General features: G+C 73.1%; 198 protein-coding genes, 2 tRNA genes, 1 pseudogene, 1 CRISPR repeat array and 2 riboswitches. Of the genes and pseudogenes, 78 read left to right on the forward strand and 123 right to left on the reverse strand.

Features of this window, described 5'->3' with window-relative positions:
- The first annotated feature begins 148 nt into the window (after positions 1-148).
- On the forward strand, positions 149-700 hold the full coding sequence (locus CFT82_RS09370; RefSeq protein WP_088818878.1) for an O-acetyl-ADP-ribose deacetylase: 552 nt from the start codon (positions 149-151) through the stop codon (positions 698-700).
- Positions 701-859: 159 nt separating this feature from the next.
- On the opposite strand, the gene CFT82_RS09375 is transcribed toward CFT82_RS09370, so the two are convergent.
- Both CFT82_RS09375 and CFT82_RS09380 read right to left on the reverse strand, forming a co-directional pair.
- Positions 860-1624, reverse strand: coding sequence for an SIR2 family NAD-dependent protein deacylase (locus tag CFT82_RS09375; protein ID WP_088818879.1), 765 nt, complete (start codon positions 1622-1624; stop codon positions 860-862).
- Entirely contained in the window at positions 1621-2178 is a 558-nt protein-coding gene (locus CFT82_RS09380) for a GNAT family N-acetyltransferase (protein WP_159461899.1), read from the reverse strand. The genes CFT82_RS09375 and CFT82_RS09380 overlap by 4 nt, the downstream gene beginning before the upstream one ends.
- Positions 2179-2465: 287 nt before the next feature.
- On the opposite strand from CFT82_RS09380, the gene CFT82_RS09385 reads away from it, so the two are divergent.
- On the forward strand, positions 2466-3077 hold the full coding sequence (locus CFT82_RS09385) for a hypothetical protein (protein WP_088818881.1): 612 nt from the start codon (positions 2466-2468) through the stop codon (positions 3075-3077).
- A 225-nt stretch (positions 3078-3302) separates the two neighbouring features.
- Positions 3303-5606 (forward strand): HelD family protein, encoded by a 2304-nt coding sequence (locus CFT82_RS09390; RefSeq protein ID WP_143469592.1) that lies wholly within the window; start codon positions 3303-3305, stop codon positions 5604-5606.
- A gap of 6 nt (positions 5607-5612) precedes the next feature.
- Here CFT82_RS09390 and CFT82_RS09395 read toward each other — a convergent pair whose 3' ends face one another.
- The 3 genes from CFT82_RS09395 to CFT82_RS09405 all read right to left on the reverse strand — a co-directional run bounded on the left by CFT82_RS09395 (position 5613) and on the right by CFT82_RS09405 (position 9456).
- Positions 5613-6509 carry a hypothetical protein gene (locus CFT82_RS09395; RefSeq protein WP_143469594.1) on the reverse strand — a complete coding sequence of 299 codons (897 nt, stop codon included), beginning with the start codon at positions 6507-6509 and terminating at the stop codon, positions 5613-5615.
- On the reverse strand, positions 6506-7900 hold the full coding sequence (locus CFT82_RS09400; RefSeq protein WP_088818883.1) for an adenylosuccinate synthase: 1395 nt from the start codon (positions 7898-7900) through the stop codon (positions 6506-6508). Before CFT82_RS09400 ends, CFT82_RS09395 begins: the two co-directional genes overlap by 4 nt.
- 209 nt (positions 7901-8109) lie before the next feature.
- Positions 8110-9456, reverse strand: a complete 1347-nt coding sequence (locus CFT82_RS09405) for an SLC13 family permease (protein WP_088818884.1) — start codon at positions 9454-9456, stop codon at positions 8110-8112.
- A 121-nt stretch (positions 9457-9577) separates the two neighbouring features.
- Here CFT82_RS09405 and CFT82_RS09410 point away from each other — a divergent pair, with 121 nt between their 5' ends.
- Entirely contained in the window at positions 9578-10261 is a 684-nt protein-coding gene (locus CFT82_RS09410; RefSeq protein WP_088818885.1) for a FadR/GntR family transcriptional regulator, read from the forward strand.
- On the opposite strand, the gene CFT82_RS09415 is transcribed toward CFT82_RS09410, so the two are convergent.
- The gene (locus CFT82_RS09415; RefSeq protein WP_088818886.1) at positions 10235-11692 is read right to left on the reverse strand and encodes a carboxyl transferase domain-containing protein; all 1458 of its coding nucleotides are present in this window, start codon (positions 11690-11692) and stop codon (positions 10235-10237) included. The genes CFT82_RS09410 and CFT82_RS09415 overlap by 27 nt on opposite strands.
- Positions 11693-11821: 129 nt before the next feature.
- On the opposite strand from CFT82_RS09415, the gene CFT82_RS09420 reads away from it, so the two are divergent.
- Positions 11822-12592, forward strand: coding sequence for a sulfite exporter TauE/SafE family protein (locus CFT82_RS09420; RefSeq protein WP_088818887.1), 771 nt, complete (start codon positions 11822-11824; stop codon positions 12590-12592).
- 56 nt (positions 12593-12648) lie between these two features.
- Positions 12649-13188 carry a PH domain-containing protein gene (locus CFT82_RS09425; RefSeq protein WP_088818888.1) on the forward strand — a complete coding sequence of 180 codons (540 nt, stop codon included), beginning with the start codon at positions 12649-12651 and terminating at the stop codon, positions 13186-13188.
- Positions 13189-13479: 291 nt separating this feature from the next.
- Here CFT82_RS09425 and CFT82_RS09430 read toward each other — a convergent pair whose 3' ends face one another.
- From CFT82_RS09430 to CFT82_RS09455, 6 genes are all read right to left on the reverse strand, one after another.
- Positions 13480-13887: a DUF3151 domain-containing protein gene (locus CFT82_RS09430; RefSeq protein WP_088818889.1), complete on the reverse strand. Its 408-nt coding sequence runs from the start codon at positions 13885-13887 to the stop codon at positions 13480-13482.
- Entirely contained in the window at positions 13887-14915 is a 1029-nt protein-coding gene (gene fbaA / locus CFT82_RS09435; protein ID WP_088818890.1) for a class II fructose-bisphosphate aldolase, read from the reverse strand. The genes CFT82_RS09430 and fbaA overlap by 1 nt, the downstream gene beginning before the upstream one ends.
- 120 nt (positions 14916-15035) lie before the next feature.
- The gene (locus CFT82_RS09440) at positions 15036-15707 is read right to left on the reverse strand and encodes a TrmH family RNA methyltransferase (RefSeq protein ID WP_200815123.1); all 672 of its coding nucleotides are present in this window, start codon (positions 15705-15707) and stop codon (positions 15036-15038) included.
- A 37-nt stretch (positions 15708-15744) separates the two neighbouring features.
- Positions 15745-17166, reverse strand: coding sequence for an MFS transporter (locus CFT82_RS09445; protein ID WP_088818892.1), 1422 nt, complete (start codon positions 17164-17166; stop codon positions 15745-15747).
- A 97-nt stretch (positions 17167-17263) separates the two neighbouring features.
- Positions 17264-17842: an orotate phosphoribosyltransferase gene (gene pyrE / locus CFT82_RS09450; protein ID WP_088818893.1), complete on the reverse strand. Its 579-nt coding sequence runs from the start codon at positions 17840-17842 to the stop codon at positions 17264-17266.
- A 19-nt stretch (positions 17843-17861) separates the two neighbouring features.
- A complete protein-coding gene (locus CFT82_RS09455; protein WP_088818894.1) occupies positions 17862-18677 on the reverse strand; it encodes an SDR family NAD(P)-dependent oxidoreductase in 816 nt (271 codons plus the stop codon).
- Between the two features lie 64 nt (positions 18678-18741).
- Here CFT82_RS09455 and CFT82_RS09460 point away from each other — a divergent pair, with 64 nt between their 5' ends.
- The 5 genes from CFT82_RS09460 (at position 18742) to CFT82_RS09480 (ending at position 25232) form a co-directional block, all read left to right on the forward strand.
- Positions 18742-19596: an exodeoxyribonuclease III gene (locus CFT82_RS09460; protein WP_088819178.1), complete on the forward strand. Its 855-nt coding sequence runs from the start codon at positions 18742-18744 to the stop codon at positions 19594-19596.
- Entirely contained in the window at positions 19593-21035 is a 1443-nt protein-coding gene (locus CFT82_RS09465; protein WP_088818895.1) for an FAD-dependent oxidoreductase, read from the forward strand. The genes CFT82_RS09460 and CFT82_RS09465 overlap by 4 nt, the downstream gene beginning before the upstream one ends.
- A gap of 46 nt (positions 21036-21081) precedes the next feature.
- Positions 21082-22923, forward strand: coding sequence for an ABC transporter ATP-binding protein (locus tag CFT82_RS09470; RefSeq protein ID WP_088818896.1), 1842 nt, complete (start codon positions 21082-21084; stop codon positions 22921-22923).
- Positions 22924-23033: 110 nt separating this feature from the next.
- Entirely contained in the window at positions 23034-23918 is an 885-nt protein-coding gene (locus CFT82_RS09475) for an SDR family oxidoreductase (protein WP_088818897.1), read from the forward strand.
- 417 nt (positions 23919-24335) lie between these two features.
- A complete protein-coding gene (locus tag CFT82_RS09480) occupies positions 24336-25232 on the forward strand; it encodes a hypothetical protein (protein WP_143469596.1) in 897 nt (298 codons plus the stop codon).
- A 273-nt stretch (positions 25233-25505) separates the two neighbouring features.
- On the opposite strand, the gene CFT82_RS09485 is transcribed toward CFT82_RS09480, so the two are convergent.
- Entirely contained in the window at positions 25506-28100 is a 2595-nt protein-coding gene (locus CFT82_RS09485; RefSeq protein WP_088818899.1) for an ATP-dependent Clp protease ATP-binding subunit, read from the reverse strand.
- Between the two features lie 233 nt (positions 28101-28333).
- On the opposite strand from CFT82_RS09485, the gene CFT82_RS09490 reads away from it, so the two are divergent.
- The 6 genes and pseudogenes from CFT82_RS09490 (at position 28334) to CFT82_RS12370 (ending at position 37274) form a co-directional block, all read left to right on the forward strand.
- A complete protein-coding gene (locus CFT82_RS09490) occupies positions 28334-32275 on the forward strand; it encodes a cell wall-binding repeat-containing protein (protein WP_088818900.1) in 3942 nt (1313 codons plus the stop codon).
- Between the two features lie 284 nt (positions 32276-32559).
- Positions 32560-34746: a cell wall-binding repeat-containing protein gene (locus CFT82_RS09495; RefSeq protein ID WP_088818901.1), complete on the forward strand. Its 2187-nt coding sequence runs from the start codon at positions 32560-32562 to the stop codon at positions 34744-34746.
- Between the two features lie 234 nt (positions 34747-34980).
- Positions 34981-35391 (forward strand): protease inhibitor I9 family protein, encoded by a 411-nt coding sequence (locus tag CFT82_RS09500; protein ID WP_088818902.1) that lies wholly within the window; start codon positions 34981-34983, stop codon positions 35389-35391.
- 139 nt (positions 35392-35530) lie between these two features.
- Positions 35531-36379 (forward strand): annotated as a pseudogene (locus tag CFT82_RS12365) (S8 family serine peptidase); the annotation flags it as partial.
- 44 nt (positions 36380-36423) lie between these two features.
- Positions 36424-37134, forward strand: a complete 711-nt coding sequence (locus CFT82_RS12230; RefSeq protein WP_159461900.1) for a S8 family serine peptidase — start codon at positions 36424-36426, stop codon at positions 37132-37134.
- Positions 37068-37274, forward strand: coding sequence for a cell wall-binding repeat-containing protein (locus tag CFT82_RS12370; RefSeq protein WP_088819179.1), 207 nt, complete (start codon positions 37068-37070; stop codon positions 37272-37274). Before CFT82_RS12230 ends, CFT82_RS12370 begins: the two co-directional genes overlap by 67 nt.
- Positions 37275-37394: 120 nt before the next feature.
- Here the strand turns inward: CFT82_RS12370 and CFT82_RS09520 are convergent, their stop codons facing one another.
- On the reverse strand, positions 37395-38015 hold the full coding sequence (locus tag CFT82_RS09520; protein WP_200815133.1) for a response regulator: 621 nt from the start codon (positions 38013-38015) through the stop codon (positions 37395-37397).
- A gap of 47 nt (positions 38016-38062) precedes the next feature.
- Positions 38063-39382, reverse strand: coding sequence for a sensor histidine kinase (locus tag CFT82_RS09525; RefSeq protein ID WP_088818905.1), 1320 nt, complete (start codon positions 39380-39382; stop codon positions 38063-38065).
- Positions 39383-39545: 163 nt separating this feature from the next.
- On the opposite strand from CFT82_RS09525, the gene CFT82_RS09530 reads away from it, so the two are divergent.
- Both CFT82_RS09530 and CFT82_RS09535 read left to right on the forward strand, forming a co-directional pair.
- Entirely contained in the window at positions 39546-40439 is an 894-nt protein-coding gene (locus CFT82_RS09530) for an ABC transporter ATP-binding protein (protein ID WP_088818906.1), read from the forward strand.
- Entirely contained in the window at positions 40436-41323 is an 888-nt protein-coding gene (locus CFT82_RS09535) for an ABC transporter permease (RefSeq protein ID WP_143469600.1), read from the forward strand. The genes CFT82_RS09530 and CFT82_RS09535 overlap by 4 nt, the downstream gene beginning before the upstream one ends.
- A 7-nt stretch (positions 41324-41330) precedes the next feature.
- Here CFT82_RS09535 and CFT82_RS09540 read toward each other — a convergent pair whose 3' ends face one another.
- The 4 genes from CFT82_RS09540 to dnaK all read right to left on the reverse strand — a co-directional run bounded on the left by CFT82_RS09540 (position 41331) and on the right by dnaK (position 45504).
- Positions 41331-41774, reverse strand: coding sequence for a heat shock protein transcriptional repressor HspR (locus CFT82_RS09540; protein ID WP_088818908.1), 444 nt, complete (start codon positions 41772-41774; stop codon positions 41331-41333).
- Positions 41771-42832 carry a DnaJ C-terminal domain-containing protein gene (locus CFT82_RS09545; RefSeq protein WP_088818909.1) on the reverse strand — a complete coding sequence of 354 codons (1062 nt, stop codon included), beginning with the start codon at positions 42830-42832 and terminating at the stop codon, positions 41771-41773. Before CFT82_RS09545 ends, CFT82_RS09540 begins: the two co-directional genes overlap by 4 nt.
- 45 nt (positions 42833-42877) lie before the next feature.
- Positions 42878-43489 carry a nucleotide exchange factor GrpE gene (grpE, locus tag CFT82_RS09550; protein ID WP_088818910.1) on the reverse strand — a complete coding sequence of 204 codons (612 nt, stop codon included), beginning with the start codon at positions 43487-43489 and terminating at the stop codon, positions 42878-42880.
- Positions 43490-43629: 140 nt separating this feature from the next.
- The gene (gene dnaK / locus CFT82_RS09555; protein WP_088818911.1) at positions 43630-45504 is read right to left on the reverse strand and encodes a molecular chaperone DnaK; all 1875 of its coding nucleotides are present in this window, start codon (positions 45502-45504) and stop codon (positions 43630-43632) included.
- A gap of 201 nt (positions 45505-45705) precedes the next feature.
- Between dnaK and CFT82_RS09560 the strand changes: the two genes are divergently transcribed.
- Positions 45706-46044: a hypothetical protein gene (locus tag CFT82_RS09560; RefSeq protein WP_088818912.1), complete on the forward strand. Its 339-nt coding sequence runs from the start codon at positions 45706-45708 to the stop codon at positions 46042-46044.
- 21 nt (positions 46045-46065) lie between these two features.
- Here CFT82_RS09560 and CFT82_RS09565 read toward each other — a convergent pair whose 3' ends face one another.
- Complete coding sequence (locus tag CFT82_RS09565) at positions 46066-47526, reverse strand: DUF6395 domain-containing protein (RefSeq protein WP_088818913.1); 1461 nt, start codon at positions 47524-47526, stop codon at positions 46066-46068.
- A 229-nt stretch (positions 47527-47755) separates the two neighbouring features.
- Here CFT82_RS09565 and CFT82_RS09570 point away from each other — a divergent pair, with 229 nt between their 5' ends.
- The 3 genes from CFT82_RS09570 to CFT82_RS09580 are packed head-to-tail and all read left to right on the forward strand — an operon-like array spanning position 47756 to position 50645.
- On the forward strand, positions 47756-47965 hold the full coding sequence (locus tag CFT82_RS09570) for a heavy-metal-associated domain-containing protein (protein ID WP_088818914.1): 210 nt from the start codon (positions 47756-47758) through the stop codon (positions 47963-47965).
- The gene (locus tag CFT82_RS09575) at positions 47962-50277 is read left to right on the forward strand and encodes a heavy metal translocating P-type ATPase (protein WP_088818915.1); all 2316 of its coding nucleotides are present in this window, start codon (positions 47962-47964) and stop codon (positions 50275-50277) included. Before CFT82_RS09570 ends, CFT82_RS09575 begins: the two co-directional genes overlap by 4 nt.
- Positions 50274-50645, forward strand: coding sequence for a metal-sensitive transcriptional regulator (locus CFT82_RS09580; protein ID WP_088818916.1), 372 nt, complete (start codon positions 50274-50276; stop codon positions 50643-50645). The genes CFT82_RS09575 and CFT82_RS09580 overlap by 4 nt, the downstream gene beginning before the upstream one ends.
- Before the next feature lie 79 nt (positions 50646-50724).
- Here the strand turns inward: CFT82_RS09580 and CFT82_RS09585 are convergent, their stop codons facing one another.
- Positions 50725-52215 carry a VWA domain-containing protein gene (locus CFT82_RS09585; RefSeq protein ID WP_088818917.1) on the reverse strand — a complete coding sequence of 497 codons (1491 nt, stop codon included), beginning with the start codon at positions 52213-52215 and terminating at the stop codon, positions 50725-50727.
- 206 nt (positions 52216-52421) lie between these two features.
- Here CFT82_RS09585 and CFT82_RS09590 point away from each other — a divergent pair, with 206 nt between their 5' ends.
- The 4 genes from CFT82_RS09590 (at position 52422) to CFT82_RS09605 (ending at position 55945) form a co-directional block, all read left to right on the forward strand.
- Complete coding sequence (locus CFT82_RS09590) at positions 52422-53216, forward strand: N-formylglutamate amidohydrolase (protein ID WP_088818918.1); 795 nt, start codon at positions 52422-52424, stop codon at positions 53214-53216.
- Positions 53213-54403 carry a flavohemoglobin expression-modulating QEGLA motif protein gene (locus CFT82_RS09595; RefSeq protein ID WP_088818919.1) on the forward strand — a complete coding sequence of 397 codons (1191 nt, stop codon included), beginning with the start codon at positions 53213-53215 and terminating at the stop codon, positions 54401-54403. Before CFT82_RS09590 ends, CFT82_RS09595 begins: the two co-directional genes overlap by 4 nt.
- Positions 54400-55443, forward strand: a complete 1044-nt coding sequence (locus CFT82_RS09600; RefSeq protein WP_088818920.1) for a glutathione synthetase — start codon at positions 54400-54402, stop codon at positions 55441-55443. Before CFT82_RS09595 ends, CFT82_RS09600 begins: the two co-directional genes overlap by 4 nt.
- Positions 55444-55522: 79 nt before the next feature.
- A complete protein-coding gene (locus CFT82_RS09605; protein ID WP_088818921.1) occupies positions 55523-55945 on the forward strand; it encodes a QcrA and Rieske domain-containing protein in 423 nt (140 codons plus the stop codon).
- Between the two features lie 20 nt (positions 55946-55965).
- On the opposite strand, the gene mnhG is transcribed toward CFT82_RS09605, so the two are convergent.
- The 7 genes from mnhG to CFT82_RS09640 form a co-directional block, all read right to left on the reverse strand.
- A complete protein-coding gene (gene mnhG, locus CFT82_RS09610) occupies positions 55966-56346 on the reverse strand; it encodes a monovalent cation/H(+) antiporter subunit G (RefSeq protein ID WP_088818922.1) in 381 nt (126 codons plus the stop codon).
- Complete coding sequence (locus CFT82_RS09615; RefSeq protein WP_200815124.1) at positions 56343-56639, reverse strand: monovalent cation/H+ antiporter complex subunit F; 297 nt, start codon at positions 56637-56639, stop codon at positions 56343-56345. The genes mnhG and CFT82_RS09615 overlap by 4 nt, the downstream gene beginning before the upstream one ends.
- On the reverse strand, positions 56636-57268 hold the full coding sequence (locus CFT82_RS09620; RefSeq protein ID WP_088818923.1) for a Na+/H+ antiporter subunit E: 633 nt from the start codon (positions 57266-57268) through the stop codon (positions 56636-56638). The genes CFT82_RS09615 and CFT82_RS09620 overlap by 4 nt, the downstream gene beginning before the upstream one ends.
- Positions 57265-58830 carry a Na+/H+ antiporter subunit D gene (locus CFT82_RS09625; protein WP_088818924.1) on the reverse strand — a complete coding sequence of 522 codons (1566 nt, stop codon included), beginning with the start codon at positions 58828-58830 and terminating at the stop codon, positions 57265-57267. Before CFT82_RS09625 ends, CFT82_RS09620 begins: the two co-directional genes overlap by 4 nt.
- Complete coding sequence (locus CFT82_RS09630; RefSeq protein ID WP_088818925.1) at positions 58827-59258, reverse strand: Na(+)/H(+) antiporter subunit C; 432 nt, start codon at positions 59256-59258, stop codon at positions 58827-58829. Before CFT82_RS09630 ends, CFT82_RS09625 begins: the two co-directional genes overlap by 4 nt.
- Positions 59255-62122: a Na+/H+ antiporter subunit A gene (locus CFT82_RS09635; protein WP_088818926.1), complete on the reverse strand. Its 2868-nt coding sequence runs from the start codon at positions 62120-62122 to the stop codon at positions 59255-59257. The genes CFT82_RS09630 and CFT82_RS09635 overlap by 4 nt, the downstream gene beginning before the upstream one ends.
- A gap of 135 nt (positions 62123-62257) precedes the next feature.
- A complete protein-coding gene (locus CFT82_RS09640; RefSeq protein WP_088818927.1) occupies positions 62258-62905 on the reverse strand; it encodes a LysE family translocator in 648 nt (215 codons plus the stop codon).
- Between the two features lie 63 nt (positions 62906-62968).
- Between CFT82_RS09640 and CFT82_RS09645 the strand changes: the two genes are divergently transcribed.
- Complete coding sequence (locus tag CFT82_RS09645) at positions 62969-64309, forward strand: DUF389 domain-containing protein (protein ID WP_159461901.1); 1341 nt, start codon at positions 62969-62971, stop codon at positions 64307-64309.
- Here the strand turns inward: CFT82_RS09645 and CFT82_RS12130 are convergent.
- Complete coding sequence (locus tag CFT82_RS12130; RefSeq protein ID WP_088818929.1) at positions 64272-64889, reverse strand: DnaJ family domain-containing protein; 618 nt, start codon at positions 64887-64889, stop codon at positions 64272-64274. The genes CFT82_RS09645 and CFT82_RS12130 overlap by 38 nt on opposite strands.
- Before the next feature lie 166 nt (positions 64890-65055).
- Between CFT82_RS12130 and CFT82_RS09655 the strand changes: the two genes are divergently transcribed.
- Positions 65056-66228: a metallophosphoesterase family protein gene (locus CFT82_RS09655; RefSeq protein WP_088818930.1), complete on the forward strand. Its 1173-nt coding sequence runs from the start codon at positions 65056-65058 to the stop codon at positions 66226-66228.
- A 77-nt stretch (positions 66229-66305) separates the two neighbouring features.
- Positions 66306-66755, forward strand: coding sequence for a thiol-disulfide oxidoreductase DCC family protein (locus tag CFT82_RS09660; protein ID WP_088818931.1), 450 nt, complete (start codon positions 66306-66308; stop codon positions 66753-66755).
- Here CFT82_RS09660 and CFT82_RS09665 read toward each other — a convergent pair.
- The 3 genes from CFT82_RS09665 to CFT82_RS12285 all read right to left on the reverse strand — a co-directional run bounded on the left by CFT82_RS09665 (position 66718) and on the right by CFT82_RS12285 (position 69243).
- Entirely contained in the window at positions 66718-67269 is a 552-nt protein-coding gene (locus CFT82_RS09665; RefSeq protein ID WP_088818932.1) for a GNAT family N-acetyltransferase, read from the reverse strand. The two genes, CFT82_RS09660 and CFT82_RS09665, sit on opposite strands and share 38 nt — an antisense overlap.
- The gene (locus CFT82_RS09670) at positions 67266-68588 is read right to left on the reverse strand and encodes an MFS transporter (protein ID WP_088818933.1); all 1323 of its coding nucleotides are present in this window, start codon (positions 68586-68588) and stop codon (positions 67266-67268) included. The genes CFT82_RS09665 and CFT82_RS09670 overlap by 4 nt, the downstream gene beginning before the upstream one ends.
- Positions 68589-68757: 169 nt before the next feature.
- Entirely contained in the window at positions 68758-69243 is a 486-nt protein-coding gene (locus CFT82_RS12285; RefSeq protein WP_088818934.1) for a MerR family transcriptional regulator, read from the reverse strand.
- A 192-nt stretch (positions 69244-69435) separates the two neighbouring features.
- Here CFT82_RS12285 and CFT82_RS09680 point away from each other — a divergent pair, with 192 nt between their 5' ends.
- The 4 genes from CFT82_RS09680 (at position 69436) to CFT82_RS09695 (ending at position 75211) form a co-directional block, all read left to right on the forward strand.
- Positions 69436-71004 (forward strand): SulP family inorganic anion transporter, encoded by a 1569-nt coding sequence (locus CFT82_RS09680; protein ID WP_088818935.1) that lies wholly within the window; start codon positions 69436-69438, stop codon positions 71002-71004.
- Positions 71005-71215: 211 nt separating this feature from the next.
- Positions 71216-71749, forward strand: coding sequence for an NADPH-dependent FMN reductase (locus CFT82_RS09685; protein ID WP_088818936.1), 534 nt, complete (start codon positions 71216-71218; stop codon positions 71747-71749).
- Between the two features lie 152 nt (positions 71750-71901).
- Complete coding sequence (locus CFT82_RS09690; protein ID WP_088818937.1) at positions 71902-74478, forward strand: AAA family ATPase; 2577 nt, start codon at positions 71902-71904, stop codon at positions 74476-74478.
- A 67-nt stretch (positions 74479-74545) separates the two neighbouring features.
- Complete coding sequence (locus CFT82_RS09695; protein WP_088818938.1) at positions 74546-75211, forward strand: lytic transglycosylase domain-containing protein; 666 nt, start codon at positions 74546-74548, stop codon at positions 75209-75211.
- A 3-nt stretch (positions 75212-75214) separates the two neighbouring features.
- On the opposite strand, the gene CFT82_RS09700 is transcribed toward CFT82_RS09695, so the two are convergent.
- The 9 genes from CFT82_RS09700 to CFT82_RS09740 all read right to left on the reverse strand — a co-directional run bounded on the left by CFT82_RS09700 (position 75215) and on the right by CFT82_RS09740 (position 83780).
- Positions 75215-75964 (reverse strand): alpha/beta fold hydrolase, encoded by a 750-nt coding sequence (locus tag CFT82_RS09700; RefSeq protein WP_088818939.1) that lies wholly within the window; start codon positions 75962-75964, stop codon positions 75215-75217.
- Between the two features lie 20 nt (positions 75965-75984).
- Positions 75985-76593, reverse strand: a complete 609-nt coding sequence (locus tag CFT82_RS09705; protein ID WP_088818940.1) for a hypothetical protein — start codon at positions 76591-76593, stop codon at positions 75985-75987.
- Positions 76590-77318 carry a 5'-methylthioadenosine/adenosylhomocysteine nucleosidase gene (locus tag CFT82_RS09710; protein WP_234994394.1) on the reverse strand — a complete coding sequence of 243 codons (729 nt, stop codon included), beginning with the start codon at positions 77316-77318 and terminating at the stop codon, positions 76590-76592. Before CFT82_RS09710 ends, CFT82_RS09705 begins: the two co-directional genes overlap by 4 nt.
- Before the next feature lie 365 nt (positions 77319-77683).
- Positions 77684-78898 (reverse strand): cobalamin-independent methionine synthase II family protein, encoded by a 1215-nt coding sequence (locus CFT82_RS09715; protein WP_088818941.1) that lies wholly within the window; start codon positions 78896-78898, stop codon positions 77684-77686.
- A gap of 28 nt (positions 78899-78926) precedes the next feature.
- Entirely contained in the window at positions 78927-79904 is a 978-nt protein-coding gene (locus CFT82_RS09720; RefSeq protein WP_159461902.1) for a homoserine O-acetyltransferase family protein, read from the reverse strand.
- A 134-nt stretch (positions 79905-80038) separates the two neighbouring features.
- Positions 80039-81445 carry an O-acetylhomoserine aminocarboxypropyltransferase/cysteine synthase family protein gene (locus CFT82_RS09725; protein ID WP_268807429.1) on the reverse strand — a complete coding sequence of 469 codons (1407 nt, stop codon included), beginning with the start codon at positions 81443-81445 and terminating at the stop codon, positions 80039-80041.
- Between the two features lie 152 nt (positions 81446-81597).
- Complete coding sequence (locus CFT82_RS11770) at positions 81598-81735, reverse strand: hypothetical protein (protein ID WP_012801966.1); 138 nt, start codon at positions 81733-81735, stop codon at positions 81598-81600.
- Positions 81736-81747: 12 nt separating this feature from the next.
- A riboswitch (SAM riboswitch) is annotated at positions 81748-81848 on the reverse strand.
- 222 nt (positions 81849-82070) lie between these two features.
- On the reverse strand, positions 82071-83186 hold the full coding sequence (locus CFT82_RS09735) for an alanine racemase (RefSeq protein WP_088818943.1): 1116 nt from the start codon (positions 83184-83186) through the stop codon (positions 82071-82073).
- Positions 83187-83189: 3 nt separating this feature from the next.
- Positions 83190-83780 (reverse strand): TIGR03086 family metal-binding protein, encoded by a 591-nt coding sequence (locus tag CFT82_RS09740; RefSeq protein ID WP_012801963.1) that lies wholly within the window; start codon positions 83778-83780, stop codon positions 83190-83192.
- Between the two features lie 147 nt (positions 83781-83927).
- Here CFT82_RS09740 and CFT82_RS09745 point away from each other — a divergent pair, with 147 nt between their 5' ends.
- From CFT82_RS09745 to CFT82_RS09755, 3 genes are all read left to right on the forward strand, one after another.
- Positions 83928-84467, forward strand: coding sequence for a YbhB/YbcL family Raf kinase inhibitor-like protein (locus tag CFT82_RS09745; protein ID WP_200815125.1), 540 nt, complete (start codon positions 83928-83930; stop codon positions 84465-84467).
- Positions 84468-84471: 4 nt separating this feature from the next.
- On the forward strand, positions 84472-84981 hold the full coding sequence (locus CFT82_RS09750) for a hypothetical protein (protein WP_088818944.1): 510 nt from the start codon (positions 84472-84474) through the stop codon (positions 84979-84981).
- A gap of 116 nt (positions 84982-85097) precedes the next feature.
- Positions 85098-86318: a PIN domain-containing protein gene (locus CFT82_RS09755; protein ID WP_088818945.1), complete on the forward strand. Its 1221-nt coding sequence runs from the start codon at positions 85098-85100 to the stop codon at positions 86316-86318.
- A 21-nt stretch (positions 86319-86339) separates the two neighbouring features.
- On the opposite strand, the gene CFT82_RS09760 is transcribed toward CFT82_RS09755, so the two are convergent.
- A complete protein-coding gene (locus CFT82_RS09760; protein ID WP_088818946.1) occupies positions 86340-87254 on the reverse strand; it encodes a siderophore-interacting protein in 915 nt (304 codons plus the stop codon).
- An 88-nt stretch (positions 87255-87342) separates the two neighbouring features.
- Between CFT82_RS09760 and CFT82_RS09765 the strand changes: the two genes are divergently transcribed.
- Together CFT82_RS09765 and CFT82_RS09770 are read left to right on the forward strand one after the other, a co-directional pair.
- Positions 87343-88188, forward strand: coding sequence for an inositol monophosphatase family protein (locus CFT82_RS09765; RefSeq protein ID WP_088818947.1), 846 nt, complete (start codon positions 87343-87345; stop codon positions 88186-88188).
- On the forward strand, positions 88182-89348 hold the full coding sequence (locus CFT82_RS09770) for an MFS transporter (RefSeq protein ID WP_088818948.1): 1167 nt from the start codon (positions 88182-88184) through the stop codon (positions 89346-89348). The genes CFT82_RS09765 and CFT82_RS09770 overlap by 7 nt, the downstream gene beginning before the upstream one ends.
- Positions 89349-89547: 199 nt before the next feature.
- On the opposite strand, the gene CFT82_RS09775 is transcribed toward CFT82_RS09770, so the two are convergent.
- The 3 genes from CFT82_RS09775 to CFT82_RS09785 all read right to left on the reverse strand — a co-directional run bounded on the left by CFT82_RS09775 (position 89548) and on the right by CFT82_RS09785 (position 94676).
- Positions 89548-90774, reverse strand: coding sequence for an MFS transporter (locus CFT82_RS09775; RefSeq protein ID WP_088818949.1), 1227 nt, complete (start codon positions 90772-90774; stop codon positions 89548-89550).
- Between the two features lie 76 nt (positions 90775-90850).
- Positions 90851-93973 (reverse strand): MMPL family transporter, encoded by a 3123-nt coding sequence (locus CFT82_RS09780; protein WP_088818950.1) that lies wholly within the window; start codon positions 93971-93973, stop codon positions 90851-90853.
- 79 nt (positions 93974-94052) lie between these two features.
- On the reverse strand, positions 94053-94676 hold the full coding sequence (locus CFT82_RS09785) for a TetR/AcrR family transcriptional regulator (RefSeq protein WP_088818951.1): 624 nt from the start codon (positions 94674-94676) through the stop codon (positions 94053-94055).
- A 113-nt stretch (positions 94677-94789) separates the two neighbouring features.
- Here CFT82_RS09785 and CFT82_RS09790 point away from each other — a divergent pair, with 113 nt between their 5' ends.
- Positions 94790-96217 (forward strand): basic amino acid/polyamine antiporter, encoded by a 1428-nt coding sequence (locus CFT82_RS09790; RefSeq protein WP_088818952.1) that lies wholly within the window; start codon positions 94790-94792, stop codon positions 96215-96217.
- Positions 96218-96233: 16 nt separating this feature from the next.
- Here the strand turns inward: CFT82_RS09790 and CFT82_RS09795 are convergent, their stop codons facing one another.
- From CFT82_RS09795 to CFT82_RS09810, 4 genes are read right to left on the reverse strand one after another with little or no spacing between them, the layout of a single operon-like run.
- Positions 96234-97016 carry an ANTAR domain-containing response regulator gene (locus tag CFT82_RS09795; protein ID WP_088818953.1) on the reverse strand — a complete coding sequence of 261 codons (783 nt, stop codon included), beginning with the start codon at positions 97014-97016 and terminating at the stop codon, positions 96234-96236.
- Positions 97017-97055: 39 nt separating this feature from the next.
- Positions 97056-97817, reverse strand: a complete 762-nt coding sequence (locus CFT82_RS09800) for an ABC transporter ATP-binding protein (RefSeq protein ID WP_234994395.1) — start codon at positions 97815-97817, stop codon at positions 97056-97058.
- A complete protein-coding gene (locus tag CFT82_RS09805) occupies positions 97814-99496 on the reverse strand; it encodes an ABC transporter permease (protein ID WP_234994396.1) in 1683 nt (560 codons plus the stop codon). The genes CFT82_RS09800 and CFT82_RS09805 overlap by 4 nt, the downstream gene beginning before the upstream one ends.
- On the reverse strand, positions 99493-100704 hold the full coding sequence (locus tag CFT82_RS09810; RefSeq protein ID WP_088818954.1) for a thiamine ABC transporter substrate-binding protein: 1212 nt from the start codon (positions 100702-100704) through the stop codon (positions 99493-99495). Before CFT82_RS09810 ends, CFT82_RS09805 begins: the two co-directional genes overlap by 4 nt.
- Before the next feature lie 241 nt (positions 100705-100945).
- Between CFT82_RS09810 and CFT82_RS11775 the strand changes: the two genes are divergently transcribed.
- Positions 100946-101299, forward strand: a complete 354-nt coding sequence (locus tag CFT82_RS11775) for a DUF4235 domain-containing protein (RefSeq protein ID WP_159461903.1) — start codon at positions 100946-100948, stop codon at positions 101297-101299.
- A 115-nt stretch (positions 101300-101414) separates the two neighbouring features.
- Here the strand turns inward: CFT82_RS11775 and CFT82_RS09820 are convergent, their stop codons facing one another.
- Positions 101415-102068, reverse strand: coding sequence for a hypothetical protein (locus CFT82_RS09820; protein ID WP_143469602.1), 654 nt, complete (start codon positions 102066-102068; stop codon positions 101415-101417).
- 167 nt (positions 102069-102235) lie between these two features.
- Between CFT82_RS09820 and CFT82_RS09825 the strand changes: the two genes are divergently transcribed.
- Positions 102236-102865: a TetR/AcrR family transcriptional regulator gene (locus tag CFT82_RS09825; protein WP_088818956.1), complete on the forward strand. Its 630-nt coding sequence runs from the start codon at positions 102236-102238 to the stop codon at positions 102863-102865.
- 4 nt (positions 102866-102869) lie between these two features.
- Here the strand turns inward: CFT82_RS09825 and CFT82_RS09830 are convergent, their stop codons facing one another.
- Both CFT82_RS09830 and CFT82_RS09835 read right to left on the reverse strand, forming a co-directional pair.
- Entirely contained in the window at positions 102870-103766 is an 897-nt protein-coding gene (locus CFT82_RS09830) for an alpha/beta hydrolase (RefSeq protein ID WP_088818957.1), read from the reverse strand.
- A gap of 9 nt (positions 103767-103775) precedes the next feature.
- Positions 103776-105239 carry an HNH endonuclease signature motif containing protein gene (locus CFT82_RS09835; RefSeq protein ID WP_234994397.1) on the reverse strand — a complete coding sequence of 488 codons (1464 nt, stop codon included), beginning with the start codon at positions 105237-105239 and terminating at the stop codon, positions 103776-103778.
- Between the two features lie 242 nt (positions 105240-105481).
- On the opposite strand from CFT82_RS09835, the gene pdhA reads away from it, so the two are divergent.
- Genes pdhA through CFT82_RS09850 form a run of 3 tightly spaced genes read left to right on the forward strand, consistent with a single transcriptional unit; the run spans position 105482 to position 109082 of the window.
- Complete coding sequence (gene pdhA / locus CFT82_RS09840) at positions 105482-106597, forward strand: pyruvate dehydrogenase (acetyl-transferring) E1 component subunit alpha (protein WP_088818958.1); 1116 nt, start codon at positions 105482-105484, stop codon at positions 106595-106597.
- Positions 106594-107628, forward strand: coding sequence for an alpha-ketoacid dehydrogenase subunit beta (locus CFT82_RS09845; RefSeq protein WP_088818959.1), 1035 nt, complete (start codon positions 106594-106596; stop codon positions 107626-107628). Before pdhA ends, CFT82_RS09845 begins: the two co-directional genes overlap by 4 nt.
- On the forward strand, positions 107625-109082 hold the full coding sequence (locus CFT82_RS09850) for a dihydrolipoamide acetyltransferase family protein (protein ID WP_088818960.1): 1458 nt from the start codon (positions 107625-107627) through the stop codon (positions 109080-109082). Before CFT82_RS09845 ends, CFT82_RS09850 begins: the two co-directional genes overlap by 4 nt.
- A 221-nt stretch (positions 109083-109303) precedes the next feature.
- Here CFT82_RS09850 and CFT82_RS09855 read toward each other — a convergent pair whose 3' ends face one another.
- The 3 genes from CFT82_RS09855 to CFT82_RS09865 are packed head-to-tail and all read right to left on the reverse strand — an operon-like array spanning position 109304 to position 111741.
- Positions 109304-109489 carry a hypothetical protein gene (locus tag CFT82_RS09855; RefSeq protein ID WP_088818961.1) on the reverse strand — a complete coding sequence of 62 codons (186 nt, stop codon included), beginning with the start codon at positions 109487-109489 and terminating at the stop codon, positions 109304-109306.
- Between the two features lie 60 nt (positions 109490-109549).
- On the reverse strand, positions 109550-110263 hold the full coding sequence (locus tag CFT82_RS09860) for a response regulator transcription factor (RefSeq protein WP_088818962.1): 714 nt from the start codon (positions 110261-110263) through the stop codon (positions 109550-109552).
- Positions 110260-111741 carry a sensor histidine kinase gene (locus tag CFT82_RS09865; protein ID WP_088818963.1) on the reverse strand — a complete coding sequence of 494 codons (1482 nt, stop codon included), beginning with the start codon at positions 111739-111741 and terminating at the stop codon, positions 110260-110262. The genes CFT82_RS09860 and CFT82_RS09865 overlap by 4 nt, the downstream gene beginning before the upstream one ends.
- A gap of 242 nt (positions 111742-111983) precedes the next feature.
- Here CFT82_RS09865 and CFT82_RS09870 point away from each other — a divergent pair, with 242 nt between their 5' ends.
- Entirely contained in the window at positions 111984-113261 is a 1278-nt protein-coding gene (locus CFT82_RS09870; protein WP_088818964.1) for a peptidoglycan-binding protein, read from the forward strand.
- 27 nt (positions 113262-113288) lie between these two features.
- Here CFT82_RS09870 and CFT82_RS09875 read toward each other — a convergent pair whose 3' ends face one another.
- Both CFT82_RS09875 and CFT82_RS09880 read right to left on the reverse strand, forming a co-directional pair.
- Positions 113289-114500, reverse strand: coding sequence for a M20 metallopeptidase family protein (locus CFT82_RS09875; protein ID WP_088818965.1), 1212 nt, complete (start codon positions 114498-114500; stop codon positions 113289-113291).
- Between the two features lie 66 nt (positions 114501-114566).
- A complete protein-coding gene (locus tag CFT82_RS09880) occupies positions 114567-115172 on the reverse strand; it encodes a DUF305 domain-containing protein (protein WP_088818966.1) in 606 nt (201 codons plus the stop codon).
- A gap of 94 nt (positions 115173-115266) precedes the next feature.
- Between CFT82_RS09880 and CFT82_RS09885 the strand changes: the two genes are divergently transcribed.
- Entirely contained in the window at positions 115267-116484 is a 1218-nt protein-coding gene (locus tag CFT82_RS09885; RefSeq protein ID WP_088819187.1) for an amidohydrolase, read from the forward strand.
- Between the two features lie 48 nt (positions 116485-116532).
- Positions 116533-117842: direct repeats of the CRISPR family, unit length 28 nt; unit sequence GGGTCATCCCCGCATGCGCGGGGAGCAC.
- A 50-nt stretch (positions 117843-117892) separates the two neighbouring features.
- Here the strand turns inward: CFT82_RS09885 and cas2e are convergent.
- From cas2e to CFT82_RS11580, 13 genes are all read right to left on the reverse strand, one after another.
- Entirely contained in the window at positions 117893-118264 is a 372-nt protein-coding gene (gene cas2e / locus CFT82_RS09890; protein WP_088818967.1) for a type I-E CRISPR-associated endoribonuclease Cas2e, read from the reverse strand.
- The gene (cas1e, locus tag CFT82_RS09895; protein WP_327078693.1) at positions 118258-119241 is read right to left on the reverse strand and encodes a type I-E CRISPR-associated endonuclease Cas1e; all 984 of its coding nucleotides are present in this window, start codon (positions 119239-119241) and stop codon (positions 118258-118260) included. Before cas1e ends, cas2e begins: the two co-directional genes overlap by 7 nt.
- Positions 119205-119882 carry a type I-E CRISPR-associated protein Cas6/Cse3/CasE gene (gene cas6e / locus CFT82_RS09900; RefSeq protein ID WP_088818969.1) on the reverse strand — a complete coding sequence of 226 codons (678 nt, stop codon included), beginning with the start codon at positions 119880-119882 and terminating at the stop codon, positions 119205-119207. The genes cas1e and cas6e overlap by 37 nt, the downstream gene beginning before the upstream one ends.
- Positions 119879-120595 (reverse strand): type I-E CRISPR-associated protein Cas5/CasD, encoded by a 717-nt coding sequence (gene cas5e / locus CFT82_RS09905; RefSeq protein ID WP_200815126.1) that lies wholly within the window; start codon positions 120593-120595, stop codon positions 119879-119881. Before cas5e ends, cas6e begins: the two co-directional genes overlap by 4 nt.
- On the reverse strand, positions 120592-121719 hold the full coding sequence (gene cas7e / locus CFT82_RS09910; protein ID WP_088818970.1) for a type I-E CRISPR-associated protein Cas7/Cse4/CasC: 1128 nt from the start codon (positions 121717-121719) through the stop codon (positions 120592-120594). The genes cas5e and cas7e overlap by 4 nt, the downstream gene beginning before the upstream one ends.
- Before the next feature lie 3 nt (positions 121720-121722).
- A complete protein-coding gene (gene casB, locus CFT82_RS09915) occupies positions 121723-122334 on the reverse strand; it encodes a type I-E CRISPR-associated protein Cse2/CasB (protein WP_159461904.1) in 612 nt (203 codons plus the stop codon).
- On the reverse strand, positions 122321-123949 hold the full coding sequence (gene casA / locus CFT82_RS09920; protein ID WP_088818972.1) for a type I-E CRISPR-associated protein Cse1/CasA: 1629 nt from the start codon (positions 123947-123949) through the stop codon (positions 122321-122323). Before casA ends, casB begins: the two co-directional genes overlap by 14 nt.
- The gene (gene cas3 / locus CFT82_RS09925) at positions 123939-126707 is read right to left on the reverse strand and encodes a CRISPR-associated helicase Cas3' (protein WP_159461905.1); all 2769 of its coding nucleotides are present in this window, start codon (positions 126705-126707) and stop codon (positions 123939-123941) included. Before cas3 ends, casA begins: the two co-directional genes overlap by 11 nt.
- Before the next feature lie 182 nt (positions 126708-126889).
- Complete coding sequence (locus CFT82_RS09930) at positions 126890-127141, reverse strand: hypothetical protein (protein ID WP_088818974.1); 252 nt, start codon at positions 127139-127141, stop codon at positions 126890-126892.
- A 2-nt stretch (positions 127142-127143) separates the two neighbouring features.
- Positions 127144-128394: an imidazolonepropionase gene (hutI, locus tag CFT82_RS09935; protein WP_088819189.1), complete on the reverse strand. Its 1251-nt coding sequence runs from the start codon at positions 128392-128394 to the stop codon at positions 127144-127146.
- A 13-nt stretch (positions 128395-128407) separates the two neighbouring features.
- A complete protein-coding gene (locus CFT82_RS09940) occupies positions 128408-129520 on the reverse strand; it encodes a hypothetical protein (protein ID WP_143469606.1) in 1113 nt (370 codons plus the stop codon).
- Positions 129521-129556: 36 nt separating this feature from the next.
- On the reverse strand, positions 129557-130588 hold the full coding sequence (locus CFT82_RS09945; protein WP_088818976.1) for a Rossmann-fold NAD(P)-binding domain-containing protein: 1032 nt from the start codon (positions 130586-130588) through the stop codon (positions 129557-129559).
- 101 nt (positions 130589-130689) lie between these two features.
- Positions 130690-131556, reverse strand: coding sequence for a LysR family transcriptional regulator (locus CFT82_RS11580; RefSeq protein WP_159461906.1), 867 nt, complete (start codon positions 131554-131556; stop codon positions 130690-130692).
- Positions 131557-131614: 58 nt separating this feature from the next.
- Between CFT82_RS11580 and hglS the strand changes: the two genes are divergently transcribed.
- The 5 genes from hglS (at position 131615) to CFT82_RS09980 (ending at position 138508) form a co-directional block, all read left to right on the forward strand.
- Complete coding sequence (hglS, locus tag CFT82_RS09960) at positions 131615-133066, forward strand: 2-oxoadipate dioxygenase/decarboxylase (RefSeq protein WP_088818978.1); 1452 nt, start codon at positions 131615-131617, stop codon at positions 133064-133066.
- Between the two features lie 84 nt (positions 133067-133150).
- Positions 133151-134659, forward strand: a complete 1509-nt coding sequence (gene amaB / locus CFT82_RS09965) for an L-piperidine-6-carboxylate dehydrogenase (RefSeq protein ID WP_088818979.1) — start codon at positions 133151-133153, stop codon at positions 134657-134659.
- Between the two features lie 4 nt (positions 134660-134663).
- Positions 134664-135800 carry a Glu/Leu/Phe/Val family dehydrogenase gene (locus tag CFT82_RS09970; protein ID WP_234994398.1) on the forward strand — a complete coding sequence of 379 codons (1137 nt, stop codon included), beginning with the start codon at positions 134664-134666 and terminating at the stop codon, positions 135798-135800.
- 11 nt (positions 135801-135811) lie between these two features.
- On the forward strand, positions 135812-137323 hold the full coding sequence (locus CFT82_RS09975) for an alanine/glycine:cation symporter family protein (protein WP_234994399.1): 1512 nt from the start codon (positions 135812-135814) through the stop codon (positions 137321-137323).
- A gap of 24 nt (positions 137324-137347) precedes the next feature.
- Positions 137348-138508 (forward strand): NAD(P)/FAD-dependent oxidoreductase, encoded by a 1161-nt coding sequence (locus tag CFT82_RS09980; RefSeq protein WP_088818980.1) that lies wholly within the window; start codon positions 137348-137350, stop codon positions 138506-138508.
- 180 nt (positions 138509-138688) lie between these two features.
- Here CFT82_RS09980 and CFT82_RS09985 read toward each other — a convergent pair whose 3' ends face one another.
- The 4 genes from CFT82_RS09985 to CFT82_RS10000 form a co-directional block, all read right to left on the reverse strand.
- Positions 138689-139684 carry an ornithine cyclodeaminase family protein gene (locus tag CFT82_RS09985; RefSeq protein WP_088818981.1) on the reverse strand — a complete coding sequence of 332 codons (996 nt, stop codon included), beginning with the start codon at positions 139682-139684 and terminating at the stop codon, positions 138689-138691.
- Positions 139681-142596 (reverse strand): FAD-binding and (Fe-S)-binding domain-containing protein, encoded by a 2916-nt coding sequence (locus CFT82_RS09990; RefSeq protein WP_088818982.1) that lies wholly within the window; start codon positions 142594-142596, stop codon positions 139681-139683. Before CFT82_RS09990 ends, CFT82_RS09985 begins: the two co-directional genes overlap by 4 nt.
- Positions 142597-142784: 188 nt before the next feature.
- Positions 142785-144497, reverse strand: coding sequence for a urocanate hydratase (gene hutU, locus CFT82_RS09995; RefSeq protein ID WP_088818983.1), 1713 nt, complete (start codon positions 144495-144497; stop codon positions 142785-142787).
- A 133-nt stretch (positions 144498-144630) separates the two neighbouring features.
- Positions 144631-145020, reverse strand: a complete 390-nt coding sequence (locus CFT82_RS10000) for a hypothetical protein (protein WP_088818984.1) — start codon at positions 145018-145020, stop codon at positions 144631-144633.
- A 100-nt stretch (positions 145021-145120) separates the two neighbouring features.
- On the opposite strand from CFT82_RS10000, the gene CFT82_RS10005 reads away from it, so the two are divergent.
- Positions 145121-146236, forward strand: a complete 1116-nt coding sequence (locus CFT82_RS10005; protein ID WP_088818985.1) for a threonine aldolase family protein — start codon at positions 145121-145123, stop codon at positions 146234-146236.
- Positions 146237-146276: 40 nt separating this feature from the next.
- Here the strand turns inward: CFT82_RS10005 and CFT82_RS10010 are convergent, their stop codons facing one another.
- From CFT82_RS10010 to CFT82_RS10020, 3 genes are all read right to left on the reverse strand, one after another.
- A complete protein-coding gene (locus CFT82_RS10010; RefSeq protein ID WP_088818986.1) occupies positions 146277-148190 on the reverse strand; it encodes a SelB domain-containing protein in 1914 nt (637 codons plus the stop codon).
- Positions 148187-149524 carry an L-seryl-tRNA(Sec) selenium transferase gene (gene selA, locus CFT82_RS10015; RefSeq protein WP_088818987.1) on the reverse strand — a complete coding sequence of 446 codons (1338 nt, stop codon included), beginning with the start codon at positions 149522-149524 and terminating at the stop codon, positions 148187-148189. Before selA ends, CFT82_RS10010 begins: the two co-directional genes overlap by 4 nt.
- A gap of 88 nt (positions 149525-149612) precedes the next feature.
- Positions 149613-149708, reverse strand: a tRNA-Sec gene (locus tag CFT82_RS10020).
- Positions 149709-149799: 91 nt separating this feature from the next.
- Between CFT82_RS10020 and selD the strand changes: the two genes are divergently transcribed.
- Entirely contained in the window at positions 149800-150855 is a 1056-nt protein-coding gene (selD, locus tag CFT82_RS10025; protein ID WP_088818988.1) for a selenide, water dikinase SelD, read from the forward strand.
- 14 nt (positions 150856-150869) lie between these two features.
- Here the strand turns inward: selD and nrfD are convergent, their stop codons facing one another.
- From nrfD to hutH, 4 genes are all read right to left on the reverse strand, one after another.
- Positions 150870-152048, reverse strand: coding sequence for an NrfD/PsrC family molybdoenzyme membrane anchor subunit (nrfD, locus tag CFT82_RS10030; protein WP_088818989.1), 1179 nt, complete (start codon positions 152046-152048; stop codon positions 150870-150872).
- Positions 152045-153130 carry a 4Fe-4S dicluster domain-containing protein gene (locus CFT82_RS10035; RefSeq protein ID WP_200815127.1) on the reverse strand — a complete coding sequence of 362 codons (1086 nt, stop codon included), beginning with the start codon at positions 153128-153130 and terminating at the stop codon, positions 152045-152047. The genes nrfD and CFT82_RS10035 overlap by 4 nt, the downstream gene beginning before the upstream one ends.
- Positions 153127-156432 carry a formate dehydrogenase gene (fdh, locus tag CFT82_RS10040; RefSeq protein WP_200815140.1) on the reverse strand — a complete coding sequence of 1102 codons (3306 nt, stop codon included), beginning with the start codon at positions 156430-156432 and terminating at the stop codon, positions 153127-153129. The genes CFT82_RS10035 and fdh overlap by 4 nt, the downstream gene beginning before the upstream one ends.
- Before the next feature lie 68 nt (positions 156433-156500).
- Positions 156501-158114, reverse strand: a complete 1614-nt coding sequence (hutH, locus tag CFT82_RS10050) for a histidine ammonia-lyase (protein WP_088818992.1) — start codon at positions 158112-158114, stop codon at positions 156501-156503.
- 79 nt (positions 158115-158193) lie between these two features.
- Between hutH and CFT82_RS10055 the strand changes: the two genes are divergently transcribed.
- Positions 158194-158934, forward strand: a complete 741-nt coding sequence (locus CFT82_RS10055) for an IclR family transcriptional regulator (RefSeq protein ID WP_088818993.1) — start codon at positions 158194-158196, stop codon at positions 158932-158934.
- A 3-nt stretch (positions 158935-158937) separates the two neighbouring features.
- Here the strand turns inward: CFT82_RS10055 and putP are convergent, their stop codons facing one another.
- The 3 genes from putP to CFT82_RS10070 all read right to left on the reverse strand — a co-directional run bounded on the left by putP (position 158938) and on the right by CFT82_RS10070 (position 162415).
- Positions 158938-160422, reverse strand: coding sequence for a sodium/proline symporter PutP (putP, locus tag CFT82_RS10060; RefSeq protein ID WP_088818994.1), 1485 nt, complete (start codon positions 160420-160422; stop codon positions 158938-158940).
- Between the two features lie 128 nt (positions 160423-160550).
- Entirely contained in the window at positions 160551-161867 is a 1317-nt protein-coding gene (locus tag CFT82_RS10065; RefSeq protein WP_088818995.1) for a Dyp-type peroxidase, read from the reverse strand.
- Positions 161867-162415 (reverse strand): copper chaperone PCu(A)C, encoded by a 549-nt coding sequence (locus CFT82_RS10070; protein ID WP_088818996.1) that lies wholly within the window; start codon positions 162413-162415, stop codon positions 161867-161869. The genes CFT82_RS10065 and CFT82_RS10070 overlap by 1 nt, the downstream gene beginning before the upstream one ends.
- Positions 162416-162564: 149 nt before the next feature.
- On the opposite strand from CFT82_RS10070, the gene CFT82_RS10075 reads away from it, so the two are divergent.
- Both CFT82_RS10075 and CFT82_RS10080 read left to right on the forward strand, forming a co-directional pair.
- On the forward strand, positions 162565-163551 hold the full coding sequence (locus CFT82_RS10075) for an NAD(P)H-quinone oxidoreductase (RefSeq protein WP_088818997.1): 987 nt from the start codon (positions 162565-162567) through the stop codon (positions 163549-163551).
- The gene (locus CFT82_RS10080) at positions 163548-164528 is read left to right on the forward strand and encodes a P1 family peptidase (protein WP_088818998.1); all 981 of its coding nucleotides are present in this window, start codon (positions 163548-163550) and stop codon (positions 164526-164528) included. Before CFT82_RS10075 ends, CFT82_RS10080 begins: the two co-directional genes overlap by 4 nt.
- Positions 164529-164565: 37 nt before the next feature.
- Here CFT82_RS10080 and CFT82_RS10085 read toward each other — a convergent pair whose 3' ends face one another.
- From CFT82_RS10085 to CFT82_RS10100, 4 genes are read right to left on the reverse strand one after another with little or no spacing between them, the layout of a single operon-like run.
- Positions 164566-165249: a LutC/YkgG family protein gene (locus CFT82_RS10085; RefSeq protein WP_088818999.1), complete on the reverse strand. Its 684-nt coding sequence runs from the start codon at positions 165247-165249 to the stop codon at positions 164566-164568.
- Positions 165246-166739: a lactate utilization protein B gene (locus tag CFT82_RS10090; RefSeq protein WP_088819000.1), complete on the reverse strand. Its 1494-nt coding sequence runs from the start codon at positions 166737-166739 to the stop codon at positions 165246-165248. The genes CFT82_RS10085 and CFT82_RS10090 overlap by 4 nt, the downstream gene beginning before the upstream one ends.
- Positions 166736-167500 carry a (Fe-S)-binding protein gene (locus CFT82_RS10095; protein ID WP_088819001.1) on the reverse strand — a complete coding sequence of 255 codons (765 nt, stop codon included), beginning with the start codon at positions 167498-167500 and terminating at the stop codon, positions 166736-166738. Before CFT82_RS10095 ends, CFT82_RS10090 begins: the two co-directional genes overlap by 4 nt.
- Positions 167497-169158: an L-lactate permease gene (locus CFT82_RS10100; RefSeq protein WP_234994449.1), complete on the reverse strand. Its 1662-nt coding sequence runs from the start codon at positions 169156-169158 to the stop codon at positions 167497-167499. The genes CFT82_RS10095 and CFT82_RS10100 overlap by 4 nt, the downstream gene beginning before the upstream one ends.
- A gap of 418 nt (positions 169159-169576) precedes the next feature.
- Between CFT82_RS10100 and CFT82_RS10105 the strand changes: the two genes are divergently transcribed.
- Positions 169577-170245 carry a FadR/GntR family transcriptional regulator gene (locus CFT82_RS10105; RefSeq protein WP_234994400.1) on the forward strand — a complete coding sequence of 223 codons (669 nt, stop codon included), beginning with the start codon at positions 169577-169579 and terminating at the stop codon, positions 170243-170245.
- Here the strand turns inward: CFT82_RS10105 and CFT82_RS10110 are convergent.
- Positions 170195-170956 carry an ABC transporter ATP-binding protein gene (locus tag CFT82_RS10110; RefSeq protein ID WP_088819003.1) on the reverse strand — a complete coding sequence of 254 codons (762 nt, stop codon included), beginning with the start codon at positions 170954-170956 and terminating at the stop codon, positions 170195-170197. The two genes, CFT82_RS10105 and CFT82_RS10110, sit on opposite strands and share 51 nt — an antisense overlap.
- The gene (locus CFT82_RS10115; protein ID WP_088819004.1) at positions 170953-171942 is read right to left on the reverse strand and encodes an FtsX-like permease family protein; all 990 of its coding nucleotides are present in this window, start codon (positions 171940-171942) and stop codon (positions 170953-170955) included. The genes CFT82_RS10110 and CFT82_RS10115 overlap by 4 nt, the downstream gene beginning before the upstream one ends.
- Before the next feature lie 167 nt (positions 171943-172109).
- On the opposite strand from CFT82_RS10115, the gene CFT82_RS10120 reads away from it, so the two are divergent.
- The 7 genes from CFT82_RS10120 to CFT82_RS12140 all read left to right on the forward strand — a co-directional run bounded on the left by CFT82_RS10120 (position 172110) and on the right by CFT82_RS12140 (position 181154).
- Positions 172110-173249: a sensor histidine kinase gene (locus CFT82_RS10120; protein ID WP_088819005.1), complete on the forward strand. Its 1140-nt coding sequence runs from the start codon at positions 172110-172112 to the stop codon at positions 173247-173249.
- A complete protein-coding gene (locus tag CFT82_RS10125) occupies positions 173246-173950 on the forward strand; it encodes a response regulator (protein WP_088819006.1) in 705 nt (234 codons plus the stop codon). Before CFT82_RS10120 ends, CFT82_RS10125 begins: the two co-directional genes overlap by 4 nt.
- Before the next feature lie 136 nt (positions 173951-174086).
- A complete protein-coding gene (locus tag CFT82_RS10130; protein ID WP_088819007.1) occupies positions 174087-175901 on the forward strand; it encodes a BCCT family transporter in 1815 nt (604 codons plus the stop codon).
- A 25-nt stretch (positions 175902-175926) separates the two neighbouring features.
- Positions 175927-177582, forward strand: coding sequence for an ABC transporter substrate-binding protein (locus tag CFT82_RS10135; protein WP_088819008.1), 1656 nt, complete (start codon positions 175927-175929; stop codon positions 177580-177582).
- On the forward strand, positions 177558-178550 hold the full coding sequence (locus CFT82_RS10140) for an ABC transporter permease (protein WP_234994401.1): 993 nt from the start codon (positions 177558-177560) through the stop codon (positions 178548-178550). Before CFT82_RS10135 ends, CFT82_RS10140 begins: the two co-directional genes overlap by 25 nt.
- Positions 178543-179421, forward strand: coding sequence for an ABC transporter permease (locus tag CFT82_RS10145; RefSeq protein ID WP_234994402.1), 879 nt, complete (start codon positions 178543-178545; stop codon positions 179419-179421). The genes CFT82_RS10140 and CFT82_RS10145 overlap by 8 nt, the downstream gene beginning before the upstream one ends.
- Positions 179418-181154 carry an ABC transporter ATP-binding protein gene (locus CFT82_RS12140; protein WP_088819009.1) on the forward strand — a complete coding sequence of 579 codons (1737 nt, stop codon included), beginning with the start codon at positions 179418-179420 and terminating at the stop codon, positions 181152-181154. The genes CFT82_RS10145 and CFT82_RS12140 overlap by 4 nt, the downstream gene beginning before the upstream one ends.
- A 150-nt stretch (positions 181155-181304) precedes the next feature.
- Here CFT82_RS12140 and CFT82_RS10155 read toward each other — a convergent pair whose 3' ends face one another.
- Positions 181305-182576, reverse strand: coding sequence for an MFS transporter (locus CFT82_RS10155; protein ID WP_143469610.1), 1272 nt, complete (start codon positions 182574-182576; stop codon positions 181305-181307).
- Positions 182577-182611: 35 nt separating this feature from the next.
- On the opposite strand from CFT82_RS10155, the gene CFT82_RS10160 reads away from it, so the two are divergent.
- Complete coding sequence (locus tag CFT82_RS10160) at positions 182612-182911, forward strand: ArsR/SmtB family transcription factor (protein ID WP_088819011.1); 300 nt, start codon at positions 182612-182614, stop codon at positions 182909-182911.
- 55 nt (positions 182912-182966) lie between these two features.
- Here CFT82_RS10160 and CFT82_RS10165 read toward each other — a convergent pair whose 3' ends face one another.
- The 3 genes from CFT82_RS10165 to CFT82_RS10175 form a co-directional block, all read right to left on the reverse strand.
- The gene (locus CFT82_RS10165; RefSeq protein ID WP_234994403.1) at positions 182967-184415 is read right to left on the reverse strand and encodes a glucose-6-phosphate dehydrogenase; all 1449 of its coding nucleotides are present in this window, start codon (positions 184413-184415) and stop codon (positions 182967-182969) included.
- 139 nt (positions 184416-184554) lie between these two features.
- On the reverse strand, positions 184555-184983 hold the full coding sequence (locus CFT82_RS10170) for a thioredoxin family protein (RefSeq protein WP_088819012.1): 429 nt from the start codon (positions 184981-184983) through the stop codon (positions 184555-184557).
- A 59-nt stretch (positions 184984-185042) separates the two neighbouring features.
- Positions 185043-185699 (reverse strand): MBL fold metallo-hydrolase, encoded by a 657-nt coding sequence (locus CFT82_RS10175; protein WP_088819013.1) that lies wholly within the window; start codon positions 185697-185699, stop codon positions 185043-185045.
- A 46-nt stretch (positions 185700-185745) separates the two neighbouring features.
- Here CFT82_RS10175 and CFT82_RS10180 point away from each other — a divergent pair, with 46 nt between their 5' ends.
- Positions 185746-186402 carry an SDR family oxidoreductase gene (locus tag CFT82_RS10180; protein WP_088819014.1) on the forward strand — a complete coding sequence of 219 codons (657 nt, stop codon included), beginning with the start codon at positions 185746-185748 and terminating at the stop codon, positions 186400-186402.
- Position 186403: 1 nt separating this feature from the next.
- On the opposite strand, the gene CFT82_RS10185 is transcribed toward CFT82_RS10180, so the two are convergent.
- The 3 genes from CFT82_RS10185 to CFT82_RS12235 all read right to left on the reverse strand — a co-directional run bounded on the left by CFT82_RS10185 (position 186404) and on the right by CFT82_RS12235 (position 189798).
- A tRNA-Thr gene (locus CFT82_RS10185) sits at positions 186404-186479 on the reverse strand.
- A gap of 104 nt (positions 186480-186583) precedes the next feature.
- Positions 186584-187561 (reverse strand): transglycosylase family protein, encoded by a 978-nt coding sequence (locus CFT82_RS10190; protein WP_088819015.1) that lies wholly within the window; start codon positions 187559-187561, stop codon positions 186584-186586.
- 10 nt (positions 187562-187571) lie between these two features.
- Positions 187572-187727: riboswitch (cyclic di-AMP (ydaO/yuaA leader) on the reverse strand.
- 220 nt (positions 187728-187947) lie between these two features.
- The gene (locus tag CFT82_RS12235; protein ID WP_088819016.1) at positions 187948-189798 is read right to left on the reverse strand and encodes a serine/threonine-protein kinase; all 1851 of its coding nucleotides are present in this window, start codon (positions 189796-189798) and stop codon (positions 187948-187950) included.
- A 146-nt stretch (positions 189799-189944) separates the two neighbouring features.
- On the opposite strand from CFT82_RS12235, the gene CFT82_RS10200 reads away from it, so the two are divergent.
- Together CFT82_RS10200 and otsB are read left to right on the forward strand one after the other, a co-directional pair.
- A complete protein-coding gene (locus tag CFT82_RS10200) occupies positions 189945-191405 on the forward strand; it encodes an alpha,alpha-trehalose-phosphate synthase (UDP-forming) (RefSeq protein ID WP_088819017.1) in 1461 nt (486 codons plus the stop codon).
- On the forward strand, positions 191402-192238 hold the full coding sequence (gene otsB, locus CFT82_RS10205) for a trehalose-phosphatase (RefSeq protein WP_159461907.1): 837 nt from the start codon (positions 191402-191404) through the stop codon (positions 192236-192238). The genes CFT82_RS10200 and otsB overlap by 4 nt, the downstream gene beginning before the upstream one ends.
- Before the next feature lie 49 nt (positions 192239-192287).
- On the opposite strand, the gene CFT82_RS10210 is transcribed toward otsB, so the two are convergent.
- The 3 genes from CFT82_RS10210 to CFT82_RS10220 form a co-directional block, all read right to left on the reverse strand.
- Positions 192288-193211 carry a sugar ABC transporter permease gene (locus CFT82_RS10210; RefSeq protein WP_088819019.1) on the reverse strand — a complete coding sequence of 308 codons (924 nt, stop codon included), beginning with the start codon at positions 193209-193211 and terminating at the stop codon, positions 192288-192290.
- Between the two features lies 1 nt (position 193212).
- The gene (locus CFT82_RS10215) at positions 193213-194817 is read right to left on the reverse strand and encodes an ABC transporter permease subunit (RefSeq protein ID WP_088819020.1); all 1605 of its coding nucleotides are present in this window, start codon (positions 194815-194817) and stop codon (positions 193213-193215) included.
- Between the two features lie 105 nt (positions 194818-194922).
- The gene (locus CFT82_RS10220; protein WP_088819021.1) at positions 194923-196284 is read right to left on the reverse strand and encodes a sugar ABC transporter substrate-binding protein; all 1362 of its coding nucleotides are present in this window, start codon (positions 196282-196284) and stop codon (positions 194923-194925) included.
- 145 nt (positions 196285-196429) lie between these two features.
- Here CFT82_RS10220 and CFT82_RS10225 point away from each other — a divergent pair, with 145 nt between their 5' ends.
- The gene (locus CFT82_RS10225) at positions 196430-197662 is read left to right on the forward strand and encodes a DUF4032 domain-containing protein (protein ID WP_088819197.1); all 1233 of its coding nucleotides are present in this window, start codon (positions 196430-196432) and stop codon (positions 197660-197662) included.
- Here the strand turns inward: CFT82_RS10225 and rlmB are convergent.
- Both rlmB and cysS read right to left on the reverse strand, forming a co-directional pair.
- A complete protein-coding gene (rlmB, locus tag CFT82_RS10230; RefSeq protein ID WP_088819022.1) occupies positions 197650-198621 on the reverse strand; it encodes a 23S rRNA (guanosine(2251)-2'-O)-methyltransferase RlmB in 972 nt (323 codons plus the stop codon). The two genes, CFT82_RS10225 and rlmB, sit on opposite strands and share 13 nt — an antisense overlap.
- Position 198622: 1 nt before the next feature.
- Positions 198623-200098 (reverse strand): cysteine--tRNA ligase, encoded by a 1476-nt coding sequence (gene cysS, locus CFT82_RS10235; RefSeq protein WP_088819023.1) that lies wholly within the window; start codon positions 200096-200098, stop codon positions 198623-198625.
- A 145-nt stretch (positions 200099-200243) separates the two neighbouring features.
- On the opposite strand from cysS, the gene CFT82_RS10240 reads away from it, so the two are divergent.
- Positions 200244-201365 carry a prolipoprotein diacylglyceryl transferase gene (locus CFT82_RS10240; RefSeq protein ID WP_088819024.1) on the forward strand — a complete coding sequence of 374 codons (1122 nt, stop codon included), beginning with the start codon at positions 200244-200246 and terminating at the stop codon, positions 201363-201365.
- A 38-nt stretch (positions 201366-201403) separates the two neighbouring features.
- Here CFT82_RS10240 and CFT82_RS10245 read toward each other — a convergent pair whose 3' ends face one another.
- The 5 genes from CFT82_RS10245 to CFT82_RS10270 form a co-directional block, all read right to left on the reverse strand.
- Positions 201404-202066, reverse strand: a complete 663-nt coding sequence (locus CFT82_RS10245) for an MBL fold metallo-hydrolase (protein WP_088819025.1) — start codon at positions 202064-202066, stop codon at positions 201404-201406.
- Positions 202063-203208 carry an S-(hydroxymethyl)mycothiol dehydrogenase gene (locus CFT82_RS10250; protein ID WP_088819026.1) on the reverse strand — a complete coding sequence of 382 codons (1146 nt, stop codon included), beginning with the start codon at positions 203206-203208 and terminating at the stop codon, positions 202063-202065. The genes CFT82_RS10245 and CFT82_RS10250 overlap by 4 nt, the downstream gene beginning before the upstream one ends.
- Positions 203209-203627: 419 nt before the next feature.
- The gene (ispF, locus tag CFT82_RS10260) at positions 203628-204119 is read right to left on the reverse strand and encodes a 2-C-methyl-D-erythritol 2,4-cyclodiphosphate synthase (protein ID WP_088819028.1); all 492 of its coding nucleotides are present in this window, start codon (positions 204117-204119) and stop codon (positions 203628-203630) included.
- Positions 204116-205441: a 2-C-methyl-D-erythritol 4-phosphate cytidylyltransferase gene (ispD, locus tag CFT82_RS10265; RefSeq protein ID WP_088819029.1), complete on the reverse strand. Its 1326-nt coding sequence runs from the start codon at positions 205439-205441 to the stop codon at positions 204116-204118. The genes ispF and ispD overlap by 4 nt, the downstream gene beginning before the upstream one ends.
- Before the next feature lie 4 nt (positions 205442-205445).
- Positions 205446-205928, reverse strand: coding sequence for a CarD family transcriptional regulator (locus tag CFT82_RS10270; protein ID WP_088819030.1), 483 nt, complete (start codon positions 205926-205928; stop codon positions 205446-205448).
- 108 nt (positions 205929-206036) lie between these two features.
- On the opposite strand from CFT82_RS10270, the gene CFT82_RS10275 reads away from it, so the two are divergent.
- Positions 206037-206555 (forward strand): hypothetical protein, encoded by a 519-nt coding sequence (locus tag CFT82_RS10275; RefSeq protein WP_088819031.1) that lies wholly within the window; start codon positions 206037-206039, stop codon positions 206553-206555.
- 73 nt (positions 206556-206628) lie between these two features.
- Here CFT82_RS10275 and CFT82_RS10280 read toward each other — a convergent pair whose 3' ends face one another.
- A complete protein-coding gene (locus CFT82_RS10280) occupies positions 206629-207309 on the reverse strand; it encodes a response regulator transcription factor (protein ID WP_088819032.1) in 681 nt (226 codons plus the stop codon).
- A 51-nt stretch (positions 207310-207360) separates the two neighbouring features.
- Positions 207361-208575: a sensor histidine kinase gene (locus CFT82_RS10285; RefSeq protein ID WP_088819033.1), complete on the reverse strand. Its 1215-nt coding sequence runs from the start codon at positions 208573-208575 to the stop codon at positions 207361-207363.
- A 210-nt stretch (positions 208576-208785) separates the two neighbouring features.
- Here CFT82_RS10285 and phoU point away from each other — a divergent pair, with 210 nt between their 5' ends.
- Positions 208786-209475 carry a phosphate signaling complex protein PhoU gene (gene phoU / locus CFT82_RS10290; protein ID WP_088819034.1) on the forward strand — a complete coding sequence of 230 codons (690 nt, stop codon included), beginning with the start codon at positions 208786-208788 and terminating at the stop codon, positions 209473-209475.
- A gap of 76 nt (positions 209476-209551) precedes the next feature.
- Here phoU and CFT82_RS10295 read toward each other — a convergent pair whose 3' ends face one another.
- The 5 genes from CFT82_RS10295 to CFT82_RS10315 form a co-directional block, all read right to left on the reverse strand.
- Entirely contained in the window at positions 209552-210310 is a 759-nt protein-coding gene (locus CFT82_RS10295) for a phosphoglyceromutase (protein WP_088819035.1), read from the reverse strand.
- A gap of 33 nt (positions 210311-210343) precedes the next feature.
- The gene (locus CFT82_RS10300; RefSeq protein WP_088819036.1) at positions 210344-210808 is read right to left on the reverse strand and encodes a hypothetical protein; all 465 of its coding nucleotides are present in this window, start codon (positions 210806-210808) and stop codon (positions 210344-210346) included.
- Positions 210808-211329: an amidase domain-containing protein gene (locus CFT82_RS10305; RefSeq protein WP_159461908.1), complete on the reverse strand. Its 522-nt coding sequence runs from the start codon at positions 211327-211329 to the stop codon at positions 210808-210810. Before CFT82_RS10305 ends, CFT82_RS10300 begins: the two co-directional genes overlap by 1 nt.
- Before the next feature lie 692 nt (positions 211330-212021).
- A complete protein-coding gene (locus CFT82_RS10310; RefSeq protein WP_088819038.1) occupies positions 212022-212609 on the reverse strand; it encodes a YbjN domain-containing protein in 588 nt (195 codons plus the stop codon).
- Complete coding sequence (locus CFT82_RS10315) at positions 212599-213879, reverse strand: glycosyltransferase (protein ID WP_088819039.1); 1281 nt, start codon at positions 213877-213879, stop codon at positions 212599-212601. The genes CFT82_RS10310 and CFT82_RS10315 overlap by 11 nt, the downstream gene beginning before the upstream one ends.
- A gap of 57 nt (positions 213880-213936) precedes the next feature.
- Between CFT82_RS10315 and CFT82_RS10320 the strand changes: the two genes are divergently transcribed.
- A complete protein-coding gene (locus tag CFT82_RS10320) occupies positions 213937-214713 on the forward strand; it encodes an O-methyltransferase (RefSeq protein ID WP_088819040.1) in 777 nt (258 codons plus the stop codon).
- 24 nt (positions 214714-214737) lie between these two features.
- Here CFT82_RS10320 and CFT82_RS10325 read toward each other — a convergent pair whose 3' ends face one another.
- The 5 genes from CFT82_RS10325 to ygfZ form a co-directional block, all read right to left on the reverse strand.
- The gene (locus tag CFT82_RS10325) at positions 214738-215541 is read right to left on the reverse strand and encodes an alpha/beta fold hydrolase (RefSeq protein WP_088819041.1); all 804 of its coding nucleotides are present in this window, start codon (positions 215539-215541) and stop codon (positions 214738-214740) included.
- Complete coding sequence (locus tag CFT82_RS10330; RefSeq protein ID WP_088819042.1) at positions 215538-215903, reverse strand: DUF2516 family protein; 366 nt, start codon at positions 215901-215903, stop codon at positions 215538-215540. Before CFT82_RS10330 ends, CFT82_RS10325 begins: the two co-directional genes overlap by 4 nt.
- Positions 215903-216916 carry an asparaginase gene (locus CFT82_RS10335; protein ID WP_088819043.1) on the reverse strand — a complete coding sequence of 338 codons (1014 nt, stop codon included), beginning with the start codon at positions 216914-216916 and terminating at the stop codon, positions 215903-215905. Before CFT82_RS10335 ends, CFT82_RS10330 begins: the two co-directional genes overlap by 1 nt.
- Positions 216917-217020: 104 nt before the next feature.
- Entirely contained in the window at positions 217021-218154 is a 1134-nt protein-coding gene (locus CFT82_RS10340) for a DUF2382 domain-containing protein (RefSeq protein ID WP_088819044.1), read from the reverse strand.
- A 129-nt stretch (positions 218155-218283) separates the two neighbouring features.
- Positions 218284-219300, reverse strand: coding sequence for a CAF17-like 4Fe-4S cluster assembly/insertion protein YgfZ (ygfZ, locus tag CFT82_RS10345; protein WP_088819198.1), 1017 nt, complete (start codon positions 219298-219300; stop codon positions 218284-218286).
- 138 nt (positions 219301-219438) lie between these two features.
- On the opposite strand from ygfZ, the gene CFT82_RS12240 reads away from it, so the two are divergent.
- Positions 219439-220752, forward strand: coding sequence for an LCP family protein (locus CFT82_RS12240; RefSeq protein WP_143469614.1), 1314 nt, complete (start codon positions 219439-219441; stop codon positions 220750-220752).
- A gap of 92 nt (positions 220753-220844) precedes the next feature.
- Here the strand turns inward: CFT82_RS12240 and CFT82_RS10355 are convergent, their stop codons facing one another.
- Complete coding sequence (locus tag CFT82_RS10355) at positions 220845-221354, reverse strand: FABP family protein (RefSeq protein WP_088819046.1); 510 nt, start codon at positions 221352-221354, stop codon at positions 220845-220847.
- 53 nt (positions 221355-221407) lie between these two features.
- Positions 221408-222226 carry a hypothetical protein gene (locus CFT82_RS10360; RefSeq protein ID WP_088819047.1) on the reverse strand — a complete coding sequence of 273 codons (819 nt, stop codon included), beginning with the start codon at positions 222224-222226 and terminating at the stop codon, positions 221408-221410.
- A gap of 122 nt (positions 222227-222348) precedes the next feature.
- Here CFT82_RS10360 and mshD point away from each other — a divergent pair, with 122 nt between their 5' ends.
- From mshD to CFT82_RS10375, 3 genes are read left to right on the forward strand one after another with little or no spacing between them, the layout of a single operon-like run.
- Positions 222349-223242 carry a mycothiol synthase gene (gene mshD, locus CFT82_RS10365; RefSeq protein WP_088819048.1) on the forward strand — a complete coding sequence of 298 codons (894 nt, stop codon included), beginning with the start codon at positions 222349-222351 and terminating at the stop codon, positions 223240-223242.
- 51 nt (positions 223243-223293) lie between these two features.
- Positions 223294-225522, forward strand: coding sequence for an RNA degradosome polyphosphate kinase (locus CFT82_RS10370; protein WP_088819050.1), 2229 nt, complete (start codon positions 223294-223296; stop codon positions 225520-225522).
- Positions 225519-226442 carry an NUDIX hydrolase gene (locus tag CFT82_RS10375; RefSeq protein ID WP_088819052.1) on the forward strand — a complete coding sequence of 308 codons (924 nt, stop codon included), beginning with the start codon at positions 225519-225521 and terminating at the stop codon, positions 226440-226442. Before CFT82_RS10370 ends, CFT82_RS10375 begins: the two co-directional genes overlap by 4 nt.
- A 43-nt stretch (positions 226443-226485) precedes the next feature.
- Here CFT82_RS10375 and pth read toward each other — a convergent pair whose 3' ends face one another.
- Entirely contained in the window at positions 226486-227094 is a 609-nt protein-coding gene (gene pth / locus CFT82_RS10380; protein WP_088819054.1) for an aminoacyl-tRNA hydrolase, read from the reverse strand.
- Positions 227095-227224: 130 nt separating this feature from the next.
- The gene (locus CFT82_RS10385) at positions 227225-227905 is read right to left on the reverse strand and encodes a 50S ribosomal protein L25/general stress protein Ctc (protein WP_088819055.1); all 681 of its coding nucleotides are present in this window, start codon (positions 227903-227905) and stop codon (positions 227225-227227) included.
- Between the last annotated feature and the right edge of the window lie 175 nt (positions 227906-228080).

The following is a 228080-nucleotide window of genomic DNA, read 5'->3' on the forward strand; positions in this document are numbered from 1 at the left end:
AACTCTCGGGGGTAGGGCTTAGGCACAGTGCACGTCCTTCCAGCAGCACCTCTCGGCACCACAGATCAGATGTCACCTATCCGTGCAGCAGTCCCGGCCGCCGACCTGCTCACTTGCCCGCCCGTGGTCCGCCACGCAGGCTGGGCGCATGGACGACATCAGCAGTACGGCCGGGGCCCGGGTGCGCATCGAGTGCGTGCAGGGCGACATCACGACCCAGGAGGTCGACGCGATCGTCAACGCGGCGAACTCCTCGCTCTTGGGCGGGGGTGGCGTGGACGGGGCGATCCACCGGGCTGCCGGGCCCGCGCTGCTCGCCGAGTGCCGCGAGCTGCGTGCCTCCTCCTTTCCCGGCGGGCTGGCGGTCGGTGAGGCCGTGGCCACCGGTGCGGGTGATCTGCCGGCCCGGTGGGTGGTCCACACCGTCGGCCCGAACCGGGGCGCGGGGCAGACCGACCCGGCCCTGCTGCGGGCGGCGTTCGCCAGCTCCCTGCGCGTGGCCGACGGGCTCGGGGCGACGAGCGTGGCGCTGCCGGCGGTGGGGGCGGGGGTGTACGGCTGGTCCGCCGAGGACGCCGCCCGCGAGGCGATGACAGCTACCCGGGAGTTCGTAGCGGCCGGTCCGGTGTCGGTGCACCTGGTGCGCTTCGTGCTCTTCAGCCCGGAGCTCCTGGCGGCGTTCGAGGCGGCACAGGGCTGACCCCATCCCCCGCCCCACGAGGTGTGCACCGGTCCGCATCTGGCGTGCGCCTCACAGCGAAACGCGCACCGGTCCGCACACCGACTGTCGAGATGCGCACCGGTGCGTACCTGGCGACTGGCAGACACGTGAGACGCGTACCGATGCGCACCTCTGCTGTCAGAGGTTGCCCACCAGATCCGGCAGCGCCTCCCCGGCCGGTGCCGCGATGACGTGGTCCGCCCCGTCGGGCAGCGTGGACCCGGCGGGGTTCACCTCGACCACGGGAGTCCCCAGGTCCCGCGCGATGCCCGGCACGGCTGCCGCCGGGTAGACCATGCCCGAGGTGCCCACCACCACAACGAGCTCGGCCCGCTCGGCGGCCGTCACCGTGGCCTCCAGCTCGGCCTCGGGGAGCATCTCCCCGAACCACACGATGCCCGGGCGCACCCAGCCACCGCAGGCCTCGCAGCGGGGCGGGTCGATCCGCTCGACCGGCTCCGGCACCGGCGGGAACTCCGCAGCGGACGGTGCCTCGCAGTCGGCGCACCACAGGTCGAACAGGTTGCCGTGCACGTGCGCCATCACCTCGGTGCCGGCCCGCTCGTGGAGGTCGTCGATGTTCTGCGTGCTCACCCGCAGGTCCACCCCCGGCCGCTGCTGCCAGGTGGTGATCGCCCGGTGCCCCGGGTTCGGCTCGGCGATACGGATGAGGTGCGCCCGCCAGCCGTACCAGGCCCAGCACATCGCCGGATCGGCCGCCCAGGCCTCCGGGGTGGCCAGCTGCATCGGGTCGAAGCGGGACCACAGGCCGGTCACCGCGTCACGGAAGGTGGGCACCCCGGACTCCGCCGAGGCACCGGCACCGGTGAGCACGAGCACCCGCCGGGCAGATCGGGCGAGGTCCAGGACCTCCTCCGGGACGAGCGCGGGGTCGGCGCTCACAGGGCCCCCTCCCCCGGCTGGACGTCCGCCGGCCGGTCCAGGACGAAGAGCCGCACCGTCTCGTCGTAGTAGTCGCCCGTGAGGCCCTCGTCGCGCAGGCCGAGGCGGGCACACACCCGCTGCGATGCGGTGTTCTCCGGGTCGGTCACGGCGATCACCCGGGGCAGCCCGGAGTCCCACGCGTGCTGCAGGACCCGCTCGGCCGCCTCGGTGACATACCCGCGGCCCTCGTGACCGGGGTGGACCCGCCACCCGATCTCCACGTCGGGCTCTCCCTCGGCGCGTGGGCTGCCGGCGGAGAAGGGGATCTCCTTGAGCATGAGCAGCCCGACCGGGGTCCCGTCGCTCCGGGTGATGCACCACATGCCCTGGACCGGGTGGTCGGCGTAGGACAGGAAGCGCTCGAGCTGGGCACGGGTGCGCTCCGGGGTGGTGGTGGCCTGGTCCGGGAGAAACCGGACGATGCCGGGGTGCCGGTGCAGGTCGGCGACGAACTGCTCGTCCTCCGCGGTGAAGGGGCGCAGCACGAGGCGCTCGGTGGTGAGGACGTCCATGGCCACGAGCCTAGTGAAAGCCGGACAGTCCCACTGCCACAGCACCCAAGGGCGTTGACGCCCCTCTGAGAGCGTTACTTTGGTCACATGAGGAAAAGATGAGGAATGACTCTGGGGGCGGTTTTGACACTCACTCATGCCACACCGGGGTGGGCCGACTACCCCCAACGAACCCGGTGAGCAGAGCGCCATGATCAGCGGTGAGGTCCCCTCCACGCACTGGGTGTGGAGGTCGTACAGCCCCGAAGACCGCCGCGACATCAACCGAGTCTTCTGAGGAGCAGACCATGATCACCAAGAAGTCAATGACAGCGCTCATCGTCACGTCCTGTTGTGCACTCTCTGCCTGCGGCGACTCCTCCGAGAAGGAAGTGGGCTCCCTCCACGATCTCAAGAACCCTCCAGGGGTCTCGGTGGACTACGACCCCACCAACACACCTGAGGCTGTCTCCTCCAGGGCAAAGGGAGCAGCGGTCGTGCGCCTCCTGGATGTCGAGCCTGGCCACGTGCAGGAGACTGATGGAGGCCAGCCTTTTGAATTTGTCTCGATCGCTGCGGAGATCGTCGAACCCCTCCATGGTTCCGGCACGGCGGGCGAGACGATCCACCTGGAGATGATGCTCCCGAATGGCGGCAACCTCGAGGACGTGAAGTCAAGCCTTCCGGAAGGGGACGTCGTGGCGATCTGGGGAGACCATGATGCGGAGGGTCTGGCACTCGCCGAGGGCGCACAGGTCGACGACCCGCCGAAGTTCCTCTTCGTGGACGGCCTGGTCTACGAGGACCCCGAGTCGGGGGACCTGGAGAATCCCATGGTCGCCGCGTCTGAACCGGGCTCCCCGTGGCCGGGCGCCAAGACGGTCGACGAGGTCGCACAGGACATCCGCGACAACGCCTGACCGGCGCTGAGTCCGCCAGCCCCGTCGGCCCCCCCCGAGGTCCGCACCGGTGCTGACTTCGCCTGTCACCCCTCGCCGAGGACCGCACCGGCGCCGATTTCGACAGTCGAGATCCGCACCGGTGCGGTTCTCGCGTGTTCAGGCACCCGCAGACGCTCCGGCCCCGCGCCCACCACGCCCCGTAAACTTGCGCGTTCCCCGTCCCAGCAGGTCCCAGGAGCGCGCGTGAGCGACCCCACCACCCCCAAGAACGCCACCCCCGCCCAGCAGCCCACCGCCGCCGAGCGGGTGGCCGCCGAGCAGCTGGCGATCGAGCAGGCCCATGTCGACCGGGTCCACACCGAGCTGGCCAAGGCCACCGACCGCGCCTCCCTCGTGGAGGCCGAGGGCCTGGCCCGCGGCCGCACGATGAGGACCGGTGACGTCCGGGACGAGGAGATGTCCGGCCTCTTCGAGCGCGACGCCCTGGTCTTCTCCTCCCACAAGCGCCGCGCCTCCCTGGAGATGGAGCACGAGGGCCTCGTCTTCGGACGCCTCGACCTCGACCACTCGATGCCCGACGACGGCCCCGCCGCGGGCGAGGTCCCGCAGGTCGACGAGGTCCGCTACATCGGCCGCCTCGGTGTCCGCGACGACGACTACGAGCCCCTCGTCGTCGACTGGCGCGCCCCGGCCGCCAGCGCCTTCTACCGCGCCACCCCGGTGCAGCCGCACAAGGTGGTCCGCCGCCGGGTGCTGCGCTCCCGCGCCGAGCAGGTCATCGGCATCGAGGACGACCTCATGGTCCCCGAGCCCCCGGAGGACCTGCCCGTGGTCGGTGACGGCGCCCTCATGGCCGCCCTCACCCGCTCCCGCGGGGGCCGGATGCGCGACATCGTCGCCACCATCCAGCAGCACCAGGACGAGGCGATCCGTGCCGAGGCCCGCGGCGTCACCCTCATCACCGGTGGCCCGGGGACCGGCAAGACCGTGGTGGCCCTGCACCGTGCGGCCTACCTGCTGTACACCGACCGCCGCCGCTACGAGCGGGGCGGCGTCCTGGTCATCGGCCCGAGCGCTGCGTACACGGCGTACATCGAGCGCGTGCTGCCCACCCTCGGCGAGGACTCGGTGGCTCTCCGCGCCGCCGGCGACGTGGTGGACGGCCTGACCGGCACCCGCCTGGACTCCCCCGCCGCCGCGCACGTCAAGGGCATGCTGCGGATCCGCAAGGTCCTGGCCCGCGCCGCGAAGGCCCCCGCCCCCGACGCCCCGGAGGAGCTGCGCTGCTTCGTCTCCGGGCACGCCCTGCGCATCGGCACCGCCGAGCTCCAGCGCATCCGCAACACGGTGCTGCGCGGGGTGCGTCGCAACGACGGCGCGAAGGCCGCCCGCGAGGCCCTGGCCCAGGCGGCGTGGACGCAGGCCCGCTCGCAGATGCAGGGCGAGATCCTCCGCGAGGACCGGGAGCGCTTCTTCGACCGCTTCGAGGACTCCCGCGAGGTGGACGCCTTCATGGAGTCCTGGTGGCGCCAGGTCGACCCCCGCGAGGTGGTCCTCTGGCTGGCCGACGCCGAGCGGCTCGCCGCGTGGGCGCGGGGCGTGCTCTCGCTGGAGGAGCAGGAGGCCCTGTCCGCCTCGATGCAGGTGGCCCTGGACACCGGCACCTGGTCGGTGGCCGACGCGGCCCTGGTGGACGAGGTCCTCGCCCGCATCGGGCTGCCGCAGGTGGAGGTGGACACCGAGCGCGGCTTCTACGAGATCGAGGAGCTGGAGGACGCCAGCCAGTACGGGGTCTCGGCGCTCAAGGGCGGGCAGGGGCGCGAGGAGACGGCGTACCACCAGGTCACCCCGACCACCGCCTGGGAGAAGCTGCTCCACGGCTCGATGGAGGCCCCGGAGACCTACGCCCACCTGCTGGTGGACGAGGCGCAGGACCTCTCCCCGATGCAGTGGCGCATGCTCGGGCGCCGCGGCCGGACCGCCTCGTGGACCGTGGTGGGCGACGCCGCGCAGGCCTCCTGGCCGGACGCCGAGGAGGCCCTGGCAGCCCGCGACGAGGCCTTCGGCTCGTTGCCGCGCCGCAGCTTCCACATGGACACGAACTACCGCAACGCCTCGGAGATCTTCGCCTACGCCGCGGAGTACATCCGCCGCCACGAGGCCGAGGCGGACATCCCGCAGGCCGTCCGGGAGACGGGCATCGAGCCCGAGGAGCACACGGTGGCCGTCAGCGGGGCGGAGTCCGGGGCCTGGGCCACGGCCGCCACGGAGTCCGCGACCGAGCTGCTCGACGCGGTCGAGGGCGCCATCGCGGTCATCACCCCCGAGGCGCACCGACTCGACGTGGAGGCCGCCACGCAGGAGCTGCGCGAGCAGAACCCGCGGGTCATCGTCATCGACCCGATGAGCACCAAGGGTCTGGAGTACGACGCGACCGTGGTGGTGGACCCCGAGGAGATCGTGGCCGAGTCCCCCGGCGGCGCGCGCGTGCTCTACGTGGTGTTCACCCGCGCCGCCCACCGGATGGTGGTGCTCACCGAGGGCTGACCCGCCTCAGCGGCCGGTGGGCCCGGCCGGGACGCGCACCCCCGGCACCCCGCCGTCCTCGTCCGGCACGCCGTTGAGGTAGTAGCTGTCCACGTACTGCGAGAGCGGCACGTCGCCCTCGGTCACGAGGGCGACGTGCTCGTCGGACGGCGTCACGTCCTCACCGGGAACGACCAGGTAGGCCTCGCGCCGTGCCTGCGTGACCGTGACGCCCAGGGCCTCCCACGGGTCCGGCAGCTCGTCGATGGCGTCGACGACCGCCTCGACCTGGCCCGCGGGCACCGTGGCCGTGTCGAAGCTCAGCCCGACGGGCTCGTCCCCGCCGACCGCCGAGGCACTCAGCTCACAGCCCACGGTGACGCCTCCCTGGACCGAGCGCAGGGCACGGTCCAGCTGCGCCACCTGCTCCCGGGCGACCTGGTCGATCTCCGCATCGGGTACGAGGAGCGAGACGCGCGACGAGGTCACCATGGCCACCTGGCTCTCGCCGGGCTCGACCGGCTGGGCGTCGGGGGCCGCTGCCTCGAGGGCGGAGACCGTCCGCAGGGTGCGCCGGTCGTCCGCCTCGTCGCTGCTCAGCAGGAAGGTCACGCCGTCCCGCTCACCCACGACGTCCGCGGGCTCCTCTCCAGCAGGCCTGGCCGCGCCCATCCCGTCCGACACGGCCAGGACCTCCCCGTCCGACGTGCCGGGGGCGAAGTGCAGGGTCGTCAGGGCCACCGGCCGGGTGCCCCCGAACAACCGGTCCGGCTTCTCGCGCACCTCCGAGTCGACGGCCTCCACACCGGGCTGGTCGCGAGCCCACGCCTCGAACTCCTCGACCTGGCCCTCGTCCACACCCGAGCCGCAGGCCGTGAGCAGCACGAGCCCCGCCACCGCCAGGAGAACAGACGTGCGCCTCATGTCCTCACCGTAGAGGGCACGAGGCGCACGCGAGTCCCCCTGCGGTCAGACCGCCTCGCGCCCGGGGCCAGCTCGTGGCGCACGATGGACTGTTCACGGCCCGGCCCCACGCCGATCACGCTGATGCGCGTCCCGACGAGCTCCTCCAGGCGCAGCACGTAGTCCTGCGCGGCCTGCGGCAGGTCGGCGAAGTCACGCACCCCGGAGATGTCCTCGACCCAGCCCGGGTGGTCCTCGTAGACCGGCTCGGAGTGGTGGAAGTCGCTCTGCGACATCGGCATCTCGTCGAAGTACACCCACTCGCCCTCGGTGCGGCCGTCGCCCAGCCCGGAGGCCTCGGCCACCGGCACCCGGTAGCCCGTGGCAATGCGGAGGGTCTCGAAACCAGTCAGCGTGTCCAGCTTGGTGAGCACCATGTCCGTCAGGCCGTTCACGCGCGTGGCGTACCGGCCCACCAGGGCGTCGGCCCAGCCGCAGCGACGCGGGCGGCCGGTCGTGGTCCCGAACTCGCCACCGGCCTGGCGCAGCGCCTCACCGGTCTCGTCGAGCAGCTCGGTCGGGAAGGGCCCCTCCCCCACGCGAGTGGTGTACGCCTTGAAGATGCCGACCACGCGGTCCATGCGGGTCGGCGCCATGCCGGACCCGGTCGACGCCCCCGCCGAGACGCACGAGGACGAGGTGACGAAGGGGTAGGTGCCGTGGTCGACGTCGAGCATCGTGGCCTGGCCGGCCTCGAAGAGCACGGTCTGGTCAGCGTCCAGGGCACGCGCGATCTCCAGGCCGGAGTCGACCACCATCGGGCGGAGCCGGTCGACGTACGAGCGCAGCTCGGACACCACCTCGTCGACCTCCACCGCGCGCCGGTTGTAGGTCTTCACGAGCAGCTCGTTCTTCCGCTCCAGCGCCGCCTCGACCTTCTGGCGCAGGATCGACTCGTCGAAGAGGTCCTGCACGCGGATGCCGATGCGGTTCATCTTGTCGGCGTAGGTCGGGCCGATGCCGCGCCCGGTGGTCCCGATCTTCCGCTTGCCGAGGAAGCGCTCGCTGACCTTGTCGAGCGTGGTGTTGTACGGCGCGATGACGTGCGCGTTGGCGCTCACCTTGAGCTTGGAGGTGTCCACACCGCGGGCGTTGAGCGCCTCGATCTCCTCGAAGAGCACGCCGAGGTCCACCACGACGCCGTTGCCGATCACCGGGGTGACCCCCGGGCTGAGGATGCCGCTGGGCAGCAGGTGGAGGGCGTACTTCTCCTCGCCGATGACCACGGTGTGGCCGGCGTTGTTGCCGCCGTTGAACTTCACCACCAGGTCCACGCGGTCGCCGAGCTGGTCGGTGGCCTTGCCCTTGCCCTCGTCGCCCCACTGGGCGCCCACGATCACGATCGCCGGCATGCCGGCTCCCTTCGTCCGCGCTGGTACGGGTGCCCGGCGGCGCTCCCGCCGGACGTACCGGCCGACAGTGCCCCGGTGCCGCCGTGCAGGGCGGTCGGGTGCGGCGCGGGGCCGGTACCGGTCGAGTCTATCGGGGTGTCCAGCGCTCACCGGGGGCAACCGGTTGCTCCCACGACCGTCACAGGGGCAACCGGTTGCCCCCGGTGGGCTCAGGCCGTGGGAACCACGAGCACCGCCCAGGAGAGCACCGGGGCGAGCAGGACGATGGCCCCGCCCCACTGCATGAGGCGCTTGAACACGAGCTCGCGCTGGTCGGCCTCCGCATTGGCCACCACCAGGGCACCGTTCGTGGAGAAGGGGCTGCAGTCCACCACCGAGCTCGAGATGGCCAGGGCCGCCACCAGCCCCACCGCCGACACCTGGTCGGTGAGCAGGAAGGGCACCGCCAGCGGGATGAGCGCCCCGATGATGCCGGTCGTCGAGGCCAGGGCGGAGACCACGGCCCCGATGAGGCAGATGAGGAAGGCGGCCAGCAGCGGCGCACCCACCCCGGCCACGCCCTCGCCCAGCCAGTCCACGACGCCCTGGTTCTGCAGGAGCGACACGTAGGTGACGATGCCGGCAATGAGCAGCACCGTGCCCCAGCTGATCTGCTCCACCGCTCCCTTGGCGGCCTCGGGGAAGACCAGGGTGAGGGCGACGGCGATGGTCAGCGCGGTGAAGCCGACATCCAGGTCGAAGCCCAGCGCCCCGACGAGCAGGACCAGCATGCCGACCAGGGTCAGGACCCGCTGCGGGTTCAGCCGGGTGGCGTCGTCGCCGGCCTCGTCGGCCCGGGTGGAGCGGTGCGCCTCGACCGCGGAGTGAGGCTCGCCGGAGGCACTGCGCCGCCACGGTGTCACCCCATCACCGCCGGGCAGGCCGGTCACCTCGTCGAACTCGCGCCCCCGGGCCACGAGCTGGCGTCCGCCGAAGGCCACGTAGGCGACGGCGGCGATGAGGGTGGAGGCCAGGAAGGTGGTGGCGAACAGGACCCCCTGGTTGCCGGGGATGCCGTTGCTCTCCACCACCCCGTTGGTGATGGAGCCGAAGATGCCGATCGGCGAGAAGCTGCCCGCCGTGGCGCCCTGCACCACCATCATCCCCATCATGAGCGGGTTGATGCGGTAGCGCAGCGCGAAGCCCATGGCCACCGGGGCGACGATCGCCACCGCTGCCGGGCTCACCGCCCCCATGGCGGTGACCGCGGCGCAGACGAGGAACATGGCCCACGGGACCAGCGCCACACGCCCACCGACCGCGCGGACCGCCGAGTGGACGATCCAGTCGACCGTGCCGTTGTTCTTGGCCAGGGCGAACAGGTAGGTGACACCCACCAGGATCACGAAGAGGTCGGCCGGGAAACCGTCCAGGACGTCGTCGACGGTCACGCCGTAGATCGTGAGCCCGACGACGAAGCTCGCCACCAGCGCCAGGGCACCCATGTTCACGCCGCGCAGGGTCGCCACCAGGAACACGACGGCGAGCACGAGCAGGGCGATGATCTCGTGGGACATGCTGCCTCCTTGGATCGCGCGAGCCAGCTGTGACCCACGTCATGGATTCCCGGAGTCTGCCAGTGGACTAGCCACCTGACAACCACTCCACGAAGGCCGCCCCCGGCGCTACCATCCCGACATGGCCAGCGCCCCCGACCGCCCCGCACTCCCGCCCGTCCGGCGGGAGCGTCTCCACGACCGCCTGGCCACCCACATCGCCGACTTCATCGACGCCCAGGGGCTCTCCGCCGGCGACCGCCTCCCCTCCGAGCGACAGCTGGCCGCCGAGCTCGGCGTCAGCCGGGCCACCCTCTCCCGCGCCCTCGCCTCCCTGGAGACCCAGGGGCGCATCGAGGTGCGCCACGGCGTCGGCGCGCTCGTCCGCTCCCCCGAGGAGGGCGGGGCGGCCACCGCGCTGGCCAGCACCCTCGCCCGGAGCACGCAGGAGGAGTCCGCGGCCGCCCGCGAGGCGATCCTCGCCGGCCTGGCCCGCGCCGCCGCCAGCAACCCCCGCGACGCGCTGCGCATCGCGATGCTGGCCCCCGACGGCACCGCCCGGGACTTTGGCGAGACCTGGCGCTGCATCCGTCACCTGGCGGGCTCCGAGCTGCTCGGGGGACTGGACGACCTGCTGGCGGAGAGCGCTCCCGCCCCCACCGACTCGCCGGCCCTCCGCTCCACCCTGGGGGAGCTGGCCGAGGCCGTGGTCCGCGGTGACGCGAGCGCCGCCGCCACCCTGTGCGACGGCCTGCTCAGCGCCGGGCGCGCCCCGGCCGCCCCGCCGACCGCCTCGACCTCACCCGCGGCCGGAGCGGACGCCTAGCCGGGCCACGACCTCCGCGGCCAGGCCCCGGGCCAGCTCCTCCTCGGAGAGGCTCGCCTCGGGGACGACGCCGTGGACCAGCCCGGCCTCGAGCATCGCCCCGGCCCCCACCTGCTGCCGGCGCGCCATCTCTGCGGCGTGCTCGACGTCCCCGTGCACGATGAGGCTGGCCCCCTCGGGCGGGAGCGGCGAGAGCCAGGCGTTCTCCAGCGCGAGGACCTCGTCGGCCGCCATGAGCGCCAGCGCGCCCCCACCGCACCCCTGGCCGAGGACGACCGCCAGCGTGGGCACGCTCAACGTGGCCAGCCGGCCGATGCAGCGCGCGATCTCCCCGGCCATGGCCCGCTCCTCGGCCTCCTGGCTCAGCTCCGCCCCGGGGGTGTCGATGACGGTCACCACCGGAAGCCCCATCTCCTCGGCGAGGTTCATGGCCCGGTGCGCCTGCCGCAGGGCGGCGGGCCCCATGGCCGAGGTGGGCGTCTGCCGCGAGCGGTCCTGACCGATGACGACGCAGGGCATCCCGTCGAGACGCGTGAGGGCTACGAGGATCGAGTCGTCGAGCTCCCCCCGCTTGGTCCCCCGGAGGGTCAGCGTGCCGCTGGCGGCGTGCTCGAGCAGACCCCGCACCCCCATCCGGTCGGCCCGGCGGGTGGCCTGGATGGCCTCCCAGGGGTCCGTCGGCGGCTGGGCCGGGGACTGCGGGCGCTCGAGACGCGGCTCACCCGCGGGGTCGGTGAGCACACCGAGCGCCAGCCCGACGAGGGTGCGCAGGTCCTCGGTGGCCACCACCCGGTCGATGACCCCGTGCCGCGCCAGGTTCTCCGACTGCTGCACCCCCTCGGGGAAGGGCTCGCCGTGCAACCCCTCGTACACGCTCGGCCCGAGGAAGCCCACGAGGGCGCCCGGCTCGGCGACGGTGACGTGACCCAGCGAGCCCCAGGAGGCGAAGACGCCCCCCGTGGTGGGGTGGCGCAGGTGCACCAGGTAGGGCAGGCCGGCCCGGCGGTGCTCCATGATCGCCCGGGAGATGGAGACCATCTCCACGAAGGCGGGGGTGCCCTCCTGCATGCGCGTGCCCCCGGAGGCGGTGCTGGCCAGCAGCGGGAGCCCCTCGGCGGTGGCCCGACGGACCGCGTCGACGAGCCGCTGGGCCGCCACCCGGCCGATGGACCCGCCGAGGAAGGAGAACTCACCCACCATGACGGCCACGGGGCGGCCGTCGACGGCTCCCCGACCGGTGAGGACCGACTCGTCCTCCCCGGAGCGCGCGCGGGCCCGCTGAAGGGAGGCGGCGTACTCGGGGTCGATCTCGCCGGGGTCGGCCGGGCGGTCCCAGCTCGTGAACGAACCGGGGTCCAGCACGAGCTCGATGAGCTCGCGGGCCCCGTACCGGCGTGGGCGGGTGGTCTCGGTGGTCGGGACAGCGTTCATGGCACCTCCGCATCGGGCCCGGGCCCTGTCACGGCGTGGCCAGGTGGACCAGTGGACTGGCCAGTGGGCTGCTGCCACTATGGCACCCCACCTGCACCACGTCCAGACCCCGGACCCCGGAGGAGCCCCATGACCCTCGGCACTGCCCTGCTGGTCGTGCTCACCGGCCTCGTGGCCGGCGGCCTGACGGCGACGGTCGGCGTGGCCTCCCTGGTGAGCTTCCCCGTGCTCGTGGCGCTGGGGATGCCGCCGGTGCTGGCCAACATGACCAACGCGGTGGGGCTGGTGCCCTCCGGCCTGGGCAGCGGCTGGGGCCTGCGCCGGGAGATCCGCCGCCACCCCCGGCTCAACGCCTGGACGCTCGGCCTCACCGGCCTCGGCGGGGCCCTGGGCGCCCTGCTCCTCATGCGGCTGCCGGCGGGCGTCTTCGAGGCGATCGCCCCCTGGCTCATCCTGTTCACCTGCGGCCTGGTGGCCGCCCAGCCCCGGATCTCGGCCTTCCTGCGCCAGCGCCGCGAGGAGCAGGGGCAGACGGGCCACCGGCAGCAGCTCACCCCGTCGAGCATGCTCATCACCCTGGCCATCGGGGTCTACGGCGGGTACTTCGGGGCGGGGGCCGGGGTCATGATGCTGGCCCTGCTGGTGCTGAGCCTGGACGTGGGGCTGCAGGAGCTCAACGCCACCCGGTCGCTGTCGATGCTGGCCTCCAAGCTCACGGCTGCGGCCCTCTTCGTCACCGTGGCCGAGGTGGACTGGGCCGTGGCCGGGCTGCTCGCGGCTGGCTCCCTGGTGGGCGGGTACGCCGGGGCCCGCGTGGCACGCCGCCTGCCGGATGCCGTGCTGCGCGGCGCGGTCATCGCCGGGGGCACCGCCGCGGCACTGGGGCTGCTGCTCTCGTGAGCACCGGGGGGGGGGACGGTGGGGCGGGACGGGGCGGGTGCGGTCAGACTGGGCCGGTGCCCGACCTCCACCCACCCCACGTCCTCTACGAGGCACGCCTGGCCACGTGGAGCCGGGTGCTCGGACTCGTGCTCGTGGGCGCCTCGCTCCTGGGGGCGGCTGCCTGCGTGGCCGCGGCGCTCACCGCGGAGCAGGGCGGGGTCCGGCTGGCCTTCGTGCTCCTGACCCTGGCCTGGCTCGCCGTGGCCGCCGCCGCGGCGAGGGCCACCGGCCAACGGTTCACCGTGACGTCCCAGGGCCTGGAGATGCGCGGCATCCTGCGCACGGTGCGGCTGGCCTGGGCGGAGGTCCACCGCATCGAGGCCGATCGGCGCTTCTGGGCGCACGGCGGGGTGCTCGTCCACGCGACGAACGGCCGTCGCCACCGGCCCGCCATCACCCGGTCCCGGTACGCCGTCCACCGCGGGGAATCGGTGCGGGAGGCCTTCGAGCCCGCCGGGCCGCGGCCGCTGCGAGCCGCCGTCGCCGCGCACCAGCAGTACCTGGCGTGGGCGACGCGGCCTCCCCGGCAGGGCGTCCCACCGCACGGTCGCTGACCCCCTGCGGCGACCAGGCCGGCCGCGGCCGTCTCCCCCGCAGACCCCGGGCACCCGGGACACCCGGGGTCGCTGCACCCTGTGATCGCCCCGCGCGCCCCGGACACCCGAGATGCGCACCGGTGCCGCCCGGGCCCGACGCCCGACGCGAGAACCGCACCGGTACGCACGCCGACTGTCGAGGTGCGTACCGGTGCGGTTCTCGGTCAGGGGTGACACATGGGATGCGCACCGGTGCGCATCTCGCGTGTTGGGGTCGGGGCGGCCCCGCGGATCGTGGGCGGGCCGGCCTCAGAGGCCGAGGGCCTCGTACGCCTCCGCGCTGGAGTCCTTGAGGAACTCGCGGCAGCGGTGCTCCTCCTCGGTCTCGCCGATCTCCCCGGCGGCCCGGCTCAGCGCGGCCACGCAGCGCAGGAAGCCACGGTTCGGCACGTGCGCCCACGGGATCGGCCCCTGCCCGCGCCAGCCCGACCGGCGCAGCGCGTCGAGCCCACGGTGGTAACCGGTCCGGGCGAAGGCGTAGCCCTCCACGGTCAGCCCGTCCTCCAGCGCCGCCTCGGCCAGCTCGGCCCAGGCCGCGGACGAGGTCGGCGCGGCGGAGACCACGGCACGGGCGTCCTGACCACCCTCCAGGGCGGTCACGGCCGGGTCCTCCGGCAGCTCGGTGGCGGGGATGCCCAGCAGGTTCTCGCCGGCCATCAGCGGTGGGTCCCAGCGGAGTTGAGGTCCTCGCAGGCCTCGACGACGCGCTTGGCCATGGCCTCCTCGGCCACCTTGCCCCAGGAGCGCGGGTCGTACTTCTTCTTGTTGCCGACCTCGCCGTCGACCTTCAGCACCTCGGAGTAGTTCTCCATCATGTAGCCGGCGATCGGGCGGGTGAAGGCGTACTGGGTGTCGGTGTCCACGTTCATCTTCACCACGCCGTAGCTCACCGCGTCGGCGATCTCCTGCTCGGTGGAGCCCGAGCCGCCGTGGAAGACCAGGTCCAGCGGCCGGTCGCCAGCGGCGGCACCGAACTCGGCGACGATGGCCTCCTGCGCCTGCTTGAGGATCTCCGGGCGCAGCTTGACGTTGCCCGGCTTGTACACGCCGTGCACGTTCCCGAAGGTCAGGGCGGCCATGTAGCGGCCCTTCTCCCCCAGCCCGAGGGCCTTGACCATGTCGATGGCATCCTGCGGGGAGGTGTACAGCTTGTCGTTGATCTCGTTCGCGACGCCGTCCTCCTCACCGCCGACGATGCCGATCTCGACCTCGAGGATGATGTCCGCCGCCGCGCAGCGCTCCAGGAGCTCGGCGCCGATCTGCAGGTTCTCGTCCAGCGGCACCGCGGAGCCGTCCCACATGTGCGACTGGAAGATCGGCGTGCCGTTCTTCTTGACCTCCTCGGCGGAGGCCTCCAGCAGCGGGCGCACGAAGCCGTCGAGCTTGTCCTTCGGGCAGTGGTCGGTGTGCAGGGCGATGTTCACGTCGTAGTTCTTCGCGACCTCGCGGGCGAAGGCGGCGAAGGCCTTGGCGCCGGTGACCATGTCCTTGATCGTCGGGCCGGAGAAGTACTCCGAGCCACCGGTGGAGACCTGGATGATGCCGTCGGAACCGGCCTCGGCGAAGCCGCGGATGGCAGCGTTCAGGGTCTGGGAGGAGCTGACGTTGATGGCCGGGTAGGCGAACTTCTCCGCCTTGGCCCGGTCCAGCATGTCGCGGTAGACCTCGGGGGTTGCGATGGGCATGTGCGTCTCCTGTCGAGTCCGTCCTGTACCGGTGCACGGCGCGGCTCGCCCCACGGGCGCGGCCGGCACCGTTGCCGTCCGCCAGCCATCTTGTCAGACGCCGTCAGGCGGCCGTGACTCTCAGGCGGGCAGGCCGTGGACGTGCTGGCGCACCCAGGCGTGCATCGCGATGGCGGCCGCCGCCCCGGCGTTGATCGACCGCGTGGAGCCGAACTGCTCGATGTGCAGCACCGCCTCGCAGTGCGCCAGAACCTCGGGGGTGAGCCCCGGCCCCTCCTGCCCGAAGACCATCACACACTCGACGGGCAGCGCGTGTCCCTCGATCCCCACCGAGCCCGGCAGGTTGTCGATGCCGACGAGCGGCAGGCCCACGCCCCCGTCCCGACGGGGCGCGGAGCCGGCCCACCGCGCGAGCGCCGCGGCGTCGGGGTGGTGGTGCTCGTGCTGGTAGCGGTCGGTGACCATCGCCCCCCGCCGGTTCCACCGCCGCCTCCCGACGATGTGGAAGGCCGCCGCGTTGAACGCGTTAGCGGTGCGGATCACCGAGCCGATGTTGAAGTCGTGCCCCCAGTTCTCCACCGCCACGTGCAGGCCGTGACGCCGGGTGTCCAGCTCGGCCACGATCGCCTCGTGCCGCCAGTAGCGGTACTGGTCGAGCACGTTGCGGCGGTCGCCCTCGCGCAGGAGCTGCGGGTCCAGGTGGGCGGGCAGCGCCCCGTCGGCGTCGGTGGGCCAGAGACCCTCCCACGGGCCGACACCGATCTCACGCTCGGGTGGGGTCTGGTCGGTCACCCGGCCATCCTGCCAAGGCCGCACCGCCGCCCGTGCGTCAGGCCGCGGCGGCCACCGGCGCGGGAGCTCCTGCCTGCTCCTCCCGCTGAGCGGCCTCCTGGCGGGCGAGCTCCCGGGAGATGCCCGGCAGCCGCCACCCGGTGGCCGCGAGCAGCACGAGGGCAGCCGTGCCCAGCACGAGGAAGGCCGTGCGCGGCTCCAGCAGGCTCCCCACCACCGCACCGGTGCACAGGGCGCACACCGTGCCCATCTTGGTGACGCCGCTGAACCCGGCGAGGACCGCCCCCCGACGCTCCTCCGGGGCACTGGTGATGGTCACCGTGACCGCGCTGGAGACCACCATCGCCTGCATGACGCCGAGGGCGACCTGCCCGGCGGCGTAGAACCAGAAGCTGGGTGCCATCCCGATCCAGAGCAGGGTGAAGCCGCCCAGCGCCAGGCCAGCCACCAGCACGTGGACCCGCTTGGACGGGCTGACGACCTTCGCCGTCGCCCACGCGCCGGCGACACCACCGATCGCCGCGAAGGCCTCGCTGATGCCGTACTCGGCCTCGCTGGCCCCGATGGGGCCGCGCACCAGGAAGACCTCGACCACGTTCGAGGCCCCCTGCGCGACGATGAAGGCGAAGAGCGTGGTCGCGATGACGGCGGCGGCCGGCACGGTGCGCAGGACCCCCACTCCGCGGGAGACCTGCCCGAAAGGGGTCCGCCGCCAGAAGCGCGCCCAGGGGCCGTGCTCCGCGGCAGCCCGGCGGGCCTCCTCCCGGGACTCGCGCAGCAGCTCGTCGGCCGGGCCGCCGCGACGCGTCCGCAGCAGGAGGGCGGGGACCAGGATGGACGCCGTGAGGGCCGTGGTCATCCCCAGCGCCGCCGCCCCGGAGACCAGACCGAAGACGACCCCGCCGATGCCGGCACCCAGCGGGCCGGAGATGCTGGACGCCCCCTGCTGCCAGGAGAACACGGCCCCCACGCGCTCCTCCCCCACGATGCGGGGCACGAGGGCGTCCCACACGGGCTGGCTGAAGGTGGACCCGGTCTGGAAGAGGAAGGCCATCGCCACCACGAGCGGCACGGCGAGCTCGCGGGGCGCCCAGAGCACGGCGGCCGTCACCGCCAGCGCCCCCACCACCTGGACCGCCGTCCCCAGCACCAGGACACGCCGGGAGTCGTACTGGTCCGCGGTGTCCCCGGCGGTCGCCATGAAGAAGAGCGGCGGCAGGGCGACGCTCACCATGACGGCCGCCATGGCGACGGCGCCGAAGCCGGCCCCCTCGACCCAGAGCATGAGGGCAACCATGAGCATGCGAGACGCCCCGACGGTCAGGGCCCGACCGGTGATGACGCGGCGCACGTCGGGCACGCGGAGGATCCGCTCGGTGGAACCGGGTGCCCACTCCTCGTCCGCCCCCTCGACGGACTCCACCCCGGGCGGGGGCAGGGCAGCGCGCGTCGAGGACATGCGCGCACCGTAGGTCGCGTTCGGTCAAGACCAGGTCGGACGCCGGTCAAGACTTGGTCAGGATGCTGCGAAGGGTTCGGATCCCCTCCAGGACGGGTCAGGCCAGGCCGATGTCGGCCAGCCCCAGCGCGGCCCGGTACTCCAGGCCGGCGTCGGCGATGACCCGGTCGGCCCCCGAGGAGCGATCCACGATGACGGCCACGGCCACCACCTCGGCGCCCTCCTCCCGCAGGGCCTCCACGGCGGTGAGCGGAGAGCCACCGGTGGTGGAGGTGTCCTCGACGACGAGCACCCGGCGCCCCTTCACCTCCGGGCCCTCGATGCGCTTCTGCAGGCCGTGGGCCTTGCCGGCCTTGCGGACCACGAAGGCGTCCAGCTCGCGACCGCGCGCGTGGGCGGCGTGCAGCATCGCGGTGGCCACCGGGTCGGCGCCCATGGTGAGCCCACCCACGGCGTCGAACTCGAGGTCCTCGGTGAGGTCGAGCATGACCTCACCGACCAGCGGGGCGGTCCCGGCGGCGAGGGTGACGCGGCGCAGGTCCACGTAGTAGTCCGCCTCCGCACCGGAGGAGAGCGTCACCTTCCCGTGCACGACGGCGGCGGCGGCCACGCGGCGGGCGAGCTCGCGGGCGGCATCGGTGGTGGCGCGGGGGGCGGGGGCGGGCTGCGAGGTCATGGGCGGCAGGGTATCGCCGTCAGGGCTCCAGCCGCCGCCGACCGGAGGCACCCCGCGCCTCGGCGGCGGCGAAGCCCGCCATCACCAGACGACGGGGCAGGCGTGGGAGGAGGGCCGTCGCCACCCGGTAGAGGCGGCCCGGCACGCAGCGGCCCTCGCCACGCTCCAGGCCGGCGAGGGACTCGGCCACGACCTGCTGCGGGGTGAGCCAGAGAGCCCCGGGCAGCGCATCGATCTCCTGCCCGGAACGCTCGTGGAACTCGGTGCGGGTCAGCCCCGGGAGCGCCGCCTGCACGGTGACCCCGGTGCCCTGCAGCTCGACCTCCAGACCCTCGGAGAAGCGGGCCACCCAGGCCTTGTGCGCGCCGTAGGTGGAGTAGGGCAGGAGGGATGCGACCGAGGAGATGTTGACGATCGCACCGTGCCCGCGCTCGCGCATGGAGCGCGCCGCGGCCTGGCAGAGCACCATCACCGCCCGGACCATGACGGCCAGGCTGTCCTCCTCGGCGGCGAGGTCGGCCTCGAGGAAGGTGGTGCCCAGTCCGTACCCGGCATTGTTCACGAGCAGGTCGACCGGGTTCTCGGCCTGGCACAGGCGCTCGGCCACCCGCTCCACCTGGGCGCGGTCGGAGAGGTCGGCCGGGAGCACCTCGACCGGCACCCCGTGGCGCGAGCCGAGGTGGACGGCGAGCGCCTCGAGCCGCTGCACGTCGCGGGCCACGAGCACCAGGCCGTACCCCCGCGCCGCCAGCTGTCGGGCGTACTCGGCCCCGATGCCGGAGGAGGCCCCGGTGACCAGGGCGGTGGGGCGGGCGGAGTCCGGGGCGTCGGTCATGGGACCACTGTGGCATCGCCACGGGGTCCGTGCGCCGGGTCACACCGCCACCTACAGTGGCCCCGTGCGCATCGCTACCTGGAACGTCAACTCCCTCCGTGCCCGCCTCGACCGGGTGACGGACTTCCTCGAGCGCCACGACGTGGACGTGCTGGCCATCCAGGAGACGAAGGTCAAGGACGAGAAGTTCCCCCGCGAACGCTTCGACGAGCTGGGCTACGAGATCGCCTTCCACGGCCTCAACCAGTGGAACGGCGTCGCGATCGCCTCCCGGGTGGGGCTGGAGGACGTGACCGTGGCCTTCCCCGACCAGCCCGGCTTCGGCGCCGACGAGCCGGTCGTCGAGGCCCGCGCGCTCGGCGCCACGGTGGGCGGGCAGCCGCGCCCGGACGGCAGCCCCACCGCCCCGCTCCGCCTGTGGAGCCTCTACGTGCCCAACGGCCGGGAGATCGACCACCCCCACATGCAGTACAAGCTCGAGTGGCTCGAGAGGCTCGCCGGGCACGCCCGCCAGTGGGCCGCCGAGGAGCTCCCGCTCGCCCTGGTCGGTGACTTCAACGTGGCCCCGCTGGACACCGACGTGTGGGACATGGCCGCCTTCGAGGGCGCCACGCACGTCACCGAGCCCGAGCGTGCCGCCTTCAACGCCTTCCTCGAGGCCGGTCTGGTGGACGTGGTGCGTCCCTTCACCGAGACCGACACGTACACCTACTGGGACTACCAGCAGCTGCGCTTCCCCAAGCGCCAGGGGATGCGCATCGACTTCGTGCTCGCTTCCGCCGGCCTGGCCGGGCAGGTGACCCACGCCTTCGTGGACCGGGAGGAGCGAAAGGGCAAGGGCGCCAGCGACCACGCCCCGGTCGTCGTCGACCTCACCGACCCGACCGGCACCGGGGATCCTGCGGAGCCCGGCGCATGACCGCCCACGCGGTCGCGATCATCGGCGCCGGCTTCCAGGGGTTGACCGTCGCCGACGCCCTGCTGCGCCGCGGCATCCGGGACGTGGTGCTCCTCGACGAGCGCGGTGAGGCGGGGGGATGTTGGCTGGACCGCCGCGACCCGGGAGCCCGCACCCGCGCCTCGGTGAGCGAGTCGACCCTCCCGCACCGGCCCCGGCTGGAGGGCGAGGCCGGCCCCAGCGCCCACGCCATGCGGCAGTACCTCCGCCGGCTCGCGAGCTTCAGCGGGGCCACCGAACGCCTCGTCCCGGCCCGGGTGGTGGCCGCCGACCAGGGGGCCGACCACGTCTGGACCCTCCGGCTCGCCGACGGGGGCACGGTGCGCGCCCGCCAGCTCGTCCTGGCGACCGGCTCCGACGGGGACCCGGTGGTCCCGGACCTGCGGGGGGTCGACTCCTTCGGCGGCGAGCTCGCACACACGCACCTGTGGGACGCCGGGCTGGAGACCGCCGGGCGGCACGTCGTCGTCCTCGGCGAGCCGGGCGCCCGCGGGGGGATCGACCACGTGAACCTGGCCGCTGCCCTGGCCGACGAGGCGGCCTCGGTCACCGTCTTCGCCCCGGACCACCCGTGGATCCTCCCCGAGGTCCCCGCCGGGGAGTCGGTGGACGCCGTGGACGTGCTCGGCGCCAACCGCCGCGTGCAGCGCACCGGGGCGATCGCCCGGACCATGGGCCGGGTCGTGCGCGAGGCCACCCGCCCCGACGACCAGCCCGCCGGGGCGCCGGAGCCCCCGCCAGCCGGTCGGCCTGCGCGCTGGCAGCGGGCGATGGCGGCCTCAGCCCACCTGGCGGCCCGGGACCTTCCCCGCGAGCTGTGGGAGGACCACCTGTCCTCGCTTCCGCTGCACGCCGGGACCGTGCGGAGCGAGGAGTGGTTCCGGGCGGCCGGCGAGGGCCGGGTGCGACTGCTCCGCTGGGGCGTGCACCGGGTGCGGCCCGACGCCGTCGTCGACGTGCACGGCACCCGGCACCGCGCGGACCTCCTCGTGCTGACCACCGGCACCGCACCGCTGCCCCCCGGCGCGGGAATCCAGGGGCTCGACGCCGCCGACGGAGGGCGCCTCGCCGGGTGGGCACCCCACCTGGGCACCCTCGGCCAGGTCCCCAACCTCCATGTGGTCGGCGGCCCCGCCTCCGACCTCCCGGTGGGCGGGGACGCCGTCGTCGCCGCCGCCCGGGCCGGCCTCGTCGCCCAGCTCGTGCAGGCCACCGAGAGCGCGGGCGCCGCCGCCGTGGTGGCCTCCCCGGACGCCTTCGACCGGTGGGAGCACACCGTCCACCGCCTCCAGCGCGCCACCGGGGCGGCCCGGGACGTCCACGCCCCGATGTGGTCGGGGCGACGCCGCGACCTCGTCCGCCTGCTGCGGGGGCGCCCCGGGGACTTCCTCCTGCGCTGAGTCCGGCCCCGGCCCCCGGCAGGCAGGCGTGGGAGCATCACCCACTGTGCGCTCGCTCCTCCGCCTCCTGGGCTCCACCCGCCAGCTGACCCCCTACTACGTGGGGATCCTGCTCAGCTCGGTCCTCATCACGGCCACGGCCCTGTCGGTGCCCTTCATCATCAAGGCCGCCACCGACCGGATCGTCGAGGTCGTGGGCTCCGGCGGGCACACCGGCGCGGACGTGCGCGCCATCCTCTGGCTGGCCGTGGCCCTCCTGGCGGTCGACCTCACGAACACGCTGGTCTCGAACGTCGGCGGCTACTGGGGAGATCTCGCCGCCGCCCGCATGCGACGCATCCTCTCCAGCCGGTACTACGAGAAGCTGCTCGCCCTGCCGCAGCGCTACTTCGACACCGAGCTCACCGGCACCATCATCAACCGGCTCTCGCGCAACATCGCCGAGACCACGCAGTTCCTCAACGCCTTCGCGAACAACTTCCTGCCGACGCTCATGACCACCCTGGCGGTGCTCGTGATCTCGGCCTGGTACTCGTGGCCGCTGGCCCTCCTGCTCATCACGATCTTCCCGCTCTACCTGTGGCTCACGGCCCTGACCTCCACCCGGTGGCAGAAGCTGGAGGGGGAGAAGAACACGCAGTACGACATCGCCGGCGGACGCTTCGCCGAGGTGATCGGGCAGATCAAGGTGGTGAAGTCCTTCGGCCGCGAGGAGAGCGAGCTGCGCGCCTTCGACGAGCGCTATGCCCGCACCATCCGCACCACCCACCACCAGTCCCGCTACTGGCACGGGATGGACGCCCTCCGCCGCGGTGCGCTGAACGTCGTCTTCTTCGGCGTCTACGCGATCATCTTCGTGCAGACCGTGCGGCACGTCTTCAGCGTCGGCGAGATGGTGCTGCTCATCCAGCTGGTGAACCTCGCCCGCCAGCCGGTCACGATGATGAGCTATCTCATCGACTCCGCCCAGCGCGCCATCGCCGGCAGCAAGGACTACTGGACTGTCATGGAGGAGGTCCCCGAGCAGGTGGCCCTCGAGGCGCCGCGCAGCGGCGGGGCCGCGGACGGCTCCCCCATGGCCGCCCCGTCCGGGAGCGCCCCGGTCCCCCCGGACGTCCCGGCGGTGGAGTTCGTCGACGCCCGCTTCGGCTACGTCGAGGACCCGGACGTCCTGCAGGACGTGGACCTCACGATCCGGCAGGGCGAGCGGGTGGCCCTCGTGGGTGAGTCCGGTGGGGGCAAGACGACCCTGATCTCCCTCCTGCTCGGCCTGTACCGCCTCCGCGAGGGCGAGCTGCGGGTCCTCGGGCAGGACACCCAGCGCATGAGCCTGGCCGAGCTGCGCTCCCGCTTCGGCGTGGTCTTCCAGGACGCCTCGCTGTTCAGCGGCACCGTCCGGGAGAACATCGCCTACGGGCACCCGGAGGCCACCGACGCCGAGGTGGAGGCCGTGGCGCGCCGTGCCAACGCGCACGCGTTCATCCAGCGATTCGAGGACGGGTACGAGACCGTGGTCGGCGAGCGGGGGCTCAAGCTCTCCGGCGGGCAGAAGCAGCGCATCGCCATCGCCCGGGCGCTGCTCAAGGACGCCCCGATCCTCGTCCTCGACGAGGCCACCAGCGCCCTGGACACCCGCAGCGAGCGGGCGGTGCAGGCAGGCCTGGCCGAGCTCATGGAGGGGCGGACGTCGATCATCATCGCCCACCGGCTCTCGACGATCAGCACCGTGGACCGCATCATCACGCTGAAGGACGGGCGGATCGACGAGGTGGGCACCCCGGCCGAGCTCTCCCGGACCGGGGGCCTCTACGCCCAGCTCCTGGAGCTGCAGGAGTCCGGGGAGGCCGCCCACCGCAAGCGGCTGCGGGAGCTCGACATCTCCGGCTGACCCCTCGGGCAGCGCCTGCGTGGCGGGGTGGCTGATCTCACCCCTCCTCGGCAGGACAGGCCCCGCCCTTCGTGCCCAGACTGGTGGGGAAGCCCATCCAAGGAGGAGTCATGAGCCACCTGATCGACCCCCGCAGCCGCTACGCGCGGCTCGACGCCCCGGAGCAGGACCAGGACTTCCCCGGCCTGGACGCCGAGCTCCAGCCGAAGGCCGACCTCGGGGAGGAGAGCTATCGCGGGTCCGGGCGCCTGGAGGGTCTGCGGGCGCTGATCACCGGCGGCGACTCGGGCATCGGGGCGGCCACCGCCATCGCCTACGCCCGGGAGGGGGCCGACGTGGCGATCGCCCACCTGCCCGAGGAGCAGCGCGACGCGGACCGCATCGTGGCCCTGGTGGAGGAGGCCGGGCGCAGAGCCGTCTCGCTCCCGGTGGACCTCACCACCCGAGAGGCCTGCGACGAGCTCGTGGAGCAGGCGGTGGCGGAGCTCGGCGGGCTGGACGTGCTGGTGAGCAACGCCGGCAAGCAGGTCTCGGTGCCCGACATCACGGAGATCACCGACGAGCAGTTCGACCTCACGATGCGCACGAACGTCTACGCGATGTTCTGGCTCTGCCGCGCCGCGGTGCCGCACCTGCAGCCGGGGAGCTCGATCATCATCACCACCTCGGTGCAGGCGTACTCCCCCAGCGACCACCTGCTCGACTACGCCACGACCAAGGCCGCCGAGAACGGGTTCGGCAAGGCCCTGGCCAAGCAGCTGGCGCCGAAGGGGATCCGGGTGAACCTCGTGGCGCCGGGCCCGATCTGGACGCCCCTGCAGGTGGTGGAGGGGCAGCCCAAGGAGAAGCTGCCGATGTTCGGCGACAAGCAGCCGCTGGCCCGTGCCGGCCACCCGGCGGAGCTGGCCCCGGCGTACGTTTTCCTCGCGAGCCAGGAGGCGAGCTACGTGGTGGGCGAGACGCTGAACGTCAACGGCGGGGCCGACAGCCCCTGAGCCGGCGGGTGGCGGACGACGGCGGGCACCCGGCGTGGGGCGGACGGCGGGCGGTGGCGGTGGCGGCCAGATGCACACCGGTCCGCATTTCAGCCGCCACCTCCCCGAGAGCGGCACCGGTCCGCATCCCGACAGTCGAGATGCGGACCAGTGCCGCTCTCGCCCTTTCACGACACCCCGTGTGCGCACCGGTGCGCACACGGGGTGTCCACGCGTCGGCACCGACGCGTGAGATGCGGACCGGTGCGCATGTGGACTGCTGCCCGCTCGGGCCACCACACGAGATGCGGACCGGTGCGCATCTCGGGGTCGCGTCGTCCACAACCCTCACCCACGCCCCTCGCCGAACCGCCCCGTCCAGGCCTCCCTGTGGACGAGCTCGACCCCCTCCACCCCCGGGCACGTCACCGTGGCCCTATGACCCAGCCCCCAGCTCCTTGGTACCTGACCGGACGAGGCCGCCTGGTCCCCACACCCCACGGCCCCACGACGCGCGACCGCCTCCGCCGCGAGGGTGCGTGGAGCCCCACGCAGGGCGTGATCGTCGCCCCGCACGCCTCCCCACCGGAGATCGTCCAGGCCGTCCTCGCCGTGCTCCCGGCCCACGCATCTGTGAGCCACCTGACGGCCGCCCGCTTCCACCGCATCCCCCTCCCGCACCCGTGGTCCCGCGAGGAGCCGATCCACGTCTCGGTGCCTCCGGACCGTTCCCTGCCCCGTCGCCGCGGTGTCCTCGCCCACCGGGACGACCAACTCACGACGGTGGAGGTCGGTGGGGTCCGCTGCACGAGCCTCGCCACGACCTGGCGGCAGCTCTGCTCCACGCTCCGGGAGGAAGACCTGGTGGCCGCCACCGATGCGGTGCTCGGCCGGGTGTGCCCGGTGCAGGGTCCACTCGACAAAGAAGCGCTGGCGGCAGCCATCGTCCCGGGCGCTCGCGGGGCGACCCGCGCCAGGTGGGCGCTGGCGCTCGCCGAAGCCGCCGCGGCCTCCCTCCCGGAGACCCGCCTGCGCCTCCTGGTCCGGGAGTGGGGTCTGCCCCAGCCCGCGGTCAACGCGGACGTCCTCAACGAGGAGGGTGAGTGGCTGGCGACCTCGGACCTGGTCTGGAAGACGCAGCGGGTCGTGGCCGAGTACGAGGGGGACCACCACCGCACGGACCCCGCCCAGTGGCACGCGGACATCGAACGGGTGCGACTCATCGAGTCGGCCGGATGGGTGGTGGTCCGGGTGACCCGCCAGGACCTCCGACGGCCGGCCGGCCTTCGCCAGGCCCTGCAGGCTGCCCTTCGACGGGGTGCGGGTCCGAGCTGAGTGCCGCGGATGCGGAGGCGCTGCATCACTGCGCGAGATGCGTACCGGTCCGCGCCTCACCTGCCCGTCCCTCACAGCCAGACACCCCAGATGCGCACCGGTACGCATCTGGGGTGTCTGGCCGTGTCGAGGAAGGCGCCGGTCCGCACCCCGACAGTCGAGATGCGGACCGGTGCGACCGTGGGGGCTGACGGGCCAGATGCGGACCGGTGCGCATCTCGACTGCCCGGGTCGGCCCGCGCCTGCCGGTGGTTCACCGGTCCCGCGGGCCGATCAGGCCAGGCGCAGCCCCGTGACCTCTCCGGTGCCGGAGTCCGACGGCTCGGCCCGGTCGACGTCCACGGTGACCGTCTCCCCGTCGCGGACCTCCCCGGCCAGCAGCGCCCGGGCGAGGGTGTCCCCCACCTCGGTCTGCACCAGCCGGCGCAGCGGACGGGCACCGAAGGCCGGGTCGTACCCAGCCTCGGCCAGCCAGGCCCGCGCGGCGTCGGTGACCTCCAGCGTGATCCGGCGGTCCGCCAGCCGGGCGGCCAGCGCGTCCACCTGCAGGTCCACGATCCGCGTCAGCTCGTCCCGGCTCAGCGGCTCGAAGACCACCATGTCGTCGAGCCGGTTGAGGAACTCCGGCTTGAAGTGCGCCCGCACGGCAGCCATCACCGACTCACGCCGCGCGTCCCCGTCGACCGTCGGGTCCACGAGGAACTGCGAGCCCAGGTTGCTGGTCATGATGAGGATGACGTTGCGGAAGTCCACCGTGCGGCCCTGGCCGTCGGTGAGGCGTCCGTCGTCGAGCACCTGCAGCAGGATGTCGAAGGTCTCCGGGTGGGCCTTCTCCACCTCGTCGAGCAGCACCACCGAGTAGGGGCGGCGCCGCACGGCCTCGGTGAGCTGGCCGCCCTCGTCGTGGCCGACGTAGCCCGGAGGGGCACCCACCAGCCGGGCGACCGAGTGCCGCTCGGAGTACTCCGACATGTCGATGCGGACCATCGCCCGCTCGTCGTCGAAGAGGAAGTCCGCCAGCGACTTGGCGAGCTCGGTCTTGCCCACACCGGTCGGGCCGAGGAAGAGGAAGGACCCGGTCGGCCGGTCCGGGTCGGCCAGGCCGGCCCGGGAGCGCCGCACCGCGTCGGACACCGTGCGCACGGCCTCGGTCTGGCCGATGAGACGCCCGCCGAGGTGCTCCTCCATGCGCAGGAGCTTCTCGGTCTCGCCCTCCAGCAGGCGCCCGGCGGGGATGCCGGTCCAGGAGGCGATGACCTCGGCGATGTCGTCGGCGGTCACGGCCTCGGAGACCATCGGCCCGTCCTCGCCCGCAGATGTGGCACCGCCGGCACCGGCCTCGCTGTCCTCGACGCTCGCGAGCTCGGCCTCCAGGGCGGGGATGTCGCCGTAGAGGAGCTTCGAGGCGCCCTCGTAGTCGCCCTCGCGCTGCATCCGGTCGGCCTGGGTGCGGGCCTCGTCGATGCGGGCCTTGAGCTCACCCACCCGGTTGAGTCCCTGCTTCTCGGCCTCCCACCGCGCGGTGAGGGCGGAGAGCTTCTCCTGCTGGGCGGCCATCTCCTCCCGCAGGGCGGCGAGTCGCTCGGCGGAGGCCTCGTCGGTCTCCGCGGCCAGGTGCATCTCCTCCATCTTCAACCGGTCCACCGAGCGGCGCAGGGTGTCGATCTCCACCGGGGAGGAGTCGATCTCCATGCGCAACCGGCTGGCGGCCTCGTCGATGAGATCGATCGCCTTGTCCGGCAGCTGGCGGTGGGTGATGTACCGGTCGCTCAGGGTGGCGGCCGCCACCAGGGCGGCGTCCTCGATGGTCACCTTGTGGTGCGCCTCGTAGCGCTCCTTGAGACCACGCAGGATGGCGATGCTGTCGACCACCGAGGGCTCCCCGACGAACACCTGCTGGAAGCGGCGCTCCAGGGCGGCGTCCTTCTCGATGTTCTCCCGGTACTCGTCGAGCGTGGTGGCACCCACGAGGCGCAGCTCGCCGCGGGCGAGCATCGGCTTGAGCATGTTGCCGGCGTCCATGGAGCCGTCACCGGTCGCGCCGGCGCCGACCACGGTGTGGATCTCGTCGATGAAGGTGACGATCTCCCCCTCGGAGGCGCGGATCTCCTCCAGGACGCTCTTGAGGCGCTCCTCGAACTCGCCCCGGTACTTGGCCCCGGCGATCATCGCGCCCAGGTCGAGGCTGATGAGGCGCTTGCCGCGGAGGGACTCCGGCACGTCCCCGTCGACGATGCGCTGCGCCAGCCCCTCGACGACGGCGGTCTTGCCGACGCCCGGCTCGCCGATGAGCACCGGGTTGTTCTTGGTGCGCCGCGAGAGCACCTGCACGACCCGGCGGATCTCCGAGTCGCGGCCGATCACCGGGTCCAGGCGCCCCTCGCGGGCAGCCTCGGTGAGGTCGGTGCCGTACTGCTCGAGCGACTCCGAGCCGGCCTGCGGGTTCTCACTGGTGACCTTCTGGCCGCCGCGCAGGGTGTCGAGCTGCTGGGCGACCGCGTCGGCGTCGGCACTGATGGTGCCGGTCTCCACCAGGGCGAGGGTGAGCACGTCGAGCGCGAGGTGGGTGTCGCCGCGGGCGGTCATGATGGTGTGCGCGTGCTGCAGCACCTTGGCCGCGGCTTGCCCGATGCTCGGGGTCTGCCCGGTGGCGCTCGGCTGCTTTGCCAGCGCCTCGCGGCTGGCACGCTCGACGGCCTCGGGGGTGGTCCCACCGGCCTGCAGCAGCGCAGTCACGGCGGAGTCGCCAACGGCCACGAGGGCGGCGGCGAGGTGGGCGGGGGCGATCTCGGGGTGGCCGGCGGACTGCGCCTCGCGCTGGGCGATGGCGAGCACCTCGGCCACGAGGGCGGTGGGCTGAAGATCCATGGGACTCCTTGGCTCGGTCGGGGACCCCACGGCCGGGGTCGCTGGCATCTGTCCTGTTCAACACCTCCAGAGTTGAGCGCATTCCACTCAACCCTGACCCGGGGCGGAGGTCACGGGGTGGTCACGGGGACCCGGTCGTCGGTCACGTTTCGGCACCAATCCCCGGTGGGAGCTGGCCCACCCACCCCCGCCATGTGACTGTGACCCCACTCACTCACCCTGAAGGAGATCCCATGACCGTGCCCTCGCACCTCACCCGAGTGGGCCTGGCCTCCACGATGGCCATCGCCCTCGCCGGGAGCCTGCTGCCGGCCACCGCCACCGGCCCCGCCCCCGACCAGGAGGCGACGGACAGGAGCCAGCGCCAGTCCGCCACCGTTCAGCAGGCCCAGGCCAAGCAGGCCGCGGCCTCCCAGGACTTCACCCACGGCACCTACCTGGTGACCTTCGCCGACCAGCCGGCCATCGCCTACGACGGCCACGTCGAGGGCTACCCCGCCACCCAGCCCGGGCAGGGCGCCAAGCTCAACGCCTCCTCCTCGGCCGTCCAGCGCTACGCCGGACTGCTGCACGCGCGCCAGGACCGCGTGCTGGCCAGCGTCGGCGCAGGCAAGCCCTCGCAGCGCTACACGAACGCCCTCTCCGGTGTCGCCGTCGACCTGACGGCGGACCAGGCCAAGCGCCTCGCGTCCAGCCCGCGCGTCCTGTCGGTGGTCAAGGAGCGCATCGACCAGCTCGACACCCATCTCTCCCCCGACTTCCTGGGCCTCACCGGCCCAGACGGCGTGTGGAACGCCGGCACCGGCTACCAGGGCGAGGGGATGGTCGTCGGCGTCATCGACTCCGGCATCTCCTGGCACAACCCCTCCTTCAGCCCCGAGGGCATGCCGGCCGCCCCGGCCGACTGGGAGGGCGCCTGCGCCCCGGCCACGAACGACTTCCCGGCCGAGGCCTGCAACAACAAGATCGTGGGCGCCCGCCACTTCGTCGACGGGTTCGGCGCCGACCGGATCGCCGAGCACGAGTCCCTCTCCCCGCTCGACGTGGGTGGCCACGGCTCGCACACGGCCAGCACCGCAGCGGGCAACAGGGACGTCCCGGCGATCGCCCAGGACCGCGAGCTCGGTCAGGTCTCCGGAGTGGCCCCGAAGGCCCACGTCGCCGCCTACAAGGTCTGCTGGGACGAGAAGGACGGTGACGGCGGCTGCGCCAACACCGACTCGGTCGCCGCCATCGACCAGGCGGTCGCCGACGGTGTGGACGTGCTCAACTACTCGATCTCCGGCACCCGCGAGAACTACCTCGACCCGGTGGAGATCGCCTTCATGAACGCCTCCGCGAACGGCATCTTCGTGGCGGCGTCCTCGGGCAACAGCGGCCCGGCGGAGTCCACGACGGCGCACCCCTCCCCGTGGCTCACCACGGTGGCCGCCTCGACCCACGCCATCTCCGAGCAGACCCTCGTGACCGGAGACGGCCGGCGCTACATCGGCGCCTCGGTCACTGAGGACCTGCCGGACGGTGCCCCGATGATCCTCGCCGACCAGGCGGTCGCCGCCGGCCGCACCGTCGAGGAGGCGCTGCTGTGCCTGCCGGGCTCACTGGACGCCGCGAAGGTGGCGGGCAAGATCGTGGTCTGCGACCGCGGGGAGAACGCCCGCACCGAGAAGTCCGACACCGTGGCCGAGGCCGGCGGCGTGGGCATGGTGCTCGTGAACACCAGCGAGAGCTCCCTGGACTCCGACCTTCACGTGATCCCGACGGTCCACCTCTCTCACACCCACCGGGACGCGGTCCGCGCCTACGTGGAGGGAGCGGGGCCGGAGGCGACCGGCACGATCCTCGACAGCAACGAGGGCACCACCACCGAGGTCCCTGAGATCGCCGGGTTCTCCTCGCGCGGCCCGTCGCTGGCCGGGTCCGGCGACGTCCTCAAGCCCGACATCTCCGCCCCGGGAGTGGGCGTCCTCGCTGCCAGCGCCAGCCCGGAGCGGGGGGCGGACGTGTTCGAGTACATGTCCGGCACCTCGATGAGCTCCCCGCACATCGCGGGTCTGGCCGCCCTGGTCAAGCAGGCCAACCCCAGCTGGACCCCGATGGCGGTGAAGTCCGCCCTCATGACCAGCGCGCGGGACCACGCCAGCGCGGCGAGCAACGATCCCTTCGCCACCGGTGCCGGGTTCGTGGAGCCGCGCCGCATGCTCAACCCGGGTCTGGTGTACGACGCGAACCAGTCGGACTGGTTCGACTTCCTCGCCGGCCAGGGGGCCACCTACTCCGACGGCTCCCCCGTCTCGGAGAACCCGATCGACGCCTCCGACCTCAACCAGGCCTCCATCGCCATCGGTGAGCTGCTGGGGGACCAGACGGTCACCCGCACCATCACCAACGTGAGCGGGAGGGCCACCACCTGGGAGGCCTCCTTCTCCGGGCTGGAGGGCGTGGAGGCGACCGTCTCCCCGTCGACCGTGGACCTCGGCCCGGGCGAGTCGGCCGAGGTGGAGGTGACCTTCACCGACGTGGGCCTCGCCGACGGCGCCTGGTCCAAGGGGCACCTGATCTGGTCGGCCACCGGCCAGAGCGACGTGCGCTCCCCCATCGCCCTGCGCGCCCGGGACATCTCCGCCCCGGCGATCGTCCACGAGTCGGCCGCCGCCCCCTCGGTGGACATCCCGATCACCAGCTCCGACGACCGCAGCGTGGACATGGAGGTCAAGGGCCTGGTGCCGGGCGAGGACGTCGCGGCCTCGGTGGGCATGCCCGCGGACAACTCGGACCTCATCGTCGACGACCCGAACAACCTGCGGTACGACGTCACGATCACCGAGGGCGAGCAGCTCTGGTCGGAGATCATCCCGGCCGACACCTCGACGGACCTCGACCTGTTCGTCACGCCCAAGGGCAGCGACCAGCTGGTGGGCATGTCGGCCGCGGCCGGAGCCGAGGAGCAGGTGCTGCTGCCGGACCTGGAGCCGGGCGAGTACACCGTGCACGTCCAGGCGTGGAACCTCAACGGCCAGGCGAGCACCGACCTCACCCTGCGCACCTTCGAGGTGCCGGACGAGGACCAGGGCAATCTGACTTTCGACGACCCCGTGCAGCTGCCGCGCAAGACCGAGACGGACGTCACGGGCGCCATCGGCGTCGACGACGTGACGCGGGCCTGGCTGGGTGAGGCCGTCGTCACCGAGAACGGTCAGGAGCTCGACTCGACCTACGTGTACCTGGACCCCGCCGAGGGCGGTCCGGTGGATCCCTCGCTGACCCGCCTGTGGGGCTCGGACCGCTACGGCACGGCGGCTGACGTGGCCTCCGAGTTCGGCGCCTCCGACACCGTCTACATCGCCTCCGGCGAGGGCTTCGCGGACGCGATGTCGGGTTCGGCCGGCGCCGCCGCGGGTGTGCGTTCGACCAAGGGCCTGCCCTCCGTGAACGGCGAGGACCTGCCACTGCTGCTGACCCGCAGCGACCGTGTGCCGGCTGCGACCTCGGAGACCCTGGCCGAGCTGGGGGCGAAGAAGGTCATCCTCATCGGTGGTGAGACCGCGATCAGCCCGGCCGTGGCCGACGAGCTGGCGGCGCAGGGCCTCACCGTCGAGCGCATCGGCGGCGCCACCCGGTACGAGACCAGCGCCAACGTGGCCATGCGCTTCGAGCCCGGCGTCGAGACGGTCTACCTGGCCTCCGGCGAGGGGTACGCGGATGCCGTGACCGGCACCGCTCTGGCCGGTTCGCAGAACACCCCGGTGCTGCTCACCGACCCGGACGAGCTGCGCCCGGAGACCGCGGCGGCCCTCGAGGCCCTGCAGCCGCAGAGGGTCGTGGTGCTCGGCGGGCCGGCGGCGGTGTCCGACGCCGTCCACCAGGCCGCCGGGGCCTCGGAGCGGCTGGCCGGTTCGGACCGCTACGAGACCTCCGTGAAGATCTCCGAGGCCTTCGGTGAGCGGGACCTCTCGTCCTTCGCCAGCGGCCTGGACTTCCCGGACGCCCTGGCCGGTGCGGCCCTCGCTTCGAGGAACGACGGCCCTGTGCTGCTGACCCGCCCGGACCGCGTGCCGGCCCCGGTGGCCGAGCACGTGGCGGCGAACCAGACGTCGGAGAACTACCTCTTCGGTGGGACCACCGCGGTGTCGGAGCAGGTCGAGAACGAGCTGCGCGCACTGCTCGGTCTCTGATTCATCGGCTGGTCCCCCCAGCCGCCCTCCCGAGGGCCCCGGTCGAGAGCGACCGGGGCCCTCGGGCCTTCGCCCGGGAAGCCCCCACGAAGAGCAGGGACGTGTCACCGTTCTCCGGGCCTCCGGGGACCCCCCGGCACGAACCTCCCCGGTGACTTGTCTCACCACCGTTCCCCGGTTAGATTCCGAGGGCAGGCACGGGGGGACGGGCCTCTCGTGTTACCCGGAGGTCCCTACTGCTGGTGGGACCGAGGATCGACTGCTCTCATACGAAGGGGAACACCGTGAAGAACACCGCCACCCGCGCGCTCACTGCCGCTGGGGTCGTCGGCCTGTCGCTGGGCATGATGCCCGGCGCCGTCGCCGCCACCGACACCGTCGCCGCCCAGGCCGAGAAGGCCGAGTACATCGTCATGCTCGAGCAGCCGTCCTCGGTCAAGACCGCCGGCGGGCTCGACAGCGCCCGAGGCAAGGCCTCCGCCCAGGCCTTCACGACCAAGGCCGTGAAGGCCTACGAGGCCCAGGGCATCGAGGTCTCCTCCACCTACAAGACCCTCAGCGGCTTCGCCGCCGAGCTCACCCCGGCCCAGGTCGCCCAGCTCGAGGCCGACCCCTCGGTCTCCTCGATCGCCAAGAACGAGAAGATGCAGGCCGCCGACACCCAGGAGAACCCGCCTTCGTGGGGCATCGACCGCATCGACCAGCAGGACCTCCCGCTGGACGCCTCCTACACCTACCCCACCACCGGCGCCGGTGTGACCGCCTACGTGCTCGACACCGGCATCAACGCCGCCCACCAGGACTTCGGTGGCCGCGTGCAGGCCGGGACCGACACCACGGGTGAGGGCACCGATGGTCGCCTGGACTGCCAGGGTCACGGCAGCCACGTCGGCGGCACCGTGGGCGGCGCCACCGCCGGCGTCGCCAAGGGTGCCTCCATCGTCCCTGTCCGCGTTCTGGACTGCAGCGGCTTCGGCAGCGACGCGAACATCATCGGCGGCATCGACTGGGTGACCGCCAACGCGCAGGGCCCCTCTGTCGCCAACCTCAGCCTCGGCGGCATCTCCCCGGGTGAGAACCCGGCCCAGGACGAGGCCCTCCTCCGCATGGAGGACGCTGGCGTCCTGGCCGTGCTCGCCGCGGGCAACGAAAGCGACGACGCGTGCAACTGGTACCCCGGCAACGGTGAGGCCGGCATCAACGTGGGCGCCACCGCCCCGGACGACGCCCTCGCCGGGTACTCGAACTACGGCTCCTGCGTCGACATCCTCGCTCCGGGCAGCGACATCATGTCCGCCTCCCACGAGAACAACACCGAACTGGTCCCGATGTCGGGCACGTCGATGGCTGCCCCGCACGTGGCTGGCGCCGCGGCCCTGTACCTGGAGCAGAACCCCCAGGCCACCCCGGCCGAGACCAAGCAGGCTCTCCTGGACGCTGCTGCGGTCGACAAGATCAGCAACCCGCTGGGATCCCCGAACCTGCTGCTGAACATCGAGAACCTCATCGAGGAGCCGGAGCCCGAGCCGGAGCCCGAGCCGGAGCCCACCCCGGAGCCCGGGCTGGAGCGTTGGTGGGGTGCTGACCGGTACGGCACCGCCGCCGAGACCGCCGTGAAGTCCGGCCAGGCCGACACCGTCTACATCGCCTCCGGCCAGGGCTTCGCCGACGCCGTCACCGGCGGCACCGCCGCCCAGGCCCGCGTCATGTCCATGCCCGACGGCAGCAACGACGACCCGATCCTGCTCACCAAGCGCGACACCATCCCGGCCGACACCACCGCCGCCCTGCAGCAGCTGGGCACCCAGAAGGTCGTCCTGGTCGGCGGCACCGAGGCCATCTCGACCCAGGTCGAGAACCAGCTCGCCGACATGGGCCTGACCATCGAGCGCATCGACGGCTCCGACCGCTACGAGACCAGCGCCAACGTCACCAAGGAGTTCGGCCAGACCGACACCCTCTACATCGCCTCCGGCGAGGACTCGGCCTACGCCGACGCCCTCTCCGGCTCCGCCCTGGCCGGCGCCCAGGACGTCCCGATCCTGCTCACCCAGCCCGACCAGGTCCTCCCGACCACCCAGGACGCCATCGACGCCGTCAACCCCAAGAACGTCGTGGTCCTCGGTGGCGAGAACGCAATCACCCCGGCCGTGGCCAACCAGCTCGGCGCCACCAAGCGCATCGCCGGCGCCGACCGCTACGCCACCAGCGTGGAGATCGCCAAGGAGTTCGACGGCAACGAGTGGACCTTCTTCGCCACCGGCCTGGACTACCCCGACGCCCTCACCGGCGGCGCCGCCGCCGCGGCCCAGGACAGCCCCCTGCTCCTGACCCGCGACAACAAGCTGCCGTCCGTCGTCAACGAGTACGTCGCGGCCAACCCCACCGAGAAGAACGTCATCATCGGTGGCATCGACGCCATCTCCCAGGGCGTCGAGGACACCCTCAAGGGCACCCTCGGCATCGCCTGAACCACCCCGTGACGCAGACTCCTCAGGGAGTCCGCAACACCACCGAGGCCCCCTCTCCCACCCAGGAGAGGGGGCCTCGGCATTCCCCACGCCCCCACGCCAGCGGTCGGCCCTCCGTGGCGGTGCCCCTTGTGGCGGGCACCAGGGAGAGATACGGTCAAGGGCGAGCAGGGTCCTGGGAAAGCCCCTCAGGACACGGCCGATCTGCGGTGTCGGGACCCTGGACAGGGAGGGATGATCGTGGCCAAGTGGTGGTGGGTGCTGCTGCTCCTGGGCGGGATCGCACTGGCAGTGAGCCTGGCGGGAGGCACGAAGGGCGGCTCGGCGCCCGAGCCGGAGGCGGAGCAGACCAAGTACATCGTGATGCTCAAGGACCCGGAGTCCCTGCCCGCGGACAGTGGACGCACCACCGCCGAGGGCAAGAAGGCGATTCGGGAGAACACCGAGTCCGTCGTCCGCGAGATGGAGGAGCAGGGGATCGAGGTGACCCACACCTACGCCACGATCGGTGGTTTCGCTGCCCTCCTCACCGAGGACCAGAAGAAGACCCTCGAGGACGACCCGCGGGTGTTCACGATCTCCGAGGACATGGAGGTGCGTGCCAGCACGCCGACGGTCTCGGCGTCGCGGCCCTCTGCTTCCTGACACGGCTGCTCGACGCTGCTGGGGACCCACCGTGATGGTGGGTCCCCAGCAGCGTTCTCCGAGCCGGCACATCGCGGGGCGACTTGCCGTGGTCCCCCCCCCCCCGGATGGGGTTGTCTGAGGGCAGCGGGCCCGGGGGATGGGCCCTCGGCACGGGGGCCGGGATCTGAGGCAGATCACGGGAAGCACGCCGTGCGCCGCCCGCACGCACGAAGGGGGACACCATGAAGAAGATCGCCAGCCACACGTTGAGCGCAGCCTGCATCGCCGGGCTGTCGATGGGGATGGCGCCCGGCGCCGTCGCCGCCGGGCAGAGCGTTGCCACCCAGGCCGAGAAGTCCGAGTACATCGTCGTTCTGAAGCAGCCGTTGACCGTGCGGTCCGCCGGGGGGGGCTGGACGCCGCGAAGGGCAAGGCCGCCGCACAGGCCCACACCACCCGGACCGTCTCCGCCTACGAGGCCCAGGGCATCCAGGTGACCAACACCTACAAGACGCTCGGTGGCTTCGCCGCCGAGCTCACCCCGGCCCAGGTGGCCCAGCTGAAGGCCGACCCGACCGTCGCCTCCATCGCCGAGAACGGGGAGATCCGCCCGGCCGACGTGCAGGAGCCCACGCCGTCGTGGGGCATCGACCGGATCGACCAGCAGGACCTCCCGCTGGACGACCGCTACAGCTACGGCGCGACCGGAGCCGGCGTCAACGCCTACCTCCTCGACACGGGCATCTGGGGCAGCCACCAGGAGTTCGGTGGCCGGGTCCTCCCCGGTTTCGACGCCGCGGGCGAGGGGACGGACGGTCTGACGGACTGTGGGGGGCACGGCACCCACGTGGCCGGCACCATCGCCGGCGAGACGGTCGGCGTGGCCAAGGACGTGAACCTCACCTCGGTCAAGGTGTTCAGTTGCGCCGGTGAGGGCACCTGGGAGTGGGCCTGGGCTGGCATGGACTGGGTGGCCGAGAACGCCGAGGGGCCGGCTGTCGCCCACCTGAGCCTGTACAGCACCGGACAGTCCCCCACCACCGACGAGGGGTGGCGCGTCTCGAGCAGGCGGGCATCACGGTCACGAAGGCCGCTGGCAACGACGCAGAGGACGCCTGCGGGTTCATGCCCGGCAACTCCCCGGGCGGGATCACGGTGGGCGCGACCGGCAGCTACGCCGGCGAGGTCGACGTTCAGGCCGACTACTCGAACTTCGGGTCCTGCGTGGACATCATGGCGCCGGGCACCGGGATCAACTCCGCCTCCAACGCCGACGACTCCAGCCTGCTGCTCATGGATGGCACCTCCATGTCCACGCCGCACGTGACCGGAGCCGCCGCCCTGTACCTCGAGCAGCACCCGGACGCAGCTCCGGACGAGGTCTACCAGGCCCTCCTGGACGCCGCCGCGGTGGACAAGCTGAGCGGTCTGAACGGTTCCCCGAACCTGCTGCTGAACATCGAGAACCTCATCGAGGAGCCGGAGCCCGAGCCCACCCCGGAGCCGGGGCTGGAGCGTTGGTGGGGTGCTGACCGGTACGGCACCGCCGCCGAGACCGCCGTGAAGTCCGGCCAGGCCGACACCGTCTACATCGCCTCCGGCCAGGGCTTCGCCGACGCCGTCACCGGCGGCACCGCCGCCCAGGACGTCCCGGTCCTGCTCACCCAGCCCGACCAGGCTTCTTCGCCACCGGCCTGGACTACCCCGACGCCCTCACCGGCGGCGCCGCCGCCGCGGCCCAGGACAGCCCCCTGCTCCTGACCCGCGACAACAAGCTGCCGTCCGTCGTCAACGAGTACGTCACGGCCAACCCCACCGACAAGAACGTCATCATCGGTGGCACCGCCGCCATCTCGGCCGGTGTCGAGGAAACCCTCAAGAACATCCTCGGCATCGCCTGAACCACCCCGCTCGGGATGGGTAGTGCCCTGCCCATCCCGAGCGCTCGGCCACCCGTGATGGCCCCACCCATCCGGGGAGGGGCCATCACCCCTTCCTCGGCAGGGGGTCCGGGTCCGGCCCTACCGGCTCCCCGCATCGTGGACGCGGATCGCCACCTGCACGCGATTCTCCGCCCCGAGCTTGGCCATGACCCGGGAGACATGCGCCTTGACCGTGGGCACCGAAAGGAACAGGCGATGCGCGATCTCGGCGTTCGAGAGACCGTCGGCAACCGCATCGGCCACGTCACGCTCGCGGGGAGTCAGTGCGGCGAGGGCGCTCTGCGCCGCCTGCACCCGGGCGTCGTGGGGTGAGCAGGCCGCCACCTGGCTCACCAGGAGCGCGGTCACCGCCGGGGAGAGGGCGTGCACGCCCGAGGCCACGTCACGCACCGCGGAGACGAGCTGCTCCGGCGGGGTGTCCTTGAGCAGGAAGCCACGCGCCCCCGCCCGGAGCGCCTCCACCACCAGGTCGTCGGCGTCGAAGGTCGTGAGCACCAGGACGACCAGCTCGGGCCACCGGGCCAGGAGGTCACGGGTGGCGGTGATGCCGTCGCGCTGCGGCATCCGGATGTCCATGAGGACCACGTCCGGGTGGTGCCGGTGGACGAGCTCCACGACGTCGAGGCCGTCCGCGCCCTCCCCCACCACCTCGAGGCCGGAGGCACCACCCAGCAGCAGCCGCAGCCCGGTGCGCACCATCGGGTCGTCGTCGACCAGGACCACGCGCAGGGGGCGCTCACCGTCGGTCACCGTTCCTCCTCCTCGTGCCCTGCGGTCGGGCGGCCGTCCGTGCTGGGTCGGTCCTGCTCGTCCGCCTCGACCCTGCCCCACGGCAGCCAGGCGTCCACCACGAAGTCTGCACCGGCGTCGCGCACCGCCAGCCGGCCGCCCGCGAGGTCGACCCGCTCGCCCATCCCCGCCAGCCCGAAGCCCGAGCCGTCACCCCGGGGGGCACCCGGGACCCGCGGGTTGGCGATGCGGAGCGTCAGGCCACGTGCCTCATCCCCGTCCACCACCACGTCGACCACTGCGCCGGGAGCGTGCTTGCGCGCGTTGGTGAGCGCCTCCTGCACCACCCGGTAGGCGTGGCGGCCGGTGCGGGCGGGCAGGCCCACCGCCCGGGGCCAGAAGTCCTCGGGCACGCGGAGGCGGACCGGGGTGCCGGCTCGCTCGGTCTCGGCCACCAGGTCCGGCAGGGCCAGCAGGTCCGGCTGGGGTGCCTCCCGGGGCCCCTCGGTGATGTCCTCCGCGCGCAGCACACCCAACGTGGCCCGGAGCTCCTCCAGGGCGGTGTGGCCGTTGCGGCGGATCGTCTCGGCCGCCTCGCGCACCTCCTGCGGGCTGAGGTCCTCCCGGTAGGACAGGGCCCCGGCGTGCATGGTCATCACCGAGATGCGGTGGGCCAGAACATCGTGCATCTCGCGGGCGATGCGGGTGCGCTCGGCCAGCCGGGCCTGGGCGGTGCGGGCGCCCTGCTCGCGCCGGGCCGTCTCGGCCTGGATCCGCCAGGACTCGGTGAGCTGGCGCCGTCCGCCGAGGTTCCACCCCCACAGGGCCGCCACCGCCAGCATCAGCCCGGACGTCACCACCACGACCAGGAGCCAGATCCCGCGGCTGGCGTCCGGGGAGAGCACCGGTGCCACGAGTGCCTCGTAGAGGGTCACCGTCAGCAGGCTGCTGACGCCCACGCCCAGCACCGGGCGCCACCGGCGGTGCGCGGCCAGGGAGACCAGGCACAGCAGCGCCGCCGGTGAGGCGAACACCGAGAGGCTCGTGAGGGCGGCCGTCAGCAAGGCGATGACGACCGGCCTCCGACGACGCCACCCCGCCAGCACCACGGCCACCTGGCCGAGCAGCAGGTCGACGGCCAGGAGCCCGTCGACGATCCCGAGCGGGGTGTCACCGGCCAGGTGGTCCGGATGGGCGGCAGGGCTCGTGCCGAAGGTGGACAGCCACAGGATCGCGCCGAGCACCCAGACCACGACGAGCCGCCAGGCGTGCCCCAGCCACGGCAGTGGCCAGGGAGCGGGAGTGGCGGCAGGATCGGGGCCGGCGGTGGCGCTCATGCGCCGCAGCGTATGGGGCACGCACCGGCGGCGACAGCGTCGTCGGCAGGGGGTCACCCCCTCCTTTGGTCAGGGTGCACTCCTCCGGCCGCCGACCGACGGACCGCGCGCTCGATGCCTCTGGCCGATGTGTCGACCCCGCAGCCCTCGACACGCTGCGGCCATGATCCAGATCGAGAATCTCACCAAGCGCTACGGGCGCTTCACCGCCGTCGACGGCATCAGCCTCACCGCCGAGCCGGGGCGCATCACGGGCTTTCTCGGCCCCAACGGGGCGGGCAAGTCCACCGCGATGCGGATGCTCGTGGGTCTCACCCCGCCCACCTCCGGCACCGCCACCGTGCTGGGCCGCCGCTACGTGGATCTCACCAACCCGGCAGCCCAGGTGGGCACGATGCTCGACGCCAGCGCCCAGCACGCCGGCCGCACCGGGCGGGAGGTCCTCACGCTGGCCGCGATGATGGCCGGCGTCGGCCGGGCCGAGGTGGACCGCGCCCTGGAGCGGGTCGCGCTGACCCCGGCCGAGGCGGACCGCCGAGTGGGCAGGTACTCGCTGGGCATGCGGCAGCGGCTCGGACTGGCCGGCGCCCTGGTGGGTGACCCGGAGGTCCTCGTCCTCGATGAGCCGGCCAACGGCCTCGACCCCGCGGGCATCCGATGGATGCGCAGCCTGCTCCAGGAGTTCGCCGACGAGGGCGGCACCGTCCTGCTCAGCTCGCACCTCCTCCACGAGGTGGAGCAGGTGGCCGACGACCTCGTGGTGATCGGCCGGGGCCGGATCGTGGCCCGGGGGACGAAGGAGGAGCTCCTGCGCAGCAGCAGCACCTTGGTGGACTCCCCCGAACGGGCCCGCCTCGGCCAAGCCCTCGCCCGCGCCGGGCTCCCCGCGGAGGCCCACCCCACCGGTGGCTTCCTGGTGGAGGCCGGGCCCGAGCCGCTGGCCCGCCTGGCGCTGGCCGAGCAGCTGCCGCTCACCGAGGTGCGCCCCGGCGACCAACGCCTGGAGGAGCTCTTCCTCTCCCTGACGGCCGACGACGCCCGGGAGCACAGCGCATGAACACCCCGTCCGTCCAGACCACCCCGCTGACCACACACGACCCCGCAAAGGAAGCCATGCCCAGCGCCACCGCCCCGTCCACCCCGCAGCCCGTCGCCGCGCCCGCCGACGCAACCACCGCGCCGAAGGACCGCTTCGCGCCCCGGCCCGTCTCCTTCACCCGTCTGGTCCGGGTGGAGCTCCGCAAGGCTCTGGACACCCGGGCCGGCCAGGGACTCCTGGTGGCGATCGCCCTGCTCTCGGCCCTGTCCCTCGGGCTCGTCCTGTGGTTCTCCCGGGAGCAGGGCGCCGGTTTCGGCGCCCTGCTGGGCGCGGTGGCCGTGCCGCAGGGGGTGCTCCTGCCCGTGCTGGGCATCCTCACCGCGTGCAGCGAGTGGAGTCAGCGCACGGCGCTGGTGACCTTCACCCAGGAGCCGCGCCGGCTGCGGGTGATGGCCGCCAAGTCCGTCGCAGCCGTCCTCATCGGTCTCGGCGTGCTGGCGCTCACCATCGCGGTCTCGGCCGGGGCGCACGTCCTCTCGGCGGGCCTGGCCGACACCCCGGTCTCGGTGGACCTGGGCGCGGCCCGACTGGTCAACCTCACCCTCCTGCAGACGGCCAACGTGCTGCTGGGCGTCGCCTTCGGCGCCCTCTTCCTCAACACCCCTGCCGCGGTGGTGGCCTTCTTCCTCATCCCGTCGATCCTGCCGATCGCCCTGACCTTCGTGCCCTTCCTGCGGGAGCACGCCCCGTGGTTCGACATGGACGTCTTCGCCGTCGAGCTGGCCGGAGGAGAGTGGCTGACGCGGCAGGACTGGCTGCACCTGGCCTCGAACCTGGGGATCTGGCTGGTGCTGCCCCTGGTGGTCGGGCTGATCCGGGTGAGCCGCAAGGAGATCGGCTGAGCCCCGCTCAATCGCGGCGGGCGGGGTGGCGGGCAGGGCGCCAGAGGACCAGCTCCCCGGCGGTGACCCGCCGGCTGGGTCGGCGCCCGTGGGCCACCATCTCGGCGGCGCCCTCCCGCCCGGCGGCGAAGACCCGGTCCCGCACGGCGGCCTGCTGGCGGAGCCGCTCGACCTCCTCGGTGAGCTCCTCCAGGCGGTCCTCCAGCCGGGACGTGGCGCGCTGCAGCTCCATGATCCGGCGGATACCGGCCAGCGAGATGCCCTCCTCGTGGGAGAGGCGCTGCACCTCGCGGAGCTGCTCGACATCGGCCTCCGAGTAGCGCCGCCCGCCGCCGCGGGCCCGCGAGGGCGTCACGAGCCCGAGGCGGTCGTACTGGCGGAGCGTCTGCGCGTGCATGCCGGTGAGCTCCGCCGCCACGGAGATCACGTACACCGGCCGCGTGTCGCTCATGACCGGCGGGAGCGCTCGATGAGATCGGCGCGCGGGTCGTCACCGGGCTCGGCGGCCCGCAGGGCCTCGACGGCCTTCCGCTGGGCGTCGGTGAGATCCGTCGGCACGGCCACCTGCACCTCGGCCAGGAGATCGCCGGCGCCCTTCTTCCCGGGCATGCCGCGCCCGCGGATGCGCAGGCGCCGGCCGGAGGGCGTGCCCGGAGCGACCTTGACCCGGACCGTCTCCCCGGTAGGAGTGGGCACCTCGACGGCGGCGCCGAGCACGGCCTCGGTGAAACGGACCGGCAGCTCGACCACGAGATCGTCGCCCTCCCGGGTGAACACCGGATGGGGACGCACGTGCACGGTGATCATGAGGTCACCGGGCTGGCCGCCGTTCGGGCTCGGGTGCCCCTTGCCGCGCAGGCGGATCCTCTGCCCGTCCTTCACCCCCGCCGGGACGCGGATGGTGGTCTCGGCACCGTGGGCGTCCCGCACCGTGGCCCTGCTGCCCTCGAAGGCCTGGTGGAGGTCGACGGTGATGCTCGCTTCGGCGTCCTGCCCCTTCTGCGGGGCGGCGTGACGGGGCCCGCCCCCGAAGGGGCCCTGACCGGTGAACTGCGACCCCCCGGCGAAGCCGGCACCGCCGCCACCGTCGAACATCCGCAGGATGTCCTCGAGGTCCTCGGCGCCCACCTGTTGGCCACCCATCCCGCCGGGCCCGCCCGTGGAGTAGCGCACCCGCTGGCCACTCCCGCCGCCGAACATGGAGCCGAAGACGTCCTCGAAGCCCCCGGCCCCGGCCCCACCGCCGCCACCGGCGGTGAAGCGGGGCCCACCGGCGGCCATCTGCCGGATCGCGTCGTACTGCTGACGGTCCTCGGCGTCGGAGAGCACCTGGTAGGCCTCGCCGATCTCCTTGAACCGCTGCTCGGCGGCCTCGTCACCGGGGTGCTGGTCGGGGTGGTTCTCCCGGGCCAGCTTGCGGTAGGCCTTCTTGATCTCGGCGTCGTCGGCATCCGGCGAGACGCCCAGGGTCTTGTAGAAGTCCTTCTCGAACCAGTCCTGGCTCGCCATGTCGCCTCCTTGCGAGATCTGGGGTCAGGGTCTCGTGGTCGCCCCTCAGCTGGGGTCGGCCACGGCAACGCGTGCGGCGCGCACGATGCGCTTGTTCACGCGGAATCCGGGCTGGAGCACCTGGACCACGGTGGTCTCGGTCGCCCCCTCCGGCAGGTCGCCCTCGGTGTGCAGGAGGGCCTCGTGGTGGTTGGGGTCGAAGGTCTCGCCGACCTCGCCGATGGACTCGACGCCGTAGCGCTCCAGCACGCCCTCGAGCTTGGTGGCGATGGCGGCGAAGGGGCCGCCCTCCAGGTCACCGGCCTGGCGGGCCATGTGGATGTCGTCGAGCACCGGGATGAGCGCCTCGACCACGCCGGCGATGGTGTTGTCCTTGTCCTGGGCGCGCAGCCGCTCCATGCGGTTGCGGTAGTTCACGAGGTCGGCCTGGGCGCGCTGCAGGTCGGCGAGCCGCTCGGCGGCGAGGATCGTGTCCGGGTGCTCGGCACCCTCGGCGGCCGGCTCGCCGGTGGAGTCGTCGGCTTCCTCGGCCGGCTCACCCTCCGGGGCGTCCGGCTGGGCCTCGGCCGCACGGGGCGCGTCCTGGTCCTCCGGTCGGGCCTGCTGTGCCGTCTCGTCGGTCTGCTGGGTCGGGTCCTGCGTCGTCTCGTCGGCCATCGGGCCACCTCCTGGGTTCCGGGTGTGGGCGTGGGGCGGGGCGTGCTGCCCCGCCCCACGCGCTCACGGCATCAACCACGTGCCCCGCGCACGGGGCGTCCGGGTGGCCGCCGGGGAGACCGGCGGCCACCCGGTGGGACTCACTTGGAGTCGTTGGCCTCGTCGTCCTCGACGACCTCGGCGTCGACGACGTCCTCGTCCTGGGCCTGCTCACCGGCGGCGTCGGCACCGGCCTCCGCGCCCTGGGCGGCGTCACCCTGGGCGGCGTACATGGCCGCACCCATCTTCTGGCTGGCCTCGGAGACGGCGTTCGTCTTCTCCTTGAGAGCCTCGACCTCGGCGTCCTCCTTCGCCACGAGCTCCTTGAGCTCGGCCAGCTTGGACTCGACCTCGGTCTTCTCGGCCTCCGGGAGCTTGTCGCCGTTGTCGGCGATGAACTTCTCGGTGGAGTAGACGACCTGCTCGGCCTGGTTGCGGGCCTCGGCGGCCTCACGACGCTTGGCGTCCTCGGCCGCGTGGGCCTCGGCGTCCTTGATCATGCGGTCGATCTCGTCCTTGTCCAGGGCCGAACCACCGGAGATGGTCATCGACTGCTCCTGGCCGGTGCCACGGTCCTTGGCGGAGACGTGGACGATGCCGTTGGCGTCGATGTCGAAGGTGACCTCGATCTGCGGCACGCCACGGGGGGCCGGGGCGATGCCGGTGAGCTCGAAGTTGCCCAGCGGCTTGTTCTGCTGCGCGATCTCGCGCTCACCCTGGAAGACCTGGATGCCGACGGCCGGCTGGTTGTCCTCGGCGGTGGTGAAGACCTCCGAGCGCTTGGTCGGGATGGCCGTGTTGCGCTCGATGAGCTTGGTCATCAGGCCGCCCTTGGTCTCGATGCCGAGGGACAGCGGGGTGACGTCGATGAGCAGGACGTCCTTGCGGTCACCCTTGAGCACGCCGGCCTGGATGGCGGCGCCGACGGCCACGACCTCGTCCGGGTTGACGCCCTTGTTGGGCTCCTTGCCGGTGATCTTCTTGACGGCCTCGGTGACGGCGGGCATGCGGGTGGAGCCACCGACGAGGACGATGTGGTCGATGTCCTCGACCTTCACGCCGGCGTCCTTGATGACGGCCTCGAAGGGCGTCTTGGTGCGCTCCAGCAGGGAGTCGGTCATCTGCTCGAACTGGGTGCGGGTGAGCGACTCGTCGAGGTGGATCGGGCCGTTCTCCCCCATGGAGAGGTACTGCAGGTTGATGGAGGTGCTGGTGGAGCTGGAGAGCTCCTTCTTGGCCTGCTCGGCGGCGTCGCGGAGGCGCTGCATGGCGATCTTGTCGTTGGACAGGTCCATGCCGGTGGAGTTCTTCACGCTGGTGAGGAGGTGCTGGATGATCGCCTCGTCCCAGTCGTCACCGCCCAGCTTGTTGTCACCGGAGGTGGCGCGCACCTGGATGGTGGAGAAGCCGTCCTCGGGGTCCTTGCCGACCTCGAGCAGGGAGACGTCGAAGGTTCCGCCACCGAGGTCGAAGACGAGGATGAGCTCGTCCTCCTTGCCCTTGTCCAGGCCGTAGGCCAAGGCCGCCGCGGTGGGCTCGTTGATGATGCGCAGGACGTTGAGGCCAGCGATCTCGCCGGCCTCCTTGGTGGCCTGGCGCTCGGCGTCGTCAAAGTAGGCCGGCACGGTGATGACGGCGTCGGTGACGTCCTCGCCCAGGTAGGCCTCGGCGTCGCGCTTCAGCTTCATGAGCGTGCGCGCGCTGATCTCCTGCGCGGTGTACTTCTTGCCGTCGATCTCCTCGGTCCAGTCGGTGCCCATGTGGCGCTTGACGGAACGGATGGTGCGGTCGGCGTTGTTCACGGCCTGCCGCTTGGCGACCTCGCCGACGAGGATCTCGCCGTTCTTGGCGAAACCGACGACGGACGGGGTGGTGCGACCGCCCTCGGCGTTGGCGATGATCTCCGGCTCACCACCGTCGAGGATGGCCATGGCGGAGTTGGTGGTACCCAGGTCGATACCGATAGCGCGTCCCATTGAGGAACCTCCTGTGCGTCGTGGTTGATGCGTTCGGGCTCAACCCTGCGAGGCGGCCCGACCCGTTGTCAAAGCGCGGCTCTGCAAAGTTGCGTCTGCTTGGCTCAACCTCGAGCGATGGCGGATCATTCCGCCCGCTTCATGTGACCTGTGCCACAGTCGCCTCCGTGTGACGAACCCCAGACGACGGAGACGCAGCCCATGAACCGACCCACCCATCTCCTGGCCACCGCCACCGTCGGCCTGCTCCTCTCCACCGGGTGCGGCACCGCGACGGACGACACCCCCGAGGGCACGCCGTTCAGCCTCTACACGCACTGCGGCATCCACGAGCTGAAGCACGACGGCACCCGGTACGTCCGCGAGGGAGGCCGCCTGGACGACGGCCAGGGGAATCCGCCCGACGGCTGGGACAACCCCTACCACGAGGGGTACATCACCGTGGAGGACGACACCGCCGTCTTCCGCGACGACGCCGGCCACGAGGAGACCTTCGTCGAGCGCGTGGGCGCCACCGGGCCGCTCGACACCTGCTCCTGAATCAGGCCGTGGCGCCTGGCCTCAGCACCCGGCGCGACGCTCCCGCGCCCGCCGCGGCCACGCGAGGAGGCGCGGACGCCGCGCCCCGGACGCCGCGGGGCCGACCGACGGCTCCCCCACCGTGAACGCCAGGTCCTGGCTGGGGGCGAGGGACTGCGGGTCGAAGTCGTCCAGACCCGTCGGGTTCCGCTCCGGGTCGAGCGCCGCGGCGAGCGCGGAGCGCGCCTTCTTGCGCTCCGGCTCCCCGCCGTGCTGCTCGATCGTCCAGTCCCGCACCCACTGCTCCTCCGCGGGCGACATCACCTCCAGGTGGCGCCGCAGCGCGGCAACGGCCGGCTCCCGCAGTCGGGCGGGCATCGGGTCCACCGCGGGCAGGAACACCTTGGTGAGCGGGGAGGCGTCCACGCCCTTCGTCAGCTCGTGCAGGGCCTGCATGACCCGCGACCGACCGTCGGCCGTCGTGGAGCGGGCATAGGCTCCCGCGGCCCAGGCCAGGGCGAGCTCGACCCGGATCGGGCGACGCCGCAGGTTCCAGGCGATCGCCCGCTGCTGCAGGAAGCGGTCGAGCACAGGCCCCTCGGGCCACTGGTCGGCCAGACCCCAGACCGAGAGCGTCTTGCGGCCGCACTTCCAGCACTCCATGCACGGCTGCCCCGGCCGGCCCCGCTGGCAGGAGGAGGCCACCGCCCCGTACCGGGAGCGCTCGGCGATGAGGTGGGTGCCCATCTCGGAGACCCCGGCGATGACATTGGCCACCGGCATGCCCACGGCCTGGAAGGCCGGACCGAAGCCGGCCACGAAGGCGCTCTCCTCGTAGGGGCGGTAGGCCGTGGCCCCCAGCAGGGTGGCGGAGGTCAGGACGGTCCCCCAGCACACGGCCGAGGTGCCGTCGGCGTCCGCCCACAGCAGGGCCGGCGCGATGTTCACCAGGTCGTGGGGGAAGCCCACCGGCTCCCGGAGGAGCTCCAGGTCCGTCCGGACGGTGCGGGCCTGTACACCCAGCTGCTGGATGTGCTTCACCGCCGCCACGGCGGCCGAGGTGTCGAAGGGCCCTTCGAGGGGCTGGCCGTCGAAGCGGTGCCGCTGCTGGTAGTAGCACCGGGTGCCCTCCCCCAGCACCTCCAGCGCGGCGGTGCAGTCCACGCCGCCGCTGTACGCCAGCGCGACCGGACCACCCTCGGTGCGGGTGCGGGGCTCGACCGCCGGGTCCACCGGCCCCAGCTCGACGCCCTCACCGGCGAGCACCGACGCGGCGAACACCTGGGAGACGGGCCGGTCCATCTCCAGCTGCCCGTCGAGCCACGGCCTGACGCACAGCAGGGCCACCAGGGCGACGACGTCCGGGTGGAGGGGCGACTCCGGCACCGGCTCGAGGACGGTCTCGGACCGGGCCATGCTCGCGCCGGCCTGCCGGGGCTCCTCGCCCTGCGGGGTGAACCGCAGGGTCAACCGGTCGCCCTCGTGGCTGGCCTCGACGCGCATCCCCTGCTCCTCAGCTGTAGGTCCTCGACTGCTTCGCGCCACGGTACGGCAGCCGCCGGGCGCCGGCCCTCCCGCAGCCGCACCACGCCCCGGCCTCTCCCTCCTCGAAGCCGCCCCCTTCCCCGGAACACCTCGAAGGAATACCCTGAGGGGGTATCCCTGTTGACCGGGATGCCACCCGCGAGTGCGGGCGCCACGAGAACGCGACGAACCATCCCGAGGAGTCACCATGACCACCACCGAGTACACCGTCACCGGCATGACCTGCGGCCACTGCGAGATGTCCGTCCGCGAGGAGGTCTCCGAGGTCGACGGCGTCACCGAGGTCGCCGTGAGCCACGAGACCGGCCGCCTGACCGTCACCTCCGAGGGTCCGCTCGACGACGCCGCCGTGCTCGCCGCCGTGGACGAGGCGGGCTACACCGCCTCCCGCGCATGACGGCCGGCACCACGCAGCCCGACACCCCCACCGCTCCCTCGGCCACGCAGGCGGTCCAGCTCGACATCACGGGCATGACCTGCGCCTCGTGCGCGAACCGGATCGAGCGGAAGCTCAACAAGCTCGACGGGGTCACCGCCTCGGTGAACTACGCCACCGAGCAGGCCTCCGTCGAGGCCCCGCCGGAGCTCGACCCCGCCACCCTCCTGGAGACCGTCGAGAAGGCCGGCTACGGCGCGACGCTCCCCACCCCGGAGCCGGAGCCCGGTACCGGGCGGGACGGAGCCGCCACGGCGGAGGACACGGAGCCCGACGCGCTCGACCCCGAGACCGCGGCCCTACGTCAGCGGCTGCTCGTCAGCGCGGTCCTCACCATCCCGGTGATCCTCATGGCGATGGTGCCGCCGCTGCAGTTCACCCACTGGCAGTGGCTCTCCCTCACCCTCGCCGCCCCGGTCGTGGTGTGGGGCGGCTGGCCCTTCCACAAGGCGGCCTGGACGAACCTGCGCCACGGCAGCGCCACGATGGACACGCTGGTCTCGATGGGCACCATCGCGGCCTTCGCGTGGTCGCTCTACGCCCTGTTCTGGGGACACGCCGGCATGCCTGGCATGAAGCACCCCTTCGACCTCTCGATCAGCCGCTCCGACGGCGCCGGGAACATCTACCTCGAGACCGCCGCCGGAGTGACCCTGTTCATCCTCGCCGGCCGGTACTTCGAGAAGCGCGCCAAGCGCCAGGCCGGGGCCGCCCTGCGCGCCCTGCTGGAGATGGGCGCTCGGGAGGTGACCATCCTGCGCGACGGCGCCGAGGTGCAGCTCCCGGTCGGGGAGCTGGCCGTGGGCGACGAGTTCGTCGTGCGCCCCGGGCAGACCATCGCCACCGACGGCCAGGTCGTCTCCGGACGCTCCGCCGTCGACGCCTCGATGCTCACCGGCGAGCCCGTCCCGGTCGACGTCACCCCGGGTGACACGGTGACCGGCGCGACGGTGAACACCTCCGGGCGGCTCGTCGTGCGGGCCACCCGGGTCGGCGCCGACACCCAGCTGGCGCGGATGGCCCGGATGGTCGAGGAGGCGCAGTCCGGCAAGGCCGCCGTGCAGCGGCTCGCCGACCGGATCTCGGGCGTCTTCGTGCCGATCGTGCTGGTCATCGCCGCCGGCACGCTCGTCGCCTGGCTGGCCACCGGGCACTCGGCGAACATGGCCTTCACCGCCGCCGTGGCGGTCCTGGTCATCGCCTGCCCGTGCGCGCTCGGTCTGGCCACCCCGACGGCCCTGCTCGTGGGCACCGGGCGCGGCGCGCAGATGGGCGTGCTCATCAAGGGCCCCGAGGTGCTCGAGTCGACCCGCCAGGCGGACACGATCGTGCTGGACAAGACCGGCACCGTGACCACCGGCACGATGACGCTCACCGGCACCGTGCCGACCCCCGGCACCGACGCCGCCGAGCTCCTCCGCGTCGCCGGCGCCCTGGAGGCCGCCTCGGAGCACCCGATCGCCCGGGCGGTGGCACAGGCCGCCACCGAGGCCGGTCCCCTGCCAGCCGTGGAGGAGTTCACGAACCTCGAGGGCCGCGGTGTGCGCGGGACCGTCGAGGGACGGCAGGTCGTCGTCGGTCGGGAGGCGCTCATCGCCGAGGAGGCCGGCCCGCTGCCGACCGGGCTCGCCACGGCGAAGGCCACCGCCGAGGCCGAGGGCGCGACCGTCGTGTGCGTCGGCTGGGACGGTTCCGCCCGCGGGCTGCTCGTGGTGGCCGACGCGCTGAAGTCCTCCAGCGCCCGGGCCGTCTCCGAGCTGCGGGCCCTGGGCCTGCGCCCGGTGCTCCTCACCGGGGACAACGAGGGCGCGGCCCGCACCATCGCCGCCGAGGTCGGCATCGACGAGGTGATCGCCGAGGTCCTGCCGCAGGACAAGGTGGACGTCGTCCGCCGGCTGCAGGACGAGGGCCGCACGGTCGCGATGGTCGGCGACGGCGTCAACGACGCACCCGCCCTGGCCACCGCCGATCTCGGCCTGGCGATGGGCACCGGCACCGACGCGGCCATCGAGGCCGCCGACCTCACCCTGGTGCGCGGCGACCTGATGGGCGCGGTGGACGCCATCCGCCTCTCCCGCCGGACGCTGAGCACCATCAAGGGCAACCTGTTCTGGGCCTTCGCCTACAACGTGGCCGCGATCCCGCTGGCCGCGCTGGGGCTGCTCAACCCGATGCTGGCCGGCGCCGCGATGGCCTTCTCCAGCGTCTTCGTGGTCGGCAACAGCCTGCGCCTGCGGGGCTTCCGCAGCATCGACCCGGAGGTGACCCGATGAGCGAGCGGACCGGCCGGGCCGTGGACGCCGAGACTCCGGCCGGGAGCCCGAGCGAGGGGTCGGCCGACGCATGCGAGCACGCCCACCACGGTTACATGGGCGACAAGGACGCCTACCTGCGGCGGATGCGGCGGATCGAGGGCCAGGCCCGCGGCATCACCCGGATGATCGACGAGGAGCAGTACTGCATCGACATCCTCACCCAGGTGACCGCCCTGACCCGGGCCCTGCAGACGGTGGCCACCGGACTGGTGGAGGACCACCTGCGGCACTGCGTCATGGACGCCGCCCGATCCGGGAACGACGGGGAGGCCGCGGCCAAGCTCGCCGAGGCCACCGCGGCCATCAACCGCCTCGTGCGCTCCTGACCACCGCCGGCACCCCGGCCCCGACGCACCGCCCGCCCCACCCCGGGGCGGGCGGTGGTGCTTCACCGGCGGCATCCGTTCACCGCTCGAGCTCCTCGCTGGCCGCGTCCCGCTCCTCCCGGGCCGCGTCGCGCCCCGCCCGGCGCTCGATGATTCCGTCCACCTCGGCCCGGTTCACCGCCTGCCGCTCGGCGTCCTCCACGGCATGGCGCATCCGGTCGTGCCGCTGGGCCAGGTCGTTGCGCAGGCCGTCCAGCAGCTCGGCGTCGGTAGCGCTCTCCGCGGCGAGGGCGTCGACCACGGCGAGCGCGCGCTCCTCCTGGGCGTCGACCTCGCGGCGCAGGTCGGTGGCCAGCTCCCGCGCACCGGCGGTGAGGGTCTCCACCTGGCCCTCCACCCCGGCAGCCGCGTCCGCACCGGCCTCCCAACGCAGCTCCTCGAGCAGCTCGCGCTGGTCGGCGAGCAGGTTCGCCAGCTCGTCCCCCGTCCCCACCGAGGTGTACTCACCGCGCCCCGCCTCGGCGACGTCCTCCAGCAGCTGCCAGTCCCCCTCGGCGAGCCCGAAGCCGATGACGTGGACGTCCGGCCCCCCCGGGCCGCGCGAGAGCTCCGTGGCCGCCGCCACCGGGTCGCCCCCGCAGGTCTCCAGGCCGTCGGTGACGACGTAGACGACCGAGCGCCCCGCGGTGGGCAGGTCCTTCCCCGCGGCCTCGAGGCCACGGGCCAGCGGCGTCCACCCGGTGGGCTCCACCCTGGCGAGCTCGCCGGCGAGGTCCAGCTGCCGTGCCCTCCCCTCGGCCACCCGTTGGGTGGACCGGCAGGAGTCGGCCCTGCCGGAGCGCGAGGCGTCGCCGCCCTGCCCGTAGGTGCGGACGCTCAGCGTGGCGTCCCGGGGCAGGCCGGCCGCGAACCCGTCGAGGGCCTGCCGGGCCGCCTCCATCCGGGTCCGACCCCCACCGGCCGACTCCCGCATGGACCCGCTGGCGTCGAGCACCACCGCCACGTGGAGCGGCGGCAGGTCGAGCTCCCCCACCTCGGGGGCCGCAACGCCCTCCCCGGCACCGAGGAGATCGACCATGGGTCCGGAGAGATCCCCCTGCACCTGGGCCATCACCGCGTCCTCCCACTCCCGCGGACCGGGCTCCGCGGCCACCACCGCCGCCGCGGCCCGCTCGGCGTCGAGATCCTTCCCGGAGCGCTCCCCCGAGGCGAGCAGGAAGGTGGACTCCACGAGGTGGTCGGCCTCCAGGCCGGCCGGAGTCTCCACCGGTTGCGGTGCGGCGGGCCCGGGCGCCACCCCGCCGGAGGACGCGGCGGAGGTGCCCGCCCCCGGGCCCGCCGCACCGTCCTGCGACGCCCCGGACCCCGGCGTGCTGCTGACCGGAGCCGACGGAGCGGTGTCCTGCGTGGGCCCGGCCTCGGCCGCGCACCCGGCCAGGGCGAGGGCCAGCGGCACCGCCAGGAGACGGGGGACCCTCCGCCCCCGCTGGCGCGGGCCACCATCACCGGTGGTGGACGGGGCGACGGGCTGGGCAGGGGCGGGCCGGACGAGGGCGGGCTGGGTCTTCACGAGTTCTCCCTGGGCAGTGGTCGGTGGCTGTCCGCCGACCGTAGGGAGATCCGGATCACAGGTGCCCCGAGTTGTCCACAGGCCACGTGGCCGATCCCACAGAACCGCAGGATTCCGCGGAATAACACAGCACACAGTCCTCCTGGAGCACCATCTCGGGGCTTGCCGGCGTGCCGCTCGCCCTCCACCCGGGTAGACAGGGAGGCATGACTGACAGGCCCACGCACGAGTTCCGCGGCGACTGGTCCGAGCAGCTGGTCGCCACCGCCATCCACGGCGGCCACGACCTCCGCCCGCAGGTGGCCGAGGCGATGGTGCTCGCCGAGGACGTCCGGCGCCGTGAGGAGGACCCGTACACCGACGTGATCGGCGCCGGCACCCCCACCCAGGTGCTGGTGCACCGTTCCCGCTTCGAGATGGACCTCAACCGGCCCCGCGAGTCGGCGATCTACCGCCGCCCCGAGGATGCCTGGGACCTGGAGATCTGGCGCGACACCGAGCTGGCCCCCGAGCTCGTCGAGGAGAGCCTGGCGCAGTACGACGCCTTCTACGCCGAGCTCGGCGAGCAGCTGGACCGGCTCGCCGCCCGCGGTCCCTTCGTGGTCTACGACGTGCACTCCTACAACCACCGCCGCGAGGGCGCCGACGCCGAGCCGGCCCCTGCCGACGAGAACCCCGAGGTGAACCTCGGCACCGGCACCGTCGACGCCCGCTGGCGCAGCGTGGTGGACGCCTTCACCCGCTCCCTGGCGGCCCAGGAGGTGGGTGGGCACCAGCTCGACGTGCGCGAGAACGTGAAGTTCGAGGGGCGCGCGCTCTCCTGGTTCGTCCACGAGCGCTACCCCGAGACCGGCGTCTGCCTCGCCCTGGAGTTCAAGAAGACCTTCATGGACGAGTGGACCGACACCCCGGACCACGCGCACCTCGAGCAGCTGCAGCGCGCGCTGACCGCCACCCACGAGCCGGTGCTGGCGGCCCTGCAGGAGGTGACCCACCGGTGAGCACCGAACCCACCGCCCAGGAGGCCGCCCAGACGCTGGCCCCTGCGGACCTCGCGGTCGACCACACCCTCTCCCTGCTGTCCGGGACGCTGCGCTTCCTGCTCGGCATCACCCCGGTGAACGCCGACGAGGAGCGCGAGCGCTTCCTGGCCGGGGACACCGACGAGCCGGCCTTCGTCTACCGCGACCTGGAGACCGACCCGGCCGTCCTGGCCGCGCAGATCGACCAGATCCCGGTGGACGACCTGCAGGACGAGACCCTGCACCACCTGCTGGGGGCCAAGCACCGCGAGCTGGCCCTGCAGGTGCAGATGCTGGCCAGCCGGGGCGGCACCGAGTTCCGGGAGCTGTCGGCCGAGCTCTACGGCGCCGTCGACCCCGAGCTGCGCTCCGCCGCCGACGGGCTCGTGGCCCGGCTGGACGCCCGCTCGAGCAGGTCCGGCCGGGTCGACGCCGCGACCTTCCTGGCCGCCGCGCAGGAGGAGATCGACCGCTACCGCGAGATCGACGCCGACGTGAGCATCCACGCCGAGGTCCGCGACGACGTCTCCGGCGTGCTCGTCGAGGGCGACACCCTGCTCATCAGCGACCGGGCCAGCATCCCGGAGAACCGTGTGCGGCCGCTGATCATGCACGAGGTCGGCACCCACCTGGTCACCCAGGTGAACGGCGTCGGCCAGCCGCTGAAGACCCTCGGCACGGGTCTGGCCGGCTACGACGAGACCCAGGAGGGGCTGGCCGTGCTCGGCGAGATCGCCGTCGGCGGACTGACCCCCTTCCGGCTGCGCCAGCTCGCGCTGCGCGTGCTCACCGTGGACCGGATGCTCTCCGGCGCCAGCTTCCGCGAGTCCTTCGACGCGATGCGGGAGATCGGCGTGCCCGAGCGCCCGGCCTTCACCACGACGATGCGCGTCTACCGCGCCGGGGGCCACACCAAGGACGCCATGTACCTGCGGGGACTGCTCGACATCCTCGCCCACCTGCGCGAGGGCGGCCGGCTGGACCGGCTCTTCCTCGGCAAGTTCGCCCTGCACGACCTGCCGCACGTCCGGGAGCTCGACGAACGCGGCCTGCTGCGGCCACCCCGCCTGACCTCCCACTGGCTGCTCGACCCCGGCGCGACCGAGCGCATCGAGCACGCCGCCCGCACCAACGACCTGACCACCCTCACCCAGGAGTCCGCATGAAGATCGCCTTCGTCGTCAACGACATCGCCACCGAGCGGGCCGTCTACACGACCGTCCGTCTGGCCATGCAGGCCACCAACATGGGCCACGAGGCCCACCTGCTCGGCATGGGGGACTTCGGCTACGAGCCGGACGGCACCCTGACGGCCACCGCCAGCAGCGGCAAGGACAAGGGCTACCGCTCGCTGGAGCGCTATCTCGCCGACGTCCAGAAGCCGGAGAGCCGCGAGCACATCGCCGTCAGCGAGTTCGACGTCGTCATGCTCCGTGCCGACCCGGCCGACGAGGGCGAGACCGGGGCCTGGGCGAACAACGCCGGCATCGCCTTCGGTGAGCTCATCGCCATGCAGGGCGTGCTCGTGGTGAACGACCCGCGCTCGCTGAGCCGTGCCCTGTCCAAGGCCTACTTCCAGCACTTCCCGGAGGCCGTGCGCCCCAAGACACTCATCTCCCGCGACGGGGAGCGCATCGAGGAGTTCGTCGAGGAGCTCGGCGGCAAGGCCGTGCTCAAGCCCCTCCAGGGCTCCGGCGGCTCCGGCGTCTTCCTCGTCAACGAGGAGGAGTCGCCGAACCTCAGCCAGATCATCGAGGCCGTCTCCCGCGACGGCTACGTGGTGGCCCAGGAGTTCCTGCCGGAGGCCAAGGACGGTGACGTCCGCATGTTCGTCGTGAACGGCCAGCCGCTCACCGTCGACGGCCGGGTGGCCGCCTTCCGCCGCCGCAGCGGGGGCAGCGACATCCGCTCCAACATGTCCGCCGGCGGCAAGGCCGAGAAGGTCGAGATCACCGACACGATGCGGGAGATGGTGGACGCCGTCCGCCCCAAGCTCATCGCCGACGGGATGTTCATGGTGGGTCTGGACATCGTGGGCGACAAGCTCATGGAGGTGAACGTGTTCAGCCCCGGCGGCCTGGGCACCGCCGAGTCCCTGTACGGCGTCGACTTCGCCCCGGCCGTCATCGAGAACCTCGAGCACAAGGTCTCGATGCGCCGCCACTACGGCCGCCAGCTGCCGAACACGGCGGTGGCCACGCTCTGAGCGGGCGCACGGTGCGGGCGGCCCAGCACCTCCCCGGGTGCCTGGCCGCCCGCGTACCGTCGCTCACTAGGCTAGGGCCATGACCTGCGAGAACGCCGCCTCCTGCCACCCCTCCCGCCGCCAGGTCGTGACCGGCGCGGGGGCCGCTGCCGCCTTCGCCGTCCCGGGCCTCTCCGCCTGCGGGGCGGGCGACGACGGCGCCGCGGCCCCGAGCGGCCCGCCGATCACCGTCCAGGCCGCCGACGTGCCGGTCGGCGGTGGCCTCATCGAGGGCGAGTACGTGGTGACCCAGCCGGAGGAGGGCACCTACAAGGCGTTCAGCTCGACCTGCACCCACCAGGGCTGCAAGGTCACCCGGGTGGAGTCCGAGCAGATCGTCTGCGACTGCCACGGCAGCTACTTCTCCATGACCGACGGGTCGGTGCAGACCGGCCCGGCCCGCGACGCGCTGCCCGAGGTGGGCGTGAAGGACGCCGACGGGGAGCTCACCGTCGGCGGCTGACGGGAGGCCTCCGGCCCCGCTCAGGCGCTGTGCGGACCCCCGTCGCTCCCCTCGTCGCCCAGGCCCGACCGGCGCTCCCAGTCCCGGGCGACCTCCTTGCTGCCGCACGTGTGCCCCGTGCGCAGGGCGGCACGACCGATCATCTGGGCGGCCACCGGCACGGTGACCATGTGGAAGAGCGCCACCAGCGCCAGCCCGCCCCAGACCGCAGGCTCCCGGACCCGCAGGGCGATCCCGAGGACCACGAGGACGACGCCCAGCACCTGCGGCTTGCTGCTGGCGTGCATGCGGGTGAAGAGGTCCGGGAAGCGGACCAGCCCCACCGCCGCCGACAGGCACAGCACCGCCCCGGCCAGCAGCAGGGCCAGGCCCAGCAGGTCCGCCAGCTGCCCGCCGGTCATCGCCGCACCTCGATCGTCGTGGTCGTCGTGTCCTCCACCCGGGTGAAGCGGGCCACGGTCACCGCGCCCACGAAGCCCACCAGGGAGAGCGAGAGCAGCACCGGCACGCCCGTGGTCTGCCGCGCGACCGCTGCCTGCACGCCGATCGCGCAGATCACGATCCCCACGAGCACCTCGAGGGCCACCACCCGGTCGAGCACCGAGGGGCCGGTCACGATGCAGTAGACCACCACCCCGGCCGACAGGGCCAGGAGGGCACCGACCAGCCACACCACCACGGTCACCACGCTCATCGCGTCTCCTCCTTCACGGTGTCGAGGGGGGTGCTCCCCACGGCCTCGGACTGCAGCATGCTGTCGTCGTCCAGCGGACCCCCCGGCCCGGAGGCCAGGGTGCGCTCGGCGTCCCGGTCGAAGGCCCGCAGGATGCGCTCCTCCTGACGCAGCACCTTCTGCCGGAAGTCCGCCTGCTCCTCGGCGGTGTAGACGTCCAGCGCATGGAGCAGGAGCACGCTGCGGGTCCGGTCGATGTCGACCACCACGCTGCCCGGCACCAGCGTGGTGAACCCTGCCGTGGTCGTCACGAAGAGCTCCTCGGTGCTGCGCAGCGGGACCTCGAAGAGGCTCCCCCCGTGGCGCTCGCGGGAGAACAGGGCCATCCACAGCACCTGGGCGCTGGCGACCACGAGATCCCGCAGGAAGAGCAGCAGCAGGCGGAGCAGGGCGGTCGGCCGGAGGGTGACCGCGACCTGCAGGCGCGGCATCGGGAAGACCAGGACGAGCACCAGCGCCAGGAGGAGCCCGGCGGCCAGGTCCACCCACCCGAAGGACCCCCACAGGAGCATCCACACGAGGGTCAACCAGACGACGGACCACGCGCTCACGCGGCTCCGGACGGTGTCCCAGGGGCTCGGTCGGCTCATCGCGGCACCCCCTCGGGGAAGACCGCGTCCACGTAGGTCTCCTGGCCGATGAGATCCGCGGCGGCCCGGTCGGTGTAGGCGAAGAGCGGCCCGGCCACCACCGTGATCAGCAGCCCGACGACCACCATGAGCACGGTCGGCACGACCACGCCCGGGGTCATCGCCTCGGCGGCGTACTCGTCCGAGGGGCCCTCCTCCTCGCGCTCGGTGCCCCCCTCGTCGAAGGGGCCGCGCCAGAAGGCCCGCGCCCACACCCGGGTGAGGGCGTAGAGGGTGAGCAGCGAGGTGACCGCCGACCCGGCGACCAGGAGCAGCGAGAGCCAGTCACCGGCCGCGACACCGGCCCGCATGAGGCCGATCTTGCCGATGAAGCCCGAGAAGGGAGGCACGCCCGCCAGGTTGAGGGCGGGCACGAAGAACAGGGCCGCGAGGAGCGGCGAACCCGCCGCGAGACGGTTCAGACGCATCGAGGAGGTCGTGCCGCCCCGGCGCTCGATGAGGCCCGCCACGAGGAAGAGCGCGGACTGGATGAGGATGTGGTGGACCACGTAGAAGATCGCCGCGCTGAGCCCCAGCACCCCACCGACGGCGATGCCGAAGATCATGTAGCCGATGTGGCTCACGAGCGTGAAGGACAGGAGCCGCTTGATGTCGTCCTGCACCAGCGCGCCCAGGATGCCGGTGACCATCGTGAGCAGGGCCGCCCCGAGCAGCATCGGGCTGACGCGGTCGTCCGGGAAGAGCAGCACCTCGGTGCGGATGATCGCGTAGACACCGACCTTCGTGAGCAGACCCGCGAAGACGGCCGTCACCGATGCCGGGGCGGTCGGGTAGGACTCCGGCAGCCAGCCGGCCATCGGGAAGATCGCGGCCTTCACCCCGAAGCCGAGCAGCAGCACCAGCTCGATCGTCAGCCGCGTGCCGGGGTCGATCTCCTGCATCCGGGCCCCCAGATGGGCGAGGTTCACGGTGCCCGCCGCGGCGTAGACCAGGGCGATGCCGGTGAGGAAGACCAGCGAGGAGAGCAGGCTGACCGCCACGTAGGTGACACCGGCGCGCACCCGGGGCCGGGTGCCCCCGAGGGTGAGCAGCACGAACGAGGCGGCCAGCAGCATCTCGAAGCCGACGTAGAGGTGGAAGAGGTCACCGGAGAGGAAGGTCGTGGACACCCCGGCCGAGAGCACCAGGAGGGTGGGGTGGAAGACCGGCAGCGGGGACTGGCCGTCGCTCTCGTCGTCGAAGGAGGAGCGGCCCTCCCCGATCGAGTAGAGCACCACCCCGAGGGTGACGATCGCGCTCACCAGGAGCATGAGCGCACCGAGCCGGTCGGCCACGAGCACGATGCCCTCGTGCGGCATCCACCCACCGACGTTGACGACCTGGGGGCCGTGGCGGTCGCTCACCCCGACGAGCAGGGCGGCCACGACGACGGTCGTGGCCAGGGCGCTCACGGTGAACACGCGCTGCAGGGTGGTCCGGCGGGAGGCCACCAGCGTCGCCCCGGCCGCGATGAGCGGGACCACCACCGGCAGCGGCACGAGGTGGGCGGCGGTAAAGCTCATCGGCCCTCCTCCTCGGGGTGCGCGGTGTCGGTGGAGGCCTCGCTGAAGACCTCGTCGGGATAGTCGTTGTCCACGGAACGGCGCGAGATGCGGAGGTTCTCCGGGTCGGCCTCCACGAGGTCGCTGCGGGAGATCTGCCACGAGCGGTGCGCCAGGGCCAGCACGAAGGCGCTCATGGCCAGACTGATGACGATCGCGGTGAGCACCATCGCCTGCGGGAGCGGATCGGCCATGGTCGAGGGGTCGTTCTCCCCGCTGATCGGGGGACGCCCCGCCGGCCCGCCGGCGACGAGGAACAGGATGTTCACACCGTTGCCGAAGAGCAGCATGCCGAAGAGCACGCGGACCAGGCTCCGGGAGAGGAAGAGGTAGACGCCGCAGGCCGACAGCACGCCGGCCACCAGGCAGAGGGTCAGGTTCGGGATCATGCGCGGGCCTCCCGCTCCACGTCGATCTCCCGGTCCAGGGAGGCCCCCAGCGAGGTGAGGATGTCCAGCAGCAGACCGACCACCACCAGGTAGACGCCGACGTCGAAGACGACCGAGGTGACCACGTGCACCTCACCGAGGGGTCCCAGCGGCAGGTCGTGGACCCAGGTCTGCAGGACCTCGCCCCCGACCAGCATGGAGAACAGCCCGGTGCCGGCCGAGAGGAACAGGCCCAGTCCGAGGAGCACACCGGGGACCACCGGCAGGGCGGCCTGCATCTCCTCGCGGCCCCCGGCCAGGTAGCGGACGAAGATCGCCAGGCCGGCCACCAGGCCGGCGGCGAAGCCACCGCCGGGCGCGTTGTGCCCGGCGAGGAGCAGGTAGACCGACCAGACCATGATCGTGTGGAAGAGCAGGCGGGTCACCACCTCGAGCATCAGCGAGCGGCGACGCTGCGGCATGGCGGTCGGGGCGGGGATCCAGCGGGACCAGTCCTCGGCGGCCAGCGCGTGCCGACGCCGCTGCCCCAGCACCCTCCGGATGTGCTGGACGTTGCTGCTGGTGCGCTCGGCGTGCAGGAAGACCAGGCTGGCCACACCGGTGGCAGCCACGAGCACCACGGAGAGCTCACCCATCGTGTCCCAGGCGCGGATGTCCACGAGGATCACGTTGACGACGTTGTGCCCACCCCCGAACTCGTAGGCGCTCTCCGCCATGCCGACGGACGCCGGAGGGGCCACGCGCGCCCCGGAGGCGACGATGCCCAGACCGGTGACGGTGGCGCCGACCAGCACCCCCAGCGCAGCCCGCAGGCGACGGTCGTGCCGGGTGGACTCGTCCACGAACCGGGTCGGCAGGCGGCGCAGGACGAGCACGAACACCGCGATGGAGACCGTCTCCACCAGGATCTGGGTGAGGGCCAGGTCGGGTGCGCCGTGCAGCAGGAAGAGCAGGGCCACGCCGTACCCGGTGACACCCAGCAGGAAGACACCGCGCAGACGACGCCGCGACCGGGCGGCCGCCACGGCGGCCACGGCCACGGCCACGGCGACCGGGAACTGGGCGGGGACGTCCCACGGCCGGACCTGCTCCGGCCAGGCCGCGTGGACCAGCAGGGAGCCACCGGGCAGCAGCACGAGCATGCCGAAGACGAGGGCGAGGTTGAGCTCCAGCGAACCACGCTGCAGGAAGCCGGTGACCTCCGTGGCCCCCCTTTCGATCTGGCGGATCATCCGCCGGTAGACATCCTGGGCGGTGGGCAGGTCCGGCGCCGCCACCTGCACGGCGGTCACCGTTCGCCGCCCCAGGACGAGCAGGGCACCGAGCGTGATGGTCAGGACGGTGAGGAGGAGCGGCATCGTCAGGCCGTGCCACAGCCCCAGGTGGACCGGGTGCCGGCTGGCCGGCCAGGTGCCTCCGGCGGCCGCCAGGGCCGGCTCGAGGCGTCCGGCGAGGGGTGCGGCCACCAGCCCGGCGAGGGCCAGCGCACCGGGCACGGCCACGAGCAGCGGCGGGACCTGCTTGACCGGCGTGCGCTGGCCGACCTCCACCTCGGGGTCCCGGGAGCCCAGGCCGACCACGAGGAAGCGGCCGCTGTAGGCCAGGGTCAGGGCCGAGCCGAGCACCGCGACGGCCAGCACGGCCCACTGCAGGGGGTCGCCCCCGTGGGGTCCGCCGTGCCAGAGCGCCCCGTAGACCGCCTCCTTGGCCACGAAGCCGAGGAAGGGCGGGATCCCGGCCATGGAGGCCAGCGCCAGCAGGCAGGTCCACCAGGTGACGGGCAGGGAGTGGCGCAGGCCGCGCAGGAGGCGCACGTCGCGGGTGCCGGTGGCCTGGTCGATGACGCCGACCGCCATGAAGAGCGCGGACTTGAACAGGGCGTGGGAGAGCAGCAGCGTCAGCCCGGCCAGGGCAGCGTCCGCCGTCCCCAGACCGAGCACGAGCACGAGGAAGCCGAGCTGGCTCACCGTCCCGTAGGCCAGGAGGAGCTTGAGATCGTACTGGCGCAGGGCCCGCCACGCGCCGAGCAGCATCGTGGTGCCACCGAGGACCAGGACGGTCCAGCGCCAGACGGGGAGCTCGGCGAAGGTCGGCGCCAGGCGGGCGACGAGGTAGACACCGGCCTTCACCATGGCGGCGGAGTGCAGGAAGGCGCTCACCGGGGTGGGGGCCGCCATCGCGCCGGGCAGCCAGAAGTGGAAGGGGACGATCGCCGACTTGCTCAGTGCCCCGACGAGGACGAGGAGCACCCCGCCGGTGGTCACCGGACCGCTCGGCGACGCGGCGAGGATGTCCGAGAGGCGCGTCGAGCCCACCTCGTGCGCCAGCAGCAGCAGGCCCACGAGCATGGCCAGACCGCCGAAGGTCGTGACGATCAGCGCCTGGCTGGCCGCCACCCGGCTGGCCTTGGCGCGATAGGTGTGCGCCACGAGCAGGTAGGACAGGACGGTGGTGATCTCCCAGAAGATGTAGAGCATCAGCACGTCGTCGCTGAGGACCAGCCCGACCATCGCCCCGGCGAAGACCGTGAGCGAGGCCGCGAAGGCACCCAGCCCCGGGTGCCCGCGGCGGAAGTAGGCCGAGCAGTAGAGCAGCACCAGGGTGCCCACCACGCCGACGACGACCGTCATCAACCAGCCGAGCGCGTCCAGCCGGAAGGACAGGTCCATCTGCAGGGTGGGGACCCAGCGGACGTCCTCGGTGGGTGGGGTGGCGGACAGCGCGGCGCGGGTCCGGGTCAGCGCCCAGCCGGCCGTGGCGGCCGGGGCCAGGGCGAGAGGCCAGAAGGCCCGGGGGCCCAGGAGACGGACCAGGAGGGGCGCGATCGCTCCGGCCACGAGATGCAGCGTGACCAGCGCGATCATCGGGCTCCCTCGGGTCGTCGAACAGGCGGCGGCCCGCAACTCGGCCGAGCCGGCGCTCGAGGCCCGGTGGTGCGGGATCACAGGATAGGGGGCCCCGTGGCCGGCCGCACCCGCCGGGGCCGGCCGGGGGGCTGGTCAGCCGATCAGGGCGAGGCCCAGGCCGAGGAAGGCCAGCGCCGCCGCGCCGTCGATCCAGCGGGCCGCCCGCCGGTAGAGGCGCACCATCGCCGGGCGACTGGCCGCCCAGGCCAGGAAGAGGAACCACGCGGTGCCGATGACGAGCATCTCGGCCAGCACGACACCGTGGCCGGCCCACCCCGTCGAGGCCGGGATGAGCGAGCCGAAGAGGGCACCGAAGAAGACCAGTGCCTTGGGGTTGGCCACGTTCGTGAGGAGCCCCAGCCGGAAGGCACGGACCGCGGGGAGCTCGGCCGGGACGGGCGCTGCGCCGCCCGCGGCCTCCTCCCCGGCGGGCTCGGCGGGCTCGGCGGCGGAGCCCGGGCGCAGGACGCCCCACAGGCCGGTGACGCCCAGGGCGATGAGCACCAGCGCCCCGGCCACCCGCAGGGCCGTGCCGAGCAGGGGGTTGGCCTGGACGAGGGCGGTGAGGCCCAGCAGCGCCAGGACGATCCACACGGTGATGCCGGCCATGACCCCCACCGCCACCCAGGAGGCCGCCACCCGGCCGTGCCGCAGCCCGGTGCGCAGGATGGCCACGAAGTCCGGGCCGGGGGACATCACCCCGAGCAGCCAGACGGCGGCCAGCGAGAGGTAGACGTCCATGCACGGAGCGTAGGCACCTCCCCGCTCCCGGACCAGCCCCCGCGGTGGGGGATGCTGGCCGCCATGAGCACCCAGCACGACACCACGCACGCTCCCCGCTGGACCGCCTCGAGCGCCGTGGCCCTGGCAGAGCTGGCCGCCCTGGCCGTGGTCCTGGGCGCTCTGGCCTCGGTGCCGGCCCGGCACAAGGATCTCGCCCTCGGGGCCGGTGCCGGCGCGGTGGCGGTGTGGGCGGCGCTCATGCTCTGGCGCGCCCTGCGTCGCGAGGCCAGCCTGGCCTGGACGGTCGGGCTGGCCCTGGGGGTCATGGGATCCCTCGTGGCCGGGCTGGGCCTGGCCACCTCCGTGCTGCCCGACGGCGCCTGGCCCGTGGGGGTACGGCTGCTCGGCCTGTGCCTGGTGCTGCTCACGGTCGCCGAGGTGCGCTGGCGGCACCGCGACCAGGGGGTCACCGGGCCGGGCCTCAACGAGATGGCCTTCGCCGCGCTGGCCACCACCTGCCTGCTGACCCCGGGCATCGGCCTGCACGCCGTGCTCTTCAGCGGGATCTCCCTGCTGGGGCTGCACACGGTCATCGACGCCGCCGAGCGGGCCGGCCTGACCGACCTCTCCCCCGAGCAGGGCACCGAGAACCCGCCGGGTCGGCTCGAGCGCTGGCTGCGGATGAACGGGGCCTCCGGGGCGGACCGGGAGGAGGTCGTCGGCGCGCTCTACCTGGAGGGCCCGGACGCCCGCAGCCGCACCGCCCAGTTCCTCGTCCAGATGGCCCTGGCCACCGCGATCGCCACGCTCGGGGTGGTCACCGACTCCACCGCGGTGGTCATCGGCGCGATGGTCGTGGCGCCCCTCATGATCCCGATCATGGGGGTGGGCCTCAGCCTGGGCATGGGGTGGCCGCGACGCCTCGGCAACTCCCTCGCGGTCGCCGGCCTGGGGATCGCCGTGGCCCTCGCCTGCGCCTTCCTCATCGTCCGCGCCCTGGACCCGGGGCTGTCGGTGGTGGCGAACACGCAGATCGCCTCGCGGACCGCGCCGTCGGTGCCGGACCTGCTCATCGCCGTGGCCTCCGGGGCGGCGGGGGCGTTCGCCCTCTCCCGCAGGGGGCTCTCCACCTCCCTGCCCGGGGTGGCGATCGCCATCGCGCTCGTGCCGCCGCTGGCCGTGGTGGCCACCTGCCTGGAGCAGGCCGCCTGGGCCGAGGCCGGCGGTGCCGCGCTGCTCTTCGTCACCAACGTGGTGTGCATGGCGGCGGCCAGCGGGCTGACCTTCGTCCTCTCCGGCGTGGTCCCCGTCTGGTCGCTGGATCTCAACCGCAGGCGCATCGGGTCCTGGGGCGTGGGGGTCGGCGTCTCGGTCGGGCTCGTGCTCAGCGTGCTGGGCCTCGGCGGGATCCCCGGCGTGTGATCCAGCCCCAGCCCCGCTCCCGGCGGGCGGCGCGCTCGGCGGCCCGCTGCCGCCGGGCCTCCTCCTCGCGCCGGCCCTCCTCGGCCGCAGCGGCCGCCCGGGCCCGGGCGGTGCGGGCGGCCTGCTGCCGCCAGACCACGAGGTACTCCTCGATGTCGACCAGACTCACCACCGGTGGTGAGGCGGGGCCGGCCACGGGCTGGCGCCGGTCGTGGAGCACCCGGGCGTTGAAGTCCTCCAGGTGCGCCCGTGCCCGCTCCTCGGTGGGCAGGGTGAGCACCTTCCCCAGGAGTCCCTCCTTCTCGCGCCGCAACCGCAGGACCACGGGCAGCGCCTGGGAGAGGTCGGCCTGCTCGCGGCGCAGCTTGTCGCGCGCCCACCAGTCCGGGTCCGACGGGCTGTCCAGGCCCACCAGGGGCTTCCCCGCCCCCGGCAGGTGGTCGAAGGCCCCGGCCCGCTGCGCCTGGCGGATGGACTGCTCGGCCACGGTGGCCGCCCGCTCCACGGTGAGCTCGGGACGCGGGTCGTCGGGCTCGCCGGAGGGAGCTGGCTGCTCGGGGTCCCGGGGCGGTTCAGCCATGCCCCGAGCCTAGGGAGGCGGTGCCCGGCGGGTCACGGGGGACGGAATTCTCGTACCCGAAACGTTTCCCCGCCGTACACCGCGCGGTCACCCCGACGCGGATCCGTCGTCATCGGACATCCCTAGCGTGCTACGGCACGACTTCCCCGACCCCCAGGAGGCCTTCATGTCCACCTCCCTCAACCGCCGCGCGATCCTCACCGGCGCCGGTGTCACCGCGGCCGGCGCCGCAGCCTCCGCCGCTGCGGCCACCCCCGCCGCCGCCACCCCGGTGCGCGGTGGTATCGAGCGCACCGGCCTGCGCTTCCGCCCGAACGGTGAGTTCACCGTCGTGCAGTTCAACGACACCCAGGACACGCACACCACCGACGTGCGCACGCTCGCCCTGCAGGAAGCGGTCCTGGACGACGTGCGCCCGGACCTGGCCCTCATCAACGGTGACGTCATCAACGGCGACATGAGCACCACCGAGCAGGTGCGCCAGGCGTTGAACAACGTCGTGCTGCCCATGGAGGAGCGCGGCATCCCGTGGGCGATCACCATGGGCAACCACGACGAGGACTCCGCCGGGAGCAGCGGGATGACCGAGCGGCGGATCCTCGAGTTCGTCCGCCGCTACCGTCACAACGTCAACGGTGCCGGCGCCCGCGGCATCACCGGCACCGGCAACATGGTGCTGCCCGTCCGGGGCTCCCGCGGGGGCCGGGCGAAGGCCGCCATCTGGCTCCTGGACTCCGGCCGCTACGCCCCGGACGAGATCGCCGGCCAGGACTTCGAGGGCTACCCCGACTGGGACTGGCTGCGCTTCGACCAGGTGGACTGGTACCACCACACCTCCCAGCAGCTGGAGCGCAGGAACGGCGCCCCCGTCCCGGGCCTGGTCTTCCAGCACATCGCCCTGTGGGAGCACCGCTTCATGTGGTGGGACAGCGTCGACTCGCGGACCCCGGCCGACCACACCCGTGCCCTCGAGAAGCACACCATCGTCGGTGAGCGCAACGAGGACGAGTGCCCCGGCCCGTTCAACTCCGGCCTGTTCAACGCGATGCTGCACCGGGGTGACGTGCGTGGCCTGTTCGTCGGCCACGACCACGTCAACACCTACGTGGGCAACTACTTCGGCATCCGGCTGGGGTACGGCCCCGGGACCGGGTTCGGCGCCTACGGCCTGGGCGGCGCGCAGAACCACCGCCTGCGGGGCGCCCGTCTGTTCCGCCTGACCGAGGACAGCGACGACCTGTTCACCACCGAGCTCCGCTTCGCCCGCGACTACGGGATCGACCTGAGCGACGGGTACCAGCCCAGCGAGCCGCGCCCGCTGCCGCCGTACGTGCGCTGACGACGGGTCGCCTGCTTCCCCCGTGGGGACTCGCAGGGGGTCGGGCCGGAGGGTCCGGCCCCCTGCGACCATGCAGCATGGGCACCCTGCTGTACGACCCCGACTGCGGCTTCTGCACTCGCTCGGCGCAACTCCTGGCACGCTGGCCGGTGACCTGCCGGATCGAGCCAATGACCCCCGCCCGGCTGGCCGAGCTGGCTGTCGACCCGGCACGGGCCGCGGCCGAGATCCCGTTCGTGCACGCCACCGGAGAGGTGGCGTACGGCGCCGCCGGGATCGCCGCGGCGCTGCGGACCTCCCGCGCAGACCGCTCCGCTCCGACCGGCCGGCTCCGTGCCGTCGCGGCCGCCCTGCTGCGGCTGGCCGGGCGGATCCTCGCGTCCCCCGGCATCGCCCCCGTGGCGGCGCGGGTCTACCGGTGGGTGGCCGAGCACCGGCACGAGCTGCCCGGCGGCACGGCGGCCTGCGCGCTCGCCCCGGCCCCCCGCGTCAGCCCCGGCGGCCCGCCGGGTGCACCATCGCGATGACCTCGGGCGCCCAGTCCGCCAGCCAGTCGGGGCGCAGGCGCCCCACCTCCACCCAGCCGAGGTGCCGGTAGAGGGCGACCGCCCGGTCATGGGTGGGCAGGACGTCCAGGCAGGGCACCCTCCCGGCGTCCAGGACGTGCTCGGTCGCCCGCCGCAGCAGCGCCACCCCGGCCCCCAGCCCCGTCGCGTGCAGGCCGACGAAGAGCGCCCCGACGACCCGCAGCTCCTCCGGGGCACAGCCGGCCCCCTCGCACCAGGCGAGGGTCTCCTCCTCGCCCTCCGCCCCGCGCGCGATGCGGGTGACCGCCACGTGGCCGAGCAGCTCCTCGACCCCGCCCCGGCGGTGAACGGCCACCCAGGCGGCCTCCTCGGTCGAGCGGGCGAGGAAGGCTGCCACCGCCTCCAGCTTCGGTCGGACGTGCGGGTAGTCCGAGACGGGCTGCTGCTCCAGGAGCAGCTCGCCCAGCCCAGGCAGGTCCTCCGGACGGCGCGGCCGCAGCTCGACCCCGCTCATCCGGCATCCCCCGGCGCGCTGCCCGACTCCGGGCCGGCCGGCTCGACCACGTGGGCGATGTGCCCCAGCGACCGCCAGATCACGACCAGGGTCAGCCCCGACCCGACGAAGCCCACCCAGAACGGGGCCGTGATGCCGAAGGCGTCGGCCAGCAGGCCGCCGATGGGCATCCCGACGACCATGCCGCCGGTGAGGCCGACGAGGTTGATCGAGCTCATGCGGCCCATCATGTGGTCCGGGGTCGCCCGCTGCCGGACGGCCGACGAGGTGGAGCCCCACACGAACGTGTAGAGACCGAACCCGAAGAGCGCCGCGTAGCCGACCCAGGCCCAGGTGGCCGTGGCCATGACCAGGTGCCAGAGGACCTCCAGGGTGAGGCAGACCCGCATCAGCGTGGACAGGGCGTAGCGGGCGGCCAGCCGGTCGAAGGCCAGGACGGCGATGATGCCGCCGACCGCCGAGGCTGTGGTGAGCAGGCCGAAGCCCACGGCCCCCAGACCGAGCCGCTGCTGGGCCCACAGGACGAGGACGCCCCAGCCCATCGCCCAGGTGATGTTGAAGGTGAGGATCGTGAGGACCAGGGTGCGCACGGCCGGGTTGTGACGCAGCCAGACGAGGCCCTCCACGACGTCGGCGTGGACGCTCCGCCGGGCGGGGGTCCCGTCCCGGTCGTCGTCGACCTCCGTGGCCGGGTGGGACGGCAGGACGATCCGGGTGACGCAGGCCGCGGCCAGGGCGATGAGCAGCATCCCGGTGGAGAAGGCCCACACGCTGCCCAGGGCGAAGAGGCCCGCCCCCAGCGCCGGCCCGACGAGCTGGTTACCCACCAGCGCGGTACCCATCATCCGCGAGTTGCCCAGGACCAGCTCCTGCCGGCCGACCAGCGAGGGGAGCAGGGTCATCCCCGCCGAATCGGTGACCACCTCGGCGACGCCCAGGAGCAGCATGACCGCCAGCACCAGCCCGATCGTCGCGTGCCCGCTGAGCAGGGTGGCCACCAGCAGGGCCAGGACCACCACCCGGGAGAGGTCGCCGGCGATGGTCATGCGGCGGCGGTCCCAGCGGTCGGCGAGCGCCCCGACCCCCAAGCCCAGGACGAGCCACGGGAGCCGGTTCATCATCGGTGCGGCGGCCACGAGGAGGGCGCTGTCGGTGAGCGAGGCGACGAGCAGGGGGCCGGCGGCCAGCACGATCCCGTCGGCGAGGTTCGCCGCGTAGGCACCACCGAGCAGCCAGCGGAAGCTCGGGCCGAGGCGAGCAGGGGCGAACCACTCCAAGGCACGGCCCGGGAGGGCGGTCGGTGCGGGGTCAGTGGGCACACCGGAAGGCTGCCACAGGCGGTGCCCGGACGAGCCACGCCAACCCCACCGTCCTCGTCCAGGCCCACCGCTCTGCCTCAGGGCCACGGTCCGCTCACCGTGGGTCTGGACGAGGAGGGTGGGCCTGCGGTGAGGACGGTGGGGCTGGGCGGTGGGCCTGGGGGCGCGGTCAGTCAGCGACCTCGGCGGCCAGCCGCTGGGTGAGCTCCTCGGCCCGGCGGGCGGTGGCCCGGAGCCGCTCCATGGTCGGCACGGCCCGCTCGTGCGCCGCGGCCACCACCTCGCGCGCCGCGGCCACCACCTCGCGCGCCGCGGCCTGCTCCTCGACCGAGGTGCCGACCGCTGCCTGCGCGTCAGCCGCCGCACCAGCCGACGCACCGGTTCCCGCACCGTCGGGCACCTTTGTCGCCGCCAAGGTGTCCAGGGCGTCGAGCAGCTCGCGGATCTCGTCGATCGAGAACCCCAGCGGCTTCATCGGGGTGATCAGCTGGAGGCGCTCCACGTCGGCCTCGGAGTACAGCCGGAACCCGCCCTCGGTCCGCGCGGAGGGCACGACGAGCCCCATCTCCTCGTAGTAGCGGATCGTGCGGTGGGAGAGGCCGGTGCGCTCGGCCACCTCGCCGATGTGGGCGAGCGGGACGTCCTCGATGGTCATGGGAAAACCTTACGCTGCGATAGAGTTGGGGCAGTGCTGGCCGCTGGCCCAGCGTCCCACGCCCCCTGAACCCCTTCCCGGACCCGCCCGACGGAGCCGTGCGCGGCGCACCCCAGACCCCCGAGGCGCCGAGGCACCCACCGGCCGGCCCGTCCGGCACCGGCCGCCCCCTGACGATCCCCCAGGAGACCCATGAGCAGCACCGTGCCCGACGCGGCGCCCCACGACCTCCCGACCGACGAGTACCCACTGGTCCCGGAGGCCGGCGAGCGCGAGACCTCCACGCTCGCCGCGCTGCGCAACCCCCGCCGACTGAAGACCGAGGTCCTGGCCGGCCTCGTGGTGGCCCTGGCCCTCGTCCCGGAGGCGATCTCCTTCTCCATCATCGCTGGGGTGGACCCGCGGATGGGGCTCTTCGCCTCGTTCACGATGGCCGTGACCATCGCGATCGTCGGCGGACGCCCGGCGATGATCTCGGCCGCCACCGGCGCCATCGCGCTGGTCATCGCCCCGGTGGCCAGGGAGCACGGGATCGACTACTTCCTGGCCACGGTGATCCTGGCCGGCCTCCTGCAGGTGGTGCTGGCGGCCCTGGGCGTCGCCCGCCTGATGCGCTTCATCCCACGAATGGTGATGGTCGGCTTCGTCAACGCGCTGGCCATCCTCATCTTCATGGCCCAGCTGCCACAGCTCGTCGACGTGCCGGTGCTCGTCTACCCGCTGGTGGCGGTGAGCCTGGCGATCATCTTCCTGCTGCCGCGCCTGAGCTCCGCGGTGCCGGCCCCACTGGTGGCGATCGTCCTCGTGACGGTCGCCGCGGCGCTCTTCGGGTGGCAGGTCCCGACGGTCGGCGACATGGGCGACCTGCCCGACTCCCTGCCGGCGCTGCTGCTGCCGGACGTCCCGCTGACCCTGGAGACGCTGCAGATCATCGGCCCCTTCGCGCTGGCGATGGCGCTGGTCGGGCTGCTCGAGTCGCTCATGACCGCCAAGCTCGTGGACGACATCACCGACACCCACTCGGACAAGACCCGCGAGAGCTGGGGCCAGGGCGTGGCGAACGTGGTGACCGGCTTCTTCGGCGGCATGGGTGGCTGCGCGATGATCGGCCAGACGATGATCAACGTGAAGGCCTCCGGGGCCCGCACCCGCATCTCGACCTTCCTGGCCGGCGTGTTCCTCCTGATCCTCGTGGTGGCGCTCGGCGACCTCGTGGGACGCATCCCGATGGCAGCGCTCGTGGCGGTGATGATCTTCGTCTCCTGGGCGACCTTCGACTGGCACTCCATCGCGCCGGGCACGCTGCGCCGCCTGCCGCTGGCCGAGACCCTCGTGATGCTCGTGACCGTGGCCGTCACCGTGGCCACCGGGAACCTGGCCTACGGCGTGATCCTCGGCGTCCTCACCGCATTCGTGGTCTTCGCCCGCCGGGTGGCCCACTTCACCAGCGTGGAGCGGGTGGAGAGCATCGACGTGGACGGCGACGGCACGATCGACGCGGTGACCTACCGGGTGACCGGTGCCCTCTTCTTCGCGAGCAGCAACGATCTGGTGTACCAGTTCGACTACGCCGGGGACCCGCAGCGCGTGGTCATCGACCTGTCCGACAGCCACGTCTGGGACGCCTCCACCGTGGCGGCGCTGGACAGCATCGAGGCCAAGTACACCGCCAAGGGCAAGCGGGTGACCATCGTCGGCCTCAACGAGGCCTCGGCGGACCGGCACGGGCAGCTCTCCGGGCACCTCGGCGACGGGCACTGAGCGACCGACAGGAGCACCCCTGCCGGGCACCGAGGGGCAGGTGGCGAGCGGCGGGGCGGGCACCAGCCCCCCCCGCCACCCGCCGCAGACCCACCGTCCTCGCCCAGAACCACCGTCCACCCACGGTGGGTCTGGACGAGGACGGTGATCCTGCGCGTGGGGCACCCCAGCGGGCCGGGCCCACTGCCATCACCCCCGTACACTCCGTGACATGACCCGTATCGGCATCCTCGTGACCTCCACCCGTTCCGGACGCATCGGCCCCACCGTGGCCCGATGGGTCGCCGACCAGGCCCCCGAGGGGGTGCAGGCCGAGATCGTCGACCTCGCCGAGGTGGAGCTCCCCCTCTTCGACGAACCGCAGTCCCCCAAGGCCAGCCCCGGCCAGTCCCCAGCGACCCGGGCCTGGGCGGAGACCATCGAGTCGTACGACGCCCTGGTCATCACCACCCCGGAGTACAACGGCTCCTACACGGCCGTGCTCAAGAACGCCATCGACCACCTCTACGCCGAGTGGGTGGGCAAGCCGGTCGGGGTCATCGGCTACGGCTGGAACGCCGGCGCGGACGCGATGGAGGTGCTGGCCCGTGTGGCCGACCGCATCGGCATGGCCCGCACCGACGGTCCGGGCCTTCGCCTGGGCGAGCACCTCGAGGTGGACGGCACCCCCACCGACGCCGCCCCGGCCGACGAGATGAGCGCCCTGTTCACCGCGCTCGTCGAGCGGGTGGACGCCCAGGGCTGAGCCGGGTCCAGCCCCCCCCCCGACGACCATCACCTGACGCGCACCACCATCAGCGATCGAGGTGACGTTCGTGCACGTCAGGTGATGGTCGTCTGCTGCGTGGCGAGACGCGGGACCCCTCGCCACCGGCGCACGGCTGCGAGACTGGCCCGATGACGTCCGCAGCACCTCCGGTCCCCTCCCCCGAGACCCACCTGACGGTCACCGGCGCCCACCTGCACAACCTGCAGGGCGTGAGCGTCAGCATCCCCCGCAACCGGCTGGTCGCGGTGACAGGAGTCTCCGGGTCGGGCAAGTCCTCGCTGGCCTTCGGCACGATCCACGCCGAGGCGCAGCGGCGCTACCTGGAGACCGTCGCCCCCTTCGCCCGCCGCCTGCTCCACGGGGCGCTGGACCCGCAGGTCGGGGCCGTCCACGGGCTGCCCCCGGCGGTCGCGCTGGGGCAGCAGGCCACGACCTCCGGGGTCTCCTCCCGCTCCACGGTGGCCACCGTCAGCCAGACCGGCAGCATCCTGCGGATGCTCCTCTCCCGCTGCGGCGAGTACCCCGCCGGGACCGAGCACCTGGACTCCGACGCCTTCAGCACCAACACCGCTGTCGGCGCCTGCCCGGACTGCTCGGGGCTGGGCGTGGTCCACGAGCCCACCGAGGCGTCGATGGTGCCCGACCCGAGCCTCTCCATCGCCGAGGGCGCCATCGCCGCCTGGCCCGGTGCCTGGCAGGGCAAGAACTACCGGGACATCACCGCCACCCTCGGCTACGACGTCCACGCCCCCTGGGAGAGCCTGCCGCAGGCCGACCGGGACTGGATCCTGCTCACCGACGAGCAGCCCACCGTGGAGGTGGTGCCCGAGCGCGAGGCCGGGCGGATCCAGCGCCCCTACCAGGGCCAGTTCTCCTCCGCCCGCCGCTACCTGCTGCGGACCCTCGCCGAGACCCGCTCGGCCACCCAGCGGGCCCGGGCGCTGCGCTTCGTGGAGGCCCACCCCTGCGGCACCTGCGGCGGGGCCGGCCTGCGCCCCGACGCCCAGGCGGTCCGCTGGCAGGGGCAGGGCATCACCGACCTGCTGGACCTGCCGATCGACGAGCTGCTCGAGCTCACCACCCGCCGCACCGGTGAGCTGGCCGAGGCCACCCGCCGCACGCGATCCGGCGCACCGGGCGAGGGGACGTCCGGCGAGCCCATCGCCGGAGCGGCCACGGAGCCGACCGCCCGGGAGGCCGCCGAGCTCAACCTGCTCACCGATCTCACCGCCCGCCTCGAGGTCCTCGTGGAGCTGGGCCTGGGCCACCTGGCGCTCGGTCGCGGCAGCACGACCGTCTCCCCCGGCGAGCTCCAGCGCATCCGCCTGGCCACCCTCCTGCACGCCGGCCTGTTCGGGGTGCTGTACGTGCTCGACGAGCCGTCCGCCGGCCTCCACCCGCGCGACACCGAGGCCCTCGTGCGGGTGCTGCGTCGGCTCGTGGAGGCCGGCAACACCGTCCTCGTGGTGGAGCACGACATGGGTGTGGTGGCCGCGTGCGACTGGGTGGTCGACGTGGGTCCGTGGGCCGGTCAGGACGGCGGTCGCGTGCTCTTCAGCGGACCGGTGGATGGGCTCGCCGGGGTGGAGGACTCGGTGACCGGGCGCTATGTCGAGCGCCCCGTGCACCCCGAGGAGGTGTTCCCCGACGGTCCCCCCGCCGTGCGCCCCACCCCCGGGGCCAGCGGCCTGCTGCAGGTCCGCGGCATCCACCGCCACAACGTGCAGGGCGCCGACGTGGACTTCCCCCTGGCCGCCGTGACGGTGGTGACGGGGGTCTCCGGGTCCGGCAAGTCCTCGCTGCTCGACGGCATCGCCGCGGCGGTCCGCGCCCACGCCCAGGAGGTCACCACCGAGGCGGAGGGGACGGGCGACGAGGAGGGCGAGGAGCTTCCCGGTCGTCTCGACCCGCCGGACGGGGGCACGCCGGCGACCGTCACCGTCGCCGGCGGCAGCCCGGGCGGCGCCGTGCCGGGACGGCTGGTGCGCATCACGCAGAAGCCGATCGGCCGCTCGCCCCGGTCGACCCTGGCCACCTACACCGGCGCCTTCGACCGCATCCGCAGCCTGTTCGCCGCCACCGAGCAGGCCAAGACGCGCGGCTTCGGGGCGGGCCGGTTCAGCTTCAACACCACCCCCGGCCGCTGCCCCACCTGCGAAGGGCAGGGCTCGGTGTCGGTGGAGCTGCTCTTCATGCCCGGCACCTACTCGCTCTGCCCCACCTGCCACGGCACGCGCTACGACGAGGAGACCCTCGAGGTTCGCTGGCAGGGGCTGACCATCGCCGAGGTGCTGGCCCTCACGGTGGACGAGGCACGGGAGGTCTTCACCGAGGAGCCGACCGTCCGCCGCACGGTGCAGGCGCTGGCCGACCTGGGGCTCGGATACCTCCGACTGGGCCACCCGGCCACCGAGCTCTCCGGCGGGGAGGCGCAGCGCATCAAGCTGGCCACCGAGCTGCGGGTGCGGCGACGGGAGCCCACCCTCTACCTCTTCGACGAGCCGACCACCGGCCTGCACCCCGCCGACACCCACCGACTGGTGCGCCAGCTCCACGCCCTGGCCGCCGCGGGCCACACGGTGGTGCTCGCCGAGCACGACCCGGTCGCCGCGGAGACGGCCCACCGGGTCCTCGAGATGGGGCCGGGCGCGGGCCCCTCCGGAGGACGGGTGATCCGTACGGGCGCACCGACTACCCTTCGGTGATCCCTCCCCGGCACGGCCGCCCCGGACCAGGGCTCCGCGCCGCCCGCCCCTCCCTCTCAGGAGCACCATGCCCTCTCGCCAGAAGGCCACCCGTCGGAAGGCCACCCACCTGGCCGGCCTGGACCGCCGCCTCTGGGCCGTCCTGGGGGCTGCGCTCCTCACCGTGCTGCTGTACGTCGCCTACACCCTGAGCCCCACCACCGAGCGGGCCGGGAACATCCCCGACCCCGCCCGGGAGGCCTACCAGAACGCCGCGGCGGGCGCCGAGGAGTTCGACCACCCCTGCCACGGGCTGCAGTGGGAGGTCATCGCCGGCATCGGACGGGTGGAGAGCAAGCACGCGGAGCGGGGGAAGCTGGACGACGCCGGCCGGGCCGACCCGCCGATCTACGGGGCCCGGCTGGACGGCAGCGGGGCCGGCGGGAATGTCACCGGCATCAGCGACACCGACGGCGGCGAGATCGACGGGGACACCGAGTACGACCGCGCCGTGGGCCCGATGCAGTTCATCCCCACCACCTGGGAGATCCACGGCCAGGACGGCAACGGGGACGGCGAGAAGGACCCGCAGAACATCCACGACGCGGCCCTGGCCACGGCCAGCCTGCTCTGCGGCAACCAGGAGATCGACCTGTCGGAGGAGGAGACCCTCCGCTCGGCGATCAAGCGGTACAACAACTCCGAGGAGTACGTGGACGACGTGCTCACCTGGGCGGAGCGCTACCGCCGCTGAGGCTCAGGCCTCCTCACCCGGCCCCTCCTCGAGTCGATCGTCGGCGGTGAACTCCACGACTGCGTCGGCGAAGGCCTCGGGGGCCTCGAGGTGGGGGCGACGGCCGCCACCGGGCACGACACCGAGCTCCGCCCCCGGGACCAGCGCGGCCACCTGCTGTGCCGCGGCCCGGGCCGTGCGGTCCTCCCCGCTGAGCACGAGCACCGGCAGGTCCAGGGCGCGGAGGGTCTCGGTGGCGTCCAGCCCGGCGAGGACGTCGAGCACCTCCAGGGTGCGCTGCCGGTCGATCCCCTGTGCGACGAGGTTGTTGCGCGACTGCGCCTGCAGGGCGAGTTTCTGCATGCGCACGGCCATCTTCGGCATCTGCGGGAAGACCGCCGAGAGCACCAGCCGGCGCACCTTCTGCGGGTGGTTCACGGCGAGGGTGGCGCAGACCAGGCCGCCGACGTCGACCCCCACGGCGTCGAAGCGGCGCCAGGTCATGACGTCCGGGGTGTTGAGCACACCCTCGGCGCAGCGCGGGAGGTCCAGGCCGACGGCCTCGGTGGGCTTCAGGCCCGAGACCCATGGGGCGGCCATCGGGCGGGTGGCGCCGATGCGGCTCACCACGTCCTGCCAGTCGATGGGTGTGGAACCGATGCCGTGCACCAGCGCCAGCGGGGTGGGGCCCTGCGGCTCCTCCCCCAGGCCCTCCAGGGCAGAGAGGTCGTCGGGGATGGTCAGGTCCAGGTCGTCCGGCAGCTCGTCGTTCACGCAGATGAGGCTATCCCGGGTCACTCCAGCGGCAGGTCGGCGGCGGAGCGCTCGGGGTCGAAGAAGCAGAGCATCCCCCAGACGAGCAGGACCACCATGCCGATGACCAACCCGCCCATCGCGGCGACCATGACCGCCGCCGGGAGCTCGCCCCAGCCCAGGTCCGCCCAGAGGCTCGGCAGGGCGAAGGGCAGTGCGCACAGCACCGTGGTGACCAGTGTCAAGAGCGCCAGGAACTCCCACATCAAGCGCTCACCGCGGGCCAGCCGGGCCGGCGTGCGCACCCAGAAGTCCTTGTGGGGCATGTTCACCATCGGCGCCCACTGGGGGCTCAGGAGCAGTCGACTCATCCAGGGCATCGGCAGGAGCAGGAGCGCCAGCCCGACAAGGATCAAGGCCTCCCACCCGCTGAGCTGCTGCACCTGTCCGTCCGAGACGACGGTGAGACCGCCCGGCCGGACGAGGGTCCACCCGGCCAGCCCCGCCCACACCAGGACGGACAGCCACCACGCGCCCCGGACCCACCCGCTCCGGGGCTCGAGCCGGCCCCTGGCCACGGTGGCGACGGACTGCACGTGGCCGCGCATCTCCGCGATCTCCTCGGCCGGGGTCGGGTAACGCCTGCTCATCGCCCCTCCTCGCTCGTCTCACGCGTCGTCGTGCCACCCGTCGTCCTGTCCGAGACCCGACGGCACACGGCGCGGGCCAGCGCCACACCGCGGTCGGCCGCCTGCTCGAGGAAGGCTGGGAAGTCGGCCACCGCGTCGCCGTCGGCGTTGTCGCTGATGCTGCGCACCACCGCCCAGGGCACCCCCATCCGGGCGCACGCCTGGGCCATGGCCGCGCCCTCCATCTCGGCCGCGAGGGCACCGAACTGCTCGACGATGCGGACGCGCTGCGTCACGGAGGCGATGAACTGGTCCCCCGAGGCGATACGGCCGGTGTGCACCCCGGCCCCGCCGGACACCTCCCGCGCCGCGTGCTCGCACGCCGCCCGCAGCCGGTCATCGGACCGCCAGACAGCCGGCTCGCCGAGCAGCTCCCCCGGGGCACGACCCAGCGCGGTGACGTCGACGTCGTGCTGCACCACGTCATGGGCCACCACGAGGTCACCCACGCCCACCTCGGGCGCCAGCCCCCCAGCAACCCCGGTGAACACGATGCGGTCGGCCCCCACCGTGCGCAGCGCAACCGCCCCCAGGGCGGCGTTCACCTTGCCCACGCCGCTGCGCAGGACGGCCACGTCCACCCCCTCGAGCTGCCCCGTGGTGACCTCCTGGCCCAGCACGGTCTCGGGGCGGGGATCGGCCAGCGCCGCCCGGAGCGAGACCACCTCGGCCTCGATGGCCCCCATCAGGCCCAGAACTCCCCGGGGCCCGCGGCGCCCATCCACTCCCGGTGCGTGCGACATGCCCGGCAGCATCGCACAGGGCCCGCAGCGTGCGCCGGGAGCATCCCTGCGGCAGGCCCGCTGTGGCCCTGCCGCCCCCTCCTGCAGCCGCTCCCGGCGCCCTCGCGAAGGAGTTGGGCAACCACTGAGCACACTGCCGCACCGGTCTCTCACGTCACTCACAGCGGACTCACGACCGGCGCACAGGCTGGGGGCGGGCCTCACACGCGCCTCACAGGGACGGCGTCGCGGGCGGCCGGACCGGGCTAGCCGGGCTGCTGGGCCGGACCGGCTGGCTGGCGCGGAGCCAGGCCAGCCGGTCCGAGCACTCAGGCGCGCTGGGCGCCCGCCACCAACGACTCGAGCTTCGCCCAAGCGATGTCGGGGTGGACGCGACCGCCGAAACCGCAGTCGCTCGAGGCGATCACGCGGTCGCTGCCGACGGCCTCGGCGAAGCGTCCGATGCGCTGGGCCACCAGGTCCGGGTGCTCCACCACGTTCGTCGCGTGCGAGACCACCCCGGGCAGCAGCGTGAGCCCCGCGGGCACCTCGACATCGCGCCAGACGGTCCACTCGTGCTCGTGGCGCACGTTGCCGGCCTCGAGCGACAGACCACCCACGTTCGCCTGCAGGACCTCCCCGAGGATGTCCGCCAGCGGGACGTCCGTCGTGTGCGGGCCGTGCCACGAGCCCCAGCACAGGTGCAGCCGCACCCGGGAGGTGTCCAGACCCTCCAGCGCCAGGTTGAGGGCCTCGATGCGGCGGGCCACGAACCGCTGGTAGTCGGCCACCGACGGCTCGGGGTTCACCTGGTCCCAGCTCTCGGCCAAGGAGGGGTCGTCGATCTGCAGCTCGAGCCCCGCATCGAGGATGGCGGAATACTCCTGGCGCAGCACCCCGGCCCAGGCGTGGAGCCACTCGGTCTCGCTGGTGTAGTGCGCGTTGCCGATGCGGGCCGCGGACCCGGGCGAGAGGGCGCACAGGTACCCGCGCCCACCGCCGGTGGCGGCCAGCGCCGCGGTGAGGGCGCGCGTGTCCCGGGCGACCGCATCCTGCCCGGCGTACCCGATGGCGCCGGTCGCCGTGGGCAGGGGCAGCGGGCGGCGGGCATCGATGCCGGTGCCGCTCGTCGGGTCGCCGTACACGTCACGGAAGCGCAGCCAGTCGCGGCGGCGGCCGAAGGTCGTCAGGCGCACACCGTCGGCCGGGTCGGCCGGGGTGTTGCCGAGCCGCTCCTCCTGCGCCTCGAGCTCCTCCGGCGACTGCGTGGGCTCCACGAGTTCCAGGCCGCTGGTGCGGTCCAACGAGTAGGTCCACCAGGCGCCGAAGTCCTGGGAGGCGGTCATGGCGTGGCCGTACTCGCCGTCGTTCACGACGTCGAGGCCGAGGTCGCGCTGGCGGGCGACGACCTGCTGCACGGCAGTGCCCAGCTGCTCGTCGAACGCTGCGGCGTCGATCTCGCCGGCGGCACGGCGGGCGTTGGCCTCCCGCAGGGAGTCCGGGCGGGGCAGGGAACCGGCGTGGCTGGTGAGGACGGGGGTCATGGGGAGCTCCTGGGGTGTGGTGAGGGGGTCAGGCGAGGACCGAGCGCAGCACCGTGGCGGTCTGCTCGGTCTCGATGAGGAAGCCGTCGTGGCCGTGGACGGACTCGATGACGGCGTACCGGCCGCCGGTCCCGCGGGCCAGGGAGCGCACCTCGTCGGGGGTGGTGAAGCGGTCCGAGGAGACCGCCACCGCGGTGACACGGGCGGGCAGGTGCCGCAGCGCACGCTGCACACCGCCCCGCCCGCGGCCGAGGTCGTGCGTGGCCATCGCCCCGATGAGGCGCAGGTAGGACACCGCGTCGAAGCGCTCGACGAAGGAGCGGCCGTGGTGCTCGAGCCACGCTGTGAGGCGCCCCGCATCGGGCCCGAAGCGCTGCTCCAGACCGTCCGCGCTGCGGTAGGTGAGCACGGCCAGCTGGCGGGCCAGCGCCAGGCCGGCAGTAGGGCCGGACTGGGGGGCGTAGTACCCGCCCTGCCAGGCCGGGTCGGCGGTGACGGCCGCGCGCTGGACCGCCAGACCGGCCCGCAGGTCGGCCGAGGAGGCGGCCGGTGCGGCCACGACGACGGCGTGGTCCACCGGCACGGCGGTCTGCGCCGCCCACTCCAAGGCCCGCATCCCACCGGCCGAGGCACCGATGACGTGCGCCACCCGACGGATGCCCAGGGCCTGCACGGCGCGCACCTCCGCGGCGACCTGGTCGCGCACCGTCACCTCGGGGAAGTCGGCGCCGCCCAGCGCGTTCGGCACCGACGCACCCGCCGGGCCGCTGGTGCCGCTGCACCCACCGAGGACGTCGGGGGCGATGACGTGGAAGCGCTCGGTGTCCACCGGCGCCCCCACCCCGAGGACGCCCGGCCACCAGCCCGTGGGACTGTGCGCCGGGCCGCCCGGCCCGGCCACGTGGGAGTCACCGGTCAGGGCGTGGAGCAGCAGCACCACGTTCGAGCCGTCGGCGCGCGGCGGGGCTCCCCAGCGGCGGACGCTGACCTGCAGGTCGGGGACCACTCCCCCGCCCTCGCAGACCAACCGACCCAGCCGCAACAGGTCGTGCCGCGGTGCCGGGCAACCCCCGACACCGACCAGCGGGGCCGGTCCCGCGGTGCGCGCGGAGCCGGGACGCGCCGGACTGAGCACCGCGGTCACCGGGCCACCGCCCCGAGGCCGCGCTCGAGGTCGGCCAGCAGGTCGGCACTGTCCTCGATGCCAACGCTCAGGCGGACCAGCCCGGGGGTCACCCCGGCGGCGAGGCGCTCCGCATCGGACAGCTGGGCGTGGGTGGTGCTGGCCGGGTGGATCACCAGCGAGCGCACGTCGCCGATGTTCGCCACGTGGCTGAAGAGCTGCAGCGCCGAGACGAAGGCGCGCCCTGCATCGGCCCCGCCCGCGAGCTCGAAGGAGAGGACCGACCCCGGGCCGTCCGGCAGGTAGCGCTGGGCGACCTCGTGGCTGGGGTGACCAGGCAGGCCGGCCCACTGCACGCGGGTCACCTCGGGCCGGGCGTCGAGCCAGCGGGCCACCTCGTGCGCGTTGGCCACGTGCTTCTGCAGCCGCAGGGTGAGCGTCTCCAGGCCCTGCGCGATCAGCCAGGCGTTGAACGGGGCCGGCGCGGAGCCGAGGTCCCGCAGCAGGCACACCCGGGCCCGCAGGACGTAGGAGAGGTTCACCCCGAAGGCACCGTCGGCCCCGAGGTCGCGGGCGAACACCAGGCCGTTGTAGGAGGGGTCGGGCTCGGTGAAGTTGGGGAACCGCTCCGGCTGCGCGCCGTAGTCGAAGGTGCCGCCGTCCACGATCGCCCCGGCGATGGCGGTGCCGTGCCCGCCGAGGAACTTGGTGGCCGAGTAGACCACCACGTCCGCGCCGTGCTCGAGCGGCCGCAGCAGGGCCGGGGTGGCCACGGTGTTGTCCACGATCAGCGGCACGCCCGCCTCGTGGGCGGCGTCGGCGACGGGCCGGATGTCCAGCACCAGGCCCGACGGGTTGGCAATGGTCTCGGCGAACCAGGCCTTGGTGTTCCCCCGCGTGGCCTCCCGCCAAGCGGCGGGGTCGTTGGGCTCGTCCACGAAGGTGGTGTGGATGCCGAGCTTCTCCAGCGTGACCGCCAGCAGGTTCTGCGTGCCCCCGTAGAGGTGGGCGGACGCCACCACGTGGTCGCCGGCACGGCAGAGGTTGAGCAGCGAGAACGTGGTGGCCGACTGGCCGGACGACAGCAACAGGGCGCCGACTCCCCCGTCGAGGGCGGCGAGGCGGTTCTCCACGGCCTCGGTGGTGGGGTTGTTCAGGCGCGTGTAGATGGGGCCGAGCTCGGCGAGCGCGAACCGGTTGGCGGCCTGGTCTGCGTCCGCGAAGACGTAGCTGGTGGTCTGGTGGATGGGCAGGGCGCGCGAGCCCGAGTCCGAGTCCGGCACCTGGCCGGCGTGGATCGACCGCGTCGCCAGGCCCCACGCGGAGGGGTCGGGGGCGGCCGAGGGGGTGCTCACCGCATCAGCGGTGGTGGCGGTGGTGGTGTCGGCGTCGGTGGTGGGGGTGGGCTCGGTGGGGTGCGTCATGGTCTTCTCCTGGGTCTGGGGTGCGCCGCGGTGCCCCTCGCACCCGCATCGACGATGCGGGGAGGGTGCGGCACGCCGGCCGGCCCCACGACGGGGCGGCAGGCAGCAAAAAGGGGTCGTCGGGCCTCAGCGGGCTCGGCGCAGGGGGCGGCTCAGGCGGCGCCCTGCGCCCAGCGCATTCGCTGCACCGAGACCAGGGAGAGGACCACCGGGCGGAACCCCGGCAGCGGCGTCACGGGGCCCAGCGGCAGCGTGACGCAGAGGGTGTGATCGGTGCGGATGTCGTGCATCTGCGGATCTCCTTCGCATCGATCGTGGCGTTGGCACCCGTGCTCGGACCCGGGGGTCCGCAGGGTTGCCGCGACGTCAGGGAGCCACGTCTCTCGGTCGCTCTGGATGAGGTGCGGTCAATCTAGGCCACGGTGGCGGCCGCGCGCAAGGTGGCACCGCCCAGGTCGGGAGCGGAGCTGCCGGCGGGGTCGTGAGCGACCTACCGGACGGCTCCCCCATCGTGCGCTACCACTCGCTGGCCGTCGCCGAGCCGTCGCCGGCCTCAGCGGGTGGCCGAACGGGACCCTGGCGAGCATCTCCTCGTACTCCGCGCCGCTGTCCCGAAGGCGCCACCTCAAGCGTTCAGCCCCCGGGCTGCCACCGGCCACGACTCCACGAGACGGCCGTCAACCTCCACCCACAGCTCGTCGGTGAGGTTCACCGCATTGCAGGCGTGGTTGGGCACCACCCGCACCTCCGTCCCAAGGGGCGGCAGCTCGGTGCCCTCGGACATCACGGCCACCGCGTGGTGCTCGGAGAGCAGCTCGATGCGGGCCTCCGGGTGGTCCAGGAGCCGTCCGAAACCGGTGGCCCACCCGGCGCGGTCAGCACCCAGGGCCTTGCTCCCCGCATCGAGGACGAGGCGGCCGCCGGCGTGGCTGACCACGGTGGCGTGCACCGTGAGCGCGATGTCCGCCGGCGAGCAGGTGCCCAGTTCCCACTGCTGGGCGTCACCCATGACGTAGACGCCCGGGCGCACCTCGTCGAACCCGTGGCCCTCGTGCTCCACGGTGGGCGTGGAGCCACCACTCACCCAGGGTTCGAGGATCCCCGCCCCGCGCAGGGAGTCCGCGGCGACGGCGAGGTCTCGTGCCTCCTGCTCGGCGACCTCCTCGCGCCCGGTCGGTGTGTAGCTGTGTCCCGGGAACGCGAACACCCCACGGACCACGAATCCGGCCTCCACCCCGGCGCGCGCGACCGCCCCGGCGTCCTGCGGGGCGCATCCGCTGCGGTGGTGCCCGCAGTCCACCTCCACCACCAGCTCCGGCAGGGTCGGGGGCGAGATCGGTGCAGCCAGGGGGCGGCCCGGTGCGGTGCCCAGCAGCGAGGCGAGGTGCTGCACGGCCTCCACCGAGTCCACCCCGACGGCGAGCCGCACCCGGGCTGCCAGCTGCGCTACGCGTCCGGCGCGGTCGGCGTCCCACCACACGGGGTAGGCGATCAGCAGGTCGGTGCACCCCGCATCGGCGAAGACCTCGGCCTCCCCCAGGGTGGCCACGGTGAGCCCGCTGGCCCCCGCCTCCAGCTGCAGGGCAGCGATCTGCGGGCACTTGTGGGTCTTCGCGTGCGGGCGGAGTGCTTGGCCGCGGTCGGCCGCGAGGCGGGCCACCCGGTCGATGTTGGCCTGCAGCCGGTCGCGGTCCACCACGGCGAACGGGGTGGACGGCCGGGAGGTGGGCAGCGTCGACACGGCTCAGCGCCCCAGTAGGGCGACGAGCTGGTCCATGGGGTGGTCGGACCGGGGCCGGGTGGGCGGCGCGAAGATGCCCGCGGCCCGGTGGTCGGCGACGCGCGGCTTCTCGTAGGCGAAGGCGACGCCCACCGCATCGGTGATGACCGGCACCGCGACGCCACCGCCCTGGGCCACGTCCCAGGCGTGGACGACCAGGTCCACGAGCATCTGGTGGGCATACTCCCCCGCGGGGTGCTCGCCCCCGGAGAACGCGACCAGCTGCTCCGCGTCGTCGACCTGCGCCCAGGCCTGGAGGGAGCCCAGCATCGCCATCTGCCACGCACGGCGGGCCTGCGCCGGGGAGTCACCCAGGACGTTGCCGTCGTACCGGTCGCCGACCTCCTGCAGGGACTCCCCGCGCAGCAGGTGCGGCACCCACAGGTGCTCGGCCACCACGTGGTTCACGACGTCCCGGACCGACCACTCGGCGCACGGCGTCGGGCGACCCCACACCCCGTCGTCCAGCCGCTCCAGGACCACCCCGAAGGCACGGGCGGACTCCGGCAGCAGGTCGATGGCCTGGCGGGACGTGGCGGGAGCAGGTGCAGTCATGCCTCGCACGGTAGTCGTCCGGGCTGACACCGGCCCGGTGGCGGGGCGCCGGGTGTGGACGAGCACCCGCGGACGGCAGCCGGCGCCCCGGCGTTGTGGACGGGCACAGGGGGTGACGCGAGGGCCGCAGCCGCATACGGTGGCCCCATGGATCTGCAGCGACCGCAAGCACCGGAGCCCTACAGCCTCCTCCCAGAGGTCCCGTCCCTCGAGGTCACGAGCTCCGACTTCGCTGACGGCCAGCCGCTCGACGCCCGCCACGCCGCCGACCGCGAGGAGCTCTCCCCGCAGCTCTCGTGGAGCGGCGCCCCGGAGGGCACCCGCTCCTACGCGGTGAGCTGCTTCGACCCCGACGCCCCCACCCCGGCCGGCTTCTGGCACTGGACGGTGCTCAACATCCCGGCCGACTGCACCTCGCTGGGCACCGATGCCGGCGCCGAGGGCGGCGGCAACCTGCCCGAGGGTGCCTTCATGCTCAGCGCGGACACCGGCGCCAAGGCCTGGGCCGGCATGGCCCCGCCCGCCGGCGACCGCCCGCACCGCTACGTCTTCGCCGTGCACGCCCTGGACACCGAGGACCTCGGGCTGGACAACAGCGCCACCCCCACCGTCGCCGCGTTCACGATGCTCTTCCAGACCGTGGCCCGCGGGACGATCACCGGCACCTACCAGATCACCGAGGACTGAGACGATGCGCACCGCTCTCCGCCGCGCCCTGCCGGCGCTCGTCCTCGGCTGGGCCGGGACCAGCTCCGCCCTGCCGGACTTCGTCCGCACCCGTCGCCGCCGGTGGCCGCTGCAGGTGGCCCTGGCCGGCGTCGCGGGCGCCCTCGTGGCCGCGGCCGTGAGCGGGCCGCCGGAGGACGGCACCGAGGAGGACCCCCAGCCCGACCCCGCCCTCGAGGCGGCTACCCCGGGCGGGAGCGGCACGGAGGCGGCCTCCCGGGTGGACTTCGTGGAGCAGGAGCTCCCGGCCACCGCGCAGGGCATGGACCAGCCGGAGGGCCTCGACACCCGCATGCTCCTGCTGGCCGGGGCGGCCGTCCTCGGGCTCCACGTCGCCGGGAACCTGCTGTGGTTCAAGACCGCCCGGTGGCTCCGCGGCAAGGGGGTCACCCACCCGCACACGGCGCTGACCGCCGCCGTGCTGCCGGTGGCCGCGGTCGAGCTCTGGTCGGATCTCAACACCCCCGCCCACTGAGGCCCCGCACCACCGACGACCGCCGGCACCCCGGGGAGGGCTCCGCCGGTGCCCCGCCGAGCCCGTCTCCACGACCGCCGTCCCGGGGACCGACACGGCGCACTAGGCTCGCGGTCATGGAAGAGGACCGCATCGCACTGCTCCTGGACTACGAGAACCTCGCCCTCGGAGCCCGGGACCACCTCGGAGGCATGAGCTTCGAGCTCAAGCCCATCGCCGACGCGCTCGCCGAGCGCGGCCGGGTGGTGGTGCGCAAGGCCTACGCCGACTGGTCGTACTTCGACGAGGACCGGCGGATGCTGACCCGCAGCCACGTCGAGCTCATCGAGATGCCGCAGCGCATGGGGGCCTCCCGCAAGAACGCCGCCGACATCAAAATGGTGGTCGACGCCATCGAGATGGCGTTCGAGCGCGAATACATCACCACCTTCGCGATCTGCACCGGCGACTCGGACTTCACCCCGCTGGTCCACAAGCTGCGCGAGCTCAACAAGAACGTCATCGGCGTGGGGATCCGCAACTCCACCTCCGCGATGCTGCCGCCGGCCTGCGACGAGTTCCTCTTCTACGAGTCCCTCGACGGGGTGGACCCGCACGCCACGCAGCCCGGCACCACGCCGAAGAAGGCCGGCCGGGGCACGGTCGGTGCGGTCCAGGGCGGTCCAGACCCGAAGGAGGCGAAGGACGCGAAGCCGACCAAGAACGCCACCAAGGGCTCCGCGGCCGCCGACCAGACCCCCTCCGAGGCCCCCGAGAGCAGCACCAAGAAGTCGGACAAGGGCCGTGGCAAGGGCCAGGGCACCTCGCAGCCGCGCACCACCCCCGACGGCGAGGAGCTGGCCACCGCCAACCAGAGCACCGGGGAGCTGACCACCCTGGTGGCGCAGACCGTGGCCGGGCTGCAGCGCACGACCAACGGCCCGGTGACCGCCTCCGCCCTGAAGCGCACCCTGCTGCGCAAGGATGCCACCTTCTCCGAGACGGACTTCGGCTTCCGCGCCTTCGGCGAGCTCCTCAAGCACCTGGACGATCGCGGGGTCATCACCCTCTCCGAGGGACCCTCCTCCGGGGACCCGGTGGTCGAGCTGCCGGGCGAGGCCGACCGGGAGGTCGTCTTCGAGCTGCTCCGCTCCGTCCTGGACTCCGACGACCCGGAGGGCGACGGCGTCCCCCTCTCCGGCCTCAAGGACCGCCTGCGCCACGAGGACCCGGACTTCTCCGAGAAGAAGCTCGGCTACTCGAGCTTCCTGCAGTTCTGCCGCGCGGCCGACACCGAGGACGTCGCCGAGCTGTGGTGGGACGAGGACGCGGACGGGTACCTGGTCGCCGCCCTCTGACCCGCCGACCCCGTCGGCAGGTCAGACCTGGCTGACGCCCTGCTTCCAGTAGCCCATGAAGGCGATCTGTCGCCTGTCCCACCCGCGCTCCCCCACGAGGTGGCGTCGCAGGGCCTTGACGGCGCCGGACTCCGCGGCCATCCAGGCGTAGGCGAGGTCGTCGTCCTCGACCGAGGCGACCTCCCACGGCACGGCCTCCGGGTCGTCGACGACGTCCGGGGCCCCTCCTCCGGTGGGGTCCTCCACGGGACGCCCACCGGGGTGGACGGCCAGGCTGCCGGCCACCGCCTCGAGCAGCCGCTCGCCGTGCGCGCTGCCCACGCCCCGGGGCAGCCAGACCAGGTCCACGCCCGGCGGGTGGGCGACCTCACGCACGTCCTCCTCGACGGGCACCTCGAGGAAGGCCTGCCCGGTGGCGTGCGGCGGGAGGGCCGAGAGGATGTTGACCAGGGCGGGCACAGCGGTCTCGTCCCCGGCCAGCAGGAAGCGTCGGGCCGAGCCGGGGGTCCACTCCACGCCCGCGAGCTCGTGGCCGGGCACGGTGGCGTCCGGCCCCACCACCATCACCGGCTCCCCCGCCGCGACCGACAGCGCCCACCGGGAGCCGGGGCCCGTGTCGCCGTGCACGACCAGGTCCACGGCGAGCCGCCCCGCCGCGCGGTCCACCCCGGCGGGCGTGTAGGTCCGGAAGACGTTGCGCTCCTCCACGGGGAGCCGACGCCACTCCAGGTACCACTCGTCACCCTCCGGGAGTCCGCCGAAGGGGTCCTCGGGCGTTCCCTGCCGGGGCAGGACCAGCTTGATGCGCTGATCGAGGCAGGTATCCCCGAAGGAGCGCAGGTCCTCGCCGCCCAGGTGCACGCGGACGAAGGAGGGGCTGAGGCGTTCGACCTGCTCGACGGTGGCCAGGAAGGACCGGTGGAGGGAGGCGCTCATGGGCAGGACCCTACGGCAGTGAGGTGAGCCTCACCAACCTCGTGGGGGGGAGGAGGGGTCGGGAATCCCGGCGTGCGAGAGTGTGCCCGTGCTGACCGACGCCCAGCTCTCCGCCGTCGCCGACCTGGTGACGGAGGTGGCCTCCACCGAGATCATGAGCCGCTTCCGCCGCCTGGAGGCCGGGGACGTCCGTGCCAAGACCTCGGCGAGCGACCTGGTCACCGTGGCCGACACCCGGGCCGAGGCCGCCCTGGCCCGGGGGCTCGCCGCGATCCTGCCCGGCTCGACCGTCGTGGGCGAGGAGGCCGTGGCCGCCGACCCGCGCATCCTCGACCGGCTCGCCGGGGAGGCCCCGGTGTGGGTCGTCGACCCGATCGACGGTACGAGCAACTTCGTGGACGGCCTGGCGCGCTTCGCCGTGCTCATCGCCCTCGTGGACGGTGGCCGGGTGGTCGCCTCCTGGACCCATGCCCCCGCGATGGGGCTGTGGGCCACCGCCCGGCGCGGCCACGGCGTGCTGCTCGACGGGCACTCCCCCGCCCCCGTCGACCTCGCCGCCCCGCCGGTCGAGGTGCCCGACCTGCGCACCTCCCACCTGCGCCGCTGGCCCGACGGGCACCACGACCTGCTGGCCCGGCTCACCAGCCACTTCCCCGCGATGGCGCACTTCTCCCCCAGCGGGCTGCTCTGGGTGGACCTGGTCCGGGGCAGCGCGGACGCGGCCGTGCTCCCCTGGGACAAGCCCTGGGACCACGCGGCCGGACTGCTCATGCTCGAGGAGATCGGGGGCGTGACCAGCGACCGCCACGGCCGTCCGTTCAGCCTGACCGGCGACCACGAGCTGCCGATCGTCGCCGCCCGCGACCCGCGCGTGGCCACCCGGATCCTGGAGGTCGCCCACCCCCGGAGGGCTGAGAGAATCCCCCGGTGCTGAGCCGAACCCTCCAGTCCGCGCCGCAGGTGGCGACCATCTTCGTGGTGAACGGCTTCCTCATCGGGCTGTGGGGCGGGCTGCTGGCCAGCGTCCGGGATCGGGCCGGGCTCGCGGCCGGGGACATCTCGGTCCTCCTCGTGGTCACCGGTTGCTGCGCGGCGGTCTCCATGCAGGTCGCCGGCCGCCTGGCCGACCGGATCGGGGCACGTCGACCCACCCTGCTGGGTGCCTGCGGGATGATGCTCGCCCTCACCGTGCTGGCCGGGGCCACCAGCTGGCCGCTCGTGCTCCTGGCCGCTGCTCTGGTGGGGCTGGGCAACGGGGCCATGGACGTCTCCATGAACTCCCTGGCGGTGGACGCCGAGCGGGCCAGCAGCCGCCGCATCATGAGCACCCTCCACGCCTTCTTCTCGGTGGGCTCCCTGCTGGGTGCCTCCGCGGTGCTGGTGGCCCAGGCCCTCACCGCCGGGGTGAGCGGCACCGTGGTGGTGGCCACCCTCGGCGGGGTGCTGGTCACCGGGGCGGTGGTGGCCGCCGTGGCGCCGAGCACCCCGGAGAGCGCCCCCGCCCCCGAGCACCACCGCACCGGCACCCGTGCCCCGCTGCCGCCGATCACCTGGCTGCTGGCGGTCATGGCGATCCTCTTCGGCCTCACCGAGGGCACCGGGTGGGACTGGTCGAGCATCCACGTCACGGACGTCACCGGGGTCTCCCCCGGCGTGGGCGCCACGGGGCTGGCCCTCTTCTCCGCGGCGATGATCGCCGTCCGCCTCGCGGGCGACGCCATCGTCGAGGTCGTGGGTGCCCGCTGGGCCCTCGCCGGCGGGGGCTGGCTGGCCGCGGTCGGCTACCTCGTGGGGGCGACGCAGTCGGGCTTCGTCCCGGTGCTGGCCGGCTGGCTCCTCGTCGGGGCCGGCGTGGCCGTGCTGGCCCCGCTGATCTACGGGATGGCCGGCCACCTCGGTGGCGGCCGCATGCTCGCGGTGGTGGCCGGGGCCGGGTACGTGACCGTCCTGGCCGGACCGGCGCTCATCGGGTGGGCCGGACACCACTGGGGCATGGCCACGGCGATGTTCGTGCCGCTGTGCACCGCCCTGCTCGTGGGGGCCCTGGCGCTCACCCTCCCCCGGGAGGCGGCCGAGGCGGCGATCCGCTCCTGACGTGCGTGACCGCCGGGGCAGCTGCCCCGGCGGTCACGGCTCACACCCTTTTGCTCCAGGTCGGCCGGCGGGGAATCACCGGTCGACCTGATCCCATGAGCCGGTCCGCCCCTCCCGGGACGGGCCGACGACCCCTGAGGAGGCCGTGCACCCGACTGTGGCAGGGCAGTCTGGACGCAGACTCCACCGAGTCTGGGACTCAACTGTGAACGGAGTCCCCCACCACGGCCCGGGCGGTCTCGCGGCGGCCCGCCCAGACGAGGACCGCGACGGCCATGACGGCCCCCGTCATCGCGAAGGCCGCACCGTAGCCGAAGCGCTCGGCCACCATGCCCACGACGACGGGGCCGAGGATCGCCCCGACGTCCTGCGACATCTGGAACCCGGCCAGGACCGTGCCGGCGGTGCGCTCGTTGCCCACCACGTCGGCCACCGCGGCCTGCTGGGCGGGGTTGAGCATGCCGGCGCCGACGCCGGCCACGGCCATGACGAACAGGTAGAGCCAGATGTCGGTGACGAACCCGGAGAAGGCCGTGAACACCCCGCAGACCACCAGGCCGCTGAGGATCAGCGGACGCCGACCGATCCGGTCGCTCAGGCTCCCGGCGTGGTTGAGCACGAGCACGTTGCCGACCGCGAAGGCCGCCAGGGCGAAGCCGGCCAGCTGCGGCCCGGCCCGGAGGACCTCCGAGACGAAGAGCGGCACCAGGGCGATGCGGACGCCGAAGTTCGCCCATCCGTTGGCGAAGCCGGAGGTGAGGCAGGCCCGGTAGACCGGGTCGACCAGGGCCTCCCGCACGGTCATGCGCGGAGCCACCGGTGCGTCGACCGGGGCCCGGATGGCCCCGGGACGGATCCCGACCGCCACCACGACGAAGGCCACGAGCAGGGAGCCACCGTAGATGAGGAAGGGTGCCCGGAGGCCGAGGGGAGCGAGCAGGCCGCCGAGGACAGGCCCGAACACGTTGCCCAGCAGGAAGGACGAGCCGTAGGCGGCCGAGACCCGACCGCGCTGGGTGGGCGGTGCCAGGCGCACCAGGAGGGCGATGGCGGCCACGGTGAACATCGTGGAGCCGATGCCTCCCAGGGAGCGGAAGACGAGGAGCAGCCAGTAGTTGGGCGCGAAGGCGGCCGCACCGGTGGACAGGGCCACGATGAGCAGCCCCGCCAGGTAGACCGGCCGCTCCCCGAAGGCTTCCGACAGCCGGCCGCCGACCGGCGCGAAGACCAGCCGGAAGGCGGCGAAGGCCGAGATGATCGCCGCTGCGGCCGTGGCCCCGACCCCGAAGCTGCGGGCGAACTGCGGGATGGCCGGGGCGACGATCCCGAAGCCGACGGCGACGACGAAGCCGGCGCCGATGAGCATCCAGATCTCTCGCGAGAAACCGGGAGTGGGCGCGGGGTCGGCCACGGCGTGAGGGGTCATCGCGTGCAGGATAGGCCGCCACCCCTGCCCCCGGAAGGGCAGGGGTGGCGGCGGTGGAGGGGTTCGGTGCCGGCCGTCAGGCGACCTCGCCGTGGCCCTCCGGGTCCACCCCGTGAGCCCGCTGGAGACGGGCGCCCTCGACGTCGAGGTCCGGCAGGATCCGGTCCAGCCAGCGGGGGATCCACCAGGCCCTCTCCCCCAGCAGGTGGAGGACGGCCGGCGTGAGCGTCATCCGGACGACGAACGCGTCGACGAGCACCCCCAGCGCCAGGGCCAGACCGACCGGCCGGATCATCGTCAGCTCGGCGTGCACGAAGCCCGCGAACACCGACACCATGATCAGCGCGGCAGCCGTCACCACCGCGGCACCGGCCCGGAAGCCCTCGTGCACCGCACGGCGCGCCGAGGAACCGTGCGCCCAGGCCTCGCGCATGCCGCTCACGAGGAACATCTGGTAGTCCATCGCCAGGCCGAAGAGCACACCGATGACGAGCGTCGGCAGGAAGCTGAGGATCGCACCCGGCTCGTTGACCGCGAAGAGGCTGCCCAGCCACCCCCACTGGTAGACCGCGACGACCGCACCGAAGGCGGCGCCGACGCTCAGGAGGAAGCCGACGGTGGCGACGAGCGGCACCGGGATGCTGCGGAACACCAGCACCAGGAGCACGAGCGAGAGGCCGACCACGACCCCCAGGTACAGCGGCAGGGAGCTGCCGAGCGCCTCGGAGATGTCGATGTTCGCCACCGTGTGGCCGGTGTAGCCGACCTCCACGTCGTGCTCGGACTCGAGGGCCGGGGCCACGTCGTCCCGGAGGCGGTGCACCAGGTCGATGGTCTCCTCGTCCCCCGGGGCGGTGGAGGGGGTGAGCTGGAAGGCCAGCATCGACCGGTCCTCGCTCGTGCCGATGGGGACGACGTACTCCACCTGCTCGTCGGCCCGGAACTCCTGGCCGACGGCGATCTGCAGGTCCGTCGCCTCGGCCTCGGTCATGCCCGCAGGCGCCTCGACCATCGCCACGAGCGGACCGTTGGCACCGGCTCCGAACTCGGAGCGGATCGTGTCGTAGGTCTGGTAGCCCTGCGAGTCGGCCGGGGCCGTCGCACCGTCGGGCATGCCCAGGCGCAGGTCCGTGATCGGCCAGGCCATCGTGCCCAGACCGAGCACCACGAGCAGCACCGTCAACCACGGCAGGCGGGTGACCAGGCGGGTCCACCAGCTGGCGTCCGCCGGGTGGTGCTCCCGGGCAGCCTCCGCCTCCCAGTCGAAGCGGGTGGCACCGGCGTGGCGGCGCGGGGCCAGGGCGGCCGCGCGCTGGGCCCGCTGGCCGCGGCTCAGGACCCGCTCGCCGAGCAGCGACATGAGCGCCGGCGCGAGGGTCCACGCCACGAGCACGGCGACGAGCACGGTGGCGGCGGCCACCAGGCCCATCACGCCCAGGAACGGGATGCCGGTGAGGGTCAGGGCGGCCAGGGCGATGATCACGGTGACCCCGGCGACGCCGACGGCGTTGCCGGCCGTGCCGGTCGCCAGACCGATCGACTCGTGCTGGTCCATGCCCTGCACCATCTGCTGGCGGTGCCGGTGGACGATGAACAGGGTGTAGTCGATGCCGACCGCCAGGCCGAGCATGACGGCGAGCGCCGGGGTGATGTCCTGCATCGTCACGAAGTGCGTCATGGCGGCGGCCCCGGCGATGCCCACGGCCACGCCGACCACCGCGTTGAGCAGGGGCAGGCCGGCGGCGAGCACGCTGCGCAGCATCACGAGCAGGACGATCCCGGCGACGACCAGGCCGATGATCTCGCCCGGGCCCAAGATCGACGAGGTGTCCTGGCTCATCTCGTTCGAAAAGGTCACCTCGACCCCCTCGTCGGCCAGGCCGTCGGCCTTCTCCATGACGGCGGCGCGGGTCTCCATCGGGACGCTCTGGAGCTCGTCCTCGAAGCGGATGGACGTGTACGCCGTGTCGCCCTCCTCGCTGACCAGGCGCATCCCGTCGGTGAGGGCCAGGCGGGCCTCGGCCTCGTCGAGCTGGGCCGGCGCCGCGGCGAGCTTCTTCTCGTTCTCCGCCAGCTTCTTCTCGTTCTGGACGAGCTCCTTCTTGCCCTTCTCCAGCTCGGCGGACCTCTGTGCCAGCTCCTTCTTGCCGGCCTCGAGCTCGGCGGACTTCTCCGCGAGCTCCTGCTTGCCCGCCTCGAGCTCGGCGGACCTCTGTGCCAGCTCCTTCTTGCCGGCCTCGAGCTCGGCGGACTTCTCGGCCAGCTGCTCCTTGCCCTTCTCCAGCTCGGCGGACTTCTCGGCCAGCTCCTTCTCCCCGGCCTCGACCTCGGCCTCGGCCGACCGCAGCTGCTCCTCGGCGGCCTCGAGGCGGTCCTGCCCGGCGGCGAGCTGGGCACGGCCCTCCCGGACCTGCGGAGCGTCGGCCCCCAGGCGCTCCTCGAGGGCGTCGACCTGCGAGGTCTTCTCCGCCAGGGCGGCCTTCTGCGCGGCGAGCTCCTCCCGCCCCTGGGCGGCCTGCGCCTGCCCGGCCTCGAGCTCACGCTCCCCCGCGGCGAGCTGCTCCTCGCCCTCGGCGAGCCTCTTCTCACCGGCCTTCACCTGCTTCTCACCGTCGGCGAGCTTCTTCTCGCCGGCCGCGAGCTGCTCCTCACCCTCGGCCAGCTTCTTCTCGCCGGCCTTCACCTGCTTCTCACCGTCGGCGAGCTTCTTCTCACCGGCCGCGAGCTGCTCCTCGCCCTCGGCCAGCTTCTTCTCACCGGCCGCGAGCTGCTTCTTCCCCTCGGCCAGCTTCTCCTCACCGTCGGCGACCTCGGCCCGGCGCTCCGCGATCTGACGCGGGCCCGCGTCGAGCCGACGCTGGGCGGCGAAGGGGTCCTGGGAGTCCGTGACCCCCTCGGAGGCGGCGAAGTCCTCGATGGTGGAGGCGATCTCCTTCTTCTGCGCCGTGGTGAACGGCTTCCCGCTCTCGGTCCTGAAGACCACCACGCCGGAGCCCCCAGCGGCCTTGGGGATCTCCCCCTTGAGCTGGTCGGTGACCTGCTGGAACTCGGTGCCGGGCAGGGTGAACTCGCTGCTGAACGGCTTCGAGAACGCCGCCGCGGCGCCGCCCACCCCGGCCAGGACGAGGACCCAGGCCAGGATGACCGGCCAGACGTGCCGGGAGGCCCAGTGCCCCAGGGAGTACAACTTCTCTGCCATCAGTTCTCGTCCTCGATTCGGTGTGGTGCGTCGGTGCAGGTGGTGGTGCAGGTGGTGCGGACTGGCGGGTTCCCCGCGCTCATGCCGTGCCCGCGGGCGGTGTGCCGAAGCCGCTGCGGAGGTGCTCCAGGGCGGTCTCGACGAGCTCGAGGTAGCGAGCCCGGGAGGTCGCCCCGCCGAGACCGCCGGTCTCCTCGAACCAGATCGCCCCGGCGGTCTCCATGACGCCCAGGCCGCTGTGGGCCAGGCCGAACACGAAGAGCCGGTCCGGGGCCCCACCGGCCTCGCGGCGGTGCTCCAGGAAGAGCTCGACGGCCCGGTCCCGGCAGCGGAGCATCGAGCCCGTCTTCACGCGACGCAGCCCGGAGTGCTCCCGGGCGCACCGGGTGAGCAGGGCGATGCGCTCGAAGTCCTCCCGCGTGACCACGGCCGGCAGGTGCTCCCGGAGGAGCTCGAGCGGGGAGGTGTCGGGGTTGCTCTCGCGGAGCCGGTCCAGGAAGCGCTCGAGCATCAGGGTGTCCGGGTGGACGAGCACCTCCTCGACGCTGCCGAAGTAGTTGAACAGCGTGCGGCGCGAGACCCCGGCCCGGTCGGCCACCGCATCGGCGGTGAGGGCGTCGAAGCCGTGCTCCTCGAGCAGCTCGAAGGCGGCAGCCACGAGAGCCGCCCGAGTCCGCTCCTTGTGGGCCTGGCGCAGTGACATGAGCCGCAGCGTACGCCCAACCGTGCACACCGTGCAACTATGCACGGTGTGCAGATCAGATCCGTCCGGGTGACGTGGCAGGAATCGGACGGATCACCTGTCAGACTTCCGCCATGACGACGGACACCCCCCGCGACCGGGAGCACGCCACCCTCGGCGTCCCCCAGCTGACGGCCCTCGTGATGGGCTCCATGATCGGCGCCGGCATCTTCTCGCTCCCCCAGAACATGGCGGCCACAGCGGCCCCCGGCCCCCTCCTGGTGGGCTGGGGCATCACCGGAGTGGGCATGCTCGCCCTGGCCGGGGCCTTCATGCTCCTGGCCCGTATGGCCCCCACCCCCGACGGCGGCGTCTACGGCTACGCCCGCGACGGCTTCGGCCGCTTCCTCGGCTTCCTCTCCGCCTGGGGCTACTGGGTCAGCGCCTGGCTGGGGAACCTCTCCTACCTGGTGGTGATCTTCTCCACCCTGGGCCTGTTCTTCCCCGTCTTCGGCGAGGGCACCACCCCCCTCTCCATCGCCGGCGCCTCGGTCCTGCTGTGGCTCTACACCTGGCTGCTGCTGCGCGGCGTCCGCGAGGCGGCGAGCCTGAACACCCTGGTGACGATCGCGAAGATCGTCCCGCTCATCGCCTTCATCGTCCTGGCCGCCCTGGCCTGGAAGGTCGACGTGTTCACCGCCGACTTCTGGGGCGAGGCCTCGGGCATGTCCCTCACCGAGCAGGTCCGCGGGATGATGCTCGTGACCGTCTGGGTCTTCCTGGGCATCGAGGGCGCGACCGTCTACAGCCAGCGGGCGAAGAGCCGCCAGGCCATCGCCCGGGCCACGGTCGTCGGCTTCCTCGCTGTGCTCGCCCTCCTCGTGGCGGTCAACGTGCTGTCCGCCGGCGTGCTCTCGCAGGCCGAGACGGCCGAGCTGCAGAACCCCTCGATGGCCGGGGTGCTCGAGCACTCCGTCGGCCGCTGGGGCGCCTGGCTCGTCGGGATCGGCATGATCGTCTCGGTGATGGGCGCCCTCCTGGCCTGGATGCTCCTGTGCGCCGAGATCCTCTCCGTCGCCGCCCGCGACGAGGCCATGCCCCGCGCCCTGGCCACCCTGAACGCCCAGGACACCCCCCGCTGGGCGGTGCTGCTCACGACCGTGGTGCTGCAGCTCGCGCTCTTCTACGCCATGTGGGCCGGGGCCGGGTACTACGACATCATCCTCATGGCCGGGTCGATGATCCTGGTGCCCTACCTGCTGAGCGCGGGTTACGCACTGATGCTCACCGCCCGCGGGGAGCAGGGCGCCCGACTCCGCCACGTCCTCGTCTCCGCGGTGGCGGTCATCTACGCGATCTGGCTCATCTACGCCGGCGGCATCGGCTACCTGCTGGCCACCAGCCTCTTCTACTCCCTCGGCATCCCCGTGTACCTGTGGGCCCGGAAGGAGGCCGGCGCCCCGCTGCTCCGCGGCGCCGAGTGGTTCGTGGCCGCCGCGCTGCTGGCCATCGGTGTGGTCGCGGTGCTCGGCCTGCGCGCCGGCTGGCTGCTGGAGATCTGACCCGCCCCGCCCCGGGTCAGCGGGGGACGGCGTCCTCGACGCGGGCGTCGGCCCCCGCCGCGCTCTCCACGACGGAGCGCGCCAGCTCCACGAGGCGCGTGTTCGTGTCCCGGGAGCGCTGCCGGAGCAGCTCGAAGGCCGCCTCGTCGTCGATCCCCAGCCGGGCGATGAGGATGCCCTTGGCCCGGCCGATCAGGTCGCGGCTGGCCAGCGCCTCCCGCAGCTGGGTCACCCGCTGCCGACCCCGCAGGGCGAGCGTGATGTGCACCCCGAGGAGCTGGGCGATCTCCTCGGCCTCCGCGGAGAAGGCACGGGGCACCGAGGCGTAGAGGTTCAGGGCGCCGACCCCCCGCGTGGACGGGTCGGCCTGCACCTTCTCGTCCTCCTCGAGCTCCAGCAGGCTCAGCTGGATGGCCATCATCGAGCCGACCCCCCGCGCCCGCGCCCAGCGACTGAACTCCGGCCACTCCGGGTCGGTGTCGGTGTCCTGCAGATGCGTCACCGGGTCCTCCCGCGCCGCCTCTGCGCAGGGGCCGTCGCCGGTCTCCTCCTGGTAGGCGTCGATGGCGAAGCACCGGTCGTCGGTGGCCGCGACGGTGGCGATGCACCCCTGCCGCAGGAGCAGGCTCAGGGAGGCCTCCTCCGCCCCGGGCACGAGGCGCTGGGCTGCCCGGCAGGCAGCCTGGGCCATGGCCGTCACGTCCTCCTGGGAGCCGAACTCCGCGGCGGCACGGGCCAGCTCGGAGGCGAGCTCACCGGGGAGCTCGACCGGGACGGGGACATGATCTGCATCAGACATGCGCACTTCCTCCGTCCGCGGTGGGTGTCTCGCCACCGCTCACGCCCCGAGCACCTCCGCCGGGCTCCCGGTGGCCACGATCCGGCCGGCCTCCATGAGCACCACGGAGTCGGCCAGGCGGGCCTCGTCGTGGTCGTGGGTGACCAGGAGGCCGGTCGTCCCGGCGGCGTGGACGAGGGCTCGCAGGTCGGCGCCGAGCTGGGTGCGCAGGTCCCGGTCCAGGGCGGAGAGCGGCTCGTCGAGCAGGAGCATGGCGGGGTCCGCCGCCAGCCCGCGGGCCAGGGCGACGCGCTGGCGCTGGCCGCCGGAGAGGGTGCGCGGGTCGCGCTCGGCGGTGCCCGGCAGGCCCACCAGCTCCAGCAGCTCGGCCACCCGCTCCTCCCGCCGTCGCCGGGAGACGCCGCGGATGCGCAGCGCGTAGGCGACGTTCTGGCCGACGGTGAGGTGGTCGAAGAGCTGGCCGTCCTGGAAGACCAGCGAGAAGCCCCGCCGATGGGGTGGCACCCCGGTCACCTCCCGGCCGTCGAACCACACCTCCCCGGCGGCGAGGCGCTCGAACCCGGCCACCACCCGCAGCAGGGTGCTCTTGCCGCATCCGGAGGGGCCGAGCACGGCCACGAGATCACGGCGGGCCACCGTGAGGTCGACCGCGTCGAGGGCCGTCACGCTGCCGCCCCCACGCGTCGGGTAGCGCACCGTCGCGCCCCGCACCTGCAGGCCATCCCCCCGCCCGGGGGGCGCGTGCTCAGGGGTGACCTGCTCAGGGGCCCTCTGCCCGGGGGTCACGTGTCGTTCGGTCACCAGCTGCCTCCCACGTCCGGGGCGAGTCGCTCGACCACACCCATCACCACCACGGTCACGGCGGCCAGGAGCACGCTCGCCGCCAGGGCCATGCCGAAGCCGTCGGCCCCCGGTCGCCCCACGAGCTGGGCGATGACCACCGGCACGGTCGGCTGCTCGGGGCGGGCCAGGAAGCTCGTGGCCCCGAACTCCCCCAACGAGACCGCCAGGGCGAACCCGGCCGCCGCGGCCACCGGACGGGCCGCCAGCCGGGCGTCCACGGTGAGGAGCTGTCGCCACGGAGGGGCCCCGAGGGAGGCCGCGGCCTGCCGCTGCCGGTCGTCGATGCCGCCGAGCACGGGCACGAGGGTGCGCACGACGAGCGGCACCGCCACCAGCGCCTGGGCGACGGGGATGAGCAGCGGGTGGCTGCGCAGGTCCAGCGGAGGCTCGTCGAGGGCGATGAGGAAGCCGAAGCCGACGGTGACCGCCGAGACGCCCAGCGGCAGCATGAAGAGCAGGTCCAGCCCCCGGACCACCCGCGCGGCGGCCGGGGTGCGGCGGGGACGGGTCAGGGCGATCGCCACCAGCAGGCCCAGCAGGAGCGAGAGCACGGTGGCGTCGACGGCGATCCGCCAGGAGGACTCCAGCGCCTCCACCACGGTGGTCTGCAGGGCGGCCGCCCGGGCTGCCTCCGGGTCGCCCAGGGCGCGGTAGTTCTGCAGGCTCCAGCGGGTGCCCTCGGTGGTGGGCACCTGCAGGGAGCGCACCACGAGCGCCACCACCGGCGCGGTCACGAAGGCCAGCACGGCCAGGGTGGCCGCCACGGCGGGCAGGTCCGCCCGACGCACCGGCCGGGGGCGGGCACCGGCCGAGGTGGCCGCACCGGCGGGCCCCGTCCCCCGCATCCGGGAAGAGACCCAGACGAGCAGCGCGACCACCACCACCTGCAGGACCGAGAGCACGGCCGCGGCCCGCAGGTCGAGGTACTGGGTGGTGAGCAGGTAGATCTCGGTCTCGATGGTGCGGTGCTGCAGGCCACCGAGGGTGAGCACGACGCCGAAGGCGGTGGCGCAGAAGAGGAAGACCACGACCGCCGAGCCGAGGACCGCCGGGGCCAGGCGGGGCAGGGTGATGTCAAGGAGCACCCGCCACGGGCTGGCGCCCAGCGAGGCGGCGGCCTCGGCGGGCCGCGGGTCGAGACGAGCCCAGGCACCACCGACGGTGCGGACCACGACGGCGAGGTTGAAGAAGACGAAGGCCGCCCCGATCGCCATCGGGGTGCCGTCCCAGCCGAGGAAGCCGAGCGGGCCGTTCACCGAGAGCAGGCTGCGGAACATCACGCCCACCACGACGGTGGGCATGACGAAGGGCATGACCACCCAGGCCCGGGCCAGACCACGACCGGGGAAGGCGAGCCGGTGCAGGACGAAGGCGGCCGGCAGGCCAAGGGCCACGGTGAGGGCGGTCCCGACCGCGGCCATGCCCACGGTGAAGCCCAGCACCCGCTGGGTGCGCCCCCGGCCCAGGACGTCAGTGAGGGCACCCAGGTCGAGCTGGCCGTCGGGCAGGAGGCCGCGGGCCACCATCGTGCCCACCGGGAGGGCGAAGAAGACCGCGAAGAAGACCAGCGGCAGCGCGGCCCACGCCAGGGGAGCCCCGGCGCGGGCTGCGTCCGCCAGCCGCGGGTGGTGCGTCACTGACCGGTGGCCTCGCTCCAGCGGGTCAGCCAGTCGGCGCGCTTGTCATTGATCGTGGCGGCGTCCAGCTCGATGGGCTCCTTCGCGGGCGGGGCCCAGTCGGCCCACGCCTCGGGGAGCTCCACGTCGTCGCGGACGGGGTAGACGTACATCGAGTCCGGCAGGCCCGCCTGGAACTCCTCCCCGACGAGGAACTCCACGAGCTCCCGGGCACCCTCGGGGTTGTCGGTGCCCTCGAGCACCCCGGCGTACTCCACCTGGCGGAAACAGGTGTCCAGGAGAGCGGAGGTGGGGGGCTCCTCGCCCCCCTCGGGCACGGTGATGGGCGGGGACGAGGCATAGCTCAGGACGATCGGGCGGTCGCCCCCGCCGCCCCCGGCGGTGAAGTCGACGCTGTAGGCGTCCTCCCAGCCGGCGGTGACCTTGGCCCCGTTGCCCATGAGCTCCTGCCAGTACTGCTCCCAGCCGTCCTCGCCCTGGGCGCCGACGGTGGCCAGGAGGAAGGCCATCCCGGGCGAGGAGGTGGCTGCGCCCGGGGTCACGAAGAGGTCCTCGTACTCGGGTTTCGTGAGGTCGTCGAGGGTCTTCGGCGGGTTGATGCCCTTCTTGTCGAACCAGGTGTCGTCAATGTTCACGCAGACGTCGCCGTAGTCGACGGGGACCAGGTGCTCGCCGGCGTCGTCGCCCAGCGCGTGCTGCTCGACGCCGGAGGGCAGCTCCACGTCCGCCGCGGCGAGGACGCCCTCGTCCAGGGCGCGGCCGCCGAAGGTGTTGTCGATGCCGAAGACCACGTCCCCGATCGGATCGCCCTTCGTGAGGACGAGCTTGTTGGTGAGCGTGCCGGCGTCCCCGGAGGCGACGACCTCGACCTTGGTGCCGGTCTCCTTCGTGAAGGCCTCCAGGACCCCCTCCGGCGGGTTGAACGAGTCGTGGGTGACGAGCGTGACCGTGCCGGAGCCCTTGCCGGCGGAGGATCCCTCCGTGCCGGCGCTGCCGGTGGACGACGAGCCGCTCGACCCCCCGGTGTCGCCGGGGGCGTCCGAGGCGCTGGCCTCCGGGGCGTCGGCGGAGGATGTCGCCTCCGTCGCGTCACCGGATCCGGCGCCCTCCTCGCCCCCGCCGAGCGAGCACCCGGCCAGGGTGGCGGTGGCGGTGGTCAGGCAGATGGCGGCCGCCCAGGGCCGCAGGGTGTGCGTGAGGGCACGCATGGTTCTCCTCGAGATCGACTTCCTCCGCCGGTGGCCCCGGCCAGGTGCCAAGGGTCTGCGGTTCTCCGCACTCTCAACGCCCTCCGGCGCTCCCCTGTCGTGCGGCCGAGGGTACTCCTCGCCCCCCGACGATTGCGAGGCAGGTCACAGCCTCCGGGGGTGGCCTGCCGATTCCGCGGCGGCGTGCCAGACTCGGGAGCAGCACTCGACGCCGGAACCCGCCGGCACCGAAGGAGGCATCATGAACATCTTCTACAAGATCGCCAGCATCGCCCTGCCGATGATCGCCGGCACGGTGGCCAAGAAGGTCAGCGACGGCACCTGGAAGCTCACCACCGGCCGCACCGCCAACGACCCGGTGGACCCCGAGGTGGGCATCAAGGAGGCCGCCCTGTTCGCGCTGGTCTCGGGTGCGGCCATGGGCATCGCCCGCATGGTGGCCGACCGCCAGACCTCGCAGATGTACATGAAGTCCGAGGGCAAGCTGCCCCCGGAGCTCGACAAGAAGCTGGGCCTCACCGAGGAGCAGTCCCGCGCCAAGGCTCTCTCCCTGCTGGAGATGAAGCAGGCGAAGAAGGCCGCCAAGAAGGCCTGACGTCCGCCCACCACGCCGCGTGGCGTCGAGGCCCTGCCCCTTTCGGGGCGGGGCCTCAGTGCGTGGAGCTGGGCCGAGCACACGTGTCACCCCGCGGCGGGCGACGGCGGCCGCGTCAGCGCAGTGGATGCGCCCGTCGCCCGGCGCCGAGGGCCGTGGCGGCGAGACCGAGGGCGGCCAGCGCGAACACCACCCCGAAGACGACTCGCAGCGGGCCGGGCAGGTAGTACTGCGGCAGCACGAGTGCAACCATCACGGCCAGTGGCCATGCCGCCCAGCGTCGGGGCCCGGCCAGGGAACGGTGCCAGGCCGCCCCGACGAGCACCCCGGCCACCGCGAGCAGGACGAGCCCGGCCCCGAAGAGCGACATCGCGACGGGCTCCGAGCGGATCTGCTCGGCCAGCACCACCACCTCCTCCGGGGAGAGGGCGCCGGCAGCAGCCTGGCGGCCGATCACGTGGAGGGAGAAGGTCTCGGCCCCGTAGTACGGCATCACGAGGACCGCCCCAGCGAGCCCGGACCAGCGACCGGCCCGTGCGAGGGCACCGGGGAGGAGGTCGGCCGTCCGCAGGGCGAGGCGCCCCACGGAGGCCAGGGCAGCCATCCCCCCGAGGTGGGATCCGACCCAGGCCACGGAGGCAAAGGCCTCGGCCACCTGGACGGGATCGTCGGACTGGTCCCCGTACGGCCGCAGCCCGAGGTACAGAGCCATGGACAGGCCCGCACCCACAGCCGGGGCGACCAGGCGGCGCAGATCCGAGCGGGGCATCACAGCGGACTCCACCGAGACGGGAGGGGGCGGCTGGACAAGGCATGAGCGGACATGGCTCCTCCATTCAGAGATCAGTGCTCTCCAAAATGTAGAGCACTGCTCTCTGAATGGCAAGGATCACCGCAGGGCACGGAACGACATGCCCGTCGTGCCACGATGCGGCCATGGGAAGACGGGACGAAGCCCGCGAGCAGACCAGGGCGCGGATCCTCGAGGCCGCCCGGTGCCAGGTGGCCGAGCAGGGAGCGAGCGCACTCTCGACGCGGGCCGTCGCCCGGGAGGTCGGGGTGGTCTCCTCGGCGATCTTCCGACACTTCCCCACCCGCGACGCCCTGCTGACCGCCCTGATCATGCGCGGATACCGGGACCTGGCCGAGACCCTGGCCGAGACCAGCGGCACATGGGAGGACCTCGCTCACGCGCTGCGCCACTGGACCCTGACCAACCCCCACGACTTCCAACTCCTCTACGGCACCCCCGTCGCGGACTACGCAGCGCCACCGGAGACGGTGCCCGCAGCGCTCGACGTCGCCCGCCCCTTCCTCCGGGCAGGTGGTGCGACCGCGGTCCCGGGCTTCAGCGGCACCCTCGAGGACCAGCTGGCCCCACTCGCGCAGGACGAGGGGCTGGACCCGAGCGGCGCGGCAGCCGTGCTCTCCGAGCTCGCCACCCTGATCGGCCTTCTCACCGTGGAGCTGGCGGGCCACCTTCGAGGCACCGCGGACCCCGCCGGCCCCCTCTTCGCCGCAACCGTCGCCCGCCAGCTGCAGACCCTGGGACTCCCCGACGAGTGAGCCCTCAGCGGGCGCGGAGGAAGTCAGCCACCTCCGCGATGTAGCCGGGGCGGTCCGCGAAGTAGGCCCCGCAGTGCTCCACGCCCTCGACGACCCGCAGCTCGCTGCCCTCCCCGGCTGCGGCCGCCAGCCGGTGGGCGTGCTCCAGCGGGATCACCGCGTCCTCCGTGCCGTGGAGGAGCAGCAGCGGCCGCGGAGCGATCTCCCCCACCACCTCCACCGGCTGCACCTCGGCAAAGCGGTAGCCGTAGCGCAGCCGGGTCGCGTGGTCGACGAGCTGGACCAACGGCACCGGCGGCAGGCGCATGCCACGGGCCGCCGCGGCGATGACGCCGTGCATGTCGGCGAAGGAGGAGTCGGCCACCACGCGCCGCACCCGGTCGTCCCGGGCGGCCACCTGCAGGGCCACGGCAGCCCCCATGGAGAAGCCGACGAGGTCGACCTCGGCCTCCGGGCGCCGAGCCGCGACCAGGTCGAGGGCAGCCTCCAGGTCCCGCTGCTCATAGTGGGCCAGGGACTGAGGACCGTCCTCCGAGTCGCCGTTGCCGCGGAAGTCGAAGAGCAGCACCGACCAGCCCTCCCGCCACAGGCCCGGACCGATGCCGAGCATGTCGGCCTTCGAGCCCCGGTGACCGTGGCAGACGATCGCCACCCGGTCGGAACCGGGCCAGTCGGAGCCGGGCCGGTCGAGCCACCAGCCGGAGAGCCGGACCCCGTCGACGGCGGTGAAGGTCAGGTCCTCGGCCGGAACCCCCACCTCGAAGGGGCTGAAGCCGAAGGGGATCGCCGGCCGTTGGGCACCGCTGATCTGATGGGCGCCCCACAGGGCACCGACCCCGAGGCCCAGGACCCCGGCTCCGGCGGTGAGGGCGGGCAGGGTCAGCGGGTTCCGGCGCGGCATGACCTCAGCCTAGGAGGACTCCTCCGGCAGCCTCCCCTCCGGTGGGTCGCCTTCCCTGTGCCACACCCAGCGCCCAGCGACGCGCGTTGCCGTGAGGTCGTCGCGGTGCACGACAGTGTGGTGCCGGTGGCAGAGCAGGGCCAGGTTGTCCAGATCGGTGGGGCCGCCGTCGGCCCAGTGCCGGATGTGGTGCGCATGGCACCAGCCCGGCGGCCTGTCGCAGCCACCGAAGGTGCAGCCGCCGTCACGTCTCACCACGGCCGCCCGCTGGTGGCCGGTGGCGAACCGTTCGGCCTCCCCCACGTCGAGCGGTACCGAGTCGGTCCCCAGGAGCATCGGGATGATCTGCGCATCGCAGGCCGCCTGCCGCACCTGCGCGGGGGTGAGGATCTCGCCGTCGACGGTGGTCGCGAAGCTCGCGGGGCCGGCATCCTCGAGCGGAGCCTCCAGACCACGCCCCCAGCCCACCCGCCTCGCCCCTCGCGGCCGACGAGCGAGCTCCCGGGCGAGGGTCGCGTGGTCCATGGTGACGACGAGGGTGGTGGCACCGGACAGGCCGCACCCACCGGCCGTGCTGTCCTGGTCGGCGGCCTGCGCCCGGGCCACGAGCTCCAGCAGCGCATCCGCCCGGCGGCGCGCCGGGGCACGAGCGTCCCGGACCGGTTGCCCTGCCTCGTCCACGCCCGGACGGGGTGCCGCGAGCCCGTCCACCGCGGCCCGCACACGGGCGGCGTCCGGCTGGTTCACCTCCAGAGTGAAACGCACCAGCCCGGTCGGCAGCGTCCGCTCGGTGAGGGTGGAGCACTCCGTGGCCCGTTCGTCCTGCTCGTCGAGGGCGCCTTCGCCGTAGCGGGCGATGATCTCGCGGGTCAGCTGGCGCAGGGTGCGGTCGCTGGCCGCGTGCCCCATCGAGGCCAGGCGTTCCGCATGCGCCAGGTAGTAACCCAGCACGTCGGCACGGTCGGCCCCCGGCAGCAACGGACGGACCTTCTCCGCCTCCTTCACCATCGTGTGGGCTGCCCCCACGGAGACCCCACCACCCCACACCGCCGCGGCCAGCGGCTCGGCCCCGGGCTCGGTGGTGGTCTCGGCCACCTGTGCGATCGCGTGCGCCCGCCCGGCCTCGGTGATGCCCGCCTGCTCGCGCACCCAGGCCGTCGTGCCGGCGCTGCGCGATGCCGCGACCACCCCACGGGTCGAGGCCTCGGCCGTCACCCCGGTCATGGCCGCCTCCGCGGCGCGCACCAGGTCACCCAGCACGCCGACCACCCCCGCCAGGTCGGCGGACCCGAGCCGCCACAGCTGGGACCGGACCGACTGCAGCCCCTCCGCCAGCCCGGCCGCCCGGCCGAACAGGGCCGCCGGGTCCACCTCGGACACGGGGTGCACGGGCTCCACCGATTCCGCAGGAGCCGCTGATCCCACCATGGCCGTGGTGGCCGCCGGGCCCACCGCCCACAACGGAGGCGCCATGGCACCACGCTCGGCCCACGCGTCCTGTCGATCCACCTCACTCACCCCCTGGCCCCCGTCGCCCCGGGCCACGCCCCCTCGGCACGGCCTGCGTCGAACCCGACAACTCCATAGTACACACGGACAGGCCACTATGCAACACACGTTCCACATCTATCCCCGCCCCCCTCCCGCCGCCCGCTCCACCCCGATCCATGGGACATACTTCTGAGTGGCCCACGTCACACTCGATCGGAGGACCCATGTCCACCCCCCAGGACCTCCTGCCCAGCCCCGAGCCGGTGCAGCTCATCGGCCCCGGCGGCGAACCCACCGTGCAGGAGCACCCGCGCGGTTACGCCCTACCCCCGACCGAGCGCCTGCTCGCCCTCCACCGCGCGATGGTGCTGGGCCGGCGCTTCGACACCCAGGCCACCGCCCTCACCAAGCAGGGGCGCCTCGCGGTGTACCCCAGCAGCATCGGCCAGGACGCCTGCCAGGTCGCCACCGTCAGCGCGCTGGAGGAGGGCGACTGGTTCTTCCCCACCTATCGCGACTCGATGGCGCTCTTCACCCGCGGCATCGACCCGGTCCAGGTCCTCACCCTGCTCAAGGGCGACTGGCACGCCGGCTACGACGTGGCCGCCACCCGCACCGCCCCGCAGTGCACCCCGCTGGCCACCCAGCTCATCCACGCCGCCGGGGCCGGTGCCGGCATGGCCCGCCGCCGCGAGGGCGGCGCCGTGCTCGCCTTCATCGGGGACGGAGCGACCTCCGAGGGCGACTTCCACGAGGGCCTCAACTTCGCCGCCGTCTACAAGGCCCCGGTGGTGTTCGTGGTGCAGAACAACGCCTACGCCATCTCGGTGCCGCTCTCGAAGCAGACCAAGGCCCCCTCGCTGGCCTACAAGGGCATCGGTTACGGCATCCCGTCGGAGCAGGTGGATGGCAACGACGCCGCCGCCGTGGCCGCGGTCATGGACACCGCCCTGGAGCGCGCCCGCAGCGGTGGCGGACCGACCCTCGTGGAGCTGCACACCTACCGCATGGACGCGCACACCAACGCCGACGACGCCACCCGCTACCGGGAGAGCGCCGAGGTCGACGCGTGGCGCGAGAAGGACCCGATCGTCCGCCTGGAGAAGCACCTCCTGGACACCGGCGCCCTCACCGAGGAGCGCCTCGAGGAGATCCGCGCCGAGGCCGAGGAGATGGCCGCGACGCTCCGCGAGCGCATGAACACCGACGCCGAGCACGACCCGCTCAGCCTCTTCGAGCACGTCTACGCCGAGCCCACCCCGCAGCTCCTCGAGCAGCGGGCGATGGTGGCCGCCGAGCTCGCCGCCGCCACCGCCGACTCCCAGGAGGCCACCCGATGACCGTGACCATGGCCCAGGCCCTCAACCAGGCCCTGCGCGACGCGATGACCGAGGACGAGAACGTCCTGGTCTTCGGCGAGGACGTCGGCACCCTCGGGGGTGTCTTCCGCATCACCGACGGCCTGACCCGCGACTTCGGCGAGGAGCGCTGCTTCGACACCCCGCTGGCCGAGGCCGGCATCATGGGCTTCGCGATCGGCATGGCCATGGAGGGTTTCCGCCCCGTCGTGGAGATGCAGTTCGACGCCTTCGGCTACCCGGCCTTCGAGCAGGTCGTCAGCCACGTGGCCAAGATGCGCAACCGCACCCGCGGCTCGGTGACCCTCCCGATGGTGATCCGTGTGCCCTTCGCCGGCGGCATCGGCGGCGTGGAGCACCACTGCGACTCCTCCGAGGGCTACTACGCCCACACCCCGGGGCTGAAGGTCGTCACCCCGTCCACCCCGGCCGACGCCTACTCGCTGCTGCGCGAGGCGATCGCCAGCGACGACCCGGTCGTCTTCATGGAGCCGAAGGTCTCCTACTGGGCCAAGGAGGGGGTGGAGCTGCCCGTCGAGCGCGAGCCCTTCGGGAAGGCCGCTGTCCGCCGGGAGGGCTCCGACGTCACGCTCGTGACCTACGGTCCGCAGCTGCGGACCTGCCTGGAGGCCGCCGAGGCCGCCGCCGAGCTGGGCTACGAGTGCGAGGTGGTCGACCTGCGCACGATCGTGCCCTTCGACGACGAGACGGTCGCGGAGTCGGTCCGGAAGACCGGTCGCTGCGTGGTCGTCAGCGAGGCGCAGGGCTTCGCCGGCGTGGCCGCCGAGGTGGCCGCCCGCGTGCAGGAGCGCTGCTTCCACTCGCTGGCCGCCCCGGTGCTCCGCGTGAGCGGTCTGGACATCCCCTACCCGGCCCCGGCGCTGGAGCACACCCACCTGCCGAACGTGGACCGCGTGCTGGATGCCGTCGAGCGCCTGCAGTGGGACGACGAGCCGGACCTGACGCACGCCGCGCCGGGTGCCGCCGACACGAACGCCGGAGGTGCCCGATGAGCGCGCAGGTGTTCCGCCTCCCCGACCTGGGCGAGGGCCTCACCGAGGCGGAGATCGTCGAGTGGCTCGTGGCCGTGGGTGACGAGGTGACCATCGACCAGAACGTCGTGACGGTCGAGACCGCCAAGGCGACCGTGGAGGTGCCGGTGCCCTTCGCCGGCACCGTGTCGGCCCTGCACGGCGAGATCGGCCAGCTGCTCGAGGTGGGCGCCCCGCTCATCACGGTGGGTGGCGCGGCCGCGGAGGGACAGGCCACCGGCTCCGACCCGCGGGCCGGTCACGAGCAGTACCGCACCGAGGAGCGCGCCGGCGCCGCCCCGCCGGAGGGCTCGGACACCACGGAGGACGAGGGCTCCGGCGCCGTCCTCATCGGCTTCGGCACCGGCCACGGGAAGACCGGCCGCCGCGCCCGCCGCCCCCGCGGAGCCGCCGCACCGGCGACCGCCACCGCACCGGTCGCCCCGGTCACCGAGCAGTCGCCCGCGCCGGCCGCACCGACGGCTGGACAGCCCGCCACCGCCGTGACCGGTGGGCAGGCGCCGAAGGTCATCTCCCCGCTGGTGCGTCGCGAGGCCGCCGAGCGCGGGATCGACCTGGCCACGCTCACCCCCTCGCAGCCGGACGGGATCATCCGCCGCGCCGACCTGGAGCAGGCGTCCGGTGAGCCGACCGCAGAGCAGGCCCCGGCGCAGACCGCGGCCGCGGCCACCGGCAGCACGGCCCCGGCCACGGGCACCCGCACCACCGGCCTGCGCGACGAGCGCGAGCCGCTCACCGGCGTCATGCGGATCATGACCGAGCGCCTCACCACCTCCCGCCGGGAGATCCCGGAGGCGACCACCTGGGTGGACGCCGACGCGACGGAGCTCATGCGCGCCAAGGACGCACTCAAGACGGCCCGCCCCGAGGCGGGCATCGGCATCCTGCCGCTCGTGGCCCGCTTCGTGGTCGCCGGCCTGCACCGCTTCCCGGCGCTCAACGCCTCGGTGGAGATGGAGGACGGCCGGGCCGTGGCCGTGCAGCGGCACGCCCGGGTGAACCTCGGCTTCGCCGCGCAGTCGCCGCGCGGGCTGGTCGTCCCGGTCGTCCACGACGCCCAGGACATGACCACCAGCGAGCTGGCCGCGGCCCTGCGCGAGCTCACCGGGCTGGCCCGCGAGGGGCGCCTCTCCCCCGCCCAGCTCACCGGCGGCACGTTCACGCTCAACAACTACGGCGTGTTCGGGGTGGACGGCTCCACGCCGATCATCAACCACCCGGAGGCGGCGATGCTCGGGGTGGGGCGGATCGTGGACCGCCCGTGGGCCGTGGACGGCGAGGTGCGGGTCCGGAAGGTGACCCAGCTGGGCTTCACCTTCGACCACCGGGTGTGCGACGGCGGGACCGCCGGCGGCTTCCTGCGCTTCGTGGCCGATGCGGTGGAGAACCCCACCGTGCTCCTGGCCGAGCTCTGAGCGGGTGCCGCCCGGGCCGGGCGGCACCCCACCCCACAGCAGAAGGGCCCTCCGCACTCCCCCTCACTGGAGTGCGGAGGGCCCTTCTGGCCCCTCACTGGTTCCGATCCTAGAGCGCGCCCGGTGCGCACCCGGTCATGCCGGAGCATGGAGAGCGGGAGTTCCCGCAGCCGTGGAATCCACCCTGAGGGGGAGGACGGCCCCGACGAGGGGCCTACTCCTCAGTCGCTGAGGGCGGAGCGCACCGCCCGCTGCACGGGGATGAGGATGATGATCCCGACGACGAGGGAGACCCAGCGGGCGGTGCCGGACCCCATGCCGAGGAGCTCGATGAACGCGTAGCGGAGGCCGGCGAAGACGAGCACGGCCAGGACGATGGACAGGATGAAGCTCAGGACGTTCTGCATGGCCCCACCCTGTCACGCCCTGCCCTGCCCCGGCCCCTCACGGAGCGGGCGTCGCGCCCGTCAGGCGGCGGGGCCGGCCTGCCCAGCCACGCCGGCCTCGTAGGCGGTGATGACGAGCTGGACGCGGTCCCGGCAGCCGAGCTTGAAAAGCAGGCGGCCGATGTGGGTCTTCACGGTGGCCTCGGCCACGAAGAGCTCCTGGGCGATCTCGGTGTTGCTCAGGCCGCGGGCGACGGCCACGAAGACCTCGTGCTCCCGCTCGGTGAGGACCTCGCGGAGATAGGCCTGCTGCTCGGCGGGGCTCGCCACCTCGCTCTCCTCGGTGTCGGCGGCGAGGGTGGGCACGAAGCGCTCCAGGAGGCGCTTGGTGGTGGAGGGGGCCACGACGGCGTCACCGGAGGCCACCGCGCGGATGGCGGCGAGCAGCTCCTCGGGGCCGGCGTCCTTGAGCAGGAAGCCCGACGCGCCGGCCTCGAGGGCGGCGTACACGTACTCGTCCATGTCGAAGGTGGTCAGCACGACGACCTTCGGCTCACCCCCGCCGGGGTGGCTCTCGCGGCCGAGGAGCTCCCGGGTGGCCTCGATGCCGTCGAGGCGGGGCATGCGGATGTCCATGAGCACCACGTCGGCGGCGATGGCACGGAGCTGGTCCACGGCGGACTGGCCGTCGGGGGCCTCCCCGACGACCTCCATGTCGGGCTGCGCGTCGAGCACCATCCGGAAACCGGCACGCACGAGGGACTGGTCGTCGACGAGGAAGACGCGGGTGGTCATGGGAGCTCCCAGGGGGTCGGAGGGATCGGGTCGGTGGAGGAGAGGACGGGGCCGGGGACGGACTGCCGGGCGGGGCGCGGGATGGAGCCGGACGTCGGGTCGGGCACCGAGTGCGTCCCGCTCGGACCGGAGGACACCACGTGGGCTCCCACCTGGCGGCTCATCCGGCGGCGGGTGGGCGAGGGCGGGGTGAGCGGGAACTCGGCCCGGACGAGGAAACCACCGCCGGAGCGCATCCCGGTCGTGAGCTCGCCGCCGAGGGCGATGACCCGCTCGTGCATGCCGAGGATGCCGTGCCCGTCGCCGGAGCCGCGGCCGGTGGGGCCGGCGCCGTCGTCGGCGACGGTCAGCACGAGCCTGTCCCCCTTGACCTTGACCCGGACCCGGACGGTGCTCACGGCACCGGCGTGCTTGATGACATTCGTGGTGGCCTCCTGGACGACCCGGAAGGCCGCGCTGGAGACGGTGCGCGGGAGGGTGACCTGCTCGACCTCGGGCTGCTCGGGCAGGCCCATCTCGGCGGCCAGGGCCGGATCGAGCAGGGACTGCACGGGCAGGCTGGACTCCTGCATGCGGTCCAGGAGGCCCGGCAGGTCCGCCAGGGTCTGCCCGGGGGTGTACTCGGCTCCGCCCTCGGGGTCACGGAGCACGCCGACGAGGCGGCGGGTCTCGGCGAGGGCCTCGCGGGCGGAGTCGGAGATCTGCTCCAGGGCGCCCAGAGCACCGCGGAGGGCGGCCTCCCGGGCGGCGTCCTGCTCCTCGTGGTCCAGCTCGCGGTCGGCGGCGGCGATCCCGGCGTTCGCGGCGTACCGGCCACCGTCGGCCTGGACGATGACCACGGACAGCGAGTGGGCGATGATGTCGTGCATCTCGCGGGCGATGGTGCTGCGCTCGGCGCGGATGGCGAGCAGGGCCCGCTGCTCGCGGTCGCGGGCGAGCGCCTCGTACTGCGCCATCTCCCGCTCCATCACGGTCCGGCGGTGGCGGACGAGATCGCCCAGCAACCAGGCCACGAGGAGCGTGGCCGCGAGGATGACGGCGATGACGGCGAAGGAGGAGACCTCGGTGGCGGCCTCGCCGGCCATGAGGACGGAGCCCAGCACGATGAGCCCCAGGGAGGCCCTGCGCACCCCGCAGCTGCCGCTGGAGGCGGCCCGGTAGACGGCCAGGGGGACGAGCACGTTGCCGGCCGGGAGCAGGTCGGTCGCGAGGACCTGGGCCACTCCGGTCACCGCCATCACGCCGAGCATCGCCGGCAGGGAGATCGAGCGGAGGCAGTAGGCCAGGAGCCAGGGGAGGGACCACAGCAGACCGACCCACCCCTGGGGTGCGCCGAGCACGAAGAAGACGCCCACGACGGCCAGCCCGACCAGGGCGTCGCCGGTCAGGGGACGGCGACGCGCGAAGTCGTGGAAGGCGTAGAACCCGTGGAGGAGCCGGTGGCCCTCGGTGCGGGTGCGGGGGGTGTTCTCAGGCATCACGCAGAGCCTAGATCGGGCCCACGGACCGGGCCTCCGCCCGTGGTCCCCCTTTCGGAGGATGCGTGGGTGTCACATCACCCTCTGGGGGTAGAGGTGCCCCGGTTGGGGACGAGCGGGCCATCTGCCCTAGACTGCAGGTGGTGGGGCATCACGACGATCGAGCGAGCCACGCAGGACGCTCGACCGCATCGGGCACCCACGGCCATGCACCACGCACCGAACGCCCTGGGGAGGCACCTGTGTCCACGATCGACCGTCGCACCATGCTGTTCACCGGAGGGGTCGGGGTGATCGGCACGAGCGTGCTCGGCACCTCCCCCGCCCAGGCCTGGGACATCGCCCGGCTGGGGTCGGCCACGCTCCGCCCCGGGGACCGCGGGTGGTACGTCCGCATGCTGCAGTGGGCCCTGAACAAGGTCGGCAACGTGCCCACCCACGTCACCCTGGACAGCGTCTACGGCACCACGACCACCCGGGCGGTCCGGGAGTTCCAGTCCCGGCAGGGCCTGCTCGTCGACGGGATCGCGGGCCCGAGCACCAAGCGCCGCCTCGACGCCCTGCTCGACGCCCACTACGGCGACGGTGACGGTGGGGGCGGGAGCGGGACCCGCTACCGCTCCCGCGGCGTCAACCTCCGCTCGGGGCCCGGCATGAGCCACGGCGTGGTGGGCTGGCTGGCCGCCGGCGAGGTGGTCACCGGCACCCGACTGAGCAGCGGCTGGGTGAAGATCGGCTCCCGCGGCTACGCGTGGCACACCTACCTGGTGCCCGTCGGCGACGGCGCCCCCGACCCGACGCCCGGCTACCTGCCGCCGGTGACCTGGATCCCCTCCCCCGGCAGCGGTCTGCCCATCAAGCAGGGGTGGACGGGGACCCGGGTGAAGCTCGTCCTGCGCCAGCTCGGCATCGACCAGGGCCCGCTGATGCACCGGATGACCACGAGCGCCGTGCAGGCGGTGCAGCGCTTCCAGCGCTCCCGCGGCCTGGCGGCCGACGGCATCGTCGGGCTGAAGACCTGGACGGCCCTGGGGCTGTCCCGCTCGACCTACTCCCTCGACGGGTGGCGGACCCAGCCCGCGCTGGGCCTCTCGGCCACGCGCTCGCAGCGGGTGGAGCAGATGATCGCCTTCGCCCGCTCCCAGCAGGGCGCGGACTACACCTGGGGCGGCGCGGGCCCCTACCGCTACGGGTACGACTGCTCCGGCCTGGTGCTGCAGTCGATGTACTCGGCCGGCGCGAACCCGACCCCGATCACCGTGCGTCGGCACGCCTCCCCCGGGCACCGCACCTCGCGAGCCCTGTACGACCACCCGCAGCTGCCGCGCTTCGCGCTCTCGCAGCGCCGCCGCGGGGACCTGGTCTGGTACACGAACGCCTCGGGCTGGATCCAGCACGTGGCGATCTACCTGGGCAACGGGTACGTCGTGGACTCGATGTACTCGGTGAAGGTGCGCCGGGACTCGTCCCGCCTGCACGGCTTCTACCGCAAGGGCACCGTCAGCCGGGTCTTCGGCTGACGGTGCCCGCGGGGCCCCGCCGTCGCCTCAGCCGTCGGAGAGGACCTGCGCCCCGGCGAGGTAGCCGGAGACCATGACGCGGGCCACGGTGCCCACCAGCTCCGCCGGGGGCAGGAAGCGGGCGTCGTGGAGGCCGACGACCCCGTCCTCGCCCTCCCGGCGTGTGCCGACGAAGGCCATGACCGCCGGCAGCCGGTCGGAGTAGAACGAGAAGTCGTCGGCCCCCATCGAGCGCATCGGGGCGGCGACGGGGACGCCGAGCTCCTCGAGCCAGGGGGTCATGTGCCCCACGAGGGCCTCGTCGTTGGCCAGCACGGGCATGGCCGGCGTCTGCTCCACCTCGGCGACGACGCCGTGGGCCTCGGCGGTGCGGGTGGCCAGCGTCTCGATGGCCTCCTGGACGGCCGCGCGGTCGTCGGCGTCGACGGTGCGCAGGGTGCCGAGGATCCGCCCGGTCTCGGGCAGGACGTTGTCGGCCTCGGGGCCGGCCGAGAGGTGACCCACGGTCAGGACACAGGGGCGCATCGGGTCGACGGTGCGGCGCACCACCTCCTGGAGGCCCAGCGCGGTGGTGGCCACGGCGGCCATGACGTCCTGCCCCAGGTGGGGGTAGGCCCCGTGGCCACCGGTGCCACGGAACCGGACGACGAAGGAGTCGGCGGCGGCGTTCACCACGCCCGCGCCGATCGCGACCTCGCCGAGCGGGACCCCGGCATGCACGTGAGCGCCGACGGCGACCCCGACCCGGTGCTCCTCGAGCCGGCCGCTGGCGGTGACGTCCACGGCGCCGAAGGGGTAGGACTCCTCACGGGGCTGCAGGAGGGGCACCAGACCGACCGGCAGGTCCGCCTCGAGGGTGCGGGCAGCACGGACCACGGCCACCAGCGCAGCCATGTGCACGTCGTGCCCGCAGGCGTGCATGGCCCCGGTGGTGGCGGCGAAGGGGGCACCGGTCTGCTCGGTCAGGGGCAGGGCGTCCATCTCGGCGCGGAGCATCACCGCGGGACCGTCGGGGCCGAGGCGGCCGATGCGCCCGGTCCCGGCGATCCGCTCCAGGTCCAGCTCCATCGCCTCGGCCAGGAGGGTGGCGGTGGGCTCCTCGTCGCCGGAGAGGTGGGGGTCGGCATGGACGCGCTCGCGCACCTGCTGGGCCGCGGGCAGCCCCTCCTCCAGCGCGGCCACCCATGCCTCGCGGAGGGCGGTGAGGGCGGTCGGGTCGGTCTGCGGGGAGGGGGCCATGCCCCGGGAGCCTACGGGGGGAGGGGAGCTCGGGGGTCCGTCGGGAGGGTCGGCCGTCGGGAGGGGTCAGTCCTCGCCGAGGAGGGCGTTCATCTCCTTCACCTCGGCGGTCTGGACGTCGAGCATGTGCTGGCCCAGGTCGGCCACGGACTCGGCGCCGGCGTTCTCCACGGCGTCCCTGGTCATGGCCATGGCGCCCTCGTGGTGCTCCCGCATGAGGCGCAGGAAGGTCTCCTCGGCCTGCTCGCCGTCGAGCCCTCCCAGCCGGTCGAGCTGCTCCGGGGGGAGCATGCCGTTGGCCACGTGGGTGGAGTGGAAGCGCATGGCCTCCTGCTCGCCGAGCGCCTCGGCCCACTGGCGCATCACGTCGATCTCCTCGGCCTGGCCGGCCCGGATGCGCCGGGCCAGGTCCCGGGTCTCCGCGGAGACGCCCTCGGCGGCCAGGAGGTCGTCGGACATGGTCACGGCCTGCTCGTGGTGCGGGGTCATCATGCCCAGGAAGTGCACGTCGGAGGCGTTCGCGTCCTGGCGGGAGGGGGTGGCCAGGGCGGAGGGGTCCAACTCGGCGCTCTCGCTGGAGCTGCTGCGGGGCTCCCCGCCCGTGCCGCACGAGGCCGTGGCGAGCGCCAGCATCGTGGCGAGGGCTGCGGTCCAGGGCGCGCGGGAGATCATGGCGGGAGGGTAGTGCCGGACGCTGGAAGGACGCTGGACGGCCGGACCGCCGGGACGACCGCGCAGCCGTCAGCGGGTGACTAGCGTGCTGGGCATGGATGCCCTGGACGCCCTGCTGCAGCCTCTGGACGAGCTCACCGGCTGGCAGGAGGAGCTCTACCGCGACCTGCACGCCCACCCGGAGCTCTCCATGCAGGAGGAGCGGACGGCCGGCATCGTGGCGCAGACGCTCGAGGAGAACGGGTTCACGGTGCACCGCCTCGGCGGGGGCGTGGTGGGCGTGCTGGAGAACGGTGCCGGGCCGCGGGTGCTGGTGCGGGCGGACATGGACGGCCTGCCGGTGCGGGAGGAGACCGGGTTGGAGTACGCCTCGACGGCCACTCAGGTGGACCGGGAGGGGGTCGAGCAGCCGGTGATGCACGCCTGCGGGCACGACGTGCACGTGGCGGCCGGGCTGGCCGCGGCCCGGCTCGTGGCCCGCGGGCGGGAGCACTGGTCCGGCACCTACGTGGCCCTCTTCCAGCCGGGCGAGGAGACCGCCGAGGGGGCGCGGGCGATGCTGGAGGACGGTCTGGCCGAGGTGGTGGGGCCGGTGGACGTGGCCCTGGCGCAGCACGTGCTCACCGACCCGGTGGCCGGGGAGGTGATGGTCTCGGCGGGGCCGGTGCTCTCGACGGCGCAGTCGGTGGAGATCACGGTGCACGGGAAGGGTTCGCACGGGTCGATGCCGCACCTGGGGGTGGACCCGGTGGTGCTGGCCAGCAGCATCGTGCTGCGGCTGCAGACGCTGGTGGCGCGGGAGATCGCGCCGGGCGACTTCGGGGTGGTGACGGTGGGGAGCGTGCAGGCCGGCGGGTCGGCGAACGTCATCCCCGACTCGGCGCGGCTGCTGGTGAACGTGCGCGCCTACTCCGAGGGGGTGCGGGAGCAGCTGGTGGAGGGCATCGAGCGGATCGTGCGGGCCGAGTGCGCGGCCTCCGGCAGCCCGCGCGAGCCGGAGCTCGTGCACAGCGCCCGGTACCCGCTCACGGAGAACGACCCGGCGGCGACCGCGCGGGTGCGGGAGGCCTTCGTGGGGCGCTTCGGGGAGGCGGCGGTGCACGACATGCCGCCGCAGACGGCCTCGGAGGACTTCTCCCTGGTGCCGCGGGAGCTGGGGGTGCCGTCGGTCTACTGGGGATTCGGCGGGTTCACCGCCGGGCGGGAGCCGGTGGCCAACCACAACCCGGGCTTCGCGCCGGACGTGCAGCCGACCCTGCGCACCGGGGCCGAGGCGCTGGTGGCTGCCGCCGGGGCGTGGCTGGTGGGGTGAGGGGGCTCGGAGCTCGCGCCGTTCAGGAACTCCTGTCCCTTCTGGACCGGGTCATCCCCGCATGCGCGGGGAGCACACCTCGAACAAGGGCGCCACCGGCCCGTGGCAGGGGTCATCCTCGCATGCGCGGGGAGCACTCGGAGGCGCGGAAGGCCAAGGAGCGGGACTACGGGTCATCCCCGCATGCGCGGGGAGCACCTGCTCGGCCCAGTTGGTGTGGTCGGGGTGCTGGGGGTCATCCCCGCATGCGCGGGGAGCACATCGACAGGCACGGCTTTGCGTGGCAGCGCAACGGGTCATCCCCGCATGCGCGGGGAGCACACCGACAGGCACGGCTTTGCGTGGCAGCGCAACGGGTCATCCCCGCATGCGCGGGGAGCACCGGGTCGCGCGGGCCAGCTCGCGGTTGTCGACCGGGTCATCCCCGCATGCGCGGGGAGCACATCCTCGGCGTCGACCCGACCAACGGCGACAACGGGTCATCCCCGCATGCGCGGGGAGCACCCCCAGAGACGGAGGTGCTCTCGCCCGGACTCCGGGTCATCCCCGCATGCGCGGGGAGCACAGCCAGACGATCCAGAGGTTGCAGTAGGGGCCCGGGTCATCCCCGCATGCGCGGGGAGCACGCCCCCACTGGCACCACGGGCGCCCTGACCGGAGGGTCATCCCCGCATGCGCGGGGAGCACTTCACCGCCGACCAACCCAGCCGCGCAGCACCCGGGTCATCCCCGCATGCGCGGGGAGCACCACCCGATGATCTGTCAATGGTCCGGTCGCTCAGGGTCATCCCCGCATGCGCGGGGAGCACTGAGCGGGCGCAGATCGACCACTTGTGGGATCGGGGTCATCCCCGCATGCGCGGGGAGCACCATGGCGTGGGTGGTCGTCGTGATCTGTAGTGGGGGTCATCCCCGCATGCGCGGGGAGCACCAGCCTTGGACTCGCCCGAGATACCCCGGCGCAGGGTCATCCCCGCATGCGCGGGGAGCACGCCCTGCGCTCGCGCTCCGCAGCCTTACGGGCCGGGTCATCCCCGCATGCGCGGGGAGCACGCGCGCGTGGTTGCTGGCGCGGTCATGTCCGCGGGGTCATCCCCGCATGCGCGGGGAGCACGCACCACTAATCCGCATCCACGACGCCGGCGACGGGTCATCCCCGCATGCGCGGGGAGCACCCCCAACGGAGGCACCTACCGGTGGACCGACCCGGGTCATCCCCGCATGCGCGGGGAGCACACGGTGACGGACAGACCGGGCTCCCCATACCACGGGTCATCCCCGCATGCGCGGGGAGCACGAGGCCGGCGTCTTGGATGCCGTCTAGGCAGGCGGGTCATCCCCGCATGCGCGGGGAGCACACTAGAAATTCGGCCTACTACCGCGGGGCCGTTCTCCGGTGGAGATGATTTTAGATGAACTTGGTCCGCCGGCGACGCTTCCGCGGGCGGCTTGGCCCCGGAGTAACGGATCCTTCGTGATGCGGCCGGGCCCCGCCCCCTTCCTCGGTGATCACTGGGCGCCGCATGAGGGTCAGCCCTTCGAAGTCGACGGGGTCCCAGTCGTGGCCCAGCGTCTCGAAGCGAAGGCCCTGCTCCGTGTCAGCGGCGTAGACCAGCAGGGCCCGCCCCACCTCCATGTACTCCCCCACGCGTTCCCACATCAGCTCCCGCACACGAGTGCTGACCTGGCCCACAAAGACCCCGGGGCTGATCTCTAGGAGCCAGCGCGTCAGGTGTCCTCGCAACCCCGGCGGCACTGCCGTCAGCACAAGGACTACCACGGCACCACGTCCTGCAGGCGGCCTCCGGCGACTGGCTCCTGGTTCTCATCCCACAGGTAGATGACCTGCCCACCGAGCACAGGGTCGTCCAGCTCCTCTCCCGGCATGAGGAGATCCTTGAGATCTCGAGCACACCGACTCAAGAGGTTCCCGTCCTTCTGCAGATCCCGGAAGCGTCTGCGGACCAGGCCCTCGACCTCGTCGTCCGGATCGGCATCGGCGGCCACGTCGAAGGCCAGCGGGATCGTGAACTCAGCCTTGTAGAGATCCGCCAGGTCGTGGACGAAGGACTGGGTGTGGCCCGTGTGCACCACCCCCAGGTGCGGCGAGCAGCCCATCGCCACCACGGCAGCGTGCACCACTCCGTAGAGCGCGTGGTTGGCCGCCGAGAGGGAACGATTGACCGGGTCTCCACCGGCGAAGTCATTCGGGTCATAGCTCCGCCCCGTCCACGGCACACCAGTGCGTGCAGCCTCCTCCCGGTACAGCCGCCGCACCCTGGCACCCTCACGTCCTCTCAGCTGTTGCATGGATGCCCGGGTGACGTCCTCCCCTGGGAACCTCCGGCCGTACATGCGGCGGGCAAGATCCAGGCGCCGCCGCTGATGGCTGACGACGGCTGCCTGCCGCTCCAAGAGGGCGGTCCGGGTGGACAGCCCCTGCCCGTGGGCGTAGTAGCGCACTCCTGCCTCACCCACCCACACCATCGTGCTGGCACTGTCGGCCATGAGTGCCATAGCGGCATGGGTGACGGAGGCCCCGGGCCCCACGAGGACACATGACACCGCAGCCATCGGGATATGGACTACACCTTCCACAGTCGTCGCCGTGAGGGCGTTTCCTGCCCGGTTGATCACACACCGTTCCAGGTAGAGGAACGAGATCCGATCCTCCAAACGCACCAGCTCAGGGACCCGGGCATTCCTCCGCCCGACAGTGCTCACGTTCGCCGGCGGGCCAGAGTCATCAGCCCGCACCCGTAGGCCTTGCCCCGGCCCATTCCCGACAGAAGGTGGGTGCGCAGGGCGTCCACATCCGTGACCTGAAGAACCCCCGCATAGGTCACCTGAGCCAACGTGACAGAGGATCCCTTGCGTCCGAACTGGCGCGTTCGCCGCCCGATCACCGTATGGGTGAGGTCACCATCCTCGGCGGTCTCTCCTCCGTCAGCCTCAAGAACGGTGAAGCCCCACCCGGACGACTTGGTCGCCAACCAGCGTGCCTGCTGGGCCACGGAAACATGCGCTGTGGGCTTGGTGTCCTTCTGGTCGGGCCGGGTTCGCACGGAGTGAACCGGATTGGCCGTCAACCGAAACTGCCAGTGCTGCCCGGCGGTCAAGCCCTCCAGGAAGCGGTCGTAGGACGCTGTGGTCCACGGGGTCGTGGACGGCCAGCCAGCTTCCTCCACCACGTGGGTGAGGTCCGGCGGAGTAGCACTCGTCAGGTACAGGGTGACGCTGTCCCCTTCCTCGTCGACCCTCCAGAGGTTCCGGTGAGCCGCTTCGTCACCTGGAGGGAAGCTCGACTCGACGGCAGCGTGCATTCGCTGGGGGCTGGCCAGCAGGTGCCGCGCCCCGCGACGCCGGGGGTTGAGGTGCAAACGGGTCAGGTAGCTCACAGCAGCTCCGCGATGGGGTCATGGGGCGAGGCTGTGCGAGCCTCGGTCCCCGCAGGGTTGGTGACGTCGACGAAGGTCCGGATGACCGACCGCCAGCCGAACTCCCGACGACGAGGGTCGAACGACACCGGGACATCCGGCTCGCGCGAGGTGCTCTTCTCCCCGGGGCGGGCATCTCGGACGACCTGGCAGCTGACCGTTCGAGCCCGCCGTCGCGCAAGCCGTTCCGGCCCGAGCCAGGGATGCGCCTCCAGAACCTCTTCCAGCGCCCCCGGCGCAACGGGCAGCCCGACCGGCCGGTCCGGCGGACACGAGCGACGCCCCAGGAACAGGGGGAACCGCGGAGACCTCACCGCCCGACTCAGTTCGTCCACCAGGCCCTCTGGCCCCTCGACGACCGCCAGATACACAGCATCCGCCACGTAGAAGCGCTCCGAGAGCGGCATCCTCACATCGCTCCCTCGTCCCTGCGCCGGGCGCACAGCCGTTTGGAAGTCACGGATGAGGCGACCCGGATGATCCACCCTCACCCCGAAGGCCAGCCCGGCGAGATCGCTGATCTCCTCCGTGCGCCGCCGCCCCTGTGCAGCGGCAAGCAGCCCCAGGACCCCGGACTTGGAGGGCTCCATGGCCGTGTCGCGCCGTGGGAAACGACTCGTGGTCCCCCACGCGTGCATCGGGCCGGACAGGACCAGCGGGAGACAAGCCGTCACGCCGACTCCTCGGCGACGGACGCCACGGCCAGCTTCCCAGCCCTCCCCGCGACCTCGGTCAGGGTGCTCGGGGAGACCCACTCGGAGAGACTCGTGACGCCCCCGTCGTGGATGGCCAGCACCTCGACGGGCTGCTCGTCATACATTGCCTCGACCTGCTGCGCCTTGCGCACCAGACGCTCCGCAGCCACGGCCGACGGACTGGTGCCCGGCTCGGCCACCACCGGCTGCTCGAAGGCCTGCACGAGACTCACCGGCTGGGTGTCCCGCACCATCACCAGCACGACCTCCGGCAGGGTGCGGTTGGCGAACGTGTTCTGCTTGCCCGAGGGCATGGACCGGACGAAGCTGGTCACGAACGCGTTGACCGCCCGCTCGGTCGCCTCTGCGTCTCCGAGATTCTCGAAGAGACTCGCGACGTTCACCGTGGCATAGCGATACAGGGTGGCCGAGGTGAACTCGATGGTGCCGATCATGCCGGCCCCGGTCTCGGCATCGGTGTTCAGGTCATCGACCGCGGTGTAGTAGTCGAACTCGTTGTCCCCCGCCTGTACACCGATGGCGTGCGCGACCTGGACAGCCGCGTCGACGTTCAGGTCAGGCGACTCCGCCACCATGCGACCGAAGAGCGCGAGGTCGATCGACTGCGACTCGACCGCCGCCCGCTTCGCCCGGGCCTTGAACTCCTTGTCGTCCAGCCCTCCCGCCCGGCGGGCCAACGCGACATCCGCCAGCTCCCGGATCTGGTGGGCCCCCAGAAAGACCAGCGCCCGGGACTCGGGCTTCGCCCCCTCATCCTTCGCCTTGCGCTTGGGCACCTCCACCTTGATGCCCGCCTGCTCCAGGACACCCGTCGCCGCCTCCAGCGCCTCGGCCTCCTCCAGGTCACGCTGCATGAGCTCTCGAGCAACGAGCTCGACGATGCGCTTCGTCCGGGAGCCGAGATCCTCGGGAGCCAGCAGGCTGGGGAAGTCCTGCCGCACCGCTCGCTTCCAGGCCTGCGAGGAGACACGGGTCCGCCGAACGCCGCCGTACACCGCGGACTTCGGGCTGCCCGTGTCGTCGCGGTTGAGATTGGCCGGAGGGACGGTCTGCAGAACGTGGATGTCGATGTAGCGGCTCATGGGTCAGCCTTCCTGGTTCTCGGCCGAGGCGTCGGCCTGGTCAGTGTGGGGAGAGGTCGTGGAGTCAGGGGTCCGGAGAGAACGCACCCAGCGCAGGCGGACGCCGGGAGCGGTCCGAGGGTCCTGCAGCAGGACGAGGTCCACGCCGAGCCGGGCGTGGTCGATCGGGATCTGGTCGGCGCGGAGCTGCGTCACCAGCCCCCGGAGGTGGTGTGCCGCCTCTGTCAGGTCGGTGGCGGTCAGCACAGCTCCGAGACGGCGGTGGACACCGGCCTCACTGACCAGCTGGGTGGCCACCAGAGAGCGGAGCCCCCGGCCCAGGTCCACCCCCGAGGCATGCATCGGAGCGGTTCTTCCCTGCTGGTGGAGCGCGTAGAACTGGAGTGCCAGGGAAACGGCCGTCTCGACCGGGTTCGGCTCGTCATCACGCCCCTGGAGCCCCGGGGGCACCACCTCGGCCACGAGCCCCCAACTCTCCACGTCACGCCCCCCGCGGCGCACGGCTGCGAGCTGGCCCTTGGCAGCGGGCGAGTCGGCCAGATAGCCATTCTGGAGGGAGTGGATTCGGTGAGCCAGCGCGTCATGGAGGTCACGTCTCTGGTCAGCGGTCAGCACGGGCGGCCTCCTCGGCAGCGGTGGTGGGCTCATCGGGCAGGGAAAAAGCGGTGTGCAGGGCACGCTGGAAATAGTGATCGGCACGCGGGACGTCCATGGCGTCACTCTCACGAGGAACCCAGGCCGCTGGAGGAGCAGTCCGGACCATCTCCGCCCCCAGGTCGCGCAGGATGCCCCGAGCCTCGGCGAACCACGCTCGGCGGCAGCTGTCGAGCTCTGCCGGGTCCACACTGGCGATCCATGCTCGAACGGGGGCGTCCAGGGCGGCGAAACCCTGCTGCCGCGCGGCTCGGGAGGCGGATTCCCCCGCGTCCCGCGAGAGGTCGTCCCGGTCACCGGCTGCGCGCGCCAGGTTGGCCGCGAGCCGACCCAGAGCCCGCACTCCTTGCTCTGCCGCCTCGACCCCTTCCACAAGCAACCCGGACACGGCGGGTTGGCCTGCTGAGAGGGCAGCCACGGGAAGAGCGAGGGAATCGTCCACCAGGTCACTGACGACGGCCGACTGCGTGCCGTACTCGACTCCGGACGCCCGAAACCGTCGTGGCGCGACATCAATCTTTCCCATCACGGCCAGCTCCCCGATCCAGTTGACCACGGCCGGAGCTGGTGGCGCGGGGTACTTCGAGGGCCCGCCGGGCACCGCTCCGAGCAGCCTGGACACTCCCCGCCAGATCTGCACCGCAGGGTCCACCATCAACGGCATGAACACCGTGCGCCCGGCCTTCTTCGTCTGCGGATCGCTGTACCGCCAGATCGAGAACGGCTCCACCTGGTGCGCGTTCTGCTCGGAAAAGGCGTCACCGTTGGCGATGATCACACCAACCATCCGGCCCCCCTCACGGACGAGTCGGATCCGTCGGCTCTGCCAGGTCAGCAGATCCACCGGCCCATCCGGCAGGCGCTCCTGGCGCTCTGCCGTGGGGACCGGGCGCTCCCAGGCGGGGCGGTCCTCCTCGGAGTCTGCCCCAGCGAGCGGCTCAGTCTCCCGCGGCATGAGATTCAACATCAGGGTCTCGGCCAGCGTCTCCCCGAGCGCCACGACCAGGTGGAAGCGGCCCGCTGCGGCCGTCCCCATGGGGTAGCCCTTGCCCCCCTTGGCGTGAACATCACCCACGGCACCCGTCTTGATCCCCGAAGGATCGAAGGCCATGACCGTCACCAGCCAGAGCGCCGCCTCCCGCGCGGAGATGCTCTCGTAGGACGACCGTTGCCGACCGATGAACATCTGCTCGCCGGCCGGGACGTCCAGGATGAGCTTCTCCAGACCGCTGTGCGTCCCCTTCGCCGTTCGGAGGCTCGGTGTCTGGAAGAACGGAGCCTCCTCGTCGAACAGGTCCCACCGACCCTCAGGGGCGTCCAGGTAATCCAGCACCTGCTCCGACCAGTCACCGGATTCCACCAGGTCTGCCCAGTCGTCCGGGCCCTCCACCCGCACGGCAGACCAGAGGATCGCCAGCGCCAGACGGAGCACCGCATCACGCTGGCAGGTGAGCTCCGGGGCCAAGTCGCTGAACTCCTCCGCTCGTGCGAAGAGCTCCCGGAGCCCGACGAGCTCCCGCCCTCCGTCCAGACGGAGGACGGGGATCCACCCCATCTCCCGCAGATCACTGGTCATGCGACACCCGCTCCATGGTCAAACCCTCCTGCGGGGTGTAGGTGATGTTGATGGCTCGATCGTGACACACGCCCATCATCCTGACAAGGTAGTAATGTGGGGATTCCTCGAGCGCGAGGACCGGCACCCCGCTGAGGCCGAGGGCGAACTCCCACGCCTCCGGCGTCTCGTCCCAGAGCGCCTGTTCAACCTCCGCGTTGTTCCACGCGCTGCCCGGGGGGAGGCGCACCGTGCAGTCATTGAGGAGGGCGGTCGTCGACTCGTCGGGAACGACCTCCCTGGGAACTGTCACCGGCTCCTCCGTCAGCCACGGGAGAATCCGCCACTCCCCGTTCACCACGGCCACGAGCATGACCTCGAGCGTCTCCTCGATGTCCCGCACCGCCGCCCGCGCTGTGTCGCTCTGCTCCGGGTCCCCCACCTCACCGGCAGCCCATCCCTGGATGGGCCCCCGCCCCGGCTTCTTCAGGGCAAAGGCCTGAGCCCCCTTCTGCTGACGACGACGTTCGGCTGCGTCACGCTGCTCGGCCTCCTGCCAGAGCTCCTGCCACCCGATCGGAACCTGTGGCGCGGTGGAGTAGGTCGAGGCCACCAGTCCGGGGATGTCTCCGGGTAGCTCGATGCCGGAATCTCCTCGGCTCTGCAACTCGCCCAAGGTGGCCAGCAGCAGTGACTCCGCGTACACGTAACTGCTCGCCCCGAAGTCCGGCACCCCCTCCGCGACCGCATGCCCCCCGACCCACAGGGTGGGGACCCGGCGCGCCGCAGGGCGCGAGCGATCGTGCCGATGCATCCTGCCGGCCCGCTGGAGCAGGAGGTCCATCGGCGCCAGATCCGAGATCATCGCGTCGAAATCGACATCGAGGGACTGCTCGACCACCTGCGTACCGACCACCACGTGGCGCGCCGGACGCTCCACACCATCCCGGGGTGGCCCGAAACGCTCCACCAGCTCCACGTCTCGACGGGCACGGTCAGCCGCCACGAACCGGGAATGGGTGAGAGTCACCTCCTGCTCCCCCAGAGTCGCCGCGACTTCGCGGAACAGTCTCTGGGCACGCCCGACGGTGTTCACCACCACGAGGACGCACCCGCCCTCGTCGTACAACTCCCGCGCACGGGCAGCCATGACCTGCAGATCCCCAGGCAGCATCTCCACAGCCATCCAGTGACCGCGCCCACTGGGCGGCACCTCCGTCACCGAAGCCGACTCACCGGACACCCATGTCACCACCGGGTAGGCAGTGGTCTCCTCAACGGAGTCACTCTCGGGCGCGTAGGCGCTGATCAGCTCCTGCCGCCGAGCAGGCGGAAGGGTGGCTGAGAGCAGGATGGTCGGAACCCCGGCTGCACCCAGCCAGGAGAGGACCCGTGTCAGGTAGACATTCATCCACGCGTCATAGGCGTGCACCTCGTCGATCACGACGACCTTGCCGTAGAGGCCGAGCATCCGGAGGGCCAGGTGCTTGGAGCGCAACGCTGCAAAAAGCACCTGATCGACCGTCCCCACGACGACATTCGCCAAGGTGCCCTTCTTCCGCCCCGACAACCACTCGTGCACCACGACCCGATCCACCCTGGTCCCGCCCTCTCGGGACGACTCGGTGTCCACCTCACCGGGATGTGGGCGCAGACCTTGGTAGAGGCGGTTCATCCGCGCCTTGCCGTGCGCGAGGGTGATGCTCGCCCCCACCTTCATCTCCTCGCCGGGAAGGTGCTCCACCCAGGACACCACCCGCGAGAACATCGCGTCGGTGGTCGCCTGCGTGGGCAGGGCGACGAACACCCCACCGAGGCCGTGGCGGGCTGCCAGCACCTCGGCAGCCGCGAGCGCAGCCTCCGTCTTGCCCTCCCCCATCGGCGCCTCGATCACCATCAGACCGGGGGCACGACTCTCGCGGGCGACCCCGACGGCTGCCTCCTGGACAGGGCGAACAGTCGCTCCGGGCGGCAGGTCGAACCGGGACGCAACCAGGGACTGGGCGTCCCGGTCGAGCACCTCGGCAGGCTTCCAGGGCGAGGGCAGCCCCAGCTCCGTCAAACCGTCCTCCACACGAGTCGACAGAGGCGCGGCGTAGGGGAAGAGGGCCTCGTTGCTGGCGATCCAGTCCGCCACGATCACCAGTCCGGTCAACGCAGCCTGTGCAGTTTGCGGCAGGGCCGGCAACGAGCCCAGTCGCGCCATGCCCGCACGGCTCCACGCCCTTTCGAGCAGCTCGCTCCGCGACACGTCCCACTGCCCGTGTCCATACAGACTGGGATGGGCCGTGGGCTCCACGTCGATGAGTTCACTCGACGTGGGCGGGGCCCCGTGATGACCGCCGACGACGGCGGCGTACGTGAGGGCCGTTGCCCTCGTGACACCACACTCAGACTCGAGCCACTGGGTCAGGATCCACGCCCCCGTCCTGGTGTGGTGCGCGCGCCGCCGCAGGCCGCGGCTGAACCCACCTCCACCCACCAGCCCCTGAGCCTGCATGAGGGAGTAGAGATGATCGTGCATCGAGGCGAAGGCTGGGGTCGCCTTCCCGATGTCATGGACTCCCGCAAGGAACACCGCGACCCGCCGCAGGTCCTCCACGGGCAGGCCGACCGCTGTGGCCACGCGCTGGGCGACCCCAGCCGGGAGCCACGAGTCCCAGAGCCATCCCGCGACCTCCGCGGCGTCCTCCAGGTGACGGTGCAGGGGGAGGAACTCGTGAGCCTCGTTGGGAGACTTCGCCCAGAGGGACTCTGTGGCCGGCGTCACGTCGCTCATGTCGACGAACCTAGCCGGCGCCTCCGACAACATCCGCGGGCCCGGCACCAGGGACAGCCCACCCCCGCATGCGCGGGGAGCACGTGCAACCCTGACTGACGGGCCACATCACTCCAGGGTCATCCCCTGCTGCGAGGGGCGCCCGAGAACGCTACCGCCCCGACGGCGGCGCCCCCATCCACTCACCCCGCCAGCACCCTCCCCAGCGCCCGCCCGGCCACGACAAACGGCCAGAGCACCACTACCAGCAGCCACTCGGCCACCCAGAAGGGGGTCAGCAGCAGGAGCGGCAGCACCAGCAGGAAGGCCAGGCACCCGGAGAGGGGGTCGTCACCCAGCGGGGCGGCCCCCGCCAGGCTGAGCATGTTCTTCATCCACTCGTGCGTCCACGGCCGCCACGGCAGCCGCCACACCGAGCTCTCCCGGCCCGCCACGCTCACACCTCCAGCGCGCGCACCACCGGAACGCCCATCCGGTACGGGATGTGCAGCCAGCTCGGCCCGTCAATCCGCGCCAGGTCGGCCCGCATCCCCACCCGCACGGCCCCCACGTCCTCCCGGCGCAGCGAGAGCGCCCCGCCCAGGGTGGCGGCCTGCAGCGCCTCGGCCGGGGTCATGCCCATCTCCCGCACCGCCGTGGCGATCATGAAAGGCATCGAGGACGAGTAGCAGGTGCCCGGGTTGCAGTCGCTGGCCAGCGCCACCCGCGCCCCGGCGTCCAGCAGCCGCCGCGCGTCGATGTACGGGTGCTTCGTGCTGAACTCCACACCCGGCAGCAGCCCCGCCACCGTGCCGGCCGCCCCGTCGGCCCACGATCCGGCGAGCGCCTCCACGTCCGCCTCGCTCAGATAGGTGCAGTGGTCCACCGCGGCCGCCCCCAGCTCCACGGCCAGCTGTGCGCCGGGCCCCTCGCCCAGCTGGTTGCCGTGGACCCGCAGCCCCAGCCCGGCCGCCTTCCCGGCCTCCAGCACGCGGCGCGACTCCTCCCCGGTGAACGCGTACGGGCTGTTCGGCTCGCAGAACACGTCCACCCAGCGCACGTGCGGCGCCACGGCCTCGAGCATCTCCCCGCAGACCAGGTCGACATAGTCCTCGCGCGTGCCGGCCTCGCCGTCGCGGTACTCCGGCGGCACCACGTGCGCCCCCAGGAAGGTCACCTCGTCGGTCACCTCCCGCAGCCGCCGGGCGGCCTCCGCCTCGGTGGCCACGTCCAGCCCGTAGCCCGTCTTGATCTCGACGGTCGTGGTGCCCTGGGCCCGCATCTCGGCCACCCGGCCCCGCACCAGGTCGACCAGGTCCACCGGGCGGGCCGCCCGCGTCGCCTCGATGGTGGTGGCGATCCCCCCGCCGTCATAGGCCTGCCCGGCCATCCGCGCCGCGAACTCGGCCGACCGGTCCCCGCCGAACCACAGGTGCGAGTGGGAGTCCACGAAGCCCGGGATCACCGCCGCCCCGCCCACCGAGACCGCCCAGTCGGCCGCCGGGGCGTCCGCCGCCCGCCCCACCCACTGGATGCGGGAGGCCTCCCCCTCGGTCTCACTGCCCACGACGATCGCCGCGTCCCGGATCACACCCAGCCCAGCGTGGAGCGCGTCCTCCCCGGTCGCGGTGCCGCCGGCGTCCAGGCCGTCGGGGTGCTGGGGGTCGTTGGTGACGAGTTCGCCGATGTCCGTGATGAGCATTGCCATGCGGGCCATGCTCTCAGGCCACGACGCTCGGCTTCCGCTCTGCCGCACCTTCGCCGTCGTCCTCGCGCTCGTCCTCGTCCGGGTCCGGCATGCCGGCCCGCTCCCGCTGGGCGTGGGTCATGAGCCGCAGGTCCGCGTCGTCGTCGAAGCTCACGCCCAGGCCACCGGCGACGACCCCCATCGCCGAGCTGAACCAGGCCACCCGCAGGTAGTTGTTGGGCTCGGCGGAGTGGCCGATGACCTCGGTCATGAACGCCGGCGGGATGACTGCGCTGGTGCCGATGAGCATGAGCACGAAGAGCAGCACCCACAGGGCGCTGACCGCCATCGCCATTGTGAGCACGGTGGACATGTTGTACAGCGCCACCAGGCGCACGGGCATCGCACTGTCGCCCTTCTCCCAGAGCCGGTTGCCCACGATGAGCCAGCCGGTCATGAAGAGCACCGAGAGCAGCGCCACGATCACCAGGCGGTACTCGCTCATCACGTCGGCCATCTTCCAGATGGAGTTGTAGAACATTCCGAAGGAGGCCGTGGCCGCCGCGGCCGCGAAGGCACCCGTCAGCTTGGGTGCCGCCGCCCACGGCTCGTTCGAGACCACCATCCCGGCCACCAGCCGGGAGCGGCCCGTGACGCGCCCCGTGCGCAGCGCCCAGGAGCCGTCCTCCCGCTGCGACCAGCGCGCCCGCCGCACCGCCTCCGAACGGTCCAGGCCCTCCGCCCGCTCCCCCAGCGCCACGAGCGCCACCTCCCCCAGGAGACCCGCGATCACCCGCTCCCCGAGGAGCACGCCCAGGGTCGGCAGCGAGACCAGCCCCACCCCCTCACCCGGGAAGGCCACCGCCATGAGCGGACGGTCGTCCACGAAGCGCGGCAGCTCGGTGAGGAGGAGCACCACGTCCGCGTCCCGGTCGGCCAGGTTCAGCTGCTTGGCCCCGCTCAGGGTGATGCGGTGGTCCTGCTCCACCCGGACGCGACGGCTCGAGACCTGGACGCGGACCCGCCGCCCCAGGGTGGAGCTCAGGGACACCTGCAGCCGGTCCCGGGCGGCCTCCGCCCGACGGGTGGGCAGCCCCGGGTCGGCCACCAGCCGGACCCGGAGCGCCTGCTGCTCGTGATCAGTCACCCGACCATTGTGCTCGAGACCGGGCCGCACCTCGCCTCAGGCTGCCAGCTCCTGCGGCAGGGCACCCTCCCGGACGGCCACCACCTGCGGGGTCCGGCCGTACAGGTCGGCCTCGGTGAGCACGGTCAGCGCCCGGGCCTGGATGGAGCGCATCACGTACCGGTCCATGGCCGCCTGGTCGAGGCGGGCGAAGAGCTCCGGCTCCCGCCACTCCACGGCGTCGCAGAGCACGGCCCCGGAGTTGGCGACGAAGTCCGGCAGGTAGCGGATGCCCCGCTCCTCGACGATCCGCTGGGCGGCCTCGGTGGCGAAGGGCGAGTTGGCGCTGGCGACGATCCAGCGCGCCTGCATCCGCTCAGCCAGCTCCTCGGTGACGATCCCCGACAGAGAGCACAGGACGACCACGTCGTACCCCCCGGTGAAGAGCTCCTCGTGGCCCACCGGCTGCACCCCCAGCCGCGCGGCGGCGTCCGGGCGGATGTCGTGCCCGGCCACGGTGAACCCGGCCTGCCGGGCCAACCGGGCGACCTGCCCACCGACCTTGCCCAGCCCGTGCACCGCCACCCGGGGGCGCTCCCCCAGCTCCAGGGTGGTCATCAACGCCGCGAAGACCCCGCTGCCGGTGGAGACCGAGGTGTCGATGTCGGGATTCCCCAGGGAGTCGAGCACCGCCGGGTAGCGCTCCGCCACCGCCCGCATGTCCGCGCTGGTGGTGTTCAGGTCGCAGCCGGTGTAGAGCGCACCGTCGTGCTGCTCCAGCACGCGGGCCAGGGCCTCGTGCACCACGCTCCGGTCGGGCAGGTCCAGCGGCCCGTCGAGGACGAGCTTGGTGCCCCGAAAGCCGGTGTCGTAGAGCGCGTGCTTGCGGGTCATGCACTGGGCCAGCACGAGCGCCTCGGCCCGCGCCTCCTCGAGCGAGTCGTACTGCAGCCAACGGGTCCCCCCGTTGCCGGGACGCTCGCGACCGACCCCGGTCTCGTGGGCCACCGTGAGCGTGTGCTCCGGGGTGACCCGGTACGTGGTGACCGTGTAGCCGGCCACCTCCTCGGTGAGCAGTGGACGATTCATGGCGGCACCCTCTTTGCCTGGAGATCTTCCGGAAGAGCGGGCGGTTCACCACGCATCTTCCGGTGTTGTGCACATCACCGTGACATGGGTCACACGGGCTGTCAACGGTTCCCGGCGAAGATCTCCTCCAGGGCGCGCAGGACCGTCTGGACGCTCGCCCGCCGCCCCTGTGCCCGCGTGGTCAGCGCCACGATGGTGCGACTGCCTGCCCGCGGGGCCGGCTCCACCTCCAGCTCCCGCGGGTGCACCCGGAGCATGAGCGGGTTCACCAGGGCCCGGCCGACGCCCGCCTCGACCAGCGCCACCATGAGCGCGGTGTCGGTCACGACGTGCGCCGACTCCTGCCCCCGCCCGGCCAGGTGCAGCGCCCGCTGGACGGCCAGCCCGAAGGTCTCGGCCACCGGCGGGACGATCCAGGTCGAGGCGCCGCCCGGCTCCCGGGAGCGGGCCTGCACGAAGGGCTCGGTGAGCAGCCGGACCGACACCACCTCCGGCGGGAGCTGCACCGGCACCAGCTCGTAGTGCACCGAGAGGGCGACGTCCACCACCCCGGAGCGCACCGCCCCGGCCGCCTGCTCGACGTCGACCTCCTCGAAGACGAGGTCCACCGGCGGATCGGCAGCCGCCGCCCGGCGCAGGAGCGGTCGGCAGCAGACCGCGCCGGCGGTCTCGAAGATGCCCACCCGCACCGTCGCCCGCCCGGCGTGCAGCTCCCCCAGCGCCCGCTGCGCCGCCCGGTCCTCCCGGGTGACCCGACGGGCGTAGGGCAGGAAGGCCTGCCCCAGGTCGGAGAGCACCACCCCCCGGCCGTCCCGCAGGAAGAGCTCCCCGCCGACACCCCGGGAGAGGGCGGCCATCTGCTGCGAGACCGCCCCCGGCGTGTACCCGCACTCGGTAGCGGCCGCCTGCATGCTCCCGCGGTCGGCCACCACGCAGAAGGTCTGCAGCTGGGTCAGGGTCCAGGACACGTGACACCTCAGTTCTGCTGATGATTTCTCTGAAGAACTTGTCGCTTGCCCTAATGATATGACCCAGATCACGCTGGAGCCGGGTCGTCCCCACGACCCCGACCCGTCCATCACTCCAGGAGGTCTTCCCGTGACCGTGGCCCAGCACGAGCTCCGCGCCGCCTTCGCCGCGCACATGTCCCGGATGTACGGGCAGGAGGTCCCCGCCTACACCACGCTGGTCGAGGTCTCCGAGGGCGTGAACCGCGACCACCTCGCCCAGCTCGGCGAGGCCGCCGAGCGACTCGGCTCCATCGAGCGGGTGACCGCCGAGCGCCACGGCGCGATCCGGGTCGGCACCCCGCAGGAGCTCGGGCACGTGGCCCGCGTCTTCGCCGCCTTCGGCATGCACCCCGTCGGCTTCTACGACCTGCGCGACTCCGCCTCGGCCGTCCCGGTGGTCTCCACCGCCTTCCGCCCGATCGACCGCCAGGAGCTGGCCCGCAACCCCTTCCGGGTCTTCACCTCGATGCTGGTGGCCGAGGACCCGCGCTTCTTCGACGCCGACCTGCGCCGCGAGCTGGCCGACTTCCTCGGCGCCCGCCGCCTCTTCGACGACGAGCTGCTCGCCCTGGCCGACCGCGCCGCCGCCGAGGGCGGCCTGCCCGAGCCGGAGGCCACCGAGCTGGTGGACCGGGCCACCGCCGTCTTCGAGCTCTCCGACGAGCCGATCGACGAGCAGTGGTACCGCCGCCTGGAGGAGATCTCCTCGGTGGCCGCCGACATCGGCGGCGTGCCCACCACCCACATCAACCACCTCACCCCCCGCGTCCTGGACATCGAGGAGCTCTACCGGCGGATGGAGGAGCGCGGCATCGAGATGATCGACGAGATCCAGGGCCCGCCCTCCTGGGAGGGCCCGGACGTCCTGCTGCGCCAGACCTCCTTCCGCGCCCTGGACGAGGTGCGCGCCTTCCGCAAGCCCGACGGCAGCATCGGCGAGGGCACCCTGCGCGTGCGCTTCGGCGAGGTGGAGCAGCGCGGCATCGCCCTCACCCAGCAGGGCCGCGACCTCTACGACCGGATGCTCGGCGAGGTCGACGAGCGGCTGGCCGCCGAGGGCGGCCAGCGCGCCGAGCACGCCCGCCGGGTCTGGGCCCAGCACCTGCCCACCACCGAGCAGGGCCTGGCCGAGCAGGAGCTGGCCTACTTCACCTACGAGCTCGCCGAGGGCGTCACCGAGCTGCCTGCGGACCACCGCGCCCACGAGCTCGTCGCCTCCGGGCACCTGGTGGCCACCCCGGTGGTCTACGAGGACTTCCTGCCCCGCTCGGCGGCCGGGATCTTCCAGTCCAACCTCACGACCGCCGGCAGCAAGGACGAGGAACAGGCCGGCACCGCCTACGACCTGGCCCGGCTCTCGGAGATCTGCGGGGTGGAGATCCACGACCCCTACGCCCTCTACGCCGCCGAGCAGCAGGCCTCCCTGGACGCCATCGCCCGGACCACCGGGGTGACCGTCCGCCCCTGACCCGGCGGCCCCGCACTCCCCCTGACCTGATCCCTGACCAGCACCGACCCCACCCCCGACCACCGAACGATTCAGGAGGACCCCATGACCCACCCCATCCACGACCAGGTCCGCGCCGCCCTCGAGGCCTGCGGCGCCACCGCCCCCGAGGGCACCGACCTGCACGCCCGCACCCCGATCACCGGTGAGCAGCTGATGGGCCTGCGCGCCACCACCGCCGAGGAGCTCGAGGGCGTCCTGGTCAGCGCCGAGCAGGCGTTCACCGCCTGGCGCGACACCCCCGCCCCGGTCCGCGGCGCCCTCGTGAAGCGCTGGGGCGAGCTGCTCGCCGAGCACAAGGACGACCTCGCCGTGCTGGTGACCGCCGAGGCCGGGAAGATCCCCTCCGAGGCCGCCGGCGAGGTGCAGGAGATGATCGACATCTGCGAGCTGGCCGTCGGCCTCTCGCGCCAGCTCTTCGGCCGCACCATGCCCTCCGAGCGCCCCGGCCACCGGATGATGGAGACCTGGCACCCGCTGGGCGTGGTCGGCGTCATCACCGCCTTCAACTTCCCGGTCGCCCCCTACGCCTGGAACACCGCCGTGGCGCTGGTCTGCGGCAACAGCATCGTGTGGAAGCCCTCCGAGGCCACCCTGCTGTGCGCCCTGGCCACCGACGCCCTGCTGGCCCGCGCCGCCCGCGACGTCGGCGCCCCGGAGGGCCTGCACCACGTGCTGGTCGCCGACCGCACCCTCGGCGAGAAGCTCGTCGACGACACCCGCGTGGCCCTGGTCTCGGCCACCGGCTCCACCCGCATGGGCGCCGAGGTCGGCCCCCGCGTGGCCGCCCGCTTCGGCCGCAGCCTGCTCGAGCTCGGCGGCAACAACGCCGCCATCGTGGCCCCCTCGGCCGACCTCGACCTGGCCCTGCGCGGCGTCGCCTTCGCCGCCGTCGGCACCGCCGGCCAGCGCTGCACCACGATGCGCCGCCTGATCATCCACGAGGACGTGGCCGAGGAGTTCGTCGAGCGCCTGGTCCAGGCCTACGGCACCCTCACCATCGGCGACCCGAGCACCGGCGAGAGCCTGGTCGGCCCGCTGGTCCACGAGGGCGCCCACACCGCCTACGCCGAGGCCCTCGAGGCGGCCCGGGCCCAGGGCGGCGAGCTGCTCTGCGGCGGTGAGCGCGTCCTGGCCGACGAGTTCCCCGACGCCTACTACGTGCAGCCCGCGATCGTCCGCATGCCGGAGCAGACCGAGATCGTCCGCACCGAGACCTTCGCGCCGATCCTCTACGTGATGACCTACCGCGAGCTCGACGAGGCCATCGCCCTGCACAACGACGTCCCGCAGGGGCTCTCCTCGGCGATCTTCACCACCGACGTCCGGGAGGCCGAGCGCTTCGTCTCCGACGCCGGCTCCGACTGCGGCATCGCCAACGTGAACATCGGCACCTCCGGCGCCGAGATCGGCGGCGCCTTCGGCGGCGAGAAGCACACCGGCGGCGGCCGCGAGTCCGGCTCCGACGCCTGGCGCGCGTACATGCGCCGGGCCACGAACACCGTCAACTACTCCGACGAGCTCCCCCTCGCGCAGGGCGTCGAGTTCCTCTGAGGCGATGACGATGTTCGAGCTCATGGACGAGTGGGGGCCGGAGAAGGTCGTCACCGTCAACCACCAGCGCAGCGGGATGCAGGGCGTCCTGGTCATCGACAACACCGCCCGCGGACCGGGCAAGGGCGGCACGCGCATGCGGGCCGACCTCACGGTCCAGGAGGTGGCCCGGCTGGCCCGGGTGATGACCTGGAAGTGGGCCGCCGTGGACCTGTACCAGGGAGGGGCGAAGGCGGGCATCCGCTTCGACCCCGCCTCGCCCCGCAAGGAGGAGGCCCTCCGCGCCTTCGCCCGCATGCTGCGCAACGAAGTGCCCAGCGAGTACGTGTTCGGCCTGGACATGGGCCTGGCCGAGCAGGACGCGGCGATCCTCTGCGACGAGCTCGGCGACCGGGGTGCCGCCACCGGCACCCCGGCCGCCCTCGGCGGCGTGGCCTACGACGCCCTGGGCGTCACCGGCCACGGCGTCGCCGAGGCCGTCGACGCCGCCACCACCCACTGCGAGCTGGACGACCGACGCGTCGTCATCCAGGGCTTCGGCGCCGTGGGGCACGCCACCGCCCGCCGGCTGGACGAGCTCGGCTACCGGGTCGTCGCGGTCTCCACCGCCGCCGGGGCCGTCCACGCCCCCGACGGGCTCGACGTCGCCGAGCTGCTCGCCCTCCGCGAGGAGCACGGTGACGCCCTGGTGGACCACGCCTCCGGCACCCGGCTGGAGGCCGGCCAGGAGCTCATGCTGGAGACCGGGGTCCTCGTGCCCGCCGCCCAGCAGGGCGTCCTGCACGCCGGCAACGCCGACGACGTGCGGGCCCGGCTCGTCGTGGAGGGGGCCAACCTGCCCACCGACGAGGCCGCCCGCCAGCAGCTCGCTGCACGTGGGGTGACCGTCGTGCCGGACTTCATCGCCAACGCCGGCGGCATCATCGCCGCCGCCTTCGGGATGCGCGACCGCTACTCACCCTTCGGGGTGGAGGTCGAGCAGATCATCCCCACCGTCACCGAGCGGATGCGGGCCAACACCCGCACCGTGCTGGAAACCGCCGAGCGGAGCGACACCCTGCCGCACGCGGCCGCCGGTGCCCTCGCCCGGGAGCGGGTCCGCGAGGCGATGCGCCTGCGCGGCCAGCTCCCACCCACCTGACAGGAGAACCGATGATGCTCACCGAGGCCGAGAAGTCCGGCGTTGACGCCACCATGGAGAGGGTCTTCGGGCCCTTCGTCGAATGGCTCTCCGGGATCGTCTTCGCCACCTTCCCCCTGGGCGGCACGGAAATGCCCTACCTCATCGTCTGGCTGCTGCTGAGCGGCACGGTGCTGAGCCTGCTCATCGGACCACAGATCCTCTACGGCCTGCGCCAGGTCCCAGGCATCATCCGCGGCCTGTACAACCGGAAGGACGACCCCGGTGAGATCACCAGCTACCAGGCCCTGGCCACCGAGCTCTCCGGCACCGTCGGCCTGGGCAACGTGGCCGGTGTGGCCGTGGCCATCACCGTCGGTGGCCCCGGGGCGACCCTGTGGATGATCCTGGCCGGCCTGCTCGGCATGTCCATCAAGGCCGCCGAGGCCACGCTGGGCGCCAAGTACCGCCTCATCAACGAGGACGGCTCCGTCTCCGGCGGCCCGATGTACTACCTCAAGCACGGCCTGGCCGAGCGCGGCATGGGCACCCTCGGCCTCGTCCTGGCCGGGCTCTACGCCGTCTCCATGACGATCGGCGCCCTGGGCGCCGGCAACGTCTTCCAGGCCAACCAGGTGGCCGTGCAGCTCACCAACCTCACCGGTGGCCAGGACAGCTTCCTCGCCGGCCGGGCCTGGATCGTCGGGGTGGTCCTGGCCGCGCTGGCCGCGATCGTCATCTTCGGCGGCATCCGCTCCATCGCCCAGTGGACCTCCCGCCTCACCCCGATCATGGCGATCCTCTACGTGGCCTGCGTGCTGGTCATCCTGGCCGCCAACGCCGGGGCCCTGCCGGGGGCCCTGTCGGACATCTGGACCGGCGCCTTCACCGGTGAGGGCGTGGAGGGCGGCGTGATCGGCGTGGCCATCGTCGGCGTCCAGCGCGCCCTGTTCTCCAACGCCGCCGGCGTCGGCTCGGCCGGTGTGGCGCACTCCCCGGTGCGCACCCGCCGCCCCGCACAGGAGGGCCTGGTGGCCTCGCTGGAGCCGTTCATCGACTCGGTGGTCATCTGCACGTTGACCGCCCTGGCGATCATCGTCACCGGCCAGCACGCCGTGGAGGGCGCCGAGGACGGCGTCGCGCTCACCTCGGCCGCCTTCGGCACCGTGCACGCGGTCTTCCCCTGGCTGCTCACGCTCATCGTGCTGCTGCTCGGCTTCTCGACCGTGCTCAGCTACTCGTACTACGGCAAGAAGGCCGCCGGCTACCTCTTCGGCAACAGCAGGGCCGTGGAGCTGATCTACGACGTCTTCTGGATCGTGATGATCGTCGTCGGCGCCGCCGTCTCCCTGGACACCGTCGTCGGGTTCTCCGACTCGATGTTCTTCCTCCTGACGCTGCCGAACCTCCTCGGCCTCTACCTGCTCTCCGGCGTCCTGCGCCGCGAGCTCTCCGACCACACCCGGGCGTACGCCCGCGGCGAGATGGAGGTGGTCCCCCAGGCCGAGCGAAGCATCCCCTCCCGCGTCACCCAGACCCTCTGACCACCCACCCCGCAGGAGACACCCATGTCGGACAAGACCTTCCCCACCCGTGCCCAGGTCGTCGTCGTCGGCGGCGGCGTGATGGGGCTCAGCACCGCCTACCACCTGGCGAAGGGCGGCACCAGCGACGTCGTGCTGCTGGAGCGCGACGAGCTGGGATGCGGCTCGACCAGCAAGGCCGCCGGTGGCGTGCGCGCCCAGTTCTCCGACGCCGTGAACGTCGAGCTGGGCATGCGCAGCCTCGAGGTGTTCCGGAGCTTCCCCGAGCTCTTCGAGCAGGAGATCGACTATCACGAGTCGGGCTACCTGTTCCTGCTCGAGAAGGACGAGGACGTCCGCGCCTTCGAGCGCAACGTCGAGCTGCAGCGCTCGATGGGGCTGCAGAGCCGCATGATCGACGTGGAGGAGGTCCGCCGCCTCTCCCCGCTCGCCGGCACCGAGGGCGTGGTGGCCGGCGTCTGGTCCCCCGAGGCCGGCCACTGCACGCCGGAGTCGGTGGTGCAGGGATACGCCCGGGCGGCCCGGGCGCTGGGCGTGCGCATCATCCGCCAGTGCGAGGTGACCGACGTGGTGCGCGACGCCGACGCCATCACCGGCGTGCGGACCTCGCTGGGCGACATCGCCACCGAGACGGTGATCTGCTGCACCGGTGCGTGGTCGCGCTCGCTCGGGGAGATGGTGGGCGTGGACCTGCCCGTGGACCCGGTGCGGCGGGAGCTGCTGGTCACCGAGCCGATCCCGGACCTGCCCGCCGAGATCCCCTTCACCATCGACTTCTCCACCTCGCTGTACTTCCACCGCGAGGGACCGGGGCTCCTGGTGGGCCTGTCCAACCGGGATGAGGAGCCCGGTTGGTCCCTGGAGCCCACCGACGAGTGGCTGGAGCAGGTCATCGAGGCCGCCGAGCGCCGCATCCCGCTGCTGGAGGAGGTGGGCATGGCCTCCCGCTGGGCGGGGTTCTACGAGGTGACCCCGGACCACAACGCGCTCATCGGCGAGGCCCAGGGCGTCTCGCGCTTCCTGTACGCCACCGGGTTCTCCGGGCACGGCTTCCTGCAGGGGCCGGCGGTGGGCCAGGTGATGGCCGAGCTGTACCGCGGCGAGACCCCGTCGGTGGACGTCTCGGCGATGGACGCCAGCCGCTTCGCCGGGGCCGGGCTGCGGCCGGAGATGAACATCGTCTGAGGGGCCCGACAGGCCAGGTGCACACCGGTCCGCATCTCACCTGTCAGGGCATCGCGACACCGGCACCGGTACGCACCTCGACCGTCGGAATGCGCACCGGTGCGCATCTCTCCGAACCGGGCAGCGGGGATGCGTACCGGTGCGCACCTCGCGTGTCGGTGTGAGCGGGAGGCGTCGGCGTCAGAGGGTGACGGTCGTGCCGACCTGCTGCTCCCGGGCGCGCCGCAGGACCTCCTCGGCGATGGTGGCGTCCTGCACCGCAATGCCCACCGAGTTGTAGAAGACCACGTCGTCCCGGCCCGCCCGGCCCGCCCGGCCCGGGTGGTCCCCGGTGGCCACGCTGCCCAGCGGCACGAGATCGGCCTCGGTCACCACCCCTGCCGCTACCGCGTCGATGATGCAGCCCGCCTGCGCGCTGGCGGTCGCCACGTCGTCGACGACCACGAGCGCGGCCCGCTCGAGAAGGTCCGGGCCGACCTCGCTGCGGTCCGGGGCGAAGGAGCCGACGCTGATGACCAGCGCGCCCGGCGCCACCTCCCCCGCCTCGAGCAGCGGGTCATGACTGGTGGTGCACAGGGCGACGACCTCGCTTTCGCCGGCCACAGCGCCCAGGTCGGTGCCCGGGGTGATCGGCACCCCGACCTCCGCCGCCAGCTCCTTGGCGAGCGCCTCGGCGGCCTCGGCCCGCCGACCCACGAGGTGGACCTGCTCGAAGGCACGCACCCGGGCCAGCGCCCGCACGTGGGCCCGCGCCTGCACCCCGGTGCCCACCACCGTGAGGGTGCGTGCGTCGGGGCGGGCCAGCAGGTCGGTGGCCACCGCGCTCCCGGCGGCGGTGCGCGGGGTGGTGAGGGCCGGGCCGTCCAACAGCGCCACGGGCTGGCCGGTGTCGGGGTCCATCACCAGCACCACACCCTGCACCGGGTCGAGCCCCCGGGCGGGGTTCTGCGGCTGGAAGCCGACCACCTTCACCACACCGGGTGCCTCGGTGGTGCTGCGGGCGGTGTAGGTGAGCAGGCTGGCCCCCTCCCGCCCCGGCACGGACACCTTCGGGGCCAGCTCAGCCCGCCCGGAGCCCACGCCCTCGAAGGCCCGGACCTGGGAGGCGTGGACGGACTCGAGGTCCAGCAGCCCCTCGATCTCGGCGGCGGTCAGGATCAGCAGGTCGTGGCTCATGGCTCCTCCTGAGGGGTGGGGGTGGGATCAGCAGCGGGAGTGTCCAGTTGGGCAGCCAGCAGCTCGGCCAGGTGGCGGCCCTCGGCGCCCCCGAGGTCGGAGGCCTGGAGGCGGCAGGAGAAGCCGTCGGTGAGCACCACGTCGTGCTCCCCCCGCCGCAGGGCGGGCAGCAGGTACTGCTCGGCCACCGCGACGGACACCTCGTAGTGCCCCTGCTCCACCCCGAAGTTGCCGGCCAGGCCGCAGCACCCGGCCAGGGCCTCCACCCGGGCGCCGGCACGCTCCAGGAGCCGCTTGTCGGCCTCCCAGCCCATCACCGCGTGGTGGTGGCAGTGCGGCTGGGCGAGCACCCGCACGCCCTCCAGCGAGGGCGGCGTCCACTCGGCCCGGTGCAGCAGCTCGGCCAGGGTGAACGTCTGGGCCGCCACCGTCCGCGCCGCCGGGGTGCCCAGGAGCTCGGGGGCGTCCTTGCGCAGCACGCCGGTGCAGGAGGGCTCGATGCCGACGATCGGCACCCCCTGCTCGGCCAGCGGGCGCAGCTGCTCGACGGTCTGCTCCAGCAGGCGCCGGGCGGTGTCGAGCTGGCCGGTGGTGATCCAGGTCAGCCCGCAGCAGGTCTGCCGCGGCAGGAGGTCCACCTCGAACCCGGCGGCCTGCAGCACCTGGACCGTGGCGCCGGCGGCCTGCGGGGTGAAGGCTTCGCTGAAGGTGTCGACGAAGAGCACCACCCGCTGCCGGGTCCGCGCCGCGACGGACTCCGACCGGACAGGCGCAGCCACCGCCCCGCCGGCCCCCGGAACGGCCCGGGGCAGGCTGCGCGCCACCGCGCCACCGCGGAAGGTGCGCGGGGCGAAGGAGGGCAGGCCCCGTCGGGGGTCGATGCCGGCGGCCCGCAGCAGCACCGGGACCCGGCGAGCGAGCCGCATCATCGCGTTGGCCAGCCCCGGGGTCCGCGCGGCGAGGGCCACCCAGCGGGGCAGCCAGCCCAGCGAGTAGTGCGTGATCGGGCGCAGCCGCCCCCGGTAGCGCTGGTGCAGGACCTCGGACTTCAGGGTCGCCATGTCCACCCCGGTCGGGCAGTCCGAGGCACAGCCCTTGCAGGAGAGGCACAGGTCGAGGCTGTCGTGCACGGCCGGGGAGTGCACGTCCAGCGGGCTCTCCCCGCTCAGGACCTCCTGCAGCACCCGGGCGCGGCCACGGGTGGAGTGCTGCTCCTCGCGGGTGGCCAGGAAGGACGGGCACATGACGGTCTGGCTCCGGTCGAGCACCCCGTCGGCGATGCACTTGCCCACCCCGGTGCACCGGTGGACGGCCCGGCTCAGCAGGCCGCCGTCCTCGGGATAGGTGAAGGCCGGGTCCGGCAGGTCGGTGCGGAGGGCCGGCAGCCGGAGGTGCGCGTCCAGCGGCTCGGGGTCCACGAGCACGCCCGGGTTGAGCAGGCCCGCGGGGTCGAAGAGGTGCTTCACCCCGGCGAAGAGACGCAGCGCCTCGGGGGAGTACATGTACGGCAGCAGCTCGCTGCGGGCCCGGCCGTCACCGTGCTCGCCGGACATCGAGCCACCGAAATCCGCCACGAGCCGGGCGGCGTCCTCCAGGAAGGCCCGGCTGCGCGCGACCCCGTCCGACGCCTCCAGCGGGAGGTCGAGGCGCACGTGCATGCAGCCCTCGCCGAAGTGCCCGTACGGCGCGGCGGAGAGCCCGTGCTCCTCCAGCAGCTCGTCGAAGCGACGGAGGTAGTCGCCGAGCTGGTCCGGCGGCACGGCGGCGTCCTCCCAACCGGCGTGGGCGGGCTCGTTCTCGGCCGACCGTCCGGCCAGACCGGCTCCGTCGGAGCGGATCCGCCACAGCGCTCGGGCCTCGGCAGGGTCGGGCACGTCGCGGGCGTCCAGGGCCTGCAGCTCCGGACCGGCGACGGCCACGAGGCGCTGCGCGGCCTCCTCGACCTCCTGCGTGGTGTCCCCGGCCAGCTCCACGAAGAGCCAGGCGGCGCCCCGCGGAAGCTCCGGCACGGCCTGCGGGCCACGACGGTCGCGCAGCACGTCGACGAGCCGGGCGTCCAGGCCCTCGCAGGCGGTGGGCCGGTGCTCCAGGAGGGCGGGCACGGCGTCGGCGGCGTCGTACTGGGTGGCGAAGCCCAGCACCACCAGCCGGCTCGAGGCGGGGCGCTCCACCAGCCGCACGGTGGCCTCGGTGAGCACCGCCAGGGTGCCCTCGGAGCCCACGAGCAGACCGGGCAGGTGGGTGCCGTTCTCCGGCAGGAGGTGCTCCAGCGCGTAGCCGGAGGCCTGTCGGCCGAAGCGTGCGAACTGGGTGCGGACGGTCGCCAGGTCGGTGCTCACCAGGGCTCGGAGCTCGCGCTGCAGCTCCGTCTCGGCGGCGCTCAGGAGACGCCCGTCGGCCAGCACGCCCTCGACGGCCAGCGTGTTGTCCGAGGTGCGCCCGTAGGCCAGGCTCTTGGTGCCGCAGGCGTTGTTGCCGATCATCCCGCCGATGGTGCAGCGCGTGGAGGTGGACGGGTCCGGGCCGAAGAACAGGCCGTGGGGGCGAGCGGCGTCCTGCAGACGGGCCTGCACCACGCCGGGCTGGACGCGGGCCGTGCGGGCCTCGGCGTCGAGCTCCAGCACCCGGTTCATGTGGCGCGAGAAGTCCAGCACGATCCCCGGGCCGATGGCGTTGCCCGCGATCGAGGTGCCCGCGCCCCGCGCCGTGATCGGCACCCCCTCCTGCCGGGCCAGCTCCACGGTGAGCGCCACCTCCTCGGCGTCGTGGGGCAGGACCACCACCTGCGGCGAGATGCGGTAGAGGGAGGCGTCGCTGGAGCGGGTGGCCAGGGTGGCGGCGTCGGCCCGCACGTCGTTCAGCCCGGCGCCCCTCAGGTGCTCGGCCAGCGGGGTGGTGCTCGTGACGGCCATGGAACCTCCCTGGAGAGCCCGGCCCGGGCCCTCTCGACGCAATGATGTGACACAGAACACCATCATCACCCGAAAACCGCGCCCTGTCACGGGGCGCACCAAATCCCCCCTCGCCGACCCAGCCGCCGACCCAGCGCGGGCCGCCCGGGAGAGGTCTCCGGGCGGCCCGCGCCGCTGCCGGCCGGGGCTCAGCCCTCGGCCACCTCGTCGGTGGAGCCCGCGGCCTTGCGGCGGGCCGCGTCCATCATCGGCACCCGCACGCCGCGCTCGTCGGCCACGTCCACGGCCCGCTGGTAGCCGGCGTCGACGTGGCGGAACACGCCCATCGCCGGGTCGTTCGTGAGCAGCGCCTCGAGCTTGCGCTCAGCCAGCTCCGTGCCGTCGGCCAGACCCACCTGCCCGGCGTGGATCGACCGGCCGATGCCGACGCCACCACCGTGGTGGATGGAGGTCCACGCCGCCCCGGAGCTCGCCGAGGTGAGCGCGTTGAGCAGCGGCCAGTCGGCCACCGCGTCAGTGCCGTCCTTCATCGCCTCGGTCTCGCGGTAGGGGCTGGCCACCGAGCCCGAGTCGAGGTGATCGCGCCCGATGACGATCGGCGCCGACACCTTCCCCTCACGCACCAGCCGGTTGAAGAGCATCCCGGCCCGGTGCCGCTCGCCGTAGCCCAGCCAGCAGATGCGGGCCGGCAGACCCTCGAACTCCACGAACTCGTCCGCGGCGTCCAGCCAGCGATGCAGGTGCTCGTTCTCCGGGAAGAGCTCCTTGAGCGCCTGGTCGGTGACACGGATGTCCTCCGGGTCGCCGGAGAGGGCCACCCAGCGGAACGGACCGAGCCCCTCGCAGAAGAGCGGGCGGATGTAGGCCGGGACGAAGCCCGGGAACTCGAAGGCCCGGTCGTACCCGCCCTTGCGAGCCTCGTCACGGATGGAGTTGCCGTAGTCGAACACCTCGGCGCCGGCGTCCTGCAGCTCCACCATCGCCTTGACGTGCGCGGCCATCGACTTCTGGGCCCTCCGCGTGAAGCCCTCCGGGTCGCGCTCGACCTCGGCCTGCCAGTCCTCCACGGAGATGCCCAGCGGCAGGTAGCTCAGCGGGTCGTGGGCGCTGGTCTGGTCGGTGACCACGTCGATCGTCAGGTCGCCGGCCGTGTGCCGCTCCAGCAGGGCCGGGAAGACCTCGGCGGCGTTGCCCACGATGCCGATGGACAGACCGCGCTCCTCCTCCTTGGCCGCGTTGGCGCGCGCGATGGCGTCGTCCAGGTCGTCGGCGATCTCGTGCAGGTAGCGCTTGCCCACGCGGCGCTCCAGGCGGGTGCGGTCCACGTCGACCACCAGGCACACGCCGTCGTTGAGGGTGACGGCCAGCGGCTGCGCACCCCCCATGCCGCCGCACCCGCCGGTGAGGGTGATGGTGCCGGCCAGCGTGCCCCCGAAGCGCTTCCTGCCCACGGCGGCGAAGGTCTCGTAGGTGCCCTGGAGGATCCCCTGGGTGGCGATGTAGATCCACGATCCGGCCGTCATCTGGCCATACATCATGAGCCCCTCGGCCTCGAGCTCACGGAAGTGCTCCCAGGTGGCCCAGTCCCCCACCAGGTTGGAGTTGGCGATGAGCACGCGCGGCGCCCACTCGTTCGTCCGCAGGACGCCGACGGGCTTGCCGGACTGGACCAGGAGGGTCTCGTCCTCCTCCAGCTCCTTGAGGGACTCGACGATGGCGTCGAAGGCCTCCCAGGAGCGGGCGGCGCGGCCGGTGCCGCCGTAGACCACCAGGTCGTCGGGGCGCTCGGCCACCTCCGGGTCGAGGTTGTTCATGAGCATCCGCAGCGGGGCCTCGGTGGCCCAGGACTTGCAGGTGAGCTCGGTGCCGCGCGGGGCACGGACGGGGCGGGCGCCTTCCATGGGGAACTCCTTCGACTCGGGTGGTGCGGGCCGGCCGGTGCCGGGTGCTCCCATTGCAGCAGCGGAGGGCGCCTGCATCTGCGGGGCGCGCGATGCGAGTGTCCCAGATGTGGGACGGGCGGCCTCAGGAGCTTCACAGCGCGGCGTGGGCTTCGAGGGCGAAGCCGCGCGCCCGATGTGCCTCCAGCGCCTCCTCGGCCAGCTCGGTGGAGCCCACGACCTGCGCCAGGATCCGGAGCGCCTCGCCCCGGGTGACCGGGCCGGGCTCGCCCGCCTGCCGCAGCGGGTCGGCGAACTCGGACAAGTCCTCGAGGGCGTGAGCAGAGAGGGGATGCGGGTCCTGACCGAGAGCCCGGGCCAGCACTGCATCGAGGGTGAGGTGCAAGGCACTCCGGCGCCGCCCCGCGATCCCGTGGCGGGTCAGGAATGCCTCGAAGGGCTCGGCCTCCCCGTACTGGACGCTCAGGCTCAGCGACCTGACCAAGTCCTGCAGCTCGGAGACCTCCTCCTGGAGCCGCCTCATCGCCCGGTCTGCCGGCCTCCCTTCACCATCGCTGCTCACAGCCTCGGAGGATAGGCGAGCGCCCCGGCACCAGCGGGCCTCCCGCCCGTAGGCTCGGCGCATGACCGAGGAACTCGCCGCCCGCCAGCAGGCCGCTGCCGACGCCGCCACCCGCCACCTCACCGGGGGCCGCCCCTCCCCGGCATCCGAGCTGCGCAGCCTCGCCGACCACCTCGACGCCCTCGTCGAGCGCGGCAACCTCGCCCCGGGCACCGCCGGCTGGGACCACTACGGCGACGACGGCACGGTCGCGCTCGTCGAGCGGCGGGTCGCCGGGCTGCTCGGCAAGCCCGACGCCGTGTTCATGCCCAGCGGGATCATGGCCCAGGAGATCGCCCTGCGCGTCCACTGCGACGCCGCCGGCACCCGCCGGGTGGCGATGCCGGACCTCTCCCACCTGCTCGTCCACGAGGAGGACGGCCCCCGCCGCCTCCACGGGTTCGAGGTCGAGCACCTCACCACCGGGCCACAGGTGGCCACCGCCGAGCACCTCGCCCGCATCCCGGGCCGTCTCGGCGCGGCGCTGGCCGAGCTGCCGCTGCGCGACGGCGGCTACCTCCTGCCCACCTGGGAGGAGCTCACCGGGCTCTCCGAGGCCTGCCGCGAGCGCGGGGTCGCCCTGCACCTCGACGGCGCGCGCCTCTGGGAGAGCCAGCCGTGGTTCGACCGGCCGCTCGCCGAGATCGCCGGCCTCGCCGACTCGGTCTACGTCTCGTTCTACAAGGGCCTGGCCGGGATGGCCGGGGCCGCGCTGGCCGGCAGCGAGGGGCTCTGCGCCGAGGCCCGCGTCTGGCGCCGCAGGCAGGGCGGCACGCTCTTCACCCTCATGCCCTTCGCGGTGGGGGCGCTGCGCGGGCTCGAGGAGCACCTCCCGCAGATGGCCGCCCGCCACGCCTACGCCCGCGACTGGGCCGCGGCACTCGCCGAGCGCGGCGTCCGCACCGTGCCGGCCGAGCCGCACGCGGTCGCCTTCCGCGCCTACCTCCCCGGGTCGGCCGATGCGGTGAGCGAGCGCGCGCTGGCCGCCGTGGAACGGGACAAGGTGATGCTGCCGATGCAGTGGCGCGCCGCCGACGTGCCCGGCTGGGTCTGGACCGAACTGACCGTCGGGGCGACCACGCTGGCCTTCGACGTGGCCGAGGCCGCGGACCGCATCGCGGCGCTGGCCGAGGACTGAGCCGGCCAAGGGCCGAGCCCTGCCGCCGGCCAGCCCACGTTCAGCGCACCACCTCGCGGCGCTGGCCGTCGACCCGCCGGGTCCACCCGCGACCGTCCAGGTGCTCCAGCAGCGGAACCGCCACCCGACGCGTGGTGCCCAGGGCCTGCCGGGCCTCGCTGAGCGTGAAGGGCTGGGGCAGACCGGCGAGCACCCGCATGGCGCGGGCGGGACCGTCGGGCAGCAGCACCACCTCACCGGGCAGACGGAGGATCCGCCCCACCCGGGCTGCAGCGGCCAGCTCCCGCGCCCCCAGGGCCAGGTCCGCGAGCTCGTGCGCCTCGGGAGCGTTGAACGGCTCCTGGCGCAGCCACTGCTCCACCTGGACGATGCCCGCCTCGGCCGCCCCCAGCCCGCCAGCACCCGGCTTCCGGACCAGGCCGTCGGTGAGCTCCAGCCCGGCCACCGGGGCCAGCGCCGTGACGAGATCGGACCACTCGCTCGCACTGAGCCGCCCCGGCAACCCCAGCGCCCTCGCGGCACCGGCCACGAGAACTCCCGGGCTCAACGGGTCGGCCTCGTGGTGGGCCGCGACGGCCCGGGCGAGCTCCTCGCCCCAGGCCGACCAGGCGGCGCCGTCCACGACGAGCTCCCCGACCCGGACCTCGGCGGGCACCTCATCGGCCGTCGCTCCGGATGCCTCGGCCCCGGCCCCGCTGTCCAGCCCGAGGCGTTCCAGCAGGCCCGCCGGCTGCACCTGCCACTCGGTGAGCCGCAGCGCCCGCAGGGCCGCCCGACGGTCCGGGCGGGCAGGCTCCCCGCCCTGCCCCTCGGCCTCGGCACCGCAGGCCGCGGCCAGGTCCTCCGCCCGGGCCGCGGCGGCACCCCGTCGGCGCAGCGGCCGGGGCGCGAGATCGAGCACCTCAGCGGCCCACAGCTCGCGGGTGCCCGGGTCGCGGAGGATCACCCGGTCCCCCACCCGCCAGGGCAGGGCGTGCGGAAGGGTCACCCGGACCACCGCACCAGCCCCCAGCGGACGCACCCGCACCTCGAGGTCGGCGGTACCGACGTGCAGCATCGCATGGACCGGCGGCACCTCCGCCCCGGTGACCGGGCGCACGGCAAGGTCGACGACGTCCGCCCGCTCCCACGCACCCGGCGTCGTGAGGACGGCCCCGCGCCCCACCGCCTCGCGCTCCACCCGCCGCAGGTTGACCGCCGCCCGGGTCACCGGACCCAGCGCCTCGGCGGCCCGGCCCTGGCTGTGCAGGCCACGGACCTCCACGGTGGCCACCTCGCCCTCGTCGTCGAGGAGCTCCAGGGCATCGCCCGGGCGCAGGGTGCCCGCCCCCAGGGTGCCGGTGACCACGGTGCCGCTGCCGGGGACGGTGAAGGAGCGGTCCGCCCAGAGCCGGACCGGGGCCGCCGGGTCGGGCTCGGGCAGGGCGGCCACGAGGCGGTCGAACGCGGCGGTGAGCTCGACCATGCCCTCACCGCTCACGGCGGAGACGGCCACCAGCGGCACCTCGCCCGGCGCCACCGCGGCGCCGGTGCGTCCCAGCACCGCCGCCACCTCCGACCGGGCACGGTCGGCGACGGGGCCGGGGTCGGCCAGATCCGCCCGGGTGACGGCCACCAGGACGTGCCGGACCCCGAGCGCCTCCACCGCCGCCAGGTGCTCCGTGGTCTGCTCCTGCCAGCCCTGGTCGGCCGCCACCACGAGGAGCACCGCGGGGACCGGACCCAGCCCGCTGAGCATGGTCCCGATGAAGCGCCGGTGCCCCGGCACGTCGACGAAGGCGACCTCCGCCCCGGAGGGCAGCGCGGTCCAGACGAAGCCGAGCTCGATGGTCAGGCCGCGCTGCTTCTCCTCGGTGAGGCGGTCCGGGTCCCGGCCGGTCAGGGCCCGGACGAGCGTGGACTTGCCGTGATCCACGTGGCCGGCGGTGGCGACGACCTGGCGGCGCGGACTCACGGGCGCCCCAGGGCACGACGGAGGGCGGCCTCGAGGGCCGGCTCGTCGGCGGGGTCGATACAGCGCAGGTCCACCAGGCCCCGGCCGTCCTCGATGCGCGCGAGCACCGCCGGGACCGGGGGTGTGGCGCCGTCCACCACCGCGGCGTCCGGGGTGCGGAGCCGCTCCACCACCTCGGGCGGGACGACCACCGCCCAGCCCGGCAGCGGCACCCCCGGCGCTCCCCCACCCCCGACGCGACCGTCGACGGCGGTGACCGCCAGGCCGAGGGCGTCGGCGAGGCGGCGGGCACGCTGCTCGAGCTCGGCGGGGGTGCGGCGCAGGGCGGTGGTGACCGGGACGTCGGCGGCCCGGAGAGTGGCCTCCAGCGCGGCGAGCGTCAGCTTGTCCACCCGCATCGCCCGCTGGAGGGGGTGACGGCGGAGGCGCTCCACGAGCTCGGCGCGGCCCAGGACGATGCCGGCCTGCGGGCCACCGAGGAGCTTGTCGCCGCTGGCGGTCACCAGGTCGGCGCCCTCGGCCAGCGCGGTGCGGGCGTCGGGCTCGCCGGGCAGGAGCGGCTCGGGGGCGAGCAGGCCCGAGCCGATGTCGTGGACCACCGGGACGCCCAGGCCGGCCAGCTCGCGGACCGGGACCCCGGCGGTGAAGCCCTCGACGCGGAAGTTGCTCGGGTGGACCACGAGGATGCAGCCGGTCTGCGGGCCGACGACCTCGGCGTAGTCGCGCAGGTGGGTGCGGTTGGTGGTGCCGACCTCGCGGATGCGGGCGCCGGTGGACTCGATGAGCTCGTGGAGGCGGAAGCCGTCGCCGATCTCCACCACCTGGCCGCGGGAGACGACGACCTCCTTGCCGGTGGCGAGGGTGGCGGCGGCCAGGGCCAGGGCGGCGGCGCCGTTGTTCACCACGAGGGCGGACTCGGCGCCGGGGACCGCGTCGCGCAGGGCGGTGGTGGCGGCGACACCGCGGCGGCTGCGGCGGCCGGTGGCGAGGTCCAGCTCGACGTCAACGGCACCGGCCGCATCGAGGAGCGCCTCGCGGGCCAGGGTGCTCAGGGGCGCGCGGCCGAGGTTGGTGTGGACGACGACACCGGTGGCGTTGAGGACCGGGGTGAGGCTGCTGGCCCGGGGCGGGAGGGCGGCGAGGGCGGCGTCGGGCACCTCGACCGGGGGGATCTCGCCGGTGCGGGCCTGCCCCTGGGCGGCGGACACGGCGGCCCGGACGGTGGACCGGTCGAAGCGGGCCAGGGCCGCGGCGAGGCGTGGGTCGGACAGCACGGCATCGGTGCGCGGGACGTGGCGCCGCGGGTCCGTGGGGGCTGCGGGGTCACCGGTCATGGCCAAAGGCTACGACGAGGGTGGGCGGGCCCCTGCGGGGGCGAGATGCCACGCCCAGGGGTATCCGCAGCCGGCAAGGCGGCACGTCTGGCGGAGGCGGACGGGAATCGAACCCGCCAGGACGAGATGCTCGCCCTCACCGGTTTTGAAGACCGGGGGGCCCACCAGGAACCCAGACGCCTCCGTGGCCGAGGGTACGCCGGCGCATCCCGACACCCGGCACCCGCCCGCGCCCCGACAGCGGCCGTCCCACCCCGCCCCAGTAGATTGCGGCCATGGAGACCCCGAAGCGCCTGACCCAGTACGCCCACGGCGGAGGGTGCGCCTGCAAGATCCCGCCGGGTGAGCTCGAGCAGGCCGTCGCCGGACTCCGGAACCAGTTCGCCACCGGCACCAGCGCCGCCGCCACCCCGGACACGCCCGGCACCCCCACCGGCCCCGCCGCGGAGGTGCTCGTCGGCCTCGACGACGGCGACGATGCCGCCGTGGTGCTCCTCTCCCCCGACAAAGCCGTCGTCTCCACCGCCGACTTCTTCACCCCCGTCGTCGACGACCCGGTGGACTGGGGACGCATCGCCGCCGCCAACGCCCTCTCCGACATCTACGCGATGGGCGGCACCCCGGTCATGGCCATCAACCTCGTCGGCTGGCCCCGGGAGGTCCTCCCGCCGGAGCTGCTCACCGAGGTGCTCCGCGGCGGCCTGGAGGTCGCCACCCGAGCCGCCTGCCCGGTCATCGGCGGGCACAGCATCGACAACCCGGAGCCGATCTACGGCATGGCCGCCACCGGCACCGTCCACCCCGACCGCCTCCTGCGCAACGACGCCGCCGCGGCCGGCCTGCCGATCAGCCTCACCAAGCCGCTCGGCCTGGGCGTGCTGAACAACCACCACAAGTCCACCGGCACCCTCCACCCCGAGGCCGTGGCCGTCATGACCACGCTCAACGACGTGGCCTCCCGCGCCGCGGTCGACGCCGGCGCCCGCGCCGCCACCGACGTCACCGGGTTCGGCCTGCTGGGGCACCTGTTCAAGATGTGCCGGGCCTCCGGGGTCGCCGCTCGGATCGATGCCGCGGCCGTCCCGTACGTGCCGGGCGCCCGGGAGGCCCTGGCGGCCGGGCACGTCCCCGGGGGTTCCCGCCGCAATCTCGACTGGGTGGCGCCGCACCTGGCCGCAGAGGGCATCGCCGAGGAGGAGTTGATCCTGCTCGCCGACGCGCAGACCTCCGGTGGCCTGCTCGTGGTCGGCGAGGTGCCGGGTGCGCCGATCGTCGGCGAGACCGTCGCCGCCGGGTCGCTGCCCGAGGGTGCCCTGGTTCAGGTGGTCTGAGGAGACCGGGCCGGTCAGGTGGTGATGGAGTCGCCCACCGGGCCGCCGGCCCGACGCTCCTCGAGCCGGCGGCGCTGGGGCTCCACGGTCCACCGCGGGTCGCGCGCGGACTCCTGACCGCCCTCGACGACCGCGAACCGGGTCAGCGCCGAGGCCGCGGCCAACGCCACCCCGCCCAGCACCCCGGCCGTCCGGGAGCGTCGGGCAAGCAGCGCCCCGACCCCACCGGCGACGACGAGGGCCTTCGCCGCCCGCATCATCCGCCCGGGGTTCCCGCTGTGCAGCGGGCCGAGGACGCCCTCGGCCTCCAGGTGCTCCTCGAGGCGGTGCACGGCCACCAGGTCGCCGACGACGCCGAGCAGGGCCAGCCGACGGGCGGGGGCCGCGGCCCCGACCGGGACCAGCGCCATCTGCACGCCACCGGAGGCCAGGGCCGCCGAGGACACGAAGACGAAGGGCAGGTGCCGGCGCGACTCGAACCACAGCGGGGTGGCGGTGTCGCTGAGCAGCACCGCCGTGTACGCGGCGAGCGGGGCGGCAGAGACGGCGAGGCCAGCCGCGGCCACCGCGTCGACGGGGCGCAGCACCGGGCGCAGGTCGTCCAGGACGGCCTCGAGCTCCGCGGCCGCGGGGGCACCGAGCAACGCGGACAGGTCCCGTTCCTCGAGGACCCGCACCAGCTCGCACGCCGTGGACAGCCCGGCGAAGGCCGAGAATCCGCTGAAGATCCAGGTGCCCATCGACATCGGCGAGGTGACCTTGAAGGTCCGCATCATGTTCAGGAAGCGCTCCGGGCGCCCCAGGTCGGCGATGAGCGCGACGCCGCTGAGCCCCGCCCCCACCATGGCCGTGAACCGGGCGCTGCGCCGCAGCGGGTCGTTGCCCGTGGCGAGCGCGCCGGCCGCGAGCAGGCCGGAACCGGCCGCCACGCCGCCGAGGAACAGGTAGGCCGGGATCTCGTGCTTCCACGGCACCGGCTTGACGACCCCGTGGCCGTAGTAGCTCGTGAACTCGGGCTCCGGCACCACCGGCTGCTCGCCGCGGCCCCGCCCCCGGCCGGTCAGCCAGTCGGTGCGCCGCGCGGCGGCCCGCTCCCCGGCACCGTCACGGCTGAGGTCACGCCCACCGCGACGCTTCTTGCGGGGCCCGGTGAACTCCGGCGGGACATAGCTGTCGAACTCGCTGGTGCTCATGCCCCACCTCCCAGGAAGGAGGCCGCGGCCGCGCCCAGCAGGCCCAGCCCGGCCACGACGGCGGTCCGGTACATCTGCGGCAGGTGCTTGGTGGGCACCACCGGGTCCGGCGGCAGCCCGTAGACCTCCGGCTCGTCGAGCAGCAGGAAGACCGAGCCGGTGCCACCCACGCCGTCGTCCTCGTTGGCGCCGTAGAGCCGCGCCTCAGGGAAGCCGCTCGTGCGCAGCACGTCCACCCGCTCGTGGGCGCGTCGCACCATCTCCTCGTGGTCGCCGAACTGGATCGACGTGGTGGGGCAGGTCTGCGCGCAGGCCGGGGTCTGGTCGTGGCCGATGCGGTCGTAGCAGAGGGTGCACTTCTGGGCGATGCCGATCCGCGGCACGTCGCCGCCGTCCGGGTGACCGTGGCCCCCGGACTCGTCGGTCCGCCGCTCGATGACACCGAACGGGCAGGCGCCGACACAGTACCCGCAGCCATTGCAGACGTCGGCCTGCACCACGACGGTGCCGAACTCGCTCCGGAACAGGGCACCGGTGGGGCAGACGTCCAAGCAGCCGGCGTGGGTGCAGTGCTTGCACACGTCGGAGGACATCAGCCAGCGGAAGTCCGGCACCGGGGCGCCGGTACCGGTCACCCCGGACGCCACCGGGGCGTCCGTCGCCGGCAGCGAGGGCATCTGCCCGATGGGGCCGATCGGGCCGGTCTCGAACGGGCCGGGGGCGTCCGTGGCCGGCGACGGGGCCCGGCCTGCCCCCTCCGGGGCACCCACGGTGGGCATGCCGAGGTCGACCAGCCGGCGGCCCGACTCGCGGGCCTGCTCGATCCGGTCGGCGTCCTGCTCGATGAACGCCACGTGGCGCCAGGTGCTCGCGCCCAGGTCGTTCGAGTTGTCGTAGGAGTTGCCGGTGAGCCCCAGGTCGTCCATCGGCAGGGCGTTCCACTCCTTGCACGCCACCTCGCAGGCCTTGCAGCCGATGCAGATCGAGGTGTCGGTGAAGAAGCCCTTGCGCGGCGTGGGCTCCCACCCGGCGTCGCGGCCCGGGTCGGTGGGCCCGAAGAACTGGTCGGCCAGGGACGTCACTGCGGGTCCTCCTCGGTCGTGCGTCCGGCGGTGCGCTCCCCGGTGGCCGGGGTCACCCCGGCCCGCTCGTGGTACTCGCTCACCAGGGCCATGAGCCCCTCGCCCCGCGGGCGGCGGCCCGGTCGGATGTCGCAGGAGCCCACCTTGCTCTCCTGGATCTGGACGTTCGGGTCCATCGCTACGCCCAGCAGGTCGTTGACCGAGTCACCGGCCACGACCGCCTCGTCGCCCATCGCCCAGTGGTAGGGCAGCCCGATGGTGTGGACCACCTGGTCCCCGAGCCGCGCCGGGCGCACCCGGCTGGTCACCAGGACCCGGGCCTCGATGGCGGCACGCGGGCTGATGATCGTCGCCCAGCCCCCGTGCTCCAGCCCCCGCTCCTCGGCGAGCTCCGGGGAGATCTCGCAGAACATCTCCGGCTGGAGCTCCGAGAGGTAGGGCAGGAAGCGGCTCATGCCACCGGCCGTGTGGTGCTCCGTGAGGCGGTAGGTGGTGAACACGTAGGGGTACACCTCCGAGCCGACCTGGCCGCCACTGGGGGCGAAGAGGTTGTCCTCCCCCGGCATGAGCAGCCGGGCCGGGTTCCGCTGCTGCGAGTACAGCGGGTTGGCCACAGGGGACTCCTGCGCCTCGTAGTGCGCCGGCAGGGGGCCGTCGACCATGCCCTTCGGCGCGAACAGCCAGCCCTTGCCGTCGGACTGCATGACGAACGGATCGTCACCGGCGATGCCGGCCGGGCCGCCCACCCCGGGCTCGGGGCGGTGGTCCGGGGCCGTGGTGACCGGGAAGTCCGGCACGTCCGGCCCGGTCCAGCGGCCGGTCTCCTCGTCCCACCAGATGAACTTCTTGCGCTCGCTCCACGGACGCCCCTCGGGGTCGGCCGAGGCACGGTTGTAGAGGATGCGGCGGTTCGCCGGCCAGGCCCACGCCCAGTTGGTCGCCAGCTCGTCCTGCTCGGCCGCCGGCGGGCGGGAGGCCGCGCGGTTCTCGCCACCGGCCATGATGCCGGTGTAGATCCAGCAACCCCCGTCGGTGGACCCGTCGGCCCGCATCTGCGTGAACGAGTCGAGCGGCTCCCCGGCCCGGTCGCCAGTGAGGAAGCGGCCGTTGATCTCGGCCAGGACGGCCTCCGGCAGGACCTCGCCGTGCTCGTCCTTCGGGTAGTCCCAGGTGAGCTCGAGCAGCGCCCGGTCGCGCGGGTCGTCCGAGTCCACCAGCCGCTCGCGGAGACGCTCGCCGAGCTGGTGGAAGAAGTCCAGCTCGCTCTGGGCCTGACCCGGCGGGTTGACCGCCTTGTGGCGCCACTGCACCAGACGCTGGGTCTGCGTGAAGGTTCCGGCCTTCTCGGTGTGGTTGGCCGCGGGCAGGAAGAAGACCTCGGTGTCGATGTCCTCCGGTGCCCACTCGCCCTCGACGACCTCCGGGCCGTCCTTCCAGAAGGTGGCCGTCTCGATGAGCTGGAAGTCGCGGACCACCAGCCACTTGAGGTTCTTCAGGCCCTCGCGCTGCATCCGCCCGTTGGCCGAGCCGACGGCCGGGTTCTGGCCGAGGACGAAGTAGCCCTCCACCTCACCGGCGATCTGCCCCTTCACCGTCGCGTAGGTGCCGTGGTTCCCGCTGAGCCGGGGCAGGTGGTCGTACGCCCAGTCGTTCTCCGCGGTCGCGGCGTCACCCCACCAGGCCTTGAGCAGGCTGACGGTGTAGGCGTCGGCCTCGGCCCAGAAGCCCTTCTGCTGCTTGCTGGCGATCGAGTCGAGATAGTCGGTGAGGGTGTCGTGCTTGCCGACGCTGGGCATCGGCAGGTAGCCGGGCAGCAGGTTGAACAGGGTCGGGATGTCCGTGGAACCCTGGATGCTCGCGTGGCCGCGCAGCGCCATGATGCCGCTGCCGGGGCGACCCACGTTGCCCAGCAGGAGCTGCAGGATCGCCGCGGTGCGGATGAACTGGGCGCCCAGGCTGTGCTGGGTCCAGCCCACCGCGTACGCGAAGCAGGTGGTCCGGTCGCGGCCGGAGTTCGAGGTGATGGCGTCGGCCAGGTCCGCGAACTGCTCGGGGGTGATGCCGCAGACCTGCTCGACCATCTCCGGGGTGTATCGCTGGTAGTGCCGCTTGAGGATCTGGAGCACACAGCGCGGGTGCTGCATGGTCTCGTCGCGCAGCACCTCTGAGTGCTCCAGGGCCGGGCCGCTGGCACCGTGGGAGTCCCCCTCGGCACGGGCCGCCTTCGCCGCACCGTGGCCGTGGCCCTGGTCGGGCTCCTCGACCTCGCCGTCGGAGTCACCGCGGTCACCCGCGTCGTAGGCCCAGGAGCTCATGTCATAGGCGCCGGTCTCCGGGTCGTAGCCGGAGAAGAGCCCGTCGAGCTCCTCGGTGTCCCGGAAGTCCTCGTCGATCAGGGTCGCCGCGTTCGTGTAGGCGCGGACGTACTCCTCGAAGTAGAGCTCGTTCTCCAGCACGTGCCGGACCAGGGCACCGAGCAGCACGACATCGCTGCCCACCCGGATCGGCACGTGCGTGTCCGCCACCGCCGAGGTACGCGTGAAGCGCGGGTCGACGTGGATGACCCGGGCACCCCGGGCCTTGGCCTCAGCAACCCACTGGAAGCCCACCGGGTGGCACTCGGCCATGTTCGAACCCTGGATGACGATGCAGTCGGCGTTGGCCATGTCCTGCAGCGACTGCGTGGCACCGCCACGCCCGAACGAGGACCCCAGACTGGGGACCGTGGCGGAGTGTCAAATACGGGCCTGGTTCTCGATCTGCACCGCGCCGGCCGCGGTGAAGAGCTTCTTGATGAGGTAGTTCTCCTCGTTGTCGAGGGTGGCCCCGCCGAGGGCCGCGATCCCCATCGTCCGCCCGAGCCGGCGGCCCTTCTCGTCCTGCTCCTGCCAGGTGCGGCGGCGCGTGTCGAGGAAGCGGTCGACGATCATCTCGAGCGCGGTCTCGCGGTCGAGCTTCTCCCACTCGGTACCTCCGGGACGCCGGTAGAGCACCTCGGTCACCCGGGTGGGGCTGTTCACGAGCTGCTCGCTGGCAGAACCCTTCGGGCACAGCCGGCCCCGACTGTGCGGGCTGTCCGGGTCGCCCTCGATCTGCACGACCTTGTCGTCCTTGACGAAGATCTTCTGCCCGCAGCCCACGGCGCAGTACGGGCACACGCTCTGGACCACGCGGTCGGCCTCGCTGGTGCGCGGCGTCCAGGAGCGCGTCGTCTCGCTGGTCACGGCACGGCCGCGTCCCAGAGCGTCGCCGTCACGCAGCTGGCGCAGGACCGGCCAGTTCAGGGGAGTGGGAAGGCCCACAGGCGTCACCTCGTCTCGTCAGGGGACCATTATCCCCCATCGGGGTCGCCCACGCGAGGGCAGCTCCCTCAGACCAGCGGACCGACGGCCCCCTCCGCGGCAGCGAGGGCCCGCCCCTCGGCGACGAAGGCGACGGTGGCCTCGATCTCCGGGGAGAGGTAGCGGTCCACCCCCGGGCCCGCGACCGTCTCCCGCAGCGCCGCGATGACGGCCGCGGCCGCCGGCGAGGGCTCCACCGCCACCCCGGTCGCCTCCGCCCGCTCCACCTGCCGGAGCTCGATGCCCCGGGTGGCCGTGTAGAGCTCGATGGCGAGCACCCGACGCAGGGCGTCCACGGCGCGGCGCAGCATCCGGGCGGCCGACCAGCCCATCGAGACGTGGTCCTCCTGCATGGCCGAGGAGGGGATCGAGTCGACGCTGGCCGGGACCGCGAGGCGCTTCAGCTCGCTCACCAGGGCGGCCTGCGTGTACTGGGCGATCATCAGGCCCGAGTCGGTGCCGGGGTCCTCGGCGAGGAAGGGCGGCAGGCCGTTGCTGCGGGCCGGGTCGAGGAAGCGGTCGGTGCGGCGCTCGGCCATGCTCGCCAGGTCGGCCGCCGGGATGGCCAGGAAGTCCAGCACGTGGGCCAGCGGGGCGCCATGGAAGTTGCCGTTGGACTCCACCCGCCCGTCGGGCAGGACGGCGGGGTTGTCCACGGCGCTGGCCAGCTCGGCGGCGGCCACGGTGGCGGCGTGGCGGAGCGTGTCCCGCAGCCCGGAGGCCACCTGCGGGGCGCAGCGCAGCGAGTAGGCATCCTGCACCAGCGAGCAGTCCTCCCGGTGCGAGGCGACGATGCCGGAGCCAGCCAGCAGGGTGCGCAGGTTGGCGGCCGACTCGGCCTGCCCGGTCTGCGGACGCAGGGCCTGCAGGTCCTCGGCGAACACCGCGTCGGTGCCCAGCAGGCCCTCGATCGACAGGGCGGCGGTGAGGTCGGCGACCTTCGTCAGGTGGCCCAGGTCGGCGATCGCCATGAGCAGCTGGCCGAGCATGCCGTCGGTGCCGTTGATGAGGGCCAGGCCCTCCTTCTCCCGGAGCACGACGGGGGTGATGCCGGCCTCGGCCATCGCGTCGGCGGCGGTCACGACCGGGCCGGTGGACACCCCGGCGGCGTCGACCTCGGCAGAGCTGCCGACGCGGACCTCGCCCTCCCCCATCGCGGCCAGGGCGCAGTGGGCCAGCGGGGCGAGGTCACCGGAGCAGCCGAGGGAGCCGAACTCCCGGACCACCGGGGTGATGCCCGCGTCGAGCAGCGCGGCGTAGGTCCGGGCAGTCTCCACCTGGGCACCGGTCCGGCCGGTGGCCAGCGTGTGCAGGCGCAGCAACATCGTGGCGCGGACGACCTCCCGCTCGACCTCGGCCCCGGAGGAGGCGGCGTGGCTGCGGACCAGGCCGACCTGCAGGCGGGCCCGCTTCTCCGGGGGGATCGAGGTGTTCGCCAGGGCGCCGAACCCGGTGGAGATGCCGTAGTGCGGGGTGCTGTCCCCGGCCAGCGCGTCCACCCGCTCCCGGGCGGCGGCCAGCGCCTCGAGGGCCTCGGGGCCGAGCTCGACGGGGACGTCGTGCCGGGCCACGGCCAGCACCTCCTCGGGGGTGAGGGGGGCGGGGCTCAGGACGACGCGGTTGGGCAGGCTGGTCTCGGTCATGGCCCCATGACACCTCCTCAGTCCCGGACGGGCGACGCCGGAGCCAGAGGTCGGGTCCCAGATGTGGGACAGTCGGCCGATGCCGCACCCCACCCTCCTCGTCCTGCAGGCCCTCTCCCGTCACCCCGGCCCGGTGGCCGCCGGACGCCTCCAGCGGGAGACCGGCATCCCCCGCACCTCGCTCTACCGCGCCCTGGCCGACCTGCGGGAGACGGGCTTCGTCACCCATCTGGAGGACGAGCACCGCTGGGCGCTGGGGATGGCCGCCTTCGAGCTGGGCTTCGCCACCTCCCGACAGCAGACCGTGCAGCGCATCGGCCGCCCGGTGGTGCGCCGGCTCGTCGACACCCTGGGGCACAACGGGCACCTCGCCGTGCTCCACGGCACCGACGTCCTCTACCTCGTGGAGGAGCGCGCCACCCGACGGCCCTCGCTGGTCTCCGACGTCGGCGTGCGCATCCCCGCCCCGTGGACGGCCAGCGGACTCGCGCTCCTGGCGGCGCTGCCCCGGGAGCAGGTCCGCGCCCTCTTCCCCGATGCCGCCTCCTTCGTCCCGGCCCGCTCCGGGGAGCCCCCGCAGGACCCGACCTCGCTGCGACGCGCCCTGCAGGCGGTGCGGGCCGAGGGCGTCGCCCGGGAGGAGGGGAGCGTCACCCCCGGCCTCTCCTCGGTGGCGGCCGCCGTCACCGGCCCGACGGACCTCCCGGTCGCGGCCGTCGCCGTCACCTGGGACGCAGGACGCACCCCCGCGGCCGAGGCGGAGGGGGTGCGTCAGGAGGTCGTGCGCGCCGCGGACGAGCTGGGCTCGCTGCTGCGCTGAGCCTCAGATCCGGCGGGAGGCCAGCGCGACGGCCTCGTCGAACTCGGCCTCCACCCGGTCCGAGGGACGCGTGAGGAGCGAGACCACGACGGCGACCACCAGACCGCAGAGGAAGCCCGGCACGATCTCGTAGAGCTCGAGGAGGCCGGTGCCCTCGGTCCGGCCCCAGACGAAGGCCACCACGGCACCGGTGATCATGCCGGCGAGGGTGCCAGCCGTGGTGAGGCGGCGCCAGTAGAGCGAGAGCAGCGTGATCGGGCCGAAGGCGGCACCGAAGCCGGCCCAGGCGAAGGCCACGAGCTCCAGGATGGTGTCACTCGGCTCGACCGAGATGAGGGCGGCGGCCACCGAGACCACCAGCACGGCCACCCGGCCCAGGTTGACCCCGACCGGACCGGAGACCTCACGGCCGGTGATCCCCAGGTAGATGTCCTCCACCAGCGCCGAGGAGCTCACGATGAGCTGGCTGGAGATCGTGGACATGATCGCCGCGAGGATGGCGGCCAGCATGAACCCGGCCACGAAGGGGTGGAAGAGGAGCATGCCGAGGTCGAGGAAGACGGTCTCGGGGTTGGCCAGCTCGGCCTCGTTGCGCTGGTAGACGCCCACGCCGATCAGCGCGGTGGCGGCCGCCCCCAGGCAGGCCAGGGCCATCCAGCCGATGCCGATGCGGCGGGCCTGGGCGGCCTGCTGCGAGCTCCGCAGGGCCATGAAGCGGGTGATGATGTGGGGCTGCCCGAAGTAGCCCAGCCCCCAGGCCAGGGACGAGACGAGACCCATCGTCGTCAGCGCCCCACCGGTGAGCTGGAGGGCGTCCGGGTCAACCGCACGGATCGCGTCCACCGTCGCCCCGGGCCCACCCAGGTGCAGGATGCCGGCGATCGGGACGAGCACCAGCGCGACCAGCATGGTGAGGCCCTGGACCACGTCGGTGTAGGAGACCGCGAGGAAGCCACCGATCAGGGTGTAGAGCATGACCACGCCGAAGACGATGAGCATGCCGGTGAGATAGCTGGTGCCGAAGGAGGCCTCGAAGAAGTGACCGCCGGCGACCATGCCGGAGGACACGTAGAAGGTGAAGAAGACCAGGATGATGATCCCCGCGACGATGCGGACCAGGCCGCGGGAGTCGTGCGTCCGGTTCGAATAGAAGCTCGGCACGGTGATCGCGTCACCGGCGACCTCCGTGTAGGTCCGCAGGCGGGGCGCCACGAACTTCCAGTTGAGCCAGGCGCCGGCCGTCAGGCCGATGGCGATCCACAGCTCCACCAGGCCGGCGGCATACAGGGCGCCGGGCAGCCCCATGAGCAGCCAGCCGGACATGTCCGAGGCCCCGGCGGAGAGGGCCGAGGCGACCGGGCCCAAGCCTCGTCCGCCCAGCATGTAGTCACCCTTGTTCTTGGTGCGGCCCATGGACCACACCCCGATGGCGATCATCGCCACGAAGTAGATGACGATGGCCACGAGCTGCCAAGTGTGTGCGCTCACAGTGTCTCCGGATCAGAGGGGTCACGGGCAGGAGGCCGAGGGCCCCGACGGGCCGTCGGCGGTCTTGGCGCGCCACCGTAGCGCGGCAGCGCCCTGAAACGCCGGCGGCCCTCCCCGGGACGGTGCCCTCAGGCCTCCAGCAGGTGGGAGCCGAGATAGGCACCGGAGTCGTCCACCGGCACGCCCGGGAGCACGTGGAAGACCGCCGACCCCTCGTGCACGAGCCACTCGTTGAGCAGGTCGGAGGAGCCGATCCGCTCCAGGATCGGCACGAACTGCTCGTCCACGTCCTGGCAGAAGGCCACGAAGACCTGCCCGACGTCGCCAGCACCGTCGTCGTAGTTGTACGGGCGGCGCAGGAAGCGATGGCGGGGGTTGCCGTCACGGGCCAGCCGGACGTGGGCGTTCTGGTGGATGACGGGCTTGCCGTCCTCGCCCTTGGCCCCCAGGTCGAGCGGGTCGGACTCCTTCTCGCCGGTGAGCGGTGCCCCGGTGCGGAGGGTGCGGCCGATGGACTGCTCCCGGATCTCCTGCGGGGCGGCCTCCCAGGTGCCCATGAGGAAGCGGACGCGACGGACCACCATGGCCGCCGAGCCGTCCTCCCGGTGCACCAGGTCGGCCAGCTCCTCGGCCTGCGGGTTGCCGGTGCCGTCCACCTGGCCGAACAGGTTCCGCATCGGCGCCCCCGGGCGGGAGACGCCCGCCGAGTGGCGGTAGCCGGACATCTGCCAGCGCAGCAGGGTGAGATCCCGGGCGTCCTCGACGAGCTGGCGCATGGCGTGCCGGACGGTGAGGAGGTCGTCGGCGCAGACCTGGAGGACGAGCTCCCCGTCGGTGTAGTCCGGGTTCATCTCGTCGAAGTCCATCGGCGGCAGCGGGGCCAGCCAAGTCGGCGCGTGGTCGTCCAGCCCGGCGGCCAGGTAGGCACCCAGCCCCCAGCCCACGGTCACGGTGAGGGAGGCCGGCAGCTGGGCCAGCTCGGGCTCGGTGTCGGTGAGCGTCCCGCGGCCGGCGGTGAGCCGGTCGATGGAGTCGGTCCAGATGCGCATCACCCGGCGGAGGGTCTCCCGGTCGCCGGTGGCCAGGTCGAAGGCCACCCAGGCGGCGTGGGCCGGCGGGGAGGTGAGCACCCCGGCCTGGGTGCGCCCGCGGGCGTCGACGACCGTGCGCCCCAGCTCGCTGGCACCGGCCTCCGGGGAGGCGGCGTCCCCGGGGAGGTCGAGGAGCCGGCGCCGGCCGGGCTCGACGAGCTCGTCGAGATCCAGCCGGGCTCGCGGGCCGGCGTCCCCGGCAGCACCCGCCGAACCGGCTCCGTCCTCGGCAGCGGTGGCCCGCCCCCCGACGAAGCCGGCGAGCGCCCCGCCGGTGGCGCTCAGGGCACCACCGAGAAGCGCCCGCCGACCGGGGTCGGCAGGGTGCCTCGTCGTGTCCTTCTCCGGGGTCATCAGTGCTGGTGCCCGTGCCCGTCGCCGTAGTCCTCGTCGCCCCCGTCGAAGCTGCGGGCCTGGGCGGACCACTCGTACTCACCGCCCCGATCGTCGACGAGCTGCACGGTGATCTCGTCACCGGCCTTGATCTCCTCGTCGATCTTCATGAGCATGATGTGCAGGCCGCCGGGCTTGAGCTCGAGCTTCTCGCCGGCGGGGACGGTCATGCCGCCCTGCATGGCCTGCATCTGCTTCTTGCCGTCGGCGTCGACGACCTCGTGCAGCTCGACCGTGCCGACGGCGTCGGAGGAGCCCTCCACGAGGGTGAGGTCCTGGTCGGTGGTGTTCTCGATGGTGCCGAACATGCCGGTCATCTTCTCGTCGGTGGCCTTCACCCAGCCGTCGGTGTAGGTGAGGGCCGCGTCCTGCTCCTGCGCAGCACCCTCCCCCGCCTCGGCGGCCGCCGCATCCTGCTCGGTGACCTCCTCCTCGTCCGACCCCCCACAGGCGGTCAGCCCCAGCCCCAGGGCGACGGTCAGACCGACGACGGACACAGTGCGCTTCATGATCTCCTCATTGGACGTGAGCAGCCCCTCCCTCGGGGGCCGGCGATGAGCGGGAAGATACCAGTTTCTACGACACGGTGTAGTGGATGCGTCAGGCAGTCACCACCGCCCACGAACTAGGGTCGAGGGCACCCGACCGAGGAGGACGCATGCGTGCCATCCAGATCGACGACTCCGGCGACCGCCCCGCGCTCGTGCTGGGCGAGGCCCCGGACCCGCAGCCCGGCCCCGGCGAGGTGCTCGTGGAGGTGGTGGCCGCCGGGGTGAACCGCGCCGACCTGGTGCAGGCCGCGGGCAAGTACCCGCCGCCGCCCGGGGAGAGCGAGATCATCGGCCTGGAGGTCAGCGGCCGCATCACCGCCCTGGGCCCGCAGGACACCGGCGACTGGCAGGTCGGCGACGTGGTGTGCGCCCTGCTCGCCGGCGGCGGCTATGCCGAGCAGGTGGTCGTCCCGGTCGGGCAGCTCCTTCCCGCCCCCAAGGGCATCGACCTGGTGACTGCCGCCGCCCTGCCCGAGGTGGCCTGCACCGTCTGGTCCAATCTCGTCGACGCCGGTCGCCTCACCGCCGGCGAGACGGTGCTGCTGCACGGTGGCTCCTCCGGCATCGGCACGATGGGCATCCAGGTGGCCCGCACCCTCGGCGCCCGCGTGGCCGTCACCGCCGGCTCCGCCGAGAAGCTCGACGCCTGCCAGGATCTCGGCGCCGAGATCCTCGTGAACTACAAGGAACAGGACTTCGTCGAGGCCGTCCGCGGGGTCACCGAGGACGGCGTCGACGTCATCCTCGACCTCGTCGGCGGGGACTACCTGGAGCGCAACCTCCAGGCCCTCGCGAAGGACGGGCGGCTCGTCATCATCGGCCTCATGGGTGGGCGCTCCGCCGAGATCGACCTGGGCCTCATGCTGCGACGCCGCCTCTCGGTGCAGGCCACCTCGCTGCGCGGCCGGACCCGGGAGGACAAGGCCCGCATCGTGAGCGCGGTGCGCGAGAACCTCTGGCCGAAGGTGGCCACCGGGGAGATCCGCCCGGTGGTGCAGGAGACCTTCCCGCTGGCCGAGGCCGCCGCGGCCCACCGGGTCCTCAAGGACTCGGGCCACGTCGGCAAGGTGGTGCTGCGGGTGGAGCAGGCGTGAGCGGCAGCCTCACCGACGTCCCCGGCCTGCGCGTCGGGCACGCCCAGCGCACCGACGACGGCTGGTGCACCGGCACCACCGTGGTGCTCCCGCCACCGGGCACCGTCGGCGCGGTGGACGTGCGCGGCGGCGGCCCGGCCACCCGGGAGACCGACGCCCTGCACGCCGCGTCCCTGGTGCCCACCGTCGACGCGGTGGTGCTCACCGGCGGCTCCGCGTTCGGCCTGGCGGCCGCCGACGGGGTGATGGCCTGGTGCGAGGAGACCGGCCGCGGCTTCCCCACCCCCGGCGGCATCGTCCCGATCGTGCCCGCTGCCGCGCTCTACGACCTCGCCCGCGGCGGCGCGCGACGCGACGCGCAGGGCACCCCGACCCACCCCGACGCCGCGATGGGGCGGGCCGCCGCCCAGGATGCCGCCGCCCGGGATGCAGGGCACGAGATCCCGCGCGGCCGGGTGGGGGCCGGCACCGGCGCCCGGGTCATGGGAGCGACCCGACCCGGCGGGCTGGGGACGGCCTCGGTCGGGCTGCCCGCCCGCGAGGGCGCGGCCGACGGGGACGGCGCCGTCGTGGGCGCCCTGGTGGCGGTCAACGCCCACGGCACACCCGTCACCGTCGACCCCGCGGACCTCTGCGAGCCGGCCTCGACCACCGGCGTGCTGGGCGACGCCCCGAGCACCCCCGGAGCCCCCGCACCGGGCACGAACACCACGCTGGCCGTCATCGCCACGGACCTGGCACTCACCGTCGCCCAGGCCGAGGCGATCTGCCGCGCCGCCCACGCCGGCATGGCCCGCGCCCTGGACCCGGTGCACAGCTTGGTGGACGGCGACCTGGTGTTCGGCCTGGCCACCGGGGACCGCCCGCTGCCGACGGACCCGATGGCCGCCGCCACGGTGCTCCTGCAGGCCCAGCAGGCGGCCGCCACCGCCCTGACCCACGCCATCGAGGACGGGGTCTCCCGCCACCACGGCTGAGGGGCCCCGCACCTCCCCCAGCACCGAGGGAGACCACTCAGTCGCGGACCAGCACCACCACCAGCGTGCGGGGCCCGTGGACACCCTCGACCCGCTCCAGCTCGATGTCGCTCGTGGCGCTCGGCCCGCTGATCCAGGTCAGCGGCCGGGCGTCCTGAGGGTCTGGCCGCAGCCGCGCCACCGCCTGCGGCACCCCGGACACCACCTGGTCGGCCCGCACCACGCAGACGTGCACGTCGGGCACCAGGCTCAGCTCGCGACGCCCCTGGTCGGCCCGGTGGTCCAGCACAATGGTGCCGGTCTCGGCCACCCCTACTGCGGCGGCGGTCACCACGCCATCGACCGCATCCAGCGAGCTGGTGGTGGCCTGGTCCTCGGCGTGCACCTCCAGGCCCGCCGCCCGCATGGCCTCCTGCCAAGCAGGGTCGAGCCCGGCGGGCAGCACCACCGAGGTGCACTGCGCCTCACGGAGCTGCTCGACCACGGTCTGGGCCACCTGTTCGGACGCCGCCGTCACCACGGTGGCCCGGTAGTCCTCGACCACCTCGATGAAGCGCTCCAGGACTGCCGCCTCAGCGGCCCCAACCTCCCCGCCAGCACCCACACCCACGGCAGGCTCGCTCGCTGGCATGGTGGCGTGCCCGATGCCGGGCTGCGGCTCTCCGGTGACGTCGGTCAGGGCGCCTCGCAGCCGCCCCAGGATCTCCTCGCGGGCACTCATACCTGGTTCCCTTCGGACTCGTCCCCAGCAGGGCGCTGATGCTCGTTCTCCCACCACTGGCGGAAGGTCTGGCGCGGCGGGGCGGGCAGGTCACGCGCACTCGTCCAGGCACCCAGGCCCGGCACCGAGCGGAACGGGCGCCCACCGCGCAGCGCCCCCACCGTGGAGGACGCCCGCTGGGCAGCCTCCAGCCGGCGGTGGTCGGACATCACCCAGGTGGCGCTGGTCATCATCGCCGCCTCAGCCCGGTGCCCACCGGCCTGGACGGCCCGCTCGCGGCCCTCCACCAGCAGGCTGGGGATGTCGATACGGACCGGGCAGGCGTCGAAGCACGCACCGCACAGGCTAGAGGCGTAGGGCAGCGACTGGTCCACCTCGGACTCCACGCCGCGCAGCAGCGGGTTGAGCACCGCTCCGATGGGGCCGGGATAGACCGAGCCGTAGGCGTGCCCGCCGGTGCGCTCGTACACCGGGCAGACGTTGAGGCAGGCCGAGCAGCGGATGCAGCGCAACGCCTGGCGCCCGTGGGTGTCAGCCAGAGCATGGCTCCGCCCGTTGTCCAGCAGCACCACGTGGACCTCCCGCGGCCCGTCACCCTCGTGGACACCACTCCACACGGTCGTGTACGGGTTCATCCGCTCACCGGTGCTGGAGCGCGGTAGGAGCTGCAGCATCGACTCCAGGTCGTCCCAACGGGGCAGCACCTTCTCGATGCCGACCACCGAGACCAGCGTCTCCGGCAGGGTGAGGCACATCCGGCCGTTGCCCTCGGACTCCACGACAACGAGACTGCCGGTCTCGGCGACCGCGAAGTTGGCGCCCGAGACTGCTACACGAGCCCGCAGGAACTTCTCCCGAAGATGCAAACGGGCGGCCTCGGCGAGGCGGGCCGGGTCCGCAGGCAGGTCATCCGGAGCGGGACGCCCCACCTGACCCATCTCGCGGACGAAGATGTCCCGGATCTCGCTACGGTTGCGGTGGATCGCCGGCACGAGGATGTGACTCGGCAGGTCGCCGCCCAGCTGCACGATGAGCTCGGCGAGATCAGTCTCCCAGGCGTGGATCCCAGCCTCTTCGAGAGCCTCGTTGAGCTCGATCTCCTGGGTGGCCATCGATTTGACCTTGACCACCTCGTCGGTGCCCTTGGCCCGGGCGATGTCCACGACGATGCGGTTGGCCTCCGCGGCATCACGTGCCCAGTGGACGGTCGCACCCTGCTCGGTGAGGCGCTCCTCGAGCTGCTCCAGGTAGTACGGCAGGTGCTTCAGCGCCTCGCTCTTGCAGGCCTCGCCGGCCAGGCGCAGCTGCTCCCACTGGTCCACCTCGCCCACCACGGCCGCCCGCTTGGCGCGGATGGTGTGGGTGGCGTGGTGCAGATTGCGCCGCTGGGTGGTGCGGCCGAGCGCCTCACGGGCCGCCTCGGGGAAGGGTGGCATCCCCAGGAAGGTCGGGGAGGTCTGCTGGGCGGGTCCAGGCGTGGTGGCGGTCATGCCGGCTCCTCCTGCGTCGAGGCGAGCACTTCGGCCAGGTGCAGGGTGCGCACCCCGGAGCGCTGCCGCCCCAGGACACCGCCGATCTGGGCCAGGCACGAGTTGTCCCCGGCCACGACGTACTCCGCAGCGGTGGTGGTGACCTGGCGGGCCTTCTCGACCCCCATCGCCACCGACACGTCGGGGTTCTTCACCGCGAAGGTGCCACCGAAGCCGCAGCACTCCTCTGCCCCCGGCAGCTCCACCAGGTCGATGCCACCGACCGCGCGGAGCAGCTGGAGCGGGCGGCCCCCCACGCGCAGCATCCGCAACGAGTGGCAGGTCGGGTGGTAGGTCACCCGATGCGGGAACCAGGCCCCCACATCGGTGACGCCCAGGACGTCCACGAGGAACTCCGAAAGCTCCAGCACACGAGGGGCCAATTGACCGACCTCGCGCTCCAAACCGGCATCCCCCACAGCACGGGCGATGCCGGCGTGCTGGTGGCGCACCGAGCCCACGCAGGAGCCGGAGGGTGCCACCACGGCGTCGTAGTCGGCGAAGGTATCCACGAACCCGCGGACCACCCCGGCGGCCTGAGGGCCGTACCCGGTGTTCGTGAACATCTGCCCGCAGCAAGTCTGCTCGCGAGGGAACTCCACCTCCACCCCGAGCCGCTCCAGCAGCCGGACGGTGGCGCGGGGAGCCTCGGGCCACATGGTGTCGTTGAAGCAGGTAGCGAAGAGAGCCACCCTGGTCGGTCGACTCGCAGTGGGGATCATGGCATCACACCTTCCAGGACAGTGGCCTGCAGGCCAACGATAAGGCAGACCACGAGCAGCAGTCCGATGCTCCAGGGGAGCACCTTGCGGAGGATCTCGGACTCGCGCCCCGCCAAGCCCACGGCGAGGGCAGCGATGGTGAGGTTCTGCGGACTGATCATCTTGCCGACCACGCCACCGGTGGTGTTGGACGCCACGAGCAGAGCAGGGTCGACATCGATCTCCTGAGCCGCTGTCTGCTGAAGGGTCGCGAACAGGGCGTTGGCGCTGGTGTCCGAACCGGTGACGGCCGTTCCGATCCAGCCCAGAACCGGCGAAAGGAAGGCGAACGCCACACCGGATCCCGCAATCCAGGTGCCGATCGTGAGCGTCTGCCCGGAGAAGTTCATGACGTAGGCCAAGGCGAGCACGGAAGCCACCGTGAGGAAGGCGAAGCGCATCTTCAGCATGGTCTCACCCATGACCTTGCCCAACCCACCGAGCCCGATCCCGTCGACGAAGGCAATGACGACGGCCACCAGCAGCAGCAAGGTCCCCGGCGAGGAGAGCCACGCGAAGCTGTAGACCGTGGCTTCCGAGACGTCACCGCCCACGGTGAGGATCTTGCCGTCCAGCCCGGGCCACCCGAAGGACCGGGTCGTCGAGGCCAGCCAGCGCTTCACCGGGGCCACCAGCTGCGCCACGGCGAACACGGCGATGACCAGCAGGTAGGGGAGCAGGGCCAAGGTGATGCGGCTCGAGGTCAGCGAGCGGGCTCGCTCCTCCAGCTCGGCGACATCGGAGGTGACGGGCGCACCCTCGGCACCGACCTCAGCCACGGAGTCGGTGACACCCCCACGAGCCAGGGCGTCCTTCTCGCGCTCCTGCTCGAGCGAGACCAGAGCCTCCTCGGTCCCCCGGGGCCTCCAGACGCGCAGCAGCAGAACAGCCGCGGCCAGACCAGCCAGCGAGGCGACGATGTCGGTGAGCTCCACGGAGACGAAGGTGGCAGTGGCCCACTGGGCGAGGGCAAAGGTCGCACCGATGACCAGCGCCATCGGCCAGACCTGCCGCACACCGCGGCGACCGTCGGCGATGAAGACCAGCAGCAACGGCACAAAGACTGCCACGAAGGGAGCCTGCAGGCCCACCAAAGCACCGATCTCCTCGTACGGGATGCCAGTGAGCTTGCCTGCGGTGATGATCGGGATGGCGATGGCACCGAAAGCCACCGGGGCGGTGTTGGCCAGCAGCACGATGATCGCGGCGCGCAGCGGCGGGTACCCGAGAGCCACCATCATCACGCCGGTGATCGCCACCGGTGCCCCGAAGCCGGCCAGGGCTTCCAGCAGGCCGCCGAAGCAGAAGGCCACGATCACGGCCTGGATTCGTGGATCGCCGGAGATCAGGTGGAAGGTGGCACGTAGGTCGAGAAAGCGCCCGGAGGCAACGGTCACCTCGTACAGGACGATCGCGGTGAACACGATCCAGGAGATGGGGAACAGACCGAAGGCGGCTCCCTGCGTGGCCGAGAGGGCGGCCAGGTTCAGCGGCATCCCGAAAGCCAGCCAGGCCACGAGGAGGGCGACTCCCACACCAGCCAGACCGGACCAGTGGGCCTTCCAACGCAGAACGGCGAGCGTGACGAAGACGGTCAGCAGAGGGAGCGTCGCCACCAGCGCCGAAGCCGTGAGGCTGTCAGCAACAGGCGCCAGCTCCGGGCGGTGGCTCGCACTGAGCGCCACAACAGGGGCTTGGGTGGGGGACACGGGGGATTCCTTCGGACGGGGCCAGGGCAAGATGGTCCGGACCTCAATGGTCAGACCATGTGACGTGCGTCGCACCGTAGAAACCGGCACCCAGCAGCGTCAAGCGGTCTGACCATTCCGTGACCCACGCGTGACCTCCCACCCCCGGGCCCCCACCCCAGCCAGCGGGGCTCGCCGCACCCTCCCCGCCACCACACCCTGTCGACGGCGACCTGACGGATGATGCGAAGATCCAAGGGTGTCGATCACTCCCCCCACGCCGGACGAGATGGGCCACAGGCGCGGCGCTCCCCCCGCCCGACAGCCCCCCCTCCGAGCCTATGAGGAGGTGCTGGAGTGGATCGAGGGACAGATCCTCGGCGGCGACTTGCCCACCGGCGCCCGCCTTCCAGCAGAACGCGACCTGGCGAGTCAGATCGGCGTGAGCCGCGCCGCCGTCCGAGAAGCCATCCGCACCCTGCAAGCCCAGGGGATCGTGCGGTCTGCGGTCGGCGCCGGAGACACCGGCGGCACGACCATCACTGCGGTCGACGGAGGCGCCTTGAGCCGGATGCTGCGCCTCCACGTGGCCCTGGGGCACTTCCCTTTGCCCCACGTCATCGAGGTCCGCATCACTCTGGAGCAGCTCTCGGCACGTCTGGCCTGCGAGCGCCGTGAAGACTCCCACCTCGAGGAGTTGAACGCCCTCGTCAGGGCGATGGAGAGCTCCCAGGACGACCGGGAGCGGTTCAACGACCTAGACACCCGCTTTCATGTGGCCCTCGCTGCCGCAGCAGGGAACCGACTGGCGACCGGCACCACCGCGGCCCTCCGGGAGTCGATGCGCCTGCCGATCCTGGAACGCTTCCGCCGGACCGACACCTGGCCAGCACTCGTCCCGCAGCTCGTGGAGGACCATCGCGCGATCCTTCAGGCCGTCCGCACCCAAGATGCCGAACGCGCCGCGTCACTGGTGGCCGAGCACATCCGGTCTGCCTGGCGGGTGCTCGACGGCTGAAGCAGACCCCCGCCCCTGCACGGTGGCGCCCGAAGCGGGCACCAGGCGGCCCTCACACATCGAGACGACCCGGTCCAGGAGACCCAGGGAGCGCTCGTCGTGCGTCACCACGAGGGTCGCCATCCGGTGCTCGTGGGCCACCCGCACCAACAGCTCGAACATCGCCCCAGCCCGCGCCGGGTCGAGGGCCGAGGTCGGCTCGTCGACGAGGAGGACCTGCGGGTCGGCCATGAGCGCCCGGGCCACCGCGACACGCTGCTGCTGACCACCGGAGAGCTGGTGGGGGCGCTTCCCGGCCTCCGCGGTGAGGTCCAGCTCAGCGAGCAGCCCGTCGGCCCGCCGCCGGGACCGGGCCAGACCGGATCCCCGCTCACCGCGGAGCCGGGCCACGAGCTCCAGCTGCTCGCGCGTCGTCAGCGCGGCCAGCAGGCGAGCCTGCTGGAAGACCAGCCCCACGCTGCGCGCCCGCAGGGCGTCCCGCGCCGGATCGGACAGGTCGGTGGCCTCCTGCCCCGCGATGCGGACGCGCCCGCCATCGGGGCGGCGCAGGAGCCCGGCCACGGCCAGCACGGTCGACTTGCCCGAGCCGCTCGGCCCGGTGAGGGCGACGGCCTCCCCGGGAGCGACGGCGAGATCCAGCCCGTCGAGCACGCGGCGGCGCTCGGCCCCGTCGGGGAAGGTCACGGTCAGGTCGGAGAGGAGCAGGCTCATCGGGAGGCCTCCAGAGCAGTGGCGGGGTCGAGGGTCAGGACGCGGCGGACGCTCAGGGCCCCGCCCAGGAGGCCAGCCGCCACGAGGAGCAGCCAGGGCACGAGGGTGGTGCCCCAGCCCAGGGCCCAGGGCACGGCGCCGGTGCGCACCACCCACACGCCGAGCCCGGTGGCGGCCAGCGCCCCCAAGCCACCGCCGAGCACGAGGAGGAGCAGCCCCTGGCTGAGGACGTCCGCCACGAGGGTGCGGGGCCGCGCCCCCAGGGCACGCAGCACGGCGAGCTCCCCGGTGCGCTGGACGGTCCAGACGGTGAGGAAGGCGGCGGTCACCACCGCGGAGACCGCGAGGAGCAGCCCCTGCATGAGCCGCAGCGAGCCCTGCTCAGAGGCGTAGGAACCCACCGCCTCGAGCGACTCGTCACGGTTCAGCGCGACGGTGCCGGGTGGCGCCGCGCCGGCCGGATCGGGAAGCACCAGGGCGGTGGCCGCGGCCCCGCCGGCCGCGGGCAGCTCCTGCCACACCTCCAGCGGCACCCACACGGCCGGCAGGTGGTTGAGGTGCAGGTGGGCGTCCTGCCCCGTCACGCCGCGCAGCACGCCGCGCGGCCCCACCTCGGCCGAGCGGGCCAGCGCCGGCGGGGCGAGCGGACCCTCGGGATCGACGCCGAGGACGGCCACCGTCGTCTCGCTGCCACCGGGCGTGGCAGCCACCCGAGCGGTGGCCACCCCGAGCGCCTCCCGCTCGTGCCCGGCCACCTGCTCGGCCCCCAGCTGCGAGCGCCCGAGCTCCGGGGCCTCCTCCGGCGCAGGGGCGGCGAGCACCACCCGCTCGCCCGGCAGGGCGCGCAGGGCGGAGACGCTCTGGTCCCCCAGCCCGCCGGTGAGCCCGGAGAGCGCCACCACCAGCAGGGCCAGGAGTGCCACCACCAGCCCCATCACCGCGAACCGACCCCGCGCGAACCACGCGTCACGCACTCCCACGTACACCTACCGACCTCCTCGTGCCGTCCTCTCGGCCACCGTCCGGCGGCCGCTGCCCCCAGTCCACCGCCGCACCACGCACGGCCACATCGACCGACCGGTCGGCCCCGCCTCCACCGAACGATGGAGGGCAACGCGTCCCCTCACCACGGTCCGCGACCTACCGTGGTGGCGTGGAGAGACTCGCGCGCGCCCTGCCGCACCTGCTGCTCCCGACCCTCCTGGGGCTCGGGGCGTGGCTGGCGCACGCGGCCGGCGAGCTCTCGCCCGCGGCCGTGGCTCTGCTCGCGGCCACGGTGCTGCTGCACCTCGCCGGCCTCGCCCGCCCCCGGTGGCGCGCTGCCACCCCGCTGGACCCCACCCCCGCGGCAGCGGTCTGGCTGGGCGCCGTCTCCCTGGCGTGGTCGGGGCTGGTGCTGCTCACCCCGGCGTTCGTGTGGGCAGCCTTCCCGCTGTTCGTGCTGTGGTGCGTGCACTGCCCGATGCCGGTGGCGGGGCCGGCGCTGGCCCTCACGACCCTGGTGGCGGTCGCCCGCGACCTGCTCGCCCCCGGCGGCGGCTGGGGCGGGGTGCTCGGCCCGGTGCTGGTGGCCGCGGCCTGCGGGGTGGCTGCTTGGACCATGACGCGGGCGCGGCAGGAGTCCGAGGCCAGGGCCCGCCTGGTGGAGGAGCTGGTGGCCACCCGGGAGGAGCTCGCCGCCGCGCACGCCGCCGCCGGGGCGCTCGGGGAGCGGCAGCGCATCGCCCGCGACCTGCACGACACGGTGGTGCAGTCGTTCACCTCGGTGCTGCTGCTGGCCCGCTCGACGCAGGAGGGCGGGGGGCCGAGCGCCGCGCAGGGGGCGCTGCCGCGCATTGAGGAGGTGGCCGCCGCCGGCCTGGCCGACTCCCGGCGGGTGGTGGAGGCCCTGCGTCGCGAGGCGGAGCGGACCCTACCGGTGGCCCTGGCGAGGGTGGCGGCGGCCGTGGCCAGCCCACCCACGGCCTTCACGGTGCGCGGCACCGAACGCGAGCTGCCCACCGCCGTGGAGGTGGCCCTGCTGCGCATCGCACAGGGGGCCCTGGGGAACGTCACCGAGCACGCGCGGGCCACCCGGGCCGAGCTGGTGCTGGAGTTCCTCGCCGACCGGGTGCGCCTGGAGGTGCGCGACGACGGGGTCGGGGGCGCCCGTGCCCTGCCCGCGACCACCGGCAGCGGACGGGGCACCGGTCTGGTGGGTGCCCGGGAGCGGGCCGAGGAGCTGGGTGGGTGGTGCACGCTCGACTCCCCTCCCGGCCGCGGGACCCGGCTGACCGTGGAGCTGCCCGCATGAGCCCGGCGGCCGCCACCGCAGAGGGTGCCGGCGCCGGCACCACCCCGCTGCGCGTCGTGCTCGTGGACGACCACCCGGTGGTGCGGGCGGGGCTGAGCGCGGTGCTCTCGAGCACCGGGGAGATCGCGGTGGTGGCCGAGGCCGGCTCGCACGCCGAGGCACTGGCCCTGCTCACCGGTTCGGGCGGCCCGCTGGCCGGGGCGGCCCCGGACCTGCTCGTGGTGGACCTCCATCTCGGCGAGGGGCCCGACGGAGCCGCCCTGCTGCGGGATCTCGGCGAGCGCGGCGTGACCGTGCCCGTGCTCGTGCTCACCGCCCACGACACCGGGGACGATGTCCTGCGCGCCGTGGAGGCCGGGGCGGTGGGCTACCTGCTCAAGGACGCTCCCCCGGCGGCCCTGCGTGACGGGGTCCGTCAGGCGGCAGCCGGCGAGACGGTGCTGGCCCCCCGCGCCGCGGCGGCCCTGGTGCAGGGGCGGCGCGGCCGCACCCCGGCCCCGGCGCCCCCGCCCCTCACCGGGCGCGAGGTGGACGTGCTGCGGGCCGTCGGTCGCGGGCTCACCAACCGACAGGTGGCCCGGGAGCTCGGCATCCGGGAGGCCACGGTGAAGACGCACCTGGTGCACGCGTACTCCTCGCTGGGCGCGGTGAACCGCACCGACGCCGTGCGCCGGGCCCGGGAGCACGGGCTGCTCGACTGACGCCGGTCGGGACCACAGCGGGCCCAACGCATCGCCGGGCGGCGCAACCCATCACCCGGGCGTGGTATCCCTTGCAATCCGGCGTCAGGTTGTTACGGTCAACACACTCACCCGCCGACTACCCTGAGGCATTCCCATGTTGCAGTCACTGCACGACAAGATGGGCCTGCGGACCTCCCCGACGATCTTCTTCGGGTCGATCCTCTTCGCAGCCGTCTTCATCGCCCTGACCCTGGCCTTCCCCACCACGATGTCCACGACCTTCTCGAAGGGCTCGGGGTGGATCATCGCCAACCTGGGATGGTTCTACATCCTCGGCGTCACGGTCTTCCTCATCTACCTGGTCGTCACCGCCCTGAGCCGCTTCGGGCGTATCCGCCTGTCTCCCCACGACGAACCGCCGGAGCACTCCTTCCTCACCTGGTTCGCCATGCTCTTCGCCGCGGGCATCGGCACCATCCTCATGTTCTGGGGCGTGGCCGAGCCGGTGAACCACTTCGCCAACCCCCCGATGGCCGACGTGGAGGGCAGCAGCGTCGAGGCCGCCCGCGAGGCCATGAGCTTCACGCTCTACCACTTCGGGCTGCACACCTGGACGATCTTCGCGCTGCCCTCGCTGGCCTTCGCGTACTTCATCTACCAGCGCAACCTGCCCCCGCGGGTCTCGTCGCTCTTCCACCCGCTGCTGGGCGACGAGGGCATCCACGGCCCGGTCGGCAAGGCGATCGACATCATCGCCATCGTCGGCACCCTCTTCGGTGTGGCCGTCTCGATCGCCCTGGGCACCCTGCAGATCAACGCGGGCCTGTCGGCCGTCCTGGGCATCGACCAGACCACCTGGAGCATCATCGCGATCCTCGGCGTGGTCACCCTCCTGGCCCTCGGGTCGGTCATCGCCGGGCTGGAGAAGGGCATCAAGGTCCTCTCGAACGCCAACATCCTGGCGGCCGTCGTCCTGATGCTCTTCGTGCTCGTCTCCGGCCCGACCCTGCACCTCCTGCGGGGCACCATCGAGGGGGCGGGACTGTACGCGCAGAACCTGCCCTACCTCGCCTTCTGGAACGACGCCTTCGACGACAACCCCGGCTGGCAGGACGGCTGGACCATCTTCTACTGGGCGTGGACCATCACCTGGTCGCCCTTCGTGGGCATCTTCATCGCCCGCATCTCGCAGGGCCGCACGATCCGCGAGTTCGTCTTCGGTGTGCTCGCCGCCCCGGTGAGCTTCTCGATCATCTGGTACGGGATCTTCGGCTTCGCCTCGTTCGACATCATCCGCAACGGGGAGAACGGCGGGGAGCTCGTGGAGGCCGTCGCCGGGGAGAACGGCGACGCCGCCACGGCCCTGTTCGAGTTCCTCGCGCACTTCCCGCTGACCACCTTCATGTCGGTCTTCTCCATCGTCATCGTGGCGATCTTCTTCGTCACCTCGATGGACTCGGCCTCGCTGGTCATGGACTCGATGGCCCGCGGCCACGACGAGGACGAGCGGGTGCCGGTCTACCAGCGTGCCGTGTGGGCGCTGCTCGTCGGCATCATCGCCGCGGTGCTGCTCACCGCGAGCCCCGACGCCGGCATCACGGCCCTGTCGGAGTTCATCACCATCGTCGGCCTGCCCTTCTTCGTCATGGGCTATCTCATGATGTGGGCCCTCAACCGCGCGATGCGCGAGGACGCCGGCGAGCTGCTGCCGCTGGCCACCAAGCAGTGGCGCAAGGTGCTCCCCCCGGAGGAGGTCGAGCGCCGCCGCGACGAGGGTGACGAGGCGTGGGCGACCACCGAGGTCGAGTACGACCCGCACTACTCCACCTCGGACGGCCAGGTCATCGCCGCCCCGGAGACGGCCGCCTACGAGCGCCACGACCTCATCGAGCCCGACGAGCCGCACCCGGCCGACCAGGTGGTCGGCTCCAGTCGCCTCAACGGTTCGACGGACGGGAAGGACATCTGAGCAGCCCCTCAGATATCGTGGTGGGGTGAACACCCCCACCACGGACCCGCTCCGCCGCTCCCTCCTCAGCACCCCCCTGCTCCTGGCCGGCACCGCCTTGGCCGGGTGCGGGGGGTTGCGCGCTCCCGGGGGCGGTGGAAGCCCTGCGGACGGGGCCGGGTCCGGCGGCACCGGGGGCGGGCCCCCGGGCCTCGTCGTGGCCTCCGCCGAGGAGCTCGGCACCTTCAACCCGGTCGCCGGGTACGGCGACCAGGGAGGCACCCCGATCTACGAGGGCCTCCTGCGCCTCCACAGCACCGACCCGGAGAAGCTGCCCGAGCTGCGCCCCGCCCTGGCCGCCGCCGAACCCACCCCCAACGACGACCTCACCGAGTGGCGGGTCCCGGTCCGCGAAGGGGTGACCTTCCACGACGGCAGCCCCTGCGGCGCCGAGGACGTGGTGGCCACCTACCGGGCCGTCCTGGACCCCGACTCGGCCAGCCCCGTCATCGGCAACTACGAGATGATCGAGTCCGTCGAGGCCGAGGGGGACGAGGTCGTCTTCCGCCTCAGGCACCCCTACGTGGACCTGCCCACCCGCCTCCTCCTGGGCATCGCCCCGAAGAAGCGGCTCACCGGGGGACCGGCCACCGAGTCCAGCCTCAACCGGGAGCCGATCGGCACCGGCCCGATGCGCCTGGCCGAGCTCACCGCCTCGCAGGCCACCCTCGAGCGCCACGAGGAGCACTGGGCGCGGGAGACCGGCACCGTCCCCCGCCTCGTGCTCACCCAGGTGACCGACGAGGCCGCTCGCGCCCAACAGGTCCGCGCCGGGGAGGTCGACGGCACCGTCCTGCCGCCGAAGCTGGCCGTGAAGACCGCCGAGCAGGCCGACGGCGCCGAGCTGGTCCGCGCCCGGACCGCCGACTGGCGCGGCGTGAGCCTCCCACGCGCCTCCGCCCTCGCGCAGGACACCGCCGGCCGGATGGCCCTGAACCTCGCCGTGGACCGGCAGGCCATGGTCGACGCCGTCCTCGGCGGCCAGGGCGTCCCCGCCGCCACCCCCGTCTCCAGCGTCTACGGCGAGGCGCACGAGGAGATCACTTTCGACCATGACCCCGCGGAGGCCCGCCGCCTGCTCGAGGACGCCGGGTGGACCCCGGGCCCCGACGGCGTGCGCACCAAGGACGGCGAGCGCGCGAGCCTCACCGTGGCCCACGACCCGGCCGACACCGTGCGCCGCGACCTGGCCACCGCCTTCGCCGACGACCTGCAGGAGATCGGCGTCGAGGTCACGGTGCGGGCCCTCACCTGGGACGAGATCGAGAAGCAGGTCGACGACCTGGCGATCCTCCTGGGCGGCGGGGACAGCCCGTACAGCATCGACACCCAGCTGCACCCCACCCTGCACAGCCCGGTCGAGGGCGCCGCCTTCTACTACAACCCCGGCGGGTACGGCAGCGCGGAGATGGACCAGCTGCTCGACGACGCCCGGGCCGAGCCCGACGAGGGGCGGCGCGCTGCCCTCTACCGCAAGGTCCAGCAGCTCTACGCCGACGACCCGACCTACGTGGTGCTGGCCTTCGTCGACCACACCTACGTCTCCCGCTCCCACGGCTACGAGACCGGTGAGCTCGTGGTGGAGCCGCACGCCCACGGCGTCGGCTGGGGGCCCTGGTGGAACGTGGGCGCCTGGACGTGAGCCGCGTCCTGCACATGACGCTGCGGCGGGCGGCCTGGGCCGTGCCGCTGGCCCTGCTCGTCTCCCTGCTCGTCTTCGCCCTGGCCGCTGCCAGCCCGCTCGACCCGCTGGCGGCTGTCCTCGGCGACCGCTACCAGCGCCTCACCCCCGAGCAGCGTGCCAGCATCGGCGAGGCCTCCGGTCTGGACGCCCCCTGGTGGCAGGCCTGGTGGTGGTGGATCAGCGCAGCGGTCACCGGGGACCTCGGCTACTCGCGGATGCTGCACCAGCCGGTCACCGAGGTGGTGGCCGAGCGGGTGGGCTGGACCCTGCTGCTCACCGTGCCGGCGATGGTGCTGGCCGTGGCCGTGGGCCTCCTCGGCGGGGTGGCGGCCGGGTTGCGGCCCGGGTCGTGGTGGGGCCGGGCGACCGCCGGGCTGGCGACGATCGTGCAGTCCCTCCCCCCGTACGTCCTGGCGATGGTGGCCATCAGCCTCGTGGCCGTCTCCTGGGGGCTGCTACCCACCGGGGGGCTGGCCCGCCCCGGCGAGGCGGTGAGCACCACGGGGCTGCTGCGGCACGGTCTCCTGCCGACGGTCGTGCTCGCCGCCTCGCAGGCGCCCTGGCTGCTGCTGGCGGCCCGGGAGTCGGTGCTGGAGACCGCGGGCTCCGACGCGGTGCGCGGCGCCCGGGCGCGGGGCCTGAGCCCCCGCACCGTCCGGCGCGGTCACGTCCTGCCCGCCGCCCTCGTGCCGGTGGCGACGCTCGCCGGGATGCGCCTGCCGGAGCTCGTGGTGGGCGCGGTCGTCGTGGAGGAGGTCTTCGCCTGGCCGGGGGTGGGCAAGGCCCTGGTGGACTCCGCCCTGCAGCTCGACTTCCCGCTGCTGGCCGCCCTGACCACCCTGACCACCGTGCTGGTCCTGCTCGGCTCGTGGGCGGCCGATGCGGTGCACCTGGCCCTCGACCCGCGGGTGGAGATCGATGCCTGAGGACACCCAGCCCGTGACGCCCCGCCCGGTCCGGGACCACCGGATGGGCCGGGCGGGCACGCTGCCCACCGGGACCCGCGCACCGCTGGCCGTGCTGGCCGGTCTCGTGCTGCTGGCAGCCCTCCTGCCCCTGCTGCGTCCGGCGGGGGTGGACCTCGGGCAGGCCCTGTCGGCGCCCTCGGCCACGCACTGGCTGGGCACCGACCACACCGGGCGCGACCTGCTCTCCCGCACCGCCGAGGCGCTGCGCGTCTCCCTGACCATCGCCGCGGTCTCCGCGCTGGCCAGCGTCGTGATCGGCGTCCTGGTGGGCACGGCCGCGGCCTCGCTCGGACGGTGGCCCGACGCGCTGCTCATGCGCTCCGGAGACGCCGTGGCCGCCCTGCCCCATCTCGTGCTCGGGCTGGTCGTCGTGGCCCTCTTCCCCGGCTCGATGCTGGCGATCATCGCCTCGATCGCCCTCACCCACTGGCCCACGGTGGCCCGGCTCGTGCGGGCCGAGGCACTGGCCGTACGGCGTTCGGAGTACGTCGACGCCGCCCGCCTCGCCGGCGCCTCCCGGTGGGAGGTCGTCCGGCACCACCTGCTGCCGGCGGCCCTGCCACAGGCCCTGCTGGCGGTGGTCCTGTTCATCCCGCACGCCGTGTTCCACGAGAGCACGCTGAGCTTCCTCGGCGTGGGGCTGCAGCCCTCGAAGGCCTCGCTGGGCACGCTGCTGGCACAGGCCCGCTCCGACCTGCTGCTGGGGGCCTGGTGGACCCTGGCCGCGCCGGCCCTGGCGCTGACGGTCACGACCCTGGCGGTGGGTGCGCTCGGGCGGTCGCTCACCGACCGGATGCGGGCCACCACCGGGGCCGAGGCGGGCGCATGACCCGGCCCGGGGGTGGCACCGGCCCGCAGGTCCCCCGATCCGCCCCGGACCCGGCGGCCGAGGTCCGGGGGCTGGGCGTCCGCATCCCGCTCGGGGGCGGTTCCTTCGTCCACGCCGCCCACGAGGTCTCGCTCGCCCTGCGGCCGGGGCGGGTGCATGCCCTCGTCGGGGAGTCCGGCTGCGGCAAGTCAGTGCTGGCCAGCGCTCTGGTCGGCCTGCTCCCGGCCGGGTCCCGGGTCTCGGGGGCCCTCCACGTGGCCGGCCACGCGCTGACCCCCGACGACGAGGACGCCTGGTTGCACCTGCGCGGCCACCACGTCGGACTGGTGGCCCAGTCGGCCGGCACGCAGCTCACTCCCACCCGGCGGGTGGGGCCGCAGGTGGCCGAGACGCTGCGGGCGGTCTGCCCCGGCGCGCACGGGCTGCGGGGGCGGCGGCTGAAGGAGCTCGTCGCCCACCGGCTCGAGGGGGTCGGGCTGGACGCTGCCGTGACCCGGTCGTACCCGCACGAGCTCTCCGGGGGCATGGCCGCCCGGGTGGGCTACGTGCTGGCCACCGCCGGAGAGCCGGCGGTGCTGCTGGCCGACGAGCCCACCGCCAGCCTGGACGCCGAGAGCCGCGAGGCCGTCCTCGACCTGCTGCGTCGGGCCGCCGACGACGGTGCCGCGGTTCTGCTCATCACGCACGACCTGGCCTCGCTCACCGCCCGGCCGGGGCGGGTGGACGAGCTGTCGGTGATGTACGCCGGGCAGGTGGTCGACCACGGCCCGGCCGAGCAGCTGCTCGCCCCGCCGGAGGACACCGGCGCAGGGCGGCACCCGTACACCCGCGCGCTGGTCGCGGCCCTGCCCCGCCACGGCCTGCACCCGATCCCCGGGGCGCCGCCCTCCCTCGTCGACGCGCTCGAGCCCCCCTCGGTGGAGGAGCGTCTCGCCGGGGACGGCGCCTCCCCCCACCGCGCCCCGTCACCCCACCGCGCCAGACACACTCCACCCGGCTGCAGCGCGGTGGAGCGCACCTCGCGCGACGGGGGGCCGGCCGCCGCCAAGGCCTCCTCGCCCGACGTCTCCCCGGCCGGCACCCCGGCCCTGGAGCTGCGGGGAGTCACGGCAGCCCCCTCCCCGCGCGCGCCGGAGGTCCTGCGCGAGGTGGACCTCACCCTGGCCCCGGGCACCACCACGGCGGTGATCGGGCCGAACGGTGCCGGCAAGTCGACGCTCTGCCGGGTGGCGGCCGGGCTCGTCACGCCCCGGCACGGTGAGCTGCACGTGGCCGGACGACCGGTCCCGCCCGGCGCGACGGCCTCCGGCGTGGCCATGCTCTTCCAGTCACCCCGCCGGTCGGTGAGCCCGCGGATGACCCTGGCCCAGGCCGTCGCCGAGCCGCTGCGCACCGCCGGCCTGCGGGGGGAGGAGCTGCGGCGGGCCGTGCTCGAGGCGGCCGCCGAGGTGGGTCTCACCCCGGACCTGCTGCGCCGTCGACCCGCCGCCGTCTCGGACGGTCAGCTGCAGCGCGCTGCCCTGGCCCGAGCACTCGTGCAGGAGCCGCAGGTGCTCATCGCCGACGAGGCCACCGCCATGCTCGACCCGGCGACGACCGCCTCGGTGGTGGGGATCCTCCGGGAGCGGGCCGCCCGAGGGGCCGCTGTCCTCGTCATCAGCCACGACGCGGAGCTGCTCACGGCCTGGTGCGACGGGCCCGGCGACCGGGTGCTCCCCCTGGCCGACCTCTGAGGTGCCGCCGGCCCACCGTCCCCACCGCAGGCCCACGGTCCTGCAGAGGAATCACGGTTCACGCATGGTGGGACTGGACGGAAACGGTGATCCTGCGGGGGGGGAACGGGGACCCCAGCCGCCGGACCCACCCCGCTCAGGACCTCCCGCTCAGGCGCCCGGCACCCCGTGGGCCACCCGCTCCGCCCGGACCCGGGCCTCGGCGCGCGCCATGACCATCGCCGCCGGGACGGCCACCAGCCCGAGCGTGGCCAGCACCCCGAACCCGCCCGCGATGCCGATGGCCCCGGCCAGCCCGCCGACCACGAGGGAGCCGCTGCCCGTCCCGGCGTCGTAGCCCACGTTCCACACCGTCGAGGCCAGACCGACCCGCCCCGGCCCGATGCGGTCGATCATGAGCACCAGGGTGTCGTTCTGCAGCGCCCCGAAGCCCATGCCCAGCAGCGCGGCACCCAGCACGGCCATCCCGTCCTCCACCAGGAGCGCCGGCAGGCCGAGCGGTGCCTGCCCGGGGTCGGCCATCGCCAGCGCCATGCACGCCATGCCGATCGCGGCCGCCGCCGACATCGGGGCCAGCAGCTGCCCCACACCCCGCCGGTCGGACACGGTCCCGGCCCAGGCCCGGCCCACGACCTGCCCGCCGGAGACCCCCAGCAGGGCCAGCAGGACCACCCGGGCCGAGTCCAGCCCCAGCGAGAGGAAGGTGCCCACCGCACCGAACGCGAGCGAGGACGAGAGGAGCAGGACCGCCGGGGTCACCCAAGGCCGGTCCCGTCCGGCCGCCGCCTCCTCCTCCAGACCGGTCGCCCCCAGACGGACCGGCTCCTCCTGCCGCTCCCGGACCAGGACCGCGGCCGGCAGCACGACGAGCGCCGCCAGCCCGGCGATCCAGAAGACCGCCGGCCAGCCGATCGCCCCGGCCAGGGGCACCCCGGCGGGCAGGGACGGGATCTGCGCGAGCGCGATGGACACCCCGTAGGTCCCCACCGCCCGCCCCCGCAGGTGCCGCGGCGCCAGCGTGGCCGCCAGGGCCGATCCGGAGACCACGAGCAGACCGAAACCCACCCCGCGAACGGCCTGCACGGAGTAGATCGAGGCCACCTCCTGCGCCCACGGCAGAGCCAGGACCGGCGCCCCCATGAGCACCAGGCCGGCCACGAAGGGTCGTACGAAGCCGAACCGGTCCAGCAGCCAGGGCATGACCAGCTGGGAGACTACGCAGGCCCCCATCATGACGCTCGTGGTGCCCCCGACAGCCACCTGCGACAGCCCGGAGCGCTCCGCCCAGGCGGGGACGAGCGGCATGAGCACCGCGAAGTTCACGAAGGCCCCCACCACCGAGACCAGCATGAGCACGAAGGAACGGGTGAAGAGGGCGCCGCGAGACGTCCCGCGCGCGGGGTCCTGAACGGTGGTGGGCATCGAGCGCACTCTACGACCTGTGCGAATCTTGTGTCATGGCCGATGACCGTCACACCGTGTGGGCCCGCCGCTTCGACCTGCTCGGCGACGTCACCCGGCTCCGCCTGCTCGACCGGATGCACCACCACCCGGGGTCCACCGTGGCCGAGCTGGCCGCGGCGGCGGACATCACCCCGGCGACGGCCTCCCAGGCCCTGCGGACGCTGCGCGCCCAGGGCTGGGTGGAGGCCGAGCGCGACGGCCGCCTCATGCGCTACCGCCTCGTCGACGCCACCGCCCACCAGCTCCTGCACGTCATGGGGGCCGACCATCCGGCCGGCCCCCGCCCCGCCTGACCCCGGGCCCCACCGACCCCCGCCGGGGCGGCCCGGGAGACGGGCCGGGCCGCGCTCAGCGCCCGCCGGTGAGCGCGACGGCGTCGACGCCCCAGCCCTCGGGGCCGGCGGACCCAGCGGGGTACTCCTCCATCGGCACCTCGCCGGCGGACCAGACCTCCATGACCTGCTCGATGATCCGCCAGGACTGCACCGCCGTGTCCCCGCGCACCGTGAGCAACGGGTTGCCGTCGAGGATCCCGCCGAGCACCTCTCCATAGGGGAGCATCGCCGGGTCGCCCACCGTGGTCTCCAGGACCTTCGTCTCGATGCGGGTGGGGTCGGTCGCGTTCATCGTCAGGTGCAGCTCCACCGGGCCGGGCTTGAGCGCCACCACGAGCACGTCGGGCCCCTGCTCCCCCTCCAGGCCGACCGGCAGGTGCCGCACGTCCCGGAAGAAGATGCGGACCTCCTTGGCCTTCTCCCCCAGGCCCTTGCCGCTGCGGAGCACCCACGGCACGCCGGACCAGCGGTCGGTGCGCACCTCGAGGGTGAGCTGGGCGAGGGTCTCGGTGTTCCGCGCGGGGTCCACCCCCTCCTCGGCGGTGTAGTCCGGGATCTCCCGCTCCCCGAGGGTGCCGGCGGTGTAGCGGGCACGCCGTGAGGAGGCCGCCGGGTCGTCACCCCACAGGTAGGTGGAGTTGAGGACGTGGGCCTTGAGGTCGCGCAGCTCGTCGGCGTCCACCCGGGCCGGCGGCTCCATGGCCACGATCGCCAGCACCTGCAGCAGGTGGCTCTGCAGCATGTCCTTCAGCGCCCCGGCCTTGTCGTAGTACCCGGCCCGACCCTCCAGGGCGAGGTCCTCGTCGTAGGTGATCTCGACCTTCTCGATGTCCTCGGCGTTCCAGACCTTCTCCAGGATGCGGTTGGAGAAGCGCATGCCGATGAAGTTCAGCAGCATCGCGGCGCCGAGGAAGTGGTCCACCCGGTAGATCTGGTTCTCCGGCACCAGCGAGAGCAGCAGCCGGTTGAGCTCCTCGGCACTCTCCACGCCGTCGCCGAAGGGCTTCTCCAGCGCGAGGCGGGTGCCCTTCGGCAGCTCCACGCCCCGCAGCCGTTCGATGGCGGCCTGAGTGACCGCCGGGGGCAGGGCGAAGTAGAGCACCGCCGACTCGGGCAGCCCGGCCACGAAGTCGGCCAGCTGGGTGCCCTCCAGGAGGTCGACCTGCTCGAAGCGGGCGGCGGCCACCACCCGTTCGGTGGTCTCGGCCGGCACCTCCTCGGCCTCGAAGCGGGAGCGCACCAGCTCGGCCCACTCCTGCCCCATGTCCTCCCGGTCGACACCGATGAGGTCCACCTGCCGGAAGGGCTCCACCTCCAGCAGGGTCGCGACGCCCGGGAGCAGCAGGCGCTGGGTGAGATCACCCGAGGCGCCGAAGATCACCAGGGTGACCGGCTCGGCCGGCTGCATGTCCTCGAGGCTTCCGTCGGAGTGGGTGTGGGGCACGCGCGGCAAACGGCTCATGCCGCCACTGTGCCACGCCTCCTGCGGTCGACCGCCACCCCGAGCGGCTCGGCCCAGCGGGCCGGCACCGGGCCGATCACGGTGGGCAGGACGAGCAGGCGGGGTCACCACGGCGGAGCACCCCTCAGGGCGCGGGCACTCAGCGTCCAGCGTCGCGCCCCGCGTGCTCGGCGGCGGCCCGGACCCGCTCCCGCAGCTCCTTCCGGGTGACCGGACCGATGATCGAGTCCAGCACCACGCCCTCACCGAAGAGCAGGGTGGTGGGCACGGTGCGCACCGCGTAGGCGGCGGAGAGGGTCGGCAGCCGCAGCGTGTCAGCGGTGACGAAGACCGGGCTGGGGGTCGGCACGTCCGAGCCACCCTCCACCCCCGCGGCGCCCCCGGCCCACTCCCGGGCCACGTCGGCCAGCACCGGCTCGAGGGCCGTGCAGCTGCCGCACCAGGAGCCGGTGAAGGTGAGCACCACCAGCCGGCCCGGCGTCATGAGGGCCGCGAGCTCGTCCGGCTCCCGGAGCTCCCGCACGACAGCCGTGCCGGGGGACGCGCGGTCAGGGTCCGCAGGAGTCATGGCGGCAGGCTACCGCCGCTCTCCTCCATGACGGGTCACCGATCCCGGGACCAGCCCCGTCACCAACCCCGTGCGGCCCACTCCCCCAGCTGCGGACGCTCCGCCCCCAGCGTGGTTGGCTCGCCGTGCCCGGGGTGGACGTGCGCGGCGTCGTCGAAGCGGTCGAAGAGGCGCTCGGTGACGTCGGCGAGGAGCTGCTGGAAGTCCTCGGGGGTCTGCGTCTTCCCCACCCCACCGGGGAAGAGCGAGTCCCCGGTGAAGAGGTGCGTCTCCCCGCCGTCCTCCAGGACGAGCGCCACCGAGCCCGGGGTGTGCCCGCGCAGGGCCACGACCTCCAGGGTGATCCCGCCGAGCTCGACCTCCTGCCCGTGCTCCAGCCCCTCTACGGACCCCTCCGGCAGCCCGGCCTGCTCCGCGACGGCCACGGCGTCCCGTGCACCGGCCAGGAGACGGCCCCCGGCGGGCAGCTCGCCGGCCAGCTCGGCCAGGGCGCGGACGTGGTCCCAGTGCCGGTGGGTCGTGATGATCCCCGCCGGCGTCGGCTCGGCGGGACCCGCCGCCTCTCGGAGCAGCACGCGGAGCGCCGGGGCGTCGTCCGCGGCGTCGACGAGCACCTGCCCACCGGTCTCCCGGTGGGTGATGACATAGCAACGGTTGTCCATCTCCGAGACGCTCGCGCGATGGACGGTCACGGTCGGCAGGTCGGCGATCAGCATGCCCCCAGTGTGCCCGGAGCAGACCCGCCTGCGAGAGGCTGGAGCCATGACCAAGATCCTGATCATCGGTGGACACGGCAAGATCGCGCTGCAGGCGGCCCGTCTGCTCGCCGAGCGCGAGGACGAGGTGACCAGCGTCATCCGCAACCCCGAGCACCGGGCCGACGTGGAGGCCACGGGCGCCCGGGCGCTGGTGCTCGACATCGAGCACGCCCAGCACGCCGACCTCGTCCGGGCGATGCGCGGGAAGGACGCCGTCGTGTGGTCCGCCGGCGCGGGAGGCGGCGATCTCGCCCGCACCTACGCCGTGGACCAGGCCGCGGCCATCGCCTCCATGAAGGCCGCCCGCGACGCCGGGGTGCCACGCTACGTGATGGTGAGCTTCCTGGGCGCCGCCCTCGACCACCCGCTGCCCTACGACGAGGGCTTCTTCCACTACGCCCAGGCCAAGGCGGTGGCCGATGCGCACCTGCGCGGCAGCTCGCTGGCCTGGACGATCCTCATGCCCGGCCTCCTCACCGAGGACCCCGGGACGGGCCGGGTGAGCACCACCCCGGATCCCGCGGAGGAGACCGCCCACATCCCCCGGGCGGACGTCGCCGCGGTCATCACGCACGTCCTCGGGGAGGGCATGCGTGCCTCGCTGCGGCGGATGATCCCCCTCACCACCGGCCCGACACCGATCAGCGAGGCGATCGGCTGAGTGGAGCCCCCGACAGGGATCGAACCCGCGACCTGCTGTTTACAAGACAGCTGCTCTACCAACTGAGCTACGGAGGCAATGCCGCCACAGTGTAGAGGCGGCCTCGCCCCTCCCGGTCACGGGCAACGGACAGGGCCCCGACACCAGACGGTGTCGGGGCCCTGTGCGTTCAGGCAGTCGCTCAGGCGGCGGTGCCGAAGGTGTGCCAGAAGTAGCCGCGGTCGGTCTTGACCCAGCCGGACAGGAGCTTCACACCGGTGACGGTGGAACCGGTCTGGTACATGCCGATCACGGAGTGATCCATGCCCGCACCGGAACGGACGTTCACGCCACGGTCGATGGTCCAGGTGGTCTCCTCGGGCTCCGGCAGCTCCTCGGTGGTGCCGAAGGTGTGCCAGAAGTAGGTGCCGTCGGTGGTCTTCACCCAGCCGGACGGGAGCTTGACGCCCTCGACCTCGGTACCGGCCGCGTGCTGGCCGAGGACCTCGTGGCTCATGCCGGCACCCGCACGGATGTTCACGCCCTGGGTGATGGTCCAGGTCTCGGTCTCCGGGGCGGGCTCGGGCTTCGGCTCCGGCTTGGGGGCCGGGGCCGGCTCGGGCTTGGGGGCCGGGGCCGGCTCGGGCTTCGGCTCGGGCTTGGGGGCCGGGGCCGGCTCGGGCTTCGGCTCGGGCTTGGGGGCCGGGGCCGGCTCGGGCTTCGGCTCCGGCTTGGGGGCCGGGGCGGGCTCAGGCTTCGGCTCGGGCTTGGGGGCCGGGGCCGGCTTCGGGGCCGGAGCGGCGTCACCCGGCATGGCGTTGCGGTCGGCACCGCCGTTGTCCATGGTCAGACCGGCCTTGAGGGAGCACACGGGCCAGGCGCCCGGGCCCTGCATCGCCAGGAGGCGGCGAGCAGCGGCGATCTGCTCCTCCTTGGTCGCGAGGTCGGCACGCGGGGCGAAGGCGAGGCCACCCACACCGGCCCACGAGACCTGGTGGAACTGGACACCACCGTAGTAGCCGTTACCGGTGTTGATGCTCCAGTTGCCGTTGGACTCGCACTGGGCCACGCGGTCCCACACGGTGGGGTCGTAGGCGGCATTGGCGGGGGCCGCAGCGGCGAGGACGGCACCCGTGGCGCCGAAGGCGGCAGGGATGCGCAGAGCGGTGTTCTTGGACATGAGGGGGTTTCCTTCCTGACGGTTCCGCCGGTGGGGTGAGCTGTCGGGTTCGGAGCGTCAGGTGCCCCGGCCGCTGGAGGCGGCTTCACCCCGAGCCGTTCCGAGGAACGGCAGAAGTGGTTTCCCCACGGTCACCAGTGCCCGGATTCTCCGGCGAGGCGCTCCCGAGGTGACCTTGGGCGGCAGGTGCGCGCAACTGATGTGCTGAGCACGGACCGTGACCCTGCGGGCCACCGTCTCGTGCGTTCGCGATCTTCGATTGTGTGGAGGGACTGCTGTGGCGGATGACCGCCGACGGTTGCGCGGAGCAACCAGTGCGTCACTGTAGCCACGATGGGGGACGCGACACAAAAGAACCTGTGGACGGCGATCCCCGCCCCGAGAGCTCAGGCCAGGGGCCAGAGGACGTCCGGGAAATCGCGCTGCAGCTGGGAGAAGAGCAGTGCCGCGGCCACGGCCAGGTTGAGGAGGACGAGCACCGGACCGGCCCACGATGTGCGCAAGGACACAGACAGGGAGAGGTGCGTCCCCCGGCGCAGCCCCGCACAGTCGATGCCGATCCACAGCGCGACCAGGAGGACCAGGGCCCCCGCACCGAGGGCCAGGGCGCTGTCCACGCCCCCTCCGTCGCCGCGCGCCTGCAGCAGGAGGTCCTGCCCCAGCACGAGGTTCACCCCCACGACCGTGGCCGCACCGAGGACGACCGGCGCGATCCACCCCAGGACGGCACGCAGCACGGCGGTGAGCAGGTGCCACGGGGAGAGCAGCCCGATCCGCCACCCGTCCCCGCGGCGCCGCCCCCAGGACTGCAGCCGGCGCAGGTGGGCGAGCGCCGCATGGTCCACCCAGCGAGCCAGGATGCTCCACCCCGCAGCCACGAGGAGCACCCCCAGCGGAGCCCAGGTGGCCGCCACCACGAGGAGCAGCACGCCCGAGGCCACCACCCAGGGGTGGCGGCGCAGCCGGGTCCGCGGGTCGTAGGGGTGCAGCCGCAGGGAGGCCGCGTGCTCCCGCGCCGCCCGGCGGGCAGCCCGCTCGTCCCGCGCCGAGGGTGGCGGCGGGCCGACGTGCTGCCGGGGCACGGGGCCGTGCGGTCCGGTCGGTGCCGACGGCCGCGGGGGGCCCGGGGGCTGGGCGGGGACCGCCGGGCGGTACTCCCGACGCTCCGGGGGGATGTCTCGCGTCGACGGTTCCTCCGGGGGGCGCAGGGTGCCGGCCGGGTTCTCCCGGTGCTGCGGGGGCGGGGTGAGCAGCCCCGCCTCCACCGGCGGGGCCTCCCCCTGGGAGAGGGCCCGGCGGGAGATCCGGCGCGTGCTGTCCCGGCGGACGGGCTGGGTCGCCTCCGCCACCGGCACCGTCGCGTCACCGGGGGCGGAGCCCCGCACGGGCAGCGGGCGCGTGGCCTCCGGGAGCGCGGCCGTCCGGCGACGCTCCGGCTCCGGGAGGTCCCCGCCGCCCTGCGCCGCGACCTCCCGGACCACGGCCGCAGCCGGCCGGGCGGAGGGCTCCACGGCGAGGCAGGCCTCCACCAGCGGCTGCCAGCGCTCCGGCACGGCGCGCAGGTCGTGCTGCCCCTGGCGGATGCGCATGAGCACCACCTCGCTGGCCCCGCCCCCGTAGGGGTTGCGCCCCGTCGCCGCGTAGGCCGTGACGGCCCCCAGCCCCCACCAGTCGGTGGCCCGGGTCGGCTGACCGCCCTCGATGAGCTCCGGCGCGAGATAGCCCGGGGTCCCCATCACCAAGCCGGTGGCCGTGAGTCGCGACTCGTCCCCGATGTGGGCGATGCCGAAGTCGATGATCACCGGCCCGAGCTCCGGGTCGACCATGACATTCCCCGGCTTGAGGTCACGGTGGACCACCCCGGTGGCGTGGATCGCCTCCAGCGCCTCCCCGGCCCCGGCCACGAAGCGGTCGAGCTCCTCGCCCCGCAGCGGGCCGTGGGTGGCCACGTGGTCGTCCAGCGGCATCCCGGGCACGAACTCGGTGACGATGTACGGGTGCGGGCCCTCGATGTCGGCATCGAGGAAGCTCGCGACGTGCGGGTGACGCACCCGACCCAGGGTGTCGACCTCGCGCTCCAGCCGCTCCCGGGAGCTCCGGTCCAGGGCGATGTGGGGGTGCAGCACCTTGACCGCCACGACCCGCCCCGACTCGTCCTGCGCCCGGTAGACCGCCCCCATGCCGCCGTGGCCCAGCCGTTGCCCCAACCGGTACGGGCCCACCTGCGTCAACTCCATGCCGCAGAGCCTAGGCGGCCGGGGCCCGGGCCCCGGTCCGACCCGCGGCGAAGACGGCCCGCCGGAGAGGCAGCGGGGCCTCGATTGCCCGCCCGTCCCACCTGTGGTGTGCTGCCCTCAGGGAGAGTCGCCACGGGAGGAGCACCATGAGCAGTCCGGAGCAGTTCGAGTTCGTCGTGGTGGCCAACCGCCTCCCGGTCGACCGGGTGGTGGACCCCGACGGCACCACCCAGTGGCGCACCTCGCCCGGCGGCCTCGTCACGGCGATGGAGGCCGTCATGCGGGTCTCCGACGGCGCCTGGGTGGGCTGGGCGGGGCAGCCCGGTGACGCCCCCGCCCCCTTCGACGAGGACGAGATCCACCTCGTGCCGGTGCCCCTCTCGGCCGAGGAGGTCCGCGACTACTACGAGGGCTTCTGCAACGACACGATCTGGCCGATCTACCACGACGTCATCGTCTCGGCCACCTTCCGCCGCACCTGGTGGAGCACCTACGAGCGGGTGAACCGGCGCTTCGCCGAGGCCACCGCGGCGGTCGCCGCACCGGGGGCGACCATCTGGGTGCAGGACTACCAGCTGCAGCTGGTGCCGGCGATGCTCCGCGAGCTCCGCCCGGACCTGCGCATCGGCTGGTTCAACCACATCCCCTTCCCCGCCGTGGAGCTGTTCGCCCAGCTGCCCTGGCGCGGACACATCCTGCGCGGCCTGCTGGGCGCTGACTTCCTGGGCTTCCAGCGCGCCGACGACGCCGCCAACTTCCGCCGCAGCGCCGCCCGCCTGGCCGGCGTGGAGGTCGAGGGGGAGGTGCTCAGCCTGGGCGAGCCGGACGGCCGCCGGGTGCGCGCGGCCGCCGTCCCGATCAGCGTGGACTCGCGCCAGCTGGACCAGATGGCGCGCAGCGAGTCCGTGCAGCGCCGCGCCGCGGAGATCCGCCACTCGCTGGGCGACCCGGAATGCCTCATCCTCGGCGTGGACCGGCTGGACTACACCAAGGGCATCCGTCACCGGCTCAAGGCCTACGGGGAGCTGCTGGCCGGCGGGGAGGTCGCCCCGCCCCGCACCACCTTCGTGCAGATCGCCACCCCCAGCCGGGAGCGCGTGGAGGCCTACCGGAACCTCCGGGAGCAGGTCGAGGGGAAGGTCGGCCGGCTCAACGGCGACCACTCCCCCATCGGCACCACGGCGATCCACTACATCCACCGCTCGCACCCGAGGCAGGACATGGCCGCCCTCTTCCTGGCCGCCGACGTCATGCTCGTGACCCCGCTGCGCGACGGCATGAACCTCGTGGCCAAGGAGTACGTGGCCTGCCAGGTGGACGAGGGAGGCGCCCTGGTGCTCAGCGAGTTCACCGGTGCAGCCGAGGAGCTCGGGGACGCCTACCTGTGCAATCCCCACGACATCGAGGGGCTCAAGCAGACGATCCTGCAGGCCATCACCGACGACCCGGAGGAGAAGCGCCGCCGGATGCGGGCCCTGCGCGAGGCCGTCGTGGAGAACGACGTACACACCTGGAGCCGCACCTTCCTGCAGGCCCTGGAGCACGCCCCCGAGCCGCCGCCGGCCGGGGACGAGGACCCCGAGCTGCTCTCCGAGGACGACCGGTGACGGCCACCCAGCCCCTCCCGCGACCGGACCAGTCCCGGCTCGCGACGGCCCCCCGCCTGGTGGTGGCCACCGACTTCGACGGCACCCTGGCCCCCTTCCGGGACGACCCGCTGGCCGTCGTCCCCGACGCCGCGGCGATCGACGCCCTGCGCCGCCTGGCCGCGCTGCCCGACACCCACGTGGCCCTGGCCAGCGGCCGGGACGTGGAGACCCTGGCCCGCCTGAGCGGCCTCTCCCCCCGGGGGGGCGTCTCCCTCCTCGGGTCCCACGGCGGCCAACGGTGGTGGGCCGGTCACGCCCAGCCGGCCGGCCTGGACCCGGACGAGGCCGCCCTGCGAGAGGCCATGGTGCGCGGTGGCGAGGCGCTCGTGGCGGAGCACCCGGGGACCCACCTGGAGGTGAAGTTCGCCGGCGTCGTGCTGCACAGCCGCACCGTCACCGAGGAGATCGAGGAGTCCGTCCGGCAGGCCGGACGTCGGCTGGCCGAACGGCTCGGGGTGGAGCCGATGCTCGGCAAGAACGTGCTCGAGCTGAGCGTCCGCCGCTCCTCGAAGGGGGAGGCGCTGCGGGAGCTCGTGGACTCCCTCGGGGAGGACCCCCTCCACCGCCCGGACCACGCCGAGCGCAGTCCCGGCTGGAACCTGTGGTTCGCCGGGGACGACGTCACCGACGAGACGGTCTTCACCGAGTTCGCCGACGCCCCGGACTCGGTCCTCGTGAAGGTCGGCGCGGGGGCCACCGCGGCCACCTCCCGCGTCACCGGCATCCCGGAGGTCTCCGCCCTCCTCGTCGAGCTGGCCGACGCCCGCGAGGACGCGCTCGGCCCGGCCTGAGGGGCCGGGCCGAGGAGCCTCCCCACGGGAAGCGATCAGGCGTCGGCGATCACTTCACCGAGCCGGAGGTCAGACCGCTGACCAGCTGACGCTGGAAGGTGAGGTACAGGACCACGACCGGGAGCGAGGCGAGCAGGGCGCCCGCCGCGAACTCCCCGAAGTTGGCGTTCTTCTCGTTGCCCTGCTGCATCTGCCAGAGGCCGACGCCGAGCGTCTGGCTGTCGACGTCCTTGAGGAAGATGCTGGCCAGCATGAACTCGCCCCAGAACTGCACGAAGGCGAGCATCGCGACGGTCACCAGGATCGGGGCGACGAGGCGCAGGGTCATCGTGAAGAAGATGCGCACGTGGGAGGCGCCGTCGATCCGGGCGGCCTCGTCGAGCTCCCGCGGCACCGTGTCGAAGTACCCCTTGAGCAGCCAGATGTTCGCCCCCATCGCGCCGCCCAGGTACACGAGGATCAAGCCGGTGGTGGTGTTCAGGCCGACCTCCGGCAGGACCTCCCCGACCTCGACCATCGTGAAGTAGAGCGCCACGAAGGTGAGCAGGGCGGGGAACATCTGGACCAGCAGCAGCGCCATGAGCCCCGGACGCCGGCCGGCGAAGCGCAGCCGGCTGAAGGCGTACGCCGCGCAGGCCCCGATGAAGACCGCCCCCGCCGTGGCCACCAGCGAGATCACCAGCGCGTTGCGGTACCAGGTCCAGTACGGGCGCGAGGCGAACAGCTCGCTCCAGTTGCTCGTGGAGAAGGCCCGCGGCAGCAGCCCCGAGGTGGAGAGCGTGCCGGCCGGGTTCAGCGCCGCCGAGAGGATGAACAGGATCGGGAAGAGCGCCCAGGCGATGGCCAGCCAGACGAGCAGGTGGCGCCACCAGGTGCCGGTGGACCGCCGCCGACCGACCACCCGGGTCGTGGGGACCTCCGGGTCGACCGCGGCAGCAGGACGCACGGTGTCCTCGGGAAGACGGGTCGCCATGTCAGTTGACCTCCTCGAGGGCCTTGGTGCGCGAGAAGCCCAGCGCGCCGAAGGCCGCGACGATGAAGAAGATGTACACCGCCACCGCCGAGGCGAGGCCGAAGTTCGGCGTCGCCCCCTCGAAGGCGAGGCGGTACGCGTACGTGATGAGCAGGTCGGTCGACCCGATGTCGGTGCTGCCGCGGACGAAGGGGCCGCCCTCGGTGAGCAGGTAGATCAGACCGAAGTTGTTGAAGTTGAACGCGAACGAGGCGATGAGCAGCGGTCCCACGGCCACGAGGATCAGTGGCATCGTGATCGACCACACCGTCCGCCACCAGCCGGCGCCGTCCACCGCCGCCGCCTCCTTGACGTCCGCGGGGACCGCCTGTAGGGCGCCGGTGCAGATGATGAACATGTACGGGAAGCCCAGCCACAGGTTCGTGATGAGGATCGCCGCCCGGGCCGCCCAGGGGTTGCCCAGCCAGTCCACGCTCAGACCGGTGAGGTCGTTGACGAGGCCGAAGTCCTGGTTGAACATGCTCGCCCACACCAGCGCCGACACGTAGACCGGGATGGCGTACGGGAGGATCAGGAGCGACCGGTAGAGGGACTTGCCGCGGAGCCGCTCGTCGTTGAACAGGAGCGCCAGGAGCAGGCCCAGGACGAAGGTCGTGAGCACGCTGAGCAGGGCGAAGGCCACGTTCCAGGCGAAGATCGAGAGGAAGCCGCCCCGGAGGGTGTCGTCCTTGAGCACCGCCAGGTAGTTGTCCAGCCCCACGTTCTGCTTCCACCCCTGCGGCAGGGGCTTGCCCTCGCCGTCCCGGGGCACCCACCGAGCGTCCTCGCTGGGCACGTAGACCGTGCCGGTCCGCTGGTCGGTCAGCGTGTCGGCGGCCTCGTCGTAGGTGATCTGCGAGCTGCCCAGGAAGGCCTGGCTCAGGCCCAGCGCCTTGATGCCGCCACCCTCGACGGGGACGGCGAAGTCCGAGAGCTCCTTCGAGCGCTTGTTGACCTCCTTGGGGTCGAGCAGCTCGTACCCGGGGGCGGCGGTGATCTTCCCGGCCCCGGTGGCCTCGACACCCTCCTCGAGCTCGGTGAGCCCCTCCTGGGTGCCCGCGAAGTGGGCCCCCTCGGGGTCGGTGAGCAGGTACACGAGGTCACCGGTGGTGGCGTCCACCCCCTCCGGGACGGCCACCGAGAGGGCGTAGCGCTCCGAGCCCTCGACCTGCTGCACGGAGCTGGCCTGGATGACCTCGATGGTCTCGTCCTTGGTCAGCTGGTGACCGGCGCCGGTGTTCGTGAAGGAGAGCGCGACGGTGTAGACCAGCGGCCAGATCTGCAGACCCAGGAGGAGGACCAGCCCGGGCCACAGGTACTTCATCGGGACGAAGCGGCGGGTCGAGTACACCGCCAGGGTGACCGTGGCCAGGAAGGCCGCGAGGACGACCGCCCACCACGCCCCGGCGTCCAGCGCCCGCTGGACCACCACCACGGCCACGGCGACCACGGCCGCCAGGAGCAGCCAGCGCACCAGGGTCCAGCCCCAGCCTCCGCGCCGTCCTCGCCCGTGCTCCGCGAGCCCCTCGCCACGCACCGGCTGACCGGCACTCACCTCTTCAGACATGCCTTCCTGCTTCCTCCCGGTCCGGGCCGGCGCCGGGGGTCAGGGGACCCCCGGCGCCGGACGACCACGACGGCGGGCGGGCCTCGGCCCCTCCGCCGGCCGTGATCAGAGCGCCTTGCGGATCTCCTCGGCGGCGGACTTCATGCGCGCTTCGGCGTCCTTGCCCCCCACGATGTCGGCGGTCGCCTGGCCCAGCGGCGCCCACACGGCGTTCATGGCCGGGATGTTCGGCATCGGGTCACCCCCCTCGGAGGCGTCCTTCCAGGCCTGGAGGGTCTTGTCCTTCTTCGCGGCCTTCTCGTAGGCCGAGGTGGCGGCCGGCGGGCGCTGGCCGGCCTCGAACATGGCCAGCTGGACCTCGTCCGTGGCCGCGAAGTTCGACACGAACTCCTGGGCCAGGATGCCGTTCTCGGACTGGGCGGAGACGTAGAACATCTGCACGCCGAGCAGCGGGGACGGCTTGCCCCCGTCCTCGAACTCCGGGATCGGGGAGACCTCGAGCGGGATGCCGGCCTTCTCCGCCTGCTCCAGGGCCCACGGGCCGGAGACGAGGTAGGGGGTCTTGCCCTCGGCGAAGAGCGAGGGGGCGTTGGTGGAGTCGATGTTGGTGTTGACGGCCTTCTCCTGGGCCATCCACGCCCACTTCTCGGCACCCTTGAGCATCTCGTCGCTGTCGACGGTGAGCTTGTCGCTGTACCCGCCGCCGGAGCTCTTCTCGAAGAGCGAGCCGCCGTAGGCCGCCAGGAAGGGGTAGGCGTGGTAGGCGTCGCCCTGCTTGCCGACCTGCAGGGCCATGACGTTCTTGGCCGTCCCGTCCTTGACCAGGGACGTGCCGGTCTCGACGAGCTCCTCCATGGTCTTCGGCGCGTCGGGTGCCATCTCGGTGTTGCGGATGAGCGCGACGTTCTCCACGGCGTAGGGGGTGCCGTAGGTCTGGCCGTCGTACTTGGTGGCCTCGGCCGCCTCCGGGGAGAAGCTCTTGAGGGTCTCGGCCGAGAGCTGGACCGGGGCGATCACGCCGTCCTGCACGAACTCGCCGGCCCAGTCGTGCGGCGCCACCACCACGTCGGGGCCCTCACCGGCCTGGGTGGCGTCCTTGTACTGCTGGCGGAGCTGCTCGTTGGCGACGGTCTGCACCTGGAGGGTGACGCCCTGCTCCTCCTCGAAGGACTTGGTGACCTTCTTGAGGGGCCCGGTCTTCAGCTCGTCGGCCCAGATCACCAGGTCGGCGTCCTCGTCACGCTTCGGGGCCTCCGTGGCCGCGGCCCCGCCGCCGGCGGCGGACTTCTCGCCCTCGGCGGACTCCTCGCCCGACTCCTTGCCGGAGTCGGCGCCCGACTCCTCGGCCGCCTCGCCGGACGGGGCGGTCTTCGCGGACCCGCCCTCGGAGTCCCCTCCGCCGCAGGCAGTCAGGGTGAGGGCCGCGACGCCGACGGAGGCGGCGATCGAGAGGGTGGTGCGCTTCATGGGATCTCCTTCGTGATGAGCGACCCGCGCCACGCGGAGTCCCGCGCGGGGAGCCGGCCCGCAGATCCTTGCATTCTGCCCCACCGGGAGCCCCCCGGTCAGCAGCTCTCGCAGCGAGTCCCCCACCCGCGGGATGATGGTCGACATGGCCCTCGACATCACCGCCGCCCGGTTGAACCCCGGCCTGTTCGCACTCCCCTGGTCCACCCCGCTGGAGGAGTGGCCGCTGGAGGTCGTCGCCGCCCTGCCCCGCGGCATCTCCCGCCACGTGGTGCGCTTCGTGGAGCTGGAGGGCGAGATCCTCGCGGTCAAGGAGATCCACGAGGACCTGGCCCGCAAGGAGTACCGCCTCCTGCACGCCCTGGACCGGATGGGCGAGCCGGCCGTCGACCCGGTGGCCGTCGTGGCGGGCCGCACCGACGCCGCCGGCCGGCCGCTGGACGCCTGCCTGGTCACCAAGCACCTGCCCTACTCGCTGCCCTACCGCTCCCTCTTCAGCCAGAGCCTGCGCCGGGCGACCGCCCTGAAGCTCATCGACGCGATGGCCGTCCTGCTCACCCGGGTGCACATGGCCGGCCTCTTCTGGGGGGACGTGTCCCTCTCGAACACCCTCTTCCGCCGTGACGCCGGGGACTTCGCCGCGTACGTCGTCGACGTGGAGACCTCCGAGCTGTACGACCGCCTCTCGGACGGGCAGCGCGCCCACGACCTCCACATCGCCCACGGCAACGTGGCCGGGGAGCTCATGGACCTCATCGGCGGCGGGCTGCTCCCGCCCGAGGCCGACCCGGTGGCCATCGCCGACCAGCTCGTGGAGCGCTACGAGGGCCTCTGGACGAACCTCACCGAGACCGAGACGATCTCGATGGACCAGCACTGGCGGATCGCCGAGCGGATCGAGTCGCTCAACCGGCTGGGCTTCGACGTCGGGGAGATCGAGGTGACCACCGACATCGACGGGGCGCACCTGCGCATCCAGCCGAAGATCGTGGACGCCGGCCACCACTCCCGTCGCCTCATGCGACTCACCGGGCTCGACGTGGAGGAGAACCAGGCCCGCCGCCTGCTCAACGACCTCGATGCCTTCGCCGCCTCGCAGGGCCGGCAGAACGACGACGAGAGCCTCCTGGCCCACGACTGGCTCTCCCGCATCTACGAGCCGATCACCCGGACCGTCCCGGCCGAGCTGCGGGGACGGCTGGAACCGGCCGAGCTCTTCCACGAGGTGCTGGAGCACCGGTGGTACCTCTCCGAGCGGGCCGACCGGGAATACACCATTGAGGAGACGATCGGCGAGTACCTCCGGGACGTGCTGCCCTCGAAGCGCACCGAGGAGGTGCTCCTGGCCCCCAAGGACGGAGCCGGTCAGCCGGACTGACGGGCGCGCTCCCGGGCGATCTCGTAGAGGGTCACCGCGGCGGCGGTGCCGGCGTTGAGCGACTCGGTGAGCCCCGACATCGGGATGCTCACGATCAGGTCGCACTTCTCCCGGGTGAGTCGTGAGATCCCCTTGCCCTCGGAGCCGACGACGACCACGAGCGGGTCCGGGGCGAGCGCCAGGCCCGGCAGCTCGACGTCCCCGTCCGCGTCCAGCCCGATCGCGAAGACGCCGTGCGCCCGCAGGTCCTGCAGCGCCCGGTTGAGATTCGTCACCCGGGCCACGGGCAGCCGGGCGGCGGCACCGGCCGAGGTGCGCCAGGCCGAGGAGGTCAGCCCCGCGGCACGACGCTCGGGGATGATCACGCCGTCGGCCCCGAAGGCGGCGGCCGAGCGGATGATCGCCCCGAGATTGCGCGGGTCGGTGATCCCGTCCAGGGCAACGAAGAGCGGCGCGCCGTCCTTCTCCTCGACGGCGTCGAGGAGATCCTCCAGCTCGGGGTACTCGTAGGGCGGCACCTGCAGGACGAGGCCCTGGTGCACCTCGCCGTCGGAGAGCCGGTCCAGCTCGGGGCGGCCGGTCTCCAGCAGCGGGATCCCCCGCTCCCCGGCCAGCCGCAGGGCCTCCTTGACGCGGTCGTCGGAGTCGATCGTGCTGGCCACGTGGAGGGCGGTGGCCGGCACCTGGGTCCGGAGCGCCTCCAGCACCGCGTTGCGGCCGATCACCCGCTCGGCGGAGTCCTTCCCGCTGCGGGCCTTCGAACGGTGCGGGCGTCCCCCGGTGGCCGACTTGGCCGCCCGCGCGGCCCGCTTGGCCGCCGGGTGGTGCTCCCGCTCCTCCGCCTTCGGGGTCGGGCCACGGCCCTGCAGGCCCTTGCGACGGTGCCCGCCGCTGCCGACCTGCATACCCTTCTTGCCGCCCTTGCGGATCGCTCCGCGGCGGGACGAGTTCCCTCGCACGTCAGGCCTCCTCGGCCGGGTTGGTGGGACGCGGCGCGGGGCCGAGCTCCCAGGTGGCGCCCTGCGGGCCGTCCTGGACGGTGACGCCCAGGGCCGCGAGCTGGTCACGGATGCTGTCAGCGGTGGCGAAGTCCTTCTCGGCCTTCGCGCAGGCCCGGGCCTGGAGCCGCTCGTCGAGCAGCGCCGCGAGCACCTCCTCGGCCCGGCTGCCACCGGGCTCCCCGGTCTCCCCGGCCCAGTGCGGGTCCAACGGGTCGATGCCGAGCACGTCGAGCATGCCGCTGGTGGTGCGGGCCAGCTCGAGCGCCATCCCGGCCTCCCCCCGGGCCAGGGCGGTGTTCCCGCGGCGGACGTGGTCGAAGACCACGGCCAGGCCGGCCGGGACGTTCACGTCATCGTCGAGGGCGGCGACGAAATCGGCGGGCAGCTCGCCGGTGAGCCCGGCCTGTCGCAGGCTGGCCGGCTCCTCGCCGGCGGCCTCGGCAGCCCGGTGCAGGAAGCCCTCCACGCGCTCCACCTGGGCGGTGGCCTCGGCGAGCGAGCCGGGCGTGTACTCCAGCGCCGAGCGGTAGTGGACGGCGGTGAGCAGCCAGCGGACCGCGAGCGGACGGTAGTCCTTGGTGAGCTCGGTGATGGTCAGCGTGTTGCCGATCGACTTGCTCATCTTCTCGCCACCGGTGGTGAGCATGCCGTTGTGCATCCAGTAGCGGGCGAAGCCGAAGCCGGCGGCCCGGGACTGCGCCTGCTCGTTCTCGTGGTGCGGGAAGCGCAGGTCGTTGCCGCCGCCGTGGATGTCGAACTCCTCGCCCAGCCAGCGCCAGGACATCGCGGAGCACTCCAGGTGCCAGCCCGGGCGCCCACGCCCCCACGGGGTGGGCCAGGTGGCGCTGTGCGGCTCGTCGGCCTTGGCACCCTTCCACAGGGCGAAGTCGCGGGGGTCACGCTTGCCGCGCGGGTCGGCGTCGGCCGCCGGGGCCATGTCCTCGATCCGCTGCCGGGTCAGCTCGCCGTAGGCCGGCCAGGAGCGCACGTCGAAGTAGACGTCGCCCGAGCCGTCGGCCGCCGGGTAGGCGTGGCCCCGCTCGACGAGGCGCTCCATGAGCTCGATCATGTCCGGGACGTGCCCGGTGGCCCGCGGCTCGTAGGAGGGCGGGCGCACCCCGAGGACCTCCAGGGCAGCGGTGGTCTCGCGCTCGAAGCGCTGCGACCACTCGTTCCAGGCCACCCCGTGCTCGGCGGACTTGGTGAGGATCTTGTCGTCGATGTCCGTGACATTGCGGACGAGGGTCACCTCGAGCCCGTGCCCCCGCTCCATCCAGCGCCGCAGCACGTCGAAGGCCACGGTGAAGCGCAGGTGACCGATGTGCGGGCTGGCCTGGGTCGTGAGACCGCAGATGTAGATGCTCGCCCGTCCCGGCACACGGGGGACGAAGTCCCGGATCTCTCGGGTGGCGGAGTCGTGCAGTCGGAGCGTCACCCGGCCCAGTCTACGGACTGTGAGCGGACGGTGAGGCGTGTGTTGACGCGCTGTGAACGGCTGTGGTCAGCATGGAGAGCGAGCGGGCCGGGAACCGACCGGCCCGGGGCCCCGGGACCGGGGCACGACGAGACAGGGGGAGACCATGCGACAGCACGCACGCACCACGATGACGACCCTCTCGGCGGCAGCCGCCCTGGCCCTGGCCGGCTGCGGGTTCGGGACCGAGGAGGCTGCCGAGGGCGAGGGGGGCACCGCCGAGGCACCGGCCAGCGCGGCGTCCTCCCCGGCCGCCGGAGAGTCCGGGGAGGACGGGGAGGAGACTCCCGAGAAGACCACGGGCACCGAGCAGGCCGAGCCCTCCACGGTCACGGTGACCGAGACCGCGACGGCCGAGAGTGCCCCCGACCCCGAGGCAGCACCGACCGCGGAGTCCAGCTCGCACGCCACGGCAGCGCCGGCAGAGCCCGCCCCCGAGCAGACCGCGGAGTCCCCTGCCCCGGCCACGGACGAACCCTCTCCCGCCGAGCAGGCCACGGCGCCGAGCACCCCGCCGGAGAGCAACACCCCGGAGGAGGGCTCCTCGACGCCGGCGGCGGAGACCACCTCCAGCGCAGCCACGGAGGAGACCGCGGACCAGCCCTCCCCCGCCGAGCAGGCCCCGGACGGGCAGGAGGTCGACCTCGAGGCGGCGAAGGCCGAGCTCGCGGAGATCGGTGGCCCCTACGTGGAGGTCGCGCTCCTCCCGGGCGACCCCGAGAGCGGCGGCAGCGGGCTCTTCGGGCTGACCGCCGACGACGAGGAGAACGTCGTCTTCTGGAAGAAGGACGTGACCGGGTGGCGTCAGATCGACGACTCGAAGCACCCGGGGACGCTCACCGACGGCATCACCGCACGCATCCTGTCCGTCCCCTCCCACGATCTGCCGCTCTTCCTCGTGGAGGGCCAGTTCCGGCAGAACGGCGAGGCCGGCACCCTGCTCTACGGGTTCGCCGACGGCCGGGGCATGGTGCCCCTCCAGCTCCGGGGCGACCGGCTCCAGCCGGCCGAGGACGACTCGATGACCGACCCGACCCTCTTCTCCTCGGCGACGGTCGACGACGGGGCGAAGACCCTGGTGACCACCCGGCTCGACCTCGACGCCGGCGTCCCGATGGTCGAGCTGGGGAAGTACCCGCCGGTCGAGGAGACCTGGGCCGGGGCCGGGGATCACCTCCGGCTCCAGGAGCGCACCGGAGGCGTCCCCGAGGGAGAGCGCCGGGGCTGATGCCGGGCGGGCGCCCCCGTCCGGGGGCGCCCGGCCCCTCAGTGGCCGCGGTCGATCCACTCCTGGCGGTGCGGCTTCTCCGCACCGATGGTCGTGGGGTCACCGTGCCCGGTGAGGACCTTGGTGTCCTCCGGCAGGGTGAGCAGCTGCTCGGTGATCGACTCGATGATCAGGTCGAAGTCGGAGTAGGAGCGGCCCGTCGCCCCCGGACCACCCTGGAAGAGGGTGTCCCCGGTGAAGACGATGCCGAGGGCCGGCACGTAGAAGCAGACCGCTCCCGGGCTGTGCCCGGGGGTGTGCAGGACCTCCATCTCGACCCCGGCGACGGTGATGCGCTGCCCGTGCTCGAGGTCGTGGTCCGGGGCCACCGGGTAGACGGCGTCCCAGAGCATGCGGTCGGCCGGGTGCAGGTGGGTGGGCGTCCACTTGTCGCCGGTCACCTCACCGGTGGCGTTGATGTGGTCGTTGTGACCGTGCGTGTGCAGGGCGGCCCGGAGCGTGCGCTTGCCGATCGCCTCCAGGATCGGCGCGCCGTCGTGCGAGCAGTCGATGACCACGCACTCCTCGTCGTTGCCCAGGAGCCAGACGTTGTTGTCCACCTCCCAGGAGCCACCGTCCAGCTCGAAGGTGCCGGAGGTGACGACCCGCTCGACGCGGACGCCCTCCTTCTGGATCGGGGTGGGGATGCGCTCGGCGGTCATGCGTTCTCCTCAGGGGTGTTCTCGGCTGCGCCCGCTGCGGCCCCCTGCCGCGCGGCGTCGAACTCCACCACGGAGCGCAGCACGTCGCCGCGCCCCATGCTGTCGAAGGCCTCCTCGACCTGGTCGATGCGGATCCGCTCGGAGACGAAGGCATCGAGGTCGAGCCGGCCCTGCTGGTACAGGTCCACCAGCATCGGGAAGTCCCGGCTGGGCAGGCAGTCGCCGTACCAACTGGACTTCAGCGCCCCACCCCGGCCGAAGACCTCCAGCAGCGGCAGGGTGATCTCCATGTCGGGGGTCGGCACACCGACCAGGACCACCGTACCGGCGAGGTCACGGGCGTAGAACGCCTGCTCGTAGGTCTCCGGGCGGCCCACGGCCTCGATGACCACGTCCGCCCCGTGGCCGCCGGTGAGCGTCCGGATGGCCTCGACCGGGTCGCCGTCCGCAGAGTTCACGGCGTGGGTGGCGCCCATCTCCGTGGCCTTCTCGAGCTTGCGCGGATCGGTGTCCACGGCGATGACGGTGGTGGCACCGGCCACGAGGGCTCCGGCGAGGGCGGCCATGCCCACCCCGCCGCAGCCGATGACGGCCACCGAGTCGCCACGCTTCACGCCACCGGTGTTCACGGCGGCGCCGAACCCGGCCATGACCCCGCAGCCGAGCAGACCGGTGGCGGCGGCGTCGGCCTCCGGGTCCACCTTGGTGCACTGGCCGGCGTGGACGAGGGTCTTCTCCGCGAAGGCCCCGATGCCCAGCGCCGGCTCCAGCTCGGTGCCGTCGGCGAGGGTCATCTTCTGGGCGGCGTTGTGGGTGTCGAAGCAGTACCAGGGCTCGCCACGCAGGCAGGCGCGGCAGGTGCCGCACACCGCGCGCCAGTTGAGCACCACGGTGTCACCGGGCTGCAGGTCGGTCACCCCCTCGCCGACGGACTCCACCACACCGTTGGCCTCGTGGCCCAGGAGGAAGGGGTAGTCGTCGCTGATCCCGCCCTGGCGGTAGTGCAGGTCGGTGTGGCAGACCCCGCAGGCGCGGATGGCGACGACGGCCTCGCCGGGGCCCGGGTCCGGCACCACGACGTCCACCACCTCGACCGGGGCGTTCTTGCTGCGGGCGATGACACCCTTGACGGTGCTGGGCACAGGTCCTCCTGCGGTCGGGGGGTGATGAGATGCCAGCCTATCGGCCCCCGCTGACAGCGGGTCCTTCCGGCTGCGGCAGCACACCCCGTCGCGTGACGTCATGGCCCCACCCGGTGCTCCCGTGCGGCGCTCTGGCTGCCCCGGTGCGGAGCCACGACACCCGGCACCGGCTGCTGCCACCGACGGGTCAGGGCATGGCGGATCGCCGAGCGGCTGAAACCCGCTGCGCTCAACTGGGACACCGTGGCGAGACCACGCTGGTGCGGGTGGTCCGGGAACTCCAGGAGACGCTTCGTGGTGGGCACCCGCCCACCGTGGGACATCTCGGCCGCTCCCCGCTCCGGCCGTCCACAGGCGCCTGCTCCCGTGTCAACGACCAGGACGCCACACGCGCGCCGCCCCCAACGGCCGGGCCGGACTCAGCCTCGCGGCGCCACGAGCGCGGTGGCCAGACCCACCAGCCCCTCCGAGCGCCCGACGAAGCCGAGCCCGTCCGTGGTGGCCGCCCCCACCGAGACCGGCACCCCACCCAGGGCGGCCGACATCGCGGCCTCCATCTCCGCCCGCCGCGGGCCGATCTTCGGCCGCCGGGCCACCAGCTGCACCGCCACGTTCCCGATGACGAGACCGGCCTCGTCGAGCATCCCGGCCACGTGGCGCAGCATGTCCGCACCGCTGGCCCCGGCCATCTCTGGCCGGTCGGTCCCGAAGACGCTGCCGAGATCCCCCAGCCCGGCGGCGGAGAGCAGGGCGTTGCACGCCGCGTGGGCCGCCACGTCACCGTCGCTGTGGCCGGCCACGCCGCGCTCCCCGGGGAACTCCACGCACCCCAGCCACAGCGGGCGGTCCTCCCCCTCGGCCGCCCAGGCGTGGATGTCGGTGCCGATGCCGGTGCGGGGCAGGGTGCTCATGCCCTCACCCTTCCACGACCCTCCGGGTCCATCCGGCGCAGGGCGGCGGCCACCTGTCGCACACCGTCGACCGGGTCGTCGACGGCCATGTCGAGGGCGATGTGCGCGGCGACCCCGAGGCGCTCCCGCTCCTCCGCGCCGAGCGAGGGGACCGCCCGCTCCTGCCCCTCGGACCAGTCCGGCTGGGGCTGCCCCGAGGGGAAGTCCCCCGCGGCGGTGCGCGCCTCGAGCCGGGCCCGGTGCAGCCCCGGGTCCGTGCAGGTCATCTCCACGACGGTCAGGGGGGCGCCAGCCTCGCGCGCCACCTCCGCCCACGCCTCACGTGCCTCCGGCGCGCCGTCCACCATGTCCGCGACCACCGACCGGCCGGCCGCCAGGTGCTCGGCGGCCAGCGCGAGCGCCACGGCGTAGCCCGCGACGGCCAGCCCCGGCACCTCCCCGCTGCGATGCAGCGCCGCCTCGATGGTGTCCACCCGCACCCGGACCATGCCCAGCGAGGCCTCGAGGGCCCCGGCCAGGGTCGTCCTGCCGACGGCCGGGGGCCCGGTGAGGACCACGAGCACCGGCCCGCCGGAACCGTTTCCCGCGTCGCGGAGGTCCTCCGGCACGGTGATCTTCCGGGCGGCGCTGGACCCCTGCACCAGCACGATCGGCGCGCCGAGCCGCTCGAGGAGGACGGCGTCGTCCGTGGCCGTGGAGGCGTCCGGGGTGCCGTGCGCCCGGGCCAGGACCGTCCGGTCGAAGGCCTGCGGCGTCTGGACGGCACGCAGGCCCGACCGGTCAGGCGTGCCGACCACCCGCTCGCCGACCCCGCCGGCTCCCGGCCCCGCCACCTCCTTGACCGTGTCCACGACGGCCAGCCCCGGGACGGCACCCGCCGCACCGGCCGCCACGGCCTCGACCACCCGGCCGAAGACCTCGGGAGGGGTGAAGCACCGGGCTGCGTCGTGCACCAGCACGCACCCCACCTCCGCGGGGAGGGCCTCGAGGCCGGCCGCCACGGAGTCGGCACGCTCGGCGCCCCCGGGCACGACGACAGCGTCGAGACCGTCGACCGCCGCACCCATCGCGGCCAGGACCCCGCCCACCTCGTCCAGGTGCCCGGGCGGGCCGACGACCACCACGGGCAGCCGCTCCCCCCGCCGGCTGGCCCAGTCCGCGATGCCGTGGAGCGCGTGCTCGAGGATGGTCGCACCGGCGATCTCGACGAGCGCCTTGGGGCGCCCCATGCCCAGCCGCGTGCCCATGCCGGCCGCGACGACGACGACGCCGACGACCGGGTGGTCGTCGGCGTCGTGCGGGTTCGGGTGCTGGTCCGGCACGGACTCAGCTCGCGAGGACCTCGTCGAGGGTGGCCTCGGCCTTCTCCTCGTCGGTCTCCTCGGCGAGCGCCAGCTCGGAGACCAGGATCTGGCGGGCCTTCGCCAGCATCCGCTTCTCGCCGGCGGACAGACCCCGGTCGCGCTCCCGGCGCCACAGGTCGCGCACGACCTCGGCCACGCGGATCACGTCACCGGAGGCGAGCTTCTCGAGATTCGCCTTGTAGCGGCGGGACCAGTTGGTCGGCTCCTCGACGTGCTCCGCGCGCAGGACCCCGAAGACCTTGTCCAGGCCCTCCTTGTCCACCACGTCGCGGACGCCCACGAGGTCGCAGTTCTCCGCAGGAACCTCGATGGTGAGATCACCCTGAGCCACCTTGAGCTTCAGATAGGTCATCTCCTTGCCCTTGACCTTGCGCTGCTTGACCTCCTCGATCAACGCTGCACCGTGGTGCGGGTAGACGACGGTTTCACCGACTTCGAACGCCATGTAGTGCCCCTTTCGCCGGCAAATTCTAACACTGGCTGGATACTCCTCCCCCGGGCCGAGCGCCGGGCCTCCCCCCAGAGCCGCAGGGCTATTGGGTACGATGCCGCCGTGACCACCACCGCCCGTTCCCGTTCCCTCGCCGGACGCCGTCTCGCCGCCCTCGCCGTGGCCGGGATGATCGGCCTCACCGGCTGCCAGGCCCTCTCCCCGCTGGAGACGACCCGCGACTACGCGCCCGCTGACGGCGAGCTCCTGCGCTTCGAGCAGGCCGACGTGCTCGACCTCCTGGTGCTGGGCACCGAGCCCGACGCCGAGGGTCGCGTCATCGGCACCCTCGTGAACTCCGGCAAGGAGCCGGTGGACGTCACGATCGCGGCCGACGACGCCGAGGTGGGCACCGTCACCGTCGAGCCGATGACCACGGTGAAGCTCGCCGACGAGGAGCTCACCGTGCCGAAGACCGCCGCTCCCGGTGGCTTCCAGGAGCTGACCGTCTCCGTCGGCGAGACCGAGCGCAAGCGCACCGTCCCCGTGCTCCTCCCCATCAACCAGTACGAGGAGTACGCGCCCGAGGGCTGGGAGGCCCCGGAGCGCCCGACGCGATCGGAGCCCGCCGAGGGCCACTGACCCGTACGGTCACCGCACGAAGGGGCCGGGTCCGAGCAGCTGCTCGGACCCGGCCCCTTCGTGCTGCCGGCGCTCAGGCCTCGAACTTGTAGCCCAGCCCGCGGATCGTGGTGATCAGGCGGGGACGGGAGGGGTCCTCCTCCACTTTGCCGCGGACCCGCTTGATGTGGACGTCCAGGGTCTTGGTGTCCCCCACGTAGTCACTCCCCCAGACACGGTCGATGAGCTGGGAGCGGGTGAGCACCCGGCCGCTGTTGCGCATGAGGAACTCCAGGAGCTCGAACTCCTTGAGCGGCATCGCGATCTGCTCCCCCCGGACGACGACCACGTGGGAGTCGGCGTCGAGCTCGACCCCACCCGCCGCGACGGTCTGGTCGTCAGCGATCTCCGCCTCCCCCCGCCGGCGCAGCACGGCCTTGATCCGTGCCAGCAGCTCCCGGGAGCTGTAGGGCTTGGTGACGTAGTCGTCCGCACCGATCTCGAGGCCGACGACCTTGTCCACCTCGGAGTCCTTCGCGGTGAGCATGATGACCGGCACCGACGAGGTGCGCCGCAGCTCCCGGCAGACGTCGACGCCGGACATGCCCGGGAGCATGACGTCCAGGAGCACAAGATCCGCCGCGCGACGCTGGAAGCTCTCCATCGCCTCTGCGCCGTCCTCGACCACGGCGACGTCGAACCCCTCCCGCCCGAGCAGGTACGAGAGCGGCTCGCTGAACGACGGCTCGTCCTCGACGATCAGGATGCGGGACACGGGGTTCTCCTCCGGGGCGTGGGGTGGTGAGGGCAGCGTAACGAGTGGTGATCAGGGCCCGACGGGCGATGCGGGAGGGTCGGCTGCGGGGTCCTCCTCGAGGTCGCCCTCGTCCCCGCCCGCGGTCTCCGTCTCGTCGATGACGGGCAGGGCCACGGTGAAGGTGGAGCCGACCCCGGGGCGGGACCAGACGGTGACCACACCACCGTGGGTGGCCACCACGTGGCGGACGATCGCCAGCCCCAGACCGCTCCCCCCGGTGTTGCGCGAACGGGCACCGTCCACCCGGTAGAAGCGCTCGAAGATGCGCTCCAGGTCGGCCGGGGGGATGCCCATGCCCTGGTCGGTGACGAGCACCCGCACCAGGCCGTCCGCCTCGTCCTCGCGCGCCGAGACGACGACCTTCGTCCCCGGGTCGGAGTAGGTCACCGCGTTGACGAGCAGGTTGCGCAGGGCGGTCATCAGCATGTCGGGGTCGCCGTACACGGTGCTCGGCAGCCCGTGGGCCAGCCCGGCCAGGCGGACCGCCACCCCCTTGTCATCGGCCATCACCCGCACCTGGTCGATCGCCGTGCCCACGACCTCCAGGACGTTCACCGGCACCGGCTGGCTGGCCCACTCCCCGGCCTGCACCCGGGAGAACTCCACGATCTCCTGCACGAGCGAGGAGAGCCGCTCGGCCTCCACCTGCATCCGGGAGGCGAAGTGCCGGACCGCCTCGGGGTCGTCGTGGGCGTCGTGGACGGCCTCGGCCAGCAGCCCCAGCCCCCCGACCGGGGTCTTCAGCTCGTGGCTCACGTTGGCCACGAAGTCGCGACGAACCTCCTCCACCCGCTGCGCCCGGGAGCGGTCGTCCAGCAGGACGACGAAGTGGTCAGGATCCAGGGGCAGCACGCGGACACCGAGCGCGACCCGCCCTCCCTCGAGCATGCTCCGGGTGACGGTGACCTCCTCGTCGGCCACCTCCCCGGTGCGGTGGGCGGTCTCGACGACCTCCCGGATCTCGGCCTGACGGATCAGACCGTCTCGGACGAAGCCCTGCTGCCGGGCGTCCTGGGTGGAGTAGACCACCGCCCCGGCGCCCCGGACCACGATCGCGGTGGCGGCCAGCCCCTCCAGGAGCTGCCGCACCCCCGGGGAGAGCGGCCCCACCACGGCGCGGGCCTGCTGGCGCACTGGCCGGCGACGCATCCCGGACCGCACCCCGAGGAAGCCGGCCACGAGCACCATCACCGCGGCCAGGAGGAAGGTCACCAGCTCCGGCACGGCGCACTCCTAGCAGACGGGCCCCCGAGAGCGGCGGGCACGAGTCCGAGGGTCATGGGTGCACTGTAGGGCGCACCTCCCGCGACCGGCCCCCGGGGAGGAGCGTCGCCCGGGGACCCACGCCCCGGACACCTCCCGTTCACCCCACCGGTGGCCAGCATTCACGCGACGGTGAAAGACTCACTCTCCGGCCACCAGAGGAGCTCCCCCATGCGCACCCACTTCCAGCAGTCCCTCACCGAGGTGTCGGCCCTGCTGGTCGAGATGAGCCACCTGGTCGCCCAGGCCGTCGCGGAGGCGAGCGAAGCGCTCCGCACCGCGGACGGGCACCGCGCCGAGCAGGTGATCTCCGGCGACTCCCGGATCGACGCCTTCCAGGCCGAGGTGGAGGAGCGGGCGATCGAGCTGCTCGCCCGGGAGAGCCCGGTGGCACGGGACCTGCGGATGGTCGTCTCGGCCCTGCAGCTGGCCGCCTCCCTGGAGCGTGCCGGGGACCTCGCCCGCCACGTGGCCGAGCTGGCCCGCCGCCGCTACCCCGAGCTGGCCGTCCCCGCCCCGGCGCGGGCCACGGTGACCGAGATGGGACAGCTGGCCCACACCCTCGTCTCGCAGGCCGGGCAGGCGCTCGCCGACCAGGACATCGAGGCCGCCGCCCGGCTGGCGGTGCTCGACGACAGCCTCGACGCGCTCCACGTGAAGGTGTTCACGATCGCCCGGGAGGAGCTCACCGACCCGGGGCAGGCGGTGGACCTCACCCTCCTGAGCCGCTACTTCGAGCGGATCGGGGACCACGCCGTCTCCATCGGCCGCCGGGTGGAGTACCTCGTGAGCGGCACCCTCCACAAGCAGGGCGCCGTGGAGGAGAGCCACGAGGTGACGGTCGGGGGCGGGCAGCCCTGAGGCCCCTCGCCCCCGGGGGCGGTCACCGGCGGGGACGACCCGACCGGCACCCTGTCAGCCCTGCGTCAGGGCCTCGTCAGTGCTTGGCGCCCTGGTTGGCCACCTCGGCGATGGCGCCGGCGGCGGCCTCCGGGTCCAGGTAGCGGCCACCGGGGGTAAGCGGGCGCAGGTCGGCGTCCAGCTCGTAGACCAGGGGGATGCCGGTGGGGATGTTCACCCCGGCGATGTCCTCGTCGCTGATGCCGTCGAGCGTCTTGACCAGGGCCCGGAGGCTGTTCCCGTGGGCGGTGACCAGCACGGTCCTACCGGCCCGCAGGTCCGCGGCGATGGCCTCGTCCCAGTAGGGCACCAGGCGCTCCACGACGTCCTTGAGGCACTCCGTGGCGGGCACCTCCGAGCCGAGCTCGGCGTAGCGCGGGTCCTGCGCCTGGGACCACTCGGAGTCGGCCTCGAGGGCCGGCGGCGGGGTGTCGTAGCCACGGCGCCAGGCCATGAACTGCTCCTCGCCGTACTCGTCACGGATCTGCGCCTTGTCCTTGCCCTGGAGGGCGCCGTAGTGGCGCTCGTTGAGGCGCCAGTCGCGCTTCACGTCGATCCAGTGGCGGTCGGCGGCGTCGAGCGCCAGGTGGGCGGTGGTGATGGCGCGGCGCAGGCGGGAGGTGTGCAGCACGTCGGGCAGCAGGCCCTCCTCGCGCAGCATCTCGCCGCTGCGACGGGCCTCCTCGCGGCCCTTCTCGGTGAGGTCGACATCGACCCAGCCGGTGAACAGGTTCTTCTCGTTCCACTGGCTCTGGCCGTGGCGGAGCAGGATCAGGGTGTGGGCAGCATCGCTCATGCCCCTGAGCCTATCGGTGCTGCCCGCAGCAGATCAGACCTCGTCCTGCAGCGGAGGAAGGGAGGTCAGCTCCTCGGGGAGCGAGTTCTCGAAGTCCGAGAACTTCCCTCCCTGCCTGGGCAGGGAGTCCAGCTGCACGCGGTAGCCGTCCTCCTCCCCGTCGTCGTAGTGCAGGCTCATCTGCCCGACCAAGGACCGCTTCTCCCCACCACAGTCGGCGATCACGCCAAAGTCCTTCAGCGCCGCCGACGTTCCGTTCTCAGCCAGCTCGATGCTGTCCTCGTCCAAGGTGCACCGCTGGGAGAGTTCCTTCAGGGTCTCGGCCTGCTCGCGACCGAGCGGTTCCACGTAGATGCTCTGGTCCTTGTCCGGCTCGCCGGCGTTGAAGTGCTCCACGAACGCCGCCGCCTGCGCCTCCCCGGTGGCGCCGTCACAGCCCGTGAGGCCAAACACTGCAGCGGCACCCAGAAGCACAGGAAGGGCTCGCTTAATATCCATCAGAACTCCCCATAGTTGATGTGATAGTAGTCAAACCCAACAGAATTATTACTATCATCCGCCTTTGCCTTCGCCATCCACCACGAGGCATCGACGTTTTTTCGATCGCTCGTGTGCCCTGAAACACGGAGCCCATCCTTCGGACTATTCCCCGTGAAGATCATAACGTGATCCCGGCGGCCATCCTCTTCCCAGTCGGCATACAGCAGGTCCCCGATGGCAACGCCCCAATATTTGCTCACCACCCGACCGCGCTCTGTAGCCTGATGAAATCTGTAGTTGTCATGAGCAACAGACCAGGGATGAGACCATGAATCTAGCGCATTGACCGGCCCATGCTTGTACCACCAAGCCCACTTTGAACCCTCGTCAACAGAGGTTCCCCGCATTTTCATTCCGCCATTCAGTAGAGCCTGCGAAATAAAGTTGGTACAGTCGTTGTCGAATGAACGGTATGCAGGATGGCGCCCCTCAGCCCAGCGCAGCGCATATGCGGCAGCGTTCTTGCGAGAGACAGTCACGGCAGGCTCTACGGTCGAGGCAACTCGCACACCCACCCCCTCACCAGCCCCCGCACCACACGCTTTTCCACACCCGCCCAGATACCTTCCCCTCGACTAGCCTCGGTCTCGCGCGCCCCCTGAACAAGTGGCCAATTTCCCTCCGGAACCTCGTTCTTCATAATTTTCCACGTACCGCCCAAATTCTCCACACGAACCCTTCGAAGATATGACTCCACCATGGGCTCACCCCCCCCACTTCATCTATATATTCATAAACGTCCGTCTCCCTTGCGGTCACCTCGACCACTCCAGGCCCCATAATCCGGTGGCCCACCAATTCTACTGAGACCCGACCTGGAAGGACATTAAGACGTTCATCACCAACAACCAGTACATCCTCGCTCCGCAGAAGGTCCCGCAGATCATCCTCCTCGCTCGCCGCTGACCCACTGACTTGAACCCTCCCGTCCATGTAGCGAGAAGCGGAGGCACCCACATTCGGCAGGGCATGGCGATTCCCACCAATGGTGGAGGCCCTCTCCTGGGAAAGGGCCTCCACTTGGGCCACAATTTCACCAACTGGCGGATCACTGGCCGACGCAGTCTCTACCACGCCAACGCTTGAGAGAACCCCACCGACTGCCACTAGAACAACACGTGCCCGCAACATTTCCCCTCCTCGTCACCCAACTCTCTTGCGCTACAGCGCATCACCTTTGACCCTCCAGGAGGTGGCGGAAAGCCTCCAGGTTGCGGGTGCTCTCCCCTCGGGAGAGGCGCCAGTCCCACTCCGCCTGCATGGCCGAGCGGAAGCCCAGCGCGAGGACCTCGTTGAAGATGCCGTCGCTGGCCTGGAGAATCGCCCCGAGGGTCTCGTCGAGCCAGGTCTCGGTGGCGCCGGCCAGCGGGGCACGCCCCACCAGGTAGACGTCCCCGGAGTCGTCGACGGCGTAGGCGATACCGGGCAGGCCCAGGTTGCGACGCAGCAGCAGCCGGTGGACCGCCTCGTGGTTCTCGTCGGCGTTCCGGACCACGAAGGCGATGACCCCCACCGAGCGCTCCCCCACCCGCACCTGCACGACCGTGCGCAGCTTGCGCTCCCCCGGCAGGGTGATGGCCCAGACCGGGATGTCCCGGCCGGCGTCGTCGACGATCCGCTCGGCCGCCACGCCCTCCACGTGCTCCGGGGAGGACGGGTCGGCGTAGGCAGCCACCCAGGCCTCGACCACGGCCACGGCGGCGGCACGGGTGGCGGAGCGGCTCACGGGGGCGGCACCCTCGGTGCGGTCAGGCGTCATCACGGCCTCCTGCGAGCTCGCCGTAGGCGGTCAGGTGCGCGGCCGCGGCGTCCCGCCACGAGAGCCGCTCCCCCCGGCGGGCCGCGCGCACCGCCAGCTCATCACGGAGGGCGGCGTCACCCAGCACCGCCCTCAGGGCATCCGCCCACGGGGCAGGCTCGTGCCCCTCCACGAGGAGACCCGCCCCGTCGAGAGCCCGAGGCAGACCCCCTACGTGGGCGGCCACGACCGGCGCCCCGACGGCGAGCGCCTCGGCGGCCACGAGGCCGAAGGACTCGGTGCGGCTCGGGACGGCCACCACGTCCGCGGCGGCGAGGATCTCCGCGAGCTCGGCGGGCGGCACGGCACCGCGGGTGTGCAGCCGGTCGCGCGCCGGGGAGGTCACGATGCGCGCGGGCAGCCAGTCGGAACCGGAGGCCCCGCTCGGACCGCCCACGAAGAGCACGTGGACCGGCGCGGCGGCGCGCGCGGCCAGCGCCTCGGCGGCCGCCACGAGGACGTCCTGCCCCTTCACCTCCTGCCAGCGGCCGGCCTGCACCACGAGCAGCGCGTCCGGCCCCAGCCCGAGGGATCCCCGCACCTCCTCGCGCACGGCCTCCCGGCGGGTCGGCTCGAGGGGGCGGAAGGTGTCGGTGTCCACACCCGGCGGGATGACGGTGACGCGTTCGCGCGCGGCACCCTGCTCGAGGAGCTCCTCGGCCTCCTCGGGGGTGCTCGCCACGGCCAGGTCGACCGTGCGCAGCAGCTGGGTCTCGGCCTCGAGCCGTCCGGCGGGCTCCGGCAGCCAGTCCCCCACCCCGGTGAGCTCGGCATTCTTCGTGGCACCCAGCGTGTGCATCGTGTGGGCGTGCAGCGGCAGCCGCCCCACCGGGAGGCCGGCGCACGCCTCGCAGGTCAGCCGCTCGGCGGCGAGCCCGGAGAGCCAGTAGTGCGAGTGCACGACGTCCGCGGTCAGACCCGCGGCCACGAGATCGGCCAGGACGGCGTCCCCGAAGTCCCCGGTGGTGCCCGGGAGGTCCTCCTTGGTCGCGCCCGGCGGGCCGACGGGCAGCCCCACGACGGTGACGTCCCGGTCGTCCACCTCCCAGCGCTCCCCGGTCTCCGAGCGCGTGTAGACCCGCACCCGGGCCCCCAGCGCCGCCTGGGCGCGGGAGAGCTGCCGCACGTAGGTGTTCATGCCCCCGGCGTCGCCCGTGCCGGGATCCTCCAGGGGTGAGGTGTGCAGGCTGAGCACCACGACGGTGGGCTGCGGGGCGGGCGAGGTGGTCACCTCCCAGAGTCTGCCACCGGCTTCTCCAGCAGGCCCCGCCCAGTACGCTCGGCCACCATGCGGCCGGTCGGGGACATCACGCGTGGGACGACCGCCCCCAACCGGCTGCGCCGCGTGGACCGGTGGATGGTGCGCCGGCTGGGGTCGGTGCTGCGGGCCACGCCCGAGCCCCTCGTGGTGGACCTCGGTTTCGGCGCGCTGCCCCTGACGACCGCCGAGACCTTCGACCGGGTGCGCGCCGTCGCCCCGGGCGCCCGGGTGCTCGGCCTGGAGATCGACCCCGAGCGGGTCGCCGCCGCCCAGTCGTGGGCCCGCCCCGGGCTCTCCTTCGCCCGGGGCGGTTTCGAACTGGCCGGCCTCACCGGGCGGATCACCGCCCTGCGGGCCTTCAACGTGCTGCGTCAGTACCCCGAGGAGGCCGTCCCGGAGGCCTGGGCCCAGCTCCGGGCCGGGCTCACCGCGGACGGGCTCCTCCTGGAGGGCACCTCCAACGAGATCGGCCAGCGGGCGGTCTGGGTGACCCTCGACCGGAACGGTCCGCTGACCCTCACCCTTTCCTGGGCGATGGCCCAGGTGGACCCGCCCTCGGCCATCGCCGAGCGGCTGCCCAAGGTGCTCATCCATCACAACGTGCCCGGGCAGCCCGTCCACGCCCTGCTGCAGGAGCTCGACATGGCCTGGCACACCCACGCCCACCTGGCCACCTGGGGGCGGCGGCAACGCTTTGCCGCCGCGGGCCGCACCCTGGCCGCCCGCTGGCCAGTCGTCGACGCCCGGCACGGCCCCCGCCGCGGGGAGCTCACCGTCCCCTGGGAGACGGTCGCCCCGGTGTGAACCACCCCCACCGCGGGGAGCGGTTCAGGCGTTGAGAAAGCCGGTGACGAGCTCCCGGACCCGCTTCCGGTGGGCCCACACCAGGCCGCCGGGCGGCAGGATCTCCACCGTCGCCTCGCCCAGCGCCTCCCCGAGCTGGCGCGCCACCACCGCCGGGTGGGCGTCGTCCTCCTCCTGCCCGATGACGAGCACCGGCACCCGGACATCCGCCAGCACCGCCCGGTCCTCGATCGGGTGGGCGCCGGGCAGGGCGCGCAGCGCGGCCCCGGCCCCGGCCCCCACGAGGGCCCGGGCCTGCTGCTCGCAGAAGGCCTGCACCGCCGGGGTGTCGCGGACGGCCGCGGGCTGGTCCTCGCGCAGCCAGGCGACGAGCCCGTCGAGATCCCCTGCGTCGACGAGGCCCGCCATTCGCTCCATGCGGCGCAGCGCGGCGTCCTCCCGCTCGTGGTCGATGACCGCCGGGATGATCAGCACGACCCGCTCGAAGCGGTCCGGCGTCTCGGCGAGGACCCGGGTCAACGCACCGGCCCCCATGCTCAGCCCCACCGCCCGGCTGGCCCCGTGCCGGTCGGCCACCGAGCGCAGGTCCGCGGCCAGCTCGCCGTAGTCCCAGCCCTCGGCCGGCGCGAGGGAACGGCCGTGGCCACGCTGGTGGAGGAAGACCGACGAGCCCTCCACCCCGGTCGCGAAGGGACGGGTGGAGGTGATGGACCCGGCCAGCCCGTGCGCGTAGACGGTCACCGGCTCCCCCTGCCCGGTGGCGAAGACCTCCAGCGGCCCGTCCGGTCCCTCCTCCAGGTGGGTCTGCGGCCCGGGGAGAGCGCTCACCACATCCGGCCCGGGGACTGCGCGTTGGCCAGGACGCCCTCGATCCGCGGCTTGGTGCTGGCCAGGTAGACGGTGGCCACGATGACCGCGACGAGCCCCAGCAGGGTCATGCCCACGAAGGGTGCCCAGAGGCCCCGGAGCGCCGCGAAGGCGTAGCCGTAGACGAACCAGGCACCGACGGCGGCGCACAGGGCCAGGACCACCACCCAGAACACCTTGGTGCGGGCGTCGGCGGCGGGGAAGGCGTCCACGCGCGTGGTGAGGGCGTGGACCAGGGCCCGGACCTCCACGACGAGGGAGGTGACCGCGAGGGCGAGCATGATCCAGGTCTCGGTCACGAGGATCCAGCGGACGAGCTCCATCACGCACCGCCCTCCGCGCGCAGGCCGGCACGGACCGTGTCGGTCACCAGGACCTGCCCGACCTGACGCCCGTGACCCATGATCGGCACCTCGGCCAACCGGTCCAGGGAGGCGTGGGTGGTGCCCAGGGCACGGAGGGCCTCGACCATCACCGCGTGGCAGGCCCGCCCCTGACCGTCGGTGATCTTCACGGCGAGCCCGCGCCCGTCCGGGAGGCCGAGGGCCAGCACCGCCTCGGCACCGTCCTTGGCGATGGAGCCCGGGAGGGCGCGCATCAGGGCGGTCACCTCCCGGCGGGTGCCCCCGACGTACTGCGGGTGCTCCCGCATGGCCCGCGCGACGGTGGCCTCCGGGCCGTCCTCCGCGCTGGCGATCCGCCCGAAGGAGCGGGCCAGACCGGCCAGGGAGAGGGACATCACCGGGGCGCCGCAGCCGTCGACCGCGACCTGCTCCACCGCGTCGCCGGAGAGCTCCTCCATGGCACGACGGATCTCCTGCTGCAGCGGGTGCTCCAGCTCGCGGTAGGTCTGCGTGCCCCACCCTGCCGCCACGCAGGCGGCCAGCATGCCGGCGTGCTTCCCGGAGCAGTTCTGCGCCAGCGAGGACGCCCTCCCGCCCGCGGCCAGGTAGGCGGCGCGGGCCTCGTCGTCGATCGGCCAGGAGGGGGTGTTCTGCAGGTAGGACTCGTCCAGCCCGACCGCGGCCAGCCCCTGCCGCACGGCCTCCAGGTGGAAGGCCTCCCCGGAGTGGCTGGCGCACGCCAGGGCCAGGTGGGGCCCGTCCAGCTCGGCACCGGCCCGCAGCATCCCGACCGCCTGCATGGGCTTGTTCGAGGAGCGCGGGAACATCGGCGCGTCCACCTCACCCACGGCCAGCTCGATCTCGCCGGACAGGGAGGTCACGACGACCAGCCCGTGGTGGACCGACTCGACGAGCTCCCCACGGACCACGTGGGCGACGACGGGTGCCTCGGCGAGGGGCGAGGCGTGGGCGGCGGGGGTGTGGGCAGTCACCCTGCGGAGGGTAGCCGTTCGCGGGCCCGGGCACGGCGAGGCCCCGCCCCCGGAAGGGGCGGGGCCTCGCGCTCACCGGCGTCCGGGACGCCCGGTGCGGTGTCTCAGATGCGGTCGGTGCGCCCCTCGTCCAGGCCCTCGATGTCGATCTTCTCGCGACGCAGGGACTCGGTGATCTCGCGGTTCTCGGTGACGACCTTCTTGTTGAGGCCGATCTCCTCGACGGCGTAGACCTCCTTGGAGACCACCGGGTGCTCCTCGACCAGGGTGATCTCGAACTCGTCGTCGAGGAAGTCGAAGGCACCCAGGGCCTGGCCGTCGGTGATCTCGCGACGCTCGATCTCGATGGACTCGCGCTCGAGCGGCACGGAGACGGTCTCCTGCTCCTCGACCACGTACTTCTTCAGGCGGACGGCACCGGTCTCGCGGCGCTCCTTGCCCACGTTGAGGCGCTCCTCGTGGCGGGTCACGGACTTGCGCTCGCCGTCGACGGCGCCGAGGCCGGCACGGTCCGCGGTGCGGTCCGCGGCCAGGTCGGTGCGCTCACGGTCGGCGTAGCCGGCGGTGGGGACGGCCGTGGTGGCGTCCTCGTCGCGCAGACCGTCACGGTTGCCGAGGAAGCCGGCGGGCTGACCCTCGACCGGCTCGTTCTCCAGGGCACCGGTGCGGCCGCGGTCCAGGTCGGCGTCGTAGCCGGTGGCCAGGCCCTCGCGGCGCTCGTCGCCCTCGGTGGCGGCGAGACCGGCGGTGGTACCGGCAGCGAGACCGGCCGGGGCCACGGCCTGACCGCCGTCCCAGCGCCCGAACTGCTCGTCGCGGTTGGCGTCCAGCTCGCCCTCGCGCACCTCGCCGTCGGTGTCGACGAGGCCCTCGCGGCGGGTCTCCACACCGTCCCGGTCGCCGGTGAGGCCGACCTGGTCGTCGCCCTCGAAGGCCACGCCGTAGTAGCGGTAGAGCTCGACCTCGTGCTCGGCGTCGAGGTGCTGGCCGGCCTCGATGCGCGGGGAGTCCTTGACCTTGTCCTTGGTGTAGGGAACGGCCAGGCCGCCGTCGGCGACGGTGGCGTCGTCCAGCGGGACGAAGCTGTCACCACCGAACATGCCCGTGTTGACCGTGGCCCAGGCCGGCTGACCGGTCTGGTCGTCCAGGTAGATGTCGCTGATGGACCCGATCTTCTCGTTGTCGGGACCGAAGAGGTCACCGCCACGCAGGTCCTGCAGCTGCTCCTTGCTGATCATGTCTACTCCTTCAGGCCCGATGGCGAGCCGTGTCGGTCACTGGTCTCCCGCCGGAAGTCCGGGGGGTTCTCACCCACCGTATTGGGGAATCCTCCCCACGCCAACAGGGAGCCCGTGGGAATCGTCACGTCAGAGGCGGGGACGACGCGGCCGACCTCCCACCGCCACGACGACCTCCTGGGCTGCCGAGACGCTCCCGATGCTCAGTTCCTCCTCGGCCGGGGTGGATCGCTTCACCACGGCCAGACCGATCGGTCCCAGCTCGTGGTGCCGGGCCACGCTCGTGAGCCGCCCCACCACCTTGCCCGATCCCGGCTCGGTGGGACTGGCTCCGACCCGGACCTCGGAGCCCGCCGCCGGCAGCTCGTGACCGGAGCCGTCCAGGTGCAGGAAGACCAGGCGGCGGGGCGGCTGCCCCAGGTTCTGCACGCGGGCCACCGTCTCCTGCCCCCGGTAGCAGCCCTTCTCCAGGTGCACGGCGGTCCGGAGCCAGTCGAGCTCGTGCGGGATGCTCCGGTCGTCCACCTCCGCCCAGCCGGGCCGCCAGGCCTCCACGCGCAGCGCCTCCAGCGCCCACCACCCGGCCAGGGGGCGGTCCCCCGCCCAGGACTCGACCTCGTCGCGCGGCACGATCACCTCGCGCCAGGCCCAGGCCGCACCCGGGTGCTCCCCCAGGTCCTCGGGGGTGCGCACGGCCGTCCGGCCGACGGGACCGGGCCAGGGGTCCACCCAGGTGGGCGGCTCCCCCGCCGCGCCGGGGCGCCCCACCGGCTCCCCCAGGACCGCGTGGCGATCCGTGACCTCCGCGACCTCCACGCGCAGCATGAAGCGCATCGAGTCCAACCAGGTGGCCAGCGCTCCCGCCCGGCCCGGCTCGGTGGTGATCCAGGTGGTCTCCCCGTCGTCCACCAGGTGCAACAGGTGCTCGATGCGTCCCTGGGGGGTGAGCACGAAGGCCTCGGCCGACTCGCGCGGGGCCAGCGAGGCGAGGTCCTGGGTGGTGAGGCTGTGCAACCACGTGAGGCGGCCCGGCCCGGTCACCGTGAGCACACCCCGGTCCGAGAGGTCCACCACCGCCAGCCCCTCCCGCAGGAGCCGCTGCTCCCGCAACGGGTCACCGTGGTGGACGGCGGTACGACGGTCCATCCGGACGGATCCGGGACGGTCCGAGAGGGGCGAGGCGGCGTCGGTGGCAGTCACCTCCGGGGAACAGATCGAGACCGCGGGGGATTCCACGCCCGTGGTCTGAGCCCCGTCCCCAGCCACCCCACCTACCCTGTCGGCATGAGCGAACTGCACGACGACGTCTCGCGCGCGTCCGGCGCCATGCCCACGGGCCGGGAAGGGAGGCCCCGGCGGAACCCGTGGCGCATCGGGTGCGGCCTGTTGGTCCTCCTGGCGCTTCTGACCGGCATCGGTGGCGCCGTGTGGGTGTGGAACCTGAATCGGACGGTGGAGAACAACATCGTCCACGAGGCGCTCCTGCCCGACGAGGTGGAGGACGGCCACCCGCCGGGCGTGAGGGTCGACGTGGACAGCGACGGCGACGGCAAGGCGGACACGAACCTCGACACCGACGGCGACGGCAGGCCCGACAAGAATCTCGACTCGGACCACGACGGCAAGGCCGACTACCGCACCGACGGCAGTGCGGACTGGGACGGCGGCTACCTCGAGGACGAGGGCGGGGAGCCTGCCCCCCAGCCCTCCGGCACCAGCGGAGCGCCCGCCCCCCAGCCCTCCGGCACCAGCGGAGCGCCCGCCCCCCAGCCCTCCGGCACCAGCGGAGCGCCCGCCCCCCGGAAGTCGGTCGCACCGCAGGCCCCCAAGGACGCGGAGGAGAAGGCCACGAATCCGGACGTCGACGCCGAGGGTGCCCGCAACGTCCTCATCGTCGGCGAGGACGCAGGAGGCGGAGCTCAGCGATCCGATGTCATGATCCTGGCCCACCTGAACGCCGCCGGCGACAAGGCCACGCTGATCCACTTTCCCCGTGACCTCTATGTCCCGATCCCGGGCTACGGCCACAACAAGTTGAACGCTGCGTACGCTCTCGGGGGGGCCCCTCTGCTGACCCAGACCTTCCAGGGAGCGCTGAACGTCCCGGTCGACGATGTGGTCATCACCGACTTCGACCACTTCGCGGCCACCGTTGACGAGGTCGGGGGCGTGACGGTCGACAACCCTCACGCCTCTCCCAAGTTCGGCGCCGGCCAGGTGACCTTGGGCAGTGGCAGCGAGGCACTCCGTTTCGTCCGTGAGCGCAAGACCCTCTCCCAGGGGGATATGGGGCGTGGCCAGCGCCAGATGGCCGTCCTGCAGGCGACAGCTCGAGAAGCCATGAGCACTCGCAACCCGAACCGGGTGAACAGCGTCCTCGACGCTGCCACGAGGAACGTCCGCGTGAGCGGCGGTCTCACCACGCAGGAGATCCGAAGCATGGGCTTCGACTTCCTCACTGGCCGCGGAGACATCGAGTACCGCACCGCACCCTACGCCGGGCTCGGATGGTCCCCCGACGGTCGCCAGAGCATCGTGATCGCGGACTGGCCGGGGTTGCGATCTCTCGGCGACCAGATCCGCAACGACACGCTGTGAGACCCGGACGCACCGTGACGCGGTGAGTCCGCACGAGGAGGGCCCCGAGGAGATCGTTCCCCGGGGCCCTCCTCGTGCGTGGACGGTGGCGCTCAGCCCTCGACGCGCTTGAGCTGGGCGGACATGTGGCTGGTCATCGGGTGGCCCTTGTAGGCCATGTCCAGGACCCACATGAGATCGCCCTCCACGAGCCCGTAGAGACGCTTGGCGGCGGTGTACTCCTCGGCGTCGAGGGTACGCAGGATGCCGTCGGTCGCCAGCTCGATGCTGGGACGCTCCGGGTGCCGCTGGCCGAAGTACTGCTCGACGTACCCGGTCGGGTGGGCGAGCAGGAGCGAGAACTCACCGTCCTCCCCCTGCGGCCGCCAGTAGCCACTCTCCACCGCGGCCGGCTCGGCGGGCTGACCGTCGGCGTCGAGCAGCCAGGTGCGGCTCGTCCACTCGATGAAGTCACGCCCGTCGTGGGCGGCCACGAGCTCCTGCCCGAAGTGGGCGGACTCCCGGTCGGGATAGCCGATGACGCCGGCTCCCTCCCAGCGGCCGAGCATCCAGGCCAGGGGGGCCAGACGCGGGGACATGGTGGGGTCGATCTGGAAGACCACGGGGACTCCTCCTGCGGGGGGGGTGCGGGACGCGGACCGTCGGTGCGGTCGGGTCAGGTGAGCGGGGTGCTGCCGAGCAGCGTGAAGAGGCCGGCCACGATACCGGCGAGCAGGGTGCTCACCAGTCCGGTGACCAGGCCGCCGCGGGCTCCGGAGCGCACCGCCGGCAGGCGCAGGAGCACGAGCCGGCAGGCCTGGGAGACCGCGGGGGCCAGCACCGCGAGCGCGGCGAGCAGCAGGGTGTCGGGCACGTCGAGCTCGTGCCGGCCGACGGACCAGCCCAGGGCGGTGGCCGCGCCGACGAGGGAGCCGACGGCCCACGACTCGGCTCGCCGGTGGACGAAGAGCGCGTCCCCGACGGCCGTGACCGCCAGCCCCGCGGCCGTGGTGACCGCCACGAGCGGGGTGGCCCAGCTCCACAGCAGCCCGGCCCCCAGCACGAGGGTCGCGAAGATCTCTGCCGAGAGCACGTCCACCACCCGGGGGCGCCCGTCGCGGCGCCACACCTGGTGGGCCAGCGCGCCGAGCACGCCACCGGCCAGGGGCAGCGCCCACCAGACGGACCCCACCTCGGGCGCCTCCCCGCGGTGGGCAGCCCAGGCGGCGACGCCCCCCAGCAGGACGACCAGGCCCAGGACCCCCGTGACGCCACGGTGGGAGGGCAGGTCCAGCACCCGCCCCCAGCCCCCGGCGACGACCGCCCCGAGGAGGGAGGCGACGAGGACCCCGCCGACGGTCCCGCCGAGCAGCTGACCGGTCAGGAGGAGCAGGGCGGAGAGCGCCGCGGCGAGACCGGCGGCCCGGCCGCCGCGCTCCATCGGCAGTCGCTCCCGGGGGTCCCCTCCGGGGCGCGTGGCACGGTCCTGCGTCACCCGGCCCTCCCGGTGTCTCGACGTCCTCACGATCGCCCCCACACTACGGCGCCGGGCCCCCGTGGGGTGAGGCGAGGCGGACCGGTCCCCCGTGGACCTCCGCGCCGTGGTGAAATGGACGGATGGTGCCGGAGATCGTCAGTCGCCCCCCGTCCGAGCTCACGGACGAGGACCGCCGCGCGCTGCGCACCCTCGTGGAGCGAGCCACCCGGGCGGACGGTGTGGAGCCCCTCAACGAGGAGTCGCGCCTGGCCGCGCGGCACGGCACCCCGGACCGCACCCACCTCCTGGCCCCGGACGAGGACGGGGGCCTGCGCGGCTACGCGACCCTGGCCAACGGGGCCGCGGAGGTCGTCATCGACCCGGCCCACCGCGGCCACGGGATCGGCGGGGAGCTGCTCGACCGGCTCCGCGCCGAGGACCCGGACCTGCTCCTGTGGTCCCACGGCGACCTCGACGGCGGGCGGCGCCTGGCCGCCTCGCGGGGCCTGGCCCCCCGCCGCTCGCTGTGGCGCATGGAGCGACCGGTGAGCGGTGAGTTCTCCGAGCTCCCCCCGGTCCGGCTGCCCGAGGGCGTCTCCGTGCGCCCCTTCCGGCCGGGGGAGGACGACGAGACCTGGCTGGAGCTCAACGCCCGGGCCTTTGCCGACCACCCCGAGCAGGGTCGGATGACGCTCCAGGACCTCCACGAGCGCCAGCAGGAGAGCTGGTTCGACCCGACGGGCTTCCTCCTGCTCGTCCGCGAGGAGGACGATGCCGTGGTGGCCTTCCACTGGACGAAGATCGACGAGCACGGCACCGGCGAGGTCTACGTCGTCGGGGTCGACCCGGAGCAGCAGGGCCACGGGCTCGGGCGCGCCGCCACCCTGGTCGGCCTCCACCACCTCGCCGAGCGGGGCGTGGGGACGGTCGAGCTCTACGTCGACGGGGACAACGACCCGGCGGTCCGCACCTACGGCGGGCTCGGCTTCGAGCGGGCCGCGGTCGACCGGCAGTACGGCCCGCCGCTCGGCTGAGCGGCTCGACGCCAGCGCGGACCTCTCCGGCCCGCCAGTAGGGTTTGGGACATGCCCCCCACCCATCCGATCGTCCGCCCCCCGCTGCCCCGACGCCCGCGGGGGGCGGCGTCGGCCGGCGAGACGCTCTCCGGCAGCGATGAGGAGATGCCCCCGGACCGCTTCCTCGAGCGCGAGACGAGCTGGCTGCAGTTCAACGAGCGGGTGCTCGAGCTGGCGACGGACGAGCGCCTGCCCCTCCTGGAGCGCACCCGCTACCTGGCGATCTTCGCAAGCAATCTCGACGAGTTCTTCATGGTGCGCGTGGCCGGACTCAAGCGTCGCTTGGCCACCGGGCTGGCCCTGCGCACCCCCTCCGGCCGGGAGCCGCAGGAGATCCTCGGCTCGGTGCTGCGGGGAGCCCGCGAGCTCATGGCCGAGCACGCCCGGCTCCACTGCGAGGTCATCGCCCCCGCCCTCGACGAGGAGGGGATCCGCCTCGTGCACTGGGGGGATCTTACCCGGGCCGAGCAGGACCACGTGTCGGACTTCTTCGCCCGGGACGTGTACCCGGTCCTCACCCCCTTCGCGGTCGACCCGGCCCACCCCTTCCCGTACATCTCGGGGCTCTCGCTGAACCTCGCGATCACCCTGCGGGACCCGCGGACCGGCAGCGAGCACTTCGCCCGGGTCAAGGTGCCCCCGGCCCTCCCCCGCCTGCTGCAGATCTCCCACCTGGTGGGCGCAGGGCTCCGCGACGACGAGGTGGTGGAGACCGAGGTGGGCGCGCGCTTCCTGCCCATCGAGGAGGTCATCGCCGAGCATCTGGACATGCTCTTCCCGGGCATGGAGGTGGTGGAGAACTACACCTTCCGCGTCACCCGCAACGAGGACCTCGAGGTGGAGGAGGACGAGACCGAGAACCTCCTCACCGCCCTGGAGCGGGAGCTCTCCCGGCGCCGCTTCGGCCCCGCGGTCCGACTGGAGGTCGCCGAGGACATGTCCCCGGCAATCCGGGCCAAGCTCGAGCACGAGCTCGACGTCTCCCCCCGCGAGGTGTTCGTCCTGCCCGCACCGCTGGACCTGCGGGCCCTCCACCGAATCGCGAACCTGGAGCTGCCCCACCTGCGCTGGCAGCCCCTGCACGCCCACACCCACGTGGACCTGTCCCCGCGGGAGCAGTCCGGTGACGCCGACGTCCTGGGGGCCGTCCGTCGCCGCGAGGTGCTCCTCCACCACCCCTACGACTCTTTCGCCACCTCCGTCCAGCGCCTCGTGGAGCAGGCCGCCGCCGACCCGCAGGTGCTGGCCATCAAGCAGACGCTCTACCGGACCAGCGGCGACTCCCCGATCATCGACGCGCTCATCGAGGCCGCGCAGTCCGGCAAGCAGGTGCTGGCCGTGGTGGAGATCAAGGCCCGCTTCGACGAGTCGAACAACATCACCTGGGCCCGGAAGCTCGAGGAGGCCGGCGCCCACGTCGTCTACGGCCAGCTCGGGCTGAAGACCCACGCCAAGATCTGCCTGGTGGTCCGGCAGGAGGCGCGTGGGCTGCGCCGGTACGTGCACATCGGCACCGGCAACTACAACCCCCGTACCGCGCGCCAGTACGAGGACCTCGGCCTGCTCACCTCCGACCCGGTGGTCGGCGAGGACATCACCCGGTTGTTCAACCTGCTCTCCGGGATGGCCCCCGAGGCGACCTTCCGGCGCCTCCTCGTGGCCCCGAACACCATGCGCGAGCAGGTCGTCGCCCGGATCGACGCCCAGGCCGAGCACGCCCGGGCAGGTCGCCCCGCGCACGTCCGGATCAAGGTGAACAGCCTCGTCGACGAGACCGTCATCGACGCCTGCTACCGGGCCTCCCGGGCCGGGGTGCGGGTGGACGTGTGGGTCCGGGGGATCTGCGCCCTGCGCCCGGGCGTGCCCGGCCTCAGCGAGAACATCCGCGTCCGCTCGATCCTGGGCCGGCTGCTGGAGCACAGCCGCGCGCTCGTCCTCGGCGTCCCGGGGAACCCGGAGAACCCGGTCGAGACCTGGATCGGGTCGGCCGATCTCATGCACCGCAATCTCGACCGGCGCGTGGAGGCCCTGGTCCGGCTCCAGGAGCCCGCGCACCGGGCCCAGGTGATGGGTCTCTTCGACCGCGCCTTCTCCCCAGACACCGCCCGCTGGGAGCTGCAGGCCGACGGCACCTGGACCCGGTGCTCGACGAGCGACGACGGCCGACCGCTCACCGACCTCCAGTTCGCCCTCGAACAGGAACACACCTCCCGACGCCGAAAGGGACGACGCCGATGACCGATCAGATCGTGCAGGCCGCCGGGGCGCTCCCCTGGCGCCGCCGCAAGGGCAAGCTCGAGGTGGCCATGGTCCACCGCCCCCACTACGACGACTGGAGCTGGCCCAAGGGGAAGCTCGACCCGGACGAGCTCCTCCCGGAGACCGCCGCCCGCGAGGTCCAGGAGGAGGCCGCGCTGCGGGTCCACCTCGGGCGCCCGCTGCCCACCTCCGAGTACACGATGCCGAAGGGTGGGCGGAAGCGCGTCCACTACTGGGCCGCCCGGGTGGAGAAGGAGCTCGGCGGGCTGGAGCACGAGGTGGACGAGATCGTCTGGGCCACCCCGGAGAAGGCCGCCCAGCGGCTGACCTACGCCCACGACGCCGAGCAGCTGGAGGCCCTCATCGCCCACGAGGCGAGGGGTCACCTGGACACCTGGTCGCTGGTCATCCTGCGCCACTCCCTGGCCCTCCCCCGCAGGGGGTGGCACGGCCCGGACCCCGAACGCCCCCTGGTGCCCGAGGGCTTCGACCGGTCCACCGTGCTGGCCGGTTCGCTGGCGGCCTTCGGGGTGGACCGGATCGTCTCCTCCCCCTCGGCCCGCTGCGCCGACACCGTGGCGCCCTTCGCCGCCGAGCAGGGGTTGCGCCCCCGGTTCAAGGCGGGCCTCTCCGAGGAGGGTTTCGCGGAGAAGCCGAAGAAGGCCGCCAAGCACGTCCTGAAGGCCGCGGCCCGGGGCCGGGGCACAGTGCTCTGCTCGCACGGCCCGGTGCTCGGCAGCATGCTGCGGACCCTGGCCGATCGCGCCGCGAGTGACGCCGCCGCCGAGGCCGAGCTGCTGCACCTGGCCGAGAACGGCATGGACAAGGGCGGCTTCGTGGTGGCCCACATGATCGGCCGGGGGGAGACCGCCCAGGTGGTGACCGCCGAGATCTGGTGACGCCGCCTCCCCGCCCGCGGTGCTGCAGGCGGGGAGAGGACGCTCAGCGCGGCGAGTGGTGGTGCTGCTGCGCCGCCTCCAGGCCCGAGTGCAGGAGCCGCTCCACGGCGTCGGCACCGTCTCCCAGCAGGAAGGGGAGCTCCTGGCGCTCGGTGCTCGTGAAGTCGCGCAGCACGAAGTCGGCGACGTCCATCCGCCCCGGCGGACGGCCGATCCCCAGCCGCACCCGGTGGTAGTCCTTGGTCCCCAGCGACTTCGTGATCGACCGCAGGCCGTTGTGGCCGCCCTCGCCGCCGCCGAGCTTGAGCCGCACCGCCCCGAAGTCGATGTCCAGCTCGTCGTGGAGCACCACGAGGCGCTCCGGCTCGATCCGGTGGTACTTCATCAGCCCGCTGACCGGTCCCCCGCTGAGGTTCATGAAGTCCAACGGGGTGGCCAGGACCACCCGCGGACCCGGCCGACCACCGGGGAGCACCCCGAGTCGCGTCTCGGCCGCGACCGCCCGCGCCGGCTTCGCCGCCGAGAGCCGCACGCCGGCTGCGGCCGCCATCTCCGCGACGACCATCGCGCCCACGTTGTGGCGGTTGCCGGCGTAGCGGGGGCCCGGGTTACCCAGGCCCACCACCAGCCAGGGGCTGTCTTCGCTCGTCATGTGCTCCTCCTCGGGGCGTGCAGGGTCGGGGGCGTGCAGGAGTCCGGACACGGGGGCGGGGCCCCACCATCGTGGCAGGGCCCCGCTTCGCCGTGGTGCGGGTTCCCGGTCACCCGGAACCCGCCCGGGCTCACTCGGAGGCGGACTCGCCCTCGGCGGCGTCGTCGCCACCCTCGGACTTGCCACCCTCCTCGACGTCCTCCGGCTCGTCCTGCTCGATGCCGGCCTCGGCCTCGGCCTCGGCGAGCTCGGCCTCCAGGGCCTCGGCGGACATGGCCTCGGAGATGTTGACCATCGCCTCCTCGGGGTCGGTGACGAGCTCGACACCGGCCGGGAGCTGGAGGTCGGCGGCGTGGATGATCGTGCCGGCCTCGGCACCCTCCACGTCGACGGTGATGAACTCGGGGATGTCCAGCACCGGGGCCTTGACCAGCACGGTGGCGGTCGGGACGGAGACGAGGGTCTCCGGGGCGGCCTCGCCCTCGACCTGCACGGCGACCTCGACGTCGACCTTCTCGTCACGGTTCACGATGACGAAGTCGACGTGCTCGATGACCGGCTTGAGCGGGTTGCGCTGGATGTCCTTGGCCAGGACAAGGCGGTCCATGTCACCCCAGGTGAGGGTCATGAGCGCGTTGGTGGTGCGCAGCGCGATGAAGGCCTCGTGGCCGGGGAGCAGCACGTGAAAGGGGCCCTCGCCGTGGCCGTAGATGACGGCGGGGATCTTGCCGTCGCGGCGGGCCTGGCGGGCGGAGCCCTTGCCGAAGGTGGTGCGCTCCTCGCAGGCGAGGGTGACGGTCTGGTTGGCCATGGTGATCTCCTCGGATCGTGGGGGCGAGTACCGCCGCGACGATCCGCCCCCGGAGATCAGGCTCCCGGGCCGTTCCGTACGCCGCGTCGATCACGGGCATCCCCCTGGTGGGGAGCCCCTCGCCGAAGCTCAGGTCAGACGATTCTACCCGATGCCGAGAGCCCTCCCGGACCGC

The sequence above is a fragment of the Kytococcus aerolatus genome, assembly GCF_900187395.1.
GTDB classification, from domain to species: domain Bacteria; phylum Actinomycetota; class Actinomycetes; order Actinomycetales; family Dermatophilaceae; genus Kytococcus; species Kytococcus aerolatus.

Bases quoted from the DNA above. Each gene is read 5' to 3' on its own strand.
- CFT82_RS09370 (WP_088818878.1), top strand. From the start codon at position 149: ATGGACGACATCAGCAGTACGGCCGGGGCCCGGGTGCGCATCGAGTGC.
- CFT82_RS09380 (WP_159461899.1), bottom strand. From the start codon at position 2,178: ATGGACGTCCTCACCACCGAGCGCCTCGTGCTGCGCCCCTTCACCGCG.
- CFT82_RS09385 (WP_088818881.1), top strand. From the start codon at position 2,466: ATGATCACCAAGAAGTCAATGACAGCGCTCATCGTCACGTCCTGTTGT.
- CFT82_RS09395 (WP_143469594.1), bottom strand. From the start codon at position 6,509: ATGAGGCGCACGTCTGTTCTCCTGGCGGTGGCGGGGCTCGTGCTGCTC.
- CFT82_RS09400 (WP_088818883.1), bottom strand. From the start codon at position 7,900: ATGCCGGCGATCGTGATCGTGGGCGCCCAGTGGGGCGACGAGGGCAAG.
- CFT82_RS09405 (WP_088818884.1), bottom strand. From the start codon at position 9,456: ATGTCCCACGAGATCATCGCCCTGCTCGTGCTCGCCGTCGTGTTCCTG.
- CFT82_RS09410 (WP_088818885.1), top strand. From the start codon at position 9,578: ATGGCCAGCGCCCCCGACCGCCCCGCACTCCCGCCCGTCCGGCGGGAG.
- CFT82_RS09415 (WP_088818886.1), bottom strand. From the start codon at position 11,692: ATGAACGCTGTCCCGACCACCGAGACCACCCGCCCACGCCGGTACGGG.
- CFT82_RS09420 (WP_088818887.1), top strand. From the start codon at position 11,822: ATGACCCTCGGCACTGCCCTGCTGGTCGTGCTCACCGGCCTCGTGGCC.
- CFT82_RS09430 (WP_088818889.1), bottom strand. From the start codon at position 13,887: ATGGCCGGCGAGAACCTGCTGGGCATCCCCGCCACCGAGCTGCCGGAG.
- fbaA (WP_088818890.1), bottom strand. From the start codon at position 14,915: ATGCCCATCGCAACCCCCGAGGTCTACCGCGACATGCTGGACCGGGCC.
- CFT82_RS09445 (WP_088818892.1), bottom strand. From the start codon at position 17,166: ATGTCCTCGACGCGCGCTGCCCTGCCCCCGCCCGGGGTGGAGTCCGTC.
- pyrE (WP_088818893.1), bottom strand. From the start codon at position 17,842: ATGACCTCGCAGCCCGCCCCCGCCCCCCGCGCCACCACCGATGCCGCC.
- CFT82_RS09455 (WP_088818894.1), bottom strand. From the start codon at position 18,677: ATGACCGACGCCCCGGACTCCGCCCGCCCCACCGCCCTGGTCACCGGG.
- CFT82_RS09465 (WP_088818895.1), top strand. From the start codon at position 19,593: ATGACCGCCCACGCGGTCGCGATCATCGGCGCCGGCTTCCAGGGGTTG.
- CFT82_RS09475 (WP_088818897.1), top strand. From the start codon at position 23,034: ATGAGCCACCTGATCGACCCCCGCAGCCGCTACGCGCGGCTCGACGCC.
- CFT82_RS09480 (WP_143469596.1), top strand. From the start codon at position 24,336: ATGACCCAGCCCCCAGCTCCTTGGTACCTGACCGGACGAGGCCGCCTG.
- CFT82_RS09485 (WP_088818899.1), bottom strand. From the start codon at position 28,100: ATGGATCTTCAGCCCACCGCCCTCGTGGCCGAGGTGCTCGCCATCGCC.
- CFT82_RS09490 (WP_088818900.1), top strand. From the start codon at position 28,334: ATGACCGTGCCCTCGCACCTCACCCGAGTGGGCCTGGCCTCCACGATG.
- CFT82_RS09500 (WP_088818902.1), top strand. From the start codon at position 34,981: ATGATCGTGGCCAAGTGGTGGTGGGTGCTGCTGCTCCTGGGCGGGATC.
- CFT82_RS09520 (WP_200815133.1), bottom strand. From the start codon at position 38,015: ATGGTGCGCACCGGGCTGCGGCTGCTGCTGGGTGGTGCCTCCGGCCTC.
- CFT82_RS09525 (WP_088818905.1), bottom strand. From the start codon at position 39,382: ATGAGCGCCACCGCCGGCCCCGATCCTGCCGCCACTCCCGCTCCCTGG.
- CFT82_RS09530 (WP_088818906.1), top strand. From the start codon at position 39,546: ATGATCCAGATCGAGAATCTCACCAAGCGCTACGGGCGCTTCACCGCC.
- CFT82_RS09535 (WP_143469600.1), top strand. From the start codon at position 40,436: ATGAACACCCCGTCCGTCCAGACCACCCCGCTGACCACACACGACCCC.
- CFT82_RS09540 (WP_088818908.1), bottom strand. From the start codon at position 41,774: ATGAGCGACACGCGGCCGGTGTACGTGATCTCCGTGGCGGCGGAGCTC.
- CFT82_RS09545 (WP_088818909.1), bottom strand. From the start codon at position 42,832: ATGGCGAGCCAGGACTGGTTCGAGAAGGACTTCTACAAGACCCTGGGC.
- grpE (WP_088818910.1), bottom strand. From the start codon at position 43,489: ATGGCCGACGAGACGACGCAGGACCCGACCCAGCAGACCGACGAGACG.
- dnaK (WP_088818911.1), bottom strand. From the start codon at position 45,504: ATGGGACGCGCTATCGGTATCGACCTGGGTACCACCAACTCCGCCATG.
- CFT82_RS09560 (WP_088818912.1), top strand. From the start codon at position 45,706: ATGAACCGACCCACCCATCTCCTGGCCACCGCCACCGTCGGCCTGCTC.
- CFT82_RS09565 (WP_088818913.1), bottom strand. From the start codon at position 47,526: ATGCGCGTCGAGGCCAGCCACGAGGGCGACCGGTTGACCCTGCGGTTC.
- CFT82_RS09570 (WP_088818914.1), top strand. From the start codon at position 47,756: ATGACCACCACCGAGTACACCGTCACCGGCATGACCTGCGGCCACTGC.
- CFT82_RS09575 (WP_088818915.1), top strand. From the start codon at position 47,962: ATGACGGCCGGCACCACGCAGCCCGACACCCCCACCGCTCCCTCGGCC.
- CFT82_RS09580 (WP_088818916.1), top strand. From the start codon at position 50,274: ATGAGCGAGCGGACCGGCCGGGCCGTGGACGCCGAGACTCCGGCCGGG.
- CFT82_RS09590 (WP_088818918.1), top strand. From the start codon at position 52,422: ATGACTGACAGGCCCACGCACGAGTTCCGCGGCGACTGGTCCGAGCAG.
- CFT82_RS09600 (WP_088818920.1), top strand. From the start codon at position 54,400: ATGAAGATCGCCTTCGTCGTCAACGACATCGCCACCGAGCGGGCCGTC.
- CFT82_RS09605 (WP_088818921.1), top strand. From the start codon at position 55,523: ATGACCTGCGAGAACGCCGCCTCCTGCCACCCCTCCCGCCGCCAGGTC.
- mnhG (WP_088818922.1), bottom strand. From the start codon at position 56,346: ATGACCGGCGGGCAGCTGGCGGACCTGCTGGGCCTGGCCCTGCTGCTG.
- CFT82_RS09615 (WP_200815124.1), bottom strand. From the start codon at position 56,639: ATGAGCGTGGTGACCGTGGTGGTGTGGCTGGTCGGTGCCCTCCTGGCC.
- CFT82_RS09620 (WP_088818923.1), bottom strand. From the start codon at position 57,268: ATGAGCCGACCGAGCCCCTGGGACACCGTCCGGAGCCGCGTGAGCGCG.
- CFT82_RS09625 (WP_088818924.1), bottom strand. From the start codon at position 58,830: ATGAGCTTTACCGCCGCCCACCTCGTGCCGCTGCCGGTGGTGGTCCCG.
- CFT82_RS09630 (WP_088818925.1), bottom strand. From the start codon at position 59,258: ATGATCCCGAACCTGACCCTCTGCCTGGTGGCCGGCGTGCTGTCGGCC.
- CFT82_RS09635 (WP_088818926.1), bottom strand. From the start codon at position 62,122: ATGATCGCGCTGGTCACGCTGCATCTCGTGGCCGGAGCGATCGCGCCC.
- CFT82_RS09640 (WP_088818927.1), bottom strand. From the start codon at position 62,905: ATGGACGTCTACCTCTCGCTGGCCGCCGTCTGGCTGCTCGGGGTGATG.
- CFT82_RS09645 (WP_159461901.1), top strand. From the start codon at position 62,969: ATGAGCACCCAGCACGACACCACGCACGCTCCCCGCTGGACCGCCTCG.
- CFT82_RS12130 (WP_088818929.1), bottom strand. From the start codon at position 64,889: ATGGCTGAACCGCCCCGGGACCCCGAGCAGCCAGCTCCCTCCGGCGAG.
- CFT82_RS09655 (WP_088818930.1), top strand. From the start codon at position 65,056: ATGTCCACCTCCCTCAACCGCCGCGCGATCCTCACCGGCGCCGGTGTC.
- CFT82_RS09660 (WP_088818931.1), top strand. From the start codon at position 66,306: ATGGGCACCCTGCTGTACGACCCCGACTGCGGCTTCTGCACTCGCTCG.
- CFT82_RS09665 (WP_088818932.1), bottom strand. From the start codon at position 67,269: ATGAGCGGGGTCGAGCTGCGGCCGCGCCGTCCGGAGGACCTGCCTGGG.
- CFT82_RS12285 (WP_088818934.1), bottom strand. From the start codon at position 69,243: ATGACCATCGAGGACGTCCCGCTCGCCCACATCGGCGAGGTGGCCGAG.
- CFT82_RS09680 (WP_088818935.1), top strand. From the start codon at position 69,436: ATGAGCAGCACCGTGCCCGACGCGGCGCCCCACGACCTCCCGACCGAC.
- CFT82_RS09685 (WP_088818936.1), top strand. From the start codon at position 71,216: ATGACCCGTATCGGCATCCTCGTGACCTCCACCCGTTCCGGACGCATC.
- CFT82_RS09690 (WP_088818937.1), top strand. From the start codon at position 71,902: ATGACGTCCGCAGCACCTCCGGTCCCCTCCCCCGAGACCCACCTGACG.
- CFT82_RS09695 (WP_088818938.1), top strand. From the start codon at position 74,546: ATGCCCTCTCGCCAGAAGGCCACCCGTCGGAAGGCCACCCACCTGGCC.
- CFT82_RS09705 (WP_088818940.1), bottom strand. From the start codon at position 76,593: ATGAGCAGGCGTTACCCGACCCCGGCCGAGGAGATCGCGGAGATGCGC.
- CFT82_RS09710 (WP_234994394.1), bottom strand. From the start codon at position 77,318: ATGGGGGCCATCGAGGCCGAGGTGGTCTCGCTCCGGGCGGCGCTGGCC.
- CFT82_RS09715 (WP_088818941.1), bottom strand. From the start codon at position 78,898: ATGACCCCCGTCCTCACCAGCCACGCCGGTTCCCTGCCCCGCCCGGAC.
- CFT82_RS09725 (WP_268807429.1), bottom strand. From the start codon at position 81,445: ATGACGCACCCCACCGAGCCCACCCCCACCACCGACGCCGACACCACC.
- CFT82_RS11770 (WP_012801966.1), bottom strand. From the start codon at position 81,735: ATGCACGACATCCGCACCGATCACACCCTCTGCGTCACGCTGCCGCTG.
- CFT82_RS09740 (WP_012801963.1), bottom strand. From the start codon at position 83,780: ATGACTGCACCTGCTCCCGCCACGTCCCGCCAGGCCATCGACCTGCTG.
- CFT82_RS09745 (WP_200815125.1), top strand. From the start codon at position 83,928: ATGGATCTGCAGCGACCGCAAGCACCGGAGCCCTACAGCCTCCTCCCA.
- CFT82_RS09750 (WP_088818944.1), top strand. From the start codon at position 84,472: ATGCGCACCGCTCTCCGCCGCGCCCTGCCGGCGCTCGTCCTCGGCTGG.
- CFT82_RS09755 (WP_088818945.1), top strand. From the start codon at position 85,098: ATGGAAGAGGACCGCATCGCACTGCTCCTGGACTACGAGAACCTCGCC.
- CFT82_RS09760 (WP_088818946.1), bottom strand. From the start codon at position 87,254: ATGAGCGCCTCCCTCCACCGGTCCTTCCTGGCCACCGTCGAGCAGGTC.
- CFT82_RS09775 (WP_088818949.1), bottom strand. From the start codon at position 90,774: ATGACCCCTCACGCCGTGGCCGACCCCGCGCCCACTCCCGGTTTCTCG.
- CFT82_RS09780 (WP_088818950.1), bottom strand. From the start codon at position 93,973: ATGGCAGAGAAGTTGTACTCCCTGGGGCACTGGGCCTCCCGGCACGTC.
- CFT82_RS09785 (WP_088818951.1), bottom strand. From the start codon at position 94,676: ATGTCACTGCGCCAGGCCCACAAGGAGCGGACTCGGGCGGCTCTCGTG.
- CFT82_RS09790 (WP_088818952.1), top strand. From the start codon at position 94,790: ATGACGACGGACACCCCCCGCGACCGGGAGCACGCCACCCTCGGCGTC.
- CFT82_RS09795 (WP_088818953.1), bottom strand. From the start codon at position 97,016: ATGTCTGATGCAGATCATGTCCCCGTCCCGGTCGAGCTCCCCGGTGAG.
- CFT82_RS09810 (WP_088818954.1), bottom strand. From the start codon at position 100,704: ATGCGTGCCCTCACGCACACCCTGCGGCCCTGGGCGGCCGCCATCTGC.
- CFT82_RS11775 (WP_159461903.1), top strand. From the start codon at position 100,946: ATGAACATCTTCTACAAGATCGCCAGCATCGCCCTGCCGATGATCGCC.
- CFT82_RS09820 (WP_143469602.1), bottom strand. From the start codon at position 102,068: ATGCCCCGCTCGGATCTGCGCCGCCTGGTCGCCCCGGCTGTGGGTGCG.
- CFT82_RS09825 (WP_088818956.1), top strand. From the start codon at position 102,236: ATGGGAAGACGGGACGAAGCCCGCGAGCAGACCAGGGCGCGGATCCTC.
- CFT82_RS09830 (WP_088818957.1), bottom strand. From the start codon at position 103,766: ATGCCGCGCCGGAACCCGCTGACCCTGCCCGCCCTCACCGCCGGAGCC.
- CFT82_RS09835 (WP_234994397.1), bottom strand. From the start codon at position 105,239: ATGGCGCCTCCGTTGTGGGCGGTGGGCCCGGCGGCCACCACGGCCATG.
- pdhA (WP_088818958.1), top strand. From the start codon at position 105,482: ATGTCCACCCCCCAGGACCTCCTGCCCAGCCCCGAGCCGGTGCAGCTC.
- CFT82_RS09845 (WP_088818959.1), top strand. From the start codon at position 106,594: ATGACCGTGACCATGGCCCAGGCCCTCAACCAGGCCCTGCGCGACGCG.
- CFT82_RS09850 (WP_088818960.1), top strand. From the start codon at position 107,625: ATGAGCGCGCAGGTGTTCCGCCTCCCCGACCTGGGCGAGGGCCTCACC.
- CFT82_RS09855 (WP_088818961.1), bottom strand. From the start codon at position 109,489: ATGCAGAACGTCCTGAGCTTCATCCTGTCCATCGTCCTGGCCGTGCTC.
- CFT82_RS09860 (WP_088818962.1), bottom strand. From the start codon at position 110,263: ATGACCACCCGCGTCTTCCTCGTCGACGACCAGTCCCTCGTGCGTGCC.
- CFT82_RS09865 (WP_088818963.1), bottom strand. From the start codon at position 111,741: ATGCCTGAGAACACCCCCCGCACCCGCACCGAGGGCCACCGGCTCCTC.
- CFT82_RS09875 (WP_088818965.1), bottom strand. From the start codon at position 114,500: ATGGCCCCCTCCCCGCAGACCGACCCGACCGCCCTCACCGCCCTCCGC.
- CFT82_RS09880 (WP_088818966.1), bottom strand. From the start codon at position 115,172: ATGATCTCCCGCGCGCCCTGGACCGCAGCCCTCGCCACGATGCTGGCG.
- CFT82_RS09885 (WP_088819187.1), top strand. From the start codon at position 115,267: ATGGATGCCCTGGACGCCCTGCTGCAGCCTCTGGACGAGCTCACCGGC.
- cas7e (WP_088818970.1), bottom strand. From the start codon at position 121,719: ATGAGCCGCTACATCGACATCCACGTTCTGCAGACCGTCCCTCCGGCC.
- casA (WP_088818972.1), bottom strand. From the start codon at position 123,949: ATGACCAGTGATCTGCGGGAGATGGGGTGGATCCCCGTCCTCCGTCTG.
- cas3 (WP_159461905.1), bottom strand. From the start codon at position 126,707: ATGAGCGACGTGACGCCGGCCACAGAGTCCCTCTGGGCGAAGTCTCCC.
- hutI (WP_088819189.1), bottom strand. From the start codon at position 128,394: ATGGCAATGCTCATCACGGACATCGGCGAACTCGTCACCAACGACCCC.
- CFT82_RS09945 (WP_088818976.1), bottom strand. From the start codon at position 130,588: ATGAATCGTCCACTGCTCACCGAGGAGGTGGCCGGCTACACGGTCACC.
- hglS (WP_088818978.1), top strand. From the start codon at position 131,615: ATGACCCAGATCACGCTGGAGCCGGGTCGTCCCCACGACCCCGACCCG.
- amaB (WP_088818979.1), top strand. From the start codon at position 133,151: ATGACCCACCCCATCCACGACCAGGTCCGCGCCGCCCTCGAGGCCTGC.
- CFT82_RS09970 (WP_234994398.1), top strand. From the start codon at position 134,664: ATGACGATGTTCGAGCTCATGGACGAGTGGGGGCCGGAGAAGGTCGTC.
- CFT82_RS09975 (WP_234994399.1), top strand. From the start codon at position 135,812: ATGATGCTCACCGAGGCCGAGAAGTCCGGCGTTGACGCCACCATGGAG.
- CFT82_RS09980 (WP_088818980.1), top strand. From the start codon at position 137,348: ATGTCGGACAAGACCTTCCCCACCCGTGCCCAGGTCGTCGTCGTCGGC.
- CFT82_RS09985 (WP_088818981.1), bottom strand. From the start codon at position 139,684: ATGAGCCACGACCTGCTGATCCTGACCGCCGCCGAGATCGAGGGGCTG.
- CFT82_RS09990 (WP_088818982.1), bottom strand. From the start codon at position 142,596: ATGGCCGTCACGAGCACCACCCCGCTGGCCGAGCACCTGAGGGGCGCC.
- hutU (WP_088818983.1), bottom strand. From the start codon at position 144,497: ATGGAAGGCGCCCGCCCCGTCCGTGCCCCGCGCGGCACCGAGCTCACC.
- CFT82_RS10000 (WP_088818984.1), bottom strand. From the start codon at position 145,020: ATGAGGCGGCTCCAGGAGGAGGTCTCCGAGCTGCAGGACTTGGTCAGG.
- CFT82_RS10005 (WP_088818985.1), top strand. From the start codon at position 145,121: ATGACCGAGGAACTCGCCGCCCGCCAGCAGGCCGCTGCCGACGCCGCC.
- selA (WP_088818987.1), bottom strand. From the start codon at position 149,524: ATGACCGGTGACCCCGCAGCCCCCACGGACCCGCGGCGCCACGTCCCG.
- selD (WP_088818988.1), top strand. From the start codon at position 149,800: ATGGAGACCCCGAAGCGCCTGACCCAGTACGCCCACGGCGGAGGGTGC.
- nrfD (WP_088818989.1), bottom strand. From the start codon at position 152,048: ATGAGCACCAGCGAGTTCGACAGCTATGTCCCGCCGGAGTTCACCGGG.
- hutH (WP_088818992.1), bottom strand. From the start codon at position 158,114: ATGACCGAGACCAGCCTGCCCAACCGCGTCGTCCTGAGCCCCGCCCCC.
- CFT82_RS10055 (WP_088818993.1), top strand. From the start codon at position 158,194: ATGCCGCACCCCACCCTCCTCGTCCTGCAGGCCCTCTCCCGTCACCCC.
- CFT82_RS10065 (WP_088818995.1), bottom strand. From the start codon at position 161,867: ATGACCCCGGAGAAGGACACGACGAGGCACCCTGCCGACCCCGGTCGG.
- CFT82_RS10070 (WP_088818996.1), bottom strand. From the start codon at position 162,415: ATGAAGCGCACTGTGTCCGTCGTCGGTCTGACCGTCGCCCTGGGGCTG.
- CFT82_RS10075 (WP_088818997.1), top strand. From the start codon at position 162,565: ATGCGTGCCATCCAGATCGACGACTCCGGCGACCGCCCCGCGCTCGTG.
- CFT82_RS10085 (WP_088818999.1), bottom strand. From the start codon at position 165,249: ATGAGTGCCCGCGAGGAGATCCTGGGGCGGCTGCGAGGCGCCCTGACC.
- CFT82_RS10090 (WP_088819000.1), bottom strand. From the start codon at position 166,739: ATGACCGCCACCACGCCTGGACCCGCCCAGCAGACCTCCCCGACCTTC.
- CFT82_RS10095 (WP_088819001.1), bottom strand. From the start codon at position 167,500: ATGATCCCCACTGCGAGTCGACCGACCAGGGTGGCTCTCTTCGCTACC.
- CFT82_RS10110 (WP_088819003.1), bottom strand. From the start codon at position 170,956: ATGAGCCTGCTCCTCTCCGACCTGACCGTGACCTTCCCCGACGGGGCC.
- CFT82_RS10125 (WP_088819006.1), top strand. From the start codon at position 173,246: ATGAGCCCGGCGGCCGCCACCGCAGAGGGTGCCGGCGCCGGCACCACC.
- CFT82_RS10130 (WP_088819007.1), top strand. From the start codon at position 174,087: ATGTTGCAGTCACTGCACGACAAGATGGGCCTGCGGACCTCCCCGACG.
- CFT82_RS10145 (WP_234994402.1), top strand. From the start codon at position 178,543: ATGCCTGAGGACACCCAGCCCGTGACGCCCCGCCCGGTCCGGGACCAC.
- CFT82_RS12140 (WP_088819009.1), top strand. From the start codon at position 179,418: ATGACCCGGCCCGGGGGTGGCACCGGCCCGCAGGTCCCCCGATCCGCC.
- CFT82_RS10155 (WP_143469610.1), bottom strand. From the start codon at position 182,576: ATGCCCACCACCGTTCAGGACCCCGCGCGCGGGACGTCTCGCGGCGCC.
- CFT82_RS10160 (WP_088819011.1), top strand. From the start codon at position 182,612: ATGGCCGATGACCGTCACACCGTGTGGGCCCGCCGCTTCGACCTGCTC.
- CFT82_RS10165 (WP_234994403.1), bottom strand. From the start codon at position 184,415: ATGAGCCGTTTGCCGCGCGTGCCCCACACCCACTCCGACGGAAGCCTC.
- CFT82_RS10170 (WP_088819012.1), bottom strand. From the start codon at position 184,983: ATGACTCCTGCGGACCCTGACCGCGCGTCCCCCGGCACGGCTGTCGTG.
- CFT82_RS10175 (WP_088819013.1), bottom strand. From the start codon at position 185,699: ATGCTGATCGCCGACCTGCCGACCGTGACCGTCCATCGCGCGAGCGTC.
- CFT82_RS10180 (WP_088819014.1), top strand. From the start codon at position 185,746: ATGACCAAGATCCTGATCATCGGTGGACACGGCAAGATCGCGCTGCAG.
- CFT82_RS10190 (WP_088819015.1), bottom strand. From the start codon at position 187,561: ATGTCCAAGAACACCGCTCTGCGCATCCCTGCCGCCTTCGGCGCCACG.
- CFT82_RS12235 (WP_088819016.1), bottom strand. From the start codon at position 189,798: ATGGAGTTGACGCAGGTGGGCCCGTACCGGTTGGGGCAACGGCTGGGC.
- CFT82_RS10200 (WP_088819017.1), top strand. From the start codon at position 189,945: ATGAGCAGTCCGGAGCAGTTCGAGTTCGTCGTGGTGGCCAACCGCCTC.
- CFT82_RS10210 (WP_088819019.1), bottom strand. From the start codon at position 193,211: ATGGCGACCCGTCTTCCCGAGGACACCGTGCGTCCTGCTGCCGCGGTC.
- CFT82_RS10215 (WP_088819020.1), bottom strand. From the start codon at position 194,817: ATGTCTGAAGAGGTGAGTGCCGGTCAGCCGGTGCGTGGCGAGGGGCTC.
- CFT82_RS10220 (WP_088819021.1), bottom strand. From the start codon at position 196,284: ATGAAGCGCACCACCCTCTCGATCGCCGCCTCCGTCGGCGTCGCGGCC.
- CFT82_RS10225 (WP_088819197.1), top strand. From the start codon at position 196,430: ATGGCCCTCGACATCACCGCCGCCCGGTTGAACCCCGGCCTGTTCGCA.
- CFT82_RS10240 (WP_088819024.1), top strand. From the start codon at position 200,244: ATGCGACAGCACGCACGCACCACGATGACGACCCTCTCGGCGGCAGCC.
- CFT82_RS10245 (WP_088819025.1), bottom strand. From the start codon at position 202,066: ATGACCGCCGAGCGCATCCCCACCCCGATCCAGAAGGAGGGCGTCCGC.
- ispF (WP_088819028.1), bottom strand. From the start codon at position 204,119: ATGAGCACCCTGCCCCGCACCGGCATCGGCACCGACATCCACGCCTGG.
- CFT82_RS10270 (WP_088819030.1), bottom strand. From the start codon at position 205,928: ATGGCGTTCGAAGTCGGTGAAACCGTCGTCTACCCGCACCACGGTGCA.
- phoU (WP_088819034.1), top strand. From the start codon at position 208,786: ATGCGCACCCACTTCCAGCAGTCCCTCACCGAGGTGTCGGCCCTGCTG.
- CFT82_RS10295 (WP_088819035.1), bottom strand. From the start codon at position 210,310: ATGAGCGATGCTGCCCACACCCTGATCCTGCTCCGCCACGGCCAGAGC.
- CFT82_RS10300 (WP_088819036.1), bottom strand. From the start codon at position 210,808: ATGGATATTAAGCGAGCCCTTCCTGTGCTTCTGGGTGCCGCTGCAGTG.
- CFT82_RS10310 (WP_088819038.1), bottom strand. From the start codon at position 212,609: ATGACGCCTGACCGCACCGAGGGTGCCGCCCCCGTGAGCCGCTCCGCC.
- CFT82_RS10320 (WP_088819040.1), top strand. From the start codon at position 213,937: ATGCGGCCGGTCGGGGACATCACGCGTGGGACGACCGCCCCCAACCGG.
- CFT82_RS10330 (WP_088819042.1), bottom strand. From the start codon at position 215,903: ATGGAGCTCGTCCGCTGGATCCTCGTGACCGAGACCTGGATCATGCTC.
- CFT82_RS10340 (WP_088819044.1), bottom strand. From the start codon at position 218,154: ATGATCAGCAAGGAGCAGCTGCAGGACCTGCGTGGCGGTGACCTCTTC.
- ygfZ (WP_088819198.1), bottom strand. From the start codon at position 219,300: ATGGACCGTCGTACCGCCGTCCACCACGGTGACCCGTTGCGGGAGCAG.
- CFT82_RS12240 (WP_143469614.1), top strand. From the start codon at position 219,439: ATGAGCGAACTGCACGACGACGTCTCGCGCGCGTCCGGCGCCATGCCC.
- mshD (WP_088819048.1), top strand. From the start codon at position 222,349: ATGGTGCCGGAGATCGTCAGTCGCCCCCCGTCCGAGCTCACGGACGAG.
- CFT82_RS10370 (WP_088819050.1), top strand. From the start codon at position 223,294: ATGCCCCCCACCCATCCGATCGTCCGCCCCCCGCTGCCCCGACGCCCG.
- CFT82_RS10375 (WP_088819052.1), top strand. From the start codon at position 225,519: ATGACCGATCAGATCGTGCAGGCCGCCGGGGCGCTCCCCTGGCGCCGC.
- pth (WP_088819054.1), bottom strand. From the start codon at position 227,094: ATGACGAGCGAAGACAGCCCCTGGCTGGTGGTGGGCCTGGGTAACCCG.
- CFT82_RS10385 (WP_088819055.1), bottom strand. From the start codon at position 227,905: ATGGCCAACCAGACCGTCACCCTCGCCTGCGAGGAGCGCACCACCTTC.